Source organism: Acinetobacter terrae (genome assembly GCF_002135195.1).
In the GTDB taxonomy this organism is placed as follows: domain Bacteria; phylum Pseudomonadota; class Gammaproteobacteria; order Pseudomonadales; family Moraxellaceae; genus Acinetobacter; species Acinetobacter terrae.
In genome coordinates this window covers 57,672-288,357 of record NZ_NEGF01000002.1, presented here as the reverse complement: position 1 = coordinate 288,357, position 230,686 = coordinate 57,672, and the positions used below count along the sequence as shown (strand labels likewise).

Genomic DNA, 230,686 nt, shown 5'->3' with positions numbered 1-230,686 from the left:
TTTAATTGAGTGATTGGTATATTACCGATAGAGCATGGTTGAACTAAATTCCCAGTAAATTGATTGTTTGAGTGAATATTTATATTCATTAAGCACCCATTAGATTGGGCCTGGATATTTAAATTTTTTACCTCGACTTTACTAAATCCAAATGAAGTAAATATATTGATTTGATTCATGTGGTCAATTTTGCGTGAAAAAACAGTATCTAGCTGAAAGTTAAGGTCTTGTGGCTGATTAACCGTCACTTGTTCAAAAGTTTTTTGGTTCACTGCTGTGGGTGTTGATTTGTTTAATTCATCAGCTGCATTTTTCCAAACACTGGCCCTAAACAATAATGTATTATTTTTATCAAGTTGAAAGTCAGGAAAATAGCGTATACCTAATAGCGTGCTATGAATGGTATTGGTATCTTGAGAATAATCAATCTCTCTATACCAGTAAGATCCTTCTAATAACCATTGAGGATGGAACTTATATTCAGCGGCAAGGTGGGCACCAAGATAATCACCGGTACTATTATCTGTTACACCTTCATTTTGTCGAATATCAAAAAAATCAATCGTTTCATCAACTGCATCCAAACCCAGTGTTAATTTAAACGGAGATGAGGTCTTTTCCGTAAAATTATCTGCTTGAAGAAAGAGATCTTCAGGTGCTGCATATATTGAAGATCCATATATTAGGCCGAGACATAAAGGCAAAAAATTAAATTTCATATAGCCACATCACTAAAATAATTTTTATTACACAAGAAAAAATCCAGCTTTAAGGTTGGATTTTCATTAATTAATTTAACTTAAAATAGCCAGTCAATGCAGAACTTTTGAATGTTGAAGTACCGATGGTGACAGTTTCTTGGGGTAGATTTAGTTGGGGATTAATTGTATAAGTGCTAGGTAATATATAAGCAGTTACTTGGATTAAACTTCCAGTTGGCAATTTGTTGATATAATTATTGTAATAATCTTTTAATGCGCCATGACTTTGGATTAAATAATTTACAGAAATATTACCATTAGAATTGATAACTAGATCTTGTGGAACACTAAATTGAAACTGCTGGATATTTTTAAAAGAAGAGGAAATATTAATAATGGTATTTTTAGGTATTTTTGCCGATATGATTGAACCCTGATTATTAAATTTAACTTGAATGTTGTTAATACTTACATTTAAATTTTCGCGATATGAGCCCTTACTTCCCTCTAATTTGAAGGCCAATGCTACAGTATCATTTAATTCTGATTTTGTATTTGCCAACTTAAATTGTACAGCCAGAGTATTATTCAAATTTGCAAAATTGATATTTAGTGGGTTGGTCGCACTAGAAGCTTTAATGGCAGCAATATCGTAATTTGCTAAAAATAAATCATTATATATAGGGGATTTTAAATTCTCTGTAATGGTTTCAAGTACGTCAGGATTTTTTTGCAATTCTGATAATAAATTAGCACTTGTTCCACCATTCTGAGCAATGTTAGCAATTGCAGTTGAAACAGCAATGATATTGCTGCTAATTTGATCTGTAAATGTTGTATCTATAATGATATTTGAATCATTCATTTTAGCTTTTGCATTATCGATAGCCTTATTAATAATATTTTTTAATACAGCAGAATCAATTTTAGCCGAGTTTGTAGCAAATAATGGTTGAGTTGATAATTGACTAATCAATGTGTCGAAAGTAATTTGAGCCGCTTGTTCCTGAGTAAATGCAGTTGAGCCATCACTTTTATTGATTGTTTGTAGACGATCCTCAATTTGAGTGGCAAGTTGCTGGAAAATAAATACCACAGCCATCGTATGAGCATCACCATCTTTTGCCGGATCAAATTGCGAAATATTGTTAATATTACTCAAGCCTAAATTCGTTAAAATTTTATCTAATTTGCCAGATTGTCCTGCTTTTTCTAAATAATATTCTAATGACGTTAAAGGACTAACAACGAGGGTTCCATTTTTTAGATTTTTTAAATCCATTTTTTTAAATTTTAATGTACCCGTAAACGGCAGGTTAGTACCAATATCTATACCACCTGTAATGGTAAGAGCAGACTCATTGCAAGCAGCGGTTGTTGTAAATGAAAAATTACCCTTTGCATCTGTTTTTATGGACTTGTTTTCACAGTCATCAAATTTTATATCCGCATTTTTTAAATAAAAATCTACGGCCGTACCGTTAATGGGGGTAGGAGTGAAATTGCTACTTTCTGTATTATCGCTTCCATCACCACAAGCAGTTAAAAAACTTGAAATGGCAATTGTAAATACATGAATTTTTGAAATTTTAGTTAACATTTTTCTTATCCGAGTATTATTGTTATTCTTTCTCTTATATCAAAAAAAAGGATCAAAATAAGTATTGATATATATATCTATTAATTATTACATTTACATGTATTCTTGTTTTAAAAATTTAAATATCGATAATATTATGGTTTATATTTTATATCTAATTGTTGTTATTGGTTATTTGGTGGTGGTATTTTTATTTTAAATAAAAATAGTGTTTTAATTTCTTGGTTAAATAATTTTTATTTATATTAATGCGTAGGTGTTTTTAAGTTGGTATGAAGAATAAATTTTTTATTGATCATAAAAATAAAGAAATAGATTGGTTGATTTTTTGTCTATTTTAATCTTGTAAATAGTCTTAATAATACGAGAATATTAAAATAAAAATCTATTCCGATCTTTGTGTCGAAATAGACTTGAATAGGAAGGTATTTAATTGTTTTGAATAGAGTTAATTAAAGAATAACTCTATTTAAATACACGCCAAACAGCAAGTAAGCTGGAAAATGCAATCAAAAGAATCGAAACATACCAAGGTGCAATAATCGCAATCGATAAGAAAATTGCCATCATGCTGCCGAAAATCCAGCTGCGTTTTTGCTGATGTTCCATCTGCAAACGCATGCTTTGCAGTTCATGCAACTGCTTGGAATGCCAAGCCGATTGATTTTTTAGACCGTTTAAACTGTCGATCATTAAGCTTGGCAAGTCTTGTGCACCCAGAAGAAGATCAGGAATTTTTTGTCCCAATTCCTTCAGATTCTTCTGAGGATTCATTTGCGCTTTAATCCAATCCGTGAGAATTGGTTTTGCCAGTTTCCAAATGTCCAGTTCCGGATAAAGGTCTGTTCCCAAACCTTCGACATGAACCAGTGTTTTCAGCAATAGCATCAACTGTGGTGGAATTTCCAGATGGAAACGACGCGCAATATCCATCACTTGAATCAAAATGCCGGCAAAGTCCAATTCATGCATCGGCTTCGATACCATTGGCCCCACGGTACGACGCATTTCACGTGCTAAAGCATCCTGATCTGTACCAGGCGGAATCCAGCCGGCTTGATGCACCACCAGAATAAGCTGCATAAAGTCACTGTTCATCACCGCCAGTAACATGCGCGCCACGGTCATTTGATCGTGTTTAGACAGCTCACCCATAATTGCGCAATCCAGTGCAATAAAGCGTGGATTGCTTGGATTAATGGTTTCGACAAATACGTTACCGGGGTGCATGTCGGCATGGAAAAAGTTGTCACGGAACACTTGGGTAAAGAAAATGGTTAAACCTTTCTCTGCCAATTCCGCACGATTCATCCCCATGCGATCAAAAGTGGCAATGTCTGAAATTGGTACACCAGTGATGCGTTCAGCGACCATCACATCTTTGCTATCCATATACACTTCAGGCACATACATCATGCTTGAGCCAGTGAAGTAATGGCGCATACGACGAGTGTTGTCGGCTTCTAAAGTCAGATCAAGTTCATTTAAAATGATTTGACGATAGTTCTGAATAATTTCAGATAAATGCAGTGCACGTGCCGCTTCCAGGCGTTTTTCTAAGGCAGCACCTAACCAGTCGAGAATTTCAAAATCTTGTAAAATTTGCTGACGAATATTGGGGCGGGTGACTTTCACCACCACTTCACGACCATCATGTAAAGCCGCAGTATGCACCTGAGCAATGGAAGCCGCAGCAAGCGGTTGTGTGTCAAAACGGGCAAACAAGGTATTCACATCGGCTTTCAATGATTCCTGAATACGCATTTTGGCAACATCGTTATCAAAAGGTTTTACCCGGTCTTGCAGCAGTACCAGTTGTTGTAAAACTTCAGGTGGAATCAAATCACGACGGGTGGATAATAATTGCCCCAGTTTGATCGCAAGTGGTCCCATTTCCTCTAAAGCTTGTTTCAGCTTCAGTGGATTTTTACGTTCACGACTGGACCATGCCGCAGGGTGCATGCGAATTAAGCTTAAAACATGACGGGCTTTTTCAGGTAATTCTTCCGCAGGAAACAACGTGTCGAGTCTATAGTGCGCGGCGATGCGCCAAAGTTCGAGTAAACGTGAAACGTGCGGAATCATAAATGCTTATACCTAGTTTTGAGTTGAATCAATCTGTGCCTGAAGTTGTTGAATTTTAGCTTCAGCACGATCTAAATTTTGATTGAAAATTCGAGTGTCTTGGTTTAAATCATCCATCTGCCAACGTGAGGCAAACAGACTGGTATCTTCTTTTAATGCATCTTCAGCAAAGAACGCATAGCTTTCAAGCGTGCGTTTTAAATGTTTCGGTGCAAGTTGAATCTTACCCAGTTCATGTGCCAGACCAGGACCAATCCAAGGACTTAAATGCGAAGCTAAATCGGGTTCAGCCTGTTGCATGATGCGCTGAATATCCTGCAACAAATGATAGTCACCTTGCAGCGGAATATTACCGACATCATCAGCCAGTAACAGCTTCAAAAGCTCGACCACATTTTTAACCTGCAAAGTTGCAGTCGCTTCAGAAACCTGTTCATTTTTATCGAATGGACGTTGTTCGAAGATAGATGGCGTATCATTTTGACCGGTGACAGTGGGTTCTAGGCGAACTTTGTTTTGGTCAAAGAATACATCGACAGACAGTTGCGGTGAGTCAATGACCACCCGCAACATTTTGCCTTGCAGTTCATTTAATTGGATACGAGTAATCGCATCCAGATCAATCACATGATGAATTAATCGTTCAACTGCACCAAGTGCCAGAATCGACCACATAGCATAAAACCTTAAAGTTTAAAGCCGCGGTGAACCGCCACAATACCACCGGTTAAGTTGTGGTAATCACAGTTCTGGAAGCCGGCATTTTCCATCATACCTTTTAGGGTACGTTGGTCAGGGTGCATACGAATTGATTCGGCCAAGTATTTATAGCTTTCCGAGTCATTGGCAATGATTTTGCCCATGATCGGTAAAGCGGTAAATGAATACAGGTCATATAGTTTAGAGAATGGCTCAAACACAGGTTTCGAGAATTCAAGCACCAACAAGCGACCGCCTGGCTTAAGTACGCGGTACATCGCAGCGAGTGCAGCATCTTTGTCAGTCACGTTACGTAAACCGAAGCTGATGGTCAGTAAGTCAAAACTATTGTCCACAAATGGCTCTAAGGTTTCAGCATTGGCTAAAACGAAATCGACATTGGTACAACCGGCATCGATTAAACGGTCACGACCGACATTCAGCATCGATTCATTAATGTCCGAAAGAACTACATGACCGGTAGGACCGACTTCACGACTGAAGACTTTAGCCAAGTCACCTGTACCGCCTGCAATATCCAGTACATGCTGACCACGACGTACGCCAGACATGTTAATGGCAAAGCGCTTCCATAAACGGTGAATACCAAATGACATCAAGTCATTCATGATGTCGTATTTACTCGCTACAGAGTGGAACACTTCCGCCACTTTTTGTGCTTTGTCTTGACTACTTACAGTTTGAAAACCAAAGTGTGTTGTTTCGCCAACATTGCCGGTGTTTGCGCCACGTGGCAAATTGTATTTAGGAACTGAACCGGTGACAGGGGTGTCGGCCAACTGTTGTTGTAATGTTTGTTGCTGACCTTGTGCTGTCCCTTGCGGTAATGGTTCAGTTAAGAATGGACTCACTTTGTCTGTATTTTGTGCCGACTCAGGTATCGAGATAGGCGTTTGATTTTCGTTAGACATAGAGTCACTCCTAACATAAAAATAGGGTTAATATTGCAGTGCTTGCATGATGACAGATTCTAAGACGTTGTACAGCAATCCGCATGCAATTGTTATGAATAATATACAGAAATCTGTCCTGTATTTTTATTCGCGGCTCATTGTGTTATTTCCATCACAGCATGACGTTATTGAAATGGATGGGGATCACCGGCATGAACTTTATGAATGATTTGACGTTCAACCGCAGTAAAATCTTTGACAAACTTCTCTGCCGACTTTAACGGTTTCATGGCTAAAAAGCCATCCTGCATAAATTCATACATCACCTGAAAGTTGTATTTATGAGCGGTGCCTTTACACATTTTAAACGCAGTGTAGACCACAAATGAGCGCATATATTTATCTAGACTCAAGCCCAGTTGATCCAGTAAGTCCAGCTGTTTTAAACGCTGTTGTCCTTGATCCAATTTAAGATAAGTCAGACGCATCATCTCATCGGTTAAGCTTTCATAGGGATGATAATCTTCGAGCAGTTGCATCGCCACTTGTTCATCCAGTTGCACCGCTAAAATTGCGAGTTCAACACCAGAGGTACCGGTCTTAATGGCATTTTCAGGAATGATTTTTTCTGCTTTATGTGCATATTTTGCTAAACGTGCAATTTGCTCTGCCAAAGCATCGAAATCTGGACCACCATACAGACGATTCAGAAAATATTCGGACATTAAAATATTGTGTTTTTCTGCAAACTGTTTGACATGCGTGTTTTGCATGCGCTGTTTTTGCCAGGCTTGCACATCTTGAAGACGTTGGAAAATGTCAGGATTTTGATGATAATTCAATTGATAGTACAACTCTAACAAATCATCCAATGCAGCCAGTTTCGACATCATGCGTCTCTATTATTTTTCAGATGGGTAAATCTTAGAGGTAGATTGGCAAAGTCGCTATGACAAAATGATAAAAAAATGACTTTAAATAGGTCAGTTCGATCTGGAAATAAGCAATTTTAAGCAACATAAATTGCACATCTTGCTATGTTGTGTGGTTTTTAGCTTCGCTATACTGCAATGAAGAACGATAGATTTGAGAATAATATGCCTTCAGAAAAAATAGAAAGTCAGCTGCTGGATGAAAGTGAGCTCTCCTTGAATCTGATTGAAGCGCAATATTTTTTAAAAAATACCCGCGATCAAAAGAATGCCAAAAGCGTGCTGATTTTAGTCAATGGAATTGAATTGGCGGGCAAGGGGGAGTCAGTCAAGCAACTGCGTGAATGGGTCGATCCCCGTTATTTACGAGTCAAAGCAGATCCGCCAATCATGTTGAATCAGAAGCAAACTTTTTGGCAGCCTTATGCACCTTCTATTCCTGCTGAAGGTGAAATTATGGTGATGTTTGGTAATTGGTACAGTGATTTGCTGGTCACCGCCTTGCATGTGTCCAAGCCCTTAGATGAAACGCTGTTTGATGCGTACATTGAAGATATGCGTGCTTTTGAGCAGGACTTAAAAAACAATCATGTTGACGTGATTAAAGTCTGGTTTGACTTGTCATGGAAATCTTTGCAGAAACGACTCGACAATATGGATCCGAGCGAAGTGCATTGGCATAAATTGCATGGTCTAGATTGGCGCAATAAAAAACAATATGACAACGTGCAAAAACTGCGTCAGCGCTTTACCCAAGACTGGACGATTATCGATTGTGAAGATGAAAAAGCGCGAGATCAGCAATTTGCACAGACCATTTTGGCGGCCATGAAGCATTGTCCTAAACATTTAAGTCAAAGCACAGCCAAATGGAAACAAGCTGCTATTCCAGAACTATTATTGCATCCTGAAAATCAGCCGATTACCAAAGAAGATTATAAAAAAGAGCTGAAAAACCTGTCTCTTAAAGTAGCAGAAGCCCTACGTTTTGATGATCTTAAGGCCATTGTTGTTCTGGAAGGAATGGATGCGGCAGGTAAAGGCGGAGCGATTAAACGCATTGTTAAAAATCTTGATCCACGTGAATATGATATTCACCCCATTTCAGCACCTGAGACGTATGAAATGCGTCATCCCTATTTATGGCGTTTTTGGACCAAGTTACAAACTGAGGAAGACATTACCATTTTTGACCGTTCCTGGTATGGCCGGGTATTGGTTGAGCGCGTTGAGGGTTTTGTCAACGAGGCAGAATGGCAACGTGCCTATGATGAAATTAACCGTTTTGAAAAAGATTTAGTCAATAGTCAAACGGTGGTGATTAAATTGTGGCTGGCGATTAGTAAGGATGAACAAGAGGCGCGCTTTAAAGTACGTGAAGCAACCCCGCATAAACGCTTCAAAATTACCGCGGATGATTGGCGTAATCGTGAAAAATGGGATGAATATTTAAGTGCCGCAGCAGATATGTTTGAAAGAACAAGTACAGTCCATGCCCCCTGGTATATTATTGCCACCAATGATAAAAATACTGCACGTTTAGAAGTATTACGGGCCATTTTAAAACAGCTGAGAGCGAATTAAGCTCTCAGCTGTGAGCTTGTTTGTGATTATAAGCTGCCTTGATAGGCCAACACTTACTACAGATGATTTAATTCACCACATGTGCTTTTTGTTTTTGTTGAATGCCGTTGGCAATTTTGTAACATTCTTCTACATGCGCTTCAGCCACTTTTTTCATCACAAAATAGCCTAAACTTGCTGCAACAATTTGTCCGCCTAAAGGAATAAATTTAGTGACCTGTTTGGTGATGACCTTGGCTGCTACATTGTTGAGGGATTTTTTGACCGCGGTACGGGCAACCACCAAGCCAGAAAATTCGACCCCGCGTTTACGCAGTTCGTTCCACTGTACTTGTTTGGTTTCTGAATCATAGACACTGATTTGTTCAGGGGCTAAACCAAAACGTGCATTCACTTCTGGAATGAGTTGTGACAAAATCCCGACGTCGATGACGACATCCAGAAATGGAACAGGCACGACGGCAGCACCAGCAGAAAAATAAGCACGTTTTTTGACAAGTTCTAAGCATTCTGCACGAATGGCTTCCAAATCTAATGCCGGGTCTATTGAGTCTGGAATTTTATCTATTTTCATCATGTAAATACCTTGAACTTGGTGTTGGTTTTTCTATTCAATCATTATTAAGATCCGAATTTAAAAGCATTTTTGAATCGAATCGAAATCTAAAAGTGACATAGACAGATGCAGATGTATAGTAAATAATCTTTGTGGTTTTGTAGATATTTCATTTTGAAAAAAACAGGAGTAGGTAATTAATGGCAATTCATGTGATTCAAAGTCAGCGGATTGATGTACTTGTACATGCCATGCTGACGACCGTGAATAAGCCTGCTCATACGCCTTTTCAGGTTCTGCAAACCCAACATTTTATTGTACCGTCGCATGCGATGGAAACATGGCTCACTCAAAAACTGGCAGAACAAAAAGGCATCAGTGCCAATACCCAGTTTCATCACCGTATTCGTGGTTTTCAATGGTCAGCCTATCAATGGGTGTTGGTCGATCAAAAAGAACAGGTCCGTAAAGCCAATATTCCCCGCATTATTATTAAATGGCGCGTGTTTCAGGCACTGAAAAGCTTTATTCAGGCCGAACAAAATCCTTTGGAGTTCGATCATCCTTTACATTCGATTGTGCAACGGATTTATGACAGTGCCGACCGTTTGGAACAAGGCGTAGAAAAACAGCTAAAGAAACAGGGCATGCTGTATTGGGTGGCGGAACAGGTGTCACGCCTGTTTAGCCATTACATGGAATATCGGGGGCATTGCCAGAAAAATTGTCCAGCTAATATGTGCAATTGCCAGACCAACTGGTTACAGGCGTGGGGGCAAAATAAAGAACTTCCGATTGAGGAGATGTTCTTTAAAACCAATACTGAAATTTCTGAATTTACCTTAAATCAGGCACGTGAACTGGAAGCATGGCAGCGCTGGTTATGGCAGGAAGTGTTTCATCAAGACTTTGAGCAAATGCAAAGTATTGACGCGATGTTCTGGGAAATTCTGGACGATCCAGAAACACGTAAAGTAGCCTTAAAAAAACTGCCGCGACAATTGGTGATTTTTACCTTACTCGATTTACCGCCAATGCAACTGGAGTTTTTACGCCGTTTGGGGCAGTACCTTGATATCTATATTCTGCATTACAACCCTTCGCAAGAATATTGGGCAGACAGCGTCGATCCCAACTGGAAAGCGCGTTACGACGTACGGGTGAAAGAACGCTTTATTGCCAAAAATCCAAAAGCCAGTGATGCTGATATTGAAAAATTCTTTCAGGAATTTACCTTAAATTTTAATGCAGAGCAGCGTGAATCACGCCATCCATTACTGACCCGTTTTGGTAAACAGGCACGTGATCATTTCTCTTTATTGTCCAACTTGTCTTCAGGTGAAGATGGGGTCTGGGCAGATGCTTTTGTCGATGAATATAAAGATAACCTGCTCGGTAAAATTCAGTCGGATGTGTTGTATTTAGTCGAGCCTGAAAAGCATCAATATGTCTTGGATGAGCAGGATGATTCGATTCAGATTCATGTCTGCCATTCCAGTTTGCGCCAGCTGGAAGTTTTAAAAGAACAACTGATTCACTGGTTGGCACAAGGCACAAAAGATGCGCCACGCAGGCCAAGTGACATCTTGGTTTTAAGCCCAAGTTTGAGTGAACTTGAACCGCTAATTCGTAGTGTATTTGCACCGCCACCAAGTGAACGCGATCTGATTCAGCAAAAAGCGGGTAGCCGTCATCAACTCTCCAAAGACAGCGTCTATTTGCCGATTAAAATTGCCGGCGTGACTCAGCTTGATACGCTGAATGCCTGGAAAGCAGTGCTGGGGCGCATTGAGCTGATTCAAAGGCGTTTTACCATTGAAGATTTTGCCGACTGGCTCAGTCTGGGTGCTACCCAACAGCTCTACGGCTTAGAGGTTAATTCGATTGAACGTATCACTGAATTGCTAGTTGATGCCGGCTTTAAACGTGGACTGGATGCGCAGCATTTACAATGCAGTTTGTCCGCAGGCGATGAAGACTATCGTTTTAGTTTTAAATTCGCGCTTGATCGTCTGGCTTTGGGGATTGCCATTCCCGAACATACCTTGTTTCAAGGCACGCTTAGTTTTGCCAAAGTGTTACCGAGTGACTTTGAACTGATTGCCAAGTTGATTCAGATTTATCAGGATTTTGATGCACGCCGTGACTGGATGATTGCGCATGAGCAAGGCAAAACTGTGCCTGTGGAACAATGGCTAAAACATCTGATGCAAGACATTGCCGAGTTTGAACAGGCCGGTGTTGAATCCTTAACGGCTGTTTATAAAATTATTAAAAAACAAGAACGGATGCTGACACTGGCAAGTTTCTATGATGAGCACGATCATCATGCCTTGCGCAGTTTAAGTTTGCCTTTGCCTTATTTGCTGGCGGAAATTAACACCACTTTGGAAGCACAGCTAGAACATGCTGAACCGACTGGGCAAATTACCTTTAGCCAAATCGGACAGATCCGTCCTGTGCCGTATAAATTGATTGTGATGCTTGGACTCGACAGCGGTAAATTTCCGAATCGAACCCAACATTTACCCTTCGATTTGATGGATTTGCTGAAACCCCAATTGGGCGATCGTTCCCGTCTGGAAGATGATCAGGGAGCATTTTTAGATAATCTGCTGTTGGCGCAGGACAACCTGTGGCTATTTTATAATGGCTTCGATATTAATGATGGTGAAGTGCGTGATCCATCCACCGTGTTGCAGGAATTGATTCAGCATCTAGCCTTTATTGTTCAGACTAAACAGCCCGATACAGAAGCGGATACCACCGTGGAGATCAATGGGGTGGACGTGCCTGAGCAATTGCAGTCACTTTATCATGTGCATCCTTTATTGCCCTTTGATCCGGTGGGATTTGAAACTGCTCGACCGGTGCGTTATCAGGATCAATGGTTCTGTGTGGCCGGGCAGCTTCGGCATGCCACGGGACAGCGTTCATCTTGGGTGAATACGCCGTATCAAAACCTGCAGCAGGATGTTCAGGTGCTGGACAGTCATCAATGGATTCAGGATGTGACTTTCCCGGCACGCTTATATTTAAAAACGCTAGGCGTGGAAAACTTGCATCCTGAAGATTTACCAGCGGTGCAAGAACCTTTGTTACTCGATGGTTTAGGACGTTATGCCGTGCGCCAGTTCTTGCAAAAGCAGGACGGTGCTGCGCAACCTGAATTATTGATGGATCAGCTGCCGATTGGCAAACTGCAACACAGTAGCTGGCAGATGAGCGTGGTGGAGCAAGAACGTTTAAAAGCGCGATTGTTGAAATATGCCCCTGAAGTCACGCCGACTACGCAGCAGGTGTGGAAGGTGAATGATCATGTTTATATGAACATTAACTTGCCAAAAAATAGTGCTGAAAAATGGGTCAGTCTGGAAGCATCGAGTGCACGTGCCAAGCGTCGCGCCAAAGTCTGGCTGGAATATTTACTCTGGTTGGCTTATTTGAATATGGGTGAGGGTGGCGAAAAACTGGCACGCGTTGTGGTGTTCAGTGACCGAACCATTTTATGTCATGGCGTCACTTCCAATAAAGCGCGCGAATGGCTGAATCACTGGCTGGCGGCCTGGAAATACGGGCAAAGCCAACCTCTGGTGTTGCCTGCGGCATTGCTGCTGAAAATTGCTGAAAAAGACAAAGAACATGACTGGCAACCGAATGAACAGAACCAGATGTGCATTGACGATATGGATGTGATCTATAAAGACTGGCATGAAGATGGCAAGTTCAGCGGTTTTTCGGTCGCGGATAATGAAGCCACCAAAATGCACCGTGACTGGCAGTTTATTTTGCAGGAACAGGATGCTACAGCATTGCTAGAAGATGCCTGTGCACAATTTTCTTATCAGCTTTATCAGCCGGTATTTATGCATCAACAAGTGATTGAGGAATAAAAATAAATGAATCATCCTCAAACATTAAGAAAGATGTCGTTTAACCCGATTGGTGATATGCAATTCAAAGGCTTGCACTGGATTGAAGCTTCTGCCGGCACAGGAAAAACCTTCACTCTGTCGAGTCTGATGGTGCGGATTTTTCTGAATCAGTATTTGCCCAATCAGGTGATTGCCACCACTTTTACCCGTAAAGCTGCAGCAGAACTGAAAAACCGGATTCGGCTACGTCTGGTTGAAACCTTACGTTATTTTGAAAGTTGCCAAAAATTAACCGATGCTGAAATTCAAGCCAAAATAGCGGCTGAAACCGATCCCTTGTTTCAAAAAGTGCTGACAGATTATGCAACGCGAGTAGATTTCGCTCGTGAACGTTTAAAGCTGGTGATTGATCAGCTGGATGAGCTGTTTGTAGGAACACTGGACAGTTTCAGTCAAAAGTTATTGCGCGAGTTTTCTTTTGAAAGTGGCAAGATTGAACGTGCCGATATCACCGATGATGCCAAGAGTTATACCCATCAACTGATTCATGATGTATTACGTGAATGGATTCAGTTGCAACCGCAAAATGTGGTGAATTATCTACTGCTCAATCAAAAGTTGAAGTCGCAGGACGCTTATGTCCCTGTGGTGGAAAACACCTTGAACTTTGCTTCGGCACAGTTTCAGGAAGTCACCGCGCCAGAACTGGATTTAAACCAGTTTGAACAGCTGGTAGATGATTTCATTCAGCTGGATTTAAGCCTGATTTCCACCCTGAGCGATTATTATTCGGCTGATGGACAATATCATTCGGTGATTGGTAAAAAATGGCGTACTGATGGCTTGATGCAACGCACGCTATGTGATGATTTGCCTGCTTTTATTCAGGCTTTGGCTGAACAGCGCAGCTATGCTTTATTTGCACCACATTTTGAAAAAACACTGAAAAACCTGACTGATCTCGCCACCAAAAAAGTCCTGAATAAATGTGCCGAAGATGTGCTGAATCAGTTTGAGCAGCATGTGGTAATACAATCGCTGAAAAGTTTTTGTGAGGCTTTATCCAAACTGAATATGGATCTGGATTTACTGGATGCCTATTTGAAATTTTATTTAAGCCGCGAAGTCAAAAAGCGCTTACCGCAAGTGCTGCAGCAGAAAAGCGAAACCACTTTTGCCCAGCAAATTCGAACTTTGTCAGAAGCACTGCAAGGCGAGCAAGGTCTACGTTTTGCCAAGTTTGTGCAGGCCCATTATCCCTTGATCTTGGTGGATGAATTTCAGGATACCAACCAGGATCAGGACGATATGCTGGCGCGGATCTGGCGTGATCAGAAGCGCTATATGCAAGGCTGCATGATTATGGTCGGTGACCCAAAACAGGCGATTTACGGCTTTCGCGGTGGCGACATGCTGACCTATAACAAAGCCCGTGCTGATGTGCTTTCCAAACAAGGTCAGGAATACAGTTTGCGACACAACCATCGTTCAGTTAAAGCACTGGTGGAAGCGGTCGATGCTTTATTCCAGCGCCAGATGGATTTTGGTGAAGATGTTTTTTACAGTCCAGTTGAAGTTGGTTTTCGTCCACATCCACCGCTTATTGATGAGCAAGGTGAAAATCATCAACCGCTACGCTGGTTGCAATTGAATGATAAAAAAGCGGAACCGATTCAGGTGGCGTGGAAAATTCGGGATTTACTCAATCAGGGTATCGAAGAAAAACTCTATCTCGCAGAAAAAACTGGACCGAAATATCTGAGCGAAAATGACATCGCGATTTTATCGAAAAACCATGATGGTCTGGATAAAGTCCAATATGAATTGGAGCGTTTAGGTATTCGGGTCAATCGCCCATCGAAACGCAGTGTGTTTGATCATCAGGTCGCAAAAGATGTCGGAGCAGTGCTGACTGCGATCATGCATCCCTATGACGAAGGTAAAATTAAACGTGCCTTACTTAGCCGATTACTGGGTTTCAATTTACAGCAACTGATTCAACTTGAAGCCCAAGCCGATGGTTTAAGCCAGTTCATTTACGACTTTGACTGCATTCGTGAAATGTGGCTGGAAAAGGGCTTTTTAACGGCGTGGCAGTATTGTCTGAATTTATTTCAGGTTTGGAAAAATCTGGTCGCCACCCAAAGCCGGGATAATGAACGCACGGTGGTGAACTTGCGTCATCTGACTGAATTACTCAGCCAGCACAGTGAGCAATATCAAGGCGCACAAAAGCTCTATCACTGGTATTTAAAACAACTGCAATCTCCTGCGGAAAGGGAGTGGGAACTGGAGCGTAAACTGTCAAATGAGGCAGGGGTGCAACTGATGACCATTCATCAGTCCAAAGGGTTGGAGTTTAAAATTGTTTTTTTACTGGGTGCCGATAAAGACTTCAGGGAAATGAACAAAACCCTGAACTTTTCTACCGTAGATCATGTCCATCCGGTAACAGGTAAAGTTGAAGTACAGCGTGTGGTTGCAGTGAATGACAAGAACTTGCTGGAACAAGGTGCAATTGATCAGCACAATGCACGGGCTGTGGCTGAGCAGCATCGGCTCTGGTATGTGGCGCTCACTCGAGCGAGCCATCGTGTCTATGCCATGTTGCAAGATCAGGACGGCAAATCGAATCATGGTTTGGCGTTCTGGCGCGGGCAAGCAGCGCAAGTTTTTGTTCATCCGGCCTGTGCAGAAGAAGCTTTGCTGAATGAAAAGCCGATCAAGCTACAGCTCAAACAACAGCAACAACCTTTGCCGTTACAGGCATTGGAATTTCCCACGCAGCGTTTTTACCCACGTTCCAAAACCAGTTTCAGTGCACTGGCACAGCATTTAACGCGTAAACAAGCCATCGATGCCTTAGCAGTAAATACCGAACAAATGCTCAGTGCGGCGGATGAAATTCACGTGATTGAACCGATTGAAACCGTTTCAAACCAACCGCTTTCATGGATCAAGCGTAACTTTCCGATGGGAACCGTGGCGGGAACCTTCCTGCATGAAATTTTTGAACATATAGATTTCAAAGATCAACAGGATTGGCCTTTGGAGATTCGCCGCCGTTTTAAAAATGACTATCCAGGTTTATGGTTAGAACTCTGTGCTAAATATGAACAGGAATTTCAGCAACAGGATGAAGAACAGCTGATTGTCTGGATGAGTGAATGGTTGCAACAGGTTTTAGTCACGCCTTTGCATCAGAATTTTCAGCTGAATCAACTGACTGAACATGAACATCTGGCTGAATTTCCATTCTATTTGTCTCTGTCAGATCATGTCTTAGCGATTCAACGTATTCATCAACTGTACGCAGAATATGGCATAGACATGCTTGATTTTAACCAAGCTAATTCTGCACGTTATTTAACTGGTTCAATTGATCTGGTTTATTTTGATGGTCAGCAATATCACATTGCCGATTATAAAAGTAACTTTTTAGGCACCGATCAATCACATTATGTTGGGACGGAAATCAGGCAAAGTATGTCGCAAGCCAGTTACTGGTTGCAGGCAGGCTTGTATCTGGTTGCGTTACACCGTTATTTGACGTTACAAATGCAGGGCTATGATATTGAGCAGCATTTGGGTGGGGCGAGTTATTTGTATTTGCGCGGCATGAATGGGCAAGCTGAACACGGTTTTTATCACTGGAAGCCGGATGCCGAATTTGTCCTGCGTCTTGATGCTATTTTGGGCTATTTTGCTGAAGATAAAAGCAGCAAAATTGCCTAATTTGTCGAAATTAGTAGATTTTAAACAATAGATTAAGTTGTGGATAACTTTGAGGATAAATGTGTGGAAAATAAACAATATAAAGAAGGTCAAAGCGCTGAATGGATCAGCACTTGGAGTCAGTTTATTCGCCAGAAACCTTTTAGTCATACATCACAGCAGGAAAATAGCAGCGACATTATCGAGCAAGTTCTGGAAGCGATTCAACAAGGTGATAGTTGTATTTCTGCAACTCAAGCGCAAGCCGATACCCTGAATGATTTAGTGGTTTCGGTAGCCGATATTCAGCAGCGGATTGCCCCCTTTGTTTATGAAGACAATCGTTTGTATTTATATCGCTATTGGGCATTGGAACAGTCTTTGGCTCAACAAGTGGTACGTTTAAAACAGCAAAATATTGAAGCTGTTGATATTTCGGCTTATCCCGATTTGTTGACGGATAAACATCAGATTCAAGCTTTAAGCATGGTGGTGAAGCAGGCGCTGAATATTATTACCGGTGGACCGGGGACAGGGAAAACCTATACGCTGGCACGTATTATTGCCGTGCTGAATCAAGCGCTGCCGAATATTCGCATTGCGATGGCAGCACCGACCGGTAAAGCGGCACAGCGTATGAAAGAGGCGCTGCAAAACTCGCTGAATGATGAAAAACTGCAAGACTTGGTCAGTGATGATTTAAAACAACTCAATCCGATTACCATTCACCGTTTATTGGGTTTGGGAACGACTTATCAGCCACGTTTTCATGCCAAACAACCTTTGCCTTATGACGTGATTGTGGTCGATGAAGCCTCAATGCTGGACCTAAGTTTGGCCAATATGTTGTTGTCTGCGGTGCCTGATCATGCGCGGTTAATTTTATTGGGTGATGCAGATCAGTTGGCAGCAGTCGATGTCGGTTCAGTGCTGGCAGATTTACAACAAGTCCCCGCTTTAGCCGAGAATCGAGTGAATTTGGTCACCAGTCGCCGTTTTAAAGAGGGTGCATTGATTGGGCAAATGGCGAAATTTATTCAAGCGCAAGAAGCCAATCAAAATGCTACAGCGTTGTTAGAAAAGTTTGCCGAGCAAGTGGTTCATCCGAGTGAAATAAAATCAGTATTGCTTCAATCCGAAATGGAAGATCAAATTCAACTGGAATATCTGCCCCAGCATATGTCCAAGCAATTTGACAGGACACCGTATTACGACAAACTGATGTTGGGTTATCAGCATTATATTGAGGTACTGAAAAGCTATTTAACTGCCGATGAACCTGAACTTTGGGTGCAACACGTGGTCAGGGTTTTTGATGATTACCGAATTTTGGCCGCCATTCGACACGGTGCCTTGGGCTTGACCCAGCTGAATTTTCACATCGAACAACGCTTACTCGACGCTTTATCACTACAGATGAGCAAGCAAGGCGACTGGTATGTCGGTCGTCCAGTAATGATGACTTATAACGATTACCAACTCGGCTTGTCGAATGGTGATATCGGGATCTGTTTTAAACGCAGTCGAGATGGGCAATCGCAATTTGAAGTCTATTTCCCCAGTCTGGAAAAATGGGTACCTGCGACCCGCTTACCGAAAAGTATTGAAACGGCATTTGTGCTGACGATTCATAAATCGCAAGGTTCAGAATTTACCCATACCGCAGTTGTTTTAGATGAAACGGCAAAGGATTTATTAAGTAAAGAATTACTGTATACCGCGATTACCCGTGCCAAAAAGGTGGTGAGTCTTTTGGCTGATCAAGACGCCTTAGTACAATCTTTAACCGTTAAAACTATGAGAAAAAGCGGGTTGTTAGAGAAGATTAATAATTTCTAAGTTATTGACTAAATTATTAACTATAAATAAATAAACTTTGCTTTTGTACGAAATGGCTTACATTGATTCGAGAAATTGCCGCATAGAGCTTTATGAATGTTTTTGAGATGATGGCTGCACATAAAAAGCTCAACACGGAAAGTTGGGTAAAATCGCCATAAAATATAATAATAATGTCGAGAGACAGCGAACTTACAGTGAAGTAAGTAAAAAGAGGAAACTTACAGCCGCTAAGCCTTGTAGTTTTGGGAGAGACTACAGGGCTTTTTTATATGCAAAAAATATCGCTTTTTCACAAAATTATTTGCTTAATCTGTCATGGACACTAAAAATATGAGTTGGTTTATTTTAAAGTGGATTCGAATGTCAGGGTTTGTATTCAATAGATCTTGAATTACCTATTAGTTGTTGTATTTAAATAAAATTGTTAATTTAGTCACATTAAATCGGTAATAAAAAAATAATTAATGTACGTAAAAGCTTACAAACAGATACGCAAAAGGCGTCTTCTTTACATAAAGCTTTATGGCAAAATCAATCACACAAGGAAGTACCAGTTACACAAGGATTGTTTATAATAATAACCGCGAAACAGCGAACATTATTACTATAAATAAAATAATAATTATTAAAACATAAGAAACTACAGCGCAAAAAAAAGCCCAAGCCTAGCTTGGGCTTTTTTTTATCCTGTATGGGGATGTATGCAATGTAGATGCTTGAGATGATGCTTCTCAAAATATAAAAAAAAGAATGAAAAACGGATGTGTAGGACATGATTTTATTGCTGGATTGCTAAGCTAAATTTAAAGATAGAAAAATAAACACTGTGGCTGATCAGCGAATTGAAATAAAAAGATGAAAACATGTTTCTATTTTTGCAATCACCTGACTTTTCCCTTAAAATAGCGCACTTGCTGTAGTGATGCACGGCAGTCAATTGAGTGATTGATTGATTCCTATCATATGTAATTTTTTAAGCATCTCGGAGAAATCGAATGGCTTTAACAAACGCAGATCGCGCAGAGATCGTTGCTAAATATGCTCGCGCTGAAAACGACACTGGTTCACCTGAAGTACAAGTAGCTTTGTTGACTGCACAAATCAATGATTTGCAAGGTCACTTTAAAGAACACAAACACGACCACCATAGCCGTCGCGGTCTTATCCGTATGGTTAACCAACGTCGTAAGCTTCTTGACTACCTTAAAGGTAAAGACACTACTCGTTACAGCGCTTTGATCGCTGCTTTAGGTTTACGTCGTTAATTCGATTAAACTTATTTTTCGGACTATTGCATTTTGAATGCTGTCAGACTGAAAAACAAAGTCTACCTGGCTCCAACCAGGTAAGGGGAAGGGGCGATTGTTTCGCTCCTTCTTTGTGTCTTAAATTAGTGTTTTGAAAATCTGGTGAGGTCGGCTTCTAAGCTTTGTCATTTATACTTACAGCTGAGTAATGTGAATGCCAAACCTTAGGGGTCTCCACTAGAATAAAATCAGGAAACAAAAATACATGTCGATGTTTAATATTATTCGTAAAGAATTCCAGTTCGGTCAACACCAGGTTGTACTTGAAACTGGTCGTGTTGCACGTCAAGCAAACACAGTTGTAATCACTATGGGCGGTGTAACTGTACTTGTTGCTGTTGTTGCTCAACCAAAAGCAAAAGCAGGTCAGGACTTCTTCCCACTTACTGTTAATTATCAAGAAAAACAATATGCTGCCGGTCGTATCCCAGGTGGTTATGGTAAACGTGAAGGTCGTGCGTCTGAAGCTGAAACTTTAATTTCACGCTTAATCGACCGTCCAATTCGTCCGTTGTTCCCAGAAGGTTACTTCAACGAAATCCAGGTAACAGCTACTGTTATTTCTTCTGACAAAACTATGGATGCTGACATTGCTGCAATGCTCGGTACTTCAGCTGCGATGTCAATTGCAGGTACTCCGTTCCGTGGTCCAATCGCGGGTGCGCGCGTTGGTCTCATCAACGGCGAATATATTCTTAACCCGAACCACGAACAATTGAAAGAAAGTGATCTTGATCTTGTTGTTGCGGGTACTGAATCTGCAGTATTGATGGTTGAATCTGAAGCGAAAGAACTTTCAGAAGACCAAATGCTTGGCGCTGTACTTTTCGGTCATGACGAAATGCAAATCGCGATTCAAGCGATTAAAGAATTTGCTGCAGCAGCAGGCGCGGTTGAGTCAACTTGGGTTGCTCCAGCGAAGAATGAAGCACTTCTTGGTCAATTGAAAGATGCGTTCGAAGCGAAAATCTCTGAAGCATACACAATTGCTGTGAAACAAGACCGTTATGCGGCTCTTGATGCGCTTTATGCTGAAGCAGTTGCTCAATTTGTTCCAGAAAATGACGAAACTGGTATTGCTGATGAAGTTAACGAATTATTCGAAGACTTAAAATACCGTACAGTTCGTGACAATATCTTGTCTGGTAAACCACGTATTGATGGCCGTGACACGAAAACTGTTCGTGGCTTAGACGTACAAGTTGGCGTTCTTGACCGCGCTCACGGTTCTGCATTATTCACACGTGGTGAAACTCAAGCGTTGGTAACAACAACTTTGGGTAATACACGTGATGCATTGATGGTTGACACTTTGTCAGGTACTAAAACTGACAACTTCATGTTGCACTACAACTTCCCTGCATACTCTGTAGGTGAAACGGGTCGTGAATCTGGTCCTAAACGTCGTGAAATCGGTCATGGTCGTCTTGCGCGCCGTGGTGTTCAAGCCGTGCTTCCACCAGCTGACCGCTTCCCGTACGTAATCCGTATTGTATCTGATATCACTGAATCTAACGGTTCATCTTCAATGGCTTCTGTATGTGGTGCTTCATTATCACTTATGGACGCAGGTGTTCCATTGAAAGCACCAGTTGCGGGTATCGCAATGGGTCTAGTGAAAGAAGGCGAGCGTTTCGCAGTTCTTTCTGACATCTTGGGTGATGAAGATCACTTAGGTGACATGGACTTTAAAGTAGCCGGTTCTGCAAACGGTATTACTGCGCTTCAAATGGATATCAAGATTGAAGGTATCACTGAAGAAATTATGGAAGCTGCATTGAACCAAGCTTATGCTGGTCGTATGCACATTCTTAACGCAATGAACCAAGTGATTTCACGCGCTCGTCCTGAAATTTCTATGCACGCGCCTACATTCCAAGTGATCAACATCAACCCGGACAAAATCCGTGATGTAATCGGTAAAGGTGGCGCGACAATTCGTGCGATTACTGAAGAAACTAAAGCGGCAATCGATATCGAAGATAACGGTACAGTTCGCGTATTTGGTGAAACTAAAGCGGCTGCAGCTGCTGCGGTTGCTAAAATCCAAGCGCTTACTGCTGAAATCGAACCAGGTACAATTTATATGGGTAAAGTCATCCGTATTGTTGAATTCGGTGCGTTTGTAAACATCATGCCAGGTACTGACGGCCTACTTCATATTTCTCAAATTTCTAACGAACGTATTGCCAATGTTGCAGACGTATTGACAGAAGGCCAGGAAATTAAAGTACAAGTTGCTGACGTTGATAACCGTGGTCGTATTAAATTGACAATGAAAGACATCGAACAAGTTTAATGTCTTGAATATTCACATGAGTTAACTCATGTGAATGAAAATATATGAAAAGCCCTGAGCTTCGTCAAAGTCATCACTTTGGCTTGCTCAGGGCTTTTTTTTGGACGTTAAATTAGATTGAGATTTGGAAATAAAATGTTATTTGATTGCTTAAGTTTTCAGCGCAGCTCATAATTTTAAGACCGATAGATTGGGTTGCTCAGGTTTCTATCGAGTAACAACAAAAAAGCAAAATTGTGAATAGAGAATTGTTTTAATGCAGGTTTATTATTTCTACCAACATCCGACAGAACATCATATTTTTGTACAAAAAGAGCTAAATGCTGAAGCCGAACCTGAATTTATCTGGATCGATTGCACTCGGGGTGATGTGGTCACTCGTGCGGAGGCGTGGCAAAAAGAAATATATCAGCATACACCTGTGTGCTTAAACGAATTTCACGTCAAAGATATTCTAAATTTAGAGCATCCCTGCGCATTTGATACTATGGATGAATATGATTTACTTATTTTTCGTAAACTCATTACCCCAGATGATGAAATAGAAACGGGTGAGCAGGCGCTTGAACTACATGAAAACATGTTTGGTTTAGCCACCACACCGATTAGTTTTATCATGACCCATCAAGTGCTGATTACGGTGCGTGAGCAAGGTAATAAAGCGATAGAAAATTATATTTCCCGTATTGAAACCAATTTTATCCGTTCTACTCAAGAACAAAATAAGTCACGAAAACTTCCTATTACACCACTCGATTTATCTTTGCGCTTGCTAAACAGTATGGTGGATGGTTATCTGGATTTGCGTGTTCCGCTGACCCGACGGGTTGAGTTTTGGCAGCAGGAATTGTTACAAGGTCATCGCCGGTTTACGAAATGGAATCAGTTGTTGCAAGAAAGCATGTCTTTTCAACAAGTGGAAAATCTCTGTGAAGAACAAATTGATTCTTTACAAGAACTGCGTGATGAAATTATCGATAATTACCCACATTTAAAAGGCAAGAAGAAGTCCGAACGACAGGATATTATGTTGGTTCGTATGAATGATTTAGTCAGCCATGTGGAAAGAATTCAAAAACATACCATTCGTTTGCGTGCTTCCATTCAAGCAGCCATAGACTTGCATTTTTCAGCCATTGCCAACCAAACTAATGAAAATATGCGCATCCTGGCCATTATTACCGCCATTTTTGCACCGCTGACTTTATTGACCGGCGTTTATGGGATGAACTTTGAGTTTATTCCAGGCTTGAAATCACCCACCGGGTTTTGGAGTATGTTGATTGTCATGCTCATCACTACGGTATTGTTGGTTTATTATTTTTATCGTAGACATTTGGTTGGACGAGGGGAAAGGAGCGTGATTGATTTGTTGGCACAACAACATAAAGATCAACACGTGAATCTATTCTGGTTTCTGGATTATGAGCCGATTAAGCAATCGGTTAAAGAAACCATGAAAGAAGTCGAAAAACTGACCAAGTTAAAATAGAGGTTTGCTTTTTATAAAAAGAAATCCTATTTTTAAGCGCAACCAAATAAGTTGCCCTAAACTTAAACTCAGATAAGTGGAATGATCTGTCTTTTCTTATTAATATTAAAAGTTAAGAAAGATCAACCACTTGAGAATTTCGCGTTAGTATTTTATATATTTCATCTTTTATTTTTAGTTTTTTGCGCTTCATTGACTCAATATCATCATTAATCAGATTGACCGGATTGAGTTCAAGTTGAGCGATTTCTTTATCCAGTTCCTGATGACTCTCAAATATCTTGGCAAAATGAGGGTCATCATGACGTAGTTTATGGATCAGTTCCTGATGTTCAGGGAACATCTTTTTCACTTTTTTATTACATTCTTTGGTTTTCATAAGCCTAGATTATTCTCACAAAGTGGGTTTTTAGGATAAAAATAACAACTACATACTTGTTCATATAGAACAGTGCGATTCAGTTTCAAAGGCTCAATCAAGAGTCTTTTACATTCAGGTGCTTAACTTGCTTGCGTAATTGTTGGACTTCATCAATTAAATCCAGCATCATCGCCACCGCAGAAAGACTGGCATCAAAGTCGCGTTGTAAACGATAAGCCCGACGTGCACGAGAAACATCATCACCAAAAAACTGGTGAATACGTTCTTCTGGACGGGTATCTAAAATATCGTATTCGAGAAGTTGTAAAACCCATTCCGGACTTTGTCCACAGGCATCAGCAAAGTGCTTTAAATCAAAACTATGATGCTCATCAATGACTTCCGCATGATTAAACCCATCACATATAATTTCACGATAATGAATAGTGGTCATGATTCTCTCCTTAAGCATTGCGAGGCTTAAATGCTGAAAAAGCTTTTGCAAAAGCTTGATAAGCCTGCTGTTCATGTTCAGTTTGCGCAGCTGGATACACGATATTTAAAATCAGGAATAAATGACCTGGTGTTTTGCTGGGTATCCCTTTGCCTTTTAGCCGAAGTTGCTGACCTGTCTTTGCATTTTTAGGCAGATTCACCTGAACTTTCGTCCCTTCAGGCGTTGAAGTTTCAATACTTTGTCCTAATGCTGCTTCCCATGGCGCAACATTGATGGTGTAGTAAATATCTGCGCCTTCAACTCGAATTTTCTCGGTGTCTTTATAGTGAATTTCAATATAAAGATCGCCATTTTTCCCGCCATTGACTCCCGTTTGACCTTGTCCCGCAAGGCGGATGTGTTGACCTTCTTTCATCCCTTTCGGGATTTTTACCTGTAATGTTTTGCGCTGAACTTCAGCTTCACCAAATGCATTTAAAGTCGGAATTTGCAAGGTGATCTGTTGGGTTGATCCGTGGTATGCAATCGCCACATCGACTTCGATACTGGCGTGTTGGTCTTCACCTTGATAGCTGCGCTGCTGCTGTCTTTGTTGCTTTTGATATTGATAATTCCCTCCACCAAAGCCAGAACCGAAACGTCCGAAAAGATCTTCAAAGCCACTAAAGTCTGAATGACCCTGTTGGTCAAATCCCTGACGGTAGAAGCGGCTATTATCAAAACCGCCTGTCCCTGTCTGTGCCCCCGATTGATAAAAAGCTTCAGGATGATCAAGCTGAAAATCATATTCGGCCTTTTTCTCTTCATTGCTTAAAGTGTCATAAGCAACGTTGATCGCTTGCATTTTTTCTTCTGCATCCGCTTCTTTACTTACGTCCGGATGATATTTTCGAGCCAATTTTCGATAGGCTTTCTTTATTTGATCGGGTGTGGCATTACGCTTAATGCCAAGAACTTCATAATGACTTTTAGACATAAAATCTTAAGCTAGAATTGGTTAGGTTTTAATCATTATTGTGCCTTTCATAAAACTGAAATAGTGTAGATATGTACCTTATTGTTTCAAGTTATGACAAAAAAAAGGCTCCTTATTAGGAGCCTTTAGAAATCTTGAATAAGATCAATATTTAATCCAGGTTACACTGCGTCCAATCACTGAAACGCCAACATAACCACGAAGATTTAAATGCCTGCCACTTGCACTTATACGTGCCTTACCTTTGTAAACTTTACCGCCAATAGGATCAAGTACGCGACCATGATTAAATTCACGCGGGTTATCCGGATTCTGTTTAAAACCCCAGATAAAAGGTAAACCGAGAAAGGGTTTGTTTTTCAAGTTGCCTGGGCAATTGGAACAGATCCCCATTTTTTCTGATCCCGGAACGTTGCGGGTCGCGACAATAATGCCTTCATAAGTACCATCGGGTTTTTTACTAATTTCAACATCGGCACGCGAATAACCAGTGCGGTCATCAATCGTTTTCCATTTGCCGACTAAAGGATCATTTTCGCTTTCAGCAAAACTTGATGAAGAAAGTGTTGCCAAAATTATCCCTGCGAAAATACCTTTATATAACTTCTTCATTAATCTCCCCTTAAAATGAAATATTTTTAGTTTTAGAGTAAAACATCTAATTTATAGCGATAATTACTTGAAAAATCAAACAAATAAAAGCCAAATATCTCACAAAAACAATAAATTATGTTTGTTGCTTTATTTTTTAGATTAATTGATATTAAAAAAAAGCCCAGAACAGGGCTTTTAGAGGATTAATTTTTGACCCAGGTAATATTTCGACCGACGGCGGAGCCGTCTTTAGATCCGCGAATAATCAAATGTTTTCCATGATTGCCCAGTCGTGCACGAGCAGGGTATTGCTGTCCTGTGACAGGATCTAAAAAAGTACCGTCAATAAATTCATTATTCTTATCAGGATGCAGGGTTAAACCAGAAAGCGTAGTCAGGCCAACAAGAGGTTTGTTTTTATTGGTACCGATACATTTTGCGCAAACCGTATTTTGATAAGCACCGGGTACAGCACGAACATCGACAATTGTGGCTGAATAATGATTATTCTTATCTTTTTGAATGATCACATCCGATAATGAGTAGCCAGTTCGGTCATCAATGGTTTTCCATTTGCCAATTAAAGGATCGGTAGAAGCAAAGCTAGAAAAGCTGATTGTTGCAGTCAACAACATAAAAAGAGAAGTACGTGATTTTGAGTTCATAAACCGTTTAACCCCAAGTAAAACGAGAGAAAAATACCTAACATAATAAAGGCATAAAAAAATTATGGTTTTATTTATAACGAATTTAAGCGGTTATTACCAGTTAAATAAATACAAATTAATAACTTTATTATGTGAATAAGGCTATAAAAATAAATTAAGAAATGGGTTGGATAAAAGCACAAGTTTTTATATGAAAACCTGTGATAACTGAAGATTATTTTTATTCAGTCCTAATCCATGACACTGTTTAACTTAACAGGCTTGTGCCAATAAATTCGCGTAGTGTAAGCACATTTCCACGTGCATTGAGGCGTCCTTTGCCCTGATAGACATGACCTGAAAGTGGATCCAGAACATGACCGTCAATAAATTCATCTTTATTTTTAGGTTTCTGCTTAAAGCCTGAAAAGATAGGAAGACCAATCAACGCTGCATTTTTTAATGCTCCTTTACATTTTTCACAATGATCAATAGCAGGGCGGTTTGAAATGGCATGAACTTTGATAATTTCTCCAAAGTAAATTCCATTTTTTTGTTTGGTGATTAAAACGTCTGCATGAGCATATCTTGTTTTATCGTCAATGGTTTTCCATGAGCCGGCTAAGTCAGCTGTTTCTGCATGAATCATGCTACTGGCAATAGGTACTAATCCACTCAAAGTTATTTTTGTGTTCATGTAAATATTCCACTCATTAATTTATTTTTATGTAGTAGAAATAAAAGCTTTATTGACATTATTTGCTTTATTTCGGTATGGAATTTTACTTAAAAACAACCAGATTACAAGTCACAAACTTGCATCTAAATCAGGAAACAGACAGGAGGGAAATTAAATTTAGCATTAAAAAAAAGAGCAGCCATATCGCTACTCTTTTTACGGACTTAAGTTGAATTAACTCAGATGTTTACCAAATAATCCAAAGGCTTCTTCGGCTGTAAAGCTGTATTGGGTGCTACAGAATTGGCAATCCATGGTAATCGGATTTTGAAACTCCAAGGTTTCACGTACCGCTTCAACGCCAATTTGAATCAGTGCATTGGCACAACGATCTTTAGAGCAGGTACAACCAAAGCTTAATTGTTCCACTTCTGGTAATCGAACATCTTCTTCATTGTACAAACGGTAGAGAATTTCTGTAGCTTCAAGGTCGGTCAGTTCTTCTGGCTTTAATGTGTCAGTCAACATGGTCAGGCGTGGCCAGAGATCGTCATCGACAAGTTGCTGTTCTTCTTCATTAATACGTGGTAAAAGTTGAATCAGTAAACCACCCGAGCTTTCTGCGGTACTGGCTAAGCGAATTTTTGTTGGAATTTGTGCAGATAAATCATAATACTGCATCAAACAACCTGCTAAGGTGTCATGTTCAATTGGAACGATGCCCTGATAACGCTCACCAAATTCAGGTTCAATATTAATAAACAGTACAGGACTGACGAGCGCTCTGAAAACCGTGCTGCTGCTCTCTGCTTGAAAGAAGCGTGGATCTTCTTCGTAATCTGCTGAAGCACGTAATTCACCTAAATGGTTGCATTCCGCCATGGCCCATTTGAATGTACCGGCTGCCTGAATTTGCAGGCTAATACGCCCTTTAATTTTAAGGGTGCTTGCAAGTAGGGCTGTAGCACTGAGCATCTCACCTAAAAGTACTTGAATTGCTTGCGGATAGTCACGTTGGGCAAGAATGGTTTGCAAAACACTTTCAAGATGCACCACTTCACCACGAATCGGGCAATTTTCAATATAAAAGCGTTGACGTAATTCAGACATAAATTTCTCCATTAGCCCGTGTTAATGGTGTCTACATTGTAAAACACAAGCTAGTTACTATCATCTCTTGTGACATCAATACGCTGATGTTCTAAGCCGCGTTGTAAATTGACGCCAGTCGGTTCTTGACGAATTTGAGCATCACTTTCAAATAAGTGTTCCAGCTCTGCCAATGCATTACGATGAGTTTCATAAATTTTTTGTTCATCGGTATAAACCCGCTGTTGCTGAACCAATAATTTTTCATCGTAATCACGAAATAATTCAATGCTTTTATAAGCATCTTCTTCACTGATATCCAATTCACGCAAGGCACGATAGGCCATACCCAGTGATGACAAATAGGTTTCACGCCAGATATGTTCTACGCCTAAATCACGCAGTAAATGCACATGATGGCGATCTCGTGCACGCACTAAAAGTTTTAGATTCGGATAGTTTAAGCGAATATGACGTGCAACATTCATCGAGTCTTCAATATCATCAATCGCCAGAACAAAAACTTTGGCGTGTTCAACACCTGCAGAACGTAAGATATCTGGTTGTGTGGCATCACCATAGTATACCGTACCGCCATATTTTCGCACGAAATCAACTTTTTCTAAATTACTGTCAATTGCAGTAAAAGATTGATGCTGTAAATGGGCGATACGGGCAATAATCTGTCCAAAACGCCCAAATCCCGCAATGATCATCGGATTATGGGTATCTGGAATTTCATCATAAATAGGTGCTTTTTCTTTATCGATCAATGGAATAAACCAGGCGCTAATCAGCCAATACAGCATCGGGGTGAGCACCATTGAAAGTGTAACAATCAATGTTAAAGGCTCAAGAATAGCCTGGGTTAATACTTTTTCACTACTGGCGACTTTCAGCACTACAAAGGCAAACTCACCACCTTGAGCCAGGCAGGTGGCAAGCAGCAAGCTGTTGCGCCATGAATATTTTAAATAGCGGGCGATTGCAGTGAGAGTCAGGCTTTTGACCAGCATTAAAATGAGTGCACCGCCAATAATCAGCCAAGGCATATCTACCAAGAGAGACAATTGTGTGGTCATGCCGACCGTCATAAAGAACAGACCCAGTAACAGTCCTTTAAAGGGCGCAATACTGGCTTCAAGTTCATGACGGAATTCAGAATCTGCCAGTAGAACCCCTGTTAAGAAAGCCCCCAATGTCGTACTGATCCCGAGCACATCCATGAGTACAACCACGCCCAAGACAATAAACAAACCTACCGCCGTAATCAGTTCGTGCGCACCACTTTTTGCTACGAAGCGAAAAAACGGACGCATCATATAGCGGCTAAACAGGAACAAACCGCTAAAGGTCGCAATAATCGCGGCAAAATAGGCAACGCCATGATGGGTCGATTCAGTACCAGCGAGCAGCGGAATAATCGCCAATAGCGGAATAGCGGCAATATCCTGAAACAATAAGATCGAAAAAGATTGCTGCCCGAAGGTGGTGTTGAGTTGTTGTTTTTCAGAAAGCAGTTGCAGGACAAAGGCTGTAGAGGATAAAGCCAATGCAGTTCCAATCACAAAACTTGCAGAGATACTTTGCTTTAAGGCAAAAAAGATAATGATGGCAATAATAATGCCGGTGATGCCGACCTGTAGGCTGCCCATTAAAAAGATGGATTTACGCATTTCCCACAATCGTTGTGGACGTAGCTCCAAGCCAATAATGAACATCAATAAAATAACGCCAAATTCAGCCAGTTCTTGAATCGATTCAGGGTCACTGGCCAGATTTAATGCGCTGGGACCGAGCAAAATTCCTGTAAACAAATAGCCGAGTACGGTGGCGATTCCAAAGCGCTTGGCCAATGGCACCAAGAGTAGGGAAGCTCCCAGGAAAATCGTAATTTGTAACAGTAGCGACATCAGCCTGTCCTAGAATTTATTTTAAATTCAAGAATGTTAAGCAAAGCATCAGCTTTAACTTAGCTTAATTCCTGAGGGTCTATATCCAGTGTAAGTTTCATGGTTGAGGGCTTTTGATGCAACATATTTTGCCACCACGCACGAATATAAAAGTGTAATCGGGCACGATCTTGTGATAACAGCACCATATGTGCCTGATAGCGTCCGGCTTTACGTTCCATCGGCGCTGGAATCGGTCCCCAGATATCAATCAGATTTTCAGAAATCTGTCTTAGCGCCTGGGCATGCTGCTGTAAGAACTCCTGATTCTGTTCCTGACTTTTCGATTCACAGCGAATAAGTGCCGCATAACGGAAAGGGGGTAACAAAGCGGCTTGACGTTCTTTTAAGGTCTGCTTGGCAAAATGACGATAATCCTCTTGGATTAAGGTATTCAAAAGTGGATGATCAGGTCGGAGCGTTTGTAAATACACTTCACCTTTGCGTTCGCCACGACCGGCACGACCAGCCACTTGGACAATCAGTTGCGCCGTACGTTCGGTAGCGCGAAAATCTACACTGAGCAAGCCGGAATCAATATCGAGAATCGCCACCAAAGTTACATAAGGGAAATGGTGTCCCTTAGCCAACATCTGTGTGCCGAGCAAAATAATCGGTTCACTTTTCTGAATCTTGTCATAAATTTTTTGCCAGCTGCCGACCCGACTGGTGGAGTCGCGATCTACGCGAATCACATCGAAGTTGGGAAACAATGCTTGTAAATTTTCTTCAACTTTGCCGGTGCCCATCCCAATCGGTTTCAATTCGGTATGTTTGCACTGCGGGCATTGTTCCGGAAGACGGTGAATGCTGCCACAGTGGTGGCAATGCAAATGCTGATAAGGCTGTCGATGCACGGTAAAGTTGGCATCACAATGCGGACATTTCGCCTGCCATGCACAACTTTCGCAAATCAGTACCGGTGCATAACCACGGCGGTTCAAAAATACCAACACTTGTTCTTTTTTATCCAGCCGCTTTTGAATTTCATCAATCAGGCTTTGGCTAATGCCATTTTGTTTTTGCGCAATTTTCAGATCAATGAGATGAATTTTTGGCATCAGCGCGATACCCGCACGCTGATTCAATTCCAAGCGCGTCATTTTTCCTGAATCAGCCAGTGCATAACTTTCAATGCTCGGTGTGGCTGAACCCAAAATAATCGGGCAGCTTTCTAGGTGTGCACGATACATCGCGACATCACGGGCGTGATAGCGAAAACCTTCTTGTTGCTTGAAGGAGAGGTCGTGTTCTTCATCTAAAATGATCAAGCCCAAATTCGGCAGCGGGGTGTAAATAGCAGAACGGGTTCCCAGAATAATCGAAGCTTTACCGGTTTGGGCGGCTTGCCAGGCTTGCAGACGTTTTGAATCATTCAGCCCTGAATGCAGCAGCACAATATTGCCGTGGAAACGCGACTGAAAACGGCTAATGGTTTGTGGGGTTAAACCAATTTCAGGAACCAGAACTAGTACCTGCTTGCCTTGTTTCAGCACCTCTTGCATGATCTGTAAATAGACTTCAGTTTTGCCGCTACCGGTTAATCCATCCAGTAGAAAGGCTTGATATTTTTTCTGCGCTTTAAGCACCTGTTGTACCGCTTTCTTTTGATCTTCATTTGCGGTTAACGGCATTTGAGCCAGTGTGACCGGCTGTGGACTAAAATCCTGATTTTCTAAAACACATTCGATAATCTGTTTTTTTTCTAAAGCCTTGAGTATTGCTGTTTCAATGCCGGCTAAATTTAAAATATTTTCTGTGGTTCCCTGAGGGTGTAATTTCAGGACTTTATAAGCTTCTCGTTGTTTTTCAGAGCGTGTAACTTTGGCTTCAGCAGCTAAATCCAGAACTTTCCACATCCGCGCCAATAAATTATACGGTTTTCCCTGACGCAAGAATGTCGGTAAGGCACTTTGAAAAACTTCTCCAATCGGAAATTGATAATATTGAGCGGACCAGATGAGTAAGCTCAAAGTTTTTTGATCTAAAAGGGCATGATCGTCCAGCAGTTCGGTAATGGCTTTGAGCTTAAAACGTGGATCAATCGGGGTATCTGCTGTTAATTTTTCAACGATAATGCCGACCAGATTCTGACGTCCAAACGACACGGCAACACGTGCCCCTACTTCAGCTTGCTGGTATTGTTCAGCCGTTAAAGTGTAATCAAAACAGTCATAAATATAGACCGGTACAGCAACACGAATGCGATAAATGTCGGATGGAGTCGATGTTGTATTTGGCATAAATTAGGGTCAAAGCGTCCTGATCAAATTTCGTCGTGCTAAAGATAGAGTTATGTTAGAGTGAGCAAATCATTTATATAAGAATATGAATGATTTTGGTGGTCAGACGCAACAGCGCTGAAGCAAATTTTGGAAAATTAGAGCATCACAATGCCTGCATATCAATTTACTGCCATTGATGCTTCAGGGAAGCAGCAAAAAGGCGTGTTAGAAGGGGATTCAGCACGTCAAATTCGTCAACAGTTAAGAGACAAAGAGCTCATTCCTGTGACCGTTGATCCTGTTGAGCAAAAAGATAAGCATAACTCAGAACGCTGGTTTCAGAAAAAAATCACTGCTTATGATTTGGCATTGTTTACCCGTCAACTTTCAGTTTTGGTTGCAGCAGGGATTCCTTTAGAAGAAGCGTTGCGTGCAGTGGGTAAGCAAAGTGAAAAAGCCCATGTGCAAAATTTGTTGATGTCAGTGCGCTCAAAAGTCATGGAAGGGCATTCACTGGCCAGTGCCTTGCAGCAAGCGGGGCGTTTACCTGATTTATATATCGCCACCATCGCCGCCGGTGAACGCTCAGGTCATCTCGATTTAATTCTAGACCAGTTATCAGATTACACCGAAAACCGCTTTGCCATGCAAAAGAAAGTGCAGGGCGCGATGATTTACCCGATTATTTTAATGCTGATGTCGTTTGCCATTGTAATGGGGCTGATGACCTACGTGGTTCCCGACATTGTAAAAACTTTTGATCAAAATAAAGATGCATTGCCCTGGATTACCGTAGCGTTGATGAAAACCAGTGATTTTATTCGTGTGGCATGGCCGTTTTTATTAGTCGCGAGTGTAGTTGGTTTTACTGCTTTAGTTCGCTTTTTAAGAACCTCTGCAGGACATTATGCATTTGACCGTTTAACGCTCAAATTGCCATTATTTGGTAAATTATCGCGTGGTATAAATGCAGCACGCTTTGCCAGTACCTTATCGATTTTGACCCAGTCTGGCGTACCTCTGGTGGATGCACTTAAAATTGGCGCTGCGGTGAGTAATAACTGGGTGATCCGGGATTCAGTCAATTTGGCAGCCGAGAAAGTCACCGAAGGTGGCAACCTTGCCACACAACTGGAGCGCAGTGGTTATTTCCCACCGATGATGGTACAAATGATCAAAAGTGGTGAGGCATCGGGTGAGCTGGATCGTATGCTGGAGCGTGCTTCAACCATGCAGGATCGAGAAGTCACAACCCTGATTTCGACCTTATTGGCACTGCTTGAACCGCTCATGTTGGTATTGATGGCAAGTATTGTGTTGGTGATTGTGATTGCGGTGATGCTGCCGATTGTAAATATGAATAATATGATTTAATAAAATTGCGTGAAAGAGATGAATATGAATAAAGCTAGAATGCAACAGAAAGAGATTGTTGTGAATGATGTTCAAACCTCCTCAAGCATAGCTTTCGGACTTGCGGCACGGTCGAGTGTTACTCGACTGAATCGTGCCTCAGGTTTTACCCTCATTGAAGTGATGGTGGTGATTGTGATTTTAGGGGTATTGGCGGCACTGATTGTTCCTAATGTGATGGGGCGTGGTGAAAAAGCCAAAGTAGATACATCTGCAATTACCCTAAAAGGTGTGGCTGGGGCTTTAGATCAGTACAAGCTCGATAATGGTAAATATCCATCCATGCAAGATGGCGGTTTAGATGCACTGGTTAATCAGCCGGCTTCTGCAAAAAACTGGATGCAGGGTGGTTATGTGAAAGGTGGCTATCCCAAAGACAGTTGGGAAAATGATCTTCAATATGTGATTCCAGGTGCCGAAGGCCGTGCATTCGATTTATATTCTTTTGGCGCCGATGGTAAAGAAGGTGGTGAAGGTACAGATGCCGATATTTATTATCAGCCTTAATTAAAATTCCTTAATTATTTTAAGGATATAAAATAGATCACTTCACTGAATGATGCTCTGCAATACTAAGTGAAGTGATAATACATCTTGATTATAAAATATATATTAAGTTATTGGATTTATTGAAATTATATAATAATCTCTGTTTGAGACTTATAATAAGAATGATTAGCATATGTAATGGTTACAATAATGGTAAGGTATGAAGAAATATAGTCTTTTTATTTAATTAAAACTGCGCATAATATCCTTAATGGCACTTTTTTAGCCAAGGAGGGTGGAATGAAAGCATTAATCATATCGGATGAAATTAACCAATTTCATGGGGCAATGCTCACGTCTGTTCTTTTAATTTTAAGCTTACTTCCAATGAGTCAGGGCATTTTAACTTTATGGAATGCGACGGAAGGAAGTAGCCAGATTATGGTGGGCTTTTTTGCCATCAGTTTATTTAGCTCGCTGTTTGTACTTTGCTTTTGGTCTGCATTAAAAGCGACTGTATTAAGATTACAACACGAACAGATTTCAAGTTTAGAACAAAGTGTGGTGAAAGTTTATCGTTATATCCCGATGCTGTTTTTAACCGCAATGATGTCTTATTTAGTGATCCAGTTATAAAATCTATTCAATAAAAAAACCGAGGCATTGACCTCGGGTTTTTTATAGCCTTTTTATTCCTTCTCCCTCTGGGAGAAGGTTAGGATGAGGGCGATTACCTCTCTCTAGCCGTCTCCTGGAAGGAGAGGGAACACCGTAATGCTTAACGTCGTGACTTAAACGACACATCAACCTTACGTGGACGATAAATCCAGCCTAGAATCAATAACAACAATGAGAAACCCAGAATTGGCCAATCACTGAGGCGCATATATAAGGTTTCACCTTGCATGGCTGGAACATCACCACGAAGGATAGCGGTTTGATCCGTCGGTGCCTGTTTTACAATATGCCCATGATGATCAATAAATGCAGTTACACCCGTATTGGTGGCACGAATAAACCAGCGTCCATTTTCTTTGGCACGCATTTGCACCATTTGTAAATGTTGCCAAGGTCCCGCAGTTCCGGTAAACCATGCATCATTGGATACAGTGACTAGGTAATCGCTTTGACTGGCATTACGACGCGTCAGGTTTGGATAAGCCACTTCATAACAAATAGCCGCACCCAGCGCATGGTTTTTCACATTCAATGGTTTTTGATCACGTGCACCACGAGAAAAACCACTCATTGACGGATCATTTTGTAATGCTGGCAATACCCAGCTGAGCCAGCCAGATAAAGGAATATATTCACCAAACGGGACTAAACGTTGCTTTTTATACAAACCCTCAGTCTCATCACCTGTAGCCATGATGCTATTGTAGTACATCGGGTGTTGTTCGATTTTTGATTCTTTCAAATCCCAATAAGGAAGACCGGTGACCCATGCAGTTCCAGATTTTTCTGCCTGAACTTTCATGGCATCCAAAAAGGGTTGGATATCGGTCTGGAACATTGGAATCGAAGATTCTGGCCAAACGATCAGATCACGACCCCATTCAGTACGACTTAAATTGGCATAGATCATCAAGGTTTTCACTTGATACTCTGTCAGCCATTTCAGGTCTTGTGGAATATTGCCTTGAATCAGCGAAACTGAAAGCGGTTTTTCATCTTTGGGTTCAACAAAGTTGAGATATGAAGCTCCCCAGGCACCGAGCAATAAGATCGTGGAAGGGACAATCCAAAACACACGTTTATTCAAGATTTCAACCAGCGCACAGGCCAGTATAATCACAACAAACGATACGCCGAAGATCCCAAATAATGGCGCATAGCCGTCTAAGAAGCGTTCAGTGAAGGCATAGCCGACAAATAACCATGGAAAACCCGTAAATACCCATGTTTTTGCCCACTCAAAGAACACCCAAAGCGGCGCAAAAGTCAGTGGCGTTTCCGGGAAGAATCGACGGTAGATCCAGGTTTGCAGGGCGGTAAATAGTCCCATCAGCAAGGCCATAACGGCAATCATCAGTACACTTAAAAAGGCACTGGTATCACCATAGACATGGATTGAGGTATACAGCCAAAATGCCCCGACAAACCATAAGCCAAAGCCGTAAGCCCAGCCAATGCCAAAAGCTTGGCGTGCCGAACGTTTACGCAGTGATGCATAGAGCAAGGCAGGGGACAGGAGCGCAAGCCACCAGTAATAATAAGGTGCCAGCGCAAAACTGAACATGGCACCTGAAAAGAGCGAAACTAAAAAGGGGTAAATAAATGGGAGCTGATTTTTTTGTTGGGATGAATTTAACAGCTTATTAAAGTATGTTCTCATTTACGGACAGCTCGAATCAGATGAATAGTACGTGCATCTGCTTCTACAATGGTGAATTCCCAATTTTTAAGCTCAATCACTTGACCTTGTAAATCGCTCACTAAACCAATTTCTTGAAGCAATAAACCGCCGACAGTTTCTACTTCATCATCAGAAAAATCAGCATCTAAAACATTATTAAAGTGTTCAATTGGTGTAAGTGCTTGAACGAGCCAGGTATTCGCCGTTTGAGGATCATTATCCGGAATGATGTATTGAGCCTCTTCATCCACCGTATCGTGTTCGTCTTCAATTTCACCGACAATTTCTTCTAAAATGTCTTCTAAAGTCACCAGTCCAGAGGTTGTGCCATATTCATCAATGACCACAGCGATATGGGTCTGGGTATTTTTTAACATACGCAGAACTTGATCGGAACGGGCACTTTCAGGCACAAAGATCGGCTGGCGCATTAATGCACGAATATCGACCTTATTGTTCGGTTCTGTCAAAAATGGCAGTAAATCCTTGGCCAATAAAATGCCGACCACATTGTCTGGTTGATCGGATGAAAATACCGGGAAGCGAGAATGTGCAGACTCTACAAGGGTATGCAAGATGTCTAAGAGCTGATCATCTTCTTGCAGGCTAATCATCGATGTACGTGGGGTCATGACCTCACGGACTTTTGTCGCAGGAAGGTCAAGTACGCCTTCAAGCATTGCAACAGTATCGGGTTCTAAAAAACGACGTGAATCTTGTACTAATTTTAGCAGTTCGTCGCGAGTTTCGGGTGCAGTGCTTAACCATTTACGTAAGCCACGCATGCCCCACGACGGGCCTGATTCCTCGTGCATGATCTTTCCTAAAGACTCTTAATATCTAAAAAAACAAATTTTATCATACTCGAGAAAATATAGATGTCTATCTATAAAATAGCTGTAATTCATGAATGCATGAGTCATCATTTTCTATCATTTGGATCCGGGCTTTGAAAGCAAAAGACAGTATTTAAGTTTATGTTAAAATGGCGATGATTTTTTGATACCGAGTTTAAGAATGTCTGAACCGCTTGTTACTCCCACTATTCAGCTGAATACACGAGGACTACGTTGTCCTGAACCCGTAATGATGTTGCATCAAGCGATTCGTAAATCAAAATCGGGTGATGTGGTTGAAGTGTTTGCCACAGATAATTCGACTTCATGGGATATTCCAAAATTCTGTATGCATTTAGGCCATGAATTATTATTACAAGAAGAAGTGCTGGATGAAGTGGGAAATAAAGAATTTCATTATTTGGTTAAAAAAGGCTAATTCAAAATATTTTAGTTTTCATTTTAAGATGACATGAAATTTTAACATGACATAAAAAAACCCCCTCGAAAGGGGATTTTTTTTATTCACAAGGAGAATAAAGCACTCTCCAATATTGAATTACATGTTCGGATATGAGCTTGCGCAAGGACTATCCGAATTACATATTCGGATAGTTAGGACCACCGCCGCCTTCCGGCGTTACCCAGGTGATGTTCTGAGACGGATCCTTGATGTCACAGGTCTTGCAGTGCACACAGTTGGCTGCATTGATCTGGAAGCGTTTCGAGCCGTCATTCTCTTCCATGATTTCATATACACCGGCAGGGCAGTAGCGCTGCGCAGGCTCATCCCATTTCGGCAGGTTGACGTTAACTGGAATCGAGGCATCGGTCAGTTTCAAGTGAGCCGGCTGGTTCTCTTCATGTACCGTGTTCGATACAAACACCGAAGACAGACGGTCAAAGGTCAGTTTGCCATCCGGTTTGGGATAGTTCGGCTTGAAGGTTTCAGCAGCCTGAGTTTTTAGTGCTGCATAGTCAAGAACAAGATCATGCAGAGTGAAAGGCACTTTAAACACGTTCTGGTCGATAAAGTTAAACGCACCACCGATCCATTGACCAAACTTGTGCATCGCCGGGCCAAAGTTACGCGAGTTGTACAGCTCTTCTTTCAGCCAGCTGTTATTAAACTTGTCGGTGTAAGTAGTGAGTTCTTTAACAAAGAAATCTTCGCCCTCTAAAACGCGTGCAACAGCCAGGTCACCGCCTTTTTCCACACCGGCAGCAATCGCTTCAAACACCGCTTCACCGCAGAGCATGCCGGATTTCATCGCGGTGTGTGAGCCCTTGATTTTGGCAAAGTTCAGGAAGCCTGCATCATCACCAATCAGTGATCCACCCGGGAAGGTGAATTTAGGCAACGAGTTAAAACCACCTTTGGTCACGGCACGCGCGCCATAGGAAATACGCTTACCGCCTTCCAGATATTGCTTGATTAAAGGATGGGTTTTCCAGCGCTGCATTTCCATGAACGGATACATATGCGGGTTGGTGTAGGACAGATCCACGATCATGCCCAGAGTTACCTGGTTGTTTTCAGCGTGATAGAGCCACCAGCCGCCTGAAGAACCGGTTTCATTCAATGGCCAGCCTGCACCGTGCATCACCAGACCGGGCTTGTGTTTTGCAGGATCAATTTCCCAGAGTTCTTTAATCCCGATGCCGTAGTGCTGCGGATCGGCATCTTTGTCGAGGTTATATTTTGCAATCAGGCGCTTGCCTAAATGACCACGGCAGCCTTCTGCAAAAATGGTGTATTTGGCATGCAATTCATAACCCGGAGTAAAGTTATGCGTCGGTTCACCATCCTTGCCGATGCCCATGTCACCGGTCTGGATGCCTTTAACGGTGCCATCTGCATGGTACAGGATTTCTGATGCGGCAAAGCCCGGGAAAATGGATACTTCCAGTTCTTCCGCTTTAGTGCCTAACCAGCGCACCACGTTGCCGAGTGAGATGACATAATTGCCATCATTGTGCATGGTTTTCGGCACCATCCAGTGTGGCGCTTCCTGTGATTTTTCATCAGACAGCAAGAAGAACGTTTTGTCTTCAGTCACCGGGACATTTAAAGGCGCACCTTCTTCCTTCCAGTTCGGGAACAGTTCATTCATGGCACGCGGTTCAAGCACCGCACCGGACAAGATGTGCGCACCAACTTCGGAGCCCTTTTCCACCACACAAACGGACAGATCGTTCAGGTTGTTTTCAATTGCAAGTTGACGAATTTTAATCGCCGCAGAAAGACCCGCAGGGCCTGCGCCTACGATAACGACGTCAAACTCCATCGATTCACGTTCGATGTGTTCCATGTAGGACTCCTCATATGATTTGAAGGTGGCAACCGTAATGATTTCACTCGGTGCTGCCATGAGTGTTCTTAATGCCCAGACACAATTTTATTATCGTGTCTTTTATATTGTGGGCTAGTATAGTTTTAAACCTTGATCTAGCCAATTGGCTGAATCATATTATTTTTCCGTCAGCAGGGGTATTCCGTATGGTTAATCAAAATAATTCACCAAATCAGACGAAAAATGTCGCTATTCCTGATGATAAAAATTTAATGGGTATTACACAATACTTAAAAGATGCACAGACCGGTCACAAAAGGTCAATCCCCCCATTGGACCAGTTTAACCCAAAGCATTGTGGCGCAATGGATTTAAAGGTAAAAGCCAATGGAGAATGGTGGCACGAAGGTCAATTGATCAAACGACAAGCCTTGATTGAGTTGTTCTCGACCGTACTCTGGAAAGAAGATGGCAAGTTCTACTTAAAGACTCCCGTAGAACAAATTGAAATAGAGGTTGAAGATGAACCTTTATTCGTCAATCAGGTGGATCAGGTCGAAATTGAGGGCAAAACCTATATTCAACTCACCACCACCACCCATGATATTGTGATTGTGGATCAGGAACATCCACTTTTTATGCGTGAGTATTCAGGTGAATTACGTCCTTATGTGCATGTTCGTTTTGGCATCAATGCCTTAATTCAACGTTCTGCTTTTTTTCATTTAATTGAAATAGGACAGCTGCTTGAAAATGACAAAAATGAAACCATTTTAACCTTACAAAGTGGCGATTTTTACTTGCAATTAGGCACCTGAGGTTTAAGCTTTGTTCACCCCGTTTCTTGAACTGCTGAAAGTGAAGCTATGACAGCCATTCATCCTATTTATCCTTTAACAAATCCAATGCCTAAGGCGCAACCTGATGCACCGATTGGGATTTTTGACTCTGGAATAGGTGGTTTGTCTATCGCACAGGAAATTGCGAATTATTTACCCAAAGAACGCATCCTTTATTATGCCGATACTGCAAATGTGCCTTATGGACCGCGTGATGATCAAAATATTCGTGAGCTAACCGCTGATGCAATTGAGTGGTTGTATCGTCAAGGCTGTAAAGTGGCAGTGGTGGCCTGCAATACTGCTTCTGCTTTTAGCCTGGATTATTTGCGTGATTATTATGGCGAAGACTTTCCGATTATCGGTTTAGTACCCGCATTAAAACCTGCCGTATTACAAACCAAATCAAAAACAGTCGCGGTTCTTGCAACGCCCGCGACTTTTCGGGGCAAGCTGATTCAAGATGTGATGCAGCGTTTTGCCCTGCCTGCCAATGTGAATGTCATTCCTGTGACCTGTCTGGATTTAGTGCCTTTTGTGGAAAGTGGTTCACAAATGAGCGCGGAATGTTTAGCGACTTTAAAAGAAATATTACAACCTGTGGTGGACCAAGGAGCAGATTATTTGGTCTTGGGATGTACCCATTATCCTTTCCTGAAACCTGCAATTGAATCGATTTTTGGTCAGAAACTGACATTAATTGACTCTGGTGTACCAGTTGCGCGACAAACAGCCCGAATTTTGATTAAAAATGAGTTATTATTTGAGCAAGATCAAAAAGACAGCTTACGAATTGAATGTCATGTCAGTGGCAATAACGCAGAAAATTTAAAAACTGTGTTGCAGTACCTGATTCAAGAGAATTTAACTTGGGATATTCGCAACATTATTGTTGAATAAGCAAAGAAACGCAGCTAGTCTTTTGAAATATAGAAAAAAATTAAATTTTAGATTGGGGTGGTCGATTACAGCACAACTGATCAGCATGGCTACAGTTGGGGATGTAATATGCAATTGGAAGAGGATAACCAATGCTCGATAAGCGTTATCAGGTTTTTATTTCTACGTCTGGCAGTGAAATGCAACCAGAACGTATCGTTTTAGCTCAAACTCTAGTGGGAATGGGGTTCTTTTCTTGGGGATTAGAACAACGAACACCGCTGAGTACGGCATTTGCACGTCGTCAAATTGATGACTGCGACTATGTGGTGATTCTTTTGGGCAGTCAATATGGCGAGCAATCTGTGTCAGGTGTCGGGTATATGCACCTCGAATATATTTATGCTGTCACCAAACAGAAGCCGATTATTGTCTTTATGCATGAAGATCCGGCATCCCGGGATCCAGCCTTACAGGATCAAAAGCCGGAACTTCGTGAAAAATTCCTAGAATTCCGCAAATTATTACAACAAGAAGCGGATCAAATTTTTACTTACCGTAGCATTCGTGATTTGGAAATGGCGGTGCGCTTTAATATGCCGCAAATGCTAGAACGCTATCCTGTTTCAGGTTGGGTTCGACCGCAGAACACGCAATCCTTGCATGATGAAATTGATCAACTCAAAGCTAAAATTGAGCAACTTGAAACAGAAGTGGGCAAGCGAGAAGTCGATCCGTTTTTATCTTTACCCAAAGTTTCAATGCATGAATTATTTTCTTTTGAATATCGAATGCATGCATATCAAGACGGTAATTTCAAGGAACTGAAAATTCAAAAGAAACTGACTTGGGCACAGTTACTGAATATTTTAGGCAGTATGTTTGTCAATCCGACGCCAGAAGAATATTTTTCTAAATGTATAAATGACTATTTAAATGATACTGGCCTTGAAGATGCACGTGCGGAAATGCCGCGTGCACATGCAGTGGCACGTGCGCAAATTAATATTCGTGCTTTGCACAGTATTAAAATGCAAATGCGTCAAAATGACTGGATTGTGCAATCTGGACGTGATGACCGTCAGCGGATGTTGTGGCAAATCACCTCCAAAGGACAAAAGCTTTTAGAAAGTAATTTGCTGGATAATCACCGTGTTTTTCAATTTAAGTCTAACTATTAATCTATATAGAGAAAGTGCAGAAAACTGTTAAAGTAAAGCAGTTCATATATGTTGGAAAGGGTTTGATGTTTTCTGCACCTAAAGCGAAAGTCACGATTATTTTAGCCAATTTGGGTACGCCAGACGAACCCACTGTTCCTGCCGTACGTCGTTTTCTGAAGCAGTTTTTATCTGATCAGCGGGTCATTGAAATTCCAAAACCTGTTTGGCAAATCATTTTAAGACTGTTTATTTTACCGTTTCGCCCTAAACGGGTGACCCATGCTTATGCAATGGTCTGGGGGCAAGATTCACCGATGCGTGAAATTGTGTTTGAACAGGTTAAAGCGGTTCAACAACAATTAATTGGGCACTATCCGCAGTTTGAATTAAATATTGTCCCTGCCATGAGTTATGGTAATCCGGGTATTCAAGAATTGCTGCAAAAATTAAGCCTCAATCCACAAGATCACATTATTTTACTTCCGCTATTTCCTCAATATTCGGCAACCTCGACTGCTCCCCTCTATGACGCAGTGGCAAAGTGGATACTCACCCAGCGCAATTTACCGGGTTTGTCGATCATTCGTGATTATTATCAGCATCCTTTATATATTCAGGCTTTGGCACAAAGTGTGCGGGATTATCAGGCTGAACATGGTATTGCAGAAAAATTATTGATGTCATTCCATGGTATTCCACAGCCGTATGCCGATAAGGGTGATCCGTATGCAGATCGTTGTCGTATTACCGGGCAACTTGTGGCGCAGGCTTTAGGTTTACAGGATGATCAGTGGGCAGCCAGTTTCCAGTCGCGTTTTGGCAAACAGGAATGGGTGAAACCTTATACCGATCAGCTGTTAAAAGACTGGGCAGAGCAAGGGGTAAAATCGGTTCAGATTATGAGCCCGGCTTTTTCTGCAGATTGTCTCGAGACTTTAGAGGAACTGGCTTTGCAAAATGCTGAAACCTTTAAGTCAGCAGGGGGTGAACAATACTCTTATATTCCTGCATTAAATACCCGTGCAGATCATATCGCATTGCTCACAACTTTGCTTCAAGCTAATCTTGATGCATTAACGCAGACATTCGCTCACTAATTTCACCGAGGTTTCGCCATTATGTTGCAAGTCAAAATTGTTCCTGTCACGGCATTTCAGCAAAATTGTTCAATTGTTTGGGATTCAGAAAGTAAAGAAGCAGTTTTGATTGATGCAGGTGGTGAGCCTGAAAAATTAGCAGCTGAAGTGGAAGCTCTAGGTTTGACCGTGAAAGCTTTATGGTTGACTCATGGTCATCTGGATCATGCCGGTGCAGTGGGAGCATTAACCAAAGTGTGGAATGTTCCTGTCATTGGTCCACATAAAGAAGATGCGTTTTGGCTAGACATGATTCAGGAAGTATCAGCACGTTATGGCTTTCCTATTCCAGAAAAAGTAGACGTTACCCAATGGCTTGAAGGCGGAGAAGTGTTAAAGCTGGGGAATGAAGAATTTGAAGTGCGTTTCGCACCTGGTCATACTCCGGGTCACGTGATGTTCTATAACAAAAATTATGGTCTATTATGGACAGGTGATGTGCTGTTTAAAGGGTCTATCGGTCGTACTGACTTTCCACGCGGAAATCATCAACAACTGTTAGATTCGATTCAGCGTGAATGTTTCAGTCTGCCAAATGAAACTCAATTTATTTCAGGTCATGGTCCAATCAGTACCATTGGTTTTGAAAAACAGCATAATCCTTTTGTTGCAGGTAAAGCGGGTTAATACTTGCTTTTCAGAGATTGATGAATGAATTTCATCAATCTCGGCGAAAAGGACCACTATGCAGCTGCTTTAATTCCAAGGTAATGATAATCGCTGCAAAAACAAATAAGATGCCAATCCAAATAATAATGACATCATGGGTATAAATTCCAAAAATCAAACTAACAATACTCAGTAAGACAAATAGAAAAAATAGAATCTTTAGAAACACTACTCCCATTTTTTATTTCCTCTTTTTTATAGTTGTTGTGATAATTTTTATAGCTTCATTGTAGGGCGGAAAAGAGCAGTAGTTATTGTTTTTGTCGGCAAGTTGAGTATTTCTTCTGTATAAAATATTAGATTATTTTTTAATAAAAGGATGTGCTCTAATCCACTTTGATTAAAGTAGATTAGAGTTATTTATCCATTAAATCAGTAACTTTTTATGCGTAATTGATCATTAAAACTCATCTTCTTCACGACTGCCATCCGCTTGCGGTGCATCTTGAGTAGGCAATTTATATTCATCATTTGCCCAAGCGCCCAGATCAATCATTTTACAGCGTTCTGAACAAAAAGGACGGAACTCGTTGCCTTCCCAAGTCGAAGGTTTGCCACAACGCGGGCAAGGAAAAGTGCGAGGCATCTTATTACTCCGGATAAAAATGATGATTCGATTAGTCAAATTCAGTTGCTCTTGCTAGACTTGAGCTGATTTTTGTTAGTTTGATCTGATTATGCCAATTCGTCAATTTCAAGCACAGCGTATGCATGCGCCTCGTGATTTTCAAATGATTCGCCCAGAGCCAATTTGTGTGGAAATTGGTGCAGGTAAAGGTAAACATGCCTTGCTTTTTTCGAGTCAGCATCCCGAAAATAAACTGATTGCAATTGAACGCACCCGTGAAAAATATGTGGCGATGCAAAAACAGCATGCCTTAGAAGGACAAACCAATTTAAAAGCGATTCATGCCGATGCCATGCCATGGATCGTGCATGCTTTATTGCCAGCACAGGTGCAGCAATTTTTTATTTTATATCCCAATCCTGAACCGCATAATCCGGCACAGCGCTGGTTGAATATGCCGTTTTTTGAATTTTTACTGTCGCGTTTACAGGTCGGTGGAACGGTGACTTTGGCCAGTAATATTCCTGAATATATAGAAGAAGCGCAGCAACAGCTGATTGAGACCTGGAAATTACCGTTTGTTAAAGAAGTAATTCCAGCTACATCAGCACGTACCCATTTTGAAATTAAATATTTGCAACGTGGTGAGTTGTGTCAGCAATTGATCATCACCAAGCCAGAAGGCTACACCACCCGTTTTGATGATTTTATGCCGCTGCAAGGTCAAAATGCGGTGATCGAAACTGCATCAGAAACTGATGCAAAAGATGCTGAATAAGTTGGCTATGAAAAAACGTGTTGCAATTATTGGAGCAGGTCCTGCGGGATTGATGGCTGCGGAAGTTTTAACCCAGTACGATTATGACGTGCATGTTTATGAACAGAAACCATCGGCCGCACGTAAATTTTTAATGGCGGGAAAAACAGGTTTAAATATTTCCCATGCCGAGCCTGTAGCACAATTTATAGAGCGCTATGATCAAGCTGAATGGCTTGCACCCTGGGTAAAAAAGTGGGATGCGAACTGGATTCAGCAATGGATGAAGGGCTTAGGGATTGAGTCCTATATCGGTTCATCCGGTCGGGTCTTTCCGGTTGAAATGAAAGCTGCGCCACTGCTGCGTGCCTGGTTAAAAGGCTTGGTCGAACATGGTGTAATTTTTCATTATCGACATCAATGTCTGAACTTAAACAGTTCCGAATTACAGTTTAAAAACCTGGTAACAGAACAGGTCGAAACCCAGCAGTTTGATGTCATTGTGATGGCCTGTGGTGCAGTGTCATGGTCACGACTCGGCAGTGATGGTGCATGGCAAAAATGGTTATCTCAGGATGAACTTGAAGCCTTTCAAGCCAGTAACGCAGGCGTGGAATATGCTTGGTCCAAGTTTATGCAACCCGTATTTGGTCAGCCTTTAAAACGTGTAGAAGCTTGGGTGGATGATCAAGCCAAAACTATGGGCGATATTGTAATTAGCCATTATGGTTTGGAAAGCGGTCTAATCTATAAACAAGGTCGCGCGCTGCGTCAGCAAATTAAAAATGGTCAGACCATGCAACTCTATTTGGATTTAATTCCAGATCAAACTGTTGAACAGCTTGTGCAAAAATTACAACCCAGTAAAAAACAGTCTTTAAGTAATGTCTGGCGTAAAGCAGGTTTAGACAATGCCAAAGCCAATCTGGTGCGTGAATTGGTGGCTAAAAATCTATGGAATGATCCACTGGCTTTAGCACATCAGATTAAACATTTGCTCATTCCCTTAGAGGGCTTCCGTCCGATCGAAGAAGCGATTAGCTGTGCTGGTGGCATCAAACGAGACGTCTTATCTGAACAACTGCAGTTAAAGTCAAACCCGCATGTATTTTGTTGTGGGGAAATGCTCGATTGGGATGCGCCTACAGGCGGTTATTTATTAACTGCATGTTTTGCCACAGGTCGTGCTGCAGGTGAGGGTGTACATGACTATCTTGCTGCAAACATACAGCAGGGATGATTTTGGACTGTGATTTGAAGCATGCTAGGGTGAATACTCAACCATTATAAAAATGCATAGATATATCAGAAGCTACACCATCTACAGGAAGTAATTTGTGTGGCAGTTTGTGCTAGAAATTCAGGATGAAATGAGTGACCCCATTGCTTCCAAGGCCGAATGGCAGACCATTTGTGATGGCTTGCCACAATATGACGAGCGACCGTAAGCCATTACAACAAAGATGAAGGGATCAAATGATCCTTTTTTATGTCCCTTATTTTAGGGCTCAGATTTAGTTGCTTCAGTTTTTAATGTGTCAGTTTTGCTCATTTCTGGATATTGTGACTGCCAATGTTCAAGCTGGTCTTGGGCATGTAAAAAATTAGCTAAACCTTTAACCCGATCGCCTGAATTTTTCATTTCCTCTGTTTTGTTATCTTTATTTTCATCATACAGTTTGGCTTGAGTTTGCCAGTATTCTGCAATTAAGCCTTGAATATAACGTCCTTGCTGGGTTTTTAAGTCCAGTTCTTTCAGCATATTGAGTGCCGACCGAATATTGTCACGTTTGCGATTATGCGCAAATTCATCGGTTAAGGAACCTTCCTCGTGCATTTTGGTCAGCTCATCTTCCATCTCGTCACTCATTTGGGTGAAGCGCGTGTCGAAGTCGGTGAGTAAGGCAATATCATGCTGATCATCTGGCGTTTTCTCAAACGCTTTGACCGGTTCGGTAATCAACTCCTGCATGACTTTATCTTCAGGTTGGATTTTATCATTTTGAGTGGCTGTATTTTTGCTGTTATCACAGGCAGTCAGGAATACGCTTGAACATAATAAAACAGGCAGACCAAGTTGTTTCAGTTGAAGTTTTTTCATGATGATTCCTTATTTCTAATCAATTTTTATAAAATCATAGGCATGGGTTATATAAGGGAAGGCGATTTCATCTTGTGGATATTTACCAGTGTAGCTGAAGACAATCTGTTCAAATAGGACTTTTAATTGTTGTTGTTCTTGCTCAGGTAGGGCGGCAATGAAACTGGTGGAAAGCAGACGTTTAGACACCACATTTTCTACTGTACCCACATGCTGCTGCTGAAAAGTCTGGACATTTTCTAACTGAAATAACGATTGATGCTTAAACACATCTTTCCACTTTTCACTATGATAACGAGGTGTGTTACCCTCCAACGGTTCAATCAGATCTGCTAGTGCTTTGACCCAGTTAACGTTTATATCCCGTTGATTCCAGATCAGTGCCAAATGTCCTGAGGGTTTCAAGACTTGATGGATTTGCTGTAAAGTCTCAAGATTGGCAAACCAGTGGAAGGATTGCGCGCAGATCACGGCATCCATGCTATTTGCAGTGACAGGCAAGTGTTCGCTAGAGGCTTGCCGGGTTTGAATCTCTGGATAGGCGTGTTGCAGCTGTGCCAGCATTTCCTGAATCGGTTCAATCGCGGTAATGTGCGAAGTAATTTGTTGCAAGTAGGGTAAGAATTTTCCAGTGCCAGAACCCAGATCGATGACATGTGACTTTTCACCAAGTTTGAGCTGATCTTGCAGCCAGTTCACGATGTCTTGTGGATAATCGGGACGAACCTGTTGATAAAGTTCTGCAGCAGAACTAAAGCCTTCTTGAGCGGCTGGATGGAGTGATTGTGTCATATTTTGCGCTTTTTAATATTCTTGGCATCTATAAAATAACATAGTCGCTTTTCGTAAATAGGCAAGGTGTCTATTTGTTCTATTGACCGTAAAAAACAAGGGCCGATTTGCTTCGGTGTGGAAATGGATAAACACATTATTTTTGAAGACGAACAAATTCGTACAATATTCTTAAAAGGTTCATCGGATGAGCTGATTTTCTCTTTTGGTGATTTAATTACCCGTGCCAAGGGATTGTCGATTAATGCCGAAAAATCACTGGAGAAACATGATTTTAATGTGATTGGTATTATGCCGAAGCAGAAATCGTGGTTTCCTGAAAGCTCAATGCAACAGATGTTTGCCGAGATTCAAGAGTTGATTGCACCGTTTAAAACACGGATTGGCTATGGCGGTTCAATGGGTGGTTATGCCGCAATCAAGTATTCCAATTTGCTCGATTTAAAACGTGTGGTTGCACTGGTACCGCAGTACTCAATTAATCCTGAAGATGTGGAAGATCCGCGCTATAACATGTTTTTCCATGAGGAACTAAATGCCAATATGCAGGTGCGGCCTCAAGATGTTTCGGCCGAGCGTGAATACATTGTGGTTTATGATCCTTACTGTCCGGAAGATCGCGCGCACTATCTGAAACTTGAACAGGTTTTGCCTCAAATTCAGACTTTGAAGTTACCCTTTACCGGGCACGATGCGATTGCTGTGTTGGCCAGTTCAGAATTACTACATGACTTTTTATTGCATGAATTTGATGAAAGCTATTTCTATAAAAAAATCCGCCAGGTCAAAAAGAACAGTAAGTTCTATTATCGTAAAGTCATTGAAAATTTATTGCCGCGACACCGCAATGCCTTGAGTTCAATTTTAATTAACAATGATTTGCAGCTGGATAACCAGTTTTTTGATGCGAAGTTGAAACAGAATTTACTGCGAGAATTACTGAGCAACAAGCAGGTCAGTCAGCAAGATTTACTGAAACTCGGTATTCAGGTGAATTTGCCACAGGAAAATCGCAGTCATTTATTGGACTGTTTCGGTCATGGTCTGGTGTTTAATGTCATTAGCCAAAAGATTGAAAGCTATGCCGCCGGTGCAATTGCCTTAAATCATAAATTTCTGATCCCGATTTTTGCCAAGGGCAGTGGTTTGGTGCAGATTAATTTAAATGACGAACGCTATTTGGTGGCAATGAATGATCGACAGGTCATGAAGTTGTTTAAGGAACAAGAGCCGTTAACGGCGGGCATGCATCCCATTGTGATCAAGAAATATAGCGATTTTTACTTGCTTAGTTATAAGCAATTAAACTTAAGCAATAATGAATTTGGCAGTCATGATTTTATTGAAGACACGCCTGAAACCGCCCAATTCGTCACTCAACCAGAACTGCCTTAAGCATTATTGAATACTCTGTTATTGTTTAAAACCAACTCGACTTTGGTCTAATTTTTGATCACTTGCTTTATATTTTAATCGGTCTAAGATAGAAAATATAAGGCAAGTTAAATTTGCTAAATATTGAAGAATAAACAAATAAACAATACAGGGTGCTTAAGGATGAAACGTGATTTTATACCGGCTGTGCTTTTAACCATCATCTCTATATCAATACCTTCCTATGCTTTTGCCCAGAGTACAGATCCGACTTATATGATTATGGGTGGGGGATTGCTTGTGGTTTTTGCCCTGGCAATCTATGTATTTTGTGAAATTCGGAAGTCGATTCAAGTCCATATCAATAAACCCACTAAATAGTGGGTTTTTTATATCTCATGCCGAAATTTAGTTGAAAAAGCACGCAAATTTGGCTTTTAATATCTGGGGAAGTAATTTCAGTACCTATTTAAACCAGCCAAGGAATGCATGATGAAAGCCGTATTTTTAGATTATGAATCACTGGATAAAAATGATCTGGATTTTAGTGCACTTGAAGCGGCTTTTGATGAGTTAACTTTATTTCCAAGTACTGACCCAGCACAGGTTTTAGAACGTGTGCAGCATGTTGATGTCATCATCAGTAATAAAGTGGTCATTGATGCAGCAACGATTCAACAATGTCCGAATTTAAAACTGATTTTAATTTCTGCAACAGGTACAAACAATGTTGACCTGATTCAAGCGCGTACGCAGGGCATTGTGGTGTGTAATTGTCAGGGTTATGGCACTTCTGCGGTAGCTCAACATACACTCGCTTTAATGTTGGCTTTGGCCACTTCTTTGCTCAAATATGACCGCGCCGTGAAACAGGGTGAATGGAATAAAGCTTCACAATTCTGCCTGCTGGATTTTCCTATTATTGAACTGGAAGGCAAGACTTTAGGGATTCTTGGTTATGGTGAATTGGGGCAGGCTGTTGCGAAACTGGCTGAAGCATTTGGCATGAAAGTATTGGTCGGATCATTACCGAATCGTCCATCTGATGCCAGTCGTATTCCTTTTGCGGATTTATTGCCCCAAGTTGATTTCCTTAGTCTGCATTGTCCTTTAACTGAAGATACCCGTGATTTGATTGATGCCAAAGCCTTCGATGCCATGAAAACGAGTGCATTTTTAATTAACTGTGCCCGTGGTGGAATTGTCAATGAACAAGCACTTGCAGATGCTTTGCGCCAAGGCAAAATTGCAGGGGCTGCAACAGATGTTCTTACGGTTGAACCACCAAAGAATGGCAATGTGTTATTGGCGGATGATATTCCAAACCTAATTATTACCCCACATAGTGCGTGGGGCAGTATCGATGCACGACAACGTATTGTGCAGCAGATGCTAGACAATGTTGCAGCATTTAAAGCCGGACAGCCAATTCGACAAGTGAATTAACAAACTCTCACTTTAGCTTTCTCCCAATTTAGCCCGCTGCCAAAAGGGAGAGGGCATATTGATTATAAGTTTGTGGTTCTATTATTTTGTACCGGCTGTGTTTGAGTCGATGGTACTTGTTGAACGGGTGCAGACTCGCCCCCTGTTGATGACTGACTCAAAGGGTGCGAAATAATAGGCGCAGGTTGGTCATTTGGACTGCCAATAAGGCCATCTTTGGTTTCATTCAATTTTTTATTGACTTTTACTGCAGCGTTTTGAGTTTTTTCTATCGCAATCACTGATTTTTCACTGGCAAAATCTTTGGTTTCTTCCCAGGCATTTTCCACTTTAGGTTTTACTTTCGCGATCCCTTTTTGCGCTGCATGATCAACTTTTTCAGCCGTGTTTTGCACCGTGGCTTGAGCCTTCTGTGTAATCACTTTAAAGATATTTGGATTATCTCCATAAGGCACAGCCTGACTCTGTGTTGGAGTTACCGTTTCGGTTGCTGTTGTAGTTTGAGCAAAAAGTGGAGTCGAAGCTAAAATTGCGCCCGTAATTAATGCAGCTTTCATCTTTTTCATTGTGCGTTTTATTCCTGTTTTTGCCTGTAGTTTCAGTTCTACATTGTTATTTTTATTGTAATGGTAAACTTTTAAGGTAAGGGGAAATGTGGCGAAATTAATACAGCGTTACAACATGTGTATACATTTGCTGTGTATTTTAAAGAGATTAAAAACAAAAAAACACCCATCTTTTACAGGTGAAAGATGGGGGGTGATTAAATGAATCGGGTAATGTATTGGCTCACTTAGTTACATTGAGCTAAAGCGTCTTTATGAAAGTTGTGGCGTAAGGCAAGAAAATTGTGTTGTACGTCTGGAGCATGCAGGTCAAAGTTTGCTGCTGTGCTTGAGCCGTCTTGAGCAAAGGTTGCAGAACCAGCTGAAATCAGGGTTAAGCCCTTAAATGACCAATGCTCTATTGATTTTCCTGCTTCTAGGTTGCCGGTAAATTCAATCACGCATTTATCAATAAATTTAGTCAATTTGGCTTTGTTATCGACCGTGTCTGGATAGACTTTCAGGTTTTGAACTTCTTCTAATACGCCGGTTTCAAGTTGTGGGATTTTAGGAGCAGAAGTACAAGCAGTAAGAGATAAGCACGCGAAGCCAGAGAGAATAAGTGTTTTAAATTTCATATGATTCTTTCTTGTTGAGTGTTGTTAGCTTGAGTATAGGGAATTGAACATGAAATGCCTAGAATTGTTAGGAAAGGTTTTAAGTTTCTTCATATTCATATGCGGTTATTTGAGAATAGAGGCTGCTATGAGTTTTATCTAAAAACTTTGATAATTTATAAAAAGGTATCTCCACTTTAAAATCTCCAAATGCATAAGCGGTAACAGCATATGGTGCAAAGAATATCTCTAAACTACGTTCTTTAATAAGAATTACCTCAGCAGTAATTTGCTCAATACCATTCTTAACCCATTCTTTATCAAAATCCTCTGATTCAGAGCGATAAGCAATTTGAGCTAATAAATCATCGTGACAATAAGATTTAATAAATGCATCAGCATCTAAAATACTTTCTTGTTGAAAAAGCAACGTATAATTGATGAAAATAACTTTTCCATCTTTCACATAAAAATTTTTGGTGAAAAAATTATGATTACCATGGGCACCCCCTGTATAAAAATAATTTGTGAATACGAAACTCACAAAGTTATTACGGACATATCCAATATCAGTAGTTATTGAAATATCATATATATCCTGATATGTAGGCTCATTATTTTCTCTTTCGATATCTAAAGGCTTTTCAAAAAGTCTTTGTCGTATATGAATTAGCTGATCAAGTACTATTGAATATGTGAGGTCATTTATTTCTCTAAAATTATCATGTGCTGCCTTAATAACTGGGTAGTTACCATTAAAATCATACCCGGTCAAAGATCTAACGCTTTCAGATATTTCCTTTAACTCAATTCTTGGTTTTGTCGAATCCTCATTTATCTTCTCAATATTCCTTTGCTTAGCTGCTAAATCTAGTGATCTAAGAACTTTAACCCATTCTTTACTATTTAAATCTCGATTAATATTTATAAATTGAATTTCAGAAGCAATAGTATCTGGCACTTTACATTTGTCGAGTTGGATAGGAATTAAATAAATGGAATCTTCAGGATGATCTTTTCTCTTGTCCGCAAAATATTTTAGTTCTCGTTGAACATATCCTACTTTAGAAACACTATCAGAAGACATAAAAACCAAAACTACGTCTGTATCCCTCATATTTGCTTTGATACATTCATCCCATGCCTGTCCAGGAAGAAGGTCATGTTCATCCATCCAAGGGTTAAGGTTTTTACGTTTTAATTCTTCATAACATTCTAAAATAAATTCTTTATCTTCTTTCGCGTAACTTAGAAATACTTTCATACTATTTTAATATTAAAAAACCCCACCAATTTATAGCGGGGTTTCATTTAACTTTCAAGCAATTATAGCTTAGTGTTGTAACACCGAAATATCAGCTACTTTCGTAAACAAATCACGAAGCTGAGCAAGCATACGTAAACGGTTAGCTTTCAAGTCAGCATCATCTGCCATGACCATTACACCGTCAAAGAATGCATCGACTGGCGCACGAAGTGCAGCTAAAGCAGACAATGCAGCAGTATAGTCTTTGGCAGCAAATAATGGCTCAACCACTGGTGTGATTTTCGCAAGTTCAGCGAATAATGCTTTCTCAGCATCTTCAACCAAGTTTGCTTCAACCACAGCGCCAGTCGGCTCAGCTTCTTTGGCAAGAATGTTAGCAACACGCTTGTTTGCAGCAGCAAGAGCAGCAGCTTCAGGTAAGTCACGGAAGTGATTTACGGCGTTTACACGCTTGTCAAAATCAAGCGGAGATTTTGGCGACAACGCTTGAACGGCTTGAATCACGTCAACTGCAACGCCTTGGTCTTCGTATTTCGCACGGTAACGGCCTTCAAGGAATGCAACAGCATCGTTTAAAGTCTTGGCATGATCTGCAATAACGTCGCCATAAGCATTCAATGCAAGCTTGATCAGTTCTTCAATCGAAACATCAAGCTCGTTTTCAGTCACAAGACGCAAAATACCAATTGCAGAACGACGTAGCGCAAACGGGTCTTTCGAACCTGTAGGCGCTTGACCAATACCGAAAATACCGGTGAGCGTATCTAGACGATCTGCAAGCGCAATCGTAGTACCCGTTTTAGTCTTAGGTAAAACGTCACCAGCGAATTTAGGTAAGTATTGCTCACCTAAAGATTCCGCAACTTCATCATTTTCACCTTCAATGCGTGCGTAGTACGTACCCGCAATACCTTGAAGCTCAGGGAATTCACCCACAAGCTCAGATGTTAAATCGCATTTTGCAAGAAGCGCTGCTTTTTCAGCATCAGCAGGGTTTGCACCAGTAAGCGGAGCAAGTGCTACAGCCAATTTTGCAATACGTGTCGATTTGTCCCACAAAGTACCCAATTGTGCCTGGAATACCATATTTGCCAATTTTTCTTTACGCGATGCCAGTGGTTGCTTTTGATCTTGTAAGAAGAAGAATTCAGCATCCGACAAACGTGGACGAACCACTTTTTCGTTACCTTCAATAATTTGAGCCGGATCTTTAGACTCAATATTTGAAACGGTAATGAAGTAAGGCTGTAATTTGTTGTCAGCATTGACTAAGCAGAAGTACTTTTGGTTGTCCTGCATGGTCGTAATCAACGCTTCTTGAGGAACAGCAAGGAAGCGTTCTTCGAAGCTGGCACGTAACGCAACAGGCCATTCAACCAATGCAGTCACTTCATCACGAAGGTCAGCAGGAACGATGGCAATTGCATTCACTTCATCAGCAAGTACTTTCACTTGTTGATCGATGATCGCTTGGCGTTCTTCAAAAGATGCCACTACATGCGCTGCTTTTAACTTCGCTAAGTATTCATCTGCATGAGTTAAAGTAATCGCTTCAGGTGCATGGAAACGGTGACCAAACGTCACGTTGCCAGCTTTGTGATCCTGAATTGTTGCATCAATCACGTCGTTGTCTTTTAGCAATACAACCCATTTTACCGGACGCACGAATTCAGTACGGCTTGCCGCTGAACGCATACGTTTTGCAATTGGAAGGTTATCCAAAGCAGCTTGTAAAATTTGTGGCAATAAGACATCAAGGCTTTGACCTTTGACATCTTTCAAGAAACACACTTTTTCAACTTTACCGGCTTTAAAAGTCGATACTTGATCCGCAGTGATGCCTTGACCACGCATGAAACCTTCAAGCGCACGTGTCGGTTTGCCTTCCGCATCATAAGCCGCTTGCACAGCAGGACCGTCAAAACGTTTTTGTGTATCTGCTTGTGCGCCTTCAACATTGACAATTTTCAATGCCAAACGGCGAGGTGCTGCATAAGCTTCGATGGCATCGAAAGCCAAGCCTGCATCTTTTAAGCCTTTAATGGTTTCAGCATGTAGCGCGTCACGTAATTTTTTTAAGCTTTTTGGCGGAAGTTCTTCACAACCCAATTCGAACAATACGGTATGTTTAGACATTATTTCTTCTCCGCTGCTTTTTCTGCTTGAGCCGCTTCTGCTTCAACTTGTGCTTTTAACTGCGCAAGGACTTCATCACGTAATTCAGGTTCAGCCATCGGGAAGCCAAGCTTCGCACGTGCTGCCACATAACTTTGTGCAATTGAACGTGCCAAAGTACGTACACGTAAAATATAACGTTGACGTTCAGTCACCGAAATCGCGCCACGAGCGTCTAACAAATTAAAGCTATGCGATGCTTTAATCACTTGTTCGTATGCAGGCAGTGGAAGTTCCGCTTCGATTAAACGGGTTGCTTCAGCTTCGTAGAAGTCGAACAGTTCAAACATTTTTTCAACGTTGGCATATTCAAAGTTATAAGTCGATTGTTCCACTTCATTTTGGTGGAATACATCGCCATAAGTCACCGTACCGAACTGACCTTTGGTCCAAACCAAATCGTAAACTGAATCTACACCTTGCAAGTACATCGCAAGACGTTCAAGACCGTAAGTGATTTCGCCTGTCACCGGGTAACATTCAACACCACCAACTTGCTGGAAGTAAGTGAACTGAGTCACTTCCATACCGTTTAGCCAAACTTCCCAACCTAAGCCCCAAGCGCCAAGTGTTGGAGATTCCCAGTTGTCTTCCACGAAACGAATGTCGTGTACCAGCGGGTCGATCCCGATCGCTTTTAACGAGTCAAGGTAGAGCTGCTGGATGTTGTCCGGGTTTGGCTTCAACACAACCTGGAACTGGTAGTAATGTTGCAAACGGTTCGGGTTTTCGCCATAACGACCATCTTTCGGACGGCGTGAAGGCTGAACGTATGCAGCGTTCCATGTTTCAGGCCCTAAAGCACGAAGGAAGGTTGCAGTGTGGAATGTGCCTGCGCCCATTTCCATATCGTAAGGTTGTAAAATGACACAACCTTGTTCAGCCCAGTAAGTTTGTAAGGCAAGAATTAAGCCTTGGAAGGTATCAATATGCGATATGGCGCGACTCATGGTCATCCACTTAAAATTAGAGAAAAATTGTGTTCAATTATAAGGATTTTCCAGAGGAGTGGCAAAGGGTTAATGCGCCGACACTTTTTTGAAAAAAATCAAAATGCCCTTGAAAGATAACGGTTATTTATTTGCATCCTGTCATGTCATGTTTGATGACCGATTTACGCTGAGCTAAAAACCAAGAATAAATCAGATGTATAGCATTATTTAAATGAAATTGTGATAAAGATAAACAGCTCTCATCCGCTTATTTGCATGAAATTGGTTTAATCTGCACACAGTAAAATAATGCTTAAAAAATAAGGAAGTTCATGACAACTTGTAAAATTCAGTGTCACTTAAAATACAAGATTGTCCAAGCCACAGAATTCGTTTTTCTGATTCAAGCTGCACATCATCCTGATCAAACCATTATTGAAGAACAATTAACGTTTAATCCACCAGTCGCATGGCGTGAATTTCACGATCCGAGCCAGCAAAACCGTTATATCAGGTTGCATGTTGAAGCTTGTGATAGTTTTGAAGTGAACTACAGTGCGACAGTTGAACGTCATCCTGTAAAGAATGCAGATCTTCAGCAAAACCTCAATGAAGTGGCGATCCCAGATTTACCCGATGAGGTGTTGCCTTATTTGCTGGCCAGTCGTTATTGTAATTCTGACTTATTTGTAGAAATGGCAAACCGGTCATTTGGATGGATGGAGCCGGGCTATAGCCGCGTTAAAGCCATTGAACAGTGGATTTACAACAATATATTTTATGTTTCAGGCAGCTCGGATCAATTTACCACAGCGACAGATGTACTCATCCATCGGGCTGGAGTCTGTCGTGACTTTGCCCATTTAGGCATTGCGCTGTGTCGTGCTTTGGGTATTCCGGCACGTATGGTAGTCGGTTATGTCGAAATTGAAAAATTTCTACCGGATTTTCATGCTATTTTTGAAGCGTATTTAGATGGCGGTTGGGTATTGTTTGATCCGACCCGATTGGCACCTGTAGAAAATTTAATTCGAATTGGCACTGGAATCGATGCCGGAGATGTGGCATTTTCGACCTTCTATGGCGAGATTGAGCTGATAAAAATTGAGCCGATGATTACGCAGAAGTTAGATGACTAGCCGCCATTTAAATGGACTAAAAGTGCTGCTCAGTACAATGATTTTCAATGAATGTAGAATGCTGACTGTATATCGTGATCTTGTTTAAATCGCCGTGAATAATGAATGATAAATTTTGCAAAACCCTCAGGTTCGTTACAAACAAAATGGACGTTTTTTATTTTAAAAATCTATCAATAAATTGATAAGGGAAAGATATAAAATAAATACACCTTTATGCAGCATCATTCTATAATTCAAATCTTCAACTTAAAAACCACAAAAGGCGTGCTGTGTTTCATCCACAACTTGAATGGCTCAATATCTTAAAACCCAATTTTAAAGTCCTTCCGCTAAAAGACCGCCTGCTGTGTGGTATAGGCGCATTAATGGGGCTTGCACTTTCATCGCTGATCAGCTGGTGGGTGTTGGGCGATATCAACGCCTGGTATATCGCGCCCATGGGTGCCTCGTCGGTACTATTGTTTGCTGTACCTGCCAGTCCATTGGCTCAACCCTGGAATATGGTGGTCGGAAATAGTATTGCAGGCATAATTGGTGTGACCTGTGCGATGTATATTCCTAACTTGACAGAAGCCTTTAGTGTTGCGGTGGGCCTCTCGATTGTTTTAATGATGACGACAGATTCCTTGCATCCACCCAGTGGTGCAGTGGCCATTACTGCCGTTTTGGGTGGGGAAGCGGTACACCAGCTTGGATACAACTTTATCTTTTATCCAGTTTTATTGAATTCACTTTTATTAATGATGATTGCGATTGTGTTTAATCGCATGCTAGGCAAACAATATCCGCAAGTCGCACAAATCAACCAGCGTTCTAAAGACCCAACACCCACTCAAAAAGTCACGATTCAACCTCAAGATATTCAAGACACTTTGGATCAACAAACCGAGCTGTTAGATATCAGTGAATATGACTTACAAAAAATTATTTTAGCGGCGCAAGAAAAAGCCAATGCGAGGGGAGTGAGCCAGTTCAAGTGTCAGGACATCATGACTAAAGATGTCATTAGCTTAAATGAAAATGATGATATCCATTCGGCTTTGGATAAATTCAAACAGATGAATTTAATGAGCTTGCCTGTGATAGATGCTCAGCAGCAATTGGTGGGAACACTGGCTTTATATGAAGTAGTAGAATGGTTTAAGCGTGCGACCGACTTAAGAACTACATGGCAGCGTCAGGTTAAGGATATTATGGTGCGTCAAGTCGTCACTGTGAAACCCCAGCAACCGATTCAGGATTTGGTGCCGTATTTTGTGGAACGTTCATTTAATTATATTGCTGTAGTAGAAAACCAAAGAATGGTCGGGATTATCAGCCGTGCCGATATGATTGCAGCATTAAATCAACAGTTGAATCTTGCGGCTAACATCTAAAAATAGGCAAAAAAAAGCTACGACTCATTGGGGTAAGAGCCGTAGCATAAAACGGTAAAAGCTCAAAAGTTAAAATATTAACGGTATGGATTAGAGTCCTGATTTACCGTACGAACCGGATTCTGATAGCCTGATCCAGAATCTATTTGAAACTGTTTTTTAGGCATAATGAGCCATAAAACCAAATAGACTAAAATCCCTGGAAATGCTGCGCTCATAACAGAAACAAGTACAAATATAATGCGGAGTAAATTTGCATTCCAACCAAATCGTTCAGCAATACCACCCATTACACCTGCAATCATATTCTGTCGGTTAGAGCGATATAGACCAACATTGGCCATCTAGATCTCCTTAAAATTAGAAAATGTATGAAGTTAAAACAACTCACTCATAATTTAGAAATGGTGATGCAAAAAACTTTTTAAAGTGATGCAGCATAAAAAATAGTTAAGTTATGTAACTGGCTATGCCTGATCTCTGTACTGCGACATCAAATATATTTATTTTAAAAAGGTTAATTTATATCAATGAAAATCAAAAAAATATGTGAACTGTATTATAGTTCAATAGCATGAATATCCAGACAACTTATCCAATAAATAATTGAATGTACCAATACGCAGCTGAAGAAAATCTAGAATTGAGGGGTAAATCAGTGTTTCTAAAAGCAGATTACCGTAGATGTATCCTTGTGACTGTCTTATTGGGTCTTGGGGGCTGTAATCAGCCACTAGAAGATTCTGTTGCCAAACAAATGGAATCTGAAAATCAGCTGGCCAATTCCGCTACTGCTAATACTCAAGGCAAAAAACTGACTGAGGTCGCCGGAAAGGCCGCCATGCCCGCGGATACTACAAGCGTTACCCAGAAAAAAATTCCAGAAAATGCTGAATCCTATGTGGGGCGTTATCGGAGTGCGATTAGCTGTGCTGATCCTTTGATGAAATGCAAAGAGGGGACTGGAGATTTTATTCTCAATTTATTAGCAGATGGTACCGCACACAGCAGCATTATCCATTTAGGCCAAATTACATTTGATTCGGACTCTTATTATCATAAAGATTCTTGGTCTTATGATGAAGAGCATCATCAAGTGATTTTGCATCGATCAAATGGAGTAGAGTTTTTCTATAACGTCGATCAAGATCAGAGCTTGCAAATGGATTTAGATAAAATTGCCTCTGCTTCAGAACAAAATAAACAATATTTTGCTGAAGGTCATCCATTTCCCCAACAAGCATATCGTTTAGTCAAAGCAAGTACGAAAGTGAAAACCAGTGAATCCTAAAATTTAAGCAAAAAAAATACTCCCAAAATGGAGTATTTTTTTGAATAAAATTAAAATTTATTGGAATAATGAGGATTAAATTTGGTGGGTTGTGAGGGGCTCGAACCCTCGACCAATAGATTAAGAGTCTACTGCTCTACCAACTGAGCTAACAACCCTGAACGCATTTAAAAACAATATTTTAAACGAATTGCAAGATGAAGCAAAATTTCGAGAATGGCGAATCTACCGAAGCGGTATGGTTTGTCTTGGTCGGAATATTTGCAGGTTTCGTTTCTATTTGAGTACGGGTATTTTAGTACAGAAAGAAGCCTTAAGAAAGATATGGTGGGCCGTCCGCGACTCGAACGCGGGACCAATGGATTAAAAGTCCACTGCTCTACCAACTGAGCTAACGGCCCATATTTTCAGAGAAAATATCTGAGAAGTAAAAAAGCTTCTCTGTAGAGAAGCTCTTTAGAATCTTGGTGGGCCGTCCGCGACTCGAACGCGGGACCAATGGATTAAAAGTCCACTGCTCTACCAACTGAGCTAACGGCCCAAGATAATCAAAATAAGTGGTGGGCCGTCCGCGACTCGAACGCGGGACCAATGGATTAAAAGTCCACTGCTCTACCAACTGAGCTAACGGCCCGAAACCAACATTCAAGCATTGCCTGGATGCACAGTGTAAGAAAATATAAGGTTTTCTAAACACCACTTCGTTTTGATGGGCGTATTGTAGCAAGTTATTAAACGAGCGCAAGTAAAAATTAGCAAACTTGTTGATGTTTGATTATAAATGCAACAAATTTGCTTTATCTAGTCAAAAAACATACGTTTTGAATTAGAAACGGTATTGATAAGCTTGGATATTGTGGAATATTTCTGCCGTTAAATCACAATATTCCGTGGTATTCGGCAATAAAACCAACAAGCGTTCATCGGTTTTATTGGGATCAAAAGCCTGTTCTTTTAACTTGTTCTTTTGGTATTTAAAAGTACCGGTGGTTTCCACCTGTACTTGAACACGTAAGAACACAGGAACAGCATAAGCAGGCAGGCATTTTTTAAACTCGGTTGCCATTTGCTTTAAATCTTGCGCTGTTAATTCTGCACCATCATTCAGCGTAATTGCCGCCATGCCTGCACGACCGTTGGTATTGGGAATTTCTACGCCATAAACCACAGCTTCAGCAATTTTTTCATATTCGCTGAGGACATTTTCAACTTCAGTGGTAGATACATTTTCACCTTTCCAGCGGAAAGTGTCACCTAAACGGTCCACAAATTGAGCATGACGGAAGCCAATATCACGTACCAGATCGCCTGTGTTAAAGAATGCATCGCCATGCTTGAATACATCTTTCATGATGACGGATTTATTCTTTTCAGGATCGGTATAGCCATCAAAGGGTGAGCGGCGGGTAATTTTACCAATCAATAAACCGACTTCACCTTTTTTGACCTTCTTGAACCAGCCTTTGGCATCTTTCACCGGCGCATTGCTTTCTTTATCAAACTCGACAATCGCATAAGGTGTAGGGGAGAAGCCTACCGTGTTGTCAAAGTTAAACACGTTACTGAAACCGACATTACCTTCGCTTGAAGCATAAAGTTCAAGAATTTCTTCAATACCAAAACGTTGCTTGAATTTGTCCCAGATATTTGGGCGCATGCCATTACCGATCATTTTTTTCACACGATGACAGTGTTCGAGTTCAGATACAGGCGCATCCATGAGGTAACGGCACAATTCACCGACATAACCAATCGCAGAGGCATCAAATTTTTGTACATCTTTCCAGAAAGCAGAGGTGGAATATTTGCGTCGTAATGCCAGTGTGGCACTGCCAGCAATCACGCCACACCAACACACCACGATCCCCGTCGCATGATAGAGCGGCAAGGTCACGTACATGACGTCGTCTTTATTCAGGTTTAATATATGCCCATAGGTGCCATAGGCCAAAGTCCAGCGGCTATGCGTGAAAATGACCGCTTTGGGTAAACCGGTCGTACCCGAAGTGTAGATGTAAAATAAGCCGTCTTTACCTTGAACACTATGCGTGGTTGGTGTGTTGAATTTGGGGAATTGATCAATTTTATCCGCGAGATTCACCCAGTTTTTCGGTGCTGTACCTGCATCAATTTGAGTGGCTTGATCTGCAAACCAGTGAAAACGGTCTGCTGCAAGCGCTAAGTCTGGACGGACTTCTTCCACAGCGTGACGGCATTCTTCACCGACAATGACTGCAATGGGTTTTACCAGATTAATGCTATGCGTCAGTGCCTTACCGGTTTGCGATGTATTGACCAGAGCTGAGGTCACGCCAATTTTCGCTAAAGCAACGACTGTCGCTACAAGTTCCGGACGGTTTTCCACCATCACGGCAATGACATCGCCTTTACAGGCGCCAAGGGACAGATAAAAATGCCCGATTTGGTTGGCCCATTCATTCAATTCTTGATAACTGAATTTTTGATCTTCAAATAATAACGCGATGCCGTGAGGATTGCGTTTGACTGCTTTTTCAAAGGCAATGCCTAATCCTGCAGGGGTGTTAGGTGTGCGTAAATAGGCTTGCTTCAGACCACTCAATAGATGAGGGACTTTGCTCATAAATTTGGGTAATTTTGCTGCGACATCAGCAATACCAATAAGATCGCTCTGTGTGCTGTGGTTCATAAGAATCCTATTTATTTTTCATAATCCAATATGTCTATTTGTTTGCGGTCATCTGTACAGGTGTCTTTTTAATCGTTTAATCCTAGTGCAATCAACCTAATTTGACAAAAGTATCAAAAAAAACCTAGTCACCGAAATGACTAGGTTTTTTTTATTCACTGCATTAGAGCTAATTATGACTCATTTGCAGGAGTTACTTTCTTCGGTGGACGACCGCGAGGACGACGGGGGCGGACAGGTTTGTCAGCGTCATCATCAGCATCGGGGTTATCTACATCAGCTTTTGGCTCAGCCAGTGCTTGTAGGTCTTGAGCAACCTCTGCCGGCAATTCAGCTTTTACCGGTTTTGGCTTTACTGCCTTTTCAACAGGGGCTGCTTGAACAGCTTCCTCGATCGGCTCTGCAACCACTTCTGGAGCGACTACAACTTCTGGAGCTTCCGTCACTGGTGCTTCTTCGGCTATAACTTCAGGAGTTTTCGTCACCGGTGCTTCTTCGATCACAGCTTCTGGTTCTGTCACCGGAGCAACTTCAGAAGTCGTTGTTTCAGCAACTTCCTTTGCAGCTTTAGGTTCGCTATGTGCTTGCTTGGCTTGCTCTAAAGCTTGTTCCGCAGCAAGTTTTGCCAAACGACGACGTTCACGAGGATCGTTGGCAACACGGTTGTCCGAAACAGCACGAGGTGGTGTCAAGTCCAACACAGGCGCCGGTTCAGCCTCAGGTGCAGCTTTGGTTACTACAGCAACATCACGTGTAACCGGCTGTGCTGGTGCTTCCGCTTCAGTTGCCTGAGACACCATAGTCGCCGCATATTGCTCAGTGAATTTCACCAAGGCACGGTTGAAGGTTGGGATTAAACCAAATTGTTCAATCAGCACTGAACAATCTTCACCATAAATATGGCGAATTAAGCTGCCAACCGTATATTGACCCAAAGTTGGAACCTGAGATGGGTTCAATTTTGGAGCTTGAGCCTGTTTTGCATAAGCTTCACGTTTTTGACGACGATGCATACGCGGATCGTTGCTTGCACGTTTGTCAGCAGGACGCGGTTGCTGTGGCTCGCGAGTTTCAGTGGTTGCAGCAGGTTTTTCTGCCTTCGCGACTACCGGTTTCTCAACTACAGCTGCTTTGATTTCTGCAACAGCGACAGGTGCAGTTTGAGCGATTGGTGCTTCAACAATAGCTGCTGTTGCATTTAACGCGACAATTTCACTTTTCGCCTGATCGACATTCACCACCAATGCAGTTGGAATAACATCCTGACGAGGCGTATCAATCACTTCGACTTTAGGTTGTTGTTCATTAACTACAGGAGCAGCAATGGCTTGCTGTGGAGCAGCTTGTTCGTTCAATACGCTTTGATCGCGGTGACGATTTGGGCGGTTTGGACGTTGCGGGCTATTGCGGTCACGACGTGGAACAGCATTTTGCTCTGGTTGAGTTTCAGATGCTTGTTGTTCAACGTGTTGACGTCGAGTCGGGCGCTTGTTGTCACGTTGGTCTTGGCGCTGTTCATGGCGCTGATCTTGACGTGGTTCCGGGCGCTGTTCTTGACGTACTTCTTGGCGCTGCTCATGACGAGGAACTTGAACAATTTCTTCATGCACTTGATTTTGTTGATTGTCGTGCTGAACTTGTTCGCGTTGCTCTTTCGGCTTGTTACGCTTTTTATTGTGACGTTGCGCTTTTTCTTCTCTGTCAGAATACTTGTCCGCAACTTCACGCTGTTCCTGTTTTGGTGTTACAGGTGCATTTGGCGTTAAGTAAACATTGTTGTTTGCAGTTGCAACCGGTGCGCTTGGAGCAGGAGCAGATGTCGCAACTTGACCGAATTGGCCACGGCTCACAGCACCCTCATTGACCATTTGTTCAATGGCAGCAGCAGCATTGTTTGCAGTACGTGCCTGATCAACTGTTTTTGCTTGCTTTTGCACAAACAGGTTTTCTAACCATGCACATGGGCTTGCTGAAGCTTGAGCAGCAGGTGCAACTTGAGCTGGCTGTTGTTGCTGTACTTCTTGAGCTGCTTGTTGTGGACGGCGTTGTGGCTTGTTGTTTTGGTTTTGAGCTTGTTGCTGAGCAGGTGCTTGTGCAGCAGCTTGAGCTTGTTGCTCACCTTCCAAATGCCATTCAGAAGATTCATAACCCAACTCTTTTTCACTTGAACGTGTTGCTTCGGTACGTTCATAGCTGGTTGGCGCAAAACCTTCAGCGTTATAAGTGATTTCGTAATGCGGTGTTTCCAAGTGCGGATGTGGCAACACGGTTACACGTACATTTGAAGTTTGTTCTAAATACACCAGCGTATGACGCTTTTCATTCAACAAGAATGCTGCAATTTCAACTGGAACTTCAACCTGAACTTCACCATGACGTTCACGCAGAGCAATTTCTTCCACTTTACGCATGATCGACAGCGAAAGAGAGCGTAAGTCACGCACCATGCCAGTACCATGGCAGCGCGGGCAAACATAACCGGTCGCTTCTTCAAGCGATGGACGTAAGCGTTGACGGCTCATTTCCATTAAGCCAAAACGAGACAATTGACCGAACTGGATACGGGCACGATCGCTTTGAGTTGCTTCACGAAGTTTTGCTTCAACCATGCGCTGGTTGCGGTCTTTGGTCATGTCGATGAAATCGATCACCACCAAACCACCGATATCACGTAAACGCAGTTGACGCGCAATTTCTTCAGCCGCTTCCAGGTTGGTATTTAAAGCGGTGTCTTCAACGTCGCTACCACGTGTTGATTTCGCCGAGTTAATGTCAATTGACACTAAAGCTTCAGTTTGGTCGATCACGATTGAACCGCCAGAAGGAAGTTTTACTTCACGTTCATAGGCAGTTTGAATTTGGCTTTCAATCGCAAAATGAGCAAATAAAGGCTCATTTAAAGTATAGGTTTTAAGTTTTTCTAACTGGCGCGGCATCACGGCTTTAACGAAGTTATAGGCTTCGGTATAGGCTTGTTCAGAGTCAATTAAAATTTCTGCAACATCGTCACGTAAATAGTCACGAATCGCACGAGTAACTACGCCAGCTTCCTGATGTACCAACATTGGTGACGGACCAGAACTTGCTGTGGTTTGGATTTGTGCCCAAAGGTCCATCAGGTGTTGCAAGTCAAGTTGCAATTCTTCTTGTGAACGACCAATACCCGCAGTACGAACAATCACGCTCATGCCACGAGGAATATTCAGTGACGACAACATTTCTTTCAATTCTTCACGAACTGAACCTGAAATTTGACGACTGATACCACCACCTTTAGGGTTGTTTGGCATAAGCACCAAATAACGACCGGCAAGCGAGATAAAGGTAGAAAGGGCAGCCCCTTTATTGCCACGTTCTTCTTTTTCCACTTGAACAAGAAGTTCTGTGCCTTCAGTGATCAATTCGCGGATATTTGAAGTTTGGCGAGGGTCTGCCTTGTAGTATGAATTTGCGATTTCACGCATAGACAGGAAGCCTTGACGACCTGCACCATACTCAACAAAAACAGCTTCTAAAGAAGGTTCAACGCGAGTCACGTGACCTTTATAGATATTGGATTTCTTTTGTTCACGGGTACGATTTTCTAAATCAAAATCGTAAAGACGCTGACCAGTGACAAGTGCAACGCGAATCTCTTCGGCATGTGTTGCATTAATCAACATACGTTTCATGGGTGTAACACCTAATAGTGATACACAACAAAACATCGCTATTCACGTAGCGAACATCATACATTACGGATCAATACCCAGATCTCAAATAAACTCTTGTGGTCTGAGCTTTTTTACCGGCCTTTTTTTGGGCTTCGGTTTTTGATTCACGTATTGATGATGGCAATACGGCTTCAATCTTTAAACGATTAAAGTCACCTGAACGCTTCACTGGCGGACAAACGGTGCATTAGATGTGAGTAACTTTCACTGTCACGCAGCTTGAAGATCATCCCTTCCATTAAGATAGAGCGTCTTGATACGGAATTATCATCGTATCTTTGCTTTATGTGCAGATCCAATGCATCAACGTTGTAGCCTGAATGCGACTTCAGGGTGCGACTAATCTGATGTGTATCAGTTTACGTTTAAAAACCAACTTTAAGTTGGCGACATATTTTTTAGGGCAGACTGATTTATGTACATAAGTACAATTAAACGCAACAGTTTGCTTTTTTGCCGATATAATAAGCCTTCGGCGTCGGCATATTCTTTAGGGACCTTTCCGTATTTAATGTGAATTGTCAAATTTAATATTTAACTTCAAAAATATTGAAGTGATTAAATTTTTTCACACTAACGGTGGTATCCGTGCGCTGACTATATCAAACCTTGCATCATCTGCCTATGGGTTAAGCTTATGTTTCTTGTGTAAAGCATAGCCTAAGTGATCAGTTTTTAATCAATTTTAGTATTTTTTTGGGTCATAGTAACTGTATGAATTCTACGCAAGAATGGCAAAGTGTCACTTGGTTTGAAGTGGACGAGCATCAATCAGGCCAACGCATCGATAATTTTTTATTTTCTCGACTTAAAGGTGTGCCTAAAAGTCGTATTTATCGTTTGATGCGTGAAGGACAAGTTCGGGTCAATAAAAAGCGTATCAAAGCGGAAACGAAACTGGCAATTGGTGACCAAATTCGCGTTGCGCCAATTCGTTATGAGCCTAAAGATGAAACGCCAGTACCGGTATCGGACAAAGTGGCTCAAAGCCTGCTCAGCCGCGTGATTTATGAAGATGAAGGCCTGATGGTGGTCAATAAACCTTCAGGTATTGCCGTGCACGGTGGTAGTGGTGTGGCGTATGGTCTGATTGAAGGCTTGCGTGCAGCAACCGGTAAGAAATATCTGGAACTGATTCATCGTATTGACCGTGATACTTCCGGCCTAGTGATGATCAGTAAAAAACGCAGCACTTTAAAAACCCTGCAAGATTTACTGCGTGAACATAAAATCAAAAAAACCTATGCTGCGATTGTGAAAGGCAACGTCGTGATCGATCGTCAACTGATTGATGCACCTTTACACCGTTATGAGCTTGCCAATGGCGAGCGTCGTGTATGCGTCTCTAAAGAAGGTAAAGAGTCGAAAACGCAGTGGAATGTGGCTGAGCGCTTTATGCATGCAACGCTTGTATATGCATCACCGCTTTCAGGTCGTACCCATCAGATTCGTGTGCATGGTTTAAGTATTGGTCATCCTTTAATTGGCGATGAAAAATATGGTCATGAAACTGTATACAAAGGTCCGAAAGCACGTCGTTTATGTTTGCATGCACTGCGTCTGGAAATTCCGGGTTATGAAACCATTGAAGCGCCATTGCCTGAAGATATGCAGAGTCTGGTGGCACAGTTACGTGCACAGAAGAAAGATAAAGAACCGGTTTTAACTGATCGTGATGAAGAAGATTGAATTTTCTGCTCTCAAGCAGCGGGAGTATTGGATGAATAGTCCCGTTACTCAAGAATGTGGATGAATAACTTTGACCTCTCTCTTGCGCAGTAGTACTGCTCATCTCCTGAAAGGAGAGGGAGTGTCACGATAGCGAATAAGAGGAATGAATTAAATTTTGCTAAACTTATCTCACGATATTTAGTTCGTTCCTTGCGCTTGAAAAATAATAGAAATTCTTTCCTCTTAGGAGATGAGAATCCTCAGAATATATTCTGAGTTCGCAAGGGAGAGGTCAATTTCAAGTTGTTATTCACCCTGAATCAAATATTGGATTAATTCATGAAAAAAGCGGTAGAACTTGTCATTTTCGATTGGGATGGCACTTTATTTGATTCAGTCGGTCAGATTGTTGAAAGCTTAAAATTTGCTGCCAAAGAATATGAACAACCCTTAACGCATGAAGCTGCAAAAAGCATTATTGGTTTGGGGTTGCCGGAAGTCGCGCAAGTGTTATTTCCCGATGTGCCTGAATTGCACCATGATATTTTGCAATGTTATGCGACTCACTATGTCGAAAATTCGAAAGGTGATGCATGGTTTGAGGGTGTGGCGGAATTGTTGAATGATCTCACGCAGCAGGGTGTAAAGCTTGCGGTTGCCACAGGAAAAAGCCGTAAAGGGTTAGACCGTGTGTTAAGTCAAACCCAGAGTCATGAGCTTTTTATTGTGACCCGTGCGGCAAGTGAAACCAAATCTAAACCTGACCCACTGATGCTCGCAGAAATTTTGCACATTACCGGTGTCAATGCTGAAAATGCGATTATGGTCGGTGATACATCGTATGATTTGGAAATGGCGCAGAATATTGCCATGCCACGTATTGGGGTGAGTTATGGGGTGCATACACCTGAGACGCTGGCACAATATAATCCGCTTGCTATTGCAGAAGATGTGGCAAGTCTGCATCAGGTCCTCTTGAATCAGGTGAATTTAAAACAAGCGGTTTAAGAGATATCGGATGCTAAAAGGGTGATTTAAAATCGCCCTTTTTTATACTTATTGAATTCTAAATTTTTGCAGATCAGGTTTGTGGTTACCCCAATCGGTCCAGTAATTAACGACAGTGACGGTTTTATTTTGAATACTCATGATTTTATAAACATCATTACGCGGCGGTGAAATTTCATTAGGGCGAATGACTTCAGTCATCATAAAAATGTCCGGTGTAATCCAGGTAATACGCCACGCATCGCTATTGGAGTAGCCACGACTACATTCCATTTCATTTTGCCATGCAGCAGCGGTCGCTTGAGGATTAAATTTTAATCCCGCACAGCTTGCGCGACTTACAATTAAATATTTGTTTTTAAGCTGGTTTTGATAATTTTGTGCAAAGGCTGTACTACATAAGGTGGTGAGTGAAGCCGTTAATAACAGTGTTTTGATTTTCATTGCCAATATTCTAAGTCATTGTTTTTAATTGTTTAAAAATATCATGTTGATTGAGCAATGAATATGTCGTTTTTACTCAAAATAGAGCGATAGTCTCATCTTTTAGTCGTAGTGGTGATTGATTGTTAAAATGAATCACCTGCATTGCAGAGCTGCTTACTCGGATATCATGAATTATCTACGCTAAGTGCTTTGTTTCACTGAAAAAAATAGAATGCCATTTATAGGTAATAGCTATTGTAAAAAATAAAATAAGTATTGGCATAAAAACCGCATTTTTCAGATTCTAAATCAGTTTATACATATACACGTTTTCCCAAGATGGGCAGCACCCATTTGCTGATGGGTTTGATCATTTGCATAGCATTTTCACATTGTTCATTCCATTTCCATCGATAACGGTATAACTCCAATTTTTTGCAGTTTAAGGAAACATTGATGTCGAATTCTGCTGTTGTTGAATCAGTCGCCTTGGCGCTTAGAGAAGCTGAGTTGTCACAAACTGCGATTGCACCGATTCGCCCGCAACTGGGTGGTGAAAGTGCTGATGTAGATATTGCCTACGCAGTTCAAGAATTAAATACCCAACGTGCCCTAAGCGAAGGACGTCGTTTAGTCGGCCGCAAAATCGGTTTGACTTCAAAAGTGGTACAAGCCCAACTGGGTGTAGATCAGCCTGACTTCGGTATGTTGTTTGCAGACATGTCTTATGGTGATGGCGAAGCAATCCCGGCAGGTTTATTGATTCAGCCTAAAGTTGAAGCAGAAATCGCGTTAATCATTAATAAAGATCTTACCAAAGAACATCATACCTATGCAGACATTATCAGTGCGACTGAATATGCCTTGCCAGCGGTAGAAGTGGTGGATAGCCGTATCGAAAACTGGAAAATCTCACTGATTGATACTGTTGCCGATAACGCATCTTCAGCGGCTTTTGTTTTGGGTTCACGTCCTGTGAAACTTGAAAACCTGGATTTAGTGAACTGCAAAATGACCATGACCCGTGGTGATGAAGTGGTATCTCAAGGTGTAGGTAAAGCCTGCCTTGCAAATCCACTCAACGCTGCTGTTTGGTTGGCGGATGAAATGGTTCGCCGTGGTCGTCCACTGTTGGCGGGTGACATCGTATTGACCGGTGCATTGGGTCCTATGGTTGTTGCACACCCGGGTGATGAATTCAAGGTTGAAATTGAAGGCTTTGGTTCTGTTGTTGCTGCATTTGCTGCTGAATAAGTCTGTATTTTAAGAGAGTACGTTAATGAAAAAGATTAAATGTGCATTGATCGGTCCGGGTAATATCGGTACAGATTTGCTTTACAAACTTCAACGTAGTGAAGTTTTGGAACCTGTATGGATGGTGGGGATTGACCCAACTTCTGAAGGTTTGGCGCGTGCAGCGAAAATGGGGATCAAAACCACTGCTGACGGTGTAGACGGTTTATTGCCGCATGTTTTAGCAGACAATATTCAAATTGCTTTCGATGCAACTTCTGCATATGTACATGCTGAAAACAGCCGCAAGTTGAATGAGCTTGGCGTACAAATGATTGACTTGACGCCTGCAGCGATTGGTCCATTTTGCGTACCACCGGTAAATCTTGAAGCTTTGCTTGAACAAGGTGACTTGCCGAACGTAAACATGGTGACATGTGGCGGTCAGGCAACCATTCCTATGGTGGCAGCTATTTCACGTGTTCAACCTGTAAACTACGGTGAAATCATCGCAACGGTATCAACGAAATCGGTTGGTCCGGGTACACGTAAAAACATTGATGAATTTACACGTACCACTGCGGGTGCAATTGAGCAAGTGGGTGGCGCGAAACAAGGTAAAGCCATCATCATTATCAACCCTGCTGAGCCACCATTGATGATGCGTGACACTGTGCACTGCTTAGTTGAAGGTACACCGGATCAGGCTGCAATCACAGAATCTGTGCATGCCATGATTAAAGAAGTTCAAAAATATGTACCAGGTTACAAACTTGTAAATGGTCCAGTATTTGATGGCAACCGTGTTTCTATGTTCTTGGAAGTCGAAGGTTTGGGTGATTACTTGCCTAAATATGCCGGTAACCTGGACATCATGACTGCAGCTGCTGCACGTACTGCAGAAATGTTTGCAGAACGTCTCATTGCTAACCAAGCAGCGCAAGCTGAAGCAGAAGCTTAAGGAGCAGACCATGTCAAAAATTATTATTAATGATATGACGTTACGTGATGGTATGCACCCAATGCGCCATCAAACTACACCAGAGCAAATGGTTGCGATTGCAACTGCACTTGATGATGCTGGTGTACCTTTAATCGAAGTAACACATGGTGACGGCTTAGGCGGTAACTCTGTGAACTACGGTTTTGCAGCTGCAACGGATGAAGAATATTTAACAGCGGTTATTCCAAAGCTTAAACAAGCCAAAGTATCTGCACTTTTAATTCCGGGTATTGGTACGGTTGACCATTTAAAAATGGCGCACGATGTAGGTGTAGCAACGATTCGTGTTGCAACACACTCTACAGAAGCAGACGTTTCTGAACAGCACATTACTGCTGCGCGCAAACTTGGCATGGACACTGTGGGCTTCTTGATGATGGCTCACATGGCGACTCCAGAAAAACTTTTGGAAGAAGCCAACAAAATGGTGTCATACGGTGCAAACTGTATCTATGTCACTGACTCTGCGGGTTATATGCTTCCTCAAGACGTAACTGACCGCGTGGGTATTTTGCGTGCCAACTTGGCTTCAGACATCGAAATCGGTTTCCATGGTCACCATAACTTGGGTATGGGCGTTGCGAACTCTGTTTCAGCGGTTCAAGCGGGTGCAACGCGTGTCGATTTGGCTTCTGCCGGTTTAGGCGCAGGCGCAGGTAATACGCCACTTGAATTGTTTGTTGCGGTTGCTAACCGTATGCAAATGGAAACAGGTGTGGACTTGTTCAAAGTTCAGGATATTGCTGAAGAACTGATTGTTCCAATGATGCAACAACCAATTCGTGCAGACCGTGATGCAGCAACTTTAGGTTATGCAGGTGTTTACTCATCATTCCTGTTGTTTGCTAAACGTGCTGAAGCGAAATATGGTGTTTCTGCTCGTGAAATTCTGATGGAACTTGGTCGTCGTGGTACGGTTGGCGGTCAGGAAGACATGATTGAAGACTTGGCATTAACCATGTCTAAAGCACGTGAGCTACAAGCTTAATTTTAAAAATTTTCTTTTAAAGTAAGTGTTAGAAAGCACCCCATTGAGGGTGCTTTTTTTATGGCTAAACATTTGTATTTATAGATAAAAAATATCATGCGATATGTAAAATATATTAAAATAATCAATTATTTAAGATGCTTTAAAAGCTGCTTAAACCTAAAAACGATTAATAAAAAAAATTTAAATCCAAAAAGGTGAAATTTTCTTAAAAATAAGCACTGCAACAAGGCTTTAAGAATAATGAAATAAATTTAGGGCAAAATATCTTATTGTTTAAAGTTCTTAACAAGAGTTGATGGTGAATCTTAAACAATAAAAAAGCCGGATGAATGCCTTTAATCTTAATACTCTGGTCTGATTTTTTTTAACTGCATTGTTTAGCATGATGGCGTCATAGCTTAATTTGATCACTGGGAATAAGCCATGCGTCGTCAAACTTTATGGAAAGCCATCTGTGCTGCGACTCTAGCATTAGGTACAACTGCAACGAATGCAGAATTTATCGACGATAGCCAAGTCCAATTAAAATTCAAAAATTTCTATCTTGATCGTCAGATTGCAGCAACACCAGAGAAAAACTGGGGTTCATGGTCACAAGGCATTACCCTGGATGCAAAATCCGGTTATCAGGATATCGGTGCTGGCATTCAAGTCGGTGCAGACCTTTTGGTACAGCACGCATTTAAATTGAATGGTCGCGATAAAAATGCCGACTTCGTGTTGCCGCATGATGGTAAAGAGTCAAAAGACAACTTCGGTAAAGTGGGTGCGACCTTAAAAGCCAAAGTTTCACAAACCGAATTGAAAGTAGGTGAGTTATTACCGGTATCTCCAGTATTGGTATTCGATCCATCGCGTCAGTTGCTGACGACTTATAGCGGTGCATGGTTAGAATCTAAAGACATTAAAGATACCAAACTGACTTTGGCTTATATTGATAAGATCAATAACCGCTATGACAACCAGTTCCGAGATTTAACTCTATTTGCTCCAGGTAAAACTTTACCTGATGGCATTTCAAAAGGAAGTTTTGACCAAGGTCCTGAATCTGATGGTATGTGGATTGCGGGTGTGGATCATCAATTCAATAAAGAGATTGGTGCAAGCTACTGGTATGCAGATGTAAAAGACATCTACCAGCAGCATTATGTCGGTGCGAATTACAAAACCACCTTAGGTGAAAAGGCAAAATTAGATAGCCATATCCGTTATTTCGATAACTCGGATTCAGGCAACAAGCTGTACGGTAAAATTGATAACCAGGCATTATCTGCAGGGGCAAAAGTTAATTATGGCGCACACACAGTAGGTTTGGGCTATCAACAAATGTTTGGTGACAGTGCTTTCCCAACGTTGGGTGGCTGGGTGCCACAGCCTTACCTTGTAAACTGGGGTGTTGCGACTTTCACTGCTATTGATGAGAAATCAGTAGGTTTAACTTATGGTTATGACTTCTCTGAACTGGGTGCAAAAGGTTTGAATGCTACTGCGGTATACATGATGGGCTTTGATGCTGAAGCAAATGGCAAGAAAAACCAGGATTCGGATGAGCTTAATCTAATCGTGAACTACACAGTGCCTGAAGGTAAGTTGAAAGGTTTAGGCTTCCAAGCGATGTATATCGATGCTGACTTCGATTATAAATCTGACCTTAAAGAGTATCGTGTAGCTACAACCTATACCTATAAGTTCTAAATCATTGAATCAAAAAAGAGCGACTGTTGATCAGTCGCTCTTTTTTTTGAGCTCACAATATTTTGGCTTGAAATACCTTAAGCAAATTATGGGTATGATTTTATTTTAATTGTATAAAAACAAAGACATAAATAATCGTTTTTTTATAGGGTTTGATCGTAAATTTGTATCAGTTTGCAGGTCTTGAACGGTTAATATAAAGATGTAAAAAGTCATTTTAATGAGTCAACTTGACGTCGAATTCTTGTAATAGAGGGACACGCAAGCTAAAGACTGTAAGAGGAATCAATATGAGCACTGTTCAAATCCCTGACTATCAAACAGATCCATTCTTTGGCTTAGAAGACAAATGGATTGAAACTGCTGAAGGCGAGTTGACGCATTACCACGAAATTGGTGAAGGTACACCTATTCTATTTTTACACGGTTCAGGTACAGGCGTATCTGCTGCTGCAAACTGGTGGTTAAACTTGCCACAAATTGGTGAGCAAGCGCGTTGTATCGCAATTGACACCATTGGTTATGGTCAAAGTGTGGTTGCGCCAAACACTGCTTACGGTATCCGTGCTTGGGTTGATCACGCAATCCGTACTTTAGATGCTTTAGGTATCGAAAAAACTTGGGTAGTGGGTAACTCTTTGGGTGGCTGGTTAGCATTCCAGATGGTGCTTGATTACCCTGAACGTGTTTTGGGTATCGTGTCTATGGGTACTGGCGGTGCGAAACAGACTGCTGCACTTAAAGCGCATGCTAATCCAGTGCTTACAGAAGAAGGCATCAAGAAAACCCTTTCTATGTTTGTTGTGAACAAAGACTTGATCACTGATGAACTGGTTAAAGTACGTTTTGATTCTGCGAAAAATGATTACGCGTCTGACCGTCTGATGGACGTTGTTGGCGCACGTGACCGTGACCGTTTCGAATTCCCGCTTGATTTCGAAAAAATGAAAGAAATCAAAGTTCCTGTACTTTTGATTCATGGCGTACAAGACGTGGTCATTCCTGTGTCTCGTTCATGGGATATCTTGAACATTGTTCCACATGCTGATGCACACATCTTCAGCCAATGTGGTCACTGGTCTCAAGTTGAAAAATCTGAAGAATTTAATACTGTAATTAAAAATTATTTAACAGCTCGTGGTGTTTAATCACGCTGTATGAATAAAATGAAAAAGGATGACAGTAGTCATCCTTTTTTTATGCCTTTAATTAACTACTCACAATTAAGTGCTAATAAGGTTAGCCGTCACATTGATGCTAATGGCCAAAATGGTGGTATTAAATCCATAGGCCAACAGCAAGTGCAAAGTATTTAATACACGCATCGATCGGGTGGTAATCGAAACATCCGCCGTTTGAGCTGAAGTTCCTACGACATAACTGAAATACAAAAAGTCAGGATAAGTCGGTTCAGGAGTTTTTGGAAAATCCAGTCCGCCATCTTTATGTTTTTCTAATGCCAGATAAAAGTCATGAGCATAATGAATGGCAAAGATGGTATGCATAAAAAACCAGGCAGAAACAAGGGTGAGGATGGATAAGATTAAGTGACCTGTTCGAATGGCGGAATCTGGGGGTAAATGATTAATTTCAATAACGATGGCAATGAAACACATGATTAAAGTCAGAATTACCAGCAGTAAAATCAGCCATTTGCTGGCATCTTGTTGTTGTGCAGGCTGCAAAATATGGGCATGTTCTGTACGCCATAATGTCTTTAGAGTTAAGAATAAATAGCCATAGATTGCTATATTCCAGCTGATTAAAAGACAGGTAGACCAGCCCCATTGGGTCAGCCAGTGCAAAAAATAATAGAAAACAGCGATTGCAGGAAAAGTAAAAAAGAAATAAGGGTGGTATCGAACACCTACTTTTATACGATGCAGCGGGTCTATTTGCATAATCTTCCCTATATTGGTCTTTATTTTTTACAAATATTTTAAAAAGGTTGTGCTGGGCTTATTAGACTTAAGTTGTAATTTTCTGATTATGAGATATTTTTATAAATGAGTGAAAGAAAAGTTATACGTTATTTCCCATAAAGATGGGCTTTGAAGTGGTGAATTTTTATAAGACTTCAGTCTAATGTGGTAGAAAAATAATCAAAATGGTGCAAAAAAAGACACCATTATTTATCAGAAAAATAATGGTGTGCTCAATTGAAAAAAGTGAATGTGTAAAAAATTGATCAATCGCGATTGATATTCAGATAAAACACGCGGGTCAGTAATTCAATAAATTTCTGTACAGCGACAGAACTACTGTTTTTGTGGTAACTCACATAGAGGTCGAGGTAAGGAAGCTCAACATCTAGCGTGCGAATGACAGAATTACTTGTGGTTAATGGGGCAACATAGCCCGGCAGAATGGTACAACCCAGTCCCATACCTACAGAGTTGATGTTAAACAAGATGTTGTCTGCTTTTTGCACAATGTTGAATTCAATCCCATTGGCTTTGGCAAAATCCAGAATCGCATTGTGTAGCGTTAAAGACTGTTCTGCTGCTGGAATAATAAAATCTATACCATTCAATGCTTTAACTGGGATGCGCTCATATTTGGCCAAGGGATGATTCTCTGGCAAAATAAAGATTAGCGGTTCGCGTAAAACAAATAAACTTTCAATTTCATCACTATTGAGGTTCTGGCGTGTAAAGGTCACATCCAGTTCACCTTTCTTCAATAGTTTAATTTGCTCACTGTTATTTAAACTGAGCAAATCAATTTTTAAATCCGGATTTTGTACACGTAAATTCGGTAGTACATAAGGGAAAATTTTCATTTCCGCGACTGGAACGAAGCCAATACGCAGCATTTGCTGTTTAGCTTGCGAGACTTGACGTGCCATGGCAATGGCTTTGTCGGCCTGTGCCAGCGTCAAACGGGCTTGTTCTAGAAATACTGCACCTTCTTCCGTGAGTTCAACTTTTCGTTTGGTACGATAGAGCAGTTGTACGCCTACATCTTCTTCAAGGTCTTTAATTTGCTGACTTAAAGAGGGTTGGGCGGTATAGAGCTTTAACGCCGCTTTACTAAAGTTTAGTTCTTCTGCAACGGTGATAAAATATCGAAGATGTCGTAATTCCATATAACCAATCCAATGAGTAATCCAAAAAATGTCTTACTATAATTTGAGGAGAGTATAATCTATAAACAACTATTACGTGAAGATGATTCTGCCATTTAGAAAATAAATGGTCTTGCATTTTTCATGACTGTTTTAATATAAGAAAAATGTCTGCTAATAATCTCTAAAATATCTTAATTGAAACAAAAAAAATATTTCACTAAAAGCCGCTATAAAACCATTATCCACTAAAAGTTGAGTCTATTTACTTTGTGACAGAGTACGTCACAGGAGAGCTTCTCATGAGTGGAAAAATTGATGTGCGCGAAATCGACGCTTTGGTCGATGCACAAAATGGTCGTATCTCGCCATATATCTACACAGATCCAGATTTATATGAATTAGAGCTTGAACGCGTTTTTGGTCGTACTTGGTTATTCCTGTGTCATGAAAGCCAAATTCCTAAAGCGGGCGATTTCTTCAATACCTATATGGGTGAAGACCCGATTATTGTAGCTCGTCAAAAAGATGGCTCAATCAAAGCATTTTTAAACCAGTGCCGTCACCGCTCTATGCGTGTGAGCTTCGCAGACTGTGGTAATACGCGTGCATTCACTTGCCCATACCACGGCTGGTCTTACGGTATTGATGGTTCACTTAAAGATATCCCGTTAGAAGATCGTGCATTCCCGCAAGGCGCATGCAAAGAAAAATGGGGTCTGGTTGAAGTTAACCGTGTTGAATCTTACAAAGGCTTAATCTTTGCTTGTTGGGATGAAACCACACCAGATTTAATCGAATATATGGGTGATATCGCTTGGTATCTTGATGGCGTATTAGACCGTCGTCCAGGTGGTACTGAAATCATCGGTGGTGTGCATAAGTGGGAAATCGAATGCAACTGGAAATTTGCAGCTGAACAGTTTGCATCTGACCAATACCACGCATTGTTCTCTCACGCATCTGCCATTCAGGTGTTGGGTGCAAAACCTGATGACGAATCCTCTAAGAAATTAGGTGCTGCTCAAACCGCTCGTCCAGTTTGGGAAACCGCTAAAGACGCGATCCAGTACGGTTCACGTGGTCATGGTTCAGGTTTCTTCTTTACTGAAAAACCAGACGCTAACGTGTGGGTAGACGGTGAAGTTGCCAACTACTTCCGTGAAACGTATGAAGAAGTGAAAGAACGTTTGGGTGAAACGCGCGCATTGCGTCTTGCGGGTCACAACAACATGTTCCCAACCATGTCTTGGTTGAACGGTACTGCAACACTTCGCGTATGGCACCCACGTGGTCCCAACAAAACTGAAGTGTGGGCATTCTGTATTGCCGATGCTGAAGCTTCGCAAGAAGTGAAAGAAGCATTCGAACGTTCTGCGACGCGTGCCTTCGGTCCTGCCGGTTTCCTTGAGCAAGATGACTCTGAGAACTGGATTGAGATTCAAAAAGTTTTACGTGGTTATAAAGCACGTAATAACCCACTCATTATGGAAATGGGCTTGGGTCACGAGAAGAAACGTGAAGATGGTATTCCAGGGATTACCAACTACATTTTCTCTGAAACTGCAGCACGTGGCTTATACCGCCGTTGGGCAGACCTGTTGATCCATGAAAAATGGGAAGACGTAGAGAAAGCAGCTGACGAATACGAGAAGGAGCTAATGAAATGAGTCAGATCAGTTTAGAACTTCATCATCAAATTAGTCAGTTTCTATATCGTGAAGGCAAAGCGCTAGACGACTGGAAATTCCGCGATTGGCTGGATATGTTGGCGGAAGACATTTCTTATACGCTACGTACCACGCCAAATGCACAAACCCGTGACCGTCGCCGTTCAGTTGAACCACCGACGACTTGGGTGTTTAACGATACCAAAGACTTGCTCGAACGTCGTGTTGCGCGTCTTGAAACCGGTATGGCTTGGGCTGAAGAGCCTCCATCACGTACGACTCACATGGTGAGCAACGTGATTGTAGAGCCGACTGAAGTTGAAGGCGAATACGACGTGTACGTAACTTATTTGTTATACCGTACGCAAAAAGAGAAAGACGTAACGATTTACTGTGGTAAGCGTCACGACAAGATCCGTAAAGTTGAAAGTGATTTGGGCTTCCAGATTTTCAACCGTAAAATTACGTTAGATCAAGTGACCTATAACTCACATAACCTGAGTGTATTCTTCTAATGAATAAGATTTTTGTTTGCCAAGTTGACGAATTAGACGAAGGCGAAGCGCTAAAAGTAGATTGCGGCGTGAACGGTATTGAAGCGCTTGCAGTGTTCAACAATGGCGGAGAATTCTTCGCCATGAATGACCGTTGTTCACATGGTAATGCTTCTATGTCTGAAGGTTATCTTGAAGATGATGGTACGGTTGAATGCCCACTGCATTCAGCACGTTTCTGCTTGAAAACAGGTGAAGCTTTATGTCTACCTGCAACTGATCCAATCAAAACTTTCCCGGTGATTGTTGAAGATGGTCAATTGTTCGTAGAGATGGCAGGAGAGTAATCATGGGTTGGCTACAAGGCGAAGTTGCACTGATTACTGGTGGTGGTTCAGGTCTGGGTTGGGCTTTGGTTGAGCGTTTCTTGGAAGAGGGCGCACAAGTTGCGGTTCTTCAACGTTCAAAAGCAAAAGTGGATGCCTTGAACGAACACTTCGGTGGTAAAGTTCTTGCGATTGAAGGTGATGTAGCCAGCTATGCAGACAATGTCCGTGCTGTTCAAGCAACCGTTGAGCGTTTTGGTAAGCTTGACTGTTTCGTGGGTAATGCCGGCATCTGGGATCACTACGCTGATATCGTCAATACCTCTGGCGAGCAGCTGGAAAAAGCCTTTGATGAAATCATGGGCATTAACACCAAATCGTTAATTCTGGGTGCCAAAGCTGCGCTAGATGAGTTAGTGAAATCTGAAGGTTCAATCATCTTCACATTGTCTAATTCTGCATTGTATTCAGCAGGTGGTGGTCCAGTCTACACTGCATCTAAACATGCGGGCGTAGGCATCATGAAAGAACTTGCTTATGAACTTGCACCGAAAGTGCGCGTCAATGCAGTTGCCCCATCAGGCATGAACGTGAATATCAAAGGTGCGGCATCACTAGGTCAGGAAAATCTTGGTCTGCTCGATGCACGTGATCCCGAGAAAATTGCCCGTGGCATGCCGTTGAATTTCTTACCAGAACCTGAAGATATGACTGGTTCTTATGTATTGCTGGCGTCTCGTGCCAATAACCGTCCGCTGACGGGTGTTTTAATTAACGCTGAATGTGGTTTGGGTATTCGTGGTTTACGTCAGCCGCGTGCAGGCTTCTTTGAAGACTAAATCTTTAAAGAGTTAAAACGTTTAAATACAAAGAACTATACTCGGCAGCCTTTTGGCTGCCTTCCGTTTAGGAGTCAAACATGGCCGTTAAACTTATTTGTGCCTCACACAGCCCATTAATGGAATTTGCTTCGCCACAACGTGCAGAACAGGAAACCAATGTTCGTGCCGCGTTTGAAAAAATGGCAGCTGAAGTCAAAGCCTTTGATCCAACTTTAATTATTACTTTTGGACCCGACCATTTTAACGGTTTCTTTTATGACTTAATGCCAAGTTTCTGCGTGGGTATTCGTGCCACAGCCGCAGGGGACTGGAATTATGGTGCAGAGAACAACAAGATTAATGTGCCTGAAGATACTGCGCTTGCCCTGGTGCGCCGCGTATTGGATGAAGGTGTAGATGTTGCCTATTCTTACCGCATGCAGGCCGACCATGGTGTGACTCAACCTTTGCATTTCCTATGCGATGGTCAACTCGATCGTTATCCAACGATTCCGGTATTTATTAATGGTGCCGCAGCACCTATGCCAACGACGAAACGTACTGTGGCTTTAGGTCGCGCGATTGGTCAGTTCATCAAATCGTTAAATCTTGAAAATGAACGTGTTCTTATTTTAGGAACAGGTGGTCTTTCGCATGATCCACCGACACCGCAAATGGGTTCTGTTCCGCCTGAAGTGGAAGAATTCCTGATTTGTGGTCGTAATCCTAGTCCTGAAGCACGTACAGCGCGTCAAGCAAAAGTGATTGCAGTCGGTCAAAAACTGGCAGCAGGGGATACCTCTGTTGCCGTGCCTTTAAATGCTGAATGGGATATCGCATTGCTTGAAACCTTCAAGAATGCTGATTTCGCAGCGATTGAAGCGATGACTGAAGCAGAAATTCGCCGTGAAGGTGGCCGTGGTGGTCAGGAAGTTCGTTCATGGATTGCAGCTTTTGCAGCACTCTCTGAATTGGGCGAATACGAAATGACCACTCAAGTCTATGAAGCAATCAGTGAATGGATTGCAGGCTTCGGCATTGTATCTGCAGAATTAAAAGGGTAAAGCACATGAGTAACATCGAAACCATCGTTATTGTAGGTGCAGGTCAAGCCGGTGCCAGCGCCATTTTAGAACTTCGTGCCAACAAGTATGAAGGCAAAATCATTTTGGTGGGTGATGAAACGCATCTTCCTTATGAGCGTCCGCCTTTATCTAAAGATGTGATCTTAAAACCTGAAGACACTAAGATCGAAATTCTGTCAGAACAAAAACTGGCTGATTTGAATGTTGAAGTGATTCGTGGCAATGGCGTGGTGAAAATCAATGCTGAAGATCACAATGTGGTTCTGAAAAATGGCGATGTAGTTGCATACGACAAGTTGCTTCTTGCCACTGGTGGTGCAGCGCGTCGTTTACCGAACTTCGATGCTTTGGGTAAACATGTTTATACCTTGCGTAACCTTGAAGACTCTCAAGCGCTTGTTCCTGTGCTTCAAGCCGGTCGTCGTCTCATCCTGATTGGTGGCGGTGTGATTGGTCTTGAACTTGCATCATCTGCGCGTTTTAAAGATTGCCAAGTGACTGTGATTGAAATGGGTCCAATGGTGATGGGTCGTTGTTCACCACGAATTCTGAGCGAATTTTTGCTTGAACAACACCGTGCCAAAGGTGTGGATGTTCGTCTTTCAACTCAGATTGCGGATTGCCGACTGGATGGCGAAGAAGTGGTTGTCACTCTGGAAGGTGGCGAAGAACTTCGCGCTGATGCTGTGGTTTACGGTATTGGGATTGTGCCAAATGCTCAGCTTGCAGTGACTGCCAGTCTTGATGTTGACGTGGCGATTAAAGTCAATGAGAACTGTCAAACTTCAAATGCTGATATTTATGCCGCAGGCGATGTGGCAACCCAACTTCGCGCAGATGGTGAATTCCGTCGTGTGGAAACTTGGGAAAATGCCAATCTTCAAGCCGGTATTTTCGCGCGTCATGTAATGGGCGTAGAGCATCCGAAAGCCAATCCAGCCTGGTTCTGGACGGATCAACTGGATATCAATTTCCAGTTTGTCGGCGATATGGCAGCGGCTCAATGGCTGGTTCGCGGTGAAATGGATGCAGCCAAAGGTGCAGACAATTCATTCGTGATGTACGGTGTGACGGATGGTCAAATCGTTGCCGGCATTACCGTCAATGCTGCAAAAGAAATGCGTCATTTGAAAAAAATGATCAGCAAAAATACTGCTTTCGAAGCTGAAAAACATCTAGATTTGGCACAAGATTTACGCAAAATTGCTTAAGTTTTAGTTCGCCCAATCAGGAACAGACCTCTGCTTTGCTCAGGTCTGTTTTTTTTATGTTTGCTAGATGGCTTTTTCATCACCACACATCATATTGTGGTTTTAAAAGGCTTTGCGTCGGTGCTGCCTTACTTTTGAGAAATGAACCATACATGGCGCAAGGTGACAAAAATCTTTTGCTGATCTTGAGAAGTGTACTTCGCGAGATGTCCATATACCCCAGATCAGCGGGCGGCATCCCTGCCACCATTAGTATTGTTGATAGTGGATTTGAACAAGAATTTAGTTCAATTCTTTCTAATAAAATTTAATTGAGCAATTTATGAATTCAAACTCATCTCCTATGGTGGTCACGGCAAGTATCTACGCCTTACTGGTTCTGATCTGGGCCACCACACCACTGGCGATTGTCTGGAGCGTACAGGAAGTCCATCCGATGTGGGTGCTGATTATCCGTTACTTCGGGGCATCCATCATTGCGCTGTTTTTATTGAAACTGATGCGTGATCCCTTGCCATTTGATCAGACTTCAATGAAAAGTTACCTGGCGGGGAGCTTAAATTTAATTGGTGCACAGCTGTTTATCTATATTGCTGCCAATTATCTGACCTCGGGTTTGATGGCGCTGATCTTCGGTTTTTCCCCTTTAATTGCAGGCTTGATTGGGCACGTCATTTTAAAAACCCAAAAGCTGATCTGGTTACAATGGCTGGGTATGGCGATTGCGGTTTCAGGTTTAAGCTTTGTTTTTGCCGATTCAGCAGACAGCAAGATCAATCCGATTGGTGTGGTACTGATGCTGATCAGTATGGTGTCCTATATCAGCTCAATTTTTTGGGTGAAACAGATTAATGCACCGCTTAGTCCGATGTCACAAGCCACGGGTTCTTTGATTATTTCAGCCTTAGGTTCGTTGTGTTTATTGCCGTTTATCTGGCAGCACATGCCGACTCAAATGCCAGGCATGCAAACCATGATTGGTTTTGTCTTTACCATGATCATGTCTTCAATTGTGGCGATGCTGTGTTACTTCTGGCTGATTCGCCGTTTAGCTGCATCGACTGTGTCGCTGAGTAACGTGATGACGCCCATCATTGCTCTGGTACTGGGTGCAACTTTAAATCATGAGCATATCAGTTCGAATGCTTTTATCGGCATTGCTGTGGTGATGTTTGGGATCGTGATGTATTTCTGGAAAGAATGGCGCGAACAGTATTTTTCCAAGCTTTAAATTCATTTCAGGAATTATAAAAGGAAGCTTAAGCTTCCTTTTTTCGGTCTTTACTTGCCTTCAGTATTAGTTTGGGGGCAGCTATGTACTTCAAAGCCATTGGCAAATTTCTAAAATCGGTTTGGTCTTCTAAAGAATACAACAACAAAACGTAAAGAATTTATTGCTGCAATTTGGTTAATATAAAATTGGATATAGAGAAAAATCAAATAGATCTGTTTGATAACAATAACGCTTAGGACAAACCTGAATGTCTGACTCGAATAAAGTGGTGGTCTACGCAGCTTTGCTTGGTAATCTGGCCATAGCTTTGGTGAAGTTTATTGCCGCATATATCACCAATAGTTCCGCCATGCTGAGTGAAGCTGTTCACTCGGTTGTCGATACGCTGAATGAAATTTTACTGCTGTACGGCATGAAAAAATCGCAACGCCCGGGAGATGTAAAACATCCCTTTGGTTATGGCCGTGAACTGTATTTTTGGGCGTTTATTGTTGCACTGATGGTTTTTGCATTAGGTGCAGTGGTGTCTATTTATCAGGGTATACAGCATGTACGTCATCCTGAAGAAATGCTTAATCCGACCCTAAATTACATTGTTTTAGGCATCGCAATTTTATGTGAAGGGGTATCCTGGTTTGTGGCTTTAAAAGCTTTTCGTAAGACCAAAGGTGAGCTAGGTTACTTCGAGGCTTTTCGTCGTAGTAAAGATCCGACGACATTCACGGTTTTGTTTGAAGATACCGCAGCTTTATGTGGTCTGTTTATTGCCTTGATCGGGATTTATTTGGCACACACTTTAAATATTCCAGAATTAGACGGTGTTGCTTCAATCCTGATTGGGATTGTCTTGGCAGTCTCGGCCATTTTACTGGGACGGGAAACCAAGGGCTTATTACTGGGTGAGTCGGCGGCTCCTGAGTTACGTAATAATATCTTGCTGATTGCTCAGGAAGATGTGGCTGTACTTTCTGCCAATGGTGTATTGACTGAACAGATGGGCGCACATCAGGTACTGGCATCTTTAAGCCTGGAATTTGAAGACAATTTAAGTTCCGATGACATTGAAGCCTGCGTCAACAGAATTGAAGCGAAAATTAAACAGATTCATCCTGAAATTGTGGCATTGTTTATTAAACCGCAAACTAAAAAAGTGTGGTTGGAACGTATGAAAGGACGTTTGGAATAAAAACGTGATATATATGGCGCAATATTCAAAATATCGGATTTTGAATATTTAGGTCACACTAAGAAATTGAATGTACATGAAGCAAAAGACTGAGCAATTACACTTTCAACTCCCCACCCAAGACTGCTGGTCACATATCTGGCGTCAACCCTCATTCAAATTTATGTATTCGAATCACCACAATGGTGAACGATTCTTAAATACCGTGCCGCGTCCTGAAGGGCGTAGACGTGCCGAACTCTTCAAGTGGCTGCTTACCCGTAAGTCATCCACCTGGAAGATGGATGTAAATCATAATGAGCATGCTGAATCTGCTACGGCGAAACGGGCGATTCCGCAAGATCGTCCAGAGGCCAGCATCGACGACTGGCAAGTGTGGTTTGTGGGGCATGCCACCGTACTGTTGCAGATCGGGCCATATAACCTGCTCACCGATCCGGTGTGGGGTGAACATGCCAGTCCTAAACAGGGCAAAGGTCCAAAACGGGTTATTCCTGCAGGAATTGCTTTAGAAGAATTGCCGACCATTCATGCGGTGTTGCTCAGTCATAATCATTATGACCATATGGACTTGGCCACTTTACAGTGGTTGCATGACAAATTTGCCATGCCGATTTATACCGGACTTGGTAATTCATGGTATTTGCCAAAAAGTTACAATGTACTGGAAATGGACTGGTGGCAATCGTCCTTATTGCATGACTTAAAAATTATTTATACCCCGGCACAGCATTTCTCGGGTCGCGGCTTGCGTGATCAGAATCGGGCACTCTGGGGTGGTTTTTCAGTGCTTGCTGGAAAAGATCACTGTTTCTTTGCCGGGGATACCGGTTATTCACCGCATTTTAAAGAGATCCAGAGTCGTTTGGGTGCACCGCGTATTTCATTGTTACCGATTGGTGCTTATGAACCGCGTGAGCTGATGCGCTATATGCATATGAATCCGCAGGATGCTTTTCAGGCGCATCAGGATTTACGTTCCAAATGTTCTCTAGCCATTCATTATCGAACCTTTCAACTGACCGATGAAAGTCGGGAACAACCTGAGCTGGATTTAAAAGTTGCAATGAAAAACACTTCTAAATTGATGACGCCATTTATCTGTGTGCGGGAAGGGCGACGTTTGGTGGTTTGATTTTTTCTAAGCTTGCTGCGTGCGAAGCTTTAAAAGTTGAATGGCAATCATTGAAATAACGATCATGGCAATATTCATGATGACCGGATTAAATGCAGCGGTAAGCTGTAAGGGATCTGTAAACGTAATCAGCAGTAATAATCCACTCAGGCCCAAAATATTAAGTTGATGGATAAAGACTGCTTTTTGCCAAATAAGAAAAGTACAGCCAAACCCTATTTCAATGAGGCCGGATAGGGCAACAGCTATTTTCGCTAAATGCAGTTCTAACCCGATAGCTTGCCAAATAGCTATTTCAGCACTGGACTGAAATAGGATTTTAGGTACCAGTCCCTGATAAATCCAAAGAACAGCAAGCGTGATTTGAATGAGTTGAAGTGGTCTTTCTAATTGAAGCTTATGAGTCACGAATAGCGTGCTCCAAAAAATGACTTTTATTTTCAGCGGATGGAAGCAAGCAGTTGTCGGTTGTTCCAAAAAGCTGATAGCGATTTAAGGCTACACGTCTGTAGAGAAAATCCCGGATAAAACTTGGAACAAGATACCCTAAATTCATCAGGGAAAATGGCAGGCCGAGATGCTGCATGACTTTAAGCAGAGCAGTTGATTCTGTATACAGCTGAGCATTAAGAATGACCACCATCGTAGTGTAGTGAGTGGTTGACATGCCGTAATGCTGGAGAATTTCTTCACCTAAAGGGGATTGGGCAGACACTAATTTAAATTTAGATTTTCGATCATGCTTGATTAAAAAATTTGCCCAGCCATTGCATATGACACAAATTGCATCAAATAAAATAATGTCATGTTGTTGGATGATGTGCTCAATCTTATTTTGCATAGGTTTAAGCCCTATTTTATTGAGTTATAAATTACTAGGATGGGTCTACATTGTATACAGCTTAATGCTTTGATCATCAGGTTGTAAATCCAAAATTTAAAGTCATTTTTGGGGAAATGATCAGTATTGTGGTTGATCAAAATTATTATCAAACGATGAAAAAATTCTTTTTTTATATGGGCTTTAAATATAGCTTGAGAGATTCGATTGTAACTTTTTAAATTTAAAAAGTCTTTTTTTCCTAGTATCTTAGATAGAGAAAAACGATGGTTTCTATTTGTAAAATCAGCTTTAGCTAGACATAAAAAAAGACTATGTTGAAAAGGTAAATTTTTATTTAACGGTTCATGACAATAATCACTTAATGATTAAATTTGGAGCTTAGACATGACAGAAGCTACAGGGAAATGCCCATTCCATCAACAGGGCGGACATAGCAGTGCGACTGATTCAAATACCAATTGGTGGCCCAATGCTCTAAATCTCGACATTCTTTCCCAACACGACAAAAAAACCAATCCGATGGATCCGGACTTTGATTATGCCAAGGCATTCAACTCACTGGATTTAGAAGCAGTAAAACAAGACCTCCGTGAATTGATTAACAGCAGCCAAGACTGGTGGCCTTCAGACTGGGGCAGCTATATTGGCATGTTCGTACGTACCGCATGGCACTTGGCGGGTTCTTACCGCAAGCAAGATGGCCGTGGTGGTGCGAACACCGGCAACCAGCGTTTTGCGCCATTGAACAGCTGGCCAGATAACGTTAACACCGATAAAGGCCGTCGCCTGCTTTGGCCAGTGAAGAGAAAATACGGCAACAAAATTTCATGGGGCGATTTGATCATCCTCGCAGGTACAGTGGCCTATGAAGAAGCGGGTCTGAAAACCTTCGGTTTCGGTGGTGGTCGTCAAGACATCTGGCACCCTGAAAAAGACATTTACTGGGGTGAAGAGCGTGAATGGCTCGCACCGACTGAAAACCGTTACGAAAATGACCAAGACCGTAAATCGCTGGAAAATCCGCTTGCTGCAGTGCAAATGGGCTTGATCTATGTGAACCCTGAAGGTGTAGACGGCAAGCCTGATCCATTACGTACCGCCCAAGACATGCGTGTCACTTTTGACCGTATGGGGATGAATGACGAAGAAACTGTGGCATTAACCGCTGGTGGTCATACCATAGGTAAAGCACATGGTAACGGTAAAGCAGAACTTTTAGGTGCTGATGTTGAAAGTGCAGATGTAGAATTCCAAGGTCTGGGTTGGCACAACCCTGAAGGTACAGGCAATGCCGGAAATACCATGGTCAGTGGTCTGGAAGGTGCCTGGACCACACATCCAACCAAATGGGACAACGAATACTTCTATCTCTTGTTCACTTACGACTGGGCATTGACCAAGAGTCCTGCCGGCGCGAACCAGTGGGAACCGACCAACATCAAAGAGGAAGACAAACCGGTTGATGCGCACAACCCGAATGTACGACGCAACCCGATGATGACAGATGCCGATATGGCACTGAAAGTGGATCCTGAGTACCGTAAAATTTCTGAGCGTTTCTATAATGATCCTGCTTACTTCGCGGAAGTGTTTGCGCGTGCATGGTACAAGCTGACTCACCGTGATATGGGGCCAAAATCCCGTTACTTGGGTGCTGATGTGCCGAACGAAGATTTAATCTGGCAGGATCCGATTCCATCGGTGAACTACGTTCTGTCTGAAGCTGAAATTGATGAACTCAAAGCCAAGTTATTAAACAGCGGTTTAACGTCTGCTGAGCTCATTAATATCGCTTGGGACAGTGCGCGTACTTTCCGTGGTTCAGACTATCGCGGTGGTGCAAACGGTGCACGTATCCGCTTGGCGCCGCAAAAAGACTGGGTTGGTAACGAACCTGAACGTCTGGCAAAAGTATTGGCAAAACTTGAAGAAATTCAGGCAGGTCTTGAGAAGAAAGTCAGCATTGCAGACTTGATCGTACTCGGTGGTACGGCTGCGGTGGAAAAAGCGGCTCAAGCTGCGGGTGTAGACATTAAAGTTCCATTCCTTCCAGGACGAGGCGACGCAACTCAAGAGCAAACTGATGCCTATTCATTTGAAGATTTCGAACCTAAAGCAGATGGTTTCCGTAACTGGTTGAAAGACGACTATGTGGTACAGCCTGAAGAAATGTTGTTAGACCGTGCTCAGTTACTGGGTTTAACTGCACCTGAAATGACTGTATTGATCGGTGGTATGCGTGTACTTGGTACCAACTACGCGGGTGCGAAAGAAGGCGTATTCACAGACCGAGAAGGCGTATTAACTAACGACTTCTTCGTGAACCTGACTGACATGAAATACAACTGGAAGCCAGTGGGCAAGAACCGTTATCAAATTGTAGACCGTGCGACGGGTGCACCGAAGTGGACTGCCACACGTGCGGACCTGGTTTTCGGCTCAAACTCAGTGCTTCGTTCATATGCAGAAGTGTATGCACAAGATGACAACAAAGAAAAATTCGTCAAAGACTTTGTTGCCGCTTGGACAAAAGTGATGAATGCAGACCGTTTTGATGTGAAGAAATAATTTCACTGACATGTAAAAAACCGCCTTTAGAGGCGGTTTTTATGTGAAACAAGGATATCTCATATAAAAGCTAAATCTTACACACTTAGCTTTTTTATAGATTATAAAATATTGAAATTATTTAACTTATTCATTATATTTCGTATAACGTGTATTATGTTAATTTTAAAAAAACATACAAACAGGAAGGTTTTAAATATTAAAAATTATATTTTTATTCAGATTAACTGTCTAAATCCAGTTTTCCTCTTTTCCAATATTTAATACATCATCTTTGAGCTTTTTTAGCTCTTCAAAAACTTTTGAATCAAGTTTTGGACGAACTTTTTCAAACTTAATTTTTAATAAATCTAAACTCCTTAAAAGCATAGAAAAAATAAGTTTTTTTCGGCCCAAGTCATCTGTTGTCTTAAAACTTGTTGGATCAACTCTTAATCGAAAATCCATATTTTGGCGTTTAATAGAATAATAGATACGTTCTTCAAAACTATCTTCACCCATTATAATGATTATACAATCCCAACTATTTAACGGAATATTATAGGATTTATCATTTAGTCTCAGATTTAAGGTATCCTCAATGTAATTGCGTGCTGTAAATACCAAGTTAAGTTGCTCTTCAGTTATAACCTCTTTACTTAACTCACAGCCCAACCATATTTTCATAAATATATCCTAGTAATTATTTTTGTTCAAAAGAGGTCTAGAACCGAACGTAGCTACATTATTTAAAATTCTTTCAGTTTGCAATTCATGCCTATCAAAATTTATTCCTGAGACTGATTCATAGGAAAAGCTTTGCGCAACAAAGCCTTTAAAGCGTAAATTTTTATTTGAGACATTATTTTTTCTACGTTTTAAAAAAACAATCTTAGCTCAATTTAATTTCTATTTAACCTAATGGTGCTTATACGAAATGTAATTGAAATAATATTGTAATATCAATAATTTAATATAAAAAAAACGTTGAAAGATCAGCAGAATCCCGGCTTGGAAACAAGTCGGTTTTTTTTGTGAGCGATTTTGATGTGTTTTGCCAATTAAAAATGGATTTTTAACTTCAAAAAAGAACATTTTTATTAAAAATTAAGTTGACCAAAGTCTGAATAATATCCCTCTCGAACTCATCCCATTCCCCAAACTCTGGTTCCACCAACAGAGTTTGTGACACAAAGCCATAGCAGACCCGTTGCACATTTAGACCCATCCGTTTGAGCTGTTCAGCATCCTGAACAAAAGGTGCAAGAATGCTTTGCCACATCTGCACCATCATTTTATAACTTTTACGATAGCTCTCAATATTTGAAATCTGCCGTTCCAGTAAAAAAGTCTGCGCCCATAAAAACTGATGTGCCTGAATCTGCTCAAGCTGAAAGTGAATCACCTGCTGTAAGTAATCATCCAGAGCCAAATTGGGGGATAACTTGATCAGACTGTGTGCATAAGTTTTTAAGTCCTCGGCATTGTTTTTTACGTGTCTATGAATGGTTAGCGCGATCAAATCTTCCTTTTTGGAAAAATATTCATAAAACGTGCCCAAGCCTACACCGGCCAACTCGGTGATTTCCCGAATGGTAAGGTCATGTGCAGCACGCTCATGCAAAAGCCGAACAAAACTTTCCTGCAAGGCTTCCTGAGTCAGCTTGGCACGTGATTGACGCGGCTTGCGCCGTACTTGAATCTCTGGATTTTTCATAAAACTCTTTATCAAAGAAAGCCGAACATCCTGCGGCTATTTTTTCTCTATACTGGAGTGAAAAGCCCAGAACAACAAGCAGGAAAGATAAACGATGAATTCATGGATGACCCATCAGATCAGCAACCAGTTTGACGAACTGCAAGATTACAATCTATTTGAAACCGATCAGGTCTTGCAGGAAATCTTGACTCATTATGGCAGTCAGGATCAGGCAATCTTGTCACAGATGGGCAAAGTCGTGGGATCATCTGAATACTATGAATATGCAGATTTAGCCAATAAACACACGCCCATTTTGCATGCCTTTGATGCTAGAGGTCGCCGTAAAGACGTTGTGGAATTTCATCCGGCCTGGCACAAGTGGATGGCATTAAACCGCCAATTTGACAGTCATGCCCATCCATTTAATCATGCAGAATCATCTTCAAAATGGGTGGAATGGGCAGCGCGTTTTTACTTAAGCGGACAGGTTGAATGTGGCAGTTTATGTCCAACGTCGATGACGTTGGGCAGTATTCCCCTAATTCAGCGTGAACCTGAATTGTGGGCAAAAATTGGCGCAAAACTTCTGTCTACCGAATACGATGAACGTGACCTGCCGATTAGTCAGAAGAAATCGATCTGGCTGGGTATGGGTATGACGGAAAAGCAGGGCGGCTCAGACGTACGTGCCAATGAAACCATTGCCGTCCCTGTCGCCGAGTCAGGTCGTGGCAAGGCCTATTTGCTGACAGGACATAAATGGTTTTTTTCGGCTCCGATGTGCGATGCACATTTGGTCGTTGCCAAAACCGAGCAGGATGGCTTGGCCTGTTTCTTTGTACCGCGCTGGTTAGATGATGGCAGCAAAAATAAGATTTACATTCAGCGACTGAAGGAAAAAGTCGGTAACCGCAGCAACTCCAGTTCTGAAGTGGAATTTCAGGAAGCGTGGGGCATGATGATGGGTGAAGCAGGGCGCGGCATTCCGACCATTATTGAAATGGCAAATTACACCCGCCTGACCTGTTCCGTTGGTAGTACCGCCATGTTACGTCAGGCATTGGTACAGTGCATTGCTTATACCCGTCAGCGTAAGGCTTTTGGCAAACGCTTGGCCGAACAGCCTTTGATGCGTGCTGTGTTGGCAGATTTAGCTTTGGAAACCGAAGCAGCAATGCACTTAAGTTTTCATCTGGCGAATTGTTATGAATCTGATGATGCATTGTCGCAAGCATGGAAACGGATCATGACACCGGCCTCCAAGTTCTGGATTTGCAAACGAGCTGTTGAACTAAGTGGTGAGATGATGGAAATCTTCGGGGGCAATGGCTATGTCGATAACGGCATCATGGGACGTATTTTTAAAGAAGCACCGGTCAATACCATTTGGGAAGGTTCAGGCAATGTGATGTGCCTGGATGTATTACGTGCCATTCAGCGCGAACCTGAATCCATTGAAGTGTTGTTTCAAGATTTGGCCCCTACCACCATGCAAGATGTAACCTTGCAAAATGAATTGCAAAGCCTGTTTAAGTTATTCCATCAATCACCTGATGACTTGCAATTTATGGGACGTAGCCTGGTCAGCCGTCTGGTGATTTTGGCACAAGCAGTTTTATTGAAACGCCATGCACCTGATTTTGTCGCAAATGGATTTATCCAATCTCGTTATCGTGATTTTCACGGACAAGTGGTGGGGATGCTGAACCCTAAAGATGTAGATGTGGAGCGGTTGTTGGAGAGGGCATTGGCTAAAGAATATTAATTAGGCCATGAAAGCTCTCCCTCCCTTGGGGGATGAGAAATATATTCTGCAAAAGAGGGAGGGTTTAAAAATTATAAATTTGGGTTTGATGTTTAAATTTTTTGCACGCTTAAAACGACTTGAAATTTGTACAAATTAGCGCAATATATGCTTCACATCGACTCGATGTGAAAATGTAAAAACAGGTGAAATGAGATGGCGAAACAAAAGAAGCAGCCAGAGGTTGTGATCAATAACTTTGTGGCAAAATACATGCATGAGGTCAACAAAAGCCAGGTGTTTGTAGATCGAAAGAAAAATGTAAAACGTGGTTATACGAAGCATAAGCAAGGGCGATATTCTGATGATTATCGCCCTTTTAGTTTCTATGTCTTAAATTTTATTTGAATGTGAATTTAAGTACCGACAATGCGTGTTGCAGATTTCACCATATCCGCCAGACCATGGGTCTTAAAGTAATACTCCATCCAGCTTTTCACGATCAATGGGTTATCCATTTTCAAGACATGTTCCAGTTGTTGCTGTGCCTCGGTCATCGGGACATGACAAATCGCTTTACGTACCCGCAAAATATTACTCGAACTCATCGACAGGGTATTAAAGCCCATCGCCATCAATAACACTGCAGCTAATGGATCACCGGCCATCTCACCACAAATGCTGACTGGTTTATCGTACTTATGACATTCTTTAACCAAGCGTGTTAAAGCACGTAATACCGCCGGATGGAAGTGTGAATAGACGTTGGCAACACGTGGATTGTTACGGTCAACCGCCAGTAAATATTGGGTCAAGTCGTTGGAGCCGACCGAGAAGAAATCGACTAACTCGGAAAACTCTTCAATTTGTAAAAGTACACTCGGTACTTCGACCATAATACCAATTTTCGGTTTGGTGATTTTAACCTGTTCTTCTTCCTGAACTGCTGTCCAATCGCGCTCCAGCAAGTACAAAGCTTCTTCAACTTCGCTGACACTGGTCACCATTGGCAACAAAATGTGCAGGTTATTTAAGCCGATACTGGCTTTTAACATGGCACGAATTTGCGATGAGAAAATTTCAGGATGATCCAGTGTAAATCGGATACCGCGCCAGCCGAGTGCCGAGTTTTCCTCTTCAATAGAGAAATAAGGCAGATCCTTATCTGCGCCAATATCTAAAGTTCGCATCACCACCGGTTTATTGGCAAAGTGACTCAGCTGCTGACGGTAAATGGCGCGTTGTTCTTCTTCGCCGGGGAAACGGTCACGCAGCATAAATGGAATTTCAGAGCGGTACAGCCCGACACCTTTGGCACCCCGTTGTACGCCACGAACCACATCAATCATTAAACCGGTATTAACGAATAGTTTAACCGCAACCCCATCCGGGGTAATCGCATCTTTGGTTTCATACTGTTTTAAATCTTTGGCCAGTTGTTCTTCTTCTTTTTGAATTTCTTTATAGCGGCTACGTAAGCGACGCGGTGGATTAATAAAAATCCGACCCTGATGCGCATCGACAATCATCTCGACATCATCCAGGGTATTGATGGGCAGTTCAGTGACACCGACCACGGTTGGAATGCCGAGTGCGCGTGCCACAATTACCATATGCGAGTTCATCGCACCTTCAGTGGTGACAATGGCAGCAATTTTATCCACTGGTAATTCCACTAATGCCGCCGTGGAAATTTCTTCACCAATCAGAATGCTTTCATCAGTCAGTTCCCGATGACTGGCATCAGCTTCTTGCAAGAAGGCTAAAATACGGCGCCCGAGATCTTTCAGGTCCGAAACACGTTCGCGTAAATAGCCATCTTCCATTTGTGCAAACAGGGCAATATGCTTGTCGATCACAATACGAACCGCACCTTGTGCCCAGTTGCCATCGCGAATTTCAGCTTTAATTTCAGCAGGAAGAGCATTTTCATCCAGCATGCGTAAGAACACACTAAATAAAGCACGTTCATCAGCCATTAAAGCATCTTGCATTTTGTCATCAAGAGATTTAATTTCTTCACGAACAGAATCGATGGCATGATCGAGCAGTTCCAGTTCTTCACTGATGTCATCTGCTTCACGGTCTGGTACAGAAGCCAAATCGGCAGGTGGATACAGAATGACAGCACGACCTAAGGCAATCCCCCCAGAACCAGACACGCCTTGGAAGGTTTTATACGCTGGCAGGTTGTTCGGTTTACGGAAAACATCAATATTTCCGACCGCATGTGCGTGGGCAATCACCCCGGAAAGCTGTGCACATAAGGTGACCAGAAAAGATTCTGCTGCTTCACTAAAGTCTTGGGATTCTTTATTTTGAACGACCAGTACACCCATCACCTTACGGCGGTACATCACCGGAACGCCTAGAAAAGAGTTGTAAATCTCTTCACCTGTTTCGGGTAAATACATGAAGCGTTCGTGCTTGGGTGCATTGTCTAAATTGACGATTTCTTCACGTTGCCCAACCAGACCCACCAGACCTTCACCTGTATGCAGTGAAACGTGCCCTACAGCTTCTGCTTTTAAACCTTTAGAGGCCATCAGCAAGTAACGCTGGTTGCGTTCGTCAAGCAAGTAAATGGAGCAGACATCAACCTGCATGGCATTTGCCACCTGATTGACCATAATGTCGAGTGATTCATGCAAACTGGTGGACGCATTGATTTCTTGTACAATGCGTCTTAAGGTGTCCAGTTGCATATTCGACATAAAATCTGCTCCAAAAAAAGTTTAAATCCGTTTTTATTTATAACAATATGCTACTAAAAAATCTGCATTTTCATACGATTTTTTTATGCTTATATAGACGGTAACTGACTACACAGTTCCACCATCGCTTTTCGGTATACATCGCGTTTAAAATTCACGACCTGTCCTAATGGATACCAGTAACTTACCCATTGCCACTGGTCAAACTCGGGTGGGTCCGACAAATCCAGCTGAATATTTTTGACTGGCGCTGTCAGTTTGAGTAAAAACCACTTTTGTTTTTGACCAATACACACCGGGTCTGAATCCGAGCGTATATACCTTTGCGGCAAACGATAACGTAGCCAACCTTTTGTTTGCGCTACCATTTGAACATGTTCGGGCAATAAGCCAATTTCTTCTCTCAGCTCACGATAAAGTGCCTGTTCAGGGGTTTCTCCATACTGGATACCTCCTTGTGGAAATTGCCAAGCATTGTGTCCAATGCGTTTTGCCCATAAAACTTGTCCAACGTCGTTTGCCAAAATGATCCCGACATTCGGTCGGAAACCTTCTGAGTCGATCATTTGGCTACCTAAATCATGTGTAATGTGTGGCTTTTCATTCGGGGATTGTTATTTCTATATCCATCTCGAAAAAAAGCACAGCTTAAATGTTAAAAATTGCTATGATCTTAACGAATTTCTATCGACTAGCGGAGATAGATTTACATTTTTTTTCTTAAATTTCAGTTTTTACGAGTATTTTCATGAAATTGGCTTTATTTGACCTCGACCATACCTTATTAAATACCGATTCGGATTATTCATGGGGTGAGTTTTTAGTAAACGAAGGTTTAGTCGATCCAATCCGACATCGCCAAATGAATGACAAGTTTTATGAAGACTATAAAGCAGGGCAACTTGACCCGATTGCTTATAACGAATTTGTATTTGAATTTTTAACCCAGCACGACAATGATTATTTGGCTGAATTACATGAATTATTCATGAAAAAAGTGATTCGTCCACAAATGCGTCCCGAAGGTTTTGCCGCGATTCAAAAACATCGCGATGCAGGACATGAATTGGTCGGCATTACTGCAACTTCTGATTTTATTACTGCACCGATTTTTCATGAGTTTGGCATTACCGAAATTATTGCCACCAATGCAGAAGTCATCGATGGTAAATATACCGGTAAAGTCATCAATACCGCATGTTACCAAAAAGGTAAATTGATTCGTTTGGAACAGTGGCTTTCAGGACGAAATGTCGAAGAATCATGGGCGTATTCGGATTCAATCAATGACCGTTTCTTGCTGGAACATGCTGATCATGCGATTGCGGTCAATCCTGATGAGCGTTTAGCTGCACTTGCCAAAGAACAAGATTGGGAAATTCAGGATTGGTCGATTTAACAGGACTTTAAATCTTTTTAAAATAATTACTTATAGCCTGACTGATTAAATGATAAGTCAGGCTTTTTTTATGATACCTACTGCTCTGTTATGCATTTTTAAATCGTCCAGGATACTTTCAAAGTTTTTTAATGATGCTATGCTGATGTAGATAATTAATGATCAGTAGAGGGGCGATAATGAGTAACGTAAGACCACGAATGACCAACCTTTTTGAGCAACTCGGATTAGACTCAAGTGATGAGGCCATTGCACAGTTCATTGCCACCCATCAACTCAGTGCCCATACCAAAATTACCGAAGCGAGTTATTGGACTGAAGCGCAACGTCAGTTTTTAGCAGAAAAGATTAAGTCCGACGGCTCATGGGCCATTATTGTCGATCAGTTGAATGAATCCTTGCATGAAGATTCATTGATTCAATAAAGGTCAAAGTCAAAAAGCCAATCCACAGATTGGCTTTTTTTGGCAAATGGTTTATTTGATCCGTTTCCACAGCGTGACTTGCGACAGCGTATGCTGATATTTACGTGCTGTTTCACGAATGACAAATCTCACATCCTGCGGCTCTGCAAGCATTTCAAAATGCCCTTGTAACAGTTCAGTCATACCATCTAGCGTGCTAAAGTTTTCCCCTGATTGTTTAAAACCACCGACCCATTCAGTACGTGCAGTATGTTGCTCCAGCCAGGTATAGGGTGAGGCCAGCATTAAAATTCCACCCAGGGTTAATCGCCGGTGAATTTCGGCTAAAAAATCTTTTGGATGATGCAGGCGGTCAATTAAATTCGCCGCCAGAATAAAATTGTAATCGGTAAAATGAGGCTTTAAATTGCAGGCATCAGCCTGAAGAAAATCGACTCGGTCTGTATGGGCATCCAACCCCAGTTCTTTTAAGTTACAGGCTTTATATTCGACCAGTTCACCTTCGATGGGCAGGGTATAACGTAGCGTTTTGCCTTGTGCTAATTGTACTGCTTGCTGAATAAACCGCGCGGAAAAGTCCAGTCCCGTGACCTGATCAAAATAAGCCGCCAGTTCAAAGCTGACCCGACCTGTGGCACAACCGAGATCCAGTGCCTTATCTGCAGCAAGCTCCTGAAAATAGGGTTGTGCAATGTTAATCAGGCTTTGGGCAAAATTGGGTACATTAAAATATTCCGCGCCGTACTGAAATTCTAAATATTGAGAGATCATCTGGTCAGTTTCGTACTGGGATTGAAACTGCTTCAGCGCTTGTGAGGCCGCAACATAGCGGAATCCGGCATGCTGGAAGAAATGCCGGCGGAAGGCATAACGTGAGCTATGCAAGGCCTCATTGCCGGAAGAAATCCAGGAACCACCTTTGATTAAATTATGTTGGCCGTCAAAAGTGGGCGTGCTGAAATCATCATAGATCGGATGCACCTGAAAGTCGTCAAAAGGGTAAATCGATGTTTCAGTCCATTGCCAGACATTGCCCTGAATATCAAAAAAATCACCTTGCTGAAAATGATTGACCGGGCAGGGACTTGTTGCATATTTCAGTTCGATGGTAGCATGTTCAGGACTGGGCAGATCCGGATCTAAACCTGCCACATCATAGAGCCGATACCACTCGTCTTCTGTGGGCAAGCGAATACTTTGACCGGTTTTCTGGGCTTTCCAGTTACAAAAAGCTTTGGCTTCAAGGTAATTTACTTCTACCGGCCAGTCCCAAGGCATGGGGATTTCTTCCAGCATTAGACGCAGTGACCAGCCTGAATGTGTTTTTCGCCAAAAGCAGGGATGCGCTGCTTGAGAAAATTTCAGCCAGTCCAGTCCTTCTGCTGTCCAATAACAATCAGTTGAATAACCGTTATCTTCAACAAAATTTAAGAACTCCTGATTGGAGACTAAATATTGCGACGCTTCAAAAGCGGGAACATCAGCATGATGCTGACCAAACTCATTGTCCCAGCCATAAAAAACGGCATTGAAGGTTTTATGCAGTATGACTTTGCCTTGAGGAACAGCAATCAGCTTATTTTCAGGTGCTATCCCGGTCATGATCCGGGCACGCCACTGCGGATGATTTTGTACATAGCTCAGCTGCTGCTGGCGAATCAGTACCGATGAGGTTTCAAGATGAATCCGTTCATGTTCAATCCCCATGAGGATGGACCACCACGGATTGTGCCAGTTCAATGGTAAAGTGAGTGGTGCATGCTCAATCAGATTGAGGATCAGTGCCCGTACCTGATGACGATAAGCCCGTACTTCCGCGACGCTCGGCCATTCATAATGCTGGTCATTCAAGTCATCCCAGCTCATTTCATCGACTCCCACAGCAAAAATACTTTCAAGCTGCGGGTTCAAACGTGCACTAATCAGTTTGCTCAGAAGCAATTTATTAATAAAAAAAGTGGCAGTATGACCCAAATAAAAAATCAGTGGATGACGTAAGGAGATGGGTTTGAGGTAATAGCCTTCCGGATTTTTTAGACAGTCAAACAGCAGTTCATAGCTGTCAAAAGTATTCAGAAAATAATCACGCAAGCTATGCCGTGCAGTGGATTCATCAGCAAAGTTTAGATTGGGGGTGGGCAGTAAAGAAATTTTAGCGTCTTGCCACAAATGGGGAGCATCAGAATGGGATGTAGATGGATTTTTTTTAGATATTAACGATGATGAATCCCTCAGCATGTGTTCATACTCCGTCGAATTCTTTTCACATTTAAAACATCAGGTTTTATGTGTTTTATTTAAAAGTACTCGAAAGCTGTGTCATTGTGCTGAGGATTTAGGTAACAAGATGCTGCATCCAGGCAGATGCAGCCCTAAAGCAAATTTTAGCTGAGCTGAGGGTTTTGCATCATGGTAACCAGTTCCTGTACTGCACGTGACTGGGTGCGTCCAGGATGCCAGACCATGCCCAATTGACGGTTCATCTGCAGGTTAATATCCAGTTGCTTTAAATCATGATTGACCAAAGTTTTAGGTAATACCGACCAGCCCAGACCAATTGAAACCAGCATCCGAATCGATTCAAGCGGATTGTTGCTCATGGTGATTTTCGGTTTAACGCCTTGCTTTTCAAACTCTGCCAGGGTGATTTGCGTGGTATAGGTTTGTGCCGCCGGCAACAGGCTCGGATATTGAATCAGATCTTGCAGTTGCAAATCTTTTTCATTGGCTAAGGGGTGAAAAGGTGCTGCCACAAAAACCAGAGGATCATTCCAGATGGTGACATAACTGAGACGAGCATCGCCCTGAGGAGGAAGCGTCAAAAATGCCAGTTCCAAGTCACCGGCAAGCACTTTTTCATGCGCCTGTTCAGAATCGACAAAATGCACATCCAAGGTTACATTTGGAAATTCTTGCACGTAATGACGCAGGTGACTGGGTAAATGATGCAAACCAATATGATGACTGGTGCCAATTTTGAGTTTGCCCTGAACTTGCCCTTGTTCATGACTGAGGGTGTGGTGAATATCACCCAGTTCATTCAACCAGTTTTTAACTTTGGGAAGTAAGGAATGCGCGGCATGGGTCGCTTGAACGCCACGACCGGCAGATTCAAAAAGTTTCACACCAAAATATTCTTCTAAACTATGAATGCGTTTGGTAACAGCCGGCTGGGTAATAAACAACAGATCGGCAGCCATAGAAATAGAACCGGTTTCCATGACTTTAACAAACGCTTCAAAGGCAGCAAGATTCATAGTGATAGTCTGGTTATACAATATTGAGGTAATTATAAAATATTTTTATATTAAAAGTGAATCTAATTATAAAAATCTATACATAAAAATGTATAAAGATGTGAATTTGAGTCGTATAAATAAAAAATCACCCTATATAAGTAGAGTGATCTGTTGAAAAAGGGGAAAGCCGGAACCCGTGATCTCTTAAGTATCTTAGGTAGCAATGTTCTTTCTATTTTGTACCGTTGATGATTTTCTTTCCCAAATTTTTTCGTGAAAGAAGAAGGCGATGGCTTGAATCGTCGGTTCAAGCAAGCTGAGGGTTAATGCCATCCAGATATTTCCTGTTACGAAATAGCCCACCAACATGGCAATGGTGATGTGCATGATGTAATAGCTGAAGGTCTTTTTTAAGGTTTTCTGGTTGTAATCAACAAACTTTTGAATATGAGCCATGGGGTATTCCTCAATCTTTCTCGCGGAGTATGGCTAAATGATAATTAATCTTATTCAATCTGTAAAAACGAATATTTGGTTATTTTTAATCGGTTTTTCGAATTTAATGACTAATCAATTTCAAGAGAAAACAAATAGTATCAGCTACTGATACCTGACTAAAAGGATGTAAATAATGGACATTAAACATATTAAATATCTGCTTGATATTTTCGAGGAAGCGGTCGAAAAACGGATGGGTGTCTACGAGGTTGCAGATGATGAAGGCGATGAAAACAGAGCTGCTGCTGAGTGTAGCCAGGCCAAGGCTGAATTAATTAAGGCTATTGAGCAACTGGTAGATACTAAAGAGCATTCCTCTAAATAGAAGCTTATTAGACCTCTACAACTTTGCAAATCACTCAATGTGTATCTAAATTAAAGTTGGGTATGCGGTATAGATTCACTCGTTTTATAGAAAGCTGAGTTTCCCATACCGCAATGATTGATCTTGAGTTATTCAATAAAATTGTGCGGAAATAGGCTGTTGGTTTGAAAAATTGGATATGAAATTTTGGAACAATCAAGGGTTTTAGATTCTAAAAACTAATTCCAAAAAGTTTTCAAACTAATAAAAATGATAAATTAGATTTATGCGAATACGTGGTTATAATCGAAGTTAATGAAAGCATTACCCAGTTCTATGGAGCGCGTCGACATGGCAGGCAATACCAAAAAAGCAAAGACTTTGTATGACAAATTGTGGGATGACCATTTAGTAAAACAACGAGATGATGGTTCAGCCTTACTTTATATCGATCGTCATTTATTACATGAAGTAACGTCGCCACAAGCTTTTGAGGGTTTACAGCTTGCAGGTCGTAAACCTTGGCGTTTAAGTGCCAATGTTGCAACGCCAGACCATAACGTGCCGACATCAAAAGCTGAACGTGATCAAGGTATTGCGGGTATTGAAGATGAAACTTCACGTATTCAGGTACAAACTTTGGATGACAACTGTGAAGCTTTCAATATCGTTGAATTTAAAATCAATGATATTCGCCAAGGTATTGCGCACGTGGTGGGGCCTGAGCAAGGTTTGACTTTGCCGGGTATGACCGTGGTGTGTGGTGACTCACATACGGCGACGCATGGTGCCTTTGGTTGCTTGGCACACGGAATTGGCACTTCAGAAGTTGAACATGTATTGGCAACCCAATGCTTGGTTCAAAAGAAAATGAAGAACATGTTGGTGCGTGTCGACGGGAAATTAGGTCAAGGCGTGACTTCAAAAGATGTCGTATTAGCGATCATTGGTAAAATTGGTACTGCTGGCGGTACAGGTCACGCGATTGAATTCGGTGGTCAAGTGTTCCGTGATATGTCGATTGAAGGTCGTATGACCGTGTGCAACATGGCGATTGAAGCCGGCGCGCGCGTGGGTATGGTGGCGGTCGATGACAAAACGATTGAATATGTAAAAGGTCGTAACTACGCACCAAAAGGGCAAGACTGGGATAAAGCAGTTGAGTACTGGAATACCTTGCATTCTGATGAAGGCGCACACTTTGACACTGTAGTGGTGTTGCAAGGTGAAGAGATCGAACCGCAAGTATCTTGGGGCACATCTCCTGAAATGGTGATTCCTGTTTCTGAATCGGTTCCGACTTTGGAACAAGCCAAAGACGACGTGCAACGCAACGACTGGACACGTGCTTATCAATATATGGGTTTAAATGCCGGTCAGGCATTGGCAGATATTCAGTTAGACCGCGTATTTATTGGTTCATGCACTAACTCTCGTATTGAAGATATTCGCGCTGCTGCTGAAGTAATTAAAGGCCGTAAAGTGGCTGCTTCAATTAAACAGGCGATGGTGGTTCCAGGTTCCGGTTTGGTGAAACAGCAGGCTGAAGCTGAAGGCTTGGATCAAGTCTTTTTGGAAGCCGGCTTTGAATGGCGTGAACCAGGTTGCTCAATGTGTTTGGCCATGAATGCTGACAAATTACAACCGGGTGAGCATTGTGCATCAACCTCTAACCGTAACTTCGAAGGTCGTCAGGGTAATGGCGGTCGTACGCATTTGGTGAGTCCAGCCATGGCAGCCGCAGCAGCCATTGCCGGTCACTTTGTTGATGTACGTTCATTCTAATTTCGGCTAATAGGAGCAAAGACATGAAAGCTTATACCGTTGAACAAGGTATCGTTGCACCATTAGACCGTGCCAATGTCGATACAGATTTAATTATTCCAAAACAGTTTTTAAAATCGATCAAACGTACCGGTTTTGGTGAAAACTTATTTGATGAATTGCGTTATTTGGATGAAGGCTATTTAGGTTTAGATAATTCTAAACGTCCAAAGAATCCTGATTTCGCCTTAAATCAACCGCGTTATCAAGGTGCGACTGTGTTGATTTCACGTGCCAACTTTGGTTGTGGTTCAAGCCGTGAGCATGCGCCATGGGCATTGGAAGAGTATGGCTTCCGTACCGTGATAGCCCCAAGCTACGCAGACATCTTCTTTAATAACAGTTTTAAAAACGGCATGTTGCCAGTGATTTTGCCTGAAGAAATCGTTGACCAGCTTTTCAAAGAATGTGCTGCAACTGAAGGTTATCAACTTACTATCGACTTGGAAGCTCAAGAAGTACGTACCCCAAGTGGTGAAGCATTTAAATTTGAGGTCGATCCATTCCGTAAGCACTGCTTGTTAAATGGTTTGGATGATATTGGTTTAACCCTTCAAGCAGCAGATGATATTCGTGCCTATGAAGAAAAAACCAAGCAATCTCGCCCTTGGGTATTTCAGGAAATTCGCGGTTAATTATTTGAATTTTCAGCGCTAGTAGTATCGGCGGCTAACTCTTGCTAATATCGAGTCCATAAAAATATCTCGTTGGTTTTAATTGGTGAGAGGGGGGCTCGAACAGTGGCAAAAGTTTATGGTCAGCTTGCTGTACTTGGTCTTATGGTCGCATCCTTAAGTGCATGCCAAAGCATTGATACAGTACGTGTTAAACATGTGAAGGAAACACAATCGACAGAATCAAATGCGTTGATTTTCTGTGCGGGGACAGAACAATGTGAATTTGAGCGTTTGGATCAAATTAACATTGTCGATGCTCAAAGTCATCGCTTAAGTCGTGAAGCCATTCAACAAGGGATTGTGCGTTTAAAAGCCAAGTCGTTAAATGACGCTAATCCTTTGTTTTTGTCTGTACCGACAGGGCAGCATGAATTGGTCATCCGTTTCTATCCAATATCGAAAGATCGCGCTGAAACTTTGCATGTATTTCACAATTTTAATTCGCAAAAAAACTATACCTTTAAGATGTATCGTGACCGAACCCATCATAAAGGTAATTTGTTGAATGCATCTGCACCTGATCCACTCTGTGTTGAGCTTCAACAAGAACAAAAAACCATTCGGCGTTTCTGCAAACCATATAATGTCCTGAATGGCTTAGGTGAGTTTGTAGAACAAAAAAATTTAATATCCCCATCAGTCAAATGACTGAATTGAAAAATGGAAAACCTCATGTCTAAACATATTTTGATTTTAGCTGGTGACGGCATCGGTCCTGAAATTGTGAAAGCCGCAGAGCAAGTACTCACACGAGTAAATAAAAAATTCAATTTAGGTTTGACTTGGGAACAAGGTTTATTGGGTGGTGCCGCGATTGATGCGCATGGTGCACCATATCCTGAACAAACATCTGAACAGGCAAAAAAAGCAGACGCGATTTTACTCGGTGCGGTCGGTGGTCCTAAATGGGACACGATTGAGCGCTCAATTCGCCCGGAACGTGGTCTATTAAAATTACGTAGTGAACTCAATCTTTTTGCTAACTTGCGTCCTGCGATTCTATATCCGCAATTGGCAGATGCTTCGAGCTTAAAACCGGAAATCGTATCTGGTTTGGATATTCTGATCGTGCGCGAATTGACTGGCGGTATCTACTTCGGCCAACCCCGTGGTATTCGTGAGTTAGAGAATGGTGAGAAACAAGGCTTTAACACTGACGTTTATTCAGAGTCTGAAATCAAGCGTATTGCGAAAGTGGCGTTTGAACTTGCAGGTCTTCGTGGCGGCAAAGTATGTTCTGTCGATAAAGCCAATGTACTTGAAGTAACCGAGCTGTGGAAACAAACAGTGACTGCAATGAAAGAAGCAGAATACCCAAATATCAACTTGTCACACATGTATGTTGATAACGCAGCAATGCAGTTGGTACGTGCACCTAAACAGTTTGATGTGATTGTAACCTCTAACTTGTTCGGTGATATCTTGTCTGATGAAGCGGCAATGTTGACTGGTTCAATCGGTATGTTGCCATCTGCATCTTTAGATGAAAATGGTAAAGGCATGTATGAACCTTGTCATGGTTCAGCACCAGATATCGCAGGTCAAAACTTGGCAAATCCACTTGCAACGATTCTTTCGGTTGCGATGATGCTTCGTTACACTTTCCGTGAAGAAACTGCAGCACAAGCCATTGAAGCTGCAGTAGGGAACGTTCTTGACCAAGGTTTGCGTACAGCAGACATTATGTCTGAAGGCATGAACAAAGTCGGTACTGTTGAAATGGGTCAAGCTGTAGTGACAGCCTTGAACTAAGTCATCCGGTTTAAAAAACGCAGCCAAAGTGCTGCGTTTTTTTATGGATATTTAGACCTGATTTAGCAAGTTCGGCCAGTGTAATAAACAGACTTGGCAATGTTATTTTCTAAACGGTAGACAATTTTACATTGCAAGTTCACGTCATAGCTTTGCGCTCTAGGCGTGATTTGTATGGGGATTGCACCAGAATCGATGTCAGCAGGATTTTGTGTCATGGGCATCGGAATGGTAATGGGACGAATCACTGTATAAGTGAGCGTGTGGGCATCTACCGCAGGCGATAAGACTTGCTGATAACCGATACTGCTCAAATCCAGCTTGGCTTGAATACTTTGGCTGGTCTGCCCAATGAATTGCTGTAAATAGGCATCACGTTGTTGTGCGGTGGTCGTTGGGGAAGTGGCACAGCCATACAATACGCAAACCGTGGTAAACAGACCAACGGAGTGAAGAAATGACATTGCTTTCTCCATTGAATAAAACTTTATTTTAAATGGATAAACTGGCAATGAACGTTGTTGTTCGATACACGGTCAATATGTGGTTATACAGATAATAAAAAAGCCACTGTAAAGTGGCTTTTGCTTTCGCTAAAACTTAGCGTGCACGATAAGTAATACGACCCTTGGTCAAATCATAAGGAGTCATTTCTACTTTAACACTGTCGCCAGTTAAAATACGAATATAGTGTTTACGCATTTTACCAGAGATGTGAGCAATCACTTCATGACCGTTTTCTAAACGTACACGGAACATAGTATTAGGAAGCGTCTCGGTGACAACGCCTTCGAACTCGATGAGTTCCTCTTTATTGGCCATAGCCTACCTGAATGAATAAATTGGAAAGGCGCAAATTATAGTCAATTTTTTTGCATAAAACAAGGCGCAATGCGGCTTTGCCCGCTCATCTGTCAGTTAAATAAGCGAACCATCAGTTTAAATTTTTTCTACAAAAAAGCGCATTGTTCTGTTGTCAGTTTGGTCAATCACAGTTAATCTAAAATTAATCTTTTTAAGTATAAATGAATAACATATAAGGAAGGTCATTGCGTGGGTCAGCTAACTGATGCATCGGTTGTTTTGCGATTGGGTTACCAAGCCATTCGTCGTGCAGGTTTGCCAACTGAAGAAATTTTAACGAAAGCCGGTGTGGCCTTAAATCAGGTCGAAACAAATGATCGTACTCCGCTCAGTGCTCAATATGCTTTTTGGGTGGCTGCAGAGGAGGTGAGTAAAGATCCTGACATTGGTTTGCATTTAGGTGAACACCTGCCTTTATATCGCGGACAGGTGATTGAGCATCTGTTTATTTCTAGTGAAAATTTTGGTGAAGGACTAAAACGGGCCTTGGCCTATCAACGTCTCATCAGTGATGCATTTCATGCAAAACTTATTATTGAAGATGATCGTTGCTATCTCACCAATGGTGAGCAGGGTGCTTGGTCGGACAATTTGGTCAATCGTCATTTTTCTGAATGTGCGATGTCAGGGGTATTACGCTTCTTTAAATTTATTACCGAAGGTCGTTTTCAGCCCATTTATATCGACTTTAATTTTAGCCAGGGCGCTTTTGACGAGGAATATTTTCGGGTTTACGAATGTCCGGTCAGTTTAGGTCAAAAGGAAACACGTTTGTATTTTGATCCTGCCATTCTGGATTATCAATTATGGCAAGCAGAACCCGAGTTATTGCAGTTACATGAGCAACTGGCGCTTGAAAAGCTGCAAGAACTTGCACGCTATGATTTGGTGGGAGAGGTTCGCCGTGCGATCGGTTCAACTTTAGAAAGTGGTGAAACGACTTTAGAAACAGTTGCGACGCATTTAAATATTACACCGCGCCGTTTACGTACACAGCTGAGTGAAGCCAATACCAGTTTTCAGCAAATTCTTTCCGATTATCGCTGTCGTTTGGCAAAAAAATTGTTGGCCAATACTGCTGAAAGTGTGGAACGAATTGTGTATTTAACCGGATTTTCCGAGCCAAGTACTTTCTATCGTGCTTTTAAACGCTGGACCAATGAAACACCTGTGGAATATAGAAAGCGTAAGCAGCGTTAAGTTTTATAAAAGCACCTCCCTAAATCCCTCCTGAAAGGAGGGGTTTTTTCTCATCCATTTTACGTGATAGTAAAATCCCCCTCCTTTGAAAAAGGTGAGAAGCACAGCTTCGCAAGAGGGGAGGATTATAAAAGTAAATTATTCCGGCATATTTAACCAATGTGGACCTAAAGGTGTTTTGGGTAAATCAAACTGTTCTGGATAATGTGCTTGAATGAAATATAAACCATCAGGTGGGGCTGTGATCCCCGCTGCTTTACGGTCTTCCGCAGCAAAAATTTTGTCAATATGGTCAATTTCATACATACTCTGACCGATTTCAAGTAAGCAGCCCATGATGTTGCGCACCATATGATGTAAAAAACCATCTGCCTGAATATCGAGAACCAAATAACAACCGTGACGAATTAAACGGCAATGGCTGACATGACGGACCGGTTGATTCGATTGACAAGAGGATGCACGAAAACTTTCGAAGTTATGTGTGCCTTCAAATTTTTTCGCAGCCTCAATCATCTTGTCTGCATCAAGCGGATAATATACGTGGGTGACTTGTTTATAGAGTAACGCGGGACGCACCGGATTGTTATACACTACGTAACGATAACGTCGTGCTTGTGCTTTGAAACGGGCATGGAATGCCATATCCATTTCTTTAATCCATTGTATTGAAATGTCTTTAGGGAGTTGGCTGTTTGAGCCCATCAGCCAGCCATCAATACTGCGGATGGCATGAGTATCAAAATGCGCCACCATATTGGTGGCATGCACGCCAGCATCGGTACGACCTGCGCCATGTAACATGATCGGTTCATTTGCGACTTTGGACAGTACTTTTTCAATGGTTTCCTGTACGCTACGCACGCCAGTTTGCTGAGTTTGCCATCCTCGATACTCAACCCCAGAAAACTCAATACCGACCGCAAAACGTTGCATATTTACCTCTATTTACACTGAATCATGCCAGTGAGCATGCCACTGGTCTACGCTATCGTATTGTAAATACATTTTCAGTGCTTTTGCATAAAGATCTGCATGTCCCAAGCAATCACTGATGATGATATTGGCATGCTGAGTCCATTCGCTTACTGCATAGCGTTGATCAATCGTGCCAAAAGGTACTTGGGTGGTGAGAATAATGGCACAGCCTTGAGCTTGTATATCATGAAGCGTAGCAATCAATTCCTCATTGACCACCAAATTACCTGTGCCAAAGCCCTGTAAAATCAGAACGTGAGGTGGATGCTGTTGTAAATTTTTTAAGTTTTTAATCTGTTGTTCTATGGCTATGGGCTGTGCCATTAAACTTAGGCAGTTAAATGATTGTGCCTTCTCAATATCATATTCATGGACTAGATAGCTTTGCTGATGTGTGATGAGGTTCTCTTTAGCATTTAATCCAGCGAATGCATCTAATTCAGTCGTATGTCGTTTCAATGCTGTTTGGGCGTGAATAAGCTGATGATGAAAAGCTAAATATACACCGACAGCGCTTGTTGCTACTGCATCGAGGGCAAAATTAAGATTATCGATAGCATCGGTAAATTCACGGGTATTGGTCCCGCTTATATTTAGTAGTGGATATTGGCTACCGGTCAGTACCACATGTGCGGATTGTCCCAGAAACCGTGCAAGTGTTGCACTGGCATAGCTGAGAGTATCAGTGCCGTGAATCACGACAAAATGTTGATAATTTTTTAGTTGTAAATTCTGAATCAACTGAATGAGTTGAAGCCAGTCAGTTGCAGTACTGGCACTGCTGTCTTTTATACTGGGTGCAACAAAACATTCGATATTAAGATGCAAAGGAAGAACGCGTTGTAACTGGGGGATAAAATTTTCAGCAGGCATGGGACTCAGTGGCTCGCCAATGCAACCAAACGTTCCACCCATATAAATTAAAGCTATTTTTTTCATAATAAAAAAGCAGTCAATGATGACTGCTTCATAGTAGAGCGAAATAACTTAAGAAGCTATCTGATTGCGTAACTGATCGGCTTGTTGGCGTTGTTCAGCAGTATATTCAGTTTCTTGCTCTGCCAATAATTCAAGTGCCGATTCAAAAGCACCGAGTTGAATATATTGCTGTGCAAGATCTAAATTCAGGCTGATTTCATTGACTTCAATCAGTTCAGGGAAAGATTGAACTAACGGATCATTTTGATCTGCTTTAGATGCAGATGAGCTGATATTGCTAATATCAAAACTCACACCTGCAGCTTTCGCTGGAGCGGGTTCTACAGGCTGTTGCTCAGTTGTCGTTACAGGCTCTAAATTAAAGTCTAAATCTAAACTTGGCTTAGTTTCTTCAACTGCAATTTTTGCTTCAGTCGGTGCAACAGTTTCTGTAGCTGAAAAATCAAAATTAAATTCAGGTTTCTCATCAAGAACAGGTTCAGCAGTTATAGCTGCATCAGCTATCGTCGTTGTTTGCTCTGCTGCAGGAATATCTAAACTAAAAGAGAAATCTAAAGGTTTGATTTCTTCTGTTACTGGAGTCACTTCTTGCTTAGGAGCGACTGCTACAGGACTCGACTCTAAAGAGAATGTGCTGAAGTCTAAAGGTTTGATTTCTTCAACAGTAGAGGTGGGTACTTCTACTTTTACTTTAGGTGTTTCAACTGGAGATTGATCAAAAGAAATGGTATTGAAGTCTAAGGGTTTAATTTCTTCAACCGCATCGGTTTTGGTTGAAAGCGATTCTTGCTGTAATTGATCGAAAGATTGATGAGGTACTGTCGCAGAGGGTGCAGCAGTATTCATTAATGCATCAAAATCAGCGATGTTTTTTTGTTTAGTCGGGGGGGTAACTGAAGATTCAGGTTGGAAATTTACAGTATTAGTATCTTTGGGGCTTTCAACTTTGCTGTCTTCTTGTTGATATGCTGCTTTTTTAGCAAGCGCTTGTTCTAAAATATCATCAAGCTCTAATGAACGAAGATGGTTAATCAGCTGCTTTGTTGCGAATTCATCTTTTTGCAAGATATGAATTTCGAGCAACAGTAAATACAGTTCATGCTGAGAATTGTCTTTATTTAATGCCTGATTAATCTGTGCTTCAGCAGAGAAAAAGTTACGCTCACGGATGAGCGCTTCAATTTTATTGCGAATATCAGCAGATAAAGGGGTGGTTTTTTTCTTCTCAACAGCAGGATTTTCCGCAATTTGAGTTTTTTGCGGGGTCTTTTTTGTTGAGCTTGCTTTTTTAGCTTTCGTCTTGGATGTGGACGTTTGCTCTGCTTGTTTATTTGTGTCACGCTTTTTTAATACAATTGCGATCACTAATAATAATATAAACGGAATCACATAAAGCAGCATGTTGTTACCCCTTACAGGATTGAGTTGTTAGCAATAAAACTCATCCCAAAAAATCAAATTGTATAACACCTTAGTGTGTTGGCTTTTTCTCTACTTGTTGTGCTTTCAATTGTTGTTGCAATTGAGCAAGACGAGTATTTAATAATTGAATTCTGTGATCCTTGTGACGCAATGCCAATTCTAACTGTGTTACGTTTCTCTGTAATTTAACGGTTTTTTTACGCGATGTCATAACTTTTAATGATAACTCGTTCGATGTTTGATTTTTTTCTGTGTTCTTTTTAGCAGAACCGCTGGCTGAATCTTGTTCTTTCTCTGCAACCAGGCTCATCTCCGCTTGATTTAGACGGTATTTGGCTTTACCTGATTGGTTAGACGGTGTTTTTGCTACATTCGAAACACTTACTTTTTTGTCTTCTTTTTGGCTATTGCTGGTGTTTAAATTCAATGCCGCACCACGACGTAAGCGATTCACATCACCCTGAATAAAGGCATGTTCATTATTCGCCTTGATCTGTTTCATGACCTCACCGATCGGTCGATTTTGCTCAGTTGCCACACGTGAAGCGATCGCCCAAAGAGACTCATTGGATTGCACCACATGCTTTGTGGTCTGTGCTGTAGCCACCACACGCTCAGTTTGTTGTTTTGGTTGCTTATGAGTAGGCGTAGGCGTCTCTGGCTTGGTTTTTGCAGCAGCTTGTTCAGCTGGTTTTTCGGCTATTTTATTTTCTGCTACTTTTTGAGTCGGTGATTCTGCATATTTTTTCACTAATGGGTCTGCAGAAAAACTTGTATTGGACGTTATTTTGTTCGACGCAAGAGGATTGTCGTTGATCTGATCTTTTGTCGTGATTTTTTCTGGTGCTGATGTTTTTATTTCAGCACCAGTTTCATTCGTTTGTGCTGACGGCATACTCATTGATGAGATGACCACAGGCGCGGGAGTCATGGCATTTAAACTCGGGGGCGCTGCTTTTTGTACCATTAATGGGGCTTCAAATGATTTATAAGCCGCTGGTTGTGTTTTTGCAAGCTGATATTGAGTGCTTTCAGGCAAGTGCAAGGCAATATCTTTTTCACTGACAATGGTAATGGGAGCTAAATGTTTTTCATTGTTTGCAATACTTGCCTGAGTATTGGTGCTGCCACGTTGTAGCGGTGTTTTAATATGCTGTAAGCGTGTTGCATTGCCTTCCTGAATTTTAATAATAATATTCAGTTCAGCTTCAGTCAGTGGACGTGAAGAGGTAATGGTAATCACGCCATTACCAGAGCCATCACGACGGGTAAAAAAATTAAGATGTCCAGGTGGCTGATGGGCAACGCCTAAAGTAGTGATGTCTTCTGCACTTGCCAAGCTGGCTTGTATTTGTGAATTAGGATCAGCTTGGCGGAAATTCATTTCAGCATAGAGTAATTCACCCGGTGCAGATTGAATTTGAATAGGATCAATAGTAATCGCATGAATATTCTGTGAAGTAATAATGGCTAAAATGGCAATCTTTAATTTGTTATATGCGGTCATCTTAATTTTTAGCTCAATTTTGTATCGCATTGCGAAAGTTGTAGATTAACGAGATGTTGAACAATTGTAAGATATTAACATAAAGGATACATAAAAAAAGCCGATCAATTGTGACCGACTTTTCGTTTTCTTAATTTTAAAAATTAAGCATTTTTATATTCAATTAAGATGCGAAGCATACGGCGTAAAGGTTCCGCAGCACCCCAAAGTAATTGGTCACCTACAGTGAATGCGCCTAGATATTCTTTACCCATATTCAGTTTACGTAAACGACCGACAGGAACAGATAATGTACCGGTAACGGCTACAGGAGTCAGGTCAGTCATCGATGCTTCACGGGTATTTGGAACGACTTTTGCCCATGGGTTGGATTGACGAATCATGTCTTCAATTTCATCCAAAGGAACGTCTTTCTTAAGCTTTAAAGTTAAAGCTTGAGAGTGACAACGCATTGCACCAATACGCACGCAGTGACCATCAATCGGAACAATTTGTTGGTTGCCTAAAATCTTGTTGGTTTCAACTTGCGCTTTCCACTCTTCTTTTGACTGACCATTGTCGAGCTGTTTGTCGATATATGGAATCAAAGAACCAGCTAAAGGCACACCGAAGTTGGCAGCAGGGAAGCCTTCACCACGTTGCAAAGATGCAATTTTAGAATCAATGTCTAGAATTGGTGAACGTGGGTCATCGAGCAAGTCTTTGGTATTATTATATAAATAACCCATACCTGTGATCAGTTCACGCATGTTTTGTGCGCCTGCACCTGATGCTGCCTGATAAGTCATTGCAGTCATCCACTCGACCAAATTGTTTTGGTAAAGCGCGCCCATGCTCATCAACATCAATGAAACGGTACAGTTACCGCCCACAAATGTTTTAGTGCCATTGACTAAACCATCTTTAATCACGTTCATGTTGACTGGATCAAGTACGATGATGGCTTCATCATCCATACGTAGGGTAGATGCAGCATCAATCCAGTAACCGTTCCAGTTTTCCGCTTTTAATTTAGGGAAAACTTCAGAGGTGTAATCACCACCTTGGCAGGTAATAATGACATCCATTTGCTTCAGACTGCTAATGTCTGATGCATCCATAAGTGCTGGGGCAGTCTTACCACCAAACGCAGGGGCTTCACCACCGGCATTACTGGTAGAAAAATAGAATGGCTCAAAATGAGCGAAATCATTCTCTTCAACCATACGTTGCATGAGGACAGAACCAACCATCCCGCGCCAACCGACCAGACCTACTTTCATGTCACTTTGCCTCGGTGCGTAAAAAAATAAAAGGGGGCTTGAGTGTATCAAAAGCGACCACAACTGCAAGTACTACACAATGAAAACATCAATATTATTGAGGGGAATATCTTGTTTATGTTACATACAAAATTGATAAAGTTATTTCATCAAAGAAAAACTAAAAGCTACAAAAGAGTAGATGCTTATGATTTGGGTGGAGTTAATTTCAGTTTTTGTCATATGGCTGACATTTTGGTCATTGATTCCACGAGATGAATGGTGGATTCGAGGTGCTGATTTTCCACGGTTGCAAATTTTAGTTTTGGGACTGATTGCTTTTGTGCTGTTATTGGTCTGGGATCAGCCGTGGGATCTATGGCGTCAAATTATCTTTATTGCTTTGATTGCTGCACTGGCTTATCAACTTAAAATGGTGCTGCCTTATACTTTTATCTGGAAAAAGCAGGTCAAAAAAGTTCGCAAGAATCAGCTCAATCCAGATAAGCAAATCTCTTTGATTGTTTGCAATGTATTGACTACAAATGATAAATACCACTTGTTGATTGAACAGATTCAAAAACATCAACCTGATTTGATCCTCACATTAGAATCAGATCAAACTTGGCAAAATGCACTTTCAGTGATTGAAAAAGATTATCCATATCGTGTGCCGGTACCGTTGGATAATTTGTATGGCATGCATCTGTATAGCCGTCTTGAGTTGAAAGATACCGAAGTCAAATTCATTTTAAGTGATGAAATTCCTTCCATTCATACCACGGTGATTTTACCTTCAGGCCAACCTGTACAACTCTATTGCTTGCACCCTAAACCGCCCAGCCCAACCGAAGCCAAAGACTCGACACTCCGTGATGCAGAACTTTTAATTGTCGGAGATCAAATTAAAGGTTTGGATGAAAGCTGTATTGTGATGGGGGATTTGAATGACGTGGCATGGTCAAGAACCACACGATTATTTCAGCGGATTAGTGGGCTGCTTGATCCGCGTGTAGGACGGCATTATATCAATACTTTTCATGCAGATTATCCATTGTTACGCTGGTCACTAGATCATATATTTCATAGTACCGATTTTGCCTTGGTGCATATGAAACGTTTACCTCATATTGGCTCAGATCATTTTCCTGTGTATGTCGTGCTACAAACCGGTCGTGTTTTTGAGCGAGTCCAAGACGAGTTAGAACAAACTGATGCAGATGAACAGGAAGCACAAGAAGCTATTCAGGAAGGCATTGAAAAAGCAGAAAAAGAAGAAAAATTAGTGACTGATGAAATTGCACAGGACTATAAAAATGGCCCGAAAGTAGCTCAAAGCAATTAAAGGAAAAGTGTACGAAATGGCTTACATTGATTTAGGTTAATTGCGAATAGTTCTTTTTTTCATTTCTGTTTAATCTAGACTCATCAGCCAAGGAGTTGGGAACGGAAAATCCCATTATGGAAGACGATGTTGGGCTGATGGTGAGTCATCATGGATATGATGCAGCAATGGATAGCACGAATATAATAAAAATATGATCTGAAAAGCACAACCTTATATACCCGAGTTTTGCAGGATGCAGAACTCGGGTTATGCTTTTATAGAAGATCCTAAAAATAAAATTCAGCTATGTATTTATCAAAGTTTCAATAACTTAAAATAGGTGTTGGTCGATTAATGATGGAAGCAATGTTATTAAAATATAATGATTTTCATCAAAAAAATTTAGTTGCTGAACATCAAGCCATAGAAATTTACGAATCAATAGGTTTTGTTCCAGTAGGACAGACTGAGTCTATGTGAATCTATACAGGAACAGAACATTGATCATTTTTAGATGATTCATTTAAGTCTATCTTTTTATGCCCAACCTATTTTTGTATGTCACGAAGACATCATCCACAGACTGGGCTAAACAAATTTAATCTAAGCTTAAAACCTGTTTATATAAATGAATGGTCTGATCACACATCTCTTTTAAGCTAAACATCGTGACTGGCTCAACTGCTTGGGGCTGATCAATATGATGCTTTACGGCATTTAATAGTGCAGATTGATCATTTACCTCAATTAAACCTTGCGGATAAACATTGGATAAAATCTCTGCCACACCGCCACGATTCCAGCCAATCACGGGTGTTCCCACCGATAATGCTTCTAATGCCGTACGACCAAAAGTTTCCGCCTGATTTGAAAGAGAAAGCACCACATCACTAAAAGCCAGCCACTCACGAATATCGGAACGATGACCAACAAAGGTGATTTTGTCGCTTAAACCTTTGCTTTGAATATTGTCCTGCATTTCTTTTAAGTAAGCTGCTTTTTTGGGATCCGCTCCACCCACCACCACAGCATGTAGGTTTGGATACTGGTTTTGCAGTTGCTCCATTAATTCAATTAAAGTTTCATGTCCTTTTAAACGGGTAATACGCCCGGGAAGGCAGACTAAAAACTTATTTTCCAGTTGAGGGAAATCTTTAAAAGTTTGATTGACCCATTGTGCAGAAGGTTGATAGCCGTGAGGAAACTCTTGCGGTGAAATCCCGCGATAAATGCGCACAATATTTTCAGGCGGACAGTTTTTATAATGCTCGGTAATGTATTTCACCACACTGTCAGAAACGGCAATCACTGTTTCCGCTTGCGTCATGATGGCACTATAACGATTAGTAGAATAAAAGCCGTGCACCGTTGAAATGAGATGTGGGCGTTTATGTGCCGGAATGCCTTTTAATGCAAAATGAGTCAGCCATGCAGGCACACGCGAACGAACATGCACGATATCGGGTTGATGTTGCTCAATTAGCTTGCGCAAAGGTCGTATTTGCCAAAGACTGGATAAAGATTTTTTATGAATCGCTAAAGTGAGATGTTGTGAACCTTCCGCTTCAAGTTGGGCAACCAGACGTCCACCATTTGAAACCACCAAAGATTCGTGACCGTCTGCAACAAGCGCACGTGCAATTTCCAGTGTGCCACGTTCAACACCACCACTGTTTAATTCAGGAAGAAGCTGCATAATTTTCATAGGTGTTATCTTCATTATTTTAAAGGGTGGGATTGATTAATAAATCTTGTCATAGCCTTCAGGGCGAGTTTTAAAGCGACGGTGAAACCACATATATTGAGTCGGTGCAATACGCAGCTGATTTTCAATGATCTTGTTGACGCGAGTGGCATCATCGACTTCATCTTCGCTCGGTAGATTTTCTACCGGTGCTTCAATTAAGACTTTGTATTGAGGATTGGCAATATCGCCATCACGATAGAAATATAGCGGAATCGCGGCGGCTTTGGTCATCTTTATTAACCGACGATGTGCAGTGACTGTTGCAGCAGGCACACCAAAAAAGGGCGCCATCACGCCTTGTTTTAGGCCATAGTCTTGGTCGGGACTGTACCAAATCGCACGCCCATTTTTTAAATGACGAATTAGACCACGCATATCATCATGGTCAATTTGATTGGCGTAAATGGTGGCCCGGCAGCGGTAGATCAGCATATCCAGAAGTGGATTATTCTGCGGACGATAGACCACATCAGGCTCAAAATATTGAGCACATAAATAACCGCCGGCATCCAATAATGTTGAATGCGTGCCTAACAGTAAAACGCCTTTGCCCTCAGCTTGTGCTTTTTGGAGATGTTCCAGACCTTCAATACTGACACGACCTTTAAACCACTGCGGGCAATACCACGCATTTAAAGTTTCAAAAATCCCAATCATTTGATCGACAAAAACTTGTCGGGTATTTTCCTGAACTTGTTCGGTTGTCCATTCTGGAAAACAGAGCTCTAAATTCCGAATTGCTGTTTCACGACGCGATTTGAGCTGATTGAATGCAATATTGCCTAAAAAAGTGGCTAAACGATACTGAATGGCCCACGGTAAAATTGCCAGAATCATTAAAAATATGATTCCAATCCAAATGCCCCAATATTTAGGAAGAAGGAAAGACCATTGAAACTCACCCGGTTTGTAGTCTGGCTTTTTACTCATAATGACCGTTTATACCAAAAGTTATCTGCAGTTTAACATGAAGTTATTTTCTAAATAAAAAAGCACCTGCAAAATACTTTACAGGTGCTTCGATGATGCGGCTAAATTAGTTGCCTTGGGTCAGGTTTTCTAATTCATCCCAACGTTCTAATTTTTCAAGCAATAGCTCGTCAATTTCAGCTAAACGTTGTGATGCTTGAGCGGCTGCATCGGCATCTTTAACAAATAAAGAGCCATCTGCAAGCTGCTCATTTAGCTCTGCTTGTTCTTTCTCTAACGCTTCAATTTCAACCGGCAATTGCTCTAAAGCACGCTGATCTTTATAGCTCAACTTTACTTTTTTCGGCGCAGCTGCTTCCGCTTTAGCGACGGCTTTCTTGGCATCGCTTTTCAGACCTACAGCAGTTTGATCAGGGCGTTGTTCTAGATAGTCCTGATAACCACCGATGTATTCATCAATATGACCTTTACCATCAAACACCCAAGTCGATGTTACGACATTATCCATGAATGCACGGTCATGCGAGATCAAAAGCAATGTACCGGTATAGCCACCGAGCATTTCTTCTAATAGCTCAAGCGTCACCATATCCAAGTCATTGGTTGGCTCATCCATCACAATTAAATTCGATGGTTTAAGGAGTAGTTTCGCCAATAGAATACGGTTACGTTCACCACCAGACAAGGCTTTTACCGGAGTACGCGCACGTTCAGGCGAGAACAGGAAATCTTGAAGATAACTGTAGATATGACGACGACCACCATTGACATCGACAAAGTCCGAACCTTCAGAAATGTTGTCTTTAACCGATTTTTCCAGATCCAGTGCATTACGCAGTTGGTCGAAATAGGCCACTTCCAGCTGGGTACCGGTTTTTACTGTGCCGCCATGCTCAAGCTCACCTAAAATGGCTTTGATCAGTGTTGTTTTACCAACACCATTGTCACCGACCAAGCCAATACGGTCGCCACGAAGTACCAATGCAGAGAAATCTTTGATGATTGGTTCTTGATCGCCAAAAGCAACACTTAAATGTTCGATATCGAACACCAATTTACCCGAGCGGTTGGTGTCTTGCGTTGCCATGCTCACTTTGCCTTGTTGCGAGCGACGTGCTTTAGATTCTTCACGTAAATCTTTCAGCGCACGTACACGACCTTCGTTACGGGTACGGCGGGCTTTAATGCCCTGGCGAATCCAGACTTCTTCTTCAGCCAAACGTTTATCGAATAAAGCATTTTGCTTTTCTTCAGCTTCCATTTGTTGTGCTTTAAGATCAAGGTAACGTGTGTAGTTACCTTCATAGCTGCGCAAAGTACCACGATCGAGTTCGACAATACGCGTTGCAATGCTGTCAACAAATGAACGGTCATGCGAAATAAATAATAAGGTTAAATTATTTTGATCAAGCAAGAATTTTTCTAACCATTCAATACTTTCAACGTCCAAGTGGTTGGTTGGTTCGTCGAGTAAAAGTACATCGGGTTGGGTGAGTAGCGCACGTGCTAATAGGACACGACGTTTACGACCACCGGATAAATCGGCTAAATCGGCATCAGGGTCTAAACCCATTTTGCTTAAAATAGAATTTACTTTGGTTTCCAAAGCCCAACCATCGACCTGATCGAGTTTGTGCTGCAGGTTACCCATGCGGTCGCATGCTTCCATATCGCCGAGTACACAAGCATCACTGGCTTCGTGATAGGCTCTGAGTACAGTAGCCGCTTCACCTGCACCGTCGGCAACGATGTCAGCGACTTTACCAGAATCCATGGGTACATCTTGAGCAAGCATGGAAATGGTGATGCCATTTTGTATAGAAACTTCACCGCGATCCGGTAGTAAACTTCCCTCAATGAGTTTAAGTAAAGTAGACTTACCTTCACCGTTACGGCCAATCAAACAAACTCGTTCACCGCGTTCCAAATTGAAGTTCGCGCCGTCGAGCAGGGAAGGTCCGCCAAACGCGAGTTGGACATCCCTTAACGTAATATAGGCCATACTGTTTCCTGAAATCCAAAATGAGGACTTAAAATGACTAAACAAAAAAATCTTAATGATCAGGCGTCATTTTCCGCACCCATAGAAGATTTGCAAGTGCGAATTACATTTTTAGATGATTTAGTTGAACAATTAAATGAACAGGTGTCTCTGCAACATGCCGAAATAGCTGATTTGAAAAAACAAATGCAGTTTTTGTATCAACGCATTGAGTCTTCCGATTTATCCGATGGAATTGCCGCTTTTGATCCAATGACCAATCGCCCACCGCATTATTGATTCAATGTTCACGGGTCTTTTTGCTGAATTGATTTGACCTTTTCATTCAGGCTCGCTCTAATGCGGGCTCAAAGTTTGCTTACTTGTCTATTGAGATTATGTCCAACAAAGTCGTTCTTCTTGATCTTGAAAAGAATATGCCTAACGCACAATTGTTGCGTGACATCATTCAACACTACGCTGTAATTTACCTATTTAACTGCCAAGGAAAGTTTGAATACTCACTTGAAGATTTAACCGAATTTTCAGGTTGGGTGAGTAGTGGACAAGTGGTCATCTTAGAAACTGCTGAGGTCGATCATAAAGAATTTGAATATGCGGTTGTAGTCGGGCAACTGATTGCATTGTTAGAACCTGACACGACGATTGAAGTCATTTCTGCCATGCCAAGCAGTGAAATCCTGCTTGAGATGATGCAATCCTCAGACATGAACTGTCACTTGATTCAAATTCAGGCTGAAAAATCTTGTTTAAATTCAAAATATAAAATCCCAAGTGTCAAAACGATTAAGCAAAAACCAGATTTACTATTAATCAAAAAATATTGTGATGCCTTGGCTAAAATGAAGGGCAAACCGAACTCGATTGAGAAGCTCAAAAACTCGATCAGTAATATTTTGCAAGTTGAAAGTGACCAGGCGCAGCAGCTGATTGCTTTACTGATTAATCTAAAAATTGTGAAATGTTATGATGAGCAAATTAATTTCCGTAAAAAACTATTAAAACAATGGACGGAACTTGATTTAGAGCAAGCAACACCTTCAGAAACAGCACACAATATTTCCCCGATTTTTGCTCAACTACAAACAGAATCTTCCTCAGATGAAGAACTGGAGCATTCAAATACCATTCATCATGCGCAAAAAGATTTATTTAAAAACTTCTCTAAAATTGATCCGGTTCAGGTCATTGTTGCGCGTAAATTGCGCGAATTAAAGTCGGACAAGCCGAAAGATATTTATGCCTTGCGTGATTTACTGGAGCAAATGTTCCCAAAATCGGATGTTAGATTATTACTTAAGGAGTTGATTGAAAAGGGATATATCTACTGGAATGGCAGTGAAGTGCTGTATAGTCACGAGATGTTCTTGAATTAATTTCATCGTTGTAACTTGCGTTTTATATTCAGCTTATGCAACTCTAATAAAGGAATAGACAAGGTTGTACTATGGAAAATACCGGTATTTGGGTCATTGGCTTCATCATTCTATTTGTTTTGGGCTCGATTTTGGGTCTTCGCGTCAGTCCGCGAGAAAAAGCATTAGGCATGATGCGTGAGAAAGCACGCAAGATGGCACTGCACCCACGTTTAGTCGCAGCTCCCGATTGGACAAAAATTCCAATGGCTTCTGAAAAGCGTGCCAGTATGGTGGCCTATTACAGCGTACTTATTCCAGATGCACGTCTGCCTTTAATGCGTGCGCGTGTTGAAGATCAAAAGCTAAAACTTGTGCAGGGTGATGATAAGTTTAACGATTTGCCCATTGCATTAAAGGGCATTTATGCTATTGATATGCAGGCAAACTGTGTAGGACTCTATTGGGATGAAGAATCTGACCTTCGAGCAACACAGTTAGATGACATCAAAACCTATTTACAGTCTTTGGCTGAACTTTAATTTATAAACGAAACACACAGGATTAACGGTTAACTATGGCGAACGCTCCTCGGTCTACATCCAAAAGCACCACAGCAAAATCACCGAGTGCTGCGAAAAAGCGTGCCTTAGTGATTGTGGAGTCGCCTGCAAAAGCGAAAACAATCAATAAATACCTCGGCTCGGATTACATTGTGAAATCATCCGTTGGTCATGTCCGTGACTTACCGACCGGTGGTTCTAAAAGTACAGAAAAAAAACCTGTATCACGTGCCAAACTCACCGATGAGCAAAAAACTGAAAAAGCACAAACGGCTTTGGTTAATCGGATGGGCGTCGACCCTGAACACGATTGGAAGGCTCACTATGAAGTGCTTCCGGGTAAAGAGCATGTCGTTGCTGAACTGAAAAAACTGGCATCACAAGTCGATGAAATCTACCTCGCAACGGATATGGACCGTGAAGGGGAAGCGATTGCCTGGCATTTAAAAGAAGTGATCGGTGGAGATGATTCACGTTATCAACGTGTGGTCTTTAACGAAATTACCAAAAATGCGATTCAGGAAGCCTTTAAGCATCCCTCACGTTTAGATATCGACAAAGTAAATGCCCAGCAAGCACGCCGTTTCTTAGACCGCGTGGTAGGCTTTATGATTTCGCCATTATTGTGGGAAAAAATTGCCCGCGGTTTATCGGCAGGTCGTGTGCAATCGGTTGCAGTAAAATTGGTGGTAGAACGTGAACGTGAGATTCGCGCTTTTATTCCTGAAGAATACTGGCAAGTGTTTGCAGATACCAAATCATCAAGCGATGACATTCGGTTAGAAGCAGTCAAACAAGGTGGTAAAACCTTAAAACTGCAAAATAAAGCCCAAACGGATGCTTTATTAAAAATTCTGAACAATGCTGAATATAAAGTTACCACGCGTGAAGATAAACCGACCAAGGTTAATCCAAGCGCACCTTATATCACCTCGACCCTGCAACAGGCAGCAAGCACACGTTTAGGTTTCTCTGTAAAGAAAACCATGACGATGGCGCAGCGTCTGTATGAAGCAGGTTTTATTACCTATATGCGTACTGACTCAACTTTCTTAAGTGATGATGCGGTCAATATGGTACGTAATCATATCGAATTGGAATTTGGCGAGAAATATCTTCCTGCCAAGCCAAATCGTTATGGCAACAAAGCCGGTGCGCAAGAAGCCCATGAAGCGATTCGTCCATCCAATGTGGCTTTAAAAGGTGATCAGCTGGTCGGTGTCGATCGTGATGCACAACGTTTATATGACTTGATTTGGCGTCAGTTTGTCGCGTGTCAAATGACACCGGCAGAATACCTATCTTCAACGATTCTGGTTGATGCTAATGGTGTTGAGCTGAAAGCTAAAGGTCGTACCTTGGTATTTGATGGTTTCACCAAAGTGCGCGCTGCAAACAAGGCAGATGACGATATTTTGCTGCCTGCAGTTAAAGTGGGCGAAGTGCTTAAACTTGAGAAGCTTGATCCATCTCAACACTTCACTAAACCACCTGCACGTTTTACCGAAGCGTCACTGGTTAAAGAATTAGAGAAAAAAGGCATTGGTCGTCCATCAACCTATGCGGCAATTATTTCAACCATTCAGGATCGTGGTTATGTGAAGTTGGATAACCGTCGTCTCTTTGCCGAGAAGATGGGTGAAATCGTGACCGATCGTCTCGATGAAAACTTCAATAACTTGATGAATTACGCTTTTACCGCTGATCTTGAAGGTCAGCTCGATAAAGTAGCCATGGGCGAGCGCAACTGGAAAGAGTTACTGAATAATTTCTACGGTGACTTTAAAAAACGTTTAACCACAGCACAGGGCGAAAACGGCATGCGTCGTAATCAACCTATTGAAGTTGAAGCGGTCCATTGTCCTGAATGCTCACGTCCAATGCAGATTCGTACCGGTACAACGGGTGTATTCTTAGGATGTTCAGGCTACAACTTGCCGCCAAAAGAGCGTTGTAAAGGTACCTTGAACCTGACTCCGGTTGAGTCACTTGCAGCCTTGTCTGATGATGATGCAGCAGAAACTGCCGACTTAATGTCGAAAAAACGTTGCCCGATTTGTGAAACGGCAATGGACAGTTATGTGATTGATGGTGGTCGTAAATTGCATGTCTGTGGTAATAATCCGGACTGTGCCGGTTTTGAACTTGAAGAAGGCGAGTTCAAAATTAAAGGTTACGATGGTCCAACCATTCCATGTGACAAATGTGATGGTGAAATGCAGCTCAAGACGGGTCGTTTTGGACCGTACTTTGCCTGCACCAGCTGTGACAATACCCGTAAAGTATTGAAGAGCGGTCAACCTGCGCCTCCACGTGTCGATCCAATTAAAATGGAACATTTACGTTCAACCAAACACGATGACTTCTTTGTCCTTCGTGATGGTGCAGCCGGCTTATTCTTGGCAGCAAGTAAATTCCCGAAAGTTCGTGAAACACGTGCACCGAAAGTCGCCGAACTCCGTTCGGTAGCTGAACAGCTTGATCCGAAATATCAGTTTATTTTGCAAGCTCCAGATGCAGATCCTGAAGGTAATCCAGCATTGGTGAAATTCAGCCGTAAGAACCAAGCGCAGTATATTGGTTCTGAAAATGCTGAAGGCAAGCAAACCAAGTGGAGCCTTGTTTTCCAAGATGGGAAATGGGTTGAAGCGTAATTTTTAAGAAGTGAAAAAATGCTGACGAAAGTCGGCATTTTTTATGTCAGAATGATTTATATAAGAACTTAAAAATATTGATTTGGGGTGATAGTGGAAATTCAATCAAAAAAATTAGCAGTGTTAATAGATGCTGATAACGCATCCATTTCTAGTGTGTCTTCAATTTTAGAAGAAGTGGCTAAATATGGAATTGCTAGTGTTAAAAGAATTTATGGTGATTGGAGTAATCCAGCTTTAAAAGGTTGGTACGACATTGCTTTAAAATACGGTATGACACCAGTTCAACAATATGCATATACAGTTTCAAAAAATGCTACTGATATTGCAATGGTGATTGATGCTATGGAGCTTCTTTATACGGGAACATTTCAAGGTTTCTGTATTATTTCAAGTGATAGTGATTTTACACCTTTGGCATTGAAAATTCGCGAGAAGGGTTTATTTGTACATGGCTTTGGCAAAAGTACGACACCAATTTCATTTGTAAGTGCATGCGATAAATTTATTGATGTTAAGAATTTGGTTGTGGGTGAGACTATAGATTTAAAAGAAAGTACTAATGAAAAAGTTACTCAAGGACAAATAAGTATTGATAAAGATGTCCTAACACTGATTTTGAAAACGATTCGAGACAAAGCAGATGAACACGGGTGGGCAAATTTATTAACAGTTAACCAATATATTAGTGTTGTTAAACCAGATTTTGATTCAAGAGCTTATGGTCGCGCAAAGTTTTCAGGTTTAATTCGCTCTTTAGAATTATTTGAAATTAAGGAAGTTAAAAGTCAGTTATTAGTAAGAAAAAGAACATTTAAAGTAATTATTAAACTAGCTCAGGAAGCATTAAAAGTAGCCTCTAATGAAAATAACTGGGTCAACATAAATACCGTTGTGGAGAATATTAAAAATTTAGAACCAGAGTTGAATATTGAACCTTATGGTTTTGAATCTATAGAAAAAGCTATTTTTTCAATTAATGGTGGATGGGTCGAATTTAGTGGAAATAAGATTAAATTAGGTAAAACTTTGGCATAAGGTAGCAAAAAATCTATGTGGAAAAAAATTCGGGTACTGTGTTTACTCATTATTTTATTCATCGTGGCAGTCAATGCTTATCGTGACCAGAACCAAGACTGGTCCAAACCTATTATTGTCATGCTGCATCCCATCAATGCAGATGGGCAGGTTGCTACCCAAAACTATATTCAGACCCTTAACTTATCTGAATTAACTGCTGCACAAGACTACCTGAAACAGATGTCGTCTGAATATCGTGGACAACCAATTTCTATATATTTCCAAATGGGGCGAGAACTCAAACAACTTCCACCTAAAGTACCTGAGCATGCAAGCATGCTGTATACCATTTTATGGAGTTTAAAGTTCCGTTTTTATGCATGGAAACAGCATGAAAGCAAAGATGGCTCACCCAGTGTGACTTTGTTTTTAAATTATTATGATCCTGCACAAACTAAAGAATTAAAGCATTCAACCGCCTTGCAAAAAGGGCGGATTGGTTCGGTCAATTTATTTGCCTCTAAAAAACAGTCTGAACAAAACAAAATTGTGCTGGTACATGAATTACTTCATGCTTTTGGTGCGACGGATAAATACGACTTGGCGACCGGGCAACCCCTGTATCCAATAGGTTATGCGTACCCCAATCAAAAGCCTTTATTTCCTCAAGCCAAATGTGAGTTGATGGCGGGACATATTCCTGTATCACTCGATAAAAGTAAGATGCCTGATACTTTGCAACAGACATTAATTAATGAAATTACCGCGATTGAATTGGGCTGGAAAAAATAATCTTGTGGATAACGCTTAATTTATCCACAGCTCAACTTACTGATGTGGATAAAAATGTCGCATATTCATAACAGACATCTGTTTTAAAATATTGAAAAATAAACCTGTTCCTAAACAAAAGACTTGAGAAGAAACATGAAAACAGTAGGAAATGATTTAGTTAGACATCAGCTGCATGAAAATCGAAAGTGGTACTTAGGTCTAGGCATTCTGCTTATCCTATTCGGAGTTGTGTTACTGGCGGCTCTACCTTTTGCCACGCTTTCAGTCGTTTTTCTGTTTGGTGTGCTGATGATGATCGGTGGCGTTCTACACTTCATTGCAGCATTTAAAATCTTTGAGGGGGGCTATCGTTGGTTGTGGGCATTGTTCGGTGTGCTGTATCTTGTAGCTGGATATTATGCTTTTACTACCCCGGTAAAAACTGCAATTGTATTGACCAATCTGTTGGCGATTGTATTGATCGTTGCTGGTATCATTCGTATCTTGAGCGCCTTTGTTTTTAAAGCCTATCAAGGTTGGGGATGGGTATTATTTTCTGGCATTCTTACCTTGGTGACAGGGATTGTTATTTTGATGTCACCCGATGCACCGTTCTGGGTGCTGGGTCTATTCCTTGCAGTAGATATTTTATTTCAGGGCATTAACTATCTCACTTTAGCTTCTTATATCAAACATGAAGTGCCAAAAAGCTCTGCCGATGTTTAAACCCAATTCGACCAAAGAGCGCTATATGCGCTCTTTTTTTATTGTATAAAAGATCTATTTATTTCACTTTTGAACATCATGCCTAAAACTTTTGTCCTCGCTCCAGATTCTTTCAAAGAAAGCATGACTGCTGAACAGGCTTGTCAGGCGATGCAACGTGGCATCCAGAAAGTCTTTGCAGAGGCACAGTTTATTCATGTGCCCATGGCCGATGGTGGTGAGGGAACGGTCGATGCTTTGGTTTCTTGCTTAAATGGACAGAGGGTTGATTGTGAAGTCACAGGACCTTTATCCACTCAAAAAGTAAAAACCTATTTTGGCTTAATTGACGACGGTCAAACCGCTGTGATTGAAATGGCAAAAGCCAATGGTATTCATTTGCTCGAACCTTCCCAGCGAAATCCCTTACTGACTACGACTTTCGGTACAGGTGAGATGATTAAAGCTGCACTGAATTTAGGGGTGTCTAAAATCATTATAGGCTTGGGTGGAAGTATTAACAATGATGCCGGTGCAGGTATGGCTCAGGCATTGGGAGCAAAATTTTTAGATGCACACCGCACTGAAGTTGCAGTAGGGGGTGGGCAACTCGATCAAATTCGAACGATTGATATTTCAGGTTTGGATCCACGTTTAAAGCAAGTTGAAATCATGATTGCCAGTGACGTGAATAATCCTTTGACTGGAATCAATGGGGCTTCGCATGTGTTTGGTCCACAAAAAGGTGCAACGCCTGAAATGGTGCAACAGCTTGATCAGAACCTTGCGCAATTTGCAGAACTGGTTGCTCAACAATTAAATATAGATGCAAAAGATATCGCGGGTGCAGGCGCGGCTGGTGGCTTGGGTTTTGGCTTGATGGCATTTGCCGGTGCAAGCATTCGTTCAGGTGTAGAGCTTGTCATTGAACAGACCCAATTGGCAGAGAAAATTACCCAAGCCGACTATGTATTTACTGGCGAAGGCGGCATCGATTTTCAAACCAAATTTGGTAAAACCCCGTTTGGTGTGGCGCAAGTAGCAAAGCGATTGAATAAACCTGTGATTGCCTGTGCAGGCTATATTGGGGAAGATATAGAAGAACTTTATGATGAAGGGTTTACGGCAATTTTTGGAATTGTTGATGGCATTTGTGATTTGCCAACGGCATTAGAAAATGGGGAGAAGAATTTAGAAAGGACGTGTGAGAATATTTGTCGTGTATTATTTCTATCTAAAATAACAAAAGGGAATTAAGTGGATAGCATCTTAATAAATATTATTTTAAGTTTGGTTACAGGCGTAATTGGCGGAGTTATTTCTGGATTATATACGGGAGTTGTATCTGCGAAGTACTCAGCTTTTGAAGAGAGCCGAAGAGAGATTCTTAAAGTATTGAGAAGCATCCATTATGACGATGGTAAATATATTCAAGGACATGAAGAAGATCAGTTAAATCGAATTTGGTTAGCATCATCTGAATTTTTAACTATGGGGCAAAGAGCAGCAGGTTTGCTCACCCGAAATCACTATGGAAAATTAGTTGCTAATATAAGCGGAAATACGAAAGAAAATATTTTAAGTGAACAAATTTTGATGGATTTTCAAATTGAAGTTAGAGAAATGAAAATTAATAAACTAGGATTATTGTTTGGCATTAATGAAAAATAGGATTCGTTTGCCACAAACTGAAAAATCATAATTATAAAGGGCTATCTGCTAAACTATCTCTATCCCCAAGTAGATTAGAGATTATGAGTTTAGCCACCCTCATTGATGAATTAAACCCTCAACAAAAGCAAGCCGCAACCACCGAATCTAAACACAGTTTGGTACTTGCAGGCGCAGGCTGTGGCAAAACCAAAACTATCGTGGCGCGTGCAGCTTATCTGATTGATCAAGGTGTGCCAGCCAATCAAATCCAGATTCTGACCTTTACCCGTCGTTCCGCCAGTGAAATTGTCTCTCGTGTAGAACTCGCTTTAGGTGAACAAGCCAAAGGGCTTCGAGCATCGACTTTTCATACCTTTTGTATGTATTTACTGCGCCGTATTCCTAAAGCTTTTGGCTTGGAACAATTCTCGATTATTGATCGTGATGATCAGTTGATGATGTTCCGCCTGATTCGTGGCAAAGATGATAAGAAAAATCCCAATGCACTGCCCAAGCCGAAAGAGTTATGTGATCTCTATTCTTTTGCCCGAAATACGCGGCAAAAATTAAGTCTGGCTCTAGAAAAGCAAATGCCGGAATTTCTGGAATATAAAGATCAGATCGCTGAAATCATGAAAGAGTACGAAGCCCGAAAACAGGCACGTAGTTTTCTAGATTATGACGATATATTGGCCGTCGTTGCTTCAGCACTCGCACAATCGGAAGGCTTGGTGGATTACGTTTCCTCTATCTGTCAGCACATGCTGGTGGATGAAATGCAGGATACCAATCCTCTGCAATGGGCATTGCTTGAACCGCTGAAAGATAAAACCAGTCTGTTCTGTGTCGGTGATGATGCGCAATCTATTTACGGTTTTCGTGGTGCAGACTTTGAAAATATTCACCATTTTAAAGAGCGTGTACCCAATGCACAGATTTTTAAACTGGAAAAAAACTATCGTTCTACACAAGAAATTCTGGATTTATCCAACTGGTTACTCGATCAAAGTCCGATTAAATATGACAAACATTTAGAGGCTTATCGTGGTGATGGGGTTAAACCACGCATGCATATTTTCCCGAATGAATTTGATGAAGCGAAATGGATTGCCATCGACATTAAAGAACGGCATTTACTGGAAGGTGCAGCATGGCATGAACATATGGTGCTGGTGCGTTCCAGTTTTGCTGCACGTCATATTGAAGCGGCATTTATTCAGGCCAATGTGCCTTACCGTTTTATTGGTGGTATGAAGTTGCTCGAAACTGCGCACGTAAAAGACTTGCTTAGTCTGCTGCGTGTGATTGCTAATCCATTGGATGATATTGCCTGGATGCGTTTCCTGACGCTGTGGAATGGCGTGGGTGATGTCGGAGCAAGTAAACTGGCTCAACAATTATTACTTGAGCCCGAGACGGATCGCATTTTTGAAAAATTAGAAAAATTTGGTCGTATTCCCGACAATACTTTGCTGATCATGAAGCAAATGCTGGTGTTGAAAGATCAAGTGCAGGCTTGTGTATCACTGGGCATTGAAGCATTAAAAGAGCAGCTGGAAGAAAACTATGCCAAAAAGGACTGGTCGAAACGCTTAGGTGATTTTGATCTGGTCAAACAATTGGCTGCCAAGCATGATCAACTGAGTGAGTTTTTGGAAGAATACGTGCTCGATCCAGTGTCGATCAGTGAAATTGAACGTCAGTCGCAGGATGATGTGGTCACTCTGATCACTATCCATTCTGCTAAAGGCACGGAACAGAAAGTCTGTTATGTGGCGAATGTCTCGGCAGGACAATATCCACATGCACGTGCGCAGGGTAATTTCGATGAAGTCGAGGAAGAACGCCGTGTGCTCTATGTGGCCTTAACCCGTGCCAAAAATGAATTGATTTTAACCAAGCAGAATCTGAATTTATGGGCGCGTGATCAGGTCGATGATCAGGGTCGCAAGATTGAAAGTTATTTTCTAAATGAATTAACCCGTAATTTGTGTATTAGCGAAACCCATTACAAACAACGCCAGCAAACCGTGAAAAGCGCTTTAATTGAACGACAGTCGATTAATTTAGATTTTGGCATTGATCTCGATTAAACTATAACAATTGCGTTATTTTGTTTTTTATTGCGAAGTTCAAAAAGTCGAGTAGGCGAGTGCTTTTTGATGATTTTGCCTATTTTAAGGTTGTAAGATGAAAATTTTAGTTCGTAGTTTAGAACGTACAGTTACAGAAGCTGAATTATTGAAGCTATTTCAAGACTTTGGCACAGTTGAATCATGCAAGTTGGTACTTGATACGACTACAGGTAAATCGAAAGGTTTTGCTTTTGTTGAAATGCCGCATGCGCGTGAGGCGATCAAAGCAATTAAAGGCTTAAATACCCTTCGTTTGCACGGACATGGTATTCGTGTAAAACAGGCTGAAGATAAGCCTGAAGCTGAAAGTAAAACTGAAAACAAATAATTAAAGGAGCGAAAGCTCCTTTTTTTATAAATAAAAATGAAACGGAATTTTCAGGCCCTATCTATGATTGGCCCCAATAGAATGTATATTTCTCAGGGAATCAAGATTTGAGAAATCTGATCGAGAACAAGATTGAAGTTGCTGCAAAACGTAAAATCTATTGAATTGAAATGGATCATGCATAATTTTTATTGTGAATTGATCAAAATAAAGTTTAATCTTAAGTCTGTAACAAACGCCAAAATTTAGGAATATCGCTATGTCCCGTGTTGCTCGCTTCCATGCTGACCGTACCAATCAAAAACTGTACTTTGCACGTCTTTCATGCCAACTAGCTGAGCAAACTGACAATATTCAACAGGCACAGGCACATCGTGAAGCTGCCGTATTCCATTTACATGGTGCAGTCTTGGCATTTCTACAGGAACTGGTTCGTTACTATCGTTTAAATGACTTTATGCCGACACTCAAGTCAATTGAACACAACATGGCGGAAAAGGGACAAGTATCTCCTGAAGTCACCGTGATGCAGCAATTATCAAAACAAGGTTTTATTGCTGAATTAAAGCGTGCGTATCGCATGTGCCAGTATGCACCTGAGCCAAGTGCACCAGAACCAGAACATGAAACATCATCTAACCTGATTATTAAAGTGACGCAAACGCCTCAAGCATGGTTGCCGGATACAAAAATTTTACGTGAATGGCATCGTGATTTAACCCAGCTGATTGATGGCTTTCGTAACGAGATGGTTGAGTTTTAATCTTTTTTTCTGCTCTTGAAGTTTTTGCTATCGGCCTTATATAAGTAGTCTACGTAATGCAAAGTGCAACTGCCTTTGCCACCATGTTGAACATGGAGGAACTATGTCTATAGAACAATTGAAAGAATTATTTGGTAATCAAGAAGCTATTTTAGAATTGGTTCAACTTGAAGGTGGTGAGTTGGCATTGCGAAATGCAGGCTCTCAAAAAGAACCCTTGGTTAAAATTCAGTTTAATGATGAAGTGAAGTCATTACTGGGTGATCAAATGCCTGAGATTGCACAACATATGGTGCAAGCTGCTTTGTTTGCCATGATGGAAAAGCAGGTCAATGAATGGCAGGCAGAGATTGTGGATGATCAACCTAAGTATTTGAGCTGATCTCTCCCAAATAAAAAAACGCACTCATGAGTGCGTTTTTTTACGATACAAGATTAATGTGTGGGGTCTTGCTGATGTGCAATCTGGATTTGATTGAGAATATGATTGGTCATATTTTTCGCCATTTCCTCTTTGGCAAAATAGACTTCACCAATACCATCACGACGAATCACTTCAGCTTCTTCTTTACTTTCTGCACAGACTAAAACCTGAATTTGTGGATTCAGTGTTTTGGCAATATCCACAATTTTGTGAATATCCAAAATATCCATCGGGGATAGAACCAAAAGTCGTGCATGTTGAATATGTGCTTGAATTAACACGCTCGGTTCAGTGGCATGACCAGAAACTGCAGCAATGCCTTTTCCACGTAAACTTTCTACAATTTCGCGGTTTTCTTCCGCAATCACCACTTTAATGTCCTGTGCCATTAATGTTTTAGCAATGCGACGACCGACTTCACCATGACCGACAATCACCACCTGATCACGAAGATATTCTTGAGATACTTCATCAGGCAGCATAGAAAGCGGGTCACCACTACGTTCCAATAAACGCGCCAAATGCGAACGTTCACGAATCCAGTTTTGTACAGGTTCAATTGCAGAGAACACAAATGAATTCAGGGTGATGGAAATCAATGCACCCGCTAAAATCAGGTTTTGCCCTTCTATGGAAAGTAAATTGAGTGAGAGGCCCAAAGTCGCCAGAATAAAAGAAAACTCGCCAATTTGCGCAAGGCTTGCACCAACGGTTAACGCAGTATTAATTGGATATCGGAAGAATAAAACCAAAGCCATTGCGGCAATGGTCTTGCCAATCATGATGATGCCAACCACAGCAAGCACATGGAAGGGTTGCTCAATCAAAATGCGTGGGTCGAACAGCATGCCAACGGAAACAAAGAATAAGATCGAGAAAATTTCACGCAGCGGTAAGGTTTCTTCTTCTGCACGGTGACTGAAATCAGATTCTTTAACCACCATCCCTGCGAAGAATGCACCCAGCGCCATTGATACGCCAAAGACTTTATAAGCACCAAAAGCAATCGATATCGCAGCGGCAACAACGGTCAAGGTAAACAGTTCGCGAGATCCCAGGCGTGCCACAACCTGCATAATCCAGGGTACGAGACGTTTACCAATGATCAGCATAAAGGCAATAAAACCAGCCACTTTAAGTAAAGTAACCGCTAAGGTCATCCAGATATTTGCATCGGCATTGGAACCAGCAACTGGTGTGCCGCCAAGTAAGACTGCGGTGGCAGGGAGTAGAACAAGGACCAAGACCATGACCAAGTCTTCAACCAATAACCAGCCCACGGCAATTTTACCGTTGACCGAGTTGAGTAGACCGCGGTCACCCAAGGCTTTGAGTAATACTACAGTGCTGGCACAGGACAGGCTTAAGCCAAAAACCAGTGCAGAACCAAAACTCCAGCCCCAGATCATGGAAACGCCTATTCCCAGTAAGGTCGCGACAGCAATTTGTAAAACAGCACCTGGTAAAGCGATTCGACGTACCTGCATCAAATCATTTAAGGAAAAGTGCATCCCGACACCAAACATGAGGAACATAACCCCAAGTTCAGCCAGTTGGTTGGCAAGATGAATATCTCCGACCACACCGGGGGTGTTCGGACTAATGATGATACCGGCAACGAGATAGCCGATCAGAGGGGGAAGGCGTATGCGAGCCGCAATATAGCCAAAAATAAGCGCCAGTCCAAAGCCAACTGCTAATAATATGATGAGATCTACGTCATGAGGCACTAAAAACTCCTTAAGCCTAGTTAAGGGTAAAAATACAAAAGCACAAACGGTGCCAAAAAAGTAGCTAAAGTGTATCAACTCGGATAAAAAAAATGCAAAAAAAAACGACCCAGAAGGTCGCTTTTTTAAAGAAGGCAAAATTATTTAATTTTAGCTTCTTTGAAGATTACGTGTTGACGGATTTTTGGATCAAATTTTTTGATTTCCATTTTTTCCGGCATAGTACGTTTGTTCTTAGTTGTGGTATAGAAATAACCAGTACCAGCTGAAGAAACTAGACGAATTTTATCACGCATGGTTCGAACTCCTTAGATCTTTTGACCTTGAGCACGTAGGTCAGTAACAACCTTTTCGATACCCAATTTGTCGATAATACGCATACCTTTAGTGGTTAAACGAAGACGTACAAAACGTTTTTCGCTTTCTAACCAGAAACGGTGGTGATGCAGGTTCGGCTCGAACCGGCGTTTGGTTTTGTTATTGGCGTGCGAGACGTTGTTGCCAACGACTGGACGCTTGCCGGTAACTTGGCAAACCTTAGACATGGTGAACTCCATTGCTAGACAGCACCAATTGTGCGGCTAGTCATTAAAAGTAAACGGATGAAATCATTCAAGGGGCGTTTTATATCAAAAATACGCTTAAAAGACAAGCGAATTTAATAAAAACCCGGCATGAACACGTGCAATAGCTCATGCCTTGATCAGTTAGCGAAGAAGGGTCTTCGAAATCAATTTATGAATCGGCTTGTTAAATGGTGGGAGAATGAATTTTAAGCTATAGAGCTTAGGATTCGACATCACCGACCGTTCATGAGACAAACTGAAGAAACCTTCTGGACCATGATACTTGCCCATGCCTGAAGCACCGACGCCACCAAATGGTAAATCGTCTTGTGCAACATGGGTCAATACCGTGTTTTGCCCGAAATGCCCTGAATGAGTATGCTGTGCGACATAGTCGGCACGCGCCTGATCAAAGTCGAAATAGTATAAAGCAAGTGGACGCGGACGGCTATTAATAAAGTCAATAACATCGTCAATTTGATCATATTCCATGATTGGCAGGATCGGGCCGAAGATTTCTTCTTTCATAATCCGCATTTCAGGGGTTACACCGGTCAATAAAGTCGGTGCAATTTTTCGAACTGCAGTTAAATCTTCATGTTCAGGATTGATTTCGATAATTTTGGCACCCTGATTAAGGGCATCTTCCAAATAACCTTGCAGGCGATTGTACTGTTTGTCATTAATAATCGAGGTGTAATCCTGATTGTATGCAATATTTGGATACATCTCTTCAACACAGGCCCTGAACTGCTCGATGAATTCGGCCGTTTTTCCTTTAGGCAGGAACATATAGTCCGGTGCCACGCAGGTCTGACCTGCATTCCACAGTTTACCGGCAGCCAGACGTTGTGCCACATCTTGTAAATCAATCGATGGGTGAACCAGAACCGGGGACTTTCCGCCCAATTCTAAAATTACCGGCACCAAGTTTTCTGAGGCAGCTGCCATCACAGTTTTACCAATTTCGGTGGAACCGGTGAAAATGATTTTATCAAAGGCTAAATGGCTAAACGCATCAGAAATAGGACCGCCACCATTAATGACTGCAACTAATTCGATCGGAAAGGCTTCACTCAAGGCTTTTTCAAGCGCACGACCAAAATTGCTCGATGCGCTGGAAATTTTGATCATGGCATTGTTGCCGGCAGCAATTGCACAAATCAGTGGACCAATCGACAATAATAAAGGATAGTTCCAAGGGGCAATAATTCCGATCACACCGAGAGGTTGATATTGAACCCAGGCTTTTGCCGGTTGATGAATAATTCCGACATGGCGTTTCGAAGGTTTCATCCAATTGGTCAAATGCTTGCTATAATATTTAATCTGTTCAAGACAGGTGAGCAGTTCACCGATTTTGGTTTCGCCAATAGAACGGTTACCATAGTCCTGGTTAATTGCTTCGGCAAATTGATCTTGATATTTAACTAAGATACGCTTTAAACGTGCTAAACGATCAATACGTTCCCTTGCACTTGGTAAAGGATGGCGTTGATAGGCATGTTTTTGCTGTTCCAGCACATCATGCAAGTGCGGAATATCGAAAGAATGTGGTGTCATTGAAGTTGTTTTTGTATGACTATTCATGACCTGCTACCATTAAATAAAAGCGATTAATTTAATTTTTAGAGTAAAAGCTCTAAATAGTCAAGTTACTTTATGTGTTAGCTAGCTAACCTATTGAATGAATGGTCACTTTAGGATGTCTCACTCCAAAACGGTGAAAACCAAAGAACGTATTTTACAGCTCAGCTTACAGTTATTTAATGAGCGCGGTGAGCGTTCAGTTACAACAAATCATATTGCAGCTGAACTGAGTATGAGCCCGGGTAATTTGTATTACCATTTTCGTAATAAAAACGAAATTATCAAAGAGTTGATGGAGCAGTATCAGAAAGAAACTTTGGAAATGCTTGCATTACCAGATGATCGCTTGCTCGATGCCAATGATAAAATTCGTTATTTCCAAGTACTGAGCAGCCAGCTCTGGGCTTATCGCTTCTTGCATCGTGATGTTTATCATTTGGTTGAAAATAATGATGATTTTCGCAAAATGTATCCACGTTTTGCCGGTCAGGTGATGCAACAGGGGCAGAAAATTTATAAAGCTTTTGTGAATGCAGGCCTGATGCAAATGACGGACTCAGAAATTGAGGCCCTGATTATTAACTTGTGGATTGTTTTGACCAACTGGACCAACTTCTTATATATGTCGGGTCATATTACCGACTCAAATACTTTAGAAGAAAAATGGGTCTGGCAGGCATTACGTCAAATGGTGTTCCTGGAAGGGGCGTATTTGCGTGGTGAAAGTCGTCAAATCTATGAACATCTGCTTGAAACGCTGGGTCCTTCAGAGCTTTTTGAGAGCCTATCTTCAAGTAAAAATCCCGATGCGACATAGCCTATTTAGAAAGCCTTAAAAAAGCGTTAGAATGCTCGGCTTGTTTTTCAATTTAACTGATTAGTGATATAAACCAACATGAATATGACCACTGCTAACACAGCACGTTTACTGATTACTTGCGAGGATAAACCAGGAATCGTGCAAGCTGTATCGAGCTTTTTGTATCATCAAGGAGCAAATATTACCGCACTTGATCAATACGCGACTGAAGCTCAGGGCGGGCGTTACTTCATGCGTGTTGAGTTTGAACTGGATAACTTGCAAAGCCGTAAAGAAAATTTGACCCAAACTTTTGCGACCAATGTTGCAGAGCGCTATAACATGAATTGGCGTTTGGCTTTGGTCAGCGATGTCAAGAAAGTCGGCATTTTAGTCTCTAAAGTCGATCATGCCTTGCTTGAGTTGTTATGGCGTCATGCACGTGGTGGTTTACCTTGTGAAATCACGACTGTGGTGTCCAACCATGAAAATTTACGCGAGTCAGTTGAAAACTTCGGTATTCCTTTTGTTGTGGTTCCAGTCAATAAAGAAAACAAACGTGAAGCCTATGCCAAAATTGATGAAATCATGCAAGGCAACGATTTGTTAGTTCTTGCACGTTATATGCAAATTCTGGATGAAGAATTTGTCAAAAAATGGGAAATGAAAATCATCAACATTCACCATTCATTCTTGCCTGCCTTTGTCGGTGCAAACCCTTATAAGCAAGCGTATGAAAAAGGTGTGAAACTGATTGGTGCAACAGCACATTATGTGACTGCTGATCTCGATCAGGGACCAATTATTGAACAAGATGTAGAACGGGTAAATCACGATTTTACTGTCGATCAACTGCGTGAACTTGGACAAGACGTTGAACGAAATGTTTTGGCTCGTGCGGTAAAATGGCATCTTGAAGATCGTATTATTGTGGATGGCAATAAAACTGTAGTCTTCCAATAAAAAAGCATTGACTGATTTTTAAAGAAAGGCATACTTAAAGTGTGCCTTTCTTGTTTTATTGATTAAAAAAACTAATCAAAACTTACGATTTAATAGTTGCAAATGAAAACACTTCTCATTTATTATTGCGGTGCTTTAATTGTACTAACCGATGAGCTTGATTGCTTAAATCTGTATGGATCTACAATCGCTTTAATTAGGTAACTGATTTTAATGAGTCAATCTCCCGCTCTAAATATGCAAACTCCCAATCCGATGAAAAAGAAAATTATCACAGCGCTTATAACCGTTGTGGTCGGTCACATGGGCGTGTTGTGGGCGGTGGGGCAAATGAAGACCCCAGAACTCAAACCCGTTGAAAAAGAGCCGTTAAAAGTTCGTTTTGTTAAAATTCAAGAACCACCTAAACCTTTACCACCGAAGCCGAAAGCTGAACCGAAAAAAGAAAAGCCCAAGCCTAAGGAAGTGAAAGAAGTTAAAATTGTAGAAAAACAACTTCCACCACCTCCGAAAAAGGTAGAAAAGGTTCAACAAGTTAAAAAAGCAGAAACACCAAAACCAGTGGTGAAGCCGGTTGAAGCACCGCCTAAACCAACTGTCACTACAACGATTTCTGAAACTAAAGTGGTTAAACCTGTACCGGTCGCTAAACCTGCGCCAATTGCGCCGCCTGCACCTATTACTCCACCGGCACCTGCTACTCCGCCATCTCCAAAAAGTGTATCGATTGGTGGCTCGGGCGTGCAATGGAGTCGTTCGCCAAAACCTTCATATAACAATAGCGATTTAGAAGGCCAAACGCGTATTGTGGTGATACATATTGAAGCGAATGAAAAAGGGGTGATTACCTCAGCGCGTATTGCACGTTCGAGTGGTGTGCCTGCTTTAGATAACAAGATTTTACGCTCAGTGCGTAGTTCCAAATTCAAACCGTACAAAGAAAATGGCGTGGCTTATCCAATTAGTGCTGACCAACCATTTGAATTGACATTGAATCCACACGGCTAACATTTTTTAGGAGTTCGAGTATGAACTTTTCAGTTTATTGGCAACACGCCGATGCAGTGAGTAAGACACTGTATTTCGTGTTATTGGCAATGTCGATTACGACATGGACAATCTTCGTTTTACGTTTAATGGGGACTCGCCAACTGAAGCAACAAGCTTATGCTCAACTTTCTCAAGCGTTAAGCAAGTTAAAGGCAAAATTTGCACCTTTGAATTTTGAACAACGTAAAGCAGTGGCAGAACAAGCTTTATTGCGTCAAATTTCTGCTGAAAAAGCCAGTGCGGAAAAAGGTGTTGCGGTTCTAGGTACCATTGCTTCACTTGCACCGTTTGTAGGTTTATTCGGTACAGTTTGGGGTATTTTCCATGCCTTGGTTGCAGTAGGTAAGAGCGGTCAAGCCGGTTTGGCTCAAGTTGCAACACCTGTAGGTGAAGCTTTGATTATGACCGGTCTGGGTTTGGCAGTCGCTATTCCTGCAGTATTGGCTTATAACATTTGTACCCGTGTGAACCGTGGTTTGGCGCATGAGCTACAAGATCAGGCGCACAGCTTGTTAATTGACACCATGTTGCAACAAGATAGCTCGGCTCAAGTAGCGACTAAAGCAACAGCAAATAATTTGGTTGGAGGTCAAGCTTAATGGGCTTTCAATTGGGCGAAGACAACGATGTAGGCATGAATGAGATGAATCTCATTCCACTCATCGACATTATGTTGGTATTGATGATCATCTTTTTGGTGACAGCAACCGTTGCTAACCCATCAATTCCATTAACTTTACCAAAGACAACGGCAGATATTATTGATTTGCCACCTAAAAGTGTCACCATCAGTATTAATGCGGGTGGAGATGTTGCCTGGAATGGCGATGTACTCACGCTTGACGAGTTACAGACAAAATTAAATGAAGCTGGTCAGGAAGAGCGTCAGCCAACCATTGTTCTGAAAGCAGATAAAGAATCACGTTATGACGCTGTTGCACAAGTGATGTCTCGTGCGAGCGAAGCCGGGCTCAGCGATATTGCTTTTGCGACTGATAACTAATCAAAGACATAAAAAAAGCGACCGAGAGGGTCGCTTTTTTTATGTCCAAAATTCGCTGAAAAGGACTGTTATTCAGCTTTAAGCAAATCCTGAAACTTACTGCGTAATTTCATTAATTTCGGTGGAATAGAAAAATTACAGTAGCCTTGAGATGGATTCCGGGCAAAGAAATTTTGATGATATTCTTCAGCAGGGTAGAACTTGGGTGCAGGACTCAGTTCGGTCACAATATTCAGACCTTCTGCTTTTAAGGCATCAATTGTGTGTTGTGCCTGCTGTTGCTGTTCATCATTAAAATAATAAATCACAGAACGATATTGAGTGCCAATGTCATTGCCTTGACGGTTTAAGGTCGTTGGATCATGAGTGGTGAAAAATACATCCAAAAGCTGAGCAAAGCTAATTTGTGTTTCATCATAATCAATCAAAATGACTTCTGCGTGGTTGGTGTCGCCACGACAAATATCGTCATAACTTGGATTATCGGTATGACCACCCGCATAACCACTGACCACTTTTTCTACGCCTTTAAGCTGTAAAAATATGGCTTCAACACACCAAAAACATCCACCACCAAATAATGCCTGTTGCATGGTTTTATCCTGTATTTGTTTATTATTTTTAATATAGGGGTTTTTTATGAAGCTACAATGTATTTATTTATGCATTTTATATACAAAATACTGAAATTTCAGGATTTTTATCTGCACTATTTAACGCGGTTGAACCGGACTGGTAAATTGAATAAGAAGATTGCCATGACGATCAAGCAATTTGAGTGTTTTGCCAAAGACTTGATAGTTTGCCACTTTAGTTAATGCTTCATTAAATTGTTGCGATACATTGTTGCTGTCTAGACATGCCATTTTGGTGCCTGCCATTTGACCAAGCACTAAAGTATCTCGTCCCGCTTCATAGCTTCCCATAATACGATTACAACCATCGGCACCACTGACGCGTTTGGTTGCAGTATCAAACTGTAAGCTTGGAATATTGTGTGCGGTGGGTGCTGTCTTAATTTCAGTATTGCCAATATGGGTTGCAATCCAGGTGCGGTTTTGTAATTGCACTAAATTTGCAGTTTCAATCGTAGAAGATGCATTCGGCATAGTTTCACAACCTGTAAAAGCAATCGCTGCAGCAATCATGCTGACAGCACATAATTTTTTTAACATATTGGAATTCTCGTTCTTGATTTAACTTATGTTCTATATAAACAAAAAAATAGCCATTTAACTAGAGTTAAATGTATGTTTTATATATTTTTTACATTTCTTATTATGGCACATCTACAGTTGTAGGTTGTGGTAAACCCTGACGAATAAGGGTGGAATATTGAGTGCTGCTAATATTGTTTAACTCACTGATACGTGGGTTTATATAGGCAACTTCATACCATTGTTTCATGGTTAACTCATGTGAAATGGCAGTCAAGTCATACAGATAGTTGGGTAGATATCCTGAAGCCAGCAGGCGATAATCGGCGGGTAAATGTCTTTTAGATATCGCTTGCACCATATCAAAAACCAGCGTGGTGCAGTTACTGGTGAGGCTGTTATACCATTTAGGCTGATTTTTTAATTCATTGGCTTTATGCAGGTATTCTTCAAACAAGGCGCGTCTTTCGGTTTTGGACATATTGACTGGGAAGAAATAGACATGTTCGCCACGAATATTGCTGCGGGTATAAATCAGATCCTTTTCATCTGCTGCGATCAGGCTGAGTTCATATTTTCTAAAAAAACCGCCATAAGTAGAAAATTCTTCATTTTTTTGTTTGCGAATTTCAATCGAAAAGGTCAGTGGTTGGCTATTGGCAAAATCAAAGCTGACTAGGGTATGCGCGATGCGTGGTCCCATCCAATAGGAGGTGATGATATTCACGCCAGTAATTTGGTTTAAATCAAACTGACGGGTTTCCCAACGCTCATCATAGCTGCCATCGGCATGCCAGTTAAAATTACGTACATTGTGCAGCGTGACCAAATTGCCCTGTTGTTCATAAGACAATATTTGGGCAACTTCCGGATTCCAGTCACGATCTTGCTTGGCTTCCAAGCTAAAATACCAAAATAAGCCCAACAGAAAACCAAACATATAAATCAGTATATCTATATGACGGTTAAATAAATTTTGGGTGATATAAATACCGAGAATGCTTAAAGCAAAAACAATCCAAATGCCAATCATTATGCGGGTGACCAACAAACCAAAAGGTTCTTGAAACCACAACGCAAGACACAGCCAAATAGAGGACACAATAACGAAAAGGCTAAACATGGAATGAAGTAAAGCCATGCCTAGAGCAGCGAAAAACTCCCTTTTTCCAATATTATGCATATTTGACTGTTATAAGTAATTATTGCCTTTATTTTCGGTAAGTTGCAAACTCAAAAGCAATCCCAGTTTTGTCGTCAATATGTTGTTCAGACGCGACCTTGTTAAATTCAGCTGGAATTTCTGGATAGTAGGCATCGCCTTGAACATCAAGTTCAACATGGGTCAGTTCCAGGCGGTCGGCAATGTCCATGGTCTGTTTAAAGATCTCACCGCCACCGATAATAAAGATCGCTTCCGGCTTTTCTGAGGCTTGCACATCGGCAACCGCTTGAGCTAAGGCATCTTCAATCGAGTAGGCAACTTTAGTCCCTTCAAATGACCAGTCGGTGTCACGGGTAATCACCCAATTGACACGTTTCGGCAAGGTGCGACCCATAGACTCTAAAGTTTTGCGACCCATGACCACGACACCACCTTGGGTGATTTCTTTAAAGTGCTTGAGGTCAGCAGAAATGTGCCAAGGCAAGTCATTATTTTTACCAATGCAGCGCTGCTGATCCATGGCCACGACATGAACAACTTCTAAATTTTGGAAGCTCATTTATTTAATCCTTGTGAATAATTCCAAAATCCTTCCTACAATTTTCCCCCTTTGCAAAAGGGGGAATTAAAGGGGAATTAAAGGGGGATTTTAGAAATTAAACCGCAACAGGGGCTTTAATCCCTGGATGCGATTCATAACCGACAATTTCGATATCTTCAAATTTAAAGTCGAAGATGTCTTTAATTTCTGGATTTAATTTTAATTGGCAGAGCGGTAATGGCTCACGGCTGAGCTGTAATTTAGCCTGTTCAAAATGATTAACATATAAATGGGTATCACCACCTGTCCAGACAAAATCACCGACATCTAGATCACAAACTTGCGCAATCATATGCGTGAGCAGGGCATAGCTGGCAATGTTAAAAGGAACACCCAAAAACACGTCCGCGCTGCGTTGATACAATTGGCAAGACAATTTGCCGTTTTGTACAAAAAACTGGAACAAGGTATGACAAGGCGGAAGGGCAACATTTCCCGCTTCTTTTGGATTCCAGCCCGACACGATTAAACGGCGTGAATTTGGATTGGTTTTAATTTCATTAATCAGCCATTGAATCTGGTCAAAACCATCTTGCTCATATAAGCCATTTTCTTTTTTGGTTGCGCCAAAGTTACGCCATTGATGACCATAGACCGGCCCCAATTCACCTTCCGGGCGACCAAAACGTGCAGTTTGTTCTGCAGTTGACCATTCATCCCAAATTGAAACTTTGTTGTCTTGCAGATATTTGACGTTGGTATCACCTTTTAAGAACCATAACAGTTCAATCACGATTGAACGAAAATGAACTTTTTTGGTGGTCAATAAAGGGAAACCTGTGGAAAGATCAAAGCGCATTTGATGACCAAATACAGAACGTGTACCTGTTCCAGTACGATCGCCTTTGTCGCCACCGTTGTCGAGGATGTGTTGTAAAAGGTCTAAATACTGACGCATGTCTCTCTCATAATCTTGTGAATTTCTTGTGGCACATATTAGCCTTTTTACAGTGATGAAACCATGCCTTTTTAATGTTCCAGAAACTGGATTAGCTTAGAGTTTTTTTGTAATGAATTGAAAATTATTAATATTTATCTAGGTGATAAGTTTATATACTCTGCATAAATCTTTATGCTGTAACTGTTTGATTAAAAATTATAGAGAAGAATAAAATCAATAAAAATTTATATGAGTCTGTATTGCAGCCTACTGTTTTTGAGGGCCTGCAAGAAGAAAACCCTCGAAAGAGGAACTGAAACACATGGATCAGGAAATGAAATATCTGAATGCAGAAATGGATCATGGAGCAGTATATTCATAATCGCTATTGGTCATTGTATAAAGTGTAATGTGACCAAAAGGAACCTGGATATGATCTAGAACTATATGGATTATAAAAAGATCTTAACTTGAACCTTTTTGAAATTTTAAGTTTTATTAAAGTTTGAATGATTTAAATCTAATTTTAGAACAGGGATAATTTTAAATATAAAAATTAACAAAAAATAATCAGTTAAGTCGATTTAAAGCGATTTATTTATATTTAATTACATTTATTATATGAAAAATCACATGTTACAAGGTACTATCTTCGCCGTCGAAATGAGTGAAAAGCCCGAATTCTAAGGGTTGGGAGTAGTTGTAAAGAATGGCTTATGATCACAATGTAAACATGAGTGAAGTGTATGCTCCTGTCCAGACAAACATCGTAATTCGTTCCCAATCTGGTAAAAATTCTAATAAAAATACAGAGTCCAAGTCCGTTCAAACCAGTCAAAAAAACAAGATAATTGCAAGCAATGGACAGCGAATTGATATTAATAAATTCACGAATTTCTTGCAGGGTATTAGCTCATATAGCAGTTCACAAAAGTGTGCCAAAAGTATCCGGCTTGCTTTGGAGTCCGCAGGGGCACAGTTTCAAAGTCATCCTGTTGCTGCGGCAGACTGGGGCAATACTTTAATGAAAATTGGTTATCGACAAATTAACCCTAAATTTGATGCCCCGAAAGAAGGTGATATTTATATTATTGATCGAACCGGCAAACATGTTTATGGACATATTGCAGGGTTTAATGGCAAGCAATGGGTATCTGACTTTAAGCAAAAAAGTTATGACGTTTATAACGAAAAAGGCCTGACCTATAAATATTATCGTCCGAGTTTCTAAATTTTTATAAATGAAAATATCCTAAATAAAAAAAGCCTCCGTAGAGGCTTTTTTTGTTGCTGAGCTTAAGGCAGTTGTTTGATTGGACTACCACCCAAAGCCTGCATCAAGGTCACATAAGCATTGTATTGGCTTTGCTTGGTTTGAACCAAAGATAGTCGTGCATTACGTGTGGTTTCTTGTGCATCTAACAGATTTTTAAGTGCAATTGCGCCGTTACGGTAACGTACTTCAGTTAAATGCTCAGTTTTCTCGGCAAGTTGTACATTACGTTCTTGTAAAGCCACCTGTTTGTTTAATTCGGTACGTGCCGATAGTGCATTTTCCACATCGGCAAAAGCCTGATATAAAGTTTGACGGTACTGAATAATCGATTTTTCATAATCCAGCTCGCTGATCGCCAAATCTTTCTTCATATCGTTATATTGCAAGAACGGTAAGCTGAGACTCGCACCCAAAGTTAAAGCCGGATTCTGCAATAGATTGGTTAACGATGTGCTTGAAGAACCTAAATTTCCAGTCAAATTAATTGAAGGATAGTAACCGGCTTTGGTGGCATCTTTGTTGGCTAAAGCCTTACGCAAACGTAGTTCAGACGCCTGTAAGTCTGGACGACGTGACAGCAAGTCTGCTGGCAAGCCTGCTGCAATGGTCGGCAGGGCAATGCGCGGTAAACGGGAAGGTTCCTGAATATTCAGTTGCTGCACAGGTTGATGCATCAAAACAGCTAATGCCGTTCTGGTTTCCACTTTTTGCTGTTCAATCTGGCTTAATGTCGCTCTTTGGCTTTGTACTGACTGTTCAGCTGAAGTGAGATCCAGACCCGAAACTGCCCCAGCACGATACTGTGTGCGGACCAGTTCATAGGTTTTTTGCGTACTAGTCAGGTTTTGCTGTGCAACGGCATAACGCTCATTTAAATAACCCAACTGCCAATATAAATTCGCCGTGGTTGCCACTAAGCTTTGTGCAGTACTTTGCAAATCCTGTTCAGTCGCTAAAGCTTCCCATTTGGTTGCTTCAGTCTGACGAGCCAGTTTGCCGAATAAATCCAGTTCGTAACTCACACCACCACTTAAGGATAAGCCTCGTGACGAGTCCTCACCTGAATTTAAGTCAATATTATGCCCAGTCGATACATTTGAGCTGACACGTGGACCTTGCTTATTTTGCGCTAAACCGGCTTGTAAACGTACTTGTTGTAAATTGATACCCGCAACTGCTAAATCGGTATTGCTTGCTAAAACCTGATTAACCAATTGATTCAGCTGAGTATCGCCAAACAAGGTCCACCATTGATCTGCATAGACATCGGCATGAACTTGCTGACTTATGGCTTTGCTATTTTGGAAGTTGTTTGGAATATTCACGGCAGGTTGCTCATACGGTGTTTTCACCACCGCAGCACAACCGACCAGCGATCCACTTAAAATAAGGGCAGTGGCAAGTTTGGTGAAATTCATTTGCATTCTAAGTATCCTTATTCGCGAGAAAGTGCATCAACAGGATTGAGCTGTGCTGCATTACGGGCAGGGATAAAGCCGAAGATAATCCCGATCATGCTGGAACAGACAAAGGCTGCAATAATTGAAGTGGTTGAATAGGCCATCTGGAAAGTATCTCCGGCAAAATGACCAATCAGCTGTCCAATGCCTAGGGATAAAAGCACCCCTAAGATACCGCCTAAAATACACACCAACACTGCTTCAATCAGGAACTGCTGCAAGATGTCACTTTGACGTGCACCGACGGCCATACGTACCCCAATTTCTTGAGTTCGTTCAGTCACCGAAACCAGCATGATGTTCATTACCCCAATACCGCCGACAATCAGGGAAATCACCGCAATTGCAGAAACCAGTAGTGTCATGGTTTGTGTGGTTTGCTGAATGGTTTCACGAATACTGTCCGAGTTTTGAGTAAAGACATCTTGCGCGCCGTGACGCTGTACCAATAAGTTCAGGATGGCATTTTCAGCGGCAGCACTTGGGTATTCATCTTTGACACGGACAATGATGTTACGGACATTGGATTGACCCAACATGCGGCTCATGACTGTGGAGTAGGGCAGGTAAACATTCAGGCTATCCGAATTACCCATCATCGATTTTTGTGCTTCAATCACGCCAATGATACGACTGGGAACACTACCCAATAGAATGACCTGACCTAGAGGGTTGGTGCCATCGCTAAAGAAGGTATTCTTGGTGTTGCTGTCAATCACCACATCTTGGGCACGTTCAGTCACACCTTCTTTGTCAAAAGGTTGTCCCGATTCGAAGGCCATGCCCTTAACGTAGAAGAAGTCTTCACTGACACCATTCACCGTGGCAGAAGCTTCTGTGTCTTTAAAGCGTGCGGTGATGTTGCTGGTCACAGAAGGACTAACGCCATCGACATAGGGTTGTTCAGCTAATGCCTCACCATCGGCAGGAACCAGGGTTTTAGCTTGGGAGGTTTTGGAATTATCACCGAAACCACGTCCCTGATAAACGGTAATGGTATTGGTACCGAGGCTACTGATATTTTCCAGAATCTTTTTCTGTGAACCATTGCCGAGCGCCACCACAGAAACCACCGATGCAATACCGATAATGATCCCGAGCATAGTCAGGAAGGTACGCATGCGGTGCGCATTCATGGCAAGTAGTGCCATGCGGAAGGCTTCACCTAGTCGATCGGCAGCAGAGCGCCAAGACGGGGTTTTCTTTTGTGGTGTACGATCGAGTTGCTGCTTTTCGAGCACTTCACCATCTGTTTCAGGCACATTGGCCCGATCAGAAATAATATTCCCGTCACTAATTTCAATAATGCGCGAGGCATTTTTCGCCACATTATGATCGTGCGTGACTAAAATAATGGTATGACCTTTGGCATTCAGTTCGCGTAAAATACGCATCACTTCAATACCACTGTTTTTATCTAATGCACCGGTCGGTTCATCGGCCAGGATCACATCACCGCCGTTCATCAAGGCACGCGCAATCGACACACGTTGTTGCTGACCACCGGAAAGCTGGCTGGGACGGTTTTGGGTTTTGTCAGCCAAGCCTAAGTCCGTGAGCAGTTGGGTCGAGCGTTGTTGACGTGCAGATGCATCCACTCCGGCATAAATCGCCGGAACTTCGACATTCCCTGCAGCAGTTAAATCACCTAATAAATGATAGCGCTGGAAAATGAAACCAAAATATTCACGGCGCAGTTGCGCCAATTCATCCGGTTCTAATTTTCGTGTTTCACGCCCTTTAACCTGATAACTACCTGCAGTTGGTTGATCTAAACAACCGAGGATGTTCATCAGGGTTGATTTACCCGAACCGGATTGTCCAACAATGGCCACCAGTTCACCCGGATAAATCTCTAAATTAATGCCCTTCAGAATCTGAATGGTGCTTTCCCCGGCGGGGAATTCACGAGTCAGATCTGTGACCTTGAGCAAAGGTTGTTGATCTTGACTCATCATTACATTCTCATTGGACCAGCGCCACCGCCAGCACGGTTACTGCGTTTTGCAGCATCATTTGACGTATCAGAAGCATCTGCAATCACTACTTTGTCGCCTTGTTTTAAGCCTTTAATGACTTGAGCTGTCACACGGTTATTTAAACCAATCAAGACAGGTTGTGGTTTTGCACTACCATCGGCTTGAACCACACGAACCATCGACATAGAGGCTTTGCCTTGTTCAATCAGTGATTTTTCTTCAGCAGACAATTCTAGGCGTTTAGGACGTTCAGTTTTAGCCTGATCTGTATCGGCTGGTTTTCGTTGTTTTGCTTGGTCTGCATTACGATCACCACGTTTACCTTGTGGGCGATTTGAGCTTTGTAAGGCTGCTGCTGGGATGGTTAAGATATTTTTTGCTTCATTGAGTACGATATAAACTTGCGCAGTCATATCAATACGTAACTTGCCATCTTCATTGGGTACATCAAATAACGCGTTGTAATACACGGCAGAACTTGAAGATGAGCTTGATGTGTTATTAGTTTCAGTATTAATTGAATTGGGTGCAGGTTCTACTTGGCGTAGTTTTGCATAGTGTTTTTTGTCGCTATTGCCCAAAGTGGTGAAATAAACAGTTTGACCTTCTTCAACTTTCATCACGTCAGCTTCAGAGATTTCAGCCTTAATGGTCATGTTGTCGAGTTTTGCCAATTTGACAATCGTGGGTGCGCTTTGGTTGGCGTTTACGGTTTGACCTTCCTCAGTCACAATCGCCACAATAGTGCCATCCATCGGCGCAACAATCTGGGTATAGCCCAAATCTTCTTTAGTCGTTGCCAGTGTTAGGCGAGATTGTTCAATTTGTGCATTAATTGCCAAAATTTCAGCTTGTGCTGTTTTATAGCTTGCCAATGCTGATTCTAATTCAGCACGTGAAGTTGCATCTTGTGCATACATCGCTTGTTGACGTTGATACTCAGCTTGAACTTTCGCTAAGTTGGCTTGCTTGACTGCCAGTTGTGCCTGTTGATTTTTAATACTCGCTTCAGCGGTTTTTAGATCATTTTCCTGACGAATCGAATCAATTTGAGCAATCAATTGACCTTGTTTCACTTGGTCGCCCAGTTTCACATACATCTTTTTCACCTGACCGGAAACCTGTGCACCGACACTGACCATTTTGGTGGCTTCAAGTACGCCTGTTGCAAGCACGGAGTCTTCAATATCGCCACGGCTGACTTCACTAGTAATGTATTGCGGTGGTTGCTCTTTTGGTTTTAAGAAAAACCAGGCTGTGACTGCAATAGCAAGAATACAGACCACTGCTACAACTATTTTGGACGGCTTTATTTTTGGCATAGTGAGCATATAAATTGAGAAAATTGAACAGATTATAAAAGCTAAATGAGGATAGAACGTGAATTTTTTAAAAACAAATGAGAATTATTTTCTTTTTGGAGATCTCTTGAAAAGTGACTAAAGAGATTGTGAACTGATTTTAAACCAGCCTTTTACGGCGTGATTTGTAGACGATTGGCACTTTATTGAATTTGGATTCAATGAAATTTCTGAAATCTCATTTCTGTTCGAGTATTGAGTTTCGCAGAAATACTGCTGTGAAAATGGATTTTACCAACGAATCTCAGGCCTTGAGAACACATTAGATTTGAGTAGAACGATACTAGATTTATTTCATAATTTTTATTTGAATAATTTTTTATGTTTGATATTTTCGCTTCGCTTTTATTTCGGAATGCCTAGCTAGGGACTTGTTCTGATGGCTTTAAAAAATCTTTGTTTTATCTATAGATTTAAATAAAAAAAGTTTGTAATATTAAATCCCATACTTTTTTTATGGGATTAATAATAACAGCGTTATGCACAATGATTGTGCACAATAAATCATGAGATTAATAGGAAAATTTGTGAGAGATAACTGATGAAATGGAATGAAAGTTATAATATTGGAATCGAAGTGATTGATAATCAACATCGCCAAATCTTGGATTACATTAATGCTCTAGAGAAGATTAGAGTGAGTGGGGATCGTAATCAGATCAAAGAAGTCTTGGATGATTTGATTGATTATACCCAATCACATTTTAGCTTCGAAGAAAACTTGCTTGAACAAGTGAGTTATCAGTATTTGCCTTCTCATAGAGGCATACACGACTTATTTGTTAAACGGCTGAATGATTATCGTCAAAAATTTGATCGGGGAGAATCGGTCGAAAATGATTTATATCGATTACTGTCAAAGTGGTTGATTAATCATATCCAACATGATGATCAAGATTATGTGGATGCTGTGCGTGACAATATGCTGCACTATTTGCGTTCACAAGAACAGAAGAAGGGTAAAAGCTGGTTTTCGCGTTTTTTCAGCTAAGCAGTAGGGGATTCAAATAACATTTGACCACACATACTGGTAATCGCTTGCAAGACCAGATGTTCTGGATTTTCTTTTCCCAGACCTTTAATGGATGCATCAATACGTAACAGCAGCGAAGGCCAGGTTAGAAAGTTATTTGGATTCAGTCGTCTTAGCGCTTGTTGATATAGGCTGACTTTATTTTTCCAAATCCCCAGTTGCAAGGCATTTTGCGGCTGTTCAAACAGTTGCATCAGTAAGCGCATTTCTTTGCTGATACTCCATAAAATCAGGCTCATCGGTTCACCCGAGGCAATTAAATATTGGAAAATTTTAATTGCCTGAGCCAGATTTCCGGCAAGCAGGGCATCATTTAAGTCGTAAGTGGTATAGCGCGATTGATCTTGTAGACATGAATACAAATGATCAATCTGAATCACGTCGACATCGGCAAAAGTATCACTGACGCGCATCAGACTGTTTTTTGCAGCGAGCAGGTTATGCTCATGATGTTGTTCAAGCCACTGCCAAGCATCATTCGCCAGTTTAATCCCCAGTTTTTCTGCCTCAATCCCTAGAATTCGTTGGCGATCTTGTGGGTAGTTGGCAGTAAGCGGCACAGTGACGCCATTCGCATCAACCACTTGGAAGAAACTTGATTTTAAGCTGCTGCTGTCTTGTTTGGGCATTACCACAAGCAACAGGTTTTGTTCATTGTGCTGAATATAGCTTTTCAGTTGCTTGATGCCATTCGCATCTGGCTTGATATTGCCATGCACTTCAATGGCAAGCTGATTGGAAAAAAGCGATAAGCTGTTTAAAGCATTAAAGACATTTTTCCAATCACTGACATTATTAATGTCATAACGCTGACGTTCAATTTCTTGTTTGTGCCAACTTTGACGAAAAGCATCCAGTAAGTTTTGCTCAAGTAATGGCTCTTGACCATACATAATCCAAGCACCGCGAGCTTCATCAACACGTTTTAGTGCTTGTGGATAGTCAAGTTTCATAGCTTAATTTCTATCTTTAAGGTTGAGTGGTTGAAGCTGCTGGTTTGTTCACGACTTTCGGTAAACGATTGGATGAAATCTGACGCACAATTTGCTGTGCAATGTCATCAACAATGACTTGATTGAGATACTTCTGTTCTTGGTCATCGGTGTTTACTGTCGCGACGTCATATTGATAGCTGCGTGAAGCAGTCAGGGTACGTGGTTCAGTCACAGGATTACCTTGGGCATCTTCAATACGGAAAGTTACAGTTAAGCGAAGCAAGGTTTCAACCAATTTACCGTTTAGTTCATGACGTTGAGGTGTGTATTCAAGTACATGTAATACATAAGCATCTGGATTGTTGCTCAGTTGAATACCGGTTGCACCTAGGTAAATGGCAAGTTTTTCGTGCAATTCTTCTGTGTTATTTGGAAGCGCTAAACTCATTTTCGAGTACGCAACAGGAGCCGTCGTTGGGGTAGTTCCTTTTAAATGAAAACCACAACCGACTAAGCTAGCACTTAGACCCAAAGTTAATACAACCGCTGTAACACGTTGAACTAAATGCATGCTTATTCCTCTATTTAATTTTCCCAATTGGATGATTGGGAGGGATATCTTTCCCTAAGCTCAGTGGATTGTAAAGTCAAAGCCCGTTGATTGACAACGGGCTTTGTTTGGGAATTGTTTATTCCTTAAGAAAAGTTCCTTCTCCCTTTGGGAGAAGGTTAGGATGAGGGGTTTTAAAAATAAGTACCTCTCCCTAACCCTCTCCTGAGAGGAGAGGGAACCTAAGGAATTTAAACCACCAAATTCACTAACTTATTTGGAACAACAATTTCTTTCTTGGTTGGACCGGTCAAAAATTGTTGAACTTCTGGTAATGCTTTTGCCTGAGCCAAAATGTCTTCTTTAGAGGTATCGACTGAAACTTCCAATTTACCGCGAAGTTTACCATTCACTTGAACCACAATCGTTTGGGTGTTGCGGGTTAATGCAGACTCATCCACAATAGGGAAAAGCGCTTCAGTTAACTCAATGCCAAATTCAGTCAATAATGTTTGACTTAAATGTGGTGCAAATGGTGCAAGCATCGTCAGCAAAGTAATAATGGCATCACGTTCAACTGCAACATCATTGTCATCTTTTGCTTCAAATTTGTTGATGCTATTCAATAATTCCATTTGTGCTGCAATGGCAGTATTGAATGCATGACGACGTTCTAAATCATCACCCACTTTCTGAATGGTTTCATGGGTTTTACGACGTAAGTCTTGCGCATCTTTGGATAGGCTTGCAGTATCAATATTCGCTGCATGATTGCCTTTTTCCAGGAAGCCTGTTGCCAAACGCCATACACGTTTCAAGAAGCGGTTTGCACCTTCAACACCGGCATCAGACCATTCAAGCGATTGATCGGGCGGTGCAGCAAACATCATGAATACACGTGCAGTATCTGCGCCGTATTGGTCAATAATCGCTTGCGGGTCGATACCATTGTTTTTCGATTTCGACATTTTTTCTTGACCGCCAACCACAACTTCTTGACCATCGCCTTTATATTTAGCAGAAAGAATACGACCTTTCTCGTCTTTTTCTAACTCGATGTCGGCAGGGTTAAACCAGGTTTTCTTGCCAGAATCAGCTTCACGGTAGAAGGTATCCGCCAAAACCATGCCTTGAGTAAGCAAGTTGGTGAATGGTTCGTTACCTTGTACAACACCTTCATCACGCATTAATTTGTGGAAGAAACGTGCATATAACAAATGCAGAATCGCGTGTTCCACACCACCGATGTATTGGTTCACTGGAAGCCAAGATTGTGCAGCCTCAGGTTTAACCATACCGCCAGTGAAATCAGGAGATGCATAACGTGCGTAATACCAAGATGATTCTACGAAGGTATCCAAGGTATCTGTTTCACGACGAGCGTCAGTGCCACAGCAAGGACAAGTCGTTTCATAGAATTCAGGCATTTTGTTCAGCGGGTTACCTGAACCATCTGGCACTACGTCAGTCGGTAAAATCACTGGAAGTTGTTCTTCAGGAACAGGCACCTGACCACATGTTTCACAGTTGATCATTGGAATTGGGCAACCCCAATAACGCTGACGAGAAACACCCCAGTCACGTAAACGGAACTGAACTTTGGTATTGGCTAAACCTTGTGGTTCTAATTTTGCGATAAAGGCATCACAAGCACCTTGGAAATCTAAGCCGTCAAACTCACCCGAGTTAACCAGTTTACCTTCTTTCGAACCGTACCATTCTTGCCACTGAGTTGCAGAGAATTCAGCATCATCTGCACCTTTGGCATCAATCACTTGCTTGATGGTTAAACCATATTTGTTGGCAAATTCGAAGTCACGTTCATCGTGTGATGGAACTGCCATCACTGCGCCTGAGCCGTAAGACATCAATACATAATTTGCGATCCAAACAGGAACTGCTTCGCCTGTAACAGGGTGCTTAACTGAAAGCCCTGTTGCCATGCCTTTCTTTTCAGCAGTCGCAAGATCGGCTTCTGCAACAGAACCCATACGGCATTCTTCAATGAATGCAGCCAATTCAGGGTTTGTTTCAGCCGCTTTAAGCGCCATTGGATGTTCAGCCGCAACCGCAACGTAGGTCACACCCATTAAGGTGTCACCACGAGTGGTATAAACGGTTAAGTCGTCTGCATAGATTTCAGAATTTGCTGAAGGGAAGGTAATTTCCATCCCTTGTGAACGACCGATCCAGTTACGTTGCATGGTCAACACTTGTTGAGGCCAGCCGTCTTTGAGTGAATCTAAGTCGTCTAATAATTCTTGTGCATAATCCGTAATACGGAAGTAATACATTGGAATATCACGTTTTTCAACCAATGCACCTGAACGCCAGCCGCGACCATTTTCAACTTGTTCGTTTGCAAGAACAGTTTGATCGACTGGATCCCAGTTCACAGTTGAAAGTTTGCGATAAATCAAACCTTTCTTATAGAGCTGTACGAATAACCATTGTTCCCAGTGATAATACTCTGGTGTGCAGGTTGCAAATTCACGATCCCAATCCACTGAAAGACCGAGTTTTTTCAATTGATCGCGCATGTATGCGATATTTTCAAAAGTCCATTTTGCAGGAGCAACCTGGTGTGCAATCGCTGCATTTTCTGCAGGAAGACCGAATGCATCCCAACCCATCGGTTGCAACACAGTTTCACCTTTTAAACGGTGGAAGCGGCTGATCACGTCACCAATGGTGTAGTTACGCACATGACCCATATGCAGCTTGCCACTTGGGTAAGGGAACATCGACAGGATATAGCGATGTTTACCTTCTACAGTGTCGGCAACTTTAAAGGCTTTGCGAGTTTCCCAGTCTTTTTGGACATTTGGCTCAATCGCACTAGCTTGATATTCAGGGTCAATGTGAGAAGTAGTCATAAACGTATATAAGAACAACGGTTAAAAGTTTGTTGCACAGCATAGCGCAAAATGCACTAAAAAGTGAATTTTGCGCCCGACATAAATCATAAAATATAAAAGTTTTTAACCAGCAAAAATCATTTCACTGATGAAATTAGAAATTGCTGACTATTGAGCCGATAATACTTTATTAGAATTTGATGAACGATCGGCTTCTCGTGCTACAGCTGGGGCCGCATTTGCATGGTTTTGAGCTTCTTTTGATGCGGACTCTGCTTCTACGGTAGAGGTGTTTTTAGAGCTTTGCGTGTGGTTATTCGGACCGTAGGTATCTACTTTCCCTTTTTTCTGGGCAGATTTTGGTGGTGGGGTGGTGGTGTAATGCGTAGACCCTTTTGCATCGACCCATTTGTAATATTCTTTAGCAAAGCCAGTGGTTGAACTTAGACTGAAGGTAAAGCATGCAGCCATGAATCCAATTTTGATGAAAGATGATGACATAATGAACAAGTCCCTATAATAATCAGTCAGTTGTAAAGTATGAAATATAGTCACATTCTATGTTTTGTATTTTATATGATTTTTATTTATTTGCAGAAAAAAAAGATAAGCTGACGAATGATATTGATGATGAATTCTGCATGAAGAATGGTTCATTTTGGCGTTACTTTTTTAAATATCAGCTGTTCTGTTTTCGATTGATTTGTGATCGTATGAGGAGTGTGGCTAAGATGAAAATAAAGACAAAATATTCTGCAAATGACAGCGTTATTTTAAATTTTTATTAAGAAGGATAAATCTGAAAAATCACAACACATTAAAATTATTTATTTAATTTATAATATTTTTTTATCATTAAAATGTGAGGTGTAATGAAGTGATTGGTTTTTCTCATGAAATCCTCAATAAGCAAATAAAATGTGAAATCACGCATAAAGCTTAAAAAATAGACGGTCTGTAAATAATCAAGAAAAAGCTAATTTTTAAACTTGACTTTAATAGTCGAAACCACAAAAATGCTGACTGTAGTTTTATATGCGTTTATTTGATCACCCTTCGAATCAGCGTCATTTTAGCAATGGACTTCTTCTCTAGCCGAGAAGCTGAACAAAGCCAACAAAATGTGTTTATCCCAACATGTTTTAGACCTCATATTGCTCAAACAGCAGTCAGGTCAGATTTTTTTCCTATTGCTATGAAAACTATGAAATTTGTGTGCTATAACAGTGCAGACAGTTAATGAATTAACCACTACAAATGCCCTCCATTTGTTAGTGAAAAAGATTAGGGTGAATCACGTTGGAACTTTTATCTGGTGGTGAAATGCTCGTTCGCGCATTGGCGGACGAAGGCGTTGAACATTTATTTGGATACCCAGGCGGCGCAGTACTGCATATTTACGACGCGCTCTTTCAACAAGACAAAATCAATCATTACCTCGTACGTCATGAGCAAGCTGCTGGTCACATGGCAGATGCCTATTCGCGCGTAACAGGTAAAACTGGTGTGGTACTTGTCACATCAGGACCGGGTGCAACCAATACAGTAACGCCTATTGCAACGGCGTATATGGACTCAATCCCAATGGTGATTTTGTCTGGTCAGGTTGCAACACATTTAATTGGCGAAGATGCATTCCAAGAAACAGACATGGTTGGTGTTTCTCGTCCAATCGTGAAACATAGTTTCCAGGTGCGTCATGCCAGTGAAATTCCTGGAATTATTAAAAAAGCATTCTATATTGCGTCTTCAGGTCGTCCAGGTCCGGTAGTTGTTGATATTCCTAAAGATGTAACCAATCCTGCAGAAAAATTTGCTTACGAATATCCTGAAAAAGTGAAGATGCGTTCGTACCAACCACCGCATCGTGGTCATTCAGGTCAAATCCGTAAAGCTATTGAAGAATTGATTAGTGCTGAACGTCCAATCATCTATAGTGGTGGTGGTGTTGTTCAAGGCAATGCATCGGAATTACTTACAGAGCTTGCACATCTTCTAAATTTCCCGGTAACCAATACCCTTATGGGCTTAGGTGGTTTCCCGGGTAATGATGAGCAGTTCATTGGTATGTTGGGTATGCATGGTACGTATGAAGCCAACATGACCATGCACAATGCAGACGTGATTTTGTGTGTAGGCGCGCGTTTCGATGACCGTGTAACCAATAATCCTGCAAAATTCTGTCCGAATGCCAAAGTGATTCATATTGATATCGATCCAGCGACGATTTCAAAAACCATCATGGCGCATATTCCAATTGTGGGTGCAGTAGAACCTGTACTTCAAGAGATGTTGGTTCAATTGAAACAAATGAATGTTTCTAAGCCAAATCCTGAAGCGATTGCTGCATGGTGGTCTCAAATCAATGAATGGCGCAAAGTACATGGTTTGCGTTATGAAGCGGGCGTTGATGGTGTAATGAAACCACAACAGGTGGTTGAAGCACTTGATCGTATCACCAACAGTGAAGCCATCATTACTTCAGACGTAGGTCAGCATCAAATGTTTGGTGCCAACTACTATACATACAAACGTCCACGTCAATGGATCAACTCTGGCGGTTTGGGAACAATGGGTGTGGGTTTGCCATATGCCATGGCTGCGAAACTCGCATTCCCGGATCAGCAAGTGGTTTGTATTACTGGTGAAGCATCGATTCAGATGTGTATCCAGGAATTATCGACATGTAAGCAATATGGCTTAAATGTGAAAATCCTCTGCTTGAATAACCGTGCTCTGGGGATGGTTAAACAATGGCAGGATATGAACTATGAAGGTCGTCATTCAAGCTCTTATGTAGATTCATTACCAGATTTTGCCAAATTGATGGAAGCTTACGGTCACGTCGGTATTCAAATTGACCATGCAGATGAGCTTGAGTCTAAGCTTGCAGAAGCAATGGCCATTAATGATAAATGCGTATTCATCAACGTCATGGTTGATCGTTCAGAGCACGTTTATCCAATGTTGGTTGCTGGTCAATCTATGAAAGATATGTGGTTAGGAAAAGGAGAGCGCACAAAATGAGACACATAATTTCTGTACTCGTTGAAAACGAAGCTGGTGCGCTTTCACGTTTGGTAGGTTTATTTTCTCAACGTGGTTATAACATTGAGACTTTGAACGTCGCACCGACGGAAGATCCAACCATGTCGCGTTTGACACTGACTACTTATGGTGATGATCATAAAATTGAACAAATCACCAAACAGCTCAACAAGTTGGTTGAAGTAGTAAAAGTGGTTGATTTGTCAGAAGGTGCACACATTGAGCGTGAACTCATGTTGATTAAATTGAAATCACTTGGATCAGCTCGTGCTGAAATTAAACGTACTGCAGACATTTTTCGTGCACAAATTGTCGATGTAACACCGACGACGTATACGATTCAAATCGCAGGTACCACTGAAAAGCTAGATGGTTTTATTGATGCATTAGCAGAAAATACCATTCTTGAAGTGGTGCGTTCAGGTGTTTCAGGCATCGCGCGCGGCGAAAAAGTTTTAACCATCTAACAGATTTTAATTTTATTCACACATTCTACTCATCTTAATAGGTGAGGTTCCAAGCCAATGAATACCAATAACATCATTGGCTTGGATAAAAAGGAAACAAAAGCATTTAAGCGGAGACAGCAATGCAAATTTTTTACGATAAAGACTGTGACTTATCTATCATCCAAGGTAAAAAAGTAGCGATCATCGGTTACGGTTCACAAGGTCACGCACATGCGCTTAACCTTAAAGACTCTGGCGTTGACGTAACTGTAGGTTTACGTGCGAACTCTACTTCTTGGAAAAAAGCTGAGAATTCAGGTCTTAAAGTTGCTGAAGTTGCTGCTGCTGTAGCGCAAGCTGACGTAGTAATGATCTTAACGCCTGACGAATTCCAATCTTCACTTTACCGTGACGAGATTGAGCCAAACATCAAGCAAGGTGCGACTTTAGCGTTTGCTCATGGTTTCTCAATTCTTTACAACCAAGTTGTTCCACGTAAAGATCTTGACGTAATCATGGTTGCGCCTAAAGCACCGGGTCACACAGTACGTTCTGAATACCAACGTGGTTCAGGTGTTCCTGACTTAATCGCAATTCACCAAGATGCTTCTGGTAATGCTCGTAATGTTGCACTTTCTTATGCTTCAGGCGTAGGTGGTGGTCGTACTGGTATTATCGAAACTTCATTCCGTGAAGAAACTGAAACTGACTTATTCGGTGAGCAAGCAGTTCTTTGTGGTGGTGCTGTTGAATTGGTTAAAATGGGCTTCGAAACTTTGGTTGAAGCTGGTTATGCACCAGAAATGGCTTACTTCGAATGTCTACACGAACTTAAATTGATCGTTGACTTAATGTTCGAAGGCGGTATCGCTGACATGAACTACTCTGTATCTAACAACGCTGAATATGGCGAATATGTAACGGGTACTGAAGTAATCAACGAACAATCTCGTGAAGCGATGCGTAATGCGCTTAAACGTATTCAATCTGGCGAATACGCGAAGATGTTCATTCAAGAAGGTGCGTTGAACTACCCTTCAATGACTGCTCGTCGTCGTCAAAATGCTGCTCACGGTATCGAAGTAACAGGTAACAAACTTCGTGCGATGATGCCTTGGATTCAAGCAAACAAAATTGTAGACAAAGAGAAAAACTAAGTTTTCTTTCTGTTTCAAAGATACAAAAAGGCCGCTCAATTGAGCGGTTTTTTTGTGATACAGTACTCATAATCGTCCGCATTATTGAGTGTGCTGAACAATGAAAACTAAATTATTGCTTTGTATTGCTGCGTTGAGTTTTTCTAACCTAAGTCCGGCTGAAACAGTTTTAAATGCTCCAGAATACAAGCCACTCAATAATGTTCGTGTTTCCATGCAACGCATGTTGAAATCGACCGAAGGACGTTATTTTCTTAGTCTGTATGCTGGTATTTGGAATCCACATGCCACTTTATATGACCTTGGTGAAGAGCAGACAATCAATTTAAAAGGATTGCAAAAAGGCGATCAGTTGAATTTAAAATCTGTTGATGCTGACTCTGAAAATATAACAAATAAGACTTATCAATTATCAGGGATGCTTAATGCCGATAGCGGTGATCTTAAGGCGATGTTTGCTGAAGGTGATGATACTTTGGGAAAATCTATTCAGTTTGAGCCTGCAATAAAGGTCTCAGATAAACCAAATTTCATTTTTAAATTTTATGGTCTGGAAGATATTAATCAGCCCTATGGTTCAATACTCAAACGAATAGATATTGTGAATAAAAATAATAACAATGTTGCACAAACTCTGACAGGATTTACTGCATTTCCGAAAAGTATTGGTTATATGGATGTTAATTTTGATGGATATTATGACATTGTGTTGTCAGATATTTCAGAAGAACGAACTATTCAAGATAAACGTTATATTTACTGGATGTTTAACCCCAAAACCCAAAAATTTCAGCGCTCACCACAACTTGAAAAGATTGTGGGATTTCCAAATTTACATGGAGAAAAACAACAAATTGATTTTGGGGAGGGGCAATTATACCAAGTGCAAAAAGGGTTGTTAAATCGGATGGAATAAATATGACCTTTTAATAAAATTGTTATGGTATGTGTAGGCTTATGTTAAATTATAGATTTAAGCCTTTTAATGTTAAATTTTTTATATAAATATAATTTAAGAGTATTGTTTTGTTTAAATTATTATTTTTTAAATATTTTATTTTTAAATGAGTCGGTTTTGTGCTTTTTTGACGATTAAATGCTATTTAATTGTAAAGCAGAAATTTAAAATTTATAATTAAATGAATATTCATTGTAAATTTTTTATAATTAATTCCCTAATTAATACCACAGTGTAATTTCTCGAAAAATCATTCTCAAAATATTACATACTGAATTAAAGTAAGTACGATCACTTACGGTTCAGAAAATCTTGGAAGTAAATAAACACAATCAAAAGAATTAATAATTATGACAGTATTTTTGTTAAAATAAAGCTATATAAAGCAGGTTTTTTATTTTTATGATATATTTATCAGTAACTTAATTTATAATATCCTCAGTATTTAGAATTTGACTATAAAGTTCTGTTAATGTTTCATTGTTTGAAAAAGAACATAAAATTAAAAAATAAATCACATATTTATTAAAAAATAAGGAATTAAATACACTCTTTTGTAAATTGTGTGAACTTATTCTATTTTTATGTAATACTAAAATGATTTAAAAAAAATATATAAATTATGTATTTAACTTTTTATTAATATATTTTGAGAAACATTTAGTTATTTTTTGACATAACTGGAAACAAATTTAAATTGTATCTTATTGTTTAATAGATTAAATATTAATAAAAATAACACTATAGCTGTGAATGTAATTTAAAAATTAAAATATAAAAAAATATTGTGAATAATAACATTTTTAAAATTTTTATATCAATAGTAATAAGATAGCTTAACGATTACGAAATCTTACTCATAATAAGAAGAGTTACAAACGTAATTGTTAAAATTAAATATATATACATTCTTATATACATTCTTTTAAAAAAAGAAATGGAGAAAGTTATGAATAAAACAATACAAGCAGCATTAGCAGCATTAGCCTTTGGTGTATGTGCAACAAGTGTGTATGCAGGAGGTCCAGGAGGTCCAGGAGGTCCAGGAGGTCCGGGGAGTCAACCACATAAACCAGGAAAATCTGCTTGTGGTCATGATTGTAAAGGGAAAATTGATATTGTATTAGAAGTTCCTAAGCATTGTGATCTTGATATTGCAGATTCAACTCTTGTACTTACAGAACAAAATAATTATACCGATTCCACAACCTTTGCTGTACGTACCAATGCGGATTATCGTTTAGCTATTACACCACCTTCAACATTGGTAAATGGTAGTCGCTCTGTGCCAGTAAGTGTCGACACGACTCGACGTGGGGGTGCTACATACCGCAATGGTTCTACGGTGAATTGGGATGGAAGAGAGCACACTTATGGTGTTAAAGCTTATGCCCGAAACATTGGTATTGGGACATATGCCGGTAATTATAAGGGAACTTATGGTGTAGAAATTAAATTCTAGATTAAAAGATTCTCTATTTCAAAAAGTGTCATATAGGAGGTGCGTTTCAGCATCTCCTATTTTTAGCCTTTATAGCAGAAAAATAATTTTATATATTTGGGGTGAATAATAATGCAAAAAATAATGGGTTTTTGTGGATTACTTTTGTTAAGTTTTTCTGTATCTGCAGGAATAAAATTTAACCCTATACAATTATATATTCAGGATTCTACTCGGCAAAGAAGTACGACCGTCAGCGTCGAAAGCACTGGATTAACGAAGTCGAGGGTATTTGAAATTTCTGCAGTAAAATGGAAACAAGATCAAAAAGGCGAAGATATTTTAGAGGAAGATAAAACACTTTTATTTAATCCTAAAACATTTGAATTAAAACCTGAAAGTAAACAAATTGTACGCGTTGGTTTTAGTCAACCATTAGCGAATATGGATCAAGAGCAAACATGGCGTATTATTTTTAAAGAGGTTACCCCTATTGAGGAGGATAATTCTTCGATTAATTTTTTATTTAATTTTTCCTTACCATTATTTGCTGGAAAACAAGTAAATCCCAAGTTAAATCTAAAATTAGAAAAAATGGACAACCAAGCTTATTTAAGTATTGATAATTTGGCTAAATCGCATATCAAAATTGTCGAAATTCTTGTAATAGATAATAAAAATAATGAAATTTTGAAAAAAAAATTAGGTCAATATGTTCTAGGAGGGAATCGGATCAAGCTTGAACTTGGAGAAATTAAAAATAATGATGAGTTAAAAATTAAAATTAAAACTGATAAGGATGAGAAGTATTTGGAATACTCAGTAAAAGGATAGGGCTATGAAGGCTACTAAAATTCTTACAATGATCGTTTGTGGTATTAGTTTTACTTATGTAAATGCAGATATTAATCAGAAGATAAATCAACAACAGGAAGGGGAAATGGTCATTGTAAATATTTGGATCAATGGCCTTGATTATAAAACGGAAGCGGTAACTTTTTCAAAAGATGCAAAAAAATTTATTGAATGCCAGGCATTAAAAAATGTGGGAGTACGTGTTGAGAAATTGAGCAAAGATTCTATAAAAAAAGATTTTTGTTTATTAAATTCACCTGAAGTAAAATTTGAAGATGATCAGGCTTTACAAGCAATAAAAATACATTTTCCACCAGATTATTTTGAAGATACTCAATATGATTTGAATACCACTACCCCCCCAGAAAAAGCAAATTTTGGTGGTTTTTTGAATTATAGTCTTTTTTATAGTAAAGATGATTATGAACAGGACTTTAATACTTTCTCTGAACTAGGAGTATTTAAAGATTATTGGTTATTAAAAAATTCTTTTCTATACAGAAATAATCCGAATGAATTCGAAAAGAAATTGCTTCGGGTAAATAGTACTTTGGATATTGAATTTCCTGAAAAATTTTTAATATTAACCTTGGGGGATACCACAAGCCCTTACAATACTTTGAATAACTCATTTCGGTTTGGGGGACTTAGTATTGGAACAAATTATACAGATCGTCCAGATTTTATTTATTGGAATGCACCTACTCTAAAAGGCAGTGCTGCTCTACCTTCTACAGTTGATTTATACCTTAATGGCATTCAATTGTATAAAAATTCTGTGACACCAGGTAATTACTCACTACCTACAGGTGCACTTATTAATCAGGCAGGAAGTGCTCAAATTGTTGTGGAAGATATTTTGGGGAATAGAACTGTTCGGAGCTTTCCTATTTATATCAATAATCTATTATTAAAACCTAAATTAAATGAATATAATTTTTCTTTAGGTAAATTAAGATATAACTATGATGAGGTTGACGATGATTACCGAGATTTTTTTTCAAAGTTATTTTTTCGGCGAGGAATTACTTCATCCACTACTTTAGGGGGGGATATTTTATATAGTGAAAAGGCAAGTAATGCCAGTTTATTATGGACTCAAGCATTAAGTAAATTTGTACTTTTAGATACTGCTTTTGCAGTAAGTGATGCTGAAAATGAGCAGGGATATGGCGCGACTGTATCCCTTAGCCGAGATTTTATAAATTGGTCATTTGGAATCAGTAGTCATTTTTTTTCTGAAGAATATAAATATATTAGCGATGAAGAATTTAATTCCAATATTAAAACCTCCAATCTGGTTTATTTTAATTTTTATAATCTTAAATATATAGATGGACTGAATATAAGTTATATTGATCAGACAAATTATTCTTCTAACAATTTTGACCCTGATGATCGTAAAATTTTTGATATTATTGCAAGAAAAAATTTGACCAATAACTTATATTCAACTTTCGGTTTTTTTAAAGATTTTGGAGATGATGAGGACTATGGGTTTAATATTGCATTTAATTATGACTGGGTAGAAAAAGGTCAAATAAATTTAAACCATGATACTGAAAGTGATGAAACCCGACTAAGTTTTAGAAAAACAACGATGACACAAAATGGTTTTGATTATGTGTTAGGTGTAAACCGAATTGAAGATGAAATAAATTATAATGCTTATGGTTTATGGAAAACAGATATTGGTAATTTACGAGTTTCTCATGATGAATATGAGGATAATCGGGTTTCACAAGCCATGTTTGAGGGTGCATTGGTTTGGTTAGGTAATAAAGCTGCATTAACTAAATATGCCGATAATGCTTTTGCACTTGTTAATGTAAATAATCATCCAGATCTGGATATTTATAAATCCTCATCTTTGGTCGGTAGCACCAATGATAAAGGGTACATGTTTGTACATCATATTATTCCTTATATAAATTATGATATTTCTTTTGATCAGAATCAGCTGCCTATGGAAGAAACTTTCGAAAATTCTTCTAAAAAGCTGGTTGGACTAGATCAACGTGGATATAAAATAGACTTTCCAATTCATAAAACAAAACGTATTGCTATAAATATAAAAGATATCAATGGAAAAAATTTATTAGCAGGATCAGAAGTTCAAGTAGAGGGTATGTCTACAGAGCCATATTTTATTGATAGTGATGGAATAGTCTATTTGTATGTATCTAAGCCGGATCGCTACAACCTTATAGTGAAAACTCAAGGAGGGGGGGCACCATGTCAGTCTCAATTTGTGCTTAGTCAGAATCAGTTCGAAAATTTAGGTAATCAAGTTTTGAGCCTTGTATGTAAATAGGAGTTGAAAATGAATAAATTCATTTTAATAATTTTAGGTACATTGATGAGTGAAATGGTTGCTGCTCAACAATGCTCAATTGATGGATTTACCAACTCAGAAATGCGGCTGGCAAGTTATCAGCGTAGTCAATCGGCAACTTCATTTAATATTTCATGTAATACGGGTTATTCGATTTTATTTAATAGTCAAAATTTAATCACATCAAATGGGATGAGTTATATATCCAATGGTTCTTATAAATTACGGACAAAGTTAAATCTGAGAGGAGCAAATCAAAATTTGTGGGGAGTGCACCTTCATCAGGCCGGAGCACAAAGACAAAAATATATTATATCTGTACAACTTGAAGATAATCCCTTAAGTGGTGTTCCTGCAGGTATGTATCGAGATAGAATTTCAGTTGATATTTCATTCTAATGTAAAATTGATTGTTAAATAGGTTGCCTACTTGCATAGATTTTTTTGAACATATAAATAGAAAAAATAGTAGATAGTATGAGATTTATTTCGATAATTTAAGATCTGTCTCAAATAGTTCACCTTAGAAGGTGGTTTGCGTAAGTTTATTATTTTATTGAGTTTATAAATTAATATAAGTGAATGTAGGGATTCTTATGAATATAGGTTGGTAGTTAAGCTGTATTTAACTATTGGGTTACATGGGGGGATACTTTATTTTCTTAATTTTTACCTCATGAAATATGTCAATAAACGGTCATCTAAAAATCATCAAACTGAAAGAAATAACATCTAAGCTAAGTTTAAAATAACGACATAGGTGTTGTATGACAAATTTGTATGCGACCAGTCTGCTAAAACAACAAGATTTTCCAGAAAGTTTTCAATTTTATTTTAAGCAAAGAAAACAAGATATTTTGTGTGATGACATCCAGGTTTTAAAAGACTTGGTTCGTCCACGCCTAAAAATAGCCATCGTTACTGAAACTTGGCCTCCAGAAACTAATGGGGTGGCACTATCTTTACTACAATTATGTAAAGGTTTACAAAAACAAGGTCATAAAATTTTACTGATTCGACCAGAGCAACAGGGGTCTTGTCATGACTTTACACCCAGTAAAGAGTGTCTAGTCAAAGCACAATCTATTCCTAAATATCCAAGTCTTCAATTTGGTTGGCCACAATTTTTAAAAGTATCACAAGCACTGGATGGATTTGTACCAGACGTTGTGCATATTGTTACCGAAGGACCCTTGGGTTTGAGTGTTTTGCAGGCTGCAAAAACCAAAGGAATTCCTATTTCAAGTGGTTTTCATTCACCTTTTCAAGAATTTAGTCGCTTCTTCGATTTGGCTTTTTTAGTTAAGCCTATTCAGCACTATTTACGTTGGTTTCATAACAATACACAACTGACATGTATTCCCAGTAAAGATACAGAATATATTTTAAGAAGGTTTGGTGTTCGTTGTCCTTTGGCTATTGTTGGACGTGGTGTGGATGTTGCATGTTTTTCTCCGGTACATAGATCAGATGCTTTGCGTCAACAGTGGAAGGCTACTTCAGAAACCAGGGTGATGCTGTATGTAGGACGACTATCTCCCGAGAAGGAAATAGATGTCGTGGTGAAAGCCTATATCGCTATGAAGCAAGTGGCTCAGAATGATGTAAAACTTGTGATTGTCGGTGATGGACCAGATCGGAATCGTCTGGAAATATTATGCCAAAGTCATGATGTTATTTTTACGGGAAATTTAACTGGTTTGAATTTAGCTCAAGCTTATGCAAGTGCTAATGTTTTTGTGTTCGCCAGCCAAGTTGAAACCTTTGGGAATGTGATGCTTGAGGCTATGGCAAGTGGTTTGCCCGTGATTGCTTATGATTATGCCAGTGCGCATTTACATGTGAAAAATGATGAAACAGGTTGGTTAAGTCCTTTAGGTCAGATGGATAAACTGATTCAGTCAATTTATCAATTACCGAATAATCAACAGTTGAAATACATGGGGGTAAAAGCCCGTGAAGCAGTACAGAATGTAGGATGGCAACATCCTGTACGACAGTTTGAACAGGCACTATATGGAGTTGCCAAAGAGATGCAAATGACATCCTGAATTTTAAGCAGATGCTTAAAGGAGAATCATCATGAAATTAAAAAAAGCAATAATAACGATGTTAGATCTCGACTTAAAAGGATGTATGTATCTGAATCATTTTTCACATTCACATACGGTAGCCCATTTTTTTAAGATCATTAGTCGTCTCGGCAATGGTTTGTTTTGGTGCCTGATGTTGGCCAGTCTTTGGGTATTGGAAGATAAGTTTTATATTGAGCAGTTGCTATATATCTTGATTAGTGGATCTGTAGGTTCTGCAATTTATAAAATCTTGAAACAAAAAACTACACGTCCTCGACCTTATCAAGTGCATCAAGTGATTTTATTGCAAGAGCAACCGCTAGATCACTTTAGCTTTCCTTCTGGGCATACCTTGCATGCTGTCATGGCGAGTACAGTGATGGGCTATATTCAGCCGGTGTTACTTCTTTTAATGTTGCCTTTTACGCTTCTGGTTGCCATATCCCGTATGGTTTTGGGATTGCATTATCCGAGTGATGTGATTGTGGGTGCATTGATCGGTGTGTTGGTTGCAACAGGAATTATTTTTACCGCGCCATTTTTAAATATCGTGTTATAAAAATGTCTTTTTAAAAATCGAAAAACTATCTCTCGATTTTAGGAATTTGTTAAAGTAGGACATTCATTTAGCGCTTAGGAATAACCATGGGTTTACGTTGGACTGACACTATTGATCTTGCCATTGAGCTTTCTGAAGCACATCCAGATGTCGATCCACAATGGATTCGCTTTACAGACCTACATGCATGGGTTTGTGCATTGCCAGACTTCAAGGATGACCCAGAAAAATCGACTGAAGGTTTGTTGGAAGGGATTCAAATGGCGTGGATTGATGAAGTTCGTTAATCAGTAAATCGAAAAAAGCAACTTTTTACATATCAAAAGCTGATACTTGCTGATTATCTCGGTATAATGCGGCAAAATTTTCTCGTCAAATTGACATAAGGAGCCAATCATGGCTATCGAACGTACTTTATCTATCGTTAAACCAGATGCAGTTGCTAAAAACAACATCGGTGACATCTTTGCTCGTTTTGAGAAAGCTGGTCTTAAAATCGTTGCAACTAAAATGAAACATTTGACTCAAGCTGAAGCTGAAGGCTTTTACGCTGAGCATAAAGAACGTGGTTTCTTCGGTGACCTTGTTGCGTTCATGACTTCTGGTCCTGTTGTAGTATCTGTTCTTGAAGGCGAAAACGCTGTTCTTGCTCACCGTGATATCTTAGGCGCAACTAACCCTAAAGAAGCTGCTCCTGGTACTATCCGTGCAGATTTCGCTGTAAGCATCGACGAAAACGCTGCTCACGGTTCTGACTCAGTTGCATCTGCTGATCGTGAAGTTAACTACTTCTTCGCTCAAACTGAGATCTGCCCACGTACTCGTTAATTCGAAGTATTCAAGCCAGATAAGTGTTATTATACTTATCTGGTTTTTTTATTCTCTGAATAACACTTTGCTCGATTATTGAGCTTCTCCTTTCATCTTTAGACATGGTTTAGGTAATTACACATGAGTACTGAAGTCGTCGCTACATCAGCAATTTCTGATGCACAGCAACCATCTCCATCCACTCCGACACAGCAAAATGCTGTGGAAAAAGTGAACTTACTCGGCATGTCACGTCCGCAACTGGAAAAATTCTTCGAAGATATTGGCGAGAAGAAATTTCGTGCGGGTCAGGTGATGAAATGGATTCATCAGTTTTTTGTGACTGATTTTGCTGAAATGACCAATATTTCAGGCAAACTTCGTGAAAAACTAGAACAGATTTGTGAAGTCAGAGCGCCAGAAGTGGTACACCGTAACTATTCTAAGGACGGTACCCGTAAGTGGGTGTTCCGTGTCGGTGATGGTGATGGTTCACTGGTTGAAACCGTGCTGATTCCCGCAGAAGACAAAACTGGTCTACGTAAAACCTTGTGTATTTCTTCACAAGTGGGTTGTGCGCTGGACTGTTCATTCTGCTCAACCGGTAAACAAGGTTTCCAGCGTGATTTAACCCCTGCAGAAATCATTGGTCAGTTGTGGATGGCAAACTATTCTTATATGGAAGAAGTGCCTGTTGCAGAACGCGAGCGTTCAGTGACCAATGTAGTGATGATGGGGATGGGCGAACCTTTATTGAACTACGATGCTGTTCTTAGCTCAATGCGCATCATGCTTGATGATTTTGCGTATGGCATGTCTAAACGCCGTGTGACTTTATCGACTTCAGGTGTCGTACCGAAAATCGATCAAATGGTGAAAGATATTGATGTGGCGCTTGCCATTTCTTTACATGCGCCAAATGATGAACTGCGTAATGAATTGGTTCCAATCAATAAAAAATATCCGTTAGAGCAATTGATTGCCGCATGTCAGCGTTATATTGCTAAAGATGGTAATGAAAGTTCACGTAAACATGTGACCATCGAATATGTGATGCTGGATGGCGTGAATGACCATCCTGAACATGCACAACAAATGATTAAGTTACTCAAAAATTTACCAAGTAAAATTAATTTAATTCCATTTAATCCATTCCCGCATGCACCCTACGGTCGTTCAAGCCGTAACCGCATTATTTCTTTCCAAAAAACTTTGTCTGATGCCGGTTTTGTGTGTACGATTCGTCAGACACGTGGTGATGATATTGATGCTGCGTGCGGACAGTTAGTGGGTCAAGTGGCTGACCGTACCCGTCGTGCGGAACAGTGGAAAAAGAAAATTGCGCAAAGTAATGAGATTATGCGCTCTCAAGGATAATAAAAGGGGACGCCAATTGAGAAAGCCCGCATATAAATTAGCTTTTATTACAACGATTTGTATGTCTGCTATTTTTATCACTGCTTGTCAGACACCGACAACAATGGTGAAGAAAGATCCAGAAAAAGCAGTTAAAGTTCGCACTCAATTGGCTGCAGAATATATCAAATCGGGTGATCTGGATTCTGCAAAGCGTACTTTAGACCAAGCGCTTGAAATGAATTCTCGAGATTCCGCTGCGAATATGATGATGGGGATTTTACTGCAACAAGAAGGCAGTAAAATCAGTATGGATAAGGCGGAAGCATATTTTAAGCGCGCCATTTCTGCTGATCCGAAAAATGCACAAGCGCGTAACAACTACGGTACTTATTTGTATCAAATTGAGCGTTATAATGATGCGATTGAGCAACTCAATGTAGCGGCGACAACATTGGGTTATGATCAGCGCTATAAAGCATTTGAAAATGTAGGACGAATTTATTTAAAACTGGGTGATATGGCGAATGCTGAAAAATCATTCAAACAAGCCCTACAAGTAAATCGTGATTCCTACATTTCAATGTTAGAGTTGTCCGAAATTTTTTATTTGAAACAGCAGACCGCTGCTGCGACACAGTTGTATGAACAGTTTGTGCGTGGTGTAGGTCAAAAGAATCAAGGTGCGCGTGCGCTCTGGATTGGTATCCGAAATGCACGGGCAAATAGTGACACAATGGGAATGCAGGTACTTGTCAATCAATTACGTGCACTCTTTCCAGAGAGTCCGGAATACCAACGTTATCTGCAATTACAGTACAGTACTGAGGCCGTATGGAAGTAAATCCTAATTCACAGCAATCAAATGGTTCAAGCGTAGCACCCAATGCATTAGGAAATGTTCAGCGTCCAGGTGAGTACTTACGTCAAATTCGAATTGCACAAAAGCGTGAATTAAATGACGCTGCCAAAGATTTGAACATGCAAGTGAAAACTTTGACAGCTTTAGAGCAAGATGATTATAAAGCTTTGCCGGAAGCGACCTTTATTAAAGGTTACTATCGTATTTATGCGAAATATTTAAAGGTCGATGCAACAGCGATCATCCAGCGTTTTGATGAGATTTATCAAAATGATACCGGGTTATTGCCAAATCATGCCTTAAATAATTCACCGATTAAAATCATGGGTAAACTCCCAGGTTCGAATCGTGATCGCAATAAGAAGTGGTTAAAACGTATCATCATTGCTTTAGTGGTATTGGTTGCTGTAGTTGCTGCTGTGATGGCTGTGCAAAATTTGTCGTCAAATAAAGATGATGATAGCCAAGAAATTGCACCAGCAAAATCCGATGTGGAAGTGTTGAATCTAGATAATTCAACGGCTGTCTCAGGTGATCAGTTGGAACTTGAGTTTAGTCGTCCAACCTCTGTTCATATTGTAGATTCAACCGGTAAAGTTCTGGCAACAGGTCGTCAAGCATCGACAGTGAAATTAAATGGTGAAACACCGTTCCAGATTCGCCTTGATGATGCATCGGCTGTAACATTAACTTTAAATAATGAAAATATTGCGTTGTCACCTTATACAGTGGATGGCAAAGCAGACTTCCGCTTGTCACGTTAATGGGTAAAGAGAAGAGCGATATTAATGATTGAAAATCCGATTAAGCGCCGTCCCACTCGTAAAATTCGTGTTGGTTCAGTCTATGTGGGTGGTGATGCACCGATTAGCATCCAAAGTATGACCAATACCGAAACTTGTGATGTTGCTGCAACGGTTGCGCAAATTCAACGTTGTGCCGATGCCGGTGCGGACATCATGCGTGTTTCTGTTCCATCGATGGAAGCAGCAGCTGCATTTGGTGAAATTCGTAAGCAAGTCAATGTGCCATTGGTTGCCGATATTCATTTCGACTATAAAATTGCTTTAGCTGTTGCCGATGCAGGTGCAGATTGCTTGCGTATTAATCCGGGCAATATCGGTTCTGAAGCGAAAATTCGTGAAGTGGTTGCTGCGGCACGTCACAACGATATTTCCATGCGTATTGGTGTGAATGCCGGTTCACTGGAAAAAGATATTCAGAAAAAATATGGCGAACCGACAGGTCAAGCGTTACTTGAATCTGCGATGCGTCATATTGATATTTTAGACCGTCTGGATTTTCAGGAATTTAAAATTTCAGTGAAAGCATCGAACGTGTTTTTGACTATGGACGCATACCGTTTATTGTCAGCACAAATCGATAATCCATTACATTTGGGTGTGACTGAAGCAGGTATTTATCGTACCGGTTCAGTTAAATCAGCGATTGCTTTGGGCGGTCTGTTGATGGAAGGCATTGGTGATACCATGCGTATTTCGCTGGCCGCTGATCCTGAAGAAGAAGTGAAAATTGGTTTTGATATTTTAAAATCATTGGGACTTCGTTCTAACGGCATTAATTTTATTGCCTGCCCAAGCTGTTCGCGCCAGGAATTCAACGTGATTAAAGTGATGCAATCACTCGAAGAGCGTTTGGAAGATATTCGTACCCCCATGGATGTATCCGTGATTGGGTGTAAAGTGAATGGGCCGGGTGAAGCCAAAGAAGCCGATATTGGCGTTGTAGGTGCAAGTCCGCGTTCACTGGTGTATCGTAATGGCGAGAAAAGTCATTTAATCGATACCAATCAATTGGTTGATGAAATCGAAACTATGGTTCGTCAACGTGTTCTAGAGCTTGAAAAAGCTAAATCTAAAGAGATTATTCGTAGTTCATCATGAGTTCAATTGTCGCAATCAAAGGTTTTAATGACATTCTTCCAACGCAAACTGCTGCGTGGAGACGTCTTGAGCAACATTTAGCATCGTTAATGGATGCTTATGGCTACCAGCAAATCCGTTTGCCGATTGTTGAACAGACCAATCTGTTCAAACGTTCAATTGGTGATGCAACGGATATTGTTGAAAAAGAAATGTACACGTTCTTGGACAAGGGTAATCCACCTGAGTCTTTGACTTTGCGTCCTGAAGGAACTGCAGGCTGTGTACGTGCCATGCTCGAGCATAACTTGCTTCGTGGTGCGACACCCCGTGTGTGGTATGTCGGGCCAATGTTCCGTTATGAAAAACCACAAAAAGGTCGTTACCGTCAGTTCCATCAATTTGGTGTGGAAACATTTGGTGTCGCTACACCGGATATGGAAGCAGAGTTGATTTTGATGACTGCGCGTTTGTGGAAACGCATGGGCGTAGCGGATAAAGTCCGTTTAGAATTGAACACTTTAGGTGAGTCAGACGAACGTGCTGCATATCGTGCTGCATTGGTAGAATTCTTGGAATCGCACAAAGGCGATTTAGACGAAGATTCACAACGCCGTTTAAGCACCAATCCACTGCGTATCCTTGATTCTAAAGATGCACGTACTCAACAAATTCTTGAAAATGCACCGAAACTGCATGACTTCATGGGTGAGGATAGCATGAATCATTTTGCACAATTGCAGCAGTATTTAACTGATGCAGGTGTGGAATTTGTGATTAACCAAAAACTGGTTCGTGGTCTAGATTATTACAACAAAACTGTCTTTGAATGGACAACTACGCACTTGGGTTCACAAGGAACTGTATGTGCCGGGGGGCGTTATGACGGTCTTGTGGGGCAATTGAAAGGCAAGGCTGATCAATCCGTACCTGCTGTTGGTTTTGCGATGGGCATGGAACGTTTACTGCTTCTACTTGAACAAGTTGAAGACAATACACCTGTACGTGATTGTGAAGTATTCTTGTTGTCGGATCCTGCATCACAAGGTAAAGCCTTGGTGCTTGCAGAACAAATTCGTAACCAGCTCGAAGCGGCAAATAGCAATATTCGCCTGAAAGTCGGTTCACAAGGTTCGATGAAAAGCCAAATGAAAAAAGCTGATCAATCAGGCGCTATTTTTGCCGTGATTGCAGGTGAACGTGAGTGGGAAGCACAACAAGTAGCTGTGAAAGAATTGGCGACCGCCGAGCAAACTGATGTTGCTGTGGCGAATATTGTGCCATTCTTCATTGAAAAATTTTCTTTAAAATAAGCTTAAAAAACATAAGGAAAGGGTAATCACATGAACGCATTGAGTGATGATGAACAACTTGATAGCTTGAAATCTTTCACTAAGAAATATGGCTCTGCCATGATTAGTGGAATTTTAATTGCGTTGATTGCCTTTTTCGGATGGGAATATTGGCAGAAGAAAAGCCTGGCTGAATCTCAGATGGAAACAGCCAAGGTTCAACTGTTGATGGATGATGCTAAAAATGCGCAAGGCGATGCCAATGCATTTAATGCCTTATCTGCAACTGCGGACAAAATTGTAAAAGAAGCCCCAGATTCTGCACAAGCTATTCAAACACAATTGCTGATGGCTAAACTGGCTTATGACAAAGCAGATTATGCTCAGGCAGAAAAAGCATTAAAGAAAGTTGAAAATTCTAAGCTGGATGATGCAGGCTTGGTTCAGGTGGTTAAACTCCGTTTGGCTTATGCTCAGCTTGCGCAAAAGAAATATGATGATGCATTAAAGACATTGTCTGCAGTTACAGATCCCGCTTTTAAAGCAACCGCTGATGAAGTGCTTGGTGATGTGTATGTTGCTAAAAATGATATAGAAAATGCTAAAAAATCGTACAAGAGTGCATGGGATGCACTGGTTGAACGTCAGCAAGAACGTCAAATTTTACAAATTAAACTCGAAAGTGTCGGCGTTTTAGTTGATGATCCTGATGTGGAACGACCAATTTTAGAAACACAAGTGGATGAGTCATGATGGATAGAAAATACAAAATACCGTTTGCGCTGACAATTTTAACATTCGCACTTGTTGGCTGTTCAACCAATAAAATTAAAGTGGAAGAAGTTAAACCGAATCCATTGCCGAAATTGGCTCAAGCCAAAAGTCTTGTTCCTGTATTTTCTCAAAGTGTTTCATCAACATCGAAAGCGGATCCATTACGTCTGCGTTTAGATGTGGATAACGGTGTGATCTTTGCCTTAGATCCAAAAGGTGAAGTTGCGGCTTATCAAGGTAAGCAGCGTATCTGGGAGAAAAAGGTTTCTAAACAGGGTTTAAGCTCTGGTGTAGAAGCAGGTGAAGGTACTGTTGTTGTTGGTAATAAGAAAGGTCAACTGTTCGCTTTAGATCAAGCGACAGGCGAGCAAAAGTGGACTGCTCAGTTGTCGGGTGCCATTTTATCTGCTTCATTGATTCAATCCGGTCGTGTGATTACCGTCAGTAATGACGGCACTGTTTATGCGCATGATCTTGCTACCGGTCAGCAAGTTTGGACATATAACCTTCCTAATGTACAATTTAGCTTACGTGGAATGGCATCGCCGGTCGCACTCGACCCGCGTACGGTATTGATTGCTTCATCAAATGCTTATGTTTATGCCCTTGATATACTCAGTGGTGTACCGCGTATGCAGCGCCGTGTTGCAGTAAGCGAAGGCCGTTCAGATATTCAACGCCTCAATGATATTGATGGTGATCCAGTTGTTGCAGGTCAGTTTCTTGTAACAACCAGTTTCCAAGGACAAGTGACTGTTACAGATTTGGCTTCACAACAAGTGGTGTGGAGTGAAGATGCGAGCAGTATTCAACGTCCCGAAGTAATGAATAATACCGTTTTTGTTGCACAAGCAGATGGCAAAATCACTGCTTATGCACTAACAACAGGTGAGCAATTATGGCAAAATGATAGTTTGCTCAATCGTCAGCTCAGTAATCCTGTTGTGCTCGGACAAGACCTTGTGGTTGGTGATTTAGATGGTGTATTACACTTAATCGATCCAACTTCCGGGCAACTCATTGGTCGATCAAAAACAAGTGGTGAAGTACGTTCACTACGCGAAATTGATGGACAACTATATGTCTCCACCAGAAAGGGCGCGTTAAGCGTTTGGCAGAACCGTTAATTTATGAAACCCGTAATTGCGCTAATTGGACGTCCGAACGTCGGTAAATCAACGTTATTTAACCAGATTACCAAGAGTCGTGATGCACTCGTTGCTGACTTTGCTGGTCTTACTCGTGACCGCAAATATGGCGATGCAGTATTCCAAAATAAATCCTTCATTGTAGTTGATACAGGCGGTATCGGTGAAAGTGAAGCAGGTATTGATTCATATATGGCTGAGCAATCAAAAACAGCCATCAATGAAGCCGATATTATTGTTTTTGTTGTTGATGCGCGTGCGGGATTACTAGCGTCAGATGAACAAATTGCACGCGAACTTCGTACCCTAGGTAAAAAAGTTTACTTGGTTGCAAACAAAGTTGATGGTGTACATGCAGAAGCTGCTGTAGTTGAATTTTATCAACTCGGCTTTGGCGAACCATTGCATGTTGCAGCAAGCCACGGTCGTGGTGTTGCTCAAATGCTGGAAGATGTACTTGCAGATGTTCCTGAGGATGAAGATCCTGAGTTGCATGACCAGAACACCGGTTTACGCTTAGCCGTGATTGGTCGTCCAAACGTCGGAAAATCGACCTTGGTCAACCGTTTACTGGGCGAAGAGCGTGTTGTGGTTTATGACATGCCAGGTACTACGCGTGATTCTATTTATATTCCGTATGAACGGAATGAGCAGAAATACACGCTGATTGATACTGCAGGTGTACGTCGTAAAGGCAAGGTAGATGAAATGGTTGAGAAATTCTCAATCGTGAAAACTTTGCAAGCCATTAAAGATGCTCACGTTGTAATTGTGGTATTGGATGCACGTGAAGGCGTGGTTGAACAAGATCTACATTTGATTGGCTATGCTTTAGAAGCGGGTCGAGCAATGGTAATTGCGATCAACAAATGGGACAACATGACAGAATACGACCGCAAGCAATGTAAGCTTGATGTCGATCGTCGTTTTGACTTTATCCCATGGGCTAAAGTGCATTTGATTTCTGCATTGCATGGTACTGGTGTAGGGGAGTTATATCCTTCAATCCACCGTGCTTTTGATTCTTCACATTTGAAAGTTTCGCCTGCGAAATTAACTCAAATTTTGAATGATGCGACTGAAGCACATCAACCGCCAATGATTAGCGGTAAACGTATTAAAATGCGTTATGCCCACATGGGTGGTCAAAATCCACCAACGATTATTGTACATGGTAATAAGGTGGATAAAACCCCTGCGGATTATCGTCGTTATTTGGAAAATGTGTTCCGCCGTGTCTACAAACTTGAAGGTACACCGGTTCGTATTGACTTTAAAACGTCTGAAAACCCATTTGAAGGTCGTAAGACACAAATGGATGAACGCATTGCAGCACGTAAACGTCGTTATGTTCAGAAATTCAAGAAAGCTGAAAAGAAATTTAGAAGTTAATTAATCTTCTATTAATCATCAAAGCCCGAAGTTTACTTTGGGCTTTTTTGTTTTAAGATGTGATTATATTTTGGGGAAAAGGTGTACACGTGACTAGATTGATACGAGTAGATGTCGATACAATTGAGCGTATTGTCCCTCTATCTAAAGAATTGGATCGCAAGACTAAAATTCAGCAGCAAAAACAGGCCATTTATCATTATCGAAATCAATTACTCTCCCAGCAATTAGATACAGCGATTCAGCAAGAAGATTTTGCTACCACTCAACATGGCAAACCGTATTTAGTTAAATCTCCTAAATTTTATTTTAATCATAGTCATAGTCAAAAAAATTATGCTTTAGCAACCAGTAGCAATATGCAGGATTTGGGTGTGGATATTGAAGATTTAGATCGAAAGGTACGATTTGAAGCTTTAGCAGCACATGCTTTTCACCCCAATGAATTGCAACACTGGAATGAACTGGAACACGATCGTGAATATTGGTTTAAAGTCTGGACCACAAAAGAAGCCGTATTGAAAGCATCTGGCTTGGGTATACATCTAAATCTAAATGAGCTAGAGACTCAGGTGCATCCTGTTTATGATGGAGGATTATGCACTCATCCTTTAATCGGAACATTTGCTTATCAAAATTTCAATTTTGGTCATGTCATGTTAACGGTGGCATGGCGTTTAGAGACATCCCGTAAAGGTTTTACTTTTCCAGAAATTAAAATATTTTTTCCATCTTAAAAGAGTTTATTTAAAAAAACTTTATAGATCATTGAGTTTTTTAAAGAGCCTGTTAATCAGTTTTTTTTATTTTGACATCACTTCTTTTCTTTTCGCCAAAAACCTATTGCCCATCCGGTTAATAAACTGCGGACTGAGCTTGGAAAGGGCCTTTTAGTGGTTATCTCGGGTTAAAAAAAACCTTTATAAAGAGCCTCTCTATTTATTATTCACTTTCCTCTTCATCTCTTATTTTTCTTTTCATTATGATCTGTTGGGTTGGATTGACTTCCTCAATTCTTGATAGCTCACACTCATAAAATATCTTATTAAATTCACTAAAAATGCTTTCTAAATATAGAAATTTTCTTTTGTATAGAAAGCCTAAAGAATGGGTTAATTATTTCTAATTTGTTGAAAATCAATAAAAAATAAAATTATGTGATGGAGTTAATGTTAAAATGCGTTTATTATTTGTTGGTTTTTTGTAGATTTATAAATCACGTAAAAAATAAACAAAATGTAAGAGTTGTAATACCCAAAAAAAACTTTAGTGAAAAAGGTAAAAAGATGAAAAAAACCGTATTGACGCTCATGTGTATGTTTGCAGGACAAATCGCCAATGCAGAAATCATTAAAGTAAATGGTGAGGGTAAAGCAGCTATTATCAAAAAAGATCCGAATGGCACACGTAACCAAGCATTCAACAATGCGAAAACAGATGCCGTCATTGCAATGATCAAAAAAATAAATGGTCCACAGGCCATGGGTGAGGCACAACAGTATTTAGATGAAATTGTAAAGCAAGTTGATCCGACCTATATCATTAACCGTGGAAGTTCGACTCAAGGCAATAATGAGTTAGTGACTCAAATTAGCTTGGAAATGGATGATCAAGAATTTCGTTCTATTCTGAATGATTTTGGTCTCTCTAAAAAGAACAGTCGTTCAAGCCCGATCATGATTGTTATGGACGAGTATTTCGGTGTACCAAAAGATAATTCTAAACCGGTAAAAGAATTTACCTCTTATTTCTCCGATCGTAGCTATAGCTATGATGAAGATGCTAGCTACAAAGCGAGTGAAAGTGCCAAAGCAAGTGACAGCAGTTCTTATTCTTCTAAAGGGAAATCTGCAGCGGCATCAGGCTATGCCTATGGCAATTATTATGGGGCTGGCGCAGGCGTTTCTGCACGTTCAGCAAGTCACAACAACTCAGGTAAATCCGCTTCTTCAAGCAGTTATAACGCCAATGAGTCGGCAAATTATAGTCAATCTGAACGCCAGAATGATATTCAGAGCTTTGTGAAATATGTGGAATATCAAACACCAAGTACTAAAGCTGAGCATGATAATCAAACCTTAAATGCGATTTCAGCTGCAGCTTCCCGTTACGATTTACGCTTGTTGGATTCCGATATTTTTCGTAGTACTTACCTGAAAGGTCGTAGCCTGACCATTCAACAGCTTTTAAGTGATACAGAGCTTGCCAAATTGGCAGTTGCGGCACGTAAGGAAAAAGCCGATTGGTTTATGGCGGGGAGTTCGTACATTTATGACCGTGGTCGTTCACAAGCAACAGGACAGTTTGTTTGCGATGGTGCGGTCAGTTTTAAAATTTATTCTGTAGATGATGGCACTTTAATGGGCGGTGAAACGCGTACTGAATCATCGACAGGTGCGACTACAGATTCATGTCGAACCAATGTAGCAAAAAAACTGGGTGATTTAGCCATTAGCCAGGTGGGGCCGCAAATTCTTGCCTACTCTAAAAATCGTTCAATGTACGGTAAAGAAATCACCATTTTTGTGAAAAGCATTTCAGGCAATGTCTCTACACGTTTAGGTGATGATTTGTATGTGGCACTTGAAGAAATTGAAGGTGCAGAAAACATTGATGTGCGTACACAGGATGGCAAACTGGTCGAACTGACCATGACTTATAAGAGCAGTAAACCCATTACAGGTGAATTGGCGAAAGCACTACGTAAAGTCAATCCGACACTTTCAAGTGCAGAACGCTTACAGGCAGGTAATACGATTACACTTTGTATTGGTGGTACCCAATGCAAGTAAAAGCTAAAGCCCTCTTGTTTGCAATGTCGATGCTTTCGATATCTGTTGCACAGGCCAATATTCAAATCTATCCATCACAAGGGCTGTTTGGTTTAGAGCAACAGTGTCGCCAAGATTCAAATCGAATTGAAGCCAATGGTTCATCGATTATTTGTGATTTTAGCAAAGCTATTCAAAATGAAAGTATTCGGAAACAGGCTCAACAATTTTTTGTTCAGGGTCTGCAAAATAGCTTTCCTGACCAGGTCGTCGCAAATATTTCACAAAAGACTAAACATCGTACGTATGTTGCATCTTTAGAAGTGATACGTGCCAGTGAATATGTGGTGAATAAAGATTCAACAGCAGAAATCTTTTTACCTGTCACCTTAAGTTTAAAGCTTACTAATGTATTGTCGGGCGAGGTCATTTATAGCGACAGTGCAACCTTGTCTCAACCGATTCAAGTACTCACTGTTGAAATTGAATCTGCTGCAACAAAAGCAGCGATTAAGCAAAAATTTCAAAGTACTTTACTGAGCTTGACGCAACAGGTCACTCAAGAATTAAAGTCGAAACTTAAAATTTCTGAAACCGAAACTCAAGTGATCGATCAATGGAAATCTTATCTGGTTCTCGATAAAGGTTTTAATCAAGGTATTGCTGCACAGGATGAGCTAAGTTCGACAGACGGTGATTTAATTCGTGTGGTTCATGCGGACAGTGATTACGCTGTAGCTTTGCCAGTATTAATGTCAGGTAATAGTAAACATTTTAGCAAAGTATCCACCAATACGCGTCAGGCCATGAATAAGCCAAAGGCTTTGGTAGTTGATGTACTGACTTATCAAGGTGAATCGAAAGATCTAATCGAGCAAATCTTTTCTGATGCAGTGGGGGAGCAAGCATCTTTTACTTTGACCCCCGTCAACCGACGCTATAGTGCCATGGCACAAAGTGTCAGTGAACAGACTGCCTTAGCACAAAGTGAAGATATCAATCAGCGTGAATTACCTGAATTTTTTATTCGCATTAATGTTGTTCCTGTGATTGCCTATCAACAGCGGATCGGAAAAATGACCCAGCAGCAGGTTTTTCATAGCGAAGTCTTTGCTGAAATGATTGATCACTCCGGTCGTATTATTTATTCAGCCCATGCAACAGATGATATTAAAGATGTTATTTCTGAAGGAATGGGCTTTTCTTTAGAGGCGCGTAAAGAGGTGGTATTGAAAAATGCGCTTTTGAAATTAGGTCAAAAATTTCAAAAAGGTATTCAATTTACCCGATCTGATTTAAAAGTCTCAGGTTCAAGTGGTCAAAGCATTACCATTGATGATGCGGGTGAGCGCTTAACTACCGGCATGAAAGTCCATGTCTATCATCAAGATAAAGCAGCAGGGCGTAATATCCTGATTCCGACATGGGAAGCCACTGTACTAGAACGTCAAGGCGCGAAAGTGAAAGCACAATTAGATTTTCCTATCAGCAGCAGTGATCGTTTACCGGTGCGTTCCGGTGACAGTATTTTGCTTGATAGTTCTGCTCCAGTCGGCGATTCAAAACAAGCCCGTGTTTTATGTCCAGGCTTGCATACCGAACAAGTCGGTGAAATTCCTTTCTATGGTTTTGGTCCTTTGATTTATCACGCTTTTACCAGTCAGTCGAAACGACCTTTTTATGCTACAGGTTCAGGCTTTAAAGGCCAGACTTCACTGAAAGATTCAGTGATTAGCATGACTGAAAATGCCGGATTTAAAAAGGATATGAAAGTGAATTTCCATATTCCGAAAAATGAATGTTTGCAGCCGGTGTTTAAGATCGAAGTGAAACAAGACAGCATTAAATGCAATGCAGACAAAAGCAACTGCGATGCCACATTGGTTATGGCGAGTGGTGCGCGCAGATTTAATGATAAAGCTGAAAAAATTGGTGCCTATGGGTTACAGCAAGAAATTGGATTGAAGGGTATCGATCACCAACATCGTCATGAAATGTACAACATTCAGATGTTTGAAGCTTTACCAAAAATTTTAAATCAAATCGTGCAAAAAGCCGATTCCACACAATAAGGGTAATGACGTATGAAAAAAATTGCGATTGTTTTAGCAATAACAGCATCAATGGGGGCTTCAAGCGTCTACGCAGGCTTTGGTTCACTCAGTAGTCTTGCTTCGACATTAACAGAATCTGCTACTGGTGTGTCTTCTTCAAATATGGATCTAACTGGCTTTTTTACTCAAGCAAAAGCAACCAATCAAATGTTTATAGAAAGTCGTGCTGCACTTGCTTATGTGCTTGCCAATAAACAAGATGCTGAGGAGCTAAAAACCAAATTAAATAGCTTTAAAACCACATCTGATGTCAAAGAAAAGCAGGCTATTCAGCAAGAAATTACTAAGCTATCTGCAAATGTATTAGATGCATCTAAAAAAGATGAAGAAAATACAGTTGAACAGCTTGCAGCTTTAAATAGCGAGAAAAAGCAGCTTCTATTGAAATCAATGTCTAACTTTGTAATTGCAGGTCTATCCGCACGTGAGCTAGTAGTAAATAGTAAACAAGTATCGATGAGTTTACTTTCTAATCCTACCGGACTGTCAAATACGGGCCTATCTTTAGTCGATGCTAAAAGTCTATTAGGTGATGTATCGGGCATTGCTAAAAACTCTACAATGGCTATTGTGGAATATCCTAAATTATTGAAAAAAGCAGGAATTGAATTTAAAGCGCCTGAATCATCCGCATCAAAAACTCAGGAAATCACCCTTTAATTTTAAATATCTGAGCGATTTTATTGATAGTATAAGATACAGTCGTTAGATGATAAAAATAAAAAAGTCTGAAAAATTCAGACTTTTTATTTTTACGGCGAGCTAAAAACCTATTGCCCATGCGGTTTACAAACTGCGGACTGACTTTGGATAAATTGAACATAATTTTGGTCTTAAGACCCACAGGTTCATGGGTTTTGGTAAATAGAGAATCTTTCGCTTGCACACGTGCGTAAATTGTCTGTGCGACATCTTCAGCAGTTAAATGCACACCCATATTTTGGATGCTGCCGGCATCCATCTCTTTAACCATTGCGGTTTGAACAAATAAGGGCATGACATCTAAAACCCGAATACCATATTTCTGCCATTCAATATCTAGCCCTTCGGTAATACCGCGAACCGCAAACTTACTGGCTGAATACGAGACTAAATCAGGTTGTCCATAAATGGCGGAAGCAGAGGATAGATTAATCACACGTGCAAAAGATGCCTGTCTTAGAAAAGGTAAAGCGGCATGGCAACCATTTACAACCCCGTTAACATTGATATTGAAAGTTCGTTGATGCGCTGCAATATCGGTCTGCTCGAAAGCCCCTGAATAGAGAATCCCTGCATTGTTAACTAATATATTAATTTCACCTGCCCAAGCCTGAAATTCATTTAAAGCCTGTTGCCATTGTTCATAATGGCAAACATCCAGTAGGCCAGCTTTAGCATTTGTCCCCAAGTGCTGGGCAAGTTTTTGCGCTTGAACGACATTAATATCATAGATGCCGACTTTATAGCCATGTTGATAAAACAGTGTTGCAATTGCGGCCCCAATTCCTTGTGCTGCACCACTAATAAAGATACTGTGCATATATTTTTTTCCTTTCAGTTTTGTTTTTGTAGCGCTTGTTTTTAAAGATTTTAGTTGAGCATAACAAATATTGACTGCGAAAAACGGACTTTTTCAAAATGATTGGAGTGATGAAAACATGGATAAATTATTGACAGTAATGCGTGAGTTACGTGAAAAATGTCCATGGGATCAGCAGCAAACACCACAAAGCCTCACCAAATACGCCATCGAAGAAGCGTATGAGGTAGAAGCAGCAGTCAGGGAAGGAAATACAGACGAGATACGCGATGAACTCGGTGACTTGCTACTGCAAGTTGTTTTTCAGTCACAAATGTATAGTGAAGTCGGGGCTTTTGATTTTAATGATGTGGTAAATGCGATTACTGAAAAGTTAATTCGTCGTCATCCACATGTATTTCAGGCAGAGCAATTTTCACAGCTCAGTTCAGATGATGTGGCGGTGCTTTGGAAACAAATTAAACAACAAGAAAAACAAGGCAAAGCCCAATCACGATTGGATGACATCAAGCATGGTCCTGCAATTCAACAAGCACATGAAATTCAAAAAAATGCGGCACAAATTGGCTTTGATTTCCCTGATGTAGCAGGCGCTTATGGCAAGCTGAATGAAGAACTAGAAGAGCTGCAACAAGCCATGCAAAATCAAAATTCCGACGAAATATTCGATGAATTTGGTGATTGTTTGTTTTCACTCATCAATGTTGGACGTAAACTGGGACTTTCCAGTGAAATGGCGCTTTTAAGCACTATTCATAAATTTAGAACCCGTTTTGCTTTCATTGAAGATCACGCTCAGCAACAACATAAAAAAATTGAGACGCTGTCTTTAGAAGAAATGGATCGACTCTGGGAGCAGGCAAAACAACAATTAAAATAAAAGGCCGATAATGAAAAAAATAATACAGATCCTGAATGCAATTTTTTATATGGGTGTATTGATGTCAGTGCTGAGCGGAACGACCGGTTATGCTCAACAGTTTGACCAACAATACTTAAAATGGAAGGCTGAACAGGAAGCCGAAGATGCACGCTTAAAAATACCGCATGTATCTCCGCCAAAAAATTATTATTTGGCGAAACCTGCTTTACAGGCATCCACTGGGGCTAAAATAAGTTTGAACCAAGCCAATCTGGAACAGTTACAACAGTTGTCCGGGGTAGGTTTAAAAAAAGCGGAAGCAATTATTGCCTATCGTCAAAAAAATGGAAAATTTAAAAACATTGAGGAATTACAGCAGGTGAAGGGGATTGGACCCGCTTTATTTGCCAAGAATAAAGAACGATTAAGCCTGTAATTCATAGGTCAAGCAGTCAAGAAGAGCCAAACAATATATTTAGCATTGAGATAATCAAATTGCCCTTTGATTGTGTTAGATATATGATTAGCGTCATCTTAGATATTTTACGTTCAGACGTAGGAGACAGCGTCTTTTGCAAACTTTGCGCGCGTCAAAATGTGGTTTATCAACCGCTCAATTACCTTCTTCCATATTAGATGTTATCGATGCCTTAAATAAGGCAGGCTTTGAAGCTTATATCGTCGGTGGCGGTGTCCGTGACTTAATGTTGGGTCTCAATCCCAAAGATTTTGATGCAGTCACCGATGCAACACCGGCGCAAGTGAAAGAAGTTTTCGGACGGCGTTGTCGTATTATTGGACGACGTTTTGAGCTTGCTCATGTCTATTCAGGCCGAGAACTGATCGAAGTTGCGACATTCCGTGCACCGCCTAAAAAAGCAGTCACTTCTGCTTCAGGCATGATTTTACGTGACAATAATTGGGGCACGATTGAGCAAGATTTTGTCCGTCGTGATTTTTCCATTAATGCGATGTATTACCAACCGCGTAAAGGGATCGTGCTCGATTTCTGTAATGCAATTGATGATATAGAAAATAAAACTTTACGCTTATTGGGCGATCCGACTTTACGTTTTGAAGAAGATCCAGTGCGTATGCTGCGTACTTTACGTTTCGCGGCAAAATTAAATTTCAGCATTGCACCTGAAATTTTAGAGATTTTCACCCCTGAAATGACCCAGTTGTTGCGTGATATTTCTCCGCATCGTTTATATGACGAATCGCAGAAATTGTTCACCATGGGCCATTTGAACCGTGTGCTCCCAATGCTGATCGATTTTGATATCTGGCGTCAGCTGTTTGCCGATATCCGTCCAGATATTTCGACATTTATCGAACGTGCCGCCATCAATACCGATCAGCGTATTCAAATAGGTAAAACCATTAACCCTGCATTTTTCTATGCAGTGTTGCTGTGGAAGCCCTTTTTAGAACGTTGTGAATTTTATCTCAGTAAAGGTGTTGTTGCTGCAGAAGCACGTGCACAAGCGGGCTTGGATGTATTAAAGCGTCAGGCCACCCGTACCATCATTCCACGTTTTGCAGAAACCTTTATTCGTGAAGTTTGGGAAATGCAAACCCGTTTGCTCAATCCAAAACCACAACAAATCCAAGCGTTGTCGACCCATGCACGTTTCCGTGCCGGCTTCGATTTCCTGTTGCTTCGTGAGAAGTCAGGCGACAACACCACCCAAGGTATGGGCATGTGGTGGGATTCATATCAGCTGATGAGTACGGATGAAAAAGAACGTGCTATTAGTCAATACAATCGTCAACGTGCAAAAAGTCGTCGTAAAGCTGCAACAGAAGATGTGATTGAACCTAAATCCGTCTCTGTAGAAATTGAGCCTTTGGTAAACGAGCCTGAACCACGCCGTCGTGAACGCAAGAGCAGAACCCGACCGGATAGACCTGTTCAAACCGTTTCTGCAGGTGGTTCAGAGATTGCATATGACCATCCAATTCTAAAACGTAAACGTGTAAAACGTGATTTAAGCCAAGTTGTTTTTGGACCGACACAATGAGCACAGTCGCCTATATTGGTTTAGGCAGTAACTTGGGTGATTCACGCCAGATTTTGCTTGAAGCTGTGCAAAAACTGGCAACGCTTGGAACCGTGAAAACATCCAAGTTATATCAAAGTCCACCCATGGGACCACAAGACCAACCAAATTATTTAAATGCGGTGGTACAGCTAGAAACTGATTTAGTGCCTTTGGTTTTATTGGATGAGTTACAACGTTTTGAACAGGAGTCAGGTCGGGTGCGTTTACGTCGTTGGGGCGAGCGTACTTTAGATTTAGACTTATTGGTCTATGGTCAAGAACACATTCAAAATGAGCGTTTAACCGTTCCACATGTGGGACTGTTCGAACGTGATTTTGTGGTTATCCCCTTGTTAGATTTAGATGCAAATATACAAATTAAAGCACAAGGATTAAAAGATTTACCCGTGGTTCAACATCCAACCCTGATCGTTCTGGATGATGAAACTTGGTCAAATATTTAATTTAGGCATGTTCTTGGAACGTGTTAGAGGAACATCTTGATGATTAGTCTCAGCGACTTAAGACAATTTAAAACGAATGGACGCAAATTTTCTTGTCTGACCTGTTACGATGCCAGTATGGCCAAGGCAATGGAAATTGCAGAAGTCGACAGCATTTTAATTGGTGATTCTTTAGGGATGTCGATCCAGGGCCGTGATTCAACCCTGCCTGTGACTGTGGAAGATATGGCTTACCATACCGCTGCGGTACGCCGTGGTAATCAGCATGCCTTTATTATGACTGACTTGCCATTTATGAGTTATGCCACTTTAAATGACGCATTGATAAGCTCAAAAACCGTCATGCAAGCTGGCGCGCAAATGGTCAAAATGGAAGGTGGTGCCTGGTTAAGTGAAACTGTCACTGTTTTGACACGTAATGGCATTCCAGTCTGTGTACACTTAGGTTTAACGCCACAATCTGTTCATGTCTTTGGCGGATATAAATTACAGGCACGTACCCGTGAAGCAGCGGATCAACTGATTGCAGATTGTAAAGCCGTAGTAGAAGCGGGTGCTGCATTATTATTATTAGAATGTGTGCCGGCACAATTAGGTAAAGAAATTAGTGAACTGTTCCCGCATATCCCTGTGATTGGGATTGGTGCGGGTGCAGATACCGACGGTCAAGTGCTGGTCGTTCAAGATATGCTGGGCTTGACCTTTGGTCGCGTGGCTAAATTTGTACGTAACTTTATGAAAGAACAGGCAGGGGAAACTGCAATTCTGGATGCTTTTAAAGCCTACCATGCTGCAGTACAGGATGGTTCTTTCCCTGCTAAAGAACAAACTTTTCAAGTCGAGCTGTAAACATGAAAACTGAAACCACTATTCAAGGATTAACCGCTTCACTTAGTCCAGCTCGATCGGCACGAAAAATTATTGGTTTTGTCCCGACCATGGGAAATTTGCACGAAGGTCATTTAAACCTGGTGCGTGAAGCACGCAAGATATGTGATGTCGTGGTGGTCAGTATTTTTGTCAATCCCATTCAGTTTGGTCCAAATGAAGATTTTGAAAATTATCCGCGTACTTTAGAACAGGATAGCCATTTGTTGGCAGATGTGGGCTGTGACATTGTGTTTGCACCAAGCGTTGAGCAAATGTACGGCAATAAACCACGCTTAACCAATATTACTGTGTCTGAAATTACCAACGATTTATGTGGCTTACAGCGTCCAGGTCATTTCGATGGTGTAGCTGTGGTGGTGACTAAACTGTTTAATATGGTGCAACCGAATTTTGCATTCTTTGGACAAAAAGATTATCAGCAACTGGCGGTGATTCGTCAGTTTGTACGTGATCTGAATATTCCATTAGAAGTGATTGGTGTGCCGATTACCCGTGCGGAAGATGGTTTGGCACTCAGTTCGCGTAATGGTTATTTAAGTGAAGAACATCGTCAGATTGCCCCGACAATTTACCAAAGTTTAAAAGCGGCGGAACAAGAATTGCAAAATGGTGTTGCTCTAGTAGAAGTGTTAGAAAGTATTAAGCAAAAGTTGACACAATCTGGTTTTATTGTGGATTATGTGAAAGCACGTACTCCGGAATTACACAAACTTGAAGCATTTGATCAGGATGTCGTTTTGTTTGTAGCTGCTAAATTAGGCACAACCCGACTGATTGATAACTTGCAAGTTAAGTGTACTGCGTAAAATTTAGTCATAGGACAGCCTTGCCATGAAGCGTATTTTAATCGTTACAGGACAATCCGGATCAGGGAAATCATCTGCCTTGCAGGTGCTTGAGGATTTGGGCTATTACTGCATTGATAATTTACCATTGGCATTGCTGCCTGAAATTGTCGCTAAACTGGATAGTGAAAATAATTTAGAACAATTGGCTTTAGGAGTGGATGTACGCAGTACCCGTGCAGATTTACAAGAGTTTGATCATGTTTTTGAACAGCTGCAACGTCATGGCTCTGTGGATATCATTTATTTGACCACCCAAGATCAACAATTGATTTCCCGTTTTAGTGCGTCGCGTCGCCCACATCCCTTAGCAAGTCGTTTTAAAAGTTTGATTCAGTGTATTCAGGAAGAAAAAACCTTATTGCTTCCGATACAATTACGTTCCACAGTTCATATTGATACCAGTGATAAAAGTGTGCATGATCTAAAGCACACTTTGTTGTCTAAACTTGGACAATCCGATAACTTAATTTTAATTTTACAATCTTTTGGTTATAAACACGGTATTCCCCTTGATGCCGATTATGTGTTTGACGTACGTCATTTGCCTAATCCGCATTGGGATCTGGAATTGCGAAAATATTCAGGTTTAGATTTACCTGTGCAACAGTTTTTGCTGCAAAGTGAACAAACCAACGAAATGTTCGAAGACATTTATCATTTTTTAGATAAATGGTTGCCTGCCTTTGCAGAGGGGCATCGTCACTATATGACAGTGTCGATTGGGTGTACGGGAGGGCAGCACCGTTCAGTATATATTGTGGATAGACTCAAAAAGGCTCTTGAGGCAAAATGGTCTATTCAGGTCTTACACAGGGAAATGAAGCACTGGTCATGATTGACACAACTGTTGACGTAATTAACAAACTAGGTTTACATGCGCGTGCGTCTGGAAAGCTAATTGAAGTTACCACCAAATTTCGTTCATCGATTCAAATTGGTAAAGGTGACAAATTAGTCGATGCAAAAAATATTATGTCCTTGCTCATGCTCGGTGCAGGCAAAGGCACAACTTTACGTTTAGTGCTTGAAGGTGCAGATGAAGAACAAGCTTTATCTGAAATTCAGGCACTATTTGCAGCAAAATTTTACGAGGCAGATTAATCGTGGCACGTCGACCGCAACAGCGTTTTACTGAAGATGACTTTGAAACTTTAGAAGGACGTGCAAGCAAAACCGAACAAAAAAAAGCAGTTCAGCGTATGGCTGCTTTAGGTGAACAACTCTCTGAACTGAATGTTAAACAAATTCAGAAACTCCCTGTGGAAGAGCGTTTAATTGATGCGTTGTTAGACGTACGTAATATTACGTCACATGAAGCACGCCGTCGCCAATTTCTACGTATTGGTAAATTATTGCGTAATGAAGATGAGGCAGTGATTTTGTCTTATTTAACCCCGCAACAAGGTGCGAAAAAAACCGCACAATTGCAGCGTTGGGTTGACCGAATGATTGCACAGGGTGATCCAGCAATCAAAGAATTCATGAAAGCGCATAATGCGGCTGAACATCATCCGATTCGTCAGCATATCTTGCGTATTCAGCGTGATATCACCAAACAGTTGCCTGAAGAACAAGTAGCTGCCTCTAAGTTGAAATTATTTAACTATATTCAGCAAGTGGCATTGATTTCAGATAACTGATTCTTTGTTCAGTAATAGAAATAAAAAAGCGGCTCATATGAGTCGCTTTTTTATGCCTTAAGATTCCTCTCTTGCGCTTTGCGATAAAGCAGTGCGTTATCGCTTGCTCAGGAATAGAGTTAGAGAGAGGGCTGACCTTTATCCCAAAAAATATCTTTCAAATAACTGATTTTTTTATACAGCTAAGTAAAAATCACATATTTCTTCGATGTATATAACCTCTCTCTAACCCTCACTTGCGCTGCGTTTTAAAGCAGTGCTTTAAAACTTGCTCAGGAGAGGGAGCTCCTTGTAGGAGGAAGGCTGGGATGGAAGTTAGTGGGCGATCAGAAGAAATTAATTAAATTCACCTGTGGCACGTTCTTTTGCCCAATCACGCAAGATAAATTTTTGCAGTTTCCCGGTCGATGTTTTTGGAATTTCTGTAATCACCAGATCTTTAGGCACTTTAAAGCGTGCTAAATGTTGTTTGCAGAATTCAATCAGTTCTTCAGGTGTTGCTGTTTTACCTTCTTTCAGTTCCACAAAGGCACATGGAACTTCTTGCCAACGTGGATCAGGTTTTGCCACCACCGCCGCAGTGAGTACAGCAGGGTGTTGATATAGCACTTCTTCCACTTCAAGCGATGAAATATTTTCACCACCAGAAATGATCACATCTTTGGAACGGTCGGTAATTTTTGCATAGCCATCGGGTTGGCAAACAGCAAGGTCACCGGTATGGAACCATCCACCAGCGAAGGCTTCAGCCGTGGCTTCAGGATTTTTCAGATAACCTTTCATCACGATGTTGCCACGGAACATAATTTCACCCATGGTGTGACCATCATGCGGAACTTCTTGCATGGTTTCAGGATCAAGCACTTTCATGCCGTCTTGAAGTGGATATGGAACACCTTGACGTGAGTGCAATTGTGCTTGTTCTTGAATCGACAAATCACTCCAGCCGGCTTGTGATGCGCAGAGTGCAGAAGGACCATAAGTTTCTGTCAGGCCGTATACATGGGTAACATTAACGCCAATATTGCGCATACCTTCAATGATCGCTGCTGGAGGCGCGGCACCCGCCACCATCACTTCGACACGGTGATCAAGCTTGGTCTTTTTCTCTTCAGGCATGTTGATCAGCATCGACAAGACAATTGGCGCACCACAGAAATAATCCACTTTATGTTCAGCAATTAGTTTGAAGATCAGTTCAGCATCGACTTTACGCAAGCAGACGTTGGTCCCGCCGTTAGCAGCCATGGTCCAGGCAAAGCACCAGCCATTACAGTGGAACAGGGGCAGTGTCCATAAATAGGTTGCACGAGGCATCATGCCGCAAGCAATGATATTACTGGCTGCGTTAATGTAGGCACCACGGTGATGGTAAACCACACCTTTAGGATTGCCCGTGGTTCCAGAAGTGTAACTTAAGCTGATCGCATCCCATTCATCTTGTGGTAAATGCCATTCAAAATTTGCATCGCCTTGGGCAATCCAGTCTTCATATTCAACTTGACCAATTGGTGTCGACGCATTTTCATATTCTGCATCGGCCACATCAATCACATAGATGTCTTGTTTAATGAGTGCGAGTGCTTCTGTAGCAAGCGCAGTAAATTCAGGATCGACCAATAACACTTTGGTTTCAGCATGCTCAAGCATGAATGCAAGAGTCTTGGCATCTAAGCGCGTATTTAATGTGTTTAATACAGCACCTGCCATAGGGACAGCAAAATGTGCTTCAATCATGGCAGGGACGTTCGGCAGCAGTACAGAAACGGTATCATTTTTACCGATGCCTAATTTTTGGAGTTGGTTGGCAAACTGACGGCAACGATTATATTTCTCACGCCAGGTAATACGACGCTTACCGTGAATAATCGCATTCTGATTTGGATAGATATACGCTGCACGATCAAGATAGCGTAAAGGTGACAACGCTACAAAATTTGCGGGGGTACGCGGTAATTCATCGTATGCGCTAACCATTTTCAAACTCCATTCTATATTTGTTTTCATATCCTGTTGAAAAGATATGCACTTCTCATCAATGTTGCATTTATGCTTTAGTCGAGTGTTTTTTTATAATTTATAACATATTGAATATTAAATAAATTATTTCATGGTACTCAAGTATTTTGAACTCATGGGTTCCCATATTTGATTTTTTAGGTATTTTACTCTAGTTGAGCAATTAAAATAATATCAGCCAAGGAAGAATAATGAAAATACAACAGGCGGATGAAGTGTGGCGAAATTGGTCAGGGAGTCAGTATGGCTCTGCTGGAATTTTTAAGCCCAGACAGATCAATAAATTAAAAAAACTGCTGAAGTCGCATGCACACATTCGTGCAGTGGGAGCAGGGCATTCGTTCAGTGCTTTAGTCAAGACAGATGCGGTGCTGATCAATCTCGATCATTTCAAGGGCGTAGTTACCTTTGATGAAGATCAAACCCAATGTACAGTACAAGCGGGTACACGTTTATATGATTTAGGTGAATATCTTGCCCCGATCAATCAGGCCTTGCCCAATCAGGGAGATATTGATCAGCAAAGTCTGGCGGGCGCCATTTCTACCGGAACGCATGGCACGGGTGTTGATTTACCGTGTTTATCTGCTTTTGTTGAAGGTTTTGAATTACTGACCGCAGATGGTGAGCTACTGCAATGTGATCGTCAGCAGAACACGGACATATTTCAGGCCGGACGAGTGGCATTGGGCAGCTTGGGTATACTGACAAAAATTACCCTGCAAAATCGGCCCAGATATAAATTAAAAGAACAGATCCGACTGTGTCCGCTACAGGAGGTATTTGCAAATATCGATCACTGGAAATATCAGCATCGCCATATTGAATTTTGGGCATTTATTCATTCTGATCAGGTAATGTTAAAAACACTGGATGAAACCGATGATGCGATTCAGCCCAGACAGGATGCATGGCCTTCGGAAGATACCTTGCTGACCTTATGTTCGGAATTAACGCGAAGATTGCCTGCTACGAATCCCTATCTGCAAAAACTGCTGAGCGTGTTTGTAAAACCGACTTGCTATGTAGATTGGTCAAATCAAATCTTTCCGACTCCACGCAATACCAAATTTAATGAAATGGAGTATCAGATTCCGGTTGAGCAAGGCTTGCAGTGTCTGGAGGAGGTTTTACATACTTTACGCAAACATCAAGTACCGATGTTTTTCCCGATCGAATTTCGCTATGTCAAAGGCGATGATATTTGGTTGAGTCCTTTTTACGCACGTGATTCGGTATCCATTTCCATTCATCAATTTCATAAACAGGATTATCACGCCGTATTTGATTTGGTTGAACCCATTTTACAGAAATATCAGGGGCGACCACACTGGGGGAAATTGCATTCCATGACCGCAGCTTCACTTCGCGATTTATACCCGAAATGGGATGATTTTATGGCGTTGCGTCAGCGACTCGATCCCAATCAAAAATGGCTCAATCCACATTTAAAGCAATTATTTTTGCCTGAAAATTAGGAAATGGCGATGCAATCGAATTATTTTCAGCAATTAACACAGGATTTAAAACAGCAGGGAACAGGCACGCCGCAGCTGATTTTAGATTTAAAAACCTATCAACATAATTTGGATTTTGTGCGGTCGAGACTATCTGTTCAGTTAAAACCGCGTTTGGTAGTGAAATCCTTGGCTAGTATGCAGCTGCTTAAACTGGCCAGTGAAAAGCTCAATACTCAGCGTTTTATGGTGTTTCATCTTCCGCATATTGCAAAGATTATCCAGACATTTGAGCAAGCCGATATTTTGCTGGGTAAGCCGATGCCGATCCGGGCAGTGGAATCATTTTATCAAAGCAATGCTCAACACGAAATTTATATTCAATGGCTGATTGATGATTTGGGGCGATTACAACAATATCTGCAGCTCGCTCAACAACTCGACATCAGTTTGAATGTAAATATTGAAATTGATGTCGGGTTGCATCGTGGTGGAGTACAAAATTCGCAGCAAATTGTGGCTTTGCTCAAGCTGATTCAACTGCATTCAAGGCATTTAAAACTCTCTGGTTTGATGGGCTATGACGCGCACGTCGCCAAGTTGCCAAAAATCATAAAAAGTCCTGAAAAAAGTTATCAACAATCGCAACAAATTTATCAACAATACAAAGCCATTATTCAGCAGCAATTCCCCAATTTATGGCATGAAGATCTGTGCTTTAACGGTGGTGGCAGTCCAACCTTTATGCAGCATTGCGAACAGAGTGAATGTAATGATTTAGCATTTGGTTCAATGCTCGTGAAGCCAAGTGACTTCGATCTGGACAATTTATCTGCTTTAAAGAGTGCACTCTGGATTGCCACACCTGTGTTGAAAGTTTTGCCATATAGCCAATTACCCGGTTTGGACATGTTGAATCTTTTGCCGCATCATTATCAAGCTTTGTTTGTCTATGGCGGTTATTGGCGAGCGGATTATATTTATCCTGAAAAAAGTCAGCCGCACCTTTTGTATGGTCGCAGTAGTAATCAGGAAATGCTTCAGGTTCCCAAACAGTACGAAATTGCTGTCGATGATTATGTGTTTTTAAGGCCGCAACAGAGTGAAGCACTTATTCCGCAATTCGCCAAGCTCTATGCCTATGAACAGAGGAAATTTGAAGTTTGGGAAACCTGTCGAGAGTAAATACAGTGTCGTTTAAACCATAAATCATCACTTCATATATCCGCCTAGAGCTAAATTTTGATTGTGAAGCCGAATTTTATTCGGGGAAAAGGTTTAATCGAAGGGATAAGACGTGTAAAATTCTAATCGATTTTTATTTATCCACCGTTTTTATCTTTTGAGGTTCTCCTCGATCATAATCTCGCGGTGATATGCCCCATGGTACGGGGCATCACTCCTTAAGGATTTCTTATGCCAATTATCACTTTGCCCAATGGCGATCAAAAACAGTTTGATCACGCCGTATCTGTGATGGACGTTGCACTTAGCATTGGTCCTGGTCTTGCAAAAAATACAGTTGCTGGTCGTGTTAACGACCGTTTAGTCGATGCGTCTGATCTCATCACTGAAGATGCAACACTACAAATTATTACGCCTAAAGACGAAGCCGGTGTCGAAATTATCCGTCACTCATGCGCGCATTTGGTTGGCCATGCGGTTAAGCAATTGTTCCCAGAAGCGAAAATGGTAATTGGTCCTGTCATTGAAGAAGGTTTCTACTATGACATCTGGATGCCACGTCCATTCACATTAGACGACATGGCAGCGATTGAAGAGCGTATGAAAAAGCTCATCGATCAAGACTATGAAGTCGTGAAAAAAATGACTCCACGTGACGAAGTGATTGCAGAATTCACAGCACGTGGCGAAGAATACAAATTACGCTTGATTGCAGACATGCCTGAAGAAACACAAATGGGCTTGTACTACCATCAAGATTATTTGGATATGTGCCGTGGTCCGCATGTTCCAAATACCAAATTCTTAAAATCATTCAAGCTGACTAAAATCTCTGGTGCTTACTGGCGCGGTGATGCGAAGAATGAACAGTTACAACGTATTTACGGTACAGCTTGGGCAGACAAGAAACAGCTTGCAGCTTATGTAAAACGTATTGAAGAAGCAGAAAAACGCGATCACCGTAAAATTGGTAAAGCGCTTGATTTGTTCCATATGCAAGAAGAAGCACCGGGTATGGTGTTCTGGCATCCGAACGGTTGGACCATTTACCAAGTCCTTGAACAGTACATGCGTAAAGTTCAACAAGACAATGGTTATGAAGAAATCCGTACCCCACAAGTGGTTGATTTTACGCTGTGGGAAAAATCAGGACATGCTGCAAACTATGCAGACAATATGTTCACCACGCATTCTGAAAACCGTAACTACGCGGTTAAACCAATGAACTGTCCTTGTCACGTGCAGGTGTTCAACCAGGGTTTAAAATCGTACCGTGATCTTCCAGTACGTTTAGCAGAATTCGGTTCATGTCACCGTAACGAACCATCGGGTTCATTACATGGCATTATGCGTGTTCGCGGCTTTACTCAAGATGATGCGCACATTTTCTGTACTAAAGAACAAATTGGTCAGGAAGTTGCAGACTTTATCAAATTGACACTAGATGTATACAAAGACTTTGGCTTCGAAGAAGTACAAATGAAATTGTCGACTCGTCCTGAAAAACGTGTTGGTGAAGATGCACTTTGGGACATGGCGGAAAAATCTTTGGCAGATGCTTTAGATGCTGCTGGTCTTGATTGGGATTTACAACCCGGTGAAGGCGCATTCTACGGTCCGAAAATTGAATTCTCGTTAAAAGACTGTTTAGGCCGTATCTGGCAATGTGGTACTATTCAGTGTGACTTCAACTTACCAGGGCGTTTAGACGCATCTTATGTAACAGAAGATAATGATCGTGATCAGCCTGTGATGTTGCACCGTGCAATTCTGGGTAGTTTTGAACGATTTATTGGTATTCTTATTGAGCACTACGCTGGTTTCATGCCACCATGGTTAGCACCAGTTCAAGCCTGTGTAATGAATATTACCGATTCACAAGCTGAGGCGTGTGAGTCAGTCGTCGCTAAACTTAAAGAAAGTGGAATTCGTACCATTTCTGACTTGAGAAATGAGAAAATCGGCTTTAAGATTCGTGAACGTACTTTAGAGCGTATTCCTTACTTACTGGTTCTTGGAGACCGTGAAGTAGAGGAAGGTACCGTGAATGTCCGTACCCGCTCAGGAAAAAATTTAGGTACTATGTCAATTGATGCCTTCGTTGACCTAGTGAAAGCAGCCGTAGCCGAACGTGGCCGGTATATTGTGGAGTAATAAAGATTAAACAGCCTGACCGTAACCAACAACAAGGTGCTAAAAGCAATCGTCCTGCATTGAATGACGAGATCCGTGCAAAAGAAGTACGTCTCGTTGGTGCTGAAGGAGAGCAAAAGGGCATCGTTTCTTTAGCTGAAGCGTTGCGCGCTGCAGAAGAAGTTGAGCTTGATCTTGTTGAGATCGTTGCTAATGCAGAGCCGCCTGTTTGTAAAATCATGGACTTTAACAAACATTTATTCGATCTGAAGCAAAAGCAAAAAGATGCGAAGAAAAAACAGCATCAAGTTCAGGTTAAAGAGATTAAGTTGCGTCCTGGTACAGACATTGGTGATTACAACATCAAGTTACGTGCAATTCTTCGTTTCCTAGAGGAAGGGAACAAGGTAAAAATTACCTTGCGCTTCCGTGGTCGTGAAATGGCTCACCAACAATTAGGTCTTGCTCAATTACAAAAAGTTGAAGCAGATGTAATTGAATTCGGTACAGTCGAACAAGCACCAAAAATGGAAGGTCGTCAAATGGGCATGCTCATTGGGCCGAAACGTAAAAAATAAGCACGCGTTGATCCATTGATAAAAAAAGCACTGCCAATGCAGTGCTTTTTTTATGCTTGTATCTTTTATTTATTGTAGAGGGTTATTGTTTTTACCGGCTTCCACAATTGGAATATTGGCTTCGGTCGGTACATAAATAATTTGCTGAATACGGCCATCACGTAATGCCTCGCCAAAGGCACCAATAAATTCTTGTTTACGGTATTCAGGATAATCTTTCGCGGCTTGACCGACTAATTTTATGGCTTCTGCACGCAATTTGGCACTTTCCAATTCTGCTTTGGCGACCTGAACTTGAATCATTTTCGATTGCTCAGCTTCTGCCAATGCTGCTTGACCATCCATGCCTTGTTTCCAAACTTTATAATGCGGCCAACCGAACAGAATCAAAATAATCAGTGTAATAAAACAGATAAAGGCGATTAAGATCGCAAATGGGCCAATATTGGATTGTCTTGAATAATTCATTTTTTACCTGTTTTTCTGCAAAGATAGATTGTCATTTTTGTATTCTTATCTTGCAGTATATTTTAAATTTGAATCACTAGGTTTTAAGATTTGATTGTCGTGTTTTTCATGGACATTATTTTTTAATAGGCAGCCTTAATCATTAAAAAGACCCGTCAATGACGGGTCTTTTTAGCGTTTATTCAGTTTTAGCAGTTTCTAACTGTTCATTGGCTTTACGCCCAATCGGGATTTGGCGCGGCATGGCTTCTTCAGGAACAGACCGCTGCAAATCTATTTTCAATAAACCATTTTCATAATTTGCTTGTTGTACCTCAATATGTTCATCTAAGCGTAACGACAGTTTAAATGAGCGACTGGCAATTCCTTTATGTAAAAATTCAACAGTAGTATCTGACTTTTCTTCAACAGCTTTACCCGTAATTGTGAGTAGCTGATTTTCAAGATTAATCTCAAGTTGATCTTCATTAAAGCCAGCTGTAGCAACGACAATTCGATAGTTGTTATCACCTGTTTTTTCAATGTTATAGTTCGGATAATTGGGTGTGTCGCTTTGCATGGCGTAATCGAATAGATCATTGAAACGGTCAAAACCAATGCTGCGACGGAAGAGAGGAGTAAGGCTGATATTGCTCATTGATATAACCTCTTAATTTCAAAATAATTTTTATAAAAAGATTGCAACTCTGTTATGCATTACATCAACAGTATGAGGAACGATATCTTAAAAGATCATTGCTCTCTGTTATATATTGTACTGTTTTTAGTGCTTTCAAGAATTCAAATTAAAAAAATTATAAATTTATAATATTGAATAAAAACAGTTGGTTATATTTAATTTTTTTGTGTTTTAAACTTCAGTGAAGATTAATGATTTATCAATATAAAACATGCTATAAGTATGAGCACAGTTCAATAATGTCATGCAAAACGAGAACGGCAAAAGGTAGAAAACATGATTGATCTATATTATTGGGGAACGCCCAATGGTCATAAAATTACAATCGCTTTAGAAGAAATGGGTTTGGATTATCAAATTTTTCCCATCAATATTATGGAAAATGATCAGTTTCAACCTGATTTTTTACGTATTTCTCCAAACAATAAAATTCCGGCAATTGTCGATCAGGATGGCCCGCGTGGCGAAGCCATTTCGGTATTTGAGTCTGGTGCAATTTTACAATATTTAGGGCGTAAAACAGGCTTGTATTATCCAGAGGATGAACAGCAACGTGTTGAAGTTGAGCAGTGGTTGATGTGGCAAATGGGCGGTTTGGGTCCGATGCTTGGGCAGAATCATCATTTTGGTAAATTTGCGCCTGAAAAAATCCCCTATGCAATTGATCGTTATATCAATGAAAGCAAACGTTTGTACGGTGTGTTGAACAAGCAGTTGATTGGTCAGAAGTACGTGGCGGGTGAATATTCAATAGCCGATATGGCAATTTTGCCGTGGATTTTGCGTTATGAATGGCAGCAGATTCAACTCGAAGATTATCCATATGTGAAAGAATATGTAGATCGCTTGACCGCCCGTCCAGCAGTGCAACGTGCTTTGGCAATTCAAGTAAATGCCTGATGGTAAAAATTGAAAAATGTTTTTTGTGCTAAGATTGCGGAATAACACCGCTTAAATCTCGCAAAAATAAACCACCCATTGCGGTGGTTTTTTATTGGACCTCATGGCTATGAAAGACTTTTTCTTAAATTTAACGCAGATTATTGAAACAAATAAGAAAATTTATTGGGCAATTATCTTTGGTATTGCAGCTTGCTTATTGTTATTTATTGCTGAAGTGGTTCATATGCAGTCATTGGCAGAGACGCTAAAAGCCAATGATCCATCAGTATCTAAAGAAATATTTAGCGTGATTGCTCATCGTTATAGTTTGACGCGATGGTTGGTGATGGCTTTATTCATTGTTTGGTCTATTTATGAATATAAATCTACCAAGAAAAAGTTGGGTCTTTAAACCGTTATTCACATAATGCTGTCCTACACTTTACTGTTTATTTCTGCCTTTGGCGCAGCGACTTTATTGCCATTACAGTCCGAAGCCGTTTTATTGGCGCTGTTGGCTGAAGGTAGTCATTCAGTTATTGGGTTGCTGTTTGTTGCAAGCTTGGGAAATATTTTGGGTTCCTGTGTGAACTGGTGGCTAGGTTTGCAAATTGAACACTATAAAGATAAAAAATGGTTTCCTGTTTCAGAGCAGAAAATGTTGAAAGCACAGGGAATCTATCAAAAGTATGGTTACTGGTCGTTGCTATTGAGTTGGGTACCCATTATTGGCGATCCGATTACCTTGATTGCGGGCTTGCTCAAAGAAAAATTTTGGCAGTTTTTATTGATGGTGAGTCTAGCGAAAGTAGGGCGTTATTTATTTATCTATGGCGCTTTTTCAATGTTTTAAAAAAGAGATGCATTGCGCATCTCTTTTTATATCTGAGATCAGTATTTAAATTACTGACATTGATCTAAATTGAACTTGATTTCATCTTTAAGGGTCGATTTTTTATAAACCCAATATTTACGCGGCACATCTACTTTTGCATTTGAAACAGCCCGCACAATTTGTTGATCTAAAGCGTAAATGCCAGAACCATTTTTCACTTTTACTTTTTTCACATCACCATGTTTATTCACTTTAAAGGTGAATTTAACCGCACGATTGTGCCCATTGAGTTGTTCAGAGTCGATATCCAAAGCGGGTTGAGCACGATATGAAAAGGGTGCTTTCTTGTCTTGCTGCTGAGCTTGCCAGTTTTTAGAGTTAAAGTTGTATTGGCAAACTTCCGCATCATCTTCTTGGCTTAGTTTAAGGCTAAAGGTTTGATAGCCAATTTGTGCAATGGCAGTATTATTTTCGACATAGGGTTTTACCTGTGCTTCACGAACCGCTTTAATTAACAGGTCATCTAAATGCGTTAAGCCAGTACTTTCTTGTACGCTGGCTTTGCTAATACTGCCGGTTTCATCTGCATAGATACGTATAATCGCGCTACGGTTTTGATCTTCTAAATCTTCATTTTTATAGCTTGGACGTGGAAATTTACTCCACTGAATGCGTGTGGTTAAATGCGCGGGAAGGGCTGCGCTTTTCTGAACCGAGAGTTGTTTTGGTGCTTTAGGTGCAGCGCTATAAGTAGCACTTAACGGTAAGCTTATAAGTAGAGAAAAACACAGGATTTTCTTCATAAATATTTATTTCTTTAATCAAGCCAGAGGTTGTATCGGTAGCGGAGCATGGTGAGTGCGAAGTATTTCCTGAATTAGAAATACTCGCAAGTCTAAAAAGTGAATTAACGTATTTGATCATCACCTTGAGTGATATCTACGCCAAATAAATCATGGGTTTTTGCCCAACTCATCGCAACCACCACCATCGTAATACAACCGCCAAAGACTGTTGCCATAATGGTGCCCATGTATTTTGCGGCTAAGCCAGATTCAAATGCCCCAAGTTCATTGCTGCTTGAGACAAACATGCCGTTTACTGCGGCAACACGGCCACGCATATTCTCAGGTGGGTAAATTTGTAGGATGGTTTGTCGAACCACGACTGAAATACTGTCACAGGCCCCGGTCATGGCTAAAGCAAACAGGGACAGCCACATGTTATTTGAGAAGGCAAACAGCAGCGTGAATACTCCAAAACCAGCCACGGCAAGCAGCATATTGCGCCAGGCATTTTGTGTAGGTGGAAACTTGGTTAGGGCAATCATGGTAAAAAGCGCCCCAATGGAAGGAGCAGCACGTAAATAACCTAAGCCTTCAGGACCAATTTTTAAAATATCTTCTGCGAAAATAGGCAGTAAGGCAATTACACCACCAAAGAGAACAGAAACCAAATCCAGTGAAATTGCCCACAGTACGATTTTTGTTTTCCAGATAAAGCGGAAACCATCGCCCAAACTTTCGATTAAATTATCCGTTTCAATTTTTGGGAAGCTACGTTTTTGCAGCAGGTTAATTAAGACAAAACAGATGCTCAGCAATACCGCAACCGATAATAAACTGGTTTCACGACCTAAAAATGCCAGCATGAAACCACCGAGCATAGGGCCAATAATCACCCCACTTTGCCAACCAATCGTGGTCCATGTTGCACCATTGGCATAGAGTTCACGTGGAATTAGAAAGGGCTTGAGTGAAGTGGCAGATGGATTGTAAAAACCACGAATCGTTCCCAAGCCAAAAATAACGGCGTAAATTCCCCATGACAGCGTATTGACCCCGATTTGATTTAAGCCATAGGTATGAAACAGCCACCATAAAACCAAAGGTAAGGGTACGGCAAAGAACAAACAGGTTTTCATAATGATCTGTTTGTTAAAGCGGTCTGCAAAATAGCCGCCCCATAAAGACAAGGTGATAAACGGAATCGCTTCGGCTAAACCAATTAAACCTAGCGTCAGTGGGTCTTTGGTGATTTGATAAAGTGAATACGCAACAATAATTTCTTGAATTAAAATGGCGAGGGTGAGACAGAACTGGTTCATCGTAACAATAGAGAAATCACGATAGCACAGTGCTGCAAAAGCATCCTGTGCGGGAGTCATGTTGGTCCAATATTCTTATGTTGTGATAATTATAATGCTGAATAGTTGAATTATTAATAAAAACATCCCGTATTCAATAGAGGAAATAAGACTAAAAGAAACGGACGATTGGTTGTGTATTTTAAGGATATTTACTTTTGTTTTAAGCAAAGATGCTTTAGAATACTGGCTCCCTTACCTGCAGGTCGTTTTTGCAATGGTGCAGACGTTCCGAACAGGTGTTCAAAAGAGGTTGTTATGCCTAAGATGAAAACTCGCCGTGGTGCTGCTAAACGCTTTAAAGCGACAGCTAACGGTATCAAGCGTAAACAAGCGTTCAAACGCCACATTTTGACTAAGAAATCTGCTAAGCGTATTCGTCAATTGCGCGGCTGTGTAATGGTTCACGTAAGTGACGTTGCTTCAGTTCGCCGTATGTGCCCATACCTTTAGGAGATTTATAAATGGCTCGTGTAAAACGTGGTGTCCAGGCTCATCGCCGTCATAAAAGAATTCTTGCTCGTGCTAAAGGTTACTACGGCGCTCGTTCACGCGTATATCGCGTAGCGTTCCAAGCAGTAATTAAAGCAGGTCAATATGCTTACCGCGACCGTCGTCAAAAGAAACGTCAATTCCGCGCTTTGTGGATTGCACGTATCAATGCTGGTGCGCGTCTTAATGGTTTATCGTACAGCCGTATGATCGCTGGCTTGAAAAAAGCTCAAGTGATTATCGACCGTCGTGTACTTGCAGACATCGCTATGCATGATGCAGTTGCATTTGCTGCTATCGCTCAAAAAGCGAAAGACGCATTAGCTGCTTAATCGTCTTCGGATGATTGAAAAAAAAGACCGCTTTTTAGCGGTCTTTTTTATTTTTCATTTTATAAAATATCGATCTTTTAATTTTTATCAAAGCGACGCTTTGGAAATGTCGATAAGATAAATAAACCAATTGCAGCGAATCCAATTGCTTGTGTGGCGAGAATGATTTTATGCTGTATTGGTAATACTGAAATTAAAGTAATGAATGCCATAACCGGCATAACCAGAATGAGAATAACAAAGCCTTTTTTATAGGGATTATCTGCTGCAATTTTTAAGCTCAAAGCTCTTAACCCATGTATGCTCATGCCAATAGCAATGCTGATTCCCGTAAATATTGGGGAAAGTTGTTGCACGGTGGAACATAGATAAATCATCACACAGGTAGCAATACAGACCATCAGCTTGATTTGACGGCTACATTTATCTGAATACCAAAATTCCAGCATTATTTTTTCTCGTCTGAAATATCATTTTTATTCAGTAAAGACAAAGGTGAAAATAGACAGATGGCTAAAGCCATAAAGCCAATGCCTTGCGCACCCGGAATTAAAATTTCACCCTCTTTCATCTGCATAAAAATAAGGGCCAGTAACAGGGCAATCGGAATCCAAGTCAGCAGGCGATATAACAATCCGGTTGGATTTTTAGATGCAAAATGGATTTTGCAGTAACGACAAATCAGAAAAATAATCCCTGTTCCCAGAAACATGAGAATTGCATCGGGTTTTAGCGGATCCATCCAGTAAAGTATGCCTGTTGCAATCGCAATGACAGCAAAGATCATGAGTTTGCGGAGGATGGAAACTTTAGGATTAAACCAAAATTCGAGCATATTCTTCTGATAGATAAAGGAGCACTGACTGCACTTTAGCAAAAACAAAGATAAAAAAGCGAGGCTTTTGCCTCGCTAAAAATTAAGTATTTTTCTGTGGACCCCAATCATAAATTTTCTTTTGGTAGGCATACCACATCATCCAGAGACCAATCAAAATCATCGGTACAGTCAGGAATTGGCCTTTACTCATCCAGCCAATAAACAGTTGTCCATTGTCCGGTTCGCGGAAGAATTCCACCACAAAGCGTGCAATACCGTAACCAATCAGGAACAAGGCTGAAACGGCCATACGTGGGCGAGGTTTTGAACTGAACCACCACAACACAATAAACAGGATTAACCCTTCAGCCAAAGCTTGATAAAGCTGTGATGGGTGACGCACCAACTGCAGCGGATCGGTGGGGAAAATCATGCCCAATGCAAAGTTTGGATCAGTGACTTGACGACCATAGAGCTCGCCGCCAATAAAGTTGCCGATACGACCGAACATCAAGCCCGTTGGTACACAAGGCGCGATGAAGTCCAAAGTCTGAAACCAGGTCATCTTGTATTTCTTGCACCAGAACAGCATGGCAATCATCACACCCAGAAAGCCCCCATGGAAGCTCATGCCACCGGTCCAGACCTGGAATAACCAGAGTGGATTGGCAAGGAATTGCTCAAAGCCATAAAAGAACACGTAGCCAATACGGCCACCGACAACCACACCTAAAGCCCCATAGAAAATCAGGTCAGACACCATATCGGGTGTCCAGCCATCCCGGTGTTTGGTGCGATAAGTGGCAAGTCCCCAGGCAAATAAAAATGCCAGTAAATACATCAATCCATACCAATGGACTTGTAACGGTCCCAGCGATACGGCAACTGGGTCAATATTTGGATAGGTCAGCATTCCTGTTCCTTGTGATTCTGTTTTGCACAGATTTTAGCTGAATGTGATGAAAAATGTTGTACATTCAATGTGTAAAGATAAAGAGCACGAATTATGTGTATTGTAGCTTTAGCTTGGCAAGTCTTGGAAGATACGCCTTTATGTCTGATTTCAAATCGTGATGAGTTTTATCAGCGTCCGACCAGTGGTTTAAAAGCTTGGGAAAATAGCCCGATTATTGCCGGACAAGATCTACAGTCGGGTGGAACATGGATGGGCGTGACTGCATCGGGAAGATGGGCAGTAGTGACCAACTTTCGAGATGCAACCGATAAAAAAACCTATCCGACTTCACGCGGTCATCTGATTCAAGCTTTTTTAGAATCTGATTTAGCTCCTATCCGCTTTGCTCAAGCGCTAGAAAAACGCCAATGTGACTATGCCGGTTTTAATTTATTGCTCGGCGATCAAGATCAGGCTGTCTATATGAGTAACCGCGGTGAAGCACCACAGGTTTTGGCCAAAGGCGTGTATGTGGTATCCAATGGTTTAATGACCGAACACTGGGAAAAGACCCGACATTTGCGTAAACGCTTCACCCAAGAATTCCTGCCGATGTTGCAGCAGGCTTCTATTACTGAAGCGGATCTTGAATTTACGGTATGGGATATTTTAGAAGATGAACGAAAAATCATTCCTGAACTTCTCCCACAAACCGGTATTAGTGCAGAGATGGAAGAATTACTCTCATCGACTTTTATTCAAAGCCCAGTGTACGGCACACGCTGTTCGAATTTTTTAAGAATGAAAAATGATGTCTGGTTATGGCAGGAAAAATCGCAACAGGGGGAAACCGCAGGGCAGATTGTAGAAAAGATTATTCCAATCCCAAAATAAGAAATACCGGCATAAAGCCGGTATTTTTAAGATTTGGAAATTTATCCAGCAATTACTCCACCATCTTTACGGGTAATCACCACTGTTGCTGAACGTGGGCGTGCAGTGGTATTGGTTGGATCCGTTTGTGTCGCAGGCCAGTGGCTGGTTGCGTTATTATAAGCAGTTGAATCTTCACCAGGGTGCTGAACGTTAATAAAGATGGCTTTGTAGTCAGGCGTCATAGTCACACCAGTAATTTCACAATCTTTTGGACCGGTCAGGAAGCGACGTAGATTTTCATCGGTCACTTTGGCACCCATAAAGGTATCTTGTGTAGCAGTACCTGAAAGCGCAGTCGCTTTGCCACCATCACCCATCGTACCCGGCAATGCAGCCAGCATCATACAGTTGGTCACGTCAGTGTAAGCGCCATCATCTGTTTGAATCCAGAGCACGCCGCGTGGGTCAAACCACATACCATCCGGACTAGAGAAGTCATTATTGTCAGTTAGACCAGACAGGTTAACATTTTCAAGCATTTGTGCTTCAGCACCAAACAGGTAAATATCCCATTTGAAAGTGGTGGCTGTTGTGGTATCTGCATCTTCACGGAAGCGGATAATGTGACCATTCACGTTACCTTTACCGCCTTCTGGATCAGAATAATTACGTGGGTTGGCAGCATCAGTTGTATAGTTGGTACCACGGTTACTGTTATTGGTGAGAGTGACATACACTTCACCATTGTTTGGATTGACTGCAACCCATTCAGGACGATCCATTTTGGTTGCGCCAACAGCATCTGCAGCGATACGTGCATGCGTCACTACATCGGCTTGGTCTGCAAATGCGTAAGTCGTATAACCAGAAATTGTTGAGTTGCTAGTCGATAGCTCAATCCACTGACCTGTACCATCGGCATTGAATTTGGCAACATACAGTTTGCCGCTATTCATGTATTTATCGCCGGCTGCATAGCCACCGTTGACATCTTTTGCATCCCATTTCGCATCAGAAACGAATTTATAGATGTATTCACCACGTGAGTCATCACCCATATAGAATGCCAGGTTCTGACCTTCAATAGCACGGCTAGTACGACAGTCTTCATGTGCAAAACGGCCAAGTGAGGTGCGTTTTACAGGGTCCTGACGGCTATCGAATGGATCAATTTCTACAATCCAGCCAAAAGTATTCGGGATATTGCGATAGTCTACATACGCAGATGCACCTACAACAGATGCATTCCAGCGATCATACATGTCCTGTTGTTCCAGACTGCCTGTTGCTGTTTCCCACTGATAACGCGATTTAGCACCTTGTTTTAGACCATAACGGTTTAATGCTACAACTTCATTTGCGGTGCGCGAACTATCATCTGTTGAATTACGAACAAAGTAACCGATAAAATTTTCTTCAGCGGTCAGGTAGGTGCCCCAAGGTGTATAACCATTACCGCAGTTATTTTGGGTACCACGGGTTTTTACACCAGATGGAGAGAAGCGGGTTGAAAGTAAAGTTGAACCCGCAGCAACGCCCGTAAAAGTCATGGGTGTAGACGCTGTGATACGGCGGTTGAAAATTGAATTTTTCAAAATTTCAACGGCTTGGGTTTTGCTGTCTTTTTTCAGATGAATGATGGATACGCCATGCGCATTGACTTCACGGATCACTTCATCTTCAGGACGAGGACCAACTCCCTTATTGGTCGGACCTGTCTGGTGTAAGAAAGTCTGGTTAATGTATTCATGATTCAGAACCAGTAAACCGTGATCTGATTTGCTGTCATCATAACGACCAGTCGTAGTATTTAAGCCAAAATAGCTCATACCATCATGACAGTCACCAGATCGGAACTGGAAGCTTGGACCTGAAGGAACATTGCTGTCATCCCATGCACCATAGTATTGATTGATGGAATCACCCAGCGCATAAATTACTTTGGCTTCATAACCTTCTGGAACCGTCACGATATCATTCAGGTTCTTCGCGACTGGGGTAAAGCTCAACTTTGTCGGTAATTTGGTTGGATCAGTAGCTGGAGTTGTTGTTCCTGAGTCACTATCACTATCGCTGCCACAAGCTGTCAAAGTTGAAGCCAAAGTCAAGGCAACTGCACCACTCGCAGTTTTAGTGATGAGGCTTCGGCGTGTAATTGCTTGTTCTAAAATGTCACGGAAATGGACATTGTCAGAAGTATTGTTGTCTAATTCTTGCTCTTCATGATATGGCGTAAAGTCTGTCATGATATTTCCCAAGTATATGGTTGTTATAAAGTTGTATCAAACTTAGGTGAAATATATGACAGCGCGCTGACGTTTAAATGACAGTCTGGTGAAGAAAATAAGTCGCTCTGATGAAAAAAGCAGACCGAAGTCTGCCTAAAAAATTGCTGCCAGCATTTAAGCTGCCCGACGTTTTTCAATCAGTTTGCCAAAGAACAAGCCCATTTCAAATAATAACCACATGGGAATGGCGAGCATAATCATGGAAATTGCATCGGGTGGTGTTACGAACATCGCCACAAAGAAACAGCCGACCACAATAAAGCGCCGTTTTTCGACTAATTGTTGTGTAGAAACCAGACCAATTAAAATAAGGATTAAGGTAATAATCGGGATTTCAAAGGTAAAACCAAACACCAAAAACAATTTTAAGCAGAAAGCCAGGTAACTGTTAATGTCAGTCATTGGCGCAACCGTTTCGGGTGAAACACTAATGAAAAAATGCAGAATCGAAGGCAACGCAACGAAATATGCAAAAGCAATCCCTGCATAAAATAAACTGATGCTACCAAACAGTAATGGCATCGCTAAGGTTTTTTCTTTTTCATAGAGCGCAGGTTTCACAAAGCTCCAGATTTGAAAAATGATAAAAGGCATCGCCAACGTCAAGGCAACAAAGAAATTTAACTTAAATGGCGCCATGAATGTCGCTGTGACATCGGTAGCAATCATCGATGAGCTAACAGGTAGCTGCGCACGTAAAGGTTCAGATAAAAGCTGATAGGTTTGATTGGCAAAAGGCAATAAGCAAAAAAATAACACCAACAGCAAACCGACAATTTTAAAGAGATGCTGACGCAACACCATGAGATGTTGGGTAATCGGCATTTCTTCAAGATTAGATGCTTGTTGATCTGCAAGGGGAATCGGCAATTGGTTTTCTATTGGTGTACTCATACTGCCACCTTTAATTCATTTAACTGTGAAATTGGAGGCATGATGTTTAATGGTTTTTCTATTGACGGCGTAATGCTGCAAGCACTTTGTACGCTCAAATAAACGCACAAAGGTCGATGATGTTTGATAAAAATATAAAGAACGGGAGCATTATTATTGGACACTGCATTTTGTAATTTTTTTTCTGTTGCAGGTTGTGATTGTTGTTTTAGCTCATGCATTTGAGCTTGCATCTTTTGTTCTAGCTCTTGAATCCTTTGCATTTCATTTTGCATCTGTTCCCGCAGTTCAGATAAACGCAGCTCTCGGTCAATATCATTTTGTACATTGCTGACCGTACGTTTGATTTTCGCATACCATTTTCCGACAAAGCGTGCAGCTTCCGGAAGCTTATCAGGCCCAAGCACCAATAAACTAATGATGCCGAAAGCCAGCAGTTCAGTCATACCAATATTAAGCATAACGTTTTAGCCTGAATGGGTTTTTACCGTGGAATTAACATCAGAATGACTGGTTTGATGTTCAATGATTTTAGGTTCATTTAATGCGGATGTGGCTGCTTCATCTTCTTTAATCGACTTTTTGAAATCTTTGACTGCACCACCGACATCTTTGCCTAAGTTTTTAAGTTTTGATGTACCAAACAATAAAATTACCACAATTGCAAAAATCACAACGTGCCAAATCGATAATCCTGCCATGTTCTTTACTCATTTTGTTATCTAGAGCCATCTGAACATTTTGCGATGACAGCAATGTGACTGAAAAATTTCAGTTTAAAGACAAACCGGATTAAAGCTGCTTTTGTGTTTGATTCAGTGCTAGCATATTTCTATTGATTATTCAGGATGATGTTGTGGCTTTGTTTTTACCACTTTTCGGCTTTTTATGTGGATGGGGACTCGCTTCAACGCAATTTTCCGCAGCTTTAAAACCATTATTCGCGAGTCTGTTAGCACGATTACTTATTCCCGTCGTGATTATTTACACCATGGTGTTTTATCAAGCGGGTAGTTTGAGCCTGATGATATTTAGCTTTGTTGTGGCTATTTTCATGTTCTATGCTTTTCACTTTATTTTTAAAGATAAGCTTCATGCACTCTGCGTTAGTTATGTCAATTTAGCGTGGCTTGGTTTTCCATTTGCTTTGGCTTTGTTTGGCCCTGAAATTAGTGCAGGGATGGTGGCGCTATATGTTGGCGGTTCCATATTTGGCAATATTTGGGCAGTGACTGCAGTCAGTTTGGATGCTCAGCCATTCTCTACCGTGATAAAAAAAGTCGCTCTGTCACCCCCAGTGTTCGCATTATTGATTGCTTTAATCTGTCGAATTGCGGGTTTACAGCATCTGCAACAGCACGATTGGCTGGATATGATTTATAGTTTTGCAAAAGTGGGCATGAGCTTTACAGGGATGTGCGTACTCGGCATGTGGCTACGACATACCAAAGTGCATGCGGAAGATTTACTGCGCAGTGGCAAAATTTTCCTGATCAAAATCGCTGTGGGTGTGGTGATCTGTAGCCTGACTTACTTCTTTGTTTCAATTCCAAATATTGAAAATTACATAGGCGTGATGTTCTTATTGTTCTGTCTACCGCCAGCCGCCAATATTGTGGCGTTAGAAACCCATTATCAAGGCACGGGAACTTCAGCCAAATATATCGCTTCAGGAACGATTATAAGTTGTGTGGTGGTGATGCTTTATGGGGTGATACTTCATCTTTTATTACCCTCCCTCTAACTCCCTCCCAAAGGGAGGGAGAGCATCGATTTAAAATTATGCTTGGATTAAACCACATATGATTCCCTGTCCTGAGCAAGATTTAAAGCGATGCTTTAAATCGTAGCGCAAGTGAGGGTTAGGGAAAGGTTCTTCAATTTTAACAAGTCAAAAACCGAATCTCCCTCTTGCGGAATATATTCCTCATCTTTAATAAAGAGGGGCTTTTCCTCCCTTTATTAAAGGGAGCTTAGGAGGGATTATTTAACCACAATTGAAATTCCCTCTCCTGAGCAATTTATGGCGCAAGAGGAAGGAGTTGACCTCTCCCTGACCCTCTCCTAAAAGGAGAGGGAGTTCGTAAGGAAATTACTTCTCCAAACTTGCCTTAAACAATTGCATCGCCTGACCACGGTGACTAATTTTATTTTTTTCTTCTTTAGACAGTTCTGCGCTAGAAATCCCAAGTTCAGGCAACCAGAACAATGGGTCATAACCAAAACCATTTTCACCACGGGCTGCTTCTAGTACTTCACCTTTCCAGATACCTTGAAAAATTTGTGGAAGCGGATCTTCTGCATGTTGCACCAGCGCAAGTACACAGACAAACATCCCTTCAATCGCTTCGCTGTCTTTACGTAGTGGTTTTAAGTCAGCTAATAGTTTTTCGTTATTGGCAGCATCATCACCATGGTCACCTGCGTAGCGCGCAGAATAGATGCCCGGTGCGCCGCCTAAAACTGGCACGCAAATACCAGAGTCATCTGCAATCGCCGGTTTTCCTGAAATTTTAGAGGCATGACGTGCTTTGATAATGGCATTTTCAACAAAGCTCAAACCATCTTCGATGGCATCTTCAATATTGAGGTTGCCCTGAGCAACTACTTCGACAGGTAAATTCAGTTCTGCAAATAGTTTTTCAAATTCTGAAATTTTGCCTTTGTTATTACTCGCAAGTACAAGTGTTCCTTGGGATAACCAATTTTTAGAAGCCATGATTTTGATCTTGATTTGAAAATGATTGTGAGTATTTTAGCAAACTTATTTGGATAATTTAGCCAATAAAAAAGCACCCGAAAGTGCTTTATAGAATCAATCAATGATTATTGAGCTTGAATCCATTTGTCCGCACGGTCACGCGCCATACGAATCTGTTCTTGGGTTAGGTTGGCAGCCAATGCTGTTTTCTTGCCTTCGGACAGGGTAATCACTTTATTGTCGAGCATGCCATCACGTGTAGAAAGTTCATACCATTGGTATGCACCGACGTAATTTTTCTTTTGCTCTTCCATCATCGCAAGATTGAAGCTGGCACGGTTGTCACCATGGCTTGCTGCTTTTTCAAAGTATTTACGTGCTAAGGTTTCGTCTTTTTTAGTGCCCATACCATCCGCCAGCATACGACCGACATTCAATTGAGCAGCAGTCAGACCTTGGTCCGCAGCGGCTTTGTACCAGGCAAAAGCCTGCTGTTGATCTTTTTGAATATCTTTGCCGAGTTGATATTTGGTCGCCAGATAAAACTGTGCAGCGGCTTGACCTGATTTTGCTGATTTAATCAGGCTATTAATATCCATGACAGAATATTGTGCAGCTTGACTGGAAATAGAGGGTGCTGGTGCAACATAATCTGCATGGGCTTGAATGCTAAAAAAACCAACCAATAGTGTGCTTAATAATATTTTTTTCATAGTGCGCTCACTCGATAAATAGCGACTTCACCAAACAGATTCGGGACATGTTTACTAAGTAAACTACCTTGCTGATCCCCATTCACGGCGAGTCGATTAATAATCCGGATATCGTTTTCCACACAAAGTGCTTCAAAATCACGGAAAGTACATAAGTGGATATTAGGCGTGTTATACCACATATACGGTAAAGCATTTGAAACAGGCATCATTCCTTTTAAAGCCAAGAAAGAACGTGTCTTCCAATGGGCAAAGTTAGGAAAGGTAATAATTGCTTGTTTCCCCACACGCACCATATCACGCAATAATACGTCTGGTGCATCTACTGCTTGCAAAGCCTGTGCCATCACAACATAGTCAAATGACTGGTCTGCAAAGCGGCTTAAACCGAGGTTCAAGTCTTGTTGAATAATATTTAACCCTCGACTGACCGCAATTGCAATCTTTTCCTGATCAATTTCCAATCCGTATGCACGAATGTTGTGCTTTTTGCCCATATGAGCCAGCAGTTCACCATCGCCACAACCTAAATCAAGTACGCTTGAATCAGGTTTAATCCATGTCTCAGCAAGTTGATGATCGATACGCATTACACAGTCTCCTGAGGTGTTGCTTCAAGGTGTTCTGCGCCACCTAAAAATGCACGTAATGATTTAACGTAAAGCGGAATAGGGAACAGGAACGAGTCATGACCTTGTTCTGCATCAATATCGACATAGCTGACAGGTTTATGATTGGTAATCAGTGCATCAACAATTTCTTCTGAGCGCTTTGGAGTGAAACGCCAATCCGTAGTGAATGAAACCACCAGGAAACGGCATTTGGTATTCGCCATCGCCTTGGTTAAAGACAATTCATATTCACGTGCAGGATCAAAATAATCCAGCGCTTTGGTCATAATCAGGTAAGTATTGGCATCAAAGTTACGGCTGAATTGCTCACCTTGATAACGCAAATAACTTTCCACCTGGAATTCAACGTCAAAACCATACATAAATTTGCCCGACTTCAAGTCACGGCCAAATTTCTGTTTCATTGCTTCTTCAGATAAATAGGTAATATGCCCGACCATACGTGCCAAAATGAGGCCACGTTTTGGATAGCTATCATTTTCTAAATAACGGCCGTTATGGAAATCTGGATCGGACAAAATCGACTGACGCGCCACTTCGTTAAAGGCAATATTCTGTGCAGACAGTTTTGGTGCACTGGCAATGATGACGCAGTTTTTTAAACGGTCAGGATAATCCACCGACCATTGCAAAGCCTGCATGCCACCGAGTGAACCCCCAATAATCGAGTACCAGACATCAATGCCTAAACGATCAGACAGCATGGCTTGAGTCTTCACCCAGTCACGAACAGTAACTAAGGGAAAGTCCGGACCATAAGGGCGATTGTCATTTTCAGGATTTGGCGATATTGGACCAGTGGAGCCACTGCAACCACCAATGTTGTTGAGGGCAACAACAAAGAATTTAGAAGTATCAATCGCTTTGCCCGGACCAATACAGGCATCCCACCAACCGGGTTTTTTATCATCTTGGTGATGATAGCCTGCAGCATGATGATGACCCGACAACGCATGGCAAATCAGAATCGCATTGGATTTATCTGCATTGAGCGTACCGTAGGTTTCAACCATGATTTCGAAACGTGGGAGAATGCGACCACATTCAAGCTCTAACGGCTCTTCGAATGAGAACTTTTGTGGGGTAACTAGACCCACTGAGTCAGCTGGAAAAGACACAGGAATAATTCGCCTTAAATCTTTAGGATGTATAAACAAAAGGATACCACTTGAGGGTATCCTTCTAAAGTCATTTTAGTGCTAAATATTATTGCTAATACTTATACCGCAGCTGCAACAACCTGTTCTGTACTCAGTACACCTTGCTCGATTAAACGGTTGGTGCAGGCAATAATCGCTTCGATTGAAGCCGTCACAATATTGTCGTGAACACCCGCACCGAATGCAGATTTACCCGTGCCTTTTACTTGAAGTTCAATTAAAGCCAATGCTTTGGCATGCGCACCCGAGCCAATGCTACGTTCTTCATAGTTCAACACGTCAATTGGCAATTGCAATGCATTCAAGATTGCAGAAATTGGACCGTTACCTTCACCACGCAAGTGTTGATTTTCACCGTTAATTTCGATATCTAGCTCAATCACTTGATTGCCATTTTCATCAGACAATTTGTAGTTTTTGGTAGAATAATGCCCATCTTTGGTTGCAACATAATTCTGTTTGAACAAAGCCCAGATATCTTGTGCTGAAACTTCTTTCGCCTGTTCATCTGTCACTTGTTGAACCGCTTGTGAGAATTCAATTTGTAAACGGCGCGGCAAGACCACGTTGTAATTTGATTCTAACAAGTAAGAAATACCGCCTTTACCTGACTGTGAATTGACACGAATCACGGCGTCATAGTCACGACCTAAATCTTTAGGATCGATTGGCAAGTAAGGCATATCCCACATTTCTTGGTTCTTCTGGAACTCGAAACCTTTCTTGATCGCATCTTGATGCGAACCAGAGAATGCGGTGAACACCAAGTCGCCTGCATACGGATGACGCGGGTGAACGGGCAAGCCAGTGCATTCTTCAACAGTGGCAATAATTTCATTGATATTGGAGAAGTCCAAGTTTGGTGCAACACCTTGGGTGTACATGTTCAATGCAATTGCTGCAACGTCCACGTTACCTGTACGTTCGCCATTACCAAACACACAGCCTTCCACACGGTCAGCACCGGCCATAATTGCCAATTCAGAAGCTGCAATACCACAGCCACGGTCATTGTGACAGTGAACAGAAATAATCACACCATCACGACGTTGAATGTTGCGGTGCATCCATTCAATTTGGTCGGCATACACATGCGGACCTGAAACTTCAACCGTTGCAGGCAAGTTTAAAATCACTTTGTTTGTCGGTGATGCTTCCCAGATTTCAGTCACAGCATCACAGACATCTTTTGCCACTTCTAATTCGGTTGCAGTGAAACATTCTGGACTGTATTGGAATACCCATTCAGTTTCAGGATATTGCGCTGCATATTCTTTCACTTTAGTCGCAGCATTTACCGCTAACTGTTTTGCACCGGCAACATCAACATTCAAGACTTTTTGACGGAAAGTCGGTGAGTTTGAATTGTAGATATGCACGATCGCGCGTTTTGCACCAACCAATGATTCGAAAGTACGTTGGATCAAATGATCACGCGCCTGAACCAAAACTTCAATGTAAACGTCATCTGGAATATGATTTTCTTCAATCAATTTACGGGTGAAATCAAAGTCAATTTGCGATGCAGAAGGGAAACCAATTTCAATATGTTTAAAGCCGATTTTCACCAACATCTGGAACATTTTAAATTTCTGTTCCATATCCATCGGTTCGAAAATTGCCTGGTTACCGTCACGAAGGTCGGTGCTCATCCAAATTGGCGCTTGATTGATTTCATTATTTGGCCATTGACGGTCTGGCAAGTCTACACGTTGATACATGCGACGATATTTTTTACTTGGATCAGCCAACATCATGAGGTAACTCCTTGTGTAGCATGCATTGCTTTTAATCGTGGATAACGGCAACGTACTACGAATATAGATTGTGTCTATTCTAACCATTTACAAGCAATGCTTCGGGTACTTTAGTCGAAAGTCGTAAAATATTGATAAATTATTACGACTTAGCTTTATCGCAGCACTTGCAAATCTATAACTAAATATTAATCCACTTATTCCGAAAATAATTTTCTATTTTTGCGTTTACAACAGCTTTATAGAAAATATTTTCCTTTAATTAAGCTATTTATGAAAAATATAGTCGGAAGTAATCTGGTTTAATGTCGCAGTTCCCGCCAAAGCCATCGTAATCTCAAATTCTTCCTTCAAGATTTTAATCACATGGGCAACGCCTAAAGCACCGGCAACCGCTAAACCATGAATATAAGGTCGACCAATACAGACCGCTGAAGCGCCTAAAGCAATGGCTTTAAAAATATCGCTTCCACGACGAATTCCACCATCGGCAATTAAAGGAAAATCCTGAGGCACAACCGCTTTAATACGTTGCAGGGCGTTAAGTGGCGAAATGCAACTATCTAAAACCCGTCCACCATGATTGGAAATAATCAGTCCTTGAACACCATATTGAATCGCAAGTTCTGCATCTTTGGGATGAACAACCCCTTTTAAAATTACGGGGAGTGAGGTGTTCTTAATGATCCATTCAATGTCCTGCCATTTCGGGGCAATCTGCATTAAGCTATTAAATACAGGATGTTGATCTTCACCAATTTCAGGCAGGGGAATATGCGCAGGGGTATGCGGATGTTGCATGCCTTCAGGTAACTGGAAAAACACACGTCGTTCACGATCACGAATGCCGCTATGCGGTGAATCTACGGTTATGACTAAGGCTTTAAAGTTTTGCTGTTCCGCCAGTTTAACCAATGCCAGTGATTTTTCACGATCGCCTTGCCAATAGAGTTGAAACCATTTGTAGGGATTTTCAGCTTTGACGCTACGCATATCGGTATTGCTAAAAGTACTTAAAATCAGATTGCTTTGTAAAACTTCAGCCGCTAAAGCAGTCGCCAGTTCACCGTCGGCATGAAAAAGTTGTTGATGACCAATAGGGGCTAAAAAAATTGGATGTGGAAATGTTTGTCCCAAAATTTCACATGCGGTATTGCCTTGAGTCAGGTCGTTTAAATGTCTTGGAATGAGCTGGATTTTTTTGAATTGATCCAAGTTTTCTTGAACACTGACTTCATCCATCGCACCGCCTTGTAAGTAGTGCCAGGTACTTTCTGGAAGGTGTTTTTCAGCCTGTTGTTGGTAATCGGCTAGTGTTTGTAAATGTGCCGGAATTTGGTTGAAGGGATCAAGTGGCGTAATCGGTTTCATAGATCACCCCATTGGCGCAATAAATTATGATAATGACTGGTTAAGCTGATGATTTCTTCCGAATCGCCCACTTGTAGTCGTAGTTTCATAATGGTCATATCTAAGTTAAATAGCATACTGCGCTGCCAGTCATCTTTCACCATGCTTTGTAACCAGGTAAATGCTGCAATCCGTTTGCCATGCGTCACAGGTTCAACTCGATGCAAGCTTGTAGCTGGGTAGAGAATGGCATCACCTGCATCTAGCTTCACTTCGTGGCTACCATAATTATCTTCAATAATCAGTTCACCACCTTCGTATTCATCAGGTTCAGACAAAAACAGGGTGATTGAAACATCGGTACGAATCGCATGTCCGGTCGCATCTGAATATTGCACCGCACTATCGACATGATTGCCATAATGGCCATCATCTTGATAGCAGTTAAATAAAGGGGAGAGCATGTGTTTGGGAAGGGCCGCAGATTTGACCTGAGCATTTCGTTGTAAGGCTTGCAATATCTTGGGGGAAAGGGACTGATAGATAATGCTGTTTACATCGATTTGCAGATTGTTTTTTATTTTTTGAGCCTGAAAGCCTGCGCTTTGCTGACCATGAACCCAGGAATGACTCGCATCCAGTTGCTGACGTAATTCGGCAACCTGCTGTTTGGTTAAAATTTCAGGAATATGTAACATCATCAGCTTTATGCATCCCTTGAATTGTTGAGGCCCAAAAATAAATAATGTAGTGCATAAATACACTACATTTATACTCAATCTGCTAAGACTTAGCGAATTGCTTAAAATTTATAATTAAAAGTAAGTGCTGCTGAACGTGGTTGACCCAATATCACACGACCGCCACCATTGTTTAGAGTACTGATATATTCTTTATCTGCCAGGTTATAGACATTTAGGTTCACAGAGGTATTTTTATTCAGGGTATAACCGGCCATGGCGTCAAACACCACATAGCCCGGAATACTTGGCATATTCGCCGCTGCAGTGCTGTCCGTAATCACACGTTTTTGATCATCGACATAACGGGCACCCAAGCCCAGTTTAAAGCCTGCAACATCATAAGTAGACCATAAACTTGCAGTCCACTCGGGTGACCAGCGCTCAGCTACTGTTGTTGCAGTTGCCGTCTGTTGATTCAGCTGTTTCACTTTCATATGAGCAACACCGGCTGAAACATTCCACACATCGGTGATTTGTCCCACCGCACTGAGTTCTACACCATCAACGCGTTTTTTACCTTCTTGTACCGATAGTTGAGTAATTGGATCAATCGTAAACTGGTTTTTATTTTCAGTACGGTAAGCTGCAGCATTCAGCGCCAATTTGCCTTCAAGCAAGTCCCATTTCGTACCAATTTCATAATGATGAGTTTCTTGAGGTTCTGCTGCCGAGCTATTTGCACCTGTTTCGGACAAAGTGAAATTCGCACTTCCCGGAGGCGTCAGTGATTTTGCATAAGAGGCATAGACACTGCTAAATGTAGTTGGCTTAAATAAACCACCGAGTTTCCAACTGAGCAAAGTATCGTGTGCACCAAAATTGGCAGGCACCAAGCTACTGCTGCCCGATGGCAGAGTCAAAGCATCATATTCAGTGTCATAATAATCGACACGTACACCACCATTGAGCTGGAAACGATCACCGAATTTAAGCGTGTCAAATAAATAAGCTGCAGCAGTATCCGTTTCACCATTGGTGTAGCCGCCCGTATACACTAAGCTTGGGAGTACTTGGTTGCGATCAGGGTTATATAAGCTAGCTGCAGTCGGAGTAACAGGGGTTTGTCCAGGCATTTGCGTTGCCATGGTTTTGTTATATTGCTGTTCTTTTAAAAACTCTAGACCCGCAACTACATCATGTTCAATCGCTCCCGTTTTTAAATTTAAATTTAAAGTCGTCTGGTTGGCGAGAATTTTATTTTCCTGATCCACCCCTTGGCGAGAGCGGCTCACGGTCCAGTCCTTAGGATTGGTTGAACTGTTAGTACTGAGTGTATTAATCCCGGTTAATACACGTTGCATATTGGTTTTGCCCAAACGGGTAATATTGGTCAGTTTTACATTTTCAGCCAGATCGCTTTCGATTTTTGCCGTGAACATATCCGCATCAACATCTTCATGATCATCCACATGACCATAATAATTTTCACGGTTTACTTTAGGTGCTGAAGCTAAAGCTGAATCTGCATTGTAAAAACCCTTCATCCCTACAGTCGGGATACCGCCGTCTGGAATATTACGTTGACGAATATGTTGCGAATAGAGATACAGGCGTGTATCGCTATCTAGGCCAAAGGCAATCGAAGGAGCAATTGCCCAGCTATTGTTTTCAAGATAATCACGACCTTCAACACCGCCGTCTTGTCCCATCGCATTTAAGCGAAAAGCAGTACCACTATTAATCACTTGATTCATATCGGCAGTCAGGCGTGCATGTTCAGCAGTATTATAGGTTGCAGAAACTTCTCGGCTATTTTCAGTCTGAGGAAGTTTTGTGGCCAGATTAATATAACCCGATGCCGATCCACGTCCTGCTTCTGCACCAGAAGGACCTTTGACTACTTCAATCTGTTCCAGGTTAAATACATCCCGAGTAACAGCACCCAGATCACGAATACCATCGACATAGGTCGAAGTTTGGGTGGAAAATCCACGCATTTGGAAAGCATCACCTGCACTGGTATTGCCGTTTTCACCGAGTTGCAGGGTAATTCCCGGAGTGTTTCTTAAGGCTTCAACTAAGGATGTTGCACCTTGCTCTTTTAATAATTCTTTTTTAATCACTGAAACTGTTTGAGGAGTATCTAGCAAGGGTTGAGTATATTTAGGCGAACTTAGCTTATCCGCTTTATATTTATTTTCTGCATCTGATTTCACGGTAATGGTTGGAAGCTGAGTGACATCTTGTGGATTCGCTGCATGAGCCATCAGGGGGAGAGATGCAGCTAAAGCAACCAGTTGAGCATTTCGATTGTGTTTACGGCTTTTAATCTGTGCCATTGTAGCTAATCCCTAATATCGTATATGACAGAATTCCATTACTGCCTTGCAACTTTTAAAGTCGACAAAATAGCAGCAAAAGCGGAGATATTGTTATGGCCTGTAACAATTGATGCGAATTATAATGATAATAATTATCATTAACAATAGTGATGGGTGTTTAATTGTGATGAAAAGGGATGGGAATATGACTTAATTCAGGTTTATTAATTAGATAAAGCAATCATGCTCAAAGAAAACGATCTGATGACAGTCAAATCTGACTCACAGATAAAACAGAAATTCTTATATTTATAAGTCATTGACTGGGCTAGCCGATATAAAATCTCGACCGCCCATTTATTTTTTTACGTTAAAAGAATTAAAGCTCAGCCCATTTACGCATTAAATTATGATAAAGATTGGTCAGCTTGATCACTTCATCATGTTGATCGCCCAACTGCATACGCAGGTTCTGAATGCTTTGATCAAGATTGAATAGCATATGACGTTCAGCTTCATCACGAACCATGCTTTGCACCCAAAAGAATGATGCAATACGGCAACCTGAGGTTACTGGCGTGACTTCATGCAAACTGGTGGAAGGGTAGAGAATCATGTCACCGGCAGGAAGTTTAACTTCATGGTAGCCATAAGTATCTTCTACGATTAAATCCCCACCTTCATATTCATCTGGTTCGCTCAAAAAAACAGTACAGGACAGGTCGGTACGTAAACGTTCATTTGTTCCCCGGATTCGACGAATCGAATTGTCGACATGAAAGCCAAAGGCTTCATTGTTTTCATAACGGTTAAACAGGGGAGGAATGATGTCTAAAGGAATGGCGGCAGACAGGAATAATGGATGTTGTCCTAATGATTCTAAAATAATGGTACTTAAGTGATGAGTCAGTGGAAGATCTTCCGGAAGCTGTTGGTTTTGTTTGACTGTAGCTGAAAGTGTACCTGCAGTGACTTTGCCATTGACCCATTCAATTTTATTCATTTCTTCACGAAAATATTGAACTTGTTCTTTACTCAGTACGTTAGGAATATGATGAATCACGGCAATACACCTTTAGAAGAATGATTTCTTTGAGCTATAAAAATAGCCTCATTATGAGGCTATTTAAAATCAAATCCCATAAATTATTTATGGGATTTTTGATCGGGTTTTAGTATTTGAAGTTTAAAGACAATACTGCACTACGACCTTCTGCTTCAGTTGCATAGTGTGAAGAATATGCTTTAGTGAAGTAGCGTTCGTCAGACAGGTTGTTTACGTTCAATTGTAAATCAACATTTTTGTTTACGTTGTAACGTGCCATGGCATCGTAACGTACGTAACCTGGAACAAACTTGGTATTAGTAGCATTACCATAGACTTTATCCATAGCAACCGCACCAGCACCCAATGTTAACTGTGGTAATACTTGGTAAGTGGTCCAAAGTGTAGCGCTATTTTTAGCAACGTTTTGAACTTGATTACCATTACTTCTGTTTGAAATATAAATAGGTGCAGCTGTAGTACCAATGTTTTCATAGCCACCATCAACCAACTCGCTGTCTAAATAAGTATAACCAGCAGATACAGCCCATTTTTCAGTGATATTACCGCTAGCACTCAATTCAATACCATCAACACGAGTTTCACCAATATTACTTGTCGTACCATCATCTGCTGTTGCACGGGTATTGGTTTTTTCAGTACGGAAAATAGCTGCAGTCAGGTTGAGTTTGTCATTCAAGACATCCCATTTAGTCCCTAACTCCATGGTGCGGACTTCTTCAGGTTTAAGGTTGTTGATTGCAGCTGTAATCCCTTCAGAACCATCGCCACCATCTACACCGACTGGATTTGAAGAAGTCGCATAACTTGCATAGATGCTACCATTCTCAACAGGTTTGAAAGTGATACCAGCCTGATAGTTAATAAAGTCTTTATCATTTTCGATCGTAACTTTATCACCTGCATTTGCTGTAATCGGTGTATTGTTTGCACCAGTAACTGAGTTATTTCGTGCACCATAAGTCATCGTTTGTTCAGTTGAATAGTCATCCCAACGAACGCCCAAATCTAAAATCCATTGTGGATTGAATTCAATGCTATCTAAGAAATAAACAGATTTTGATTTACTGTCAATATTGTAACGGTCGGCGCCATTGGTACTTAATGTCCCTGTCCATGGCCCACGGTTAGGGTTTTGTACCGAAGTACACCAGCCCGAAGTAATATCGGCAGGCGTACAGGCATTATGTGCATTACCTGTAGCGTTAAGACCATCAATAATATACTGGGTACGATCAGTTTCCTGATCTGAGTACTCTGCACCTAGGTTAAAACTATGCTTGAGAGCGCCAGTATTGAACTTACCAGTTAATGCCAGCTGGTCAGTAAAGGTATCGGTATCGGCTACACGAGAGTTTGCACGTGCCCAAACATTACCTGTTAAAGAACCGCCAGGTTGATAAAAATTACCTCTTGAATCATCTGGATTGGTCCAAAGGTAATCATTCTTAGAGTTACCATACACAGCAGTATTGCTAATGGTTAGATTGTCAGTTAAATCATGTTCTAATTTGATTGTTCCGATCTGATTTTCTTGTTTTTGGAAATCGCGGTCTTTCCAGCCATAATATAGACCTTGTTTGACATCAATTGGTTTGCCGTTGCCATTTTCGGAAATTCGAGCAGGTTTATTGGTTGCTGAGAAAGGATTGTTATAAGGAATACCTGAGTCAGGTGTATCGTCCGATTTCAAGTAGTAATAGCTTAACGTTGCACGGGTAGCTGTGTCTAAACCAAAAGTAATACTTGGCGCAATACCAGCACGTGCATATTCAGTACCATCGGCTTGACCGGCTTTTTCATTTTTGTGACCCAATACCGCAACACGTGCGGCAATACCATTACCAAAATCTTTATTGCCATCTAAGGTAATACGTTGGTAATTGTCTGTACCTGCACCAACAGAACCTTCTAAGAAGTCACCTTTTTTAGCAACTTTAGAAATCATGTTGATGCTACCGCCAGTGGTACCCGCACCACCCATTGCAGATGCAGAACCTTTAGTCACTTCAACTTGTTCTACGGCAAACATTTCACGGTTTTGTGAAGTTGCGCTACGTACACCATCCACATACATCGAACTTTCAGAGTTATAACCACGAATAAATGGACGGTCACCATTTGGGTTGCCACCTTCACCCGCACCTAAAGTAATACCAGGCACAGTACGCAAAGCATCGCTTAAAGTTGTAACTTGAGTATCTGCAATCAGCTGTTTAGAAATGATAGAAACTGATTTAGGCGTGTCGAGCAGCGGAGCAACAAACTTGGAATTTGCAGATTTATCTACCTTGAGCGTTTGTTCTGCTTCTGCTTGAGCACGAATAGTATCAAGTTGAGTCACTTGATCTTGTGCAATTGCATTACCCGCCATTACTGAAAGTGATGACACAATCGCAGAAGATACGATTTTTTTGCGTGTTTTTATGAAGGCCATTTCTAACTCAAAAGGTGAACTGTGAAAATGTATGAGAATAATAATGATTCTTATTTTGTATAACTATTAATTCAAATTGTAGTTTACGATCATTATGATTTAATTGAGTGGTATATTGAATAAAAGAATACTGCAATCTATATTTAAGTTTTTGATTTTATTTGTATATCTGTAAAAACAGTTAATGTGTAATATTTGATTGTGAATTTTAATCATACTGATATTAAGAATTTTTTAAGCAATTTGTGATGTCGAATAGTTCATTTGATGTTACATCGTGTTTCTCACATCGAGTAGGTTGTATTCATTATCAATGTACTATTTTAACTCAAGTCGAAGCGCTACCAAACCTTATTCTAGATGCCTTGTAATGAAATTACACAAAGTTCATCTTTTTTGTTGTGAAGGATGAATATTGTGAACCGGATTTAAAAGGTCGCATTTGTGAGTTATAAATTTTGCCATGTAATTAAAAAAGTGATTTTCATTGATTAAGATTGTTACAAGTTGATGCGCGTTTTTTTATTGGTAATTACAAAGAGTGATGCAACTCTAATTTAGGATGCATGAACTCAATCAGCTAAGTACTCAAAATTAAGAAAACTTACGCTTTTAGCTAAAGCGCATACAAAATGAGCGTATTTGGCAGATAAAGTGTTAGGAAATTGAAATAAAAACGGATTTTTATCAGAAGAAAGCTTAAAATTTAATGGTTAAATCATCCTGTTTTGTATATCTTCCAATGTTGTCATATAATATGACACTTTCAAAATTGCAATTACTATTTCTATATCGAGGAAGCCATGCAAGTAACTTCTGAAGCGGTTTCGGGCGTTGCCCGTCGTTTAAATGTATCTGTACCGACGAGCCGTGTGAACGAGCAATTTGAAGCTCGTTTAAAACGCACTGCTAAAACTGTGAAGATCAACGGCTTCCGTCCAGGTAAAGTGCCTTTAAATGTTGTACGTCGTGAATATGGCGCAGGCATTTATCAAGAAGTTGTGAACGATGTAATTCGTGACACAGTATTCGAAGCAATTCAGCAAGAAAAAATCAATGCTGTTGGCATGCCAAACATTGATAAAGTTGAAAACAAAGAAGATGCTCTTGTTTATCAAGCAACTGTAGAAGTTTATCCAGAAGTTGAAGTGAAAGCTTTTGACACTTTGGAAGTTGAACGTAAAACAACTGAAGTTAACGACAAAGACGTTGACCAGATGATTGAAAACCTTCAAAAACAACGTCAAGCTTGGGCTGAAACCAAAGGCATGGCTAAAAAAGACATGCAAGTAACTTTCGATTTCGAAGGTACTGTTGACGGTGAAAAGTTTGAAGGCGGTGCTGCTGAAGACTTTAAACTTGTTTTAGGTTCTGGTCGTATGATCCCTGGCTTCGAAGACGGTATCGTTGGTATGAAGAAAGGCGAAGAGAAAGTTATTGATGTAACTTTCCCTGAAGACTACCAAGCTGAAAACCTTGCTGGTAAAGCTGCACAGTTCAAAATCACTGTTAAGCAAGTTGAAAAACCAAAACTTCCAGAAATTGATGCTGAATTCTTGAAAACCTTTGGTTTGACTGAAGAAGAAGGCGTTGAAAAATTAAAAGCTGACGTTCGCAAAAATATGGATCGTGAAGTGAAAAACGGTCTTCGTAACCAAGTTAAAGCTGCGACTTTTGACGCGCTTGTAGCGGCAAACGAAGTTGAAGTTCCTGAGTCTATGTTGGCTCAAGAAATTGACCGTCAACGTCAACAAATGATTCAACAATTCACTCAACAGTTTGGTGCTCAAGGTGCGCAAGCATTTGACAGCAGCATGCTTCCAGATGATTTGTTCAAAGAACAAGCTGAGAAAGCAGTTAAATTGGGTGTGTTGGTAAGCAAAGTTTTAGCTGATGCTAAAATCGAAGTTGATCCTGCGCGCGTTGAAGCTTATATCAATGACATGGCTTCTTCTTATGAAGATCCTACAGAAGTTATTGAATACTTCAAAAATGACAAACAGCAACGTGCTCAAATCGAAGCGGTTGTGTTAGAAGATCAAATCGTTGATCACATTTTAGCATCTGCTAAAGTGACTGATACAGCTGTAAGCTACGAAGAATTGTTGAAAGAGCAACAAGCTCGTCAACAAGGCTAAGTTTAGCTGATCGAAAAAAGGCGCATCATGCGCCTTTTTTTATGTATTGGCTTATATTGAACGTGTCCTGAATTAACCAAGCTTATGCAAAAAAATATCTGTTATTTAATTGGGAATATTTTGCAATTTCGACAATTATCCCTCATATTGTGACTATGAGTTGAGTAACAAAAAATTTAGGAATAAATAACGTATGTATGTTCCAACAATTAATAACGCTTTAGTACCAATGGTTGTAGAACAATCGTCTCGTGGTGAGCGTTCTTTTGATATTTTTTCACGTCTTTTACGTGAGCGTGTAATTTTTTTAACAGGTGAAGTTGAAGACAACATGGCGAACTTAATTGTTGCGCAGATGTTGTTTTTAGAAGCAGAGAACCCAGATAAAGATATACACCTCTATATTAATTCACCAGGTGGATCGGTGACTGCAGGTATGGCAATTTATGACACCATGCAGTTTATTAAACCGGATGTGGTGACTTATTGTATGGGGCAAGCGGCATCTATGGGTGCGTTCTTGTTGAATGCCGGTGCCAAAGGCAAGCGTTATTGCTTGGAAAATGCCCGTGTGATGATTCACCAACCACTCGGTGGTTTTCGTGGTCAAGCATCGGATATTGAAATTCACGCACGTGAAATTCTATTCATTAAAGAACGCTTAAACCGTTTAATGGCAGAGCATAGTGGTCAAGACTATGAAACTGTTGCAAGAGATACTGACCGTGACAACTTTATGACAGCACAAGCTGCTAAAGAATACGGTCTCGTGGATGAAGTGTTAAGTAAACGTCCATAATTTTCAGATTTTAATATTGGAGTGAATATGTCCGAACATCCTCAAGGACAAAAGCATTGTTCATTTTGCGGTAAAACGCAGTCTGAAGTCGGGAAACTGATTGCAGGTGAGGACGCTTACATCTGTAATGAGTGTGTGGACGTATGCTTAGATTTAGTCCAGACCAGTCAGCAAGTCGAATCTGGTGATTGGGCAACTAAACCTTTGCCAAAACCACATGAAATTCGTGCTGCGCTTGATCAATATGTTATTGGTCAAGATGTTGCGAAAAAAACGCTTTCAGTTGCGGTTTATAACCATTACAAACGTTTAAAAGTCACCAACTCAGGTCATAAACCTGATGATGCTGTAGAACTTGCGAAAAGTAATATTCTTTTGGTTGGACCAACAGGTTCAGGTAAAACCTTACTTGCTCAAACTTTAGCGCGTCTCTTAGATGTTCCATTTGCTATGGCAGATGCAACGACATTAACCGAAGCCGGTTATGTCGGTGAAGACGTTGAAAACATCGTACAGAAACTTCTGCAAAAAGCGGATTACGATGTAGAAAAAGCGCAAAAGGGTATTATCTATATCGATGAAATCGACAAGATTACCCGCAAGTCTGAAAACCCGTCGATTACCCGTGATGTATCAGGTGAAGGTGTTCAGCAAGCATTATTGAAAATGATCGAAGGTACGGTTGCTTCAATTCCACCACAAGGTGGTCGTAAGCATCCGCAACAAGAGTTCATTCAAATTGATACCTCGAATATCTTGTTCATTTGTGGCGGTGCATTCTCGGGTCTTGAGAAAATCGTACAACAACGTCAAGAAAAAGGCGGTATTGGTTTCACTGCAGACGTGAAGAAAAAAGACGAAACTAAAAAATTGTCTGATTTATTCCGTCAAGTGGAAGCAAATGACTTGGTGAAATTTGGTTTAATTCCAGAATTCATTGGTCGTTTACCGGTTATTGCAACTTTGGAAGAGTTGGATGAAGAAGCACTTATGCAGATTCTGACTGAGCCGAAGAATGCCTTAATACGCCAATACCAATATTTATTCGGTATGGAAAATGTTGACTTGGTATTTGAAGATTCTGCATTGCGTGCTGTGGCCAAAAAAGCATTAGAACGTAATACAGGTGCACGTGGTCTGCGTTCAATCCTGGAAAATTCTTTACTTGAAACGATGTATGATTTACCAAGCCGTACTGATGTCGGAACTGTGATCGTAAATGATGCGGTGATTAGTGGTGAAGGAAAGCCAGAGTTAAAGGCAGAGCGTCAACCTAAAGCAGAGACTGAAGCTGCGCCTAAAGTAGATTTGAAAGTTGTAAATTCTAAATCTGCTTAATTTGCTATTCGTCTGAAACGTGCGGAAAACTTGTGTTTTCGCACGTTTTTTATTTCCAAAAATAAAACTGAATGTTAATCTCAATCACTAGGCGTGGACGCCTAAACAAGATCAACAAAGTAAAATTAATATCGCGATCAATATAGCGAAAAATTAAGTGCTTAAATAAGTACAAAAATAAAAAAATACGCGGTGAGGGAAAATCATGCGTGGAGTCTGTATTGCGGTCTG

213 protein-coding genes, 4 tRNA genes and 1 pseudogene (2 of these 218 only partly in view) are annotated in these 230,686 nt (G+C 41.1%); 123 read left to right on the top strand and 95 right to left on the bottom strand.

What is annotated here, in order from left to right:
* From B9T23_RS03715 to B9T23_RS03690, 6 genes are all read right to left on the bottom strand, one after another.
* Nucleotides 1-719, bottom strand: partial view of a hypothetical protein gene (locus B9T23_RS03715; protein WP_086193048.1) — the 5' portion only. Its footprint begins 385 nt before the window's first position; 719 of the gene's 1,104 nt are visible here — the first part of the coding sequence; it begins with the start codon at nucleotides 717-719; its stop codon lies off the left edge, out of view.
* Between the two features lie 70 nt (nucleotides 720-789).
* Entirely contained in the window at nucleotides 790-2,301 is a 1,512-nt protein-coding gene (locus B9T23_RS03710) for a hypothetical protein (RefSeq protein WP_067722340.1), read from the bottom strand.
* 465 nt (nucleotides 2,302-2,766) lie between these two features.
* A complete protein-coding gene (locus tag B9T23_RS03705; protein WP_067722338.1) occupies nucleotides 2,767-4,386 on the bottom strand; it encodes an ABC1 kinase family protein in 1,620 nt (539 codons plus the stop codon).
* A 12-nt stretch (nucleotides 4,387-4,398) separates the two neighbouring features.
* Nucleotides 4,399-5,061 carry a ubiquinone biosynthesis accessory factor UbiJ gene (locus B9T23_RS03700; RefSeq protein ID WP_086193047.1) on the bottom strand — a complete coding sequence of 221 codons (663 nt, stop codon included), beginning with the start codon at nucleotides 5,059-5,061 and terminating at the stop codon, nucleotides 4,399-4,401.
* A gap of 11 nt (nucleotides 5,062-5,072) precedes the next feature.
* Entirely contained in the window at nucleotides 5,073-6,017 is a 945-nt protein-coding gene (gene ubiE / locus B9T23_RS03695; RefSeq protein ID WP_086193046.1) for a bifunctional demethylmenaquinone methyltransferase/2-methoxy-6-polyprenyl-1,4-benzoquinol methylase UbiE, read from the bottom strand.
* A 167-nt stretch (nucleotides 6,018-6,184) separates the two neighbouring features.
* A complete protein-coding gene (locus B9T23_RS03690; protein ID WP_067722332.1) occupies nucleotides 6,185-6,889 on the bottom strand; it encodes an FFLEELY motif protein in 705 nt (234 codons plus the stop codon).
* 207 nt (nucleotides 6,890-7,096) lie between these two features.
* Here B9T23_RS03690 and pap point away from each other — a divergent pair, with 207 nt between their 5' ends.
* A complete protein-coding gene (gene pap, locus B9T23_RS03685; RefSeq protein WP_086193045.1) occupies nucleotides 7,097-8,515 on the top strand; it encodes a polyphosphate:AMP phosphotransferase in 1,419 nt (472 codons plus the stop codon).
* Between the two features lie 67 nt (nucleotides 8,516-8,582).
* Here pap and B9T23_RS03680 read toward each other — a convergent pair whose 3' ends face one another.
* Nucleotides 8,583-9,089 (bottom strand): hypothetical protein, encoded by a 507-nt coding sequence (locus tag B9T23_RS03680; protein ID WP_067722313.1) that lies wholly within the window; start codon nucleotides 9,087-9,089, stop codon nucleotides 8,583-8,585.
* A 182-nt stretch (nucleotides 9,090-9,271) separates the two neighbouring features.
* On the opposite strand from B9T23_RS03680, the gene B9T23_RS03675 reads away from it, so the two are divergent.
* From B9T23_RS03675 to B9T23_RS03650, 6 genes are all read left to right on the top strand, one after another.
* A complete protein-coding gene (locus B9T23_RS03675) occupies nucleotides 9,272-12,964 on the top strand; it encodes an exodeoxyribonuclease V subunit gamma (RefSeq protein WP_086193044.1) in 3,693 nt (1,230 codons plus the stop codon).
* 6 nt (nucleotides 12,965-12,970) lie between these two features.
* Nucleotides 12,971-16,681 carry a UvrD-helicase domain-containing protein gene (locus B9T23_RS03670; RefSeq protein WP_086193043.1) on the top strand — a complete coding sequence of 1,237 codons (3,711 nt, stop codon included), beginning with the start codon at nucleotides 12,971-12,973 and terminating at the stop codon, nucleotides 16,679-16,681.
* 63 nt (nucleotides 16,682-16,744) lie between these two features.
* Nucleotides 16,745-18,499 (top strand): exodeoxyribonuclease V subunit alpha, encoded by a 1,755-nt coding sequence (gene recD, locus B9T23_RS03665; protein ID WP_171263043.1) that lies wholly within the window; start codon nucleotides 16,745-16,747, stop codon nucleotides 18,497-18,499.
* Nucleotides 18,500-19,497: 998 nt separating this feature from the next.
* Nucleotides 19,498-19,767, top strand: coding sequence for a 30S ribosomal protein S15 (gene rpsO, locus B9T23_RS03660; protein ID WP_067722305.1), 270 nt, complete (start codon nucleotides 19,498-19,500; stop codon nucleotides 19,765-19,767).
* Between the two features lie 253 nt (nucleotides 19,768-20,020).
* Nucleotides 20,021-22,108: a polyribonucleotide nucleotidyltransferase gene (pnp, locus tag B9T23_RS03655; protein WP_171263052.1), complete on the top strand. Its 2,088-nt coding sequence runs from the start codon at nucleotides 20,021-20,023 to the stop codon at nucleotides 22,106-22,108.
* A 256-nt stretch (nucleotides 22,109-22,364) separates the two neighbouring features.
* Complete coding sequence (locus tag B9T23_RS03650) at nucleotides 22,365-23,600, top strand: magnesium transporter CorA family protein (RefSeq protein ID WP_086193040.1); 1,236 nt, start codon at nucleotides 22,365-22,367, stop codon at nucleotides 23,598-23,600.
* A 112-nt stretch (nucleotides 23,601-23,712) separates the two neighbouring features.
* Here B9T23_RS03650 and B9T23_RS03645 read toward each other — a convergent pair whose 3' ends face one another.
* The 9 genes from B9T23_RS03645 to B9T23_RS03605 form a co-directional block, all read right to left on the bottom strand.
* Nucleotides 23,713-23,979, bottom strand: a complete 267-nt coding sequence (locus B9T23_RS03645) for a YdcH family protein (protein ID WP_086193039.1) — start codon at nucleotides 23,977-23,979, stop codon at nucleotides 23,713-23,715.
* Between the two features lie 97 nt (nucleotides 23,980-24,076).
* Nucleotides 24,077-24,415, bottom strand: coding sequence for a chaperone modulator CbpM (locus tag B9T23_RS03640; protein ID WP_067722273.1), 339 nt, complete (start codon nucleotides 24,413-24,415; stop codon nucleotides 24,077-24,079).
* A 10-nt stretch (nucleotides 24,416-24,425) separates the two neighbouring features.
* Entirely contained in the window at nucleotides 24,426-25,394 is a 969-nt protein-coding gene (locus B9T23_RS03635; protein WP_086193038.1) for a DnaJ C-terminal domain-containing protein, read from the bottom strand.
* 144 nt (nucleotides 25,395-25,538) lie between these two features.
* Nucleotides 25,539-26,006: a DUF2147 domain-containing protein gene (locus B9T23_RS03630; protein ID WP_067722269.1), complete on the bottom strand. Its 468-nt coding sequence runs from the start codon at nucleotides 26,004-26,006 to the stop codon at nucleotides 25,539-25,541.
* A 185-nt stretch (nucleotides 26,007-26,191) separates the two neighbouring features.
* The gene (locus tag B9T23_RS03625) at nucleotides 26,192-26,653 is read right to left on the bottom strand and encodes a DUF2147 domain-containing protein (RefSeq protein WP_086193037.1); all 462 of its coding nucleotides are present in this window, start codon (nucleotides 26,651-26,653) and stop codon (nucleotides 26,192-26,194) included.
* Nucleotides 26,654-26,903: 250 nt separating this feature from the next.
* Nucleotides 26,904-27,332: a DUF2147 domain-containing protein gene (locus B9T23_RS03620; protein ID WP_086193036.1), complete on the bottom strand. Its 429-nt coding sequence runs from the start codon at nucleotides 27,330-27,332 to the stop codon at nucleotides 26,904-26,906.
* A 216-nt stretch (nucleotides 27,333-27,548) separates the two neighbouring features.
* Complete coding sequence (hslO, locus tag B9T23_RS03615) at nucleotides 27,549-28,424, bottom strand: Hsp33 family molecular chaperone HslO (RefSeq protein WP_086193035.1); 876 nt, start codon at nucleotides 28,422-28,424, stop codon at nucleotides 27,549-27,551.
* Between the two features lie 50 nt (nucleotides 28,425-28,474).
* Nucleotides 28,475-30,316: a monovalent cation:proton antiporter-2 (CPA2) family protein gene (locus B9T23_RS03610; RefSeq protein ID WP_086193034.1), complete on the bottom strand. Its 1,842-nt coding sequence runs from the start codon at nucleotides 30,314-30,316 to the stop codon at nucleotides 28,475-28,477.
* A 59-nt stretch (nucleotides 30,317-30,375) separates the two neighbouring features.
* Nucleotides 30,376-32,598 (bottom strand): primosomal protein N', encoded by a 2,223-nt coding sequence (locus B9T23_RS03605; RefSeq protein ID WP_086193033.1) that lies wholly within the window; start codon nucleotides 32,596-32,598, stop codon nucleotides 30,376-30,378.
* Nucleotides 32,599-32,748: 150 nt separating this feature from the next.
* On the opposite strand from B9T23_RS03605, the gene gspF reads away from it, so the two are divergent.
* The 3 genes from gspF to B9T23_RS03590 all read left to right on the top strand — a co-directional run bounded on the left by gspF (nucleotide 32,749) and on the right by B9T23_RS03590 (nucleotide 35,118).
* Nucleotides 32,749-33,954, top strand: coding sequence for a type II secretion system inner membrane protein GspF (gene gspF / locus B9T23_RS03600; RefSeq protein WP_086193032.1), 1,206 nt, complete (start codon nucleotides 32,749-32,751; stop codon nucleotides 33,952-33,954).
* 24 nt (nucleotides 33,955-33,978) lie between these two features.
* On the top strand, nucleotides 33,979-34,500 hold the full coding sequence (gene gspG / locus B9T23_RS03595; protein ID WP_143222496.1) for a type II secretion system major pseudopilin GspG: 522 nt from the start codon (nucleotides 33,979-33,981) through the stop codon (nucleotides 34,498-34,500).
* Between the two features lie 282 nt (nucleotides 34,501-34,782).
* Nucleotides 34,783-35,118, top strand: coding sequence for a hypothetical protein (locus tag B9T23_RS03590; RefSeq protein WP_086193031.1), 336 nt, complete (start codon nucleotides 34,783-34,785; stop codon nucleotides 35,116-35,118).
* Nucleotides 35,119-35,260: 142 nt separating this feature from the next.
* Here B9T23_RS03590 and lnt read toward each other — a convergent pair whose 3' ends face one another.
* On the bottom strand, nucleotides 35,261-36,820 hold the full coding sequence (gene lnt, locus B9T23_RS03585; protein ID WP_086193030.1) for an apolipoprotein N-acyltransferase: 1,560 nt from the start codon (nucleotides 36,818-36,820) through the stop codon (nucleotides 35,261-35,263).
* Nucleotides 36,817-37,656 (bottom strand): HlyC/CorC family transporter, encoded by an 840-nt coding sequence (locus B9T23_RS03580; RefSeq protein ID WP_067722248.1) that lies wholly within the window; start codon nucleotides 37,654-37,656, stop codon nucleotides 36,817-36,819. The genes lnt and B9T23_RS03580 overlap by 4 nt, the downstream gene beginning before the upstream one ends.
* 202 nt (nucleotides 37,657-37,858) lie before the next feature.
* Between B9T23_RS03580 and tusA the strand changes: the two genes are divergently transcribed.
* Nucleotides 37,859-38,116, top strand: coding sequence for a sulfurtransferase TusA (tusA, locus tag B9T23_RS03575; protein ID WP_086193029.1), 258 nt, complete (start codon nucleotides 37,859-37,861; stop codon nucleotides 38,114-38,116).
* A gap of 160 nt (nucleotides 38,117-38,276) precedes the next feature.
* On the opposite strand, the gene B9T23_RS03570 is transcribed toward tusA, so the two are convergent.
* Nucleotides 38,277-39,989: an electron transfer flavoprotein-ubiquinone oxidoreductase gene (locus B9T23_RS03570; protein ID WP_086193028.1), complete on the bottom strand. Its 1,713-nt coding sequence runs from the start codon at nucleotides 39,987-39,989 to the stop codon at nucleotides 38,277-38,279.
* A 188-nt stretch (nucleotides 39,990-40,177) separates the two neighbouring features.
* Here B9T23_RS03570 and B9T23_RS03565 point away from each other — a divergent pair, with 188 nt between their 5' ends.
* From B9T23_RS03565 to B9T23_RS03545, 5 genes are all read left to right on the top strand, one after another.
* Nucleotides 40,178-40,789 carry a DUF1285 domain-containing protein gene (locus B9T23_RS03565; RefSeq protein ID WP_086193027.1) on the top strand — a complete coding sequence of 204 codons (612 nt, stop codon included), beginning with the start codon at nucleotides 40,178-40,180 and terminating at the stop codon, nucleotides 40,787-40,789.
* A gap of 48 nt (nucleotides 40,790-40,837) precedes the next feature.
* Nucleotides 40,838-41,710: a glutamate racemase gene (gene murI / locus B9T23_RS03560; RefSeq protein WP_086193026.1), complete on the top strand. Its 873-nt coding sequence runs from the start codon at nucleotides 40,838-40,840 to the stop codon at nucleotides 41,708-41,710.
* A 131-nt stretch (nucleotides 41,711-41,841) separates the two neighbouring features.
* A complete protein-coding gene (locus B9T23_RS03555) occupies nucleotides 41,842-42,870 on the top strand; it encodes a DUF4062 domain-containing protein (protein ID WP_086193025.1) in 1,029 nt (342 codons plus the stop codon).
* A 65-nt stretch (nucleotides 42,871-42,935) separates the two neighbouring features.
* Nucleotides 42,936-43,949 (top strand): ferrochelatase, encoded by a 1,014-nt coding sequence (gene hemH, locus B9T23_RS03550; protein WP_086193024.1) that lies wholly within the window; start codon nucleotides 42,936-42,938, stop codon nucleotides 43,947-43,949.
* A 21-nt stretch (nucleotides 43,950-43,970) separates the two neighbouring features.
* A complete protein-coding gene (locus tag B9T23_RS03545) occupies nucleotides 43,971-44,615 on the top strand; it encodes an MBL fold metallo-hydrolase (protein ID WP_086193023.1) in 645 nt (214 codons plus the stop codon).
* Between the two features lie 442 nt (nucleotides 44,616-45,057).
* On the opposite strand, the gene B9T23_RS03535 is transcribed toward B9T23_RS03545, so the two are convergent.
* Entirely contained in the window at nucleotides 45,058-45,243 is a 186-nt protein-coding gene (locus B9T23_RS03535) for a DNA gyrase inhibitor YacG (protein ID WP_086193021.1), read from the bottom strand.
* 85 nt (nucleotides 45,244-45,328) lie between these two features.
* On the opposite strand from B9T23_RS03535, the gene B9T23_RS03530 reads away from it, so the two are divergent.
* Together B9T23_RS03530 and B9T23_RS03525 are read left to right on the top strand one after the other, a co-directional pair.
* Nucleotides 45,329-46,003, top strand: coding sequence for a class I SAM-dependent methyltransferase (locus tag B9T23_RS03530; RefSeq protein WP_171263050.1), 675 nt, complete (start codon nucleotides 45,329-45,331; stop codon nucleotides 46,001-46,003).
* Between the two features lie 7 nt (nucleotides 46,004-46,010).
* Nucleotides 46,011-47,222 carry a TIGR03862 family flavoprotein gene (locus B9T23_RS03525; protein ID WP_086193119.1) on the top strand — a complete coding sequence of 404 codons (1,212 nt, stop codon included), beginning with the start codon at nucleotides 46,011-46,013 and terminating at the stop codon, nucleotides 47,220-47,222.
* A gap of 261 nt (nucleotides 47,223-47,483) precedes the next feature.
* Here the strand turns inward: B9T23_RS03525 and B9T23_RS03520 are convergent, their stop codons facing one another.
* Both B9T23_RS03520 and B9T23_RS03515 read right to left on the bottom strand, forming a co-directional pair.
* On the bottom strand, nucleotides 47,484-48,083 hold the full coding sequence (locus B9T23_RS03520) for a hypothetical protein (RefSeq protein WP_086193019.1): 600 nt from the start codon (nucleotides 48,081-48,083) through the stop codon (nucleotides 47,484-47,486).
* Nucleotides 48,084-48,098: 15 nt separating this feature from the next.
* Nucleotides 48,099-48,875 carry a class I SAM-dependent methyltransferase gene (locus B9T23_RS03515; RefSeq protein ID WP_086193018.1) on the bottom strand — a complete coding sequence of 259 codons (777 nt, stop codon included), beginning with the start codon at nucleotides 48,873-48,875 and terminating at the stop codon, nucleotides 48,099-48,101.
* A 123-nt stretch (nucleotides 48,876-48,998) separates the two neighbouring features.
* On the opposite strand from B9T23_RS03515, the gene B9T23_RS03510 reads away from it, so the two are divergent.
* The 3 genes from B9T23_RS03510 (at nucleotide 48,999) to B9T23_RS03500 (ending at nucleotide 51,695) form a co-directional block, all read left to right on the top strand.
* Nucleotides 48,999-50,270: a hypothetical protein gene (locus B9T23_RS03510; RefSeq protein ID WP_086193118.1), complete on the top strand. Its 1,272-nt coding sequence runs from the start codon at nucleotides 48,999-49,001 to the stop codon at nucleotides 50,268-50,270.
* Between the two features lie 162 nt (nucleotides 50,271-50,432).
* Nucleotides 50,433-50,630: a hypothetical protein gene (locus B9T23_RS03505; RefSeq protein ID WP_086193017.1), complete on the top strand. Its 198-nt coding sequence runs from the start codon at nucleotides 50,433-50,435 to the stop codon at nucleotides 50,628-50,630.
* Between the two features lie 111 nt (nucleotides 50,631-50,741).
* The gene (locus tag B9T23_RS03500; protein WP_086193016.1) at nucleotides 50,742-51,695 is read left to right on the top strand and encodes a 2-hydroxyacid dehydrogenase; all 954 of its coding nucleotides are present in this window, start codon (nucleotides 50,742-50,744) and stop codon (nucleotides 51,693-51,695) included.
* A 62-nt stretch (nucleotides 51,696-51,757) separates the two neighbouring features.
* Here the strand turns inward: B9T23_RS03500 and B9T23_RS03495 are convergent, their stop codons facing one another.
* The 5 genes from B9T23_RS03495 to glyQ all read right to left on the bottom strand — a co-directional run bounded on the left by B9T23_RS03495 (nucleotide 51,758) and on the right by glyQ (nucleotide 57,249).
* Complete coding sequence (locus B9T23_RS03495) at nucleotides 51,758-52,261, bottom strand: hypothetical protein (protein ID WP_086193015.1); 504 nt, start codon at nucleotides 52,259-52,261, stop codon at nucleotides 51,758-51,760.
* Between the two features lie 227 nt (nucleotides 52,262-52,488).
* Nucleotides 52,489-52,878, bottom strand: coding sequence for a hypothetical protein (locus B9T23_RS03490; protein WP_086193014.1), 390 nt, complete (start codon nucleotides 52,876-52,878; stop codon nucleotides 52,489-52,491).
* Between the two features lie 79 nt (nucleotides 52,879-52,957).
* Nucleotides 52,958-54,121 (bottom strand): TIR domain-containing protein, encoded by a 1,164-nt coding sequence (locus B9T23_RS03485; RefSeq protein WP_086193013.1) that lies wholly within the window; start codon nucleotides 54,119-54,121, stop codon nucleotides 52,958-52,960.
* 69 nt (nucleotides 54,122-54,190) lie between these two features.
* A complete protein-coding gene (gene glyS / locus B9T23_RS03480) occupies nucleotides 54,191-56,260 on the bottom strand; it encodes a glycine--tRNA ligase subunit beta (RefSeq protein ID WP_086193012.1) in 2,070 nt (689 codons plus the stop codon).
* Nucleotides 56,260-57,249 (bottom strand): glycine--tRNA ligase subunit alpha, encoded by a 990-nt coding sequence (gene glyQ, locus B9T23_RS03475; protein WP_086193011.1) that lies wholly within the window; start codon nucleotides 57,247-57,249, stop codon nucleotides 56,260-56,262. The genes glyS and glyQ overlap by 1 nt, the downstream gene beginning before the upstream one ends.
* 314 nt (nucleotides 57,250-57,563) lie before the next feature.
* Between glyQ and B9T23_RS03470 the strand changes: the two genes are divergently transcribed.
* Together B9T23_RS03470 and B9T23_RS03465 are read left to right on the top strand one after the other, a co-directional pair.
* A complete protein-coding gene (locus tag B9T23_RS03470; protein WP_086193010.1) occupies nucleotides 57,564-58,370 on the top strand; it encodes a transglutaminase-like domain-containing protein in 807 nt (268 codons plus the stop codon).
* A 272-nt stretch (nucleotides 58,371-58,642) separates the two neighbouring features.
* Entirely contained in the window at nucleotides 58,643-59,749 is a 1,107-nt protein-coding gene (locus tag B9T23_RS03465; protein ID WP_086193009.1) for an HPP family protein, read from the top strand.
* 77 nt (nucleotides 59,750-59,826) lie between these two features.
* Here B9T23_RS03465 and B9T23_RS03460 read toward each other — a convergent pair whose 3' ends face one another.
* Nucleotides 59,827-60,093 (bottom strand): PspC domain-containing protein, encoded by a 267-nt coding sequence (locus tag B9T23_RS03460; RefSeq protein WP_086193008.1) that lies wholly within the window; start codon nucleotides 60,091-60,093, stop codon nucleotides 59,827-59,829.
* 314 nt (nucleotides 60,094-60,407) lie between these two features.
* On the opposite strand from B9T23_RS03460, the gene B9T23_RS03455 reads away from it, so the two are divergent.
* Nucleotides 60,408-61,040, top strand: a complete 633-nt coding sequence (locus tag B9T23_RS03455) for a hypothetical protein (RefSeq protein WP_086193007.1) — start codon at nucleotides 60,408-60,410, stop codon at nucleotides 61,038-61,040.
* Nucleotides 61,041-61,122: 82 nt separating this feature from the next.
* On the opposite strand, the gene B9T23_RS03450 is transcribed toward B9T23_RS03455, so the two are convergent.
* The 6 genes from B9T23_RS03450 to B9T23_RS03425 all read right to left on the bottom strand — a co-directional run bounded on the left by B9T23_RS03450 (nucleotide 61,123) and on the right by B9T23_RS03425 (nucleotide 67,379).
* A tRNA-Lys gene (locus tag B9T23_RS03450) sits at nucleotides 61,123-61,198 on the bottom strand.
* A 167-nt stretch (nucleotides 61,199-61,365) separates the two neighbouring features.
* A tRNA-Lys gene (locus B9T23_RS03445) sits at nucleotides 61,366-61,441 on the bottom strand.
* 64 nt (nucleotides 61,442-61,505) lie between these two features.
* A tRNA-Lys gene (locus B9T23_RS03440) sits at nucleotides 61,506-61,581 on the bottom strand.
* 17 nt (nucleotides 61,582-61,598) lie between these two features.
* Nucleotides 61,599-61,674, bottom strand: a tRNA-Lys gene (locus B9T23_RS03435).
* Nucleotides 61,675-61,866: 192 nt separating this feature from the next.
* Nucleotides 61,867-63,708 (bottom strand): long-chain-acyl-CoA synthetase, encoded by a 1,842-nt coding sequence (locus B9T23_RS03430; protein WP_086193006.1) that lies wholly within the window; start codon nucleotides 63,706-63,708, stop codon nucleotides 61,867-61,869.
* Nucleotides 63,709-63,881: 173 nt separating this feature from the next.
* Nucleotides 63,882-67,379, bottom strand: a complete 3,498-nt coding sequence (locus B9T23_RS03425; RefSeq protein WP_086193005.1) for an Rne/Rng family ribonuclease — start codon at nucleotides 67,377-67,379, stop codon at nucleotides 63,882-63,884.
* A 756-nt stretch (nucleotides 67,380-68,135) separates the two neighbouring features.
* Here B9T23_RS03425 and B9T23_RS03420 point away from each other — a divergent pair.
* Both B9T23_RS03420 and B9T23_RS03415 read left to right on the top strand, forming a co-directional pair.
* Nucleotides 68,136-69,110: an RluA family pseudouridine synthase gene (locus B9T23_RS03420; protein WP_086193004.1), complete on the top strand. Its 975-nt coding sequence runs from the start codon at nucleotides 68,136-68,138 to the stop codon at nucleotides 69,108-69,110.
* Between the two features lie 321 nt (nucleotides 69,111-69,431).
* Nucleotides 69,432-70,100 carry an HAD-IA family hydrolase gene (locus B9T23_RS03415; RefSeq protein WP_086193003.1) on the top strand — a complete coding sequence of 223 codons (669 nt, stop codon included), beginning with the start codon at nucleotides 69,432-69,434 and terminating at the stop codon, nucleotides 70,098-70,100.
* A gap of 48 nt (nucleotides 70,101-70,148) precedes the next feature.
* On the opposite strand, the gene B9T23_RS03410 is transcribed toward B9T23_RS03415, so the two are convergent.
* Complete coding sequence (locus tag B9T23_RS03410; RefSeq protein ID WP_086193002.1) at nucleotides 70,149-70,544, bottom strand: hypothetical protein; 396 nt, start codon at nucleotides 70,542-70,544, stop codon at nucleotides 70,149-70,151.
* 438 nt (nucleotides 70,545-70,982) lie between these two features.
* On the opposite strand from B9T23_RS03410, the gene mhpD reads away from it, so the two are divergent.
* From mhpD to B9T23_RS03385, 5 genes are all read left to right on the top strand, one after another.
* Complete coding sequence (mhpD, locus tag B9T23_RS03405; protein ID WP_086193001.1) at nucleotides 70,983-71,780, top strand: 2-keto-4-pentenoate hydratase; 798 nt, start codon at nucleotides 70,983-70,985, stop codon at nucleotides 71,778-71,780.
* Nucleotides 71,781-71,805: 25 nt separating this feature from the next.
* Entirely contained in the window at nucleotides 71,806-72,720 is a 915-nt protein-coding gene (locus B9T23_RS03400) for an acetaldehyde dehydrogenase (acetylating) (RefSeq protein ID WP_086193000.1), read from the top strand.
* Nucleotides 72,721-72,730: 10 nt separating this feature from the next.
* Nucleotides 72,731-73,750, top strand: coding sequence for a 4-hydroxy-2-oxovalerate aldolase (gene dmpG / locus B9T23_RS03395; RefSeq protein ID WP_067722187.1), 1,020 nt, complete (start codon nucleotides 72,731-72,733; stop codon nucleotides 73,748-73,750).
* Nucleotides 73,751-74,176: 426 nt separating this feature from the next.
* On the top strand, nucleotides 74,177-75,448 hold the full coding sequence (locus B9T23_RS03390) for an OprD family outer membrane porin (RefSeq protein ID WP_086192999.1): 1,272 nt from the start codon (nucleotides 74,177-74,179) through the stop codon (nucleotides 75,446-75,448).
* Between the two features lie 290 nt (nucleotides 75,449-75,738).
* The gene (locus B9T23_RS03385; protein ID WP_086192998.1) at nucleotides 75,739-76,596 is read left to right on the top strand and encodes an alpha/beta fold hydrolase; all 858 of its coding nucleotides are present in this window, start codon (nucleotides 75,739-75,741) and stop codon (nucleotides 76,594-76,596) included.
* Between the two features lie 75 nt (nucleotides 76,597-76,671).
* Here B9T23_RS03385 and B9T23_RS03380 read toward each other — a convergent pair whose 3' ends face one another.
* Together B9T23_RS03380 and hcaR are read right to left on the bottom strand one after the other, a co-directional pair.
* Entirely contained in the window at nucleotides 76,672-77,349 is a 678-nt protein-coding gene (locus B9T23_RS03380; protein ID WP_086192997.1) for a DUF1345 domain-containing protein, read from the bottom strand.
* A gap of 287 nt (nucleotides 77,350-77,636) precedes the next feature.
* Entirely contained in the window at nucleotides 77,637-78,536 is a 900-nt protein-coding gene (gene hcaR, locus B9T23_RS03375) for a DNA-binding transcriptional regulator HcaR (RefSeq protein ID WP_067722178.1), read from the bottom strand.
* Nucleotides 78,537-78,817: 281 nt separating this feature from the next.
* Between hcaR and hcaE the strand changes: the two genes are divergently transcribed.
* The 10 genes from hcaE (at nucleotide 78,818) to B9T23_RS03325 (ending at nucleotide 87,677) form a co-directional block, all read left to right on the top strand.
* Nucleotides 78,818-80,185, top strand: coding sequence for a 3-phenylpropionate/cinnamic acid dioxygenase subunit alpha (gene hcaE / locus B9T23_RS03370; RefSeq protein ID WP_086192996.1), 1,368 nt, complete (start codon nucleotides 78,818-78,820; stop codon nucleotides 80,183-80,185).
* A complete protein-coding gene (gene hcaF / locus B9T23_RS03365; protein WP_067722174.1) occupies nucleotides 80,182-80,700 on the top strand; it encodes a 3-phenylpropionate/cinnamic acid dioxygenase subunit beta in 519 nt (172 codons plus the stop codon). Before hcaE ends, hcaF begins: the two co-directional genes overlap by 4 nt.
* Entirely contained in the window at nucleotides 80,700-81,026 is a 327-nt protein-coding gene (hcaC, locus tag B9T23_RS03360; RefSeq protein WP_067722172.1) for a 3-phenylpropionate/cinnamic acid dioxygenase ferredoxin subunit, read from the top strand. Before hcaF ends, hcaC begins: the two co-directional genes overlap by 1 nt.
* 2 nt (nucleotides 81,027-81,028) lie before the next feature.
* A complete protein-coding gene (hcaB, locus tag B9T23_RS03355; RefSeq protein ID WP_067722169.1) occupies nucleotides 81,029-81,844 on the top strand; it encodes a 3-phenylpropionate-dihydrodiol/cinnamic acid-dihydrodiol dehydrogenase in 816 nt (271 codons plus the stop codon).
* Between the two features lie 80 nt (nucleotides 81,845-81,924).
* On the top strand, nucleotides 81,925-82,890 hold the full coding sequence (locus tag B9T23_RS03350; RefSeq protein ID WP_086192995.1) for a 3-carboxyethylcatechol 2,3-dioxygenase: 966 nt from the start codon (nucleotides 81,925-81,927) through the stop codon (nucleotides 82,888-82,890).
* A 5-nt stretch (nucleotides 82,891-82,895) separates the two neighbouring features.
* On the top strand, nucleotides 82,896-84,122 hold the full coding sequence (gene hcaD / locus B9T23_RS03345) for a 3-phenylpropionate/cinnamic acid dioxygenase ferredoxin--NAD(+) reductase subunit (protein ID WP_086192994.1): 1,227 nt from the start codon (nucleotides 82,896-82,898) through the stop codon (nucleotides 84,120-84,122).
* Nucleotides 84,123-84,274: 152 nt separating this feature from the next.
* Nucleotides 84,275-84,433 (top strand): hypothetical protein, encoded by a 159-nt coding sequence (locus tag B9T23_RS16730; protein WP_171263041.1) that lies wholly within the window; start codon nucleotides 84,275-84,277, stop codon nucleotides 84,431-84,433.
* Between the two features lie 11 nt (nucleotides 84,434-84,444).
* Nucleotides 84,445-85,353 (top strand): DMT family transporter, encoded by a 909-nt coding sequence (locus B9T23_RS03335; RefSeq protein WP_086192992.1) that lies wholly within the window; start codon nucleotides 84,445-84,447, stop codon nucleotides 85,351-85,353.
* Nucleotides 85,354-85,603: 250 nt separating this feature from the next.
* Entirely contained in the window at nucleotides 85,604-86,542 is a 939-nt protein-coding gene (locus tag B9T23_RS03330) for a cation diffusion facilitator family transporter (RefSeq protein ID WP_086192991.1), read from the top strand.
* A 76-nt stretch (nucleotides 86,543-86,618) separates the two neighbouring features.
* Nucleotides 86,619-87,677, top strand: a complete 1,059-nt coding sequence (locus B9T23_RS03325) for an MBL fold metallo-hydrolase (protein ID WP_086192990.1) — start codon at nucleotides 86,619-86,621, stop codon at nucleotides 87,675-87,677.
* 6 nt (nucleotides 87,678-87,683) lie between these two features.
* Here B9T23_RS03325 and B9T23_RS03320 read toward each other — a convergent pair whose 3' ends face one another.
* Both B9T23_RS03320 and B9T23_RS03315 read right to left on the bottom strand, forming a co-directional pair.
* Nucleotides 87,684-88,085, bottom strand: coding sequence for a DoxX-like family protein (locus B9T23_RS03320; RefSeq protein WP_086192989.1), 402 nt, complete (start codon nucleotides 88,083-88,085; stop codon nucleotides 87,684-87,686).
* Nucleotides 88,075-88,518, bottom strand: coding sequence for a thiol-disulfide oxidoreductase DCC family protein (locus B9T23_RS03315; protein ID WP_086192988.1), 444 nt, complete (start codon nucleotides 88,516-88,518; stop codon nucleotides 88,075-88,077). Before B9T23_RS03315 ends, B9T23_RS03320 begins: the two co-directional genes overlap by 11 nt.
* Nucleotides 88,519-88,905: 387 nt before the next feature.
* On the opposite strand from B9T23_RS03315, the gene katG reads away from it, so the two are divergent.
* Nucleotides 88,906-91,089 (top strand): catalase/peroxidase HPI, encoded by a 2,184-nt coding sequence (gene katG, locus B9T23_RS03310; RefSeq protein WP_086192987.1) that lies wholly within the window; start codon nucleotides 88,906-88,908, stop codon nucleotides 91,087-91,089.
* A gap of 231 nt (nucleotides 91,090-91,320) precedes the next feature.
* On the opposite strand, the gene B9T23_RS03305 is transcribed toward katG, so the two are convergent.
* Nucleotides 91,321-91,755: an Imm44 family immunity protein gene (locus B9T23_RS03305; protein WP_086192986.1), complete on the bottom strand. Its 435-nt coding sequence runs from the start codon at nucleotides 91,753-91,755 to the stop codon at nucleotides 91,321-91,323.
* A gap of 394 nt (nucleotides 91,756-92,149) precedes the next feature.
* The gene (locus B9T23_RS03300; RefSeq protein ID WP_086192985.1) at nucleotides 92,150-92,785 is read right to left on the bottom strand and encodes a TetR/AcrR family transcriptional regulator; all 636 of its coding nucleotides are present in this window, start codon (nucleotides 92,783-92,785) and stop codon (nucleotides 92,150-92,152) included.
* A 94-nt stretch (nucleotides 92,786-92,879) separates the two neighbouring features.
* On the opposite strand from B9T23_RS03300, the gene B9T23_RS03295 reads away from it, so the two are divergent.
* Nucleotides 92,880-94,535, top strand: a complete 1,656-nt coding sequence (locus B9T23_RS03295) for an acyl-CoA dehydrogenase family protein (RefSeq protein WP_086192984.1) — start codon at nucleotides 92,880-92,882, stop codon at nucleotides 94,533-94,535.
* 195 nt (nucleotides 94,536-94,730) lie between these two features.
* On the top strand, nucleotides 94,731-94,922 hold the full coding sequence (locus B9T23_RS03290; protein ID WP_086192983.1) for a DUF7230 family protein: 192 nt from the start codon (nucleotides 94,731-94,733) through the stop codon (nucleotides 94,920-94,922).
* A gap of 8 nt (nucleotides 94,923-94,930) precedes the next feature.
* On the opposite strand, the gene ptsP is transcribed toward B9T23_RS03290, so the two are convergent.
* Nucleotides 94,931-97,228, bottom strand: a complete 2,298-nt coding sequence (gene ptsP, locus B9T23_RS03285; protein WP_086192982.1) for a phosphoenolpyruvate--protein phosphotransferase — start codon at nucleotides 97,226-97,228, stop codon at nucleotides 94,931-94,933.
* Between the two features lie 89 nt (nucleotides 97,229-97,317).
* Nucleotides 97,318-97,794, bottom strand: coding sequence for an RNA pyrophosphohydrolase (locus B9T23_RS03280; protein ID WP_086192981.1), 477 nt, complete (start codon nucleotides 97,792-97,794; stop codon nucleotides 97,318-97,320).
* A gap of 182 nt (nucleotides 97,795-97,976) precedes the next feature.
* Here B9T23_RS03280 and B9T23_RS03275 point away from each other — a divergent pair, with 182 nt between their 5' ends.
* Together B9T23_RS03275 and B9T23_RS03270 are read left to right on the top strand one after the other, a co-directional pair.
* The gene (locus B9T23_RS03275; protein ID WP_086192980.1) at nucleotides 97,977-98,627 is read left to right on the top strand and encodes an HAD family hydrolase; all 651 of its coding nucleotides are present in this window, start codon (nucleotides 97,977-97,979) and stop codon (nucleotides 98,625-98,627) included.
* 179 nt (nucleotides 98,628-98,806) lie between these two features.
* Nucleotides 98,807-99,052, top strand: coding sequence for a DUF2789 domain-containing protein (locus B9T23_RS03270; RefSeq protein WP_067722134.1), 246 nt, complete (start codon nucleotides 98,807-98,809; stop codon nucleotides 99,050-99,052).
* A 51-nt stretch (nucleotides 99,053-99,103) separates the two neighbouring features.
* On the opposite strand, the gene ovoA is transcribed toward B9T23_RS03270, so the two are convergent.
* The 3 genes from ovoA to B9T23_RS03255 all read right to left on the bottom strand — a co-directional run bounded on the left by ovoA (nucleotide 99,104) and on the right by B9T23_RS03255 (nucleotide 102,747).
* Nucleotides 99,104-101,266 (bottom strand): 5-histidylcysteine sulfoxide synthase, encoded by a 2,163-nt coding sequence (gene ovoA / locus B9T23_RS03265; protein WP_378320491.1) that lies wholly within the window; start codon nucleotides 101,264-101,266, stop codon nucleotides 99,104-99,106.
* Between the two features lie 170 nt (nucleotides 101,267-101,436).
* Nucleotides 101,437-102,309: a LysR family transcriptional regulator gene (locus B9T23_RS03260; protein WP_086192978.1), complete on the bottom strand. Its 873-nt coding sequence runs from the start codon at nucleotides 102,307-102,309 to the stop codon at nucleotides 101,437-101,439.
* Between the two features lie 195 nt (nucleotides 102,310-102,504).
* Nucleotides 102,505-102,747: a DUF2061 domain-containing protein gene (locus B9T23_RS03255; protein ID WP_086192977.1), complete on the bottom strand. Its 243-nt coding sequence runs from the start codon at nucleotides 102,745-102,747 to the stop codon at nucleotides 102,505-102,507.
* A 175-nt stretch (nucleotides 102,748-102,922) separates the two neighbouring features.
* Here B9T23_RS03255 and B9T23_RS03250 point away from each other — a divergent pair, with 175 nt between their 5' ends.
* The 5 genes from B9T23_RS03250 (at nucleotide 102,923) to leuB (ending at nucleotide 107,346) form a co-directional block, all read left to right on the top strand.
* On the top strand, nucleotides 102,923-103,114 hold the full coding sequence (locus B9T23_RS03250; RefSeq protein WP_086192976.1) for a hypothetical protein: 192 nt from the start codon (nucleotides 102,923-102,925) through the stop codon (nucleotides 103,112-103,114).
* A gap of 330 nt (nucleotides 103,115-103,444) precedes the next feature.
* Entirely contained in the window at nucleotides 103,445-104,878 is a 1,434-nt protein-coding gene (gene leuC / locus B9T23_RS03245) for a 3-isopropylmalate dehydratase large subunit (RefSeq protein ID WP_086192975.1), read from the top strand.
* A gap of 23 nt (nucleotides 104,879-104,901) precedes the next feature.
* Nucleotides 104,902-105,552: a 3-isopropylmalate dehydratase small subunit gene (leuD, locus tag B9T23_RS03240; protein WP_086192974.1), complete on the top strand. Its 651-nt coding sequence runs from the start codon at nucleotides 104,902-104,904 to the stop codon at nucleotides 105,550-105,552.
* A 105-nt stretch (nucleotides 105,553-105,657) separates the two neighbouring features.
* Nucleotides 105,658-106,242 carry a hypothetical protein gene (locus B9T23_RS03235; protein ID WP_086192973.1) on the top strand — a complete coding sequence of 195 codons (585 nt, stop codon included), beginning with the start codon at nucleotides 105,658-105,660 and terminating at the stop codon, nucleotides 106,240-106,242.
* 24 nt (nucleotides 106,243-106,266) lie between these two features.
* Entirely contained in the window at nucleotides 106,267-107,346 is a 1,080-nt protein-coding gene (gene leuB, locus B9T23_RS03230; protein ID WP_086192972.1) for a 3-isopropylmalate dehydrogenase, read from the top strand.
* Between the two features lie 62 nt (nucleotides 107,347-107,408).
* On the opposite strand, the gene B9T23_RS03225 is transcribed toward leuB, so the two are convergent.
* Together B9T23_RS03225 and infA are read right to left on the bottom strand one after the other, a co-directional pair.
* Nucleotides 107,409-107,810: a hypothetical protein gene (locus tag B9T23_RS03225; RefSeq protein ID WP_086192971.1), complete on the bottom strand. Its 402-nt coding sequence runs from the start codon at nucleotides 107,808-107,810 to the stop codon at nucleotides 107,409-107,411.
* Nucleotides 107,811-107,946: 136 nt separating this feature from the next.
* Nucleotides 107,947-108,168, bottom strand: coding sequence for a translation initiation factor IF-1 (gene infA, locus B9T23_RS03220; RefSeq protein ID WP_001284370.1), 222 nt, complete (start codon nucleotides 108,166-108,168; stop codon nucleotides 107,947-107,949).
* 231 nt (nucleotides 108,169-108,399) lie between these two features.
* On the opposite strand from infA, the gene B9T23_RS03215 reads away from it, so the two are divergent.
* Complete coding sequence (locus B9T23_RS03215) at nucleotides 108,400-109,410, top strand: AraC family transcriptional regulator (protein WP_067722114.1); 1,011 nt, start codon at nucleotides 108,400-108,402, stop codon at nucleotides 109,408-109,410.
* Nucleotides 109,411-109,548: 138 nt separating this feature from the next.
* Here B9T23_RS03215 and truA read toward each other — a convergent pair whose 3' ends face one another.
* The 5 genes from truA to asd form a co-directional block, all read right to left on the bottom strand.
* Nucleotides 109,549-110,346, bottom strand: a complete 798-nt coding sequence (gene truA / locus B9T23_RS03210) for a tRNA pseudouridine(38-40) synthase TruA (protein WP_086192970.1) — start codon at nucleotides 110,344-110,346, stop codon at nucleotides 109,549-109,551.
* Between the two features lie 12 nt (nucleotides 110,347-110,358).
* On the bottom strand, nucleotides 110,359-111,327 hold the full coding sequence (locus B9T23_RS03205) for an asparaginase (protein WP_067722110.1): 969 nt from the start codon (nucleotides 111,325-111,327) through the stop codon (nucleotides 110,359-110,361).
* Between the two features lie 48 nt (nucleotides 111,328-111,375).
* Complete coding sequence (locus tag B9T23_RS03200) at nucleotides 111,376-112,728, bottom strand: hypothetical protein (RefSeq protein WP_067722108.1); 1,353 nt, start codon at nucleotides 112,726-112,728, stop codon at nucleotides 111,376-111,378.
* Nucleotides 112,729-112,798: 70 nt separating this feature from the next.
* A complete protein-coding gene (locus B9T23_RS03195) occupies nucleotides 112,799-114,256 on the bottom strand; it encodes a type IV pilus assembly protein FimV (RefSeq protein ID WP_086192969.1) in 1,458 nt (485 codons plus the stop codon).
* A 143-nt stretch (nucleotides 114,257-114,399) separates the two neighbouring features.
* Entirely contained in the window at nucleotides 114,400-115,518 is a 1,119-nt protein-coding gene (asd, locus tag B9T23_RS03190; RefSeq protein WP_086192968.1) for an aspartate-semialdehyde dehydrogenase, read from the bottom strand.
* A 187-nt stretch (nucleotides 115,519-115,705) separates the two neighbouring features.
* Here asd and B9T23_RS03185 point away from each other — a divergent pair, with 187 nt between their 5' ends.
* Entirely contained in the window at nucleotides 115,706-116,842 is a 1,137-nt protein-coding gene (locus B9T23_RS03185) for an endonuclease/exonuclease/phosphatase family protein (protein WP_086192967.1), read from the top strand.
* 336 nt (nucleotides 116,843-117,178) lie between these two features.
* Nucleotides 117,179-117,304, top strand: a complete 126-nt coding sequence (locus B9T23_RS17130) for a hypothetical protein (RefSeq protein ID WP_265733064.1) — start codon at nucleotides 117,179-117,181, stop codon at nucleotides 117,302-117,304.
* A gap of 118 nt (nucleotides 117,305-117,422) precedes the next feature.
* On the opposite strand, the gene B9T23_RS03180 is transcribed toward B9T23_RS17130, so the two are convergent.
* The 3 genes from B9T23_RS03180 to B9T23_RS03170 all read right to left on the bottom strand — a co-directional run bounded on the left by B9T23_RS03180 (nucleotide 117,423) and on the right by B9T23_RS03170 (nucleotide 121,503).
* On the bottom strand, nucleotides 117,423-118,529 hold the full coding sequence (locus tag B9T23_RS03180) for a glycosyltransferase family 4 protein (protein WP_086192966.1): 1,107 nt from the start codon (nucleotides 118,527-118,529) through the stop codon (nucleotides 117,423-117,425).
* A 36-nt stretch (nucleotides 118,530-118,565) separates the two neighbouring features.
* A complete protein-coding gene (lpxL, locus tag B9T23_RS03175) occupies nucleotides 118,566-119,501 on the bottom strand; it encodes an LpxL/LpxP family Kdo(2)-lipid IV(A) lauroyl/palmitoleoyl acyltransferase (protein ID WP_086192965.1) in 936 nt (311 codons plus the stop codon).
* Between the two features lie 106 nt (nucleotides 119,502-119,607).
* The gene (locus B9T23_RS03170; RefSeq protein WP_086192964.1) at nucleotides 119,608-121,503 is read right to left on the bottom strand and encodes an ATP-binding cassette domain-containing protein; all 1,896 of its coding nucleotides are present in this window, start codon (nucleotides 121,501-121,503) and stop codon (nucleotides 119,608-119,610) included.
* A gap of 33 nt (nucleotides 121,504-121,536) precedes the next feature.
* On the opposite strand from B9T23_RS03170, the gene B9T23_RS03165 reads away from it, so the two are divergent.
* The 13 genes and pseudogenes from B9T23_RS03165 to B9T23_RS03105 all read left to right on the top strand — a co-directional run bounded on the left by B9T23_RS03165 (nucleotide 121,537) and on the right by B9T23_RS03105 (nucleotide 133,835).
* Nucleotides 121,537-121,782: a SlyX family protein gene (locus B9T23_RS03165; RefSeq protein ID WP_067722094.1), complete on the top strand. Its 246-nt coding sequence runs from the start codon at nucleotides 121,537-121,539 to the stop codon at nucleotides 121,780-121,782.
* Nucleotides 121,783-121,880: 98 nt separating this feature from the next.
* Nucleotides 121,881-122,879 (top strand): hypothetical protein, encoded by a 999-nt coding sequence (locus tag B9T23_RS03160; protein ID WP_086192963.1) that lies wholly within the window; start codon nucleotides 121,881-121,883, stop codon nucleotides 122,877-122,879.
* Nucleotides 122,880-122,950: 71 nt separating this feature from the next.
* Nucleotides 122,951-123,400 carry an ammonium transporter gene (locus tag B9T23_RS03155; protein ID WP_067722090.1) on the top strand — a complete coding sequence of 150 codons (450 nt, stop codon included), beginning with the start codon at nucleotides 122,951-122,953 and terminating at the stop codon, nucleotides 123,398-123,400.
* A 35-nt stretch (nucleotides 123,401-123,435) separates the two neighbouring features.
* Nucleotides 123,436-126,075: a type I DNA topoisomerase gene (gene topA / locus B9T23_RS03150; RefSeq protein WP_086192962.1), complete on the top strand. Its 2,640-nt coding sequence runs from the start codon at nucleotides 123,436-123,438 to the stop codon at nucleotides 126,073-126,075.
* A gap of 93 nt (nucleotides 126,076-126,168) precedes the next feature.
* Nucleotides 126,169-126,882 (top strand): annotated as a pseudogene (locus B9T23_RS03145) (NYN domain-containing protein); the annotation flags it as partial.
* Between the two features lie 246 nt (nucleotides 126,883-127,128).
* On the top strand, nucleotides 127,129-127,887 hold the full coding sequence (locus B9T23_RS03140; protein ID WP_086192960.1) for a hypothetical protein: 759 nt from the start codon (nucleotides 127,129-127,131) through the stop codon (nucleotides 127,885-127,887).
* Nucleotides 127,888-128,022: 135 nt separating this feature from the next.
* The gene (locus tag B9T23_RS03135; protein WP_086192959.1) at nucleotides 128,023-128,595 is read left to right on the top strand and encodes an HdeD family acid-resistance protein; all 573 of its coding nucleotides are present in this window, start codon (nucleotides 128,023-128,025) and stop codon (nucleotides 128,593-128,595) included.
* Nucleotides 128,596-128,673: 78 nt separating this feature from the next.
* On the top strand, nucleotides 128,674-129,831 hold the full coding sequence (locus B9T23_RS03130; protein WP_086192958.1) for a glycerate kinase family protein: 1,158 nt from the start codon (nucleotides 128,674-128,676) through the stop codon (nucleotides 129,829-129,831).
* Nucleotides 129,832-130,245: a hypothetical protein gene (locus tag B9T23_RS03125; protein WP_086192957.1), complete on the top strand. Its 414-nt coding sequence runs from the start codon at nucleotides 129,832-129,834 to the stop codon at nucleotides 130,243-130,245.
* A gap of 83 nt (nucleotides 130,246-130,328) precedes the next feature.
* Entirely contained in the window at nucleotides 130,329-132,320 is a 1,992-nt protein-coding gene (locus tag B9T23_RS03120; protein ID WP_086192956.1) for an ATP-dependent helicase, read from the top strand.
* Between the two features lie 97 nt (nucleotides 132,321-132,417).
* Nucleotides 132,418-132,690, top strand: coding sequence for an RNA recognition motif domain-containing protein (locus B9T23_RS03115; protein WP_067722078.1), 273 nt, complete (start codon nucleotides 132,418-132,420; stop codon nucleotides 132,688-132,690).
* A gap of 259 nt (nucleotides 132,691-132,949) precedes the next feature.
* A complete protein-coding gene (locus B9T23_RS03110; RefSeq protein WP_086192955.1) occupies nucleotides 132,950-133,453 on the top strand; it encodes a DUF6586 family protein in 504 nt (167 codons plus the stop codon).
* A gap of 103 nt (nucleotides 133,454-133,556) precedes the next feature.
* On the top strand, nucleotides 133,557-133,835 hold the full coding sequence (locus tag B9T23_RS03105) for a hypothetical protein (protein WP_067722074.1): 279 nt from the start codon (nucleotides 133,557-133,559) through the stop codon (nucleotides 133,833-133,835).
* Between the two features lie 53 nt (nucleotides 133,836-133,888).
* Here the strand turns inward: B9T23_RS03105 and B9T23_RS03100 are convergent, their stop codons facing one another.
* The 4 genes from B9T23_RS03100 to B9T23_RS03085 all read right to left on the bottom strand — a co-directional run bounded on the left by B9T23_RS03100 (nucleotide 133,889) and on the right by B9T23_RS03085 (nucleotide 137,763).
* Entirely contained in the window at nucleotides 133,889-135,607 is a 1,719-nt protein-coding gene (locus tag B9T23_RS03100; RefSeq protein WP_067722072.1) for a cation:proton antiporter, read from the bottom strand.
* Between the two features lie 140 nt (nucleotides 135,608-135,747).
* Nucleotides 135,748-135,903, bottom strand: coding sequence for a 50S ribosomal protein L33 (rpmG, locus tag B9T23_RS03095; RefSeq protein WP_001205031.1), 156 nt, complete (start codon nucleotides 135,901-135,903; stop codon nucleotides 135,748-135,750).
* 12 nt (nucleotides 135,904-135,915) lie between these two features.
* Nucleotides 135,916-136,152 (bottom strand): 50S ribosomal protein L28, encoded by a 237-nt coding sequence (gene rpmB, locus B9T23_RS03090; protein ID WP_010325866.1) that lies wholly within the window; start codon nucleotides 136,150-136,152, stop codon nucleotides 135,916-135,918.
* 162 nt (nucleotides 136,153-136,314) lie between these two features.
* Entirely contained in the window at nucleotides 136,315-137,763 is a 1,449-nt protein-coding gene (locus B9T23_RS03085; protein WP_086192954.1) for a coniferyl aldehyde dehydrogenase, read from the bottom strand.
* Nucleotides 137,764-137,878: 115 nt separating this feature from the next.
* Here B9T23_RS03085 and B9T23_RS03080 point away from each other — a divergent pair, with 115 nt between their 5' ends.
* The 5 genes from B9T23_RS03080 (at nucleotide 137,879) to B9T23_RS03060 (ending at nucleotide 141,578) form a co-directional block, all read left to right on the top strand.
* On the top strand, nucleotides 137,879-138,580 hold the full coding sequence (locus tag B9T23_RS03080; RefSeq protein WP_086192953.1) for a TetR/AcrR family transcriptional regulator: 702 nt from the start codon (nucleotides 137,879-137,881) through the stop codon (nucleotides 138,578-138,580).
* A 78-nt stretch (nucleotides 138,581-138,658) separates the two neighbouring features.
* The gene (purU, locus tag B9T23_RS03075) at nucleotides 138,659-139,525 is read left to right on the top strand and encodes a formyltetrahydrofolate deformylase (protein WP_086192952.1); all 867 of its coding nucleotides are present in this window, start codon (nucleotides 138,659-138,661) and stop codon (nucleotides 139,523-139,525) included.
* A gap of 213 nt (nucleotides 139,526-139,738) precedes the next feature.
* Complete coding sequence (locus B9T23_RS03070; RefSeq protein WP_086192951.1) at nucleotides 139,739-140,533, top strand: energy transducer TonB family protein; 795 nt, start codon at nucleotides 139,739-139,741, stop codon at nucleotides 140,531-140,533.
* Between the two features lie 20 nt (nucleotides 140,534-140,553).
* Nucleotides 140,554-141,174 (top strand): MotA/TolQ/ExbB proton channel family protein, encoded by a 621-nt coding sequence (locus B9T23_RS03065; RefSeq protein ID WP_086192950.1) that lies wholly within the window; start codon nucleotides 140,554-140,556, stop codon nucleotides 141,172-141,174.
* Nucleotides 141,174-141,578, top strand: a complete 405-nt coding sequence (locus tag B9T23_RS03060; protein WP_086192949.1) for an ExbD/TolR family protein — start codon at nucleotides 141,174-141,176, stop codon at nucleotides 141,576-141,578. Before B9T23_RS03065 ends, B9T23_RS03060 begins: the two co-directional genes overlap by 1 nt.
* 68 nt (nucleotides 141,579-141,646) lie before the next feature.
* Here the strand turns inward: B9T23_RS03060 and msrA are convergent, their stop codons facing one another.
* The 5 genes from msrA to thyA form a co-directional block, all read right to left on the bottom strand.
* Entirely contained in the window at nucleotides 141,647-142,171 is a 525-nt protein-coding gene (gene msrA / locus B9T23_RS03055) for a peptide-methionine (S)-S-oxide reductase MsrA (RefSeq protein ID WP_086192948.1), read from the bottom strand.
* A 120-nt stretch (nucleotides 142,172-142,291) separates the two neighbouring features.
* Nucleotides 142,292-142,753 carry an META domain-containing protein gene (locus B9T23_RS03050; RefSeq protein ID WP_086192947.1) on the bottom strand — a complete coding sequence of 154 codons (462 nt, stop codon included), beginning with the start codon at nucleotides 142,751-142,753 and terminating at the stop codon, nucleotides 142,292-142,294.
* Nucleotides 142,754-142,856: 103 nt separating this feature from the next.
* The gene (locus B9T23_RS03045) at nucleotides 142,857-143,918 is read right to left on the bottom strand and encodes an Lnb N-terminal periplasmic domain-containing protein (RefSeq protein WP_086192946.1); all 1,062 of its coding nucleotides are present in this window, start codon (nucleotides 143,916-143,918) and stop codon (nucleotides 142,857-142,859) included.
* Between the two features lie 28 nt (nucleotides 143,919-143,946).
* Nucleotides 143,947-144,459: a dihydrofolate reductase gene (locus tag B9T23_RS03040; RefSeq protein WP_086192945.1), complete on the bottom strand. Its 513-nt coding sequence runs from the start codon at nucleotides 144,457-144,459 to the stop codon at nucleotides 143,947-143,949.
* Between the two features lie 97 nt (nucleotides 144,460-144,556).
* Nucleotides 144,557-145,399 (bottom strand): thymidylate synthase, encoded by an 843-nt coding sequence (gene thyA, locus B9T23_RS03035; RefSeq protein WP_086192944.1) that lies wholly within the window; start codon nucleotides 145,397-145,399, stop codon nucleotides 144,557-144,559.
* Between the two features lie 691 nt (nucleotides 145,400-146,090).
* On the opposite strand from thyA, the gene B9T23_RS03030 reads away from it, so the two are divergent.
* Nucleotides 146,091-146,612, top strand: a complete 522-nt coding sequence (locus B9T23_RS03030) for a CHAP domain-containing protein (protein ID WP_086192943.1) — start codon at nucleotides 146,091-146,093, stop codon at nucleotides 146,610-146,612.
* 65 nt (nucleotides 146,613-146,677) lie between these two features.
* Here the strand turns inward: B9T23_RS03030 and B9T23_RS03025 are convergent, their stop codons facing one another.
* The 3 genes from B9T23_RS03025 to B9T23_RS03015 are packed head-to-tail and all read right to left on the bottom strand — an operon-like array spanning nucleotide 146,678 to nucleotide 151,418.
* The gene (locus B9T23_RS03025; protein ID WP_086192942.1) at nucleotides 146,678-148,081 is read right to left on the bottom strand and encodes an efflux transporter outer membrane subunit; all 1,404 of its coding nucleotides are present in this window, start codon (nucleotides 148,079-148,081) and stop codon (nucleotides 146,678-146,680) included.
* A gap of 11 nt (nucleotides 148,082-148,092) precedes the next feature.
* Nucleotides 148,093-150,072 carry a MacB family efflux pump subunit gene (locus tag B9T23_RS03020; RefSeq protein WP_086193117.1) on the bottom strand — a complete coding sequence of 660 codons (1,980 nt, stop codon included), beginning with the start codon at nucleotides 150,070-150,072 and terminating at the stop codon, nucleotides 148,093-148,095.
* A 2-nt stretch (nucleotides 150,073-150,074) separates the two neighbouring features.
* Nucleotides 150,075-151,418 (bottom strand): MacA family efflux pump subunit, encoded by a 1,344-nt coding sequence (locus tag B9T23_RS03015; RefSeq protein WP_086192941.1) that lies wholly within the window; start codon nucleotides 151,416-151,418, stop codon nucleotides 150,075-150,077.
* A gap of 580 nt (nucleotides 151,419-151,998) precedes the next feature.
* Between B9T23_RS03015 and B9T23_RS03010 the strand changes: the two genes are divergently transcribed.
* The gene (locus B9T23_RS03010; RefSeq protein ID WP_067722040.1) at nucleotides 151,999-152,448 is read left to right on the top strand and encodes a bacteriohemerythrin; all 450 of its coding nucleotides are present in this window, start codon (nucleotides 151,999-152,001) and stop codon (nucleotides 152,446-152,448) included.
* Here the strand turns inward: B9T23_RS03010 and holA are convergent.
* The 4 genes from holA to B9T23_RS02990 form a co-directional block, all read right to left on the bottom strand.
* Nucleotides 152,445-153,443, bottom strand: coding sequence for a DNA polymerase III subunit delta (gene holA, locus B9T23_RS03005; protein WP_086192940.1), 999 nt, complete (start codon nucleotides 153,441-153,443; stop codon nucleotides 152,445-152,447). The genes B9T23_RS03010 and holA overlap by 4 nt on opposite strands.
* A gap of 16 nt (nucleotides 153,444-153,459) precedes the next feature.
* Entirely contained in the window at nucleotides 153,460-153,996 is a 537-nt protein-coding gene (locus tag B9T23_RS03000; protein ID WP_086192939.1) for an LPS-assembly lipoprotein LptE, read from the bottom strand.
* Nucleotides 153,997-154,226: 230 nt separating this feature from the next.
* Nucleotides 154,227-156,851 (bottom strand): leucine--tRNA ligase, encoded by a 2,625-nt coding sequence (gene leuS / locus B9T23_RS02995; RefSeq protein WP_086192938.1) that lies wholly within the window; start codon nucleotides 156,849-156,851, stop codon nucleotides 154,227-154,229.
* Nucleotides 156,852-157,001: 150 nt separating this feature from the next.
* Complete coding sequence (locus B9T23_RS02990; protein WP_086192937.1) at nucleotides 157,002-157,334, bottom strand: DUF4124 domain-containing protein; 333 nt, start codon at nucleotides 157,332-157,334, stop codon at nucleotides 157,002-157,004.
* 798 nt (nucleotides 157,335-158,132) lie between these two features.
* Between B9T23_RS02990 and B9T23_RS02980 the strand changes: the two genes are divergently transcribed.
* The 24 genes from B9T23_RS02980 (at nucleotide 158,133) to B9T23_RS02865 (ending at nucleotide 184,772) form a co-directional block, all read left to right on the top strand.
* Nucleotides 158,133-159,860 carry an acetolactate synthase 3 large subunit gene (locus tag B9T23_RS02980; protein WP_086192935.1) on the top strand — a complete coding sequence of 576 codons (1,728 nt, stop codon included), beginning with the start codon at nucleotides 158,133-158,135 and terminating at the stop codon, nucleotides 159,858-159,860.
* Nucleotides 159,857-160,348, top strand: coding sequence for an acetolactate synthase small subunit (gene ilvN, locus B9T23_RS02975; protein ID WP_067722031.1), 492 nt, complete (start codon nucleotides 159,857-159,859; stop codon nucleotides 160,346-160,348). The genes B9T23_RS02980 and ilvN overlap by 4 nt, the downstream gene beginning before the upstream one ends.
* A 122-nt stretch (nucleotides 160,349-160,470) precedes the next feature.
* Nucleotides 160,471-161,487 carry a ketol-acid reductoisomerase gene (ilvC, locus tag B9T23_RS02970; RefSeq protein WP_086192934.1) on the top strand — a complete coding sequence of 339 codons (1,017 nt, stop codon included), beginning with the start codon at nucleotides 160,471-160,473 and terminating at the stop codon, nucleotides 161,485-161,487.
* 100 nt (nucleotides 161,488-161,587) lie between these two features.
* Nucleotides 161,588-162,403 carry an XAC2610-related protein gene (locus B9T23_RS02965; protein WP_086192933.1) on the top strand — a complete coding sequence of 272 codons (816 nt, stop codon included), beginning with the start codon at nucleotides 161,588-161,590 and terminating at the stop codon, nucleotides 162,401-162,403.
* A gap of 991 nt (nucleotides 162,404-163,394) precedes the next feature.
* Complete coding sequence (locus B9T23_RS02960) at nucleotides 163,395-163,907, top strand: hypothetical protein (protein ID WP_086192932.1); 513 nt, start codon at nucleotides 163,395-163,397, stop codon at nucleotides 163,905-163,907.
* A gap of 111 nt (nucleotides 163,908-164,018) precedes the next feature.
* On the top strand, nucleotides 164,019-164,720 hold the full coding sequence (locus B9T23_RS02955; RefSeq protein ID WP_228145893.1) for a fimbrial biogenesis chaperone: 702 nt from the start codon (nucleotides 164,019-164,021) through the stop codon (nucleotides 164,718-164,720).
* 4 nt (nucleotides 164,721-164,724) lie between these two features.
* On the top strand, nucleotides 164,725-167,055 hold the full coding sequence (locus B9T23_RS02950; protein WP_086192930.1) for a fimbria/pilus outer membrane usher protein: 2,331 nt from the start codon (nucleotides 164,725-164,727) through the stop codon (nucleotides 167,053-167,055).
* A gap of 9 nt (nucleotides 167,056-167,064) precedes the next feature.
* Nucleotides 167,065-167,475 (top strand): hypothetical protein, encoded by a 411-nt coding sequence (locus B9T23_RS02945; protein ID WP_067722022.1) that lies wholly within the window; start codon nucleotides 167,065-167,067, stop codon nucleotides 167,473-167,475.
* A gap of 368 nt (nucleotides 167,476-167,843) precedes the next feature.
* A complete protein-coding gene (locus B9T23_RS02940; RefSeq protein ID WP_086192929.1) occupies nucleotides 167,844-169,127 on the top strand; it encodes a glycosyltransferase family 4 protein in 1,284 nt (427 codons plus the stop codon).
* 31 nt (nucleotides 169,128-169,158) lie between these two features.
* On the top strand, nucleotides 169,159-169,710 hold the full coding sequence (locus tag B9T23_RS02935) for a phosphatase PAP2 family protein (RefSeq protein WP_086192928.1): 552 nt from the start codon (nucleotides 169,159-169,161) through the stop codon (nucleotides 169,708-169,710).
* An 86-nt stretch (nucleotides 169,711-169,796) separates the two neighbouring features.
* On the top strand, nucleotides 169,797-169,997 hold the full coding sequence (gene iscX / locus B9T23_RS02930) for a Fe-S cluster assembly protein IscX (RefSeq protein ID WP_086192927.1): 201 nt from the start codon (nucleotides 169,797-169,799) through the stop codon (nucleotides 169,995-169,997).
* 109 nt (nucleotides 169,998-170,106) lie between these two features.
* Nucleotides 170,107-170,538 (top strand): nucleoside-diphosphate kinase, encoded by a 432-nt coding sequence (gene ndk, locus B9T23_RS02925; protein ID WP_067722016.1) that lies wholly within the window; start codon nucleotides 170,107-170,109, stop codon nucleotides 170,536-170,538.
* Nucleotides 170,539-170,661: 123 nt separating this feature from the next.
* On the top strand, nucleotides 170,662-171,897 hold the full coding sequence (gene rlmN, locus B9T23_RS02920; protein WP_067722015.1) for a 23S rRNA (adenine(2503)-C(2))-methyltransferase RlmN: 1,236 nt from the start codon (nucleotides 170,662-170,664) through the stop codon (nucleotides 171,895-171,897).
* Between the two features lie 61 nt (nucleotides 171,898-171,958).
* Nucleotides 171,959-172,720, top strand: coding sequence for a type IV pilus biogenesis/stability protein PilW (gene pilW / locus B9T23_RS02915; protein WP_086192926.1), 762 nt, complete (start codon nucleotides 171,959-171,961; stop codon nucleotides 172,718-172,720).
* On the top strand, nucleotides 172,711-173,502 hold the full coding sequence (locus B9T23_RS02910; RefSeq protein WP_086192925.1) for a helix-turn-helix domain-containing protein: 792 nt from the start codon (nucleotides 172,711-172,713) through the stop codon (nucleotides 173,500-173,502). The genes pilW and B9T23_RS02910 overlap by 10 nt, the downstream gene beginning before the upstream one ends.
* A gap of 24 nt (nucleotides 173,503-173,526) precedes the next feature.
* The gene (gene ispG, locus B9T23_RS02905; RefSeq protein ID WP_067722009.1) at nucleotides 173,527-174,642 is read left to right on the top strand and encodes a flavodoxin-dependent (E)-4-hydroxy-3-methylbut-2-enyl-diphosphate synthase; all 1,116 of its coding nucleotides are present in this window, start codon (nucleotides 173,527-173,529) and stop codon (nucleotides 174,640-174,642) included.
* Nucleotides 174,639-175,934, top strand: coding sequence for a histidine--tRNA ligase (gene hisS / locus B9T23_RS02900; RefSeq protein WP_086192924.1), 1,296 nt, complete (start codon nucleotides 174,639-174,641; stop codon nucleotides 175,932-175,934). Before ispG ends, hisS begins: the two co-directional genes overlap by 4 nt.
* 30 nt (nucleotides 175,935-175,964) lie before the next feature.
* Nucleotides 175,965-176,666 (top strand): YfgM family protein, encoded by a 702-nt coding sequence (locus B9T23_RS02895; RefSeq protein ID WP_086192923.1) that lies wholly within the window; start codon nucleotides 175,965-175,967, stop codon nucleotides 176,664-176,666.
* Nucleotides 176,666-177,814 (top strand): outer membrane protein assembly factor BamB, encoded by a 1,149-nt coding sequence (bamB, locus tag B9T23_RS02890; RefSeq protein WP_067722006.1) that lies wholly within the window; start codon nucleotides 176,666-176,668, stop codon nucleotides 177,812-177,814. Before B9T23_RS02895 ends, bamB begins: the two co-directional genes overlap by 1 nt.
* A 3-nt stretch (nucleotides 177,815-177,817) precedes the next feature.
* Entirely contained in the window at nucleotides 177,818-179,227 is a 1,410-nt protein-coding gene (gene der, locus B9T23_RS02885) for a ribosome biogenesis GTPase Der (RefSeq protein WP_067722004.1), read from the top strand.
* Between the two features lie 89 nt (nucleotides 179,228-179,316).
* On the top strand, nucleotides 179,317-179,964 hold the full coding sequence (locus B9T23_RS02880) for a 4'-phosphopantetheinyl transferase family protein (RefSeq protein WP_086192922.1): 648 nt from the start codon (nucleotides 179,317-179,319) through the stop codon (nucleotides 179,962-179,964).
* 549 nt (nucleotides 179,965-180,513) lie between these two features.
* Nucleotides 180,514-182,019, top strand: coding sequence for a hypothetical protein (locus B9T23_RS02875; protein ID WP_086192921.1), 1,506 nt, complete (start codon nucleotides 180,514-180,516; stop codon nucleotides 182,017-182,019).
* Nucleotides 182,010-184,070 (top strand): hypothetical protein, encoded by a 2,061-nt coding sequence (locus tag B9T23_RS02870; protein WP_086192920.1) that lies wholly within the window; start codon nucleotides 182,010-182,012, stop codon nucleotides 184,068-184,070. Before B9T23_RS02875 ends, B9T23_RS02870 begins: the two co-directional genes overlap by 10 nt.
* Before the next feature lie 12 nt (nucleotides 184,071-184,082).
* Nucleotides 184,083-184,772: a hypothetical protein gene (locus tag B9T23_RS02865; RefSeq protein ID WP_086192919.1), complete on the top strand. Its 690-nt coding sequence runs from the start codon at nucleotides 184,083-184,085 to the stop codon at nucleotides 184,770-184,772.
* Here B9T23_RS02865 and B9T23_RS02860 read toward each other — a convergent pair.
* Nucleotides 184,762-185,634, bottom strand: coding sequence for an SDR family oxidoreductase (locus tag B9T23_RS02860; RefSeq protein WP_086192918.1), 873 nt, complete (start codon nucleotides 185,632-185,634; stop codon nucleotides 184,762-184,764). The genes B9T23_RS02865 and B9T23_RS02860 overlap by 11 nt on opposite strands.
* Nucleotides 185,635-185,752: 118 nt before the next feature.
* Here B9T23_RS02860 and mazG point away from each other — a divergent pair, with 118 nt between their 5' ends.
* From mazG to yjgA, 9 genes are all read left to right on the top strand, one after another.
* On the top strand, nucleotides 185,753-186,514 hold the full coding sequence (mazG, locus tag B9T23_RS02855) for a nucleoside triphosphate pyrophosphohydrolase (RefSeq protein ID WP_086192917.1): 762 nt from the start codon (nucleotides 185,753-185,755) through the stop codon (nucleotides 186,512-186,514).
* A gap of 61 nt (nucleotides 186,515-186,575) precedes the next feature.
* Nucleotides 186,576-186,932, top strand: coding sequence for a ComEA family DNA-binding protein (locus B9T23_RS02850; RefSeq protein WP_228139698.1), 357 nt, complete (start codon nucleotides 186,576-186,578; stop codon nucleotides 186,930-186,932).
* A gap of 136 nt (nucleotides 186,933-187,068) precedes the next feature.
* Nucleotides 187,069-188,520: a polynucleotide adenylyltransferase PcnB gene (gene pcnB / locus B9T23_RS02845; protein WP_086192916.1), complete on the top strand. Its 1,452-nt coding sequence runs from the start codon at nucleotides 187,069-187,071 to the stop codon at nucleotides 188,518-188,520.
* The gene (folK, locus tag B9T23_RS02840) at nucleotides 188,517-189,005 is read left to right on the top strand and encodes a 2-amino-4-hydroxy-6-hydroxymethyldihydropteridine diphosphokinase (RefSeq protein ID WP_086192915.1); all 489 of its coding nucleotides are present in this window, start codon (nucleotides 188,517-188,519) and stop codon (nucleotides 189,003-189,005) included. The genes pcnB and folK overlap by 4 nt, the downstream gene beginning before the upstream one ends.
* A gap of 39 nt (nucleotides 189,006-189,044) precedes the next feature.
* Nucleotides 189,045-189,854 (top strand): 3-methyl-2-oxobutanoate hydroxymethyltransferase, encoded by an 810-nt coding sequence (panB, locus tag B9T23_RS02835; protein ID WP_086192914.1) that lies wholly within the window; start codon nucleotides 189,045-189,047, stop codon nucleotides 189,852-189,854.
* Nucleotides 189,855-189,856: 2 nt separating this feature from the next.
* Nucleotides 189,857-190,702 carry a pantoate--beta-alanine ligase gene (panC, locus tag B9T23_RS02830; protein WP_086192913.1) on the top strand — a complete coding sequence of 282 codons (846 nt, stop codon included), beginning with the start codon at nucleotides 189,857-189,859 and terminating at the stop codon, nucleotides 190,700-190,702.
* A gap of 25 nt (nucleotides 190,703-190,727) precedes the next feature.
* Nucleotides 190,728-191,579 carry an RNase adapter RapZ gene (gene rapZ / locus B9T23_RS02825; RefSeq protein ID WP_086192912.1) on the top strand — a complete coding sequence of 284 codons (852 nt, stop codon included), beginning with the start codon at nucleotides 190,728-190,730 and terminating at the stop codon, nucleotides 191,577-191,579.
* On the top strand, nucleotides 191,576-191,845 hold the full coding sequence (locus tag B9T23_RS02820; RefSeq protein WP_010325935.1) for an HPr family phosphocarrier protein: 270 nt from the start codon (nucleotides 191,576-191,578) through the stop codon (nucleotides 191,843-191,845). The genes rapZ and B9T23_RS02820 overlap by 4 nt, the downstream gene beginning before the upstream one ends.
* Nucleotides 191,846-191,847: 2 nt before the next feature.
* Nucleotides 191,848-192,384, top strand: coding sequence for a ribosome biogenesis factor YjgA (gene yjgA, locus B9T23_RS02815; protein WP_067721982.1), 537 nt, complete (start codon nucleotides 191,848-191,850; stop codon nucleotides 192,382-192,384).
* Nucleotides 192,385-192,720: 336 nt separating this feature from the next.
* Here the strand turns inward: yjgA and B9T23_RS02810 are convergent, their stop codons facing one another.
* The gene (locus tag B9T23_RS02810) at nucleotides 192,721-194,361 is read right to left on the bottom strand and encodes an acyl-CoA synthetase (protein ID WP_086192911.1); all 1,641 of its coding nucleotides are present in this window, start codon (nucleotides 194,359-194,361) and stop codon (nucleotides 192,721-192,723) included.
* A 233-nt stretch (nucleotides 194,362-194,594) separates the two neighbouring features.
* On the opposite strand from B9T23_RS02810, the gene B9T23_RS02805 reads away from it, so the two are divergent.
* From B9T23_RS02805 to infC, 4 genes are all read left to right on the top strand, one after another.
* Nucleotides 194,595-195,881, top strand: coding sequence for a D-arabinono-1,4-lactone oxidase (locus tag B9T23_RS02805; RefSeq protein WP_086192910.1), 1,287 nt, complete (start codon nucleotides 194,595-194,597; stop codon nucleotides 195,879-195,881).
* Nucleotides 195,882-195,890: 9 nt separating this feature from the next.
* Nucleotides 195,891-197,045 (top strand): alanine racemase, encoded by a 1,155-nt coding sequence (locus tag B9T23_RS02800; protein WP_086192909.1) that lies wholly within the window; start codon nucleotides 195,891-195,893, stop codon nucleotides 197,043-197,045.
* A gap of 231 nt (nucleotides 197,046-197,276) precedes the next feature.
* A complete protein-coding gene (gene thrS, locus B9T23_RS02795) occupies nucleotides 197,277-199,199 on the top strand; it encodes a threonine--tRNA ligase (protein WP_086192908.1) in 1,923 nt (640 codons plus the stop codon).
* A 5-nt stretch (nucleotides 199,200-199,204) separates the two neighbouring features.
* The gene (gene infC, locus B9T23_RS02790) at nucleotides 199,205-199,756 is read left to right on the top strand and encodes a translation initiation factor IF-3 (protein WP_067721967.1); all 552 of its coding nucleotides are present in this window, start codon (nucleotides 199,205-199,207) and stop codon (nucleotides 199,754-199,756) included.
* A 69-nt stretch (nucleotides 199,757-199,825) separates the two neighbouring features.
* Here the strand turns inward: infC and B9T23_RS02785 are convergent, their stop codons facing one another.
* Both B9T23_RS02785 and B9T23_RS02780 read right to left on the bottom strand, forming a co-directional pair.
* A complete protein-coding gene (locus B9T23_RS02785; protein WP_143222495.1) occupies nucleotides 199,826-200,224 on the bottom strand; it encodes a hypothetical protein in 399 nt (132 codons plus the stop codon).
* 178 nt (nucleotides 200,225-200,402) lie between these two features.
* Nucleotides 200,403-200,861, bottom strand: coding sequence for an Hsp20 family protein (locus B9T23_RS02780; RefSeq protein ID WP_067721957.1), 459 nt, complete (start codon nucleotides 200,859-200,861; stop codon nucleotides 200,403-200,405).
* Nucleotides 200,862-201,179: 318 nt separating this feature from the next.
* Here B9T23_RS02780 and B9T23_RS02775 point away from each other — a divergent pair, with 318 nt between their 5' ends.
* The 3 genes from B9T23_RS02775 (at nucleotide 201,180) to B9T23_RS02765 (ending at nucleotide 202,638) form a co-directional block, all read left to right on the top strand.
* Nucleotides 201,180-201,803, top strand: coding sequence for a glutathione S-transferase N-terminal domain-containing protein (locus tag B9T23_RS02775; RefSeq protein ID WP_086192907.1), 624 nt, complete (start codon nucleotides 201,180-201,182; stop codon nucleotides 201,801-201,803).
* 103 nt (nucleotides 201,804-201,906) lie between these two features.
* On the top strand, nucleotides 201,907-202,197 hold the full coding sequence (locus B9T23_RS02770) for a hypothetical protein (protein ID WP_322853551.1): 291 nt from the start codon (nucleotides 201,907-201,909) through the stop codon (nucleotides 202,195-202,197).
* Nucleotides 202,198-202,215: 18 nt separating this feature from the next.
* Complete coding sequence (locus tag B9T23_RS02765; protein ID WP_086193115.1) at nucleotides 202,216-202,638, top strand: YqaA family protein; 423 nt, start codon at nucleotides 202,216-202,218, stop codon at nucleotides 202,636-202,638.
* A 50-nt stretch (nucleotides 202,639-202,688) separates the two neighbouring features.
* On the opposite strand, the gene B9T23_RS02760 is transcribed toward B9T23_RS02765, so the two are convergent.
* Nucleotides 202,689-203,423: an energy transducer TonB gene (locus tag B9T23_RS02760; protein WP_086192905.1), complete on the bottom strand. Its 735-nt coding sequence runs from the start codon at nucleotides 203,421-203,423 to the stop codon at nucleotides 202,689-202,691.
* A 104-nt stretch (nucleotides 203,424-203,527) separates the two neighbouring features.
* Nucleotides 203,528-204,787 carry an MFS transporter gene (locus B9T23_RS02755; RefSeq protein ID WP_086192904.1) on the bottom strand — a complete coding sequence of 420 codons (1,260 nt, stop codon included), beginning with the start codon at nucleotides 204,785-204,787 and terminating at the stop codon, nucleotides 203,528-203,530.
* Between the two features lie 237 nt (nucleotides 204,788-205,024).
* Here B9T23_RS02755 and rpmI point away from each other — a divergent pair, with 237 nt between their 5' ends.
* Both rpmI and rplT read left to right on the top strand, forming a co-directional pair.
* Nucleotides 205,025-205,219, top strand: a complete 195-nt coding sequence (rpmI, locus tag B9T23_RS02750; RefSeq protein WP_067721945.1) for a 50S ribosomal protein L35 — start codon at nucleotides 205,025-205,027, stop codon at nucleotides 205,217-205,219.
* Between the two features lie 11 nt (nucleotides 205,220-205,230).
* Complete coding sequence (gene rplT, locus B9T23_RS02745) at nucleotides 205,231-205,590, top strand: 50S ribosomal protein L20 (protein ID WP_067721943.1); 360 nt, start codon at nucleotides 205,231-205,233, stop codon at nucleotides 205,588-205,590.
* A gap of 77 nt (nucleotides 205,591-205,667) precedes the next feature.
* On the opposite strand, the gene B9T23_RS02740 is transcribed toward rplT, so the two are convergent.
* From B9T23_RS02740 to lgt, 3 genes are all read right to left on the bottom strand, one after another.
* Nucleotides 205,668-206,039: a hypothetical protein gene (locus tag B9T23_RS02740; protein ID WP_086192903.1), complete on the bottom strand. Its 372-nt coding sequence runs from the start codon at nucleotides 206,037-206,039 to the stop codon at nucleotides 205,668-205,670.
* Entirely contained in the window at nucleotides 206,039-206,425 is a 387-nt protein-coding gene (locus B9T23_RS02735) for a hypothetical protein (RefSeq protein WP_086192902.1), read from the bottom strand. Before B9T23_RS02735 ends, B9T23_RS02740 begins: the two co-directional genes overlap by 1 nt.
* An 82-nt stretch (nucleotides 206,426-206,507) precedes the next feature.
* Nucleotides 206,508-207,320, bottom strand: a complete 813-nt coding sequence (lgt, locus tag B9T23_RS02730) for a prolipoprotein diacylglyceryl transferase (protein WP_086192901.1) — start codon at nucleotides 207,318-207,320, stop codon at nucleotides 206,508-206,510.
* 93 nt (nucleotides 207,321-207,413) lie between these two features.
* Here lgt and B9T23_RS02725 point away from each other — a divergent pair, with 93 nt between their 5' ends.
* Nucleotides 207,414-208,196 (top strand): NRDE family protein, encoded by a 783-nt coding sequence (locus B9T23_RS02725; protein WP_086192900.1) that lies wholly within the window; start codon nucleotides 207,414-207,416, stop codon nucleotides 208,194-208,196.
* 41 nt (nucleotides 208,197-208,237) lie between these two features.
* Here the strand turns inward: B9T23_RS02725 and B9T23_RS02720 are convergent, their stop codons facing one another.
* The 4 genes from B9T23_RS02720 to tatA form a co-directional block, all read right to left on the bottom strand.
* Nucleotides 208,238-210,424, bottom strand: coding sequence for a PhoX family protein (locus B9T23_RS02720; RefSeq protein ID WP_086192899.1), 2,187 nt, complete (start codon nucleotides 210,422-210,424; stop codon nucleotides 208,238-208,240).
* Between the two features lie 156 nt (nucleotides 210,425-210,580).
* Complete coding sequence (gene tatC / locus B9T23_RS02715; protein WP_086192898.1) at nucleotides 210,581-211,360, bottom strand: twin-arginine translocase subunit TatC; 780 nt, start codon at nucleotides 211,358-211,360, stop codon at nucleotides 210,581-210,583.
* Complete coding sequence (gene tatB / locus B9T23_RS02710) at nucleotides 211,357-211,821, bottom strand: Sec-independent protein translocase protein TatB (protein WP_086192897.1); 465 nt, start codon at nucleotides 211,819-211,821, stop codon at nucleotides 211,357-211,359. The genes tatC and tatB overlap by 4 nt, the downstream gene beginning before the upstream one ends.
* Nucleotides 211,822-211,827: 6 nt before the next feature.
* A complete protein-coding gene (gene tatA, locus B9T23_RS02705) occupies nucleotides 211,828-212,061 on the bottom strand; it encodes a twin-arginine translocase TatA/TatE family subunit (protein ID WP_067721921.1) in 234 nt (77 codons plus the stop codon).
* 155 nt (nucleotides 212,062-212,216) lie between these two features.
* Here tatA and B9T23_RS02700 point away from each other — a divergent pair, with 155 nt between their 5' ends.
* Nucleotides 212,217-213,104, top strand: coding sequence for an AEC family transporter (locus B9T23_RS02700; protein WP_086192896.1), 888 nt, complete (start codon nucleotides 212,217-212,219; stop codon nucleotides 213,102-213,104).
* A 348-nt stretch (nucleotides 213,105-213,452) separates the two neighbouring features.
* Here the strand turns inward: B9T23_RS02700 and rdgB are convergent, their stop codons facing one another.
* From rdgB to B9T23_RS02650, 10 genes are all read right to left on the bottom strand, one after another.
* Nucleotides 213,453-214,079, bottom strand: coding sequence for an RdgB/HAM1 family non-canonical purine NTP pyrophosphatase (rdgB, locus tag B9T23_RS02695; RefSeq protein WP_086192895.1), 627 nt, complete (start codon nucleotides 214,077-214,079; stop codon nucleotides 213,453-213,455).
* 107 nt (nucleotides 214,080-214,186) lie between these two features.
* Complete coding sequence (locus tag B9T23_RS02690) at nucleotides 214,187-214,774, bottom strand: tetratricopeptide repeat protein (protein WP_086192894.1); 588 nt, start codon at nucleotides 214,772-214,774, stop codon at nucleotides 214,187-214,189.
* The gene (gene metW, locus B9T23_RS02685) at nucleotides 214,771-215,364 is read right to left on the bottom strand and encodes a methionine biosynthesis protein MetW (RefSeq protein WP_067721913.1); all 594 of its coding nucleotides are present in this window, start codon (nucleotides 215,362-215,364) and stop codon (nucleotides 214,771-214,773) included. The genes B9T23_RS02690 and metW overlap by 4 nt, the downstream gene beginning before the upstream one ends.
* A complete protein-coding gene (gene metX / locus B9T23_RS02680; RefSeq protein WP_067721910.1) occupies nucleotides 215,364-216,524 on the bottom strand; it encodes a homoserine O-succinyltransferase MetX in 1,161 nt (386 codons plus the stop codon). The genes metW and metX overlap by 1 nt, the downstream gene beginning before the upstream one ends.
* Before the next feature lie 101 nt (nucleotides 216,525-216,625).
* Nucleotides 216,626-218,323: a 2-isopropylmalate synthase gene (gene leuA / locus B9T23_RS02675; RefSeq protein ID WP_067721908.1), complete on the bottom strand. Its 1,698-nt coding sequence runs from the start codon at nucleotides 218,321-218,323 to the stop codon at nucleotides 216,626-216,628.
* A gap of 267 nt (nucleotides 218,324-218,590) precedes the next feature.
* Nucleotides 218,591-219,694, bottom strand: coding sequence for an alpha-hydroxy acid oxidase (locus tag B9T23_RS02670; protein WP_086192893.1), 1,104 nt, complete (start codon nucleotides 219,692-219,694; stop codon nucleotides 218,591-218,593).
* Nucleotides 219,691-220,374 carry a Fe2+-dependent dioxygenase gene (locus tag B9T23_RS02665; protein ID WP_086192892.1) on the bottom strand — a complete coding sequence of 228 codons (684 nt, stop codon included), beginning with the start codon at nucleotides 220,372-220,374 and terminating at the stop codon, nucleotides 219,691-219,693. The genes B9T23_RS02670 and B9T23_RS02665 overlap by 4 nt, the downstream gene beginning before the upstream one ends.
* A 101-nt stretch (nucleotides 220,375-220,475) precedes the next feature.
* The gene (locus tag B9T23_RS02660; protein ID WP_086192891.1) at nucleotides 220,476-222,695 is read right to left on the bottom strand and encodes a catecholate siderophore receptor Fiu; all 2,220 of its coding nucleotides are present in this window, start codon (nucleotides 222,693-222,695) and stop codon (nucleotides 220,476-220,478) included.
* Nucleotides 222,696-223,056: 361 nt separating this feature from the next.
* A complete protein-coding gene (locus B9T23_RS02655) occupies nucleotides 223,057-223,740 on the bottom strand; it encodes a Fe2+-dependent dioxygenase (RefSeq protein ID WP_086192890.1) in 684 nt (227 codons plus the stop codon).
* 109 nt (nucleotides 223,741-223,849) lie between these two features.
* The gene (locus B9T23_RS02650) at nucleotides 223,850-226,180 is read right to left on the bottom strand and encodes a TonB-dependent receptor (RefSeq protein ID WP_086192889.1); all 2,331 of its coding nucleotides are present in this window, start codon (nucleotides 226,178-226,180) and stop codon (nucleotides 223,850-223,852) included.
* A 248-nt stretch (nucleotides 226,181-226,428) separates the two neighbouring features.
* Here B9T23_RS02650 and B9T23_RS17125 point away from each other — a divergent pair, with 248 nt between their 5' ends.
* The 5 genes from B9T23_RS17125 to B9T23_RS02630 all read left to right on the top strand — a co-directional run.
* A complete protein-coding gene (locus B9T23_RS17125) occupies nucleotides 226,429-226,551 on the top strand; it encodes a hypothetical protein (RefSeq protein ID WP_265733063.1) in 123 nt (40 codons plus the stop codon).
* Between the two features lie 432 nt (nucleotides 226,552-226,983).
* Entirely contained in the window at nucleotides 226,984-228,318 is a 1,335-nt protein-coding gene (gene tig / locus B9T23_RS02645; RefSeq protein WP_067721897.1) for a trigger factor, read from the top strand.
* A gap of 193 nt (nucleotides 228,319-228,511) precedes the next feature.
* Nucleotides 228,512-229,117, top strand: coding sequence for an ATP-dependent Clp endopeptidase proteolytic subunit ClpP (gene clpP, locus B9T23_RS02640; RefSeq protein ID WP_067721895.1), 606 nt, complete (start codon nucleotides 228,512-228,514; stop codon nucleotides 229,115-229,117).
* Nucleotides 229,118-229,144: 27 nt separating this feature from the next.
* On the top strand, nucleotides 229,145-230,455 hold the full coding sequence (gene clpX, locus B9T23_RS02635; RefSeq protein ID WP_067721893.1) for an ATP-dependent protease ATP-binding subunit ClpX: 1,311 nt from the start codon (nucleotides 229,145-229,147) through the stop codon (nucleotides 230,453-230,455).
* Nucleotides 230,456-230,660: 205 nt separating this feature from the next.
* On the top strand, nucleotides 230,661-230,686 hold the 5' portion of the coding sequence (locus B9T23_RS02630) for a DUF2846 domain-containing protein (protein ID WP_067721888.1). Its footprint extends 688 nt past the window's final position; the window shows 26 of its 714 coding nt (coding positions 1-26); it begins with the start codon at nucleotides 230,661-230,663; its stop codon lies off the right edge, out of view.

Coding starts and splice junctions, on each gene's coding strand:
- B9T23_RS03710 (WP_067722340.1), bottom strand. CDS start 2,301: ATGTTAACTAAAATTTCAAAAATTCATGTATTTACAATTGCCATTTCA.
- B9T23_RS03705 (WP_067722338.1), bottom strand. CDS start 4,386: ATGATTCCGCACGTTTCACGTTTACTCGAACTTTGGCGCATCGCCGCG.
- B9T23_RS03700 (WP_086193047.1), bottom strand. CDS start 5,061: ATGTGGTCGATTCTGGCACTTGGTGCAGTTGAACGATTAATTCATCAT.
- ubiE (WP_086193046.1), bottom strand. CDS start 6,017: ATGTCTAACGAAAATCAAACGCCTATCTCGATACCTGAGTCGGCACAA.
- B9T23_RS03690 (WP_067722332.1), bottom strand. CDS start 6,889: ATGTCGAAACTGGCTGCATTGGATGATTTGTTAGAGTTGTACTATCAA.
- pap (WP_086193045.1), top strand. CDS start 7,097: ATGCCTTCAGAAAAAATAGAAAGTCAGCTGCTGGATGAAAGTGAGCTC.
- B9T23_RS03680 (WP_067722313.1), bottom strand. CDS start 9,089: ATGAAAATAGATAAAATTCCAGACTCAATAGACCCGGCATTAGATTTG.
- B9T23_RS03675 (WP_086193044.1), top strand. CDS start 9,272: ATGGCAATTCATGTGATTCAAAGTCAGCGGATTGATGTACTTGTACAT.
- B9T23_RS03670 (WP_086193043.1), top strand. CDS start 12,971: ATGAATCATCCTCAAACATTAAGAAAGATGTCGTTTAACCCGATTGGT.
- rpsO (WP_067722305.1), top strand. CDS start 19,498: ATGGCTTTAACAAACGCAGATCGCGCAGAGATCGTTGCTAAATATGCT.
- pnp (WP_171263052.1), top strand. CDS start 20,021: ATGTTTAATATTATTCGTAAAGAATTCCAGTTCGGTCAACACCAGGTT.
- B9T23_RS03650 (WP_086193040.1), top strand. CDS start 22,365: ATGCAGGTTTATTATTTCTACCAACATCCGACAGAACATCATATTTTT.
- B9T23_RS03645 (WP_086193039.1), bottom strand. CDS start 23,979: ATGAAAACCAAAGAATGTAATAAAAAAGTGAAAAAGATGTTCCCTGAA.
- B9T23_RS03640 (WP_067722273.1), bottom strand. CDS start 24,415: ATGACCACTATTCATTATCGTGAAATTATATGTGATGGGTTTAATCAT.
- B9T23_RS03635 (WP_086193038.1), bottom strand. CDS start 25,394: ATGTCTAAAAGTCATTATGAAGTTCTTGGCATTAAGCGTAATGCCACA.
- B9T23_RS03630 (WP_067722269.1), bottom strand. CDS start 26,006: ATGAAGAAGTTATATAAAGGTATTTTCGCAGGGATAATTTTGGCAACA.
- B9T23_RS03625 (WP_086193037.1), bottom strand. CDS start 26,653: ATGAACTCAAAATCACGTACTTCTCTTTTTATGTTGTTGACTGCAACA.
- B9T23_RS03620 (WP_086193036.1), bottom strand. CDS start 27,332: ATGAACACAAAAATAACTTTGAGTGGATTAGTACCTATTGCCAGTAGC.
- hslO (WP_086193035.1), bottom strand. CDS start 28,424: ATGTCTGAATTACGTCAACGCTTTTATATTGAAAATTGCCCGATTCGT.
- B9T23_RS03610 (WP_086193034.1), bottom strand. CDS start 30,316: ATGTCGCTACTGTTACAAATTACGATTTTCCTGGGAGCTTCCCTACTC.
- B9T23_RS03605 (WP_086193033.1), bottom strand. CDS start 32,598: ATGCCAAATACAACATCGACTCCATCCGACATTTATCGCATTCGTGTT.
- gspF (WP_086193032.1), top strand. CDS start 32,749: ATGCCTGCATATCAATTTACTGCCATTGATGCTTCAGGGAAGCAGCAA.
- gspG (WP_143222496.1), top strand. CDS start 33,979: ATGAATAAAGCTAGAATGCAACAGAAAGAGATTGTTGTGAATGATGTT.
- B9T23_RS03590 (WP_086193031.1), top strand. CDS start 34,783: ATGAAAGCATTAATCATATCGGATGAAATTAACCAATTTCATGGGGCA.
- lnt (WP_086193030.1), bottom strand. CDS start 36,820: ATGAGAACATACTTTAATAAGCTGTTAAATTCATCCCAACAAAAAAAT.
- B9T23_RS03580 (WP_067722248.1), bottom strand. CDS start 37,656: ATGCACGAGGAATCAGGCCCGTCGTGGGGCATGCGTGGCTTACGTAAA.
- tusA (WP_086193029.1), top strand. CDS start 37,859: ATGTCTGAACCGCTTGTTACTCCCACTATTCAGCTGAATACACGAGGA.
- B9T23_RS03570 (WP_086193028.1), bottom strand. CDS start 39,989: ATGGAACACATCGAACGTGAATCGATGGAGTTTGACGTCGTTATCGTA.
- B9T23_RS03565 (WP_086193027.1), top strand. CDS start 40,178: ATGGTTAATCAAAATAATTCACCAAATCAGACGAAAAATGTCGCTATT.
- murI (WP_086193026.1), top strand. CDS start 40,838: ATGACAGCCATTCATCCTATTTATCCTTTAACAAATCCAATGCCTAAG.
- B9T23_RS03555 (WP_086193025.1), top strand. CDS start 41,842: ATGCTCGATAAGCGTTATCAGGTTTTTATTTCTACGTCTGGCAGTGAA.
- hemH (WP_086193024.1), top strand. CDS start 42,936: ATGTTTTCTGCACCTAAAGCGAAAGTCACGATTATTTTAGCCAATTTG.
- B9T23_RS03545 (WP_086193023.1), top strand. CDS start 43,971: ATGTTGCAAGTCAAAATTGTTCCTGTCACGGCATTTCAGCAAAATTGT.
- B9T23_RS03535 (WP_086193021.1), bottom strand. CDS start 45,243: ATGCCTCGCACTTTTCCTTGCCCGCGTTGTGGCAAACCTTCGACTTGG.
- B9T23_RS03525 (WP_086193119.1), top strand. CDS start 46,011: ATGAAAAAACGTGTTGCAATTATTGGAGCAGGTCCTGCGGGATTGATG.
- B9T23_RS03520 (WP_086193019.1), bottom strand. CDS start 48,083: ATGAAAAAACTTCAACTGAAACAACTTGGTCTGCCTGTTTTATTATGT.
- B9T23_RS03515 (WP_086193018.1), bottom strand. CDS start 48,875: ATGACACAATCACTCCATCCAGCCGCTCAAGAAGGCTTTAGTTCTGCT.
- B9T23_RS03510 (WP_086193118.1), top strand. CDS start 48,999: ATGGATAAACACATTATTTTTGAAGACGAACAAATTCGTACAATATTC.
- B9T23_RS03505 (WP_086193017.1), top strand. CDS start 50,433: ATGAAACGTGATTTTATACCGGCTGTGCTTTTAACCATCATCTCTATA.
- B9T23_RS03500 (WP_086193016.1), top strand. CDS start 50,742: ATGAAAGCCGTATTTTTAGATTATGAATCACTGGATAAAAATGATCTG.
- B9T23_RS03495 (WP_086193015.1), bottom strand. CDS start 52,261: ATGAAAAAGATGAAAGCTGCATTAATTACGGGCGCAATTTTAGCTTCG.
- B9T23_RS03490 (WP_086193014.1), bottom strand. CDS start 52,878: ATGAAATTTAAAACACTTATTCTCTCTGGCTTCGCGTGCTTATCTCTT.
- B9T23_RS03485 (WP_086193013.1), bottom strand. CDS start 54,121: ATGAAAGTATTTCTAAGTTACGCGAAAGAAGATAAAGAATTTATTTTA.
- glyS (WP_086193012.1), bottom strand. CDS start 56,260: ATGTCTAAACATACCGTATTGTTCGAATTGGGTTGTGAAGAACTTCCG.
- glyQ (WP_086193011.1), bottom strand. CDS start 57,249: ATGAGTCGCGCCATATCGCATATTGATACCTTCCAAGGCTTAATTCTT.
- B9T23_RS03470 (WP_086193010.1), top strand. CDS start 57,564: ATGACAACTTGTAAAATTCAGTGTCACTTAAAATACAAGATTGTCCAA.
- B9T23_RS03460 (WP_086193008.1), bottom strand. CDS start 60,093: ATGGCCAATGTTGGTCTATATCGCTCTAACCGACAGAATATGATTGCA.
- B9T23_RS03430 (WP_086193006.1), bottom strand. CDS start 63,708: ATGAACCACAGCACACAGAGCGATCTTATTGGTATTGCTGATGTCGCA.
- B9T23_RS03425 (WP_086193005.1), bottom strand. CDS start 67,379: ATGAAACGTATGTTGATTAATGCAACACATGCCGAAGAGATTCGCGTT.
- B9T23_RS03420 (WP_086193004.1), top strand. CDS start 68,136: ATGAATTCTACGCAAGAATGGCAAAGTGTCACTTGGTTTGAAGTGGAC.
- B9T23_RS03415 (WP_086193003.1), top strand. CDS start 69,432: ATGAAAAAAGCGGTAGAACTTGTCATTTTCGATTGGGATGGCACTTTA.
- B9T23_RS03410 (WP_086193002.1), bottom strand. CDS start 70,544: ATGAAAATCAAAACACTGTTATTAACGGCTTCACTCACCACCTTATGT.
- mhpD (WP_086193001.1), top strand. CDS start 70,983: ATGTCGAATTCTGCTGTTGTTGAATCAGTCGCCTTGGCGCTTAGAGAA.
- B9T23_RS03400 (WP_086193000.1), top strand. CDS start 71,806: ATGAAAAAGATTAAATGTGCATTGATCGGTCCGGGTAATATCGGTACA.
- dmpG (WP_067722187.1), top strand. CDS start 72,731: ATGTCAAAAATTATTATTAATGATATGACGTTACGTGATGGTATGCAC.
- B9T23_RS03390 (WP_086192999.1), top strand. CDS start 74,177: ATGCGTCGTCAAACTTTATGGAAAGCCATCTGTGCTGCGACTCTAGCA.
- B9T23_RS03385 (WP_086192998.1), top strand. CDS start 75,739: ATGAGCACTGTTCAAATCCCTGACTATCAAACAGATCCATTCTTTGGC.
- B9T23_RS03380 (WP_086192997.1), bottom strand. CDS start 77,349: ATGCAAATAGACCCGCTGCATCGTATAAAAGTAGGTGTTCGATACCAC.
- hcaR (WP_067722178.1), bottom strand. CDS start 78,536: ATGGAATTACGACATCTTCGATATTTTATCACCGTTGCAGAAGAACTA.
- hcaE (WP_086192996.1), top strand. CDS start 78,818: ATGAGTGGAAAAATTGATGTGCGCGAAATCGACGCTTTGGTCGATGCA.
- hcaF (WP_067722174.1), top strand. CDS start 80,182: ATGAGTCAGATCAGTTTAGAACTTCATCATCAAATTAGTCAGTTTCTA.
- hcaC (WP_067722172.1), top strand. CDS start 80,700: ATGAATAAGATTTTTGTTTGCCAAGTTGACGAATTAGACGAAGGCGAA.
- hcaB (WP_067722169.1), top strand. CDS start 81,029: ATGGGTTGGCTACAAGGCGAAGTTGCACTGATTACTGGTGGTGGTTCA.
- B9T23_RS03350 (WP_086192995.1), top strand. CDS start 81,925: ATGGCCGTTAAACTTATTTGTGCCTCACACAGCCCATTAATGGAATTT.
- hcaD (WP_086192994.1), top strand. CDS start 82,896: ATGAGTAACATCGAAACCATCGTTATTGTAGGTGCAGGTCAAGCCGGT.
- B9T23_RS16730 (WP_171263041.1), top strand. CDS start 84,275: ATGGCGCAAGGTGACAAAAATCTTTTGCTGATCTTGAGAAGTGTACTT.
- B9T23_RS03335 (WP_086192992.1), top strand. CDS start 84,445: ATGAATTCAAACTCATCTCCTATGGTGGTCACGGCAAGTATCTACGCC.
- B9T23_RS03330 (WP_086192991.1), top strand. CDS start 85,604: ATGTCTGACTCGAATAAAGTGGTGGTCTACGCAGCTTTGCTTGGTAAT.
- B9T23_RS03325 (WP_086192990.1), top strand. CDS start 86,619: ATGAAGCAAAAGACTGAGCAATTACACTTTCAACTCCCCACCCAAGAC.
- B9T23_RS03315 (WP_086192988.1), bottom strand. CDS start 88,518: ATGCAAAATAAGATTGAGCACATCATCCAACAACATGACATTATTTTA.
- katG (WP_086192987.1), top strand. CDS start 88,906: ATGACAGAAGCTACAGGGAAATGCCCATTCCATCAACAGGGCGGACAT.
- B9T23_RS03305 (WP_086192986.1), bottom strand. CDS start 91,755: ATGAAAATATGGTTGGGCTGTGAGTTAAGTAAAGAGGTTATAACTGAA.
- B9T23_RS03300 (WP_086192985.1), bottom strand. CDS start 92,785: ATGAAAAATCCAGAGATTCAAGTACGGCGCAAGCCGCGTCAATCACGT.
- B9T23_RS03295 (WP_086192984.1), top strand. CDS start 92,880: ATGAATTCATGGATGACCCATCAGATCAGCAACCAGTTTGACGAACTG.
- B9T23_RS03290 (WP_086192983.1), top strand. CDS start 94,731: ATGGCGAAACAAAAGAAGCAGCCAGAGGTTGTGATCAATAACTTTGTG.
- ptsP (WP_086192982.1), bottom strand. CDS start 97,228: ATGTCGAATATGCAACTGGACACCTTAAGACGCATTGTACAAGAAATC.
- B9T23_RS03280 (WP_086192981.1), bottom strand. CDS start 97,794: ATGATCGACTCAGAAGGTTTCCGACCGAATGTCGGGATCATTTTGGCA.
- B9T23_RS03275 (WP_086192980.1), top strand. CDS start 97,977: ATGAAATTGGCTTTATTTGACCTCGACCATACCTTATTAAATACCGAT.
- B9T23_RS03270 (WP_067722134.1), top strand. CDS start 98,807: ATGAGTAACGTAAGACCACGAATGACCAACCTTTTTGAGCAACTCGGA.
- B9T23_RS03260 (WP_086192978.1), bottom strand. CDS start 102,309: ATGAATCTTGCTGCCTTTGAAGCGTTTGTTAAAGTCATGGAAACCGGT.
- B9T23_RS03255 (WP_086192977.1), bottom strand. CDS start 102,747: ATGGCTCATATTCAAAAGTTTGTTGATTACAACCAGAAAACCTTAAAA.
- B9T23_RS03250 (WP_086192976.1), top strand. CDS start 102,923: ATGGACATTAAACATATTAAATATCTGCTTGATATTTTCGAGGAAGCG.
- leuC (WP_086192975.1), top strand. CDS start 103,445: ATGGCAGGCAATACCAAAAAAGCAAAGACTTTGTATGACAAATTGTGG.
- leuD (WP_086192974.1), top strand. CDS start 104,902: ATGAAAGCTTATACCGTTGAACAAGGTATCGTTGCACCATTAGACCGT.
- leuB (WP_086192972.1), top strand. CDS start 106,267: ATGTCTAAACATATTTTGATTTTAGCTGGTGACGGCATCGGTCCTGAA.
- B9T23_RS03225 (WP_086192971.1), bottom strand. CDS start 107,810: ATGTCATTTCTTCACTCCGTTGGTCTGTTTACCACGGTTTGCGTATTG.
- infA (WP_001284370.1), bottom strand. CDS start 108,168: ATGGCCAATAAAGAGGAACTCATCGAGTTCGAAGGCGTTGTCACCGAG.
- truA (WP_086192970.1), bottom strand. CDS start 110,346: ATGCAACGTTTTGCGGTCGGTATTGAGTTTTCTGGGGTTGAGTATCGA.
- B9T23_RS03205 (WP_067722110.1), bottom strand. CDS start 111,327: ATGAAAAAAATAGCTTTAATTTATATGGGTGGAACGTTTGGTTGCATT.
- B9T23_RS03200 (WP_067722108.1), bottom strand. CDS start 112,728: ATGCTGCTTTATGTGATTCCGTTTATATTATTATTAGTGATCGCAATT.
- B9T23_RS03195 (WP_086192969.1), bottom strand. CDS start 114,256: ATGACCGCATATAACAAATTAAAGATTGCCATTTTAGCCATTATTACT.
- asd (WP_086192968.1), bottom strand. CDS start 115,518: ATGAAAGTAGGTCTGGTCGGTTGGCGCGGGATGGTTGGTTCTGTCCTC.
- B9T23_RS03185 (WP_086192967.1), top strand. CDS start 115,706: ATGATTTGGGTGGAGTTAATTTCAGTTTTTGTCATATGGCTGACATTT.
- B9T23_RS17130 (WP_265733064.1), top strand. CDS start 117,179: ATGATGGAAGCAATGTTATTAAAATATAATGATTTTCATCAAAAAAAT.
- B9T23_RS03180 (WP_086192966.1), bottom strand. CDS start 118,529: ATGAAAATTATGCAGCTTCTTCCTGAATTAAACAGTGGTGGTGTTGAA.
- lpxL (WP_086192965.1), bottom strand. CDS start 119,501: ATGAGTAAAAAGCCAGACTACAAACCGGGTGAGTTTCAATGGTCTTTC.
- B9T23_RS03170 (WP_086192964.1), bottom strand. CDS start 121,503: ATGGCCTATATTACGTTAAGGGATGTCCAACTCGCGTTTGGCGGACCT.
- B9T23_RS03165 (WP_067722094.1), top strand. CDS start 121,537: ATGACTAAACAAAAAAATCTTAATGATCAGGCGTCATTTTCCGCACCC.
- B9T23_RS03160 (WP_086192963.1), top strand. CDS start 121,881: ATGTCCAACAAAGTCGTTCTTCTTGATCTTGAAAAGAATATGCCTAAC.
- B9T23_RS03155 (WP_067722090.1), top strand. CDS start 122,951: ATGGAAAATACCGGTATTTGGGTCATTGGCTTCATCATTCTATTTGTT.
- topA (WP_086192962.1), top strand. CDS start 123,436: ATGGCGAACGCTCCTCGGTCTACATCCAAAAGCACCACAGCAAAATCA.
- B9T23_RS03140 (WP_086192960.1), top strand. CDS start 127,129: ATGTGGAAAAAAATTCGGGTACTGTGTTTACTCATTATTTTATTCATC.
- B9T23_RS03135 (WP_086192959.1), top strand. CDS start 128,023: ATGAAAACAGTAGGAAATGATTTAGTTAGACATCAGCTGCATGAAAAT.
- B9T23_RS03130 (WP_086192958.1), top strand. CDS start 128,674: ATGCCTAAAACTTTTGTCCTCGCTCCAGATTCTTTCAAAGAAAGCATG.
- B9T23_RS03120 (WP_086192956.1), top strand. CDS start 130,329: ATGAGTTTAGCCACCCTCATTGATGAATTAAACCCTCAACAAAAGCAA.
- B9T23_RS03115 (WP_067722078.1), top strand. CDS start 132,418: ATGAAAATTTTAGTTCGTAGTTTAGAACGTACAGTTACAGAAGCTGAA.
- B9T23_RS03110 (WP_086192955.1), top strand. CDS start 132,950: ATGTCCCGTGTTGCTCGCTTCCATGCTGACCGTACCAATCAAAAACTG.
- B9T23_RS03105 (WP_067722074.1), top strand. CDS start 133,557: ATGTCTATAGAACAATTGAAAGAATTATTTGGTAATCAAGAAGCTATT.
- rpmG (WP_001205031.1), bottom strand. CDS start 135,903: ATGCGTGATAAAATTCGTCTAGTTTCTTCAGCTGGTACTGGTTATTTC.
- rpmB (WP_010325866.1), bottom strand. CDS start 136,152: ATGTCTAAGGTTTGCCAAGTTACCGGCAAGCGTCCAGTCGTTGGCAAC.
- B9T23_RS03085 (WP_086192954.1), bottom strand. CDS start 137,763: ATGAATAGTCATACAAAAACAACTTCAATGACACCACATTCTTTCGAT.
- B9T23_RS03080 (WP_086192953.1), top strand. CDS start 137,879: ATGTCTCACTCCAAAACGGTGAAAACCAAAGAACGTATTTTACAGCTC.
- purU (WP_086192952.1), top strand. CDS start 138,659: ATGAATATGACCACTGCTAACACAGCACGTTTACTGATTACTTGCGAG.
- B9T23_RS03070 (WP_086192951.1), top strand. CDS start 139,739: ATGAGTCAATCTCCCGCTCTAAATATGCAAACTCCCAATCCGATGAAA.
- B9T23_RS03065 (WP_086192950.1), top strand. CDS start 140,554: ATGAACTTTTCAGTTTATTGGCAACACGCCGATGCAGTGAGTAAGACA.
- B9T23_RS03060 (WP_086192949.1), top strand. CDS start 141,174: ATGGGCTTTCAATTGGGCGAAGACAACGATGTAGGCATGAATGAGATG.
- msrA (WP_086192948.1), bottom strand. CDS start 142,171: ATGCAACAGGCATTATTTGGTGGTGGATGTTTTTGGTGTGTTGAAGCC.
- B9T23_RS03050 (WP_086192947.1), bottom strand. CDS start 142,753: ATGTTAAAAAAATTATGTGCTGTCAGCATGATTGCTGCAGCGATTGCT.
- B9T23_RS03045 (WP_086192946.1), bottom strand. CDS start 143,918: ATGCATAATATTGGAAAAAGGGAGTTTTTCGCTGCTCTAGGCATGGCT.
- B9T23_RS03040 (WP_086192945.1), bottom strand. CDS start 144,459: ATGAGCTTCCAAAATTTAGAAGTTGTTCATGTCGTGGCCATGGATCAG.
- thyA (WP_086192944.1), bottom strand. CDS start 145,399: ATGCGTCAGTATTTAGACCTTTTACAACACATCCTCGACAACGGTGGC.
- B9T23_RS03030 (WP_086192943.1), top strand. CDS start 146,091: ATGGCTTATGATCACAATGTAAACATGAGTGAAGTGTATGCTCCTGTC.
- B9T23_RS03025 (WP_086192942.1), bottom strand. CDS start 148,081: ATGCAAATGAATTTCACCAAACTTGCCACTGCCCTTATTTTAAGTGGA.
- B9T23_RS03020 (WP_086193117.1), bottom strand. CDS start 150,072: ATGAGTCAAGATCAACAACCTTTGCTCAAGGTCACAGATCTGACTCGT.
- B9T23_RS03015 (WP_086192941.1), bottom strand. CDS start 151,418: ATGCCAAAAATAAAGCCGTCCAAAATAGTTGTAGCAGTGGTCTGTATT.
- B9T23_RS03010 (WP_067722040.1), top strand. CDS start 151,999: ATGAAATGGAATGAAAGTTATAATATTGGAATCGAAGTGATTGATAAT.
- holA (WP_086192940.1), bottom strand. CDS start 153,443: ATGAAACTTGACTATCCACAAGCACTAAAACGTGTTGATGAAGCTCGC.
- B9T23_RS03000 (WP_086192939.1), bottom strand. CDS start 153,996: ATGCATTTAGTTCAACGTGTTACAGCGGTTGTATTAACTTTGGGTCTA.
- leuS (WP_086192938.1), bottom strand. CDS start 156,851: ATGACTACTTCTCACATTGACCCTGAATATCAAGCTAGTGCGATTGAG.
- B9T23_RS02990 (WP_086192937.1), bottom strand. CDS start 157,334: ATGTCATCATCTTTCATCAAAATTGGATTCATGGCTGCATGCTTTACC.
- ilvN (WP_067722031.1), top strand. CDS start 159,857: ATGAGACACATAATTTCTGTACTCGTTGAAAACGAAGCTGGTGCGCTT.
- ilvC (WP_086192934.1), top strand. CDS start 160,471: ATGCAAATTTTTTACGATAAAGACTGTGACTTATCTATCATCCAAGGT.
- B9T23_RS02965 (WP_086192933.1), top strand. CDS start 161,588: ATGAAAACTAAATTATTGCTTTGTATTGCTGCGTTGAGTTTTTCTAAC.
- B9T23_RS02960 (WP_086192932.1), top strand. CDS start 163,395: ATGAATAAAACAATACAAGCAGCATTAGCAGCATTAGCCTTTGGTGTA.
- B9T23_RS02955 (WP_228145893.1), top strand. CDS start 164,019: ATGCAAAAAATAATGGGTTTTTGTGGATTACTTTTGTTAAGTTTTTCT.
- B9T23_RS02950 (WP_086192930.1), top strand. CDS start 164,725: ATGAAGGCTACTAAAATTCTTACAATGATCGTTTGTGGTATTAGTTTT.
- B9T23_RS02945 (WP_067722022.1), top strand. CDS start 167,065: ATGAATAAATTCATTTTAATAATTTTAGGTACATTGATGAGTGAAATG.
- B9T23_RS02940 (WP_086192929.1), top strand. CDS start 167,844: ATGACAAATTTGTATGCGACCAGTCTGCTAAAACAACAAGATTTTCCA.
- B9T23_RS02935 (WP_086192928.1), top strand. CDS start 169,159: ATGAAATTAAAAAAAGCAATAATAACGATGTTAGATCTCGACTTAAAA.
- iscX (WP_086192927.1), top strand. CDS start 169,797: ATGGGTTTACGTTGGACTGACACTATTGATCTTGCCATTGAGCTTTCT.
- ndk (WP_067722016.1), top strand. CDS start 170,107: ATGGCTATCGAACGTACTTTATCTATCGTTAAACCAGATGCAGTTGCT.
- rlmN (WP_067722015.1), top strand. CDS start 170,662: ATGAGTACTGAAGTCGTCGCTACATCAGCAATTTCTGATGCACAGCAA.
- pilW (WP_086192926.1), top strand. CDS start 171,959: ATGTCTGCTATTTTTATCACTGCTTGTCAGACACCGACAACAATGGTG.
- B9T23_RS02910 (WP_086192925.1), top strand. CDS start 172,711: ATGGAAGTAAATCCTAATTCACAGCAATCAAATGGTTCAAGCGTAGCA.
- ispG (WP_067722009.1), top strand. CDS start 173,527: ATGATTGAAAATCCGATTAAGCGCCGTCCCACTCGTAAAATTCGTGTT.
- hisS (WP_086192924.1), top strand. CDS start 174,639: ATGAGTTCAATTGTCGCAATCAAAGGTTTTAATGACATTCTTCCAACG.
- B9T23_RS02895 (WP_086192923.1), top strand. CDS start 175,965: ATGAACGCATTGAGTGATGATGAACAACTTGATAGCTTGAAATCTTTC.
- bamB (WP_067722006.1), top strand. CDS start 176,666: ATGGATAGAAAATACAAAATACCGTTTGCGCTGACAATTTTAACATTC.
- der (WP_067722004.1), top strand. CDS start 177,818: ATGAAACCCGTAATTGCGCTAATTGGACGTCCGAACGTCGGTAAATCA.
- B9T23_RS02875 (WP_086192921.1), top strand. CDS start 180,514: ATGAAAAAAACCGTATTGACGCTCATGTGTATGTTTGCAGGACAAATC.
- B9T23_RS02870 (WP_086192920.1), top strand. CDS start 182,010: ATGCAAGTAAAAGCTAAAGCCCTCTTGTTTGCAATGTCGATGCTTTCG.
- B9T23_RS02865 (WP_086192919.1), top strand. CDS start 184,083: ATGAAAAAAATTGCGATTGTTTTAGCAATAACAGCATCAATGGGGGCT.
- B9T23_RS02860 (WP_086192918.1), bottom strand. CDS start 185,634: ATGCACAGTATCTTTATTAGTGGTGCAGCACAAGGAATTGGGGCCGCA.
- mazG (WP_086192917.1), top strand. CDS start 185,753: ATGGATAAATTATTGACAGTAATGCGTGAGTTACGTGAAAAATGTCCA.
- B9T23_RS02850 (WP_228139698.1), top strand. CDS start 186,576: ATGTCAGTGCTGAGCGGAACGACCGGTTATGCTCAACAGTTTGACCAA.
- folK (WP_086192915.1), top strand. CDS start 188,517: ATGAGCACAGTCGCCTATATTGGTTTAGGCAGTAACTTGGGTGATTCA.
- panB (WP_086192914.1), top strand. CDS start 189,045: ATGATTAGTCTCAGCGACTTAAGACAATTTAAAACGAATGGACGCAAA.
- panC (WP_086192913.1), top strand. CDS start 189,857: ATGAAAACTGAAACCACTATTCAAGGATTAACCGCTTCACTTAGTCCA.
- rapZ (WP_086192912.1), top strand. CDS start 190,728: ATGAAGCGTATTTTAATCGTTACAGGACAATCCGGATCAGGGAAATCA.
- B9T23_RS02820 (WP_010325935.1), top strand. CDS start 191,576: ATGATTGACACAACTGTTGACGTAATTAACAAACTAGGTTTACATGCG.
- B9T23_RS02810 (WP_086192911.1), bottom strand. CDS start 194,361: ATGGTTAGCGCATACGATGAATTACCGCGTACCCCCGCAAATTTTGTA.
- B9T23_RS02805 (WP_086192910.1), top strand. CDS start 194,595: ATGAAAATACAACAGGCGGATGAAGTGTGGCGAAATTGGTCAGGGAGT.
- B9T23_RS02800 (WP_086192909.1), top strand. CDS start 195,891: ATGCAATCGAATTATTTTCAGCAATTAACACAGGATTTAAAACAGCAG.
- thrS (WP_086192908.1), top strand. CDS start 197,277: ATGCCAATTATCACTTTGCCCAATGGCGATCAAAAACAGTTTGATCAC.
- B9T23_RS02785 (WP_143222495.1), bottom strand. CDS start 200,224: ATGAATTATTCAAGACAATCCAATATTGGCCCATTTGCGATCTTAATC.
- B9T23_RS02780 (WP_067721957.1), bottom strand. CDS start 200,861: ATGAGCAATATCAGCCTTACTCCTCTCTTCCGTCGCAGCATTGGTTTT.
- B9T23_RS02775 (WP_086192907.1), top strand. CDS start 201,180: ATGATTGATCTATATTATTGGGGAACGCCCAATGGTCATAAAATTACA.
- B9T23_RS02770 (WP_322853551.1), top strand. CDS start 201,907: ATGGCTATGAAAGACTTTTTCTTAAATTTAACGCAGATTATTGAAACA.
- B9T23_RS02760 (WP_086192905.1), bottom strand. CDS start 203,423: ATGAAGAAAATCCTGTGTTTTTCTCTACTTATAAGCTTACCGTTAAGT.
- B9T23_RS02755 (WP_086192904.1), bottom strand. CDS start 204,787: ATGACTCCCGCACAGGATGCTTTTGCAGCACTGTGCTATCGTGATTTC.
- rpmI (WP_067721945.1), top strand. CDS start 205,025: ATGCCTAAGATGAAAACTCGCCGTGGTGCTGCTAAACGCTTTAAAGCG.
- rplT (WP_067721943.1), top strand. CDS start 205,231: ATGGCTCGTGTAAAACGTGGTGTCCAGGCTCATCGCCGTCATAAAAGA.
- B9T23_RS02740 (WP_086192903.1), bottom strand. CDS start 206,039: ATGCTGGAATTTTGGTATTCAGATAAATGTAGCCGTCAAATCAAGCTG.
- B9T23_RS02735 (WP_086192902.1), bottom strand. CDS start 206,425: ATGCTCGAATTTTGGTTTAATCCTAAAGTTTCCATCCTCCGCAAACTC.
- lgt (WP_086192901.1), bottom strand. CDS start 207,320: ATGCTGACCTATCCAAATATTGACCCAGTTGCCGTATCGCTGGGACCG.
- B9T23_RS02725 (WP_086192900.1), top strand. CDS start 207,414: ATGTGTATTGTAGCTTTAGCTTGGCAAGTCTTGGAAGATACGCCTTTA.
- B9T23_RS02720 (WP_086192899.1), bottom strand. CDS start 210,424: ATGACAGACTTTACGCCATATCATGAAGAGCAAGAATTAGACAACAAT.
- tatC (WP_086192898.1), bottom strand. CDS start 211,360: ATGAGTACACCAATAGAAAACCAATTGCCGATTCCCCTTGCAGATCAA.
- tatB (WP_086192897.1), bottom strand. CDS start 211,821: ATGCTTAATATTGGTATGACTGAACTGCTGGCTTTCGGCATCATTAGT.
- tatA (WP_067721921.1), bottom strand. CDS start 212,061: ATGGCAGGATTATCGATTTGGCACGTTGTGATTTTTGCAATTGTGGTA.
- rdgB (WP_086192895.1), bottom strand. CDS start 214,079: ATGGCTTCTAAAAATTGGTTATCCCAAGGAACACTTGTACTTGCGAGT.
- B9T23_RS02690 (WP_086192894.1), bottom strand. CDS start 214,774: ATGAAAAAAATATTATTAAGCACACTATTGGTTGGTTTTTTTAGCATT.
- metW (WP_067721913.1), bottom strand. CDS start 215,364: ATGCGTATCGATCATCAACTTGCTGAGACATGGATTAAACCTGATTCA.
- leuA (WP_067721908.1), bottom strand. CDS start 218,323: ATGATGTTGGCTGATCCAAGTAAAAAATATCGTCGCATGTATCAACGT.
- B9T23_RS02670 (WP_086192893.1), bottom strand. CDS start 219,694: ATGAAACCGATTACGCCACTTGATCCCTTCAACCAAATTCCGGCACAT.
- B9T23_RS02665 (WP_086192892.1), bottom strand. CDS start 220,374: ATGATGTTACATATTCCTGAAATTTTAACCAAACAGCAGGTTGCCGAA.
- B9T23_RS02660 (WP_086192891.1), bottom strand. CDS start 222,695: ATGGCACAGATTAAAAGCCGTAAACACAATCGAAATGCTCAACTGGTT.
- B9T23_RS02650 (WP_086192889.1), bottom strand. CDS start 226,180: ATGGCCTTCATAAAAACACGCAAAAAAATCGTATCTTCTGCGATTGTG.
- B9T23_RS17125 (WP_265733063.1), top strand. CDS start 226,429: ATGTCGAATAGTTCATTTGATGTTACATCGTGTTTCTCACATCGAGTA.
- tig (WP_067721897.1), top strand. CDS start 226,984: ATGCAAGTAACTTCTGAAGCGGTTTCGGGCGTTGCCCGTCGTTTAAAT.
- clpP (WP_067721895.1), top strand. CDS start 228,512: ATGTATGTTCCAACAATTAATAACGCTTTAGTACCAATGGTTGTAGAA.
- clpX (WP_067721893.1), top strand. CDS start 229,145: ATGTCCGAACATCCTCAAGGACAAAAGCATTGTTCATTTTGCGGTAAA.